This is a genomic window from Thiomicrolovo sp. ZZH C-3, assembly GCF_054862725.1.
Genome location: NZ_JBTKXX010000001.1, coordinates 563590 through 789519 on the forward strand (window position 1 = coordinate 563590; position 225930 = coordinate 789519).

Annotated in this window: 222 protein-coding genes and 4 tRNA genes (2 of these 226 cut by a window edge); 112 read left to right on the plus strand and 114 right to left on the minus strand. The window is 57.8% G+C overall.

What is annotated here, in order from left to right:
- Nucleotides 1-56, minus strand: the 5' end (the start) of a protein-coding gene (locus tag ACXWTF_RS02865; RefSeq protein ID WP_461713509.1) for a thiosulfate oxidation carrier protein SoxY. It extends 397 nt beyond the left edge of the window; 56 of the gene's 453 nt are visible here — the first part of the coding sequence; it begins with the start codon at nt 54-56; its stop codon lies off the left edge, out of view.
- A gap of 137 nt (nt 57-193) precedes the next feature.
- A complete protein-coding gene (locus ACXWTF_RS02870) occupies nt 194-781 on the minus strand; it encodes a DUF302 domain-containing protein (protein ID WP_231020263.1) in 588 nt (195 codons plus the stop codon).
- A gap of 111 nt (nt 782-892) precedes the next feature.
- Here ACXWTF_RS02870 and ACXWTF_RS02875 point away from each other — a divergent pair, with 111 nt between their 5' ends.
- From ACXWTF_RS02875 to ACXWTF_RS02890, 4 genes are all read left to right on the plus strand, one after another.
- A complete protein-coding gene (locus ACXWTF_RS02875; protein ID WP_461713510.1) occupies nt 893-1762 on the plus strand; it encodes an AraC family transcriptional regulator in 870 nt (289 codons plus the stop codon).
- 109 nt (nt 1763-1871) lie between these two features.
- The gene (locus tag ACXWTF_RS02880) at nt 1872-2042 is read left to right on the plus strand and encodes a helix-turn-helix domain-containing protein (RefSeq protein WP_461714563.1); all 171 of its coding nucleotides are present in this window, start codon (nt 1872-1874) and stop codon (nt 2040-2042) included.
- A gap of 131 nt (nt 2043-2173) precedes the next feature.
- Nucleotides 2174-4516, plus strand: a complete 2343-nt coding sequence (locus ACXWTF_RS02885) for a hypothetical protein (RefSeq protein WP_461713511.1) — start codon at nt 2174-2176, stop codon at nt 4514-4516.
- Nucleotides 4517-4688: 172 nt separating this feature from the next.
- The gene (locus ACXWTF_RS02890) at nt 4689-5342 is read left to right on the plus strand and encodes a 3-methyladenine DNA glycosylase (protein ID WP_461713512.1); all 654 of its coding nucleotides are present in this window, start codon (nt 4689-4691) and stop codon (nt 5340-5342) included.
- On the opposite strand, the gene ACXWTF_RS02895 is transcribed toward ACXWTF_RS02890, so the two are convergent.
- Nucleotides 5325-5615: a hypothetical protein gene (locus ACXWTF_RS02895; protein ID WP_461713513.1), complete on the minus strand. Its 291-nt coding sequence runs from the start codon at nt 5613-5615 to the stop codon at nt 5325-5327. The genes ACXWTF_RS02890 and ACXWTF_RS02895 overlap by 18 nt on opposite strands.
- Before the next feature lie 102 nt (nt 5616-5717).
- Between ACXWTF_RS02895 and ACXWTF_RS02900 the strand changes: the two genes are divergently transcribed.
- Genes ACXWTF_RS02900 through ACXWTF_RS02915 form a run of 4 tightly spaced genes read left to right on the plus strand, consistent with a single transcriptional unit; the run spans nt 5718 to nt 9328 of the window.
- Nucleotides 5718-6287 carry a hypothetical protein gene (locus ACXWTF_RS02900; protein WP_461713514.1) on the plus strand — a complete coding sequence of 190 codons (570 nt, stop codon included), beginning with the start codon at nt 5718-5720 and terminating at the stop codon, nt 6285-6287.
- Between the two features lie 36 nt (nt 6288-6323).
- Nucleotides 6324-7658: an alanine/glycine:cation symporter family protein gene (locus ACXWTF_RS02905; RefSeq protein WP_461713515.1), complete on the plus strand. Its 1335-nt coding sequence runs from the start codon at nt 6324-6326 to the stop codon at nt 7656-7658.
- A gap of 6 nt (nt 7659-7664) precedes the next feature.
- A complete protein-coding gene (locus tag ACXWTF_RS02910) occupies nt 7665-8876 on the plus strand; it encodes a cation:proton antiporter (RefSeq protein WP_461713516.1) in 1212 nt (403 codons plus the stop codon).
- Nucleotides 8873-9328 carry a CBS domain-containing protein gene (locus ACXWTF_RS02915; protein ID WP_461713517.1) on the plus strand — a complete coding sequence of 152 codons (456 nt, stop codon included), beginning with the start codon at nt 8873-8875 and terminating at the stop codon, nt 9326-9328. Before ACXWTF_RS02910 ends, ACXWTF_RS02915 begins: the two co-directional genes overlap by 4 nt.
- A gap of 4 nt (nt 9329-9332) precedes the next feature.
- On the opposite strand, the gene ACXWTF_RS02920 is transcribed toward ACXWTF_RS02915, so the two are convergent.
- The 4 genes from ACXWTF_RS02920 to ACXWTF_RS02935 form a co-directional block, all read right to left on the minus strand.
- The gene (locus ACXWTF_RS02920) at nt 9333-10577 is read right to left on the minus strand and encodes an ArsS family sensor histidine kinase (RefSeq protein ID WP_461713518.1); all 1245 of its coding nucleotides are present in this window, start codon (nt 10575-10577) and stop codon (nt 9333-9335) included.
- Nucleotides 10578-10579: 2 nt separating this feature from the next.
- Nucleotides 10580-11245, minus strand: a complete 666-nt coding sequence (locus tag ACXWTF_RS02925) for a response regulator transcription factor (RefSeq protein ID WP_461713519.1) — start codon at nt 11243-11245, stop codon at nt 10580-10582.
- A 3-nt stretch (nt 11246-11248) separates the two neighbouring features.
- Nucleotides 11249-11590 carry a Spy/CpxP family protein refolding chaperone gene (locus tag ACXWTF_RS02930; protein ID WP_461713520.1) on the minus strand — a complete coding sequence of 114 codons (342 nt, stop codon included), beginning with the start codon at nt 11588-11590 and terminating at the stop codon, nt 11249-11251.
- 409 nt (nt 11591-11999) lie between these two features.
- Nucleotides 12000-13514, minus strand: a complete 1515-nt coding sequence (locus ACXWTF_RS02935; RefSeq protein WP_461713521.1) for a B12-binding domain-containing radical SAM protein — start codon at nt 13512-13514, stop codon at nt 12000-12002.
- A gap of 86 nt (nt 13515-13600) precedes the next feature.
- Between ACXWTF_RS02935 and ACXWTF_RS02940 the strand changes: the two genes are divergently transcribed.
- Entirely contained in the window at nt 13601-13744 is a 144-nt protein-coding gene (locus ACXWTF_RS02940; RefSeq protein WP_461713522.1) for a hypothetical protein, read from the plus strand.
- A 12-nt stretch (nt 13745-13756) separates the two neighbouring features.
- Here the strand turns inward: ACXWTF_RS02940 and ACXWTF_RS02945 are convergent, their stop codons facing one another.
- Nucleotides 13757-15571, minus strand: a complete 1815-nt coding sequence (locus ACXWTF_RS02945) for a DNA polymerase III subunit gamma/tau (RefSeq protein WP_461713523.1) — start codon at nt 15569-15571, stop codon at nt 13757-13759.
- A gap of 104 nt (nt 15572-15675) precedes the next feature.
- On the opposite strand from ACXWTF_RS02945, the gene ACXWTF_RS02950 reads away from it, so the two are divergent.
- Complete coding sequence (locus ACXWTF_RS02950; RefSeq protein ID WP_461713524.1) at nt 15676-15963, plus strand: hypothetical protein; 288 nt, start codon at nt 15676-15678, stop codon at nt 15961-15963.
- A 6-nt stretch (nt 15964-15969) separates the two neighbouring features.
- On the opposite strand, the gene murI is transcribed toward ACXWTF_RS02950, so the two are convergent.
- Entirely contained in the window at nt 15970-16722 is a 753-nt protein-coding gene (gene murI, locus ACXWTF_RS02955; RefSeq protein ID WP_461713525.1) for a glutamate racemase, read from the minus strand.
- Between the two features lie 124 nt (nt 16723-16846).
- The gene (gene rho / locus ACXWTF_RS02960; RefSeq protein ID WP_461713526.1) at nt 16847-18169 is read right to left on the minus strand and encodes a transcription termination factor Rho; all 1323 of its coding nucleotides are present in this window, start codon (nt 18167-18169) and stop codon (nt 16847-16849) included.
- 183 nt (nt 18170-18352) lie between these two features.
- Between rho and gmhA the strand changes: the two genes are divergently transcribed.
- The 7 genes from gmhA to ACXWTF_RS02995 all read left to right on the plus strand — a co-directional run bounded on the left by gmhA (nt 18353) and on the right by ACXWTF_RS02995 (nt 23841).
- Nucleotides 18353-18943, plus strand: coding sequence for a D-sedoheptulose 7-phosphate isomerase (gene gmhA / locus ACXWTF_RS02965; RefSeq protein WP_461713527.1), 591 nt, complete (start codon nt 18353-18355; stop codon nt 18941-18943).
- 121 nt (nt 18944-19064) lie between these two features.
- A complete protein-coding gene (gene gmhB / locus ACXWTF_RS02970) occupies nt 19065-19571 on the plus strand; it encodes a D-glycero-beta-D-manno-heptose 1,7-bisphosphate 7-phosphatase (protein ID WP_461713528.1) in 507 nt (168 codons plus the stop codon).
- Nucleotides 19568-20062, plus strand: a complete 495-nt coding sequence (locus ACXWTF_RS02975) for an asparaginase domain-containing protein (RefSeq protein WP_461713529.1) — start codon at nt 19568-19570, stop codon at nt 20060-20062. The genes gmhB and ACXWTF_RS02975 overlap by 4 nt, the downstream gene beginning before the upstream one ends.
- The gene (locus tag ACXWTF_RS02980) at nt 20055-22475 is read left to right on the plus strand and encodes a heavy metal translocating P-type ATPase (RefSeq protein WP_461713530.1); all 2421 of its coding nucleotides are present in this window, start codon (nt 20055-20057) and stop codon (nt 22473-22475) included. The genes ACXWTF_RS02975 and ACXWTF_RS02980 overlap by 8 nt, the downstream gene beginning before the upstream one ends.
- An 11-nt stretch (nt 22476-22486) precedes the next feature.
- The gene (gene ccoS / locus ACXWTF_RS02985) at nt 22487-22714 is read left to right on the plus strand and encodes a cbb3-type cytochrome oxidase assembly protein CcoS (RefSeq protein WP_345986067.1); all 228 of its coding nucleotides are present in this window, start codon (nt 22487-22489) and stop codon (nt 22712-22714) included.
- A gap of 96 nt (nt 22715-22810) precedes the next feature.
- On the plus strand, nt 22811-23344 hold the full coding sequence (locus ACXWTF_RS02990) for a DUF2202 domain-containing protein (RefSeq protein WP_461713531.1): 534 nt from the start codon (nt 22811-22813) through the stop codon (nt 23342-23344).
- Between the two features lie 2 nt (nt 23345-23346).
- Nucleotides 23347-23841, plus strand: coding sequence for a hypothetical protein (locus ACXWTF_RS02995; RefSeq protein WP_461713532.1), 495 nt, complete (start codon nt 23347-23349; stop codon nt 23839-23841).
- Between the two features lie 33 nt (nt 23842-23874).
- On the opposite strand, the gene ACXWTF_RS03000 is transcribed toward ACXWTF_RS02995, so the two are convergent.
- The 5 genes from ACXWTF_RS03000 to nadD form a co-directional block, all read right to left on the minus strand.
- Nucleotides 23875-23951: transfer RNA gene (locus tag ACXWTF_RS03000), tRNA-Arg, on the minus strand.
- A 79-nt stretch (nt 23952-24030) separates the two neighbouring features.
- A complete protein-coding gene (locus tag ACXWTF_RS03005; protein WP_461713533.1) occupies nt 24031-24669 on the minus strand; it encodes a hypothetical protein in 639 nt (212 codons plus the stop codon).
- Between the two features lie 325 nt (nt 24670-24994).
- Nucleotides 24995-25071: transfer RNA gene (locus ACXWTF_RS03010), tRNA-Arg, on the minus strand.
- A 56-nt stretch (nt 25072-25127) separates the two neighbouring features.
- Nucleotides 25128-25454 carry a ribosome silencing factor gene (gene rsfS / locus ACXWTF_RS03015; protein WP_461713534.1) on the minus strand — a complete coding sequence of 109 codons (327 nt, stop codon included), beginning with the start codon at nt 25452-25454 and terminating at the stop codon, nt 25128-25130.
- A complete protein-coding gene (nadD, locus tag ACXWTF_RS03020) occupies nt 25430-25984 on the minus strand; it encodes a nicotinate (nicotinamide) nucleotide adenylyltransferase (protein WP_461713535.1) in 555 nt (184 codons plus the stop codon). Before nadD ends, rsfS begins: the two co-directional genes overlap by 25 nt.
- An 80-nt stretch (nt 25985-26064) precedes the next feature.
- Between nadD and ACXWTF_RS03025 the strand changes: the two genes are divergently transcribed.
- Genes ACXWTF_RS03025 through fabI form a run of 3 tightly spaced genes read left to right on the plus strand, consistent with a single transcriptional unit; the run spans nt 26065 to nt 28803 of the window.
- The gene (locus ACXWTF_RS03025) at nt 26065-27267 is read left to right on the plus strand and encodes a phosphoglycerate kinase (RefSeq protein ID WP_461713536.1); all 1203 of its coding nucleotides are present in this window, start codon (nt 26065-26067) and stop codon (nt 27265-27267) included.
- The gene (locus ACXWTF_RS03030) at nt 27264-27980 is read left to right on the plus strand and encodes a triose-phosphate isomerase (protein WP_461713537.1); all 717 of its coding nucleotides are present in this window, start codon (nt 27264-27266) and stop codon (nt 27978-27980) included. Before ACXWTF_RS03025 ends, ACXWTF_RS03030 begins: the two co-directional genes overlap by 4 nt.
- 1 nt (nt 27981) lies before the next feature.
- The gene (gene fabI / locus ACXWTF_RS03035; RefSeq protein ID WP_461713538.1) at nt 27982-28803 is read left to right on the plus strand and encodes an enoyl-ACP reductase FabI; all 822 of its coding nucleotides are present in this window, start codon (nt 27982-27984) and stop codon (nt 28801-28803) included.
- 77 nt (nt 28804-28880) lie between these two features.
- On the opposite strand, the gene ACXWTF_RS03040 is transcribed toward fabI, so the two are convergent.
- Complete coding sequence (locus ACXWTF_RS03040) at nt 28881-29375, minus strand: hypothetical protein (RefSeq protein WP_461713539.1); 495 nt, start codon at nt 29373-29375, stop codon at nt 28881-28883.
- A 231-nt stretch (nt 29376-29606) separates the two neighbouring features.
- Between ACXWTF_RS03040 and ACXWTF_RS03045 the strand changes: the two genes are divergently transcribed.
- Both ACXWTF_RS03045 and ACXWTF_RS03050 read left to right on the plus strand, forming a co-directional pair.
- Nucleotides 29607-30947: a hypothetical protein gene (locus ACXWTF_RS03045; RefSeq protein ID WP_461713540.1), complete on the plus strand. Its 1341-nt coding sequence runs from the start codon at nt 29607-29609 to the stop codon at nt 30945-30947.
- 94 nt (nt 30948-31041) lie between these two features.
- On the plus strand, nt 31042-32004 hold the full coding sequence (locus tag ACXWTF_RS03050) for an ABC transporter permease (protein ID WP_461713541.1): 963 nt from the start codon (nt 31042-31044) through the stop codon (nt 32002-32004).
- 172 nt (nt 32005-32176) lie between these two features.
- Here ACXWTF_RS03050 and nusA read toward each other — a convergent pair whose 3' ends face one another.
- Nucleotides 32177-33322 carry a transcription termination factor NusA gene (gene nusA, locus ACXWTF_RS03055; protein WP_461713542.1) on the minus strand — a complete coding sequence of 382 codons (1146 nt, stop codon included), beginning with the start codon at nt 33320-33322 and terminating at the stop codon, nt 32177-32179.
- A gap of 195 nt (nt 33323-33517) precedes the next feature.
- On the opposite strand from nusA, the gene ACXWTF_RS03060 reads away from it, so the two are divergent.
- From ACXWTF_RS03060 to ACXWTF_RS03090, 7 genes are read left to right on the plus strand one after another with little or no spacing between them, the layout of a single operon-like run.
- On the plus strand, nt 33518-33760 hold the full coding sequence (locus tag ACXWTF_RS03060; protein WP_461713543.1) for an HP0268 family nuclease: 243 nt from the start codon (nt 33518-33520) through the stop codon (nt 33758-33760).
- 21 nt (nt 33761-33781) lie between these two features.
- Nucleotides 33782-35089 carry a tRNA (N6-isopentenyl adenosine(37)-C2)-methylthiotransferase MiaB gene (gene miaB, locus ACXWTF_RS03065; RefSeq protein WP_461714564.1) on the plus strand — a complete coding sequence of 436 codons (1308 nt, stop codon included), beginning with the start codon at nt 33782-33784 and terminating at the stop codon, nt 35087-35089.
- 1 nt (nt 35090) lies between these two features.
- Nucleotides 35091-35744: a lysophospholipid acyltransferase family protein gene (locus ACXWTF_RS03070; protein WP_461713544.1), complete on the plus strand. Its 654-nt coding sequence runs from the start codon at nt 35091-35093 to the stop codon at nt 35742-35744.
- A gap of 4 nt (nt 35745-35748) precedes the next feature.
- On the plus strand, nt 35749-36597 hold the full coding sequence (locus ACXWTF_RS03075; RefSeq protein WP_461713545.1) for a tyrosine-type recombinase/integrase: 849 nt from the start codon (nt 35749-35751) through the stop codon (nt 36595-36597).
- Nucleotides 36584-37369 carry a hypothetical protein gene (locus ACXWTF_RS03080; RefSeq protein ID WP_461713546.1) on the plus strand — a complete coding sequence of 262 codons (786 nt, stop codon included), beginning with the start codon at nt 36584-36586 and terminating at the stop codon, nt 37367-37369. The genes ACXWTF_RS03075 and ACXWTF_RS03080 overlap by 14 nt, the downstream gene beginning before the upstream one ends.
- The gene (locus ACXWTF_RS03085) at nt 37359-37856 is read left to right on the plus strand and encodes a hypothetical protein (RefSeq protein ID WP_461713547.1); all 498 of its coding nucleotides are present in this window, start codon (nt 37359-37361) and stop codon (nt 37854-37856) included. The genes ACXWTF_RS03080 and ACXWTF_RS03085 overlap by 11 nt, the downstream gene beginning before the upstream one ends.
- On the plus strand, nt 37856-38365 hold the full coding sequence (locus ACXWTF_RS03090) for a hypothetical protein (protein ID WP_461713548.1): 510 nt from the start codon (nt 37856-37858) through the stop codon (nt 38363-38365). Before ACXWTF_RS03085 ends, ACXWTF_RS03090 begins: the two co-directional genes overlap by 1 nt.
- On the opposite strand, the gene tilS is transcribed toward ACXWTF_RS03090, so the two are convergent.
- Both tilS and rimO read right to left on the minus strand, forming a co-directional pair.
- Nucleotides 38307-39326, minus strand: a complete 1020-nt coding sequence (gene tilS / locus ACXWTF_RS03095; protein WP_461713549.1) for a tRNA lysidine(34) synthetase TilS — start codon at nt 39324-39326, stop codon at nt 38307-38309. The genes ACXWTF_RS03090 and tilS overlap by 59 nt on opposite strands.
- Complete coding sequence (rimO, locus tag ACXWTF_RS03100; protein ID WP_461713550.1) at nt 39319-40638, minus strand: 30S ribosomal protein S12 methylthiotransferase RimO; 1320 nt, start codon at nt 40636-40638, stop codon at nt 39319-39321. Before rimO ends, tilS begins: the two co-directional genes overlap by 8 nt.
- Nucleotides 40639-40723: 85 nt before the next feature.
- Between rimO and ACXWTF_RS03105 the strand changes: the two genes are divergently transcribed.
- The 7 genes from ACXWTF_RS03105 (at nt 40724) to ACXWTF_RS03135 (ending at nt 48537) form a co-directional block, all read left to right on the plus strand.
- A complete protein-coding gene (locus tag ACXWTF_RS03105; RefSeq protein WP_461713551.1) occupies nt 40724-41878 on the plus strand; it encodes a BaiN/RdsA family NAD(P)/FAD-dependent oxidoreductase in 1155 nt (384 codons plus the stop codon).
- Between the two features lie 72 nt (nt 41879-41950).
- Nucleotides 41951-42484 (plus strand): hypothetical protein, encoded by a 534-nt coding sequence (locus tag ACXWTF_RS03110; RefSeq protein WP_461713552.1) that lies wholly within the window; start codon nt 41951-41953, stop codon nt 42482-42484.
- 241 nt (nt 42485-42725) lie between these two features.
- A complete protein-coding gene (locus tag ACXWTF_RS03115; RefSeq protein ID WP_461713553.1) occupies nt 42726-43151 on the plus strand; it encodes an NUDIX domain-containing protein in 426 nt (141 codons plus the stop codon).
- A 66-nt stretch (nt 43152-43217) separates the two neighbouring features.
- Nucleotides 43218-44138, plus strand: a complete 921-nt coding sequence (glyQ, locus tag ACXWTF_RS03120) for a glycine--tRNA ligase subunit alpha (RefSeq protein WP_231020321.1) — start codon at nt 43218-43220, stop codon at nt 44136-44138.
- Between the two features lie 10 nt (nt 44139-44148).
- Nucleotides 44149-46353, plus strand: a complete 2205-nt coding sequence (locus tag ACXWTF_RS03125) for an AAA family ATPase (RefSeq protein WP_461713554.1) — start codon at nt 44149-44151, stop codon at nt 46351-46353.
- 68 nt (nt 46354-46421) lie between these two features.
- On the plus strand, nt 46422-46877 hold the full coding sequence (locus ACXWTF_RS03130; RefSeq protein ID WP_461713555.1) for a hypothetical protein: 456 nt from the start codon (nt 46422-46424) through the stop codon (nt 46875-46877).
- Nucleotides 46864-48537: a putative bifunctional diguanylate cyclase/phosphodiesterase gene (locus ACXWTF_RS03135; protein WP_461713556.1), complete on the plus strand. Its 1674-nt coding sequence runs from the start codon at nt 46864-46866 to the stop codon at nt 48535-48537. The genes ACXWTF_RS03130 and ACXWTF_RS03135 overlap by 14 nt, the downstream gene beginning before the upstream one ends.
- Here the strand turns inward: ACXWTF_RS03135 and ACXWTF_RS03140 are convergent, their stop codons facing one another.
- Nucleotides 48538-49227 carry a L,D-transpeptidase family protein gene (locus ACXWTF_RS03140; RefSeq protein ID WP_461713557.1) on the minus strand — a complete coding sequence of 230 codons (690 nt, stop codon included), beginning with the start codon at nt 49225-49227 and terminating at the stop codon, nt 48538-48540. It abuts the gene before it with no gap.
- Between the two features lie 86 nt (nt 49228-49313).
- Between ACXWTF_RS03140 and ACXWTF_RS03145 the strand changes: the two genes are divergently transcribed.
- Complete coding sequence (locus tag ACXWTF_RS03145) at nt 49314-49937, plus strand: GNAT family N-acetyltransferase (protein WP_461713558.1); 624 nt, start codon at nt 49314-49316, stop codon at nt 49935-49937.
- Nucleotides 49934-51319 (plus strand): Na+/H+ antiporter NhaC family protein, encoded by a 1386-nt coding sequence (locus tag ACXWTF_RS03150; protein ID WP_461713559.1) that lies wholly within the window; start codon nt 49934-49936, stop codon nt 51317-51319. The genes ACXWTF_RS03145 and ACXWTF_RS03150 overlap by 4 nt, the downstream gene beginning before the upstream one ends.
- Here ACXWTF_RS03150 and ACXWTF_RS03155 read toward each other — a convergent pair.
- Together ACXWTF_RS03155 and ACXWTF_RS03160 are read right to left on the minus strand one after the other, a co-directional pair.
- Entirely contained in the window at nt 51316-51534 is a 219-nt protein-coding gene (locus ACXWTF_RS03155) for a hypothetical protein (RefSeq protein ID WP_231020326.1), read from the minus strand. The two genes, ACXWTF_RS03150 and ACXWTF_RS03155, sit on opposite strands and share 4 nt — an antisense overlap.
- A gap of 101 nt (nt 51535-51635) precedes the next feature.
- Entirely contained in the window at nt 51636-52136 is a 501-nt protein-coding gene (locus ACXWTF_RS03160; RefSeq protein WP_461713560.1) for a hypothetical protein, read from the minus strand.
- 134 nt (nt 52137-52270) lie between these two features.
- Between ACXWTF_RS03160 and ACXWTF_RS03165 the strand changes: the two genes are divergently transcribed.
- Nucleotides 52271-52939, plus strand: a complete 669-nt coding sequence (locus ACXWTF_RS03165; RefSeq protein WP_461713561.1) for a response regulator transcription factor — start codon at nt 52271-52273, stop codon at nt 52937-52939.
- Nucleotides 52887-54077 carry a sensor histidine kinase gene (locus tag ACXWTF_RS03170; RefSeq protein ID WP_461713562.1) on the plus strand — a complete coding sequence of 397 codons (1191 nt, stop codon included), beginning with the start codon at nt 52887-52889 and terminating at the stop codon, nt 54075-54077. Before ACXWTF_RS03165 ends, ACXWTF_RS03170 begins: the two co-directional genes overlap by 53 nt.
- On the opposite strand, the gene ACXWTF_RS03175 is transcribed toward ACXWTF_RS03170, so the two are convergent.
- Nucleotides 54061-54351 (minus strand): c-type cytochrome, encoded by a 291-nt coding sequence (locus ACXWTF_RS03175; protein ID WP_461713563.1) that lies wholly within the window; start codon nt 54349-54351, stop codon nt 54061-54063. The two genes, ACXWTF_RS03170 and ACXWTF_RS03175, sit on opposite strands and share 17 nt — an antisense overlap.
- Nucleotides 54352-54680: 329 nt before the next feature.
- Here ACXWTF_RS03175 and pckA point away from each other — a divergent pair, with 329 nt between their 5' ends.
- Nucleotides 54681-56273, plus strand: coding sequence for a phosphoenolpyruvate carboxykinase (ATP) (gene pckA, locus ACXWTF_RS03180; RefSeq protein ID WP_461713564.1), 1593 nt, complete (start codon nt 54681-54683; stop codon nt 56271-56273).
- An 80-nt stretch (nt 56274-56353) separates the two neighbouring features.
- Complete coding sequence (locus tag ACXWTF_RS03185; RefSeq protein ID WP_461713565.1) at nt 56354-56917, plus strand: DedA family protein; 564 nt, start codon at nt 56354-56356, stop codon at nt 56915-56917.
- 50 nt (nt 56918-56967) lie between these two features.
- On the opposite strand, the gene uvrB is transcribed toward ACXWTF_RS03185, so the two are convergent.
- Nucleotides 56968-58941, minus strand: a complete 1974-nt coding sequence (gene uvrB / locus ACXWTF_RS03190) for an excinuclease ABC subunit UvrB (RefSeq protein ID WP_461713566.1) — start codon at nt 58939-58941, stop codon at nt 56968-56970.
- A gap of 101 nt (nt 58942-59042) precedes the next feature.
- Between uvrB and ACXWTF_RS03195 the strand changes: the two genes are divergently transcribed.
- The 9 genes from ACXWTF_RS03195 (at nt 59043) to ACXWTF_RS03235 (ending at nt 66967) form a co-directional block, all read left to right on the plus strand.
- Complete coding sequence (locus tag ACXWTF_RS03195; protein WP_461713567.1) at nt 59043-59276, plus strand: hypothetical protein; 234 nt, start codon at nt 59043-59045, stop codon at nt 59274-59276.
- Between the two features lie 21 nt (nt 59277-59297).
- A complete protein-coding gene (locus tag ACXWTF_RS03200) occupies nt 59298-59522 on the plus strand; it encodes a hypothetical protein (protein ID WP_416768764.1) in 225 nt (74 codons plus the stop codon).
- Nucleotides 59523-59611: 89 nt separating this feature from the next.
- Nucleotides 59612-60091 (plus strand): type II secretion system protein, encoded by a 480-nt coding sequence (locus ACXWTF_RS03205; protein WP_461713568.1) that lies wholly within the window; start codon nt 59612-59614, stop codon nt 60089-60091.
- 195 nt (nt 60092-60286) lie between these two features.
- The gene (locus tag ACXWTF_RS03210; RefSeq protein WP_461713569.1) at nt 60287-60742 is read left to right on the plus strand and encodes a type II secretion system protein; all 456 of its coding nucleotides are present in this window, start codon (nt 60287-60289) and stop codon (nt 60740-60742) included.
- A 16-nt stretch (nt 60743-60758) separates the two neighbouring features.
- Nucleotides 60759-61190 (plus strand): type II secretion system protein, encoded by a 432-nt coding sequence (locus tag ACXWTF_RS03215; protein ID WP_461713570.1) that lies wholly within the window; start codon nt 60759-60761, stop codon nt 61188-61190.
- 49 nt (nt 61191-61239) lie between these two features.
- Nucleotides 61240-63078, plus strand: coding sequence for a primosomal protein N' (locus ACXWTF_RS03220; protein WP_461713571.1), 1839 nt, complete (start codon nt 61240-61242; stop codon nt 63076-63078).
- 48 nt (nt 63079-63126) lie between these two features.
- Complete coding sequence (ispG, locus tag ACXWTF_RS03225; RefSeq protein ID WP_461713572.1) at nt 63127-64188, plus strand: flavodoxin-dependent (E)-4-hydroxy-3-methylbut-2-enyl-diphosphate synthase; 1062 nt, start codon at nt 63127-63129, stop codon at nt 64186-64188.
- Nucleotides 64188-65630, plus strand: a complete 1443-nt coding sequence (locus ACXWTF_RS03230) for a replicative DNA helicase (RefSeq protein ID WP_461713573.1) — start codon at nt 64188-64190, stop codon at nt 65628-65630. Before ispG ends, ACXWTF_RS03230 begins: the two co-directional genes overlap by 1 nt.
- Nucleotides 65631-65743: 113 nt before the next feature.
- Entirely contained in the window at nt 65744-66967 is a 1224-nt protein-coding gene (locus ACXWTF_RS03235) for a ComEC/Rec2 family competence protein (protein ID WP_461713574.1), read from the plus strand.
- On the opposite strand, the gene ACXWTF_RS03240 is transcribed toward ACXWTF_RS03235, so the two are convergent.
- The 3 genes from ACXWTF_RS03240 to ACXWTF_RS03250 form a co-directional block, all read right to left on the minus strand.
- Entirely contained in the window at nt 66872-67753 is an 882-nt protein-coding gene (locus ACXWTF_RS03240; protein ID WP_461713575.1) for a YihY family inner membrane protein, read from the minus strand. The genes ACXWTF_RS03235 and ACXWTF_RS03240 overlap by 96 nt on opposite strands.
- A 64-nt stretch (nt 67754-67817) precedes the next feature.
- A complete protein-coding gene (locus tag ACXWTF_RS03245; protein WP_461713576.1) occupies nt 67818-69203 on the minus strand; it encodes an FAD-linked oxidase C-terminal domain-containing protein in 1386 nt (461 codons plus the stop codon).
- Complete coding sequence (locus ACXWTF_RS03250) at nt 69200-70009, minus strand: plasminogen-binding N-terminal domain-containing protein (RefSeq protein WP_461713577.1); 810 nt, start codon at nt 70007-70009, stop codon at nt 69200-69202. Before ACXWTF_RS03250 ends, ACXWTF_RS03245 begins: the two co-directional genes overlap by 4 nt.
- Nucleotides 70010-70139: 130 nt before the next feature.
- Between ACXWTF_RS03250 and ACXWTF_RS03255 the strand changes: the two genes are divergently transcribed.
- Nucleotides 70140-71354 (plus strand): peptidoglycan DD-metalloendopeptidase family protein, encoded by a 1215-nt coding sequence (locus tag ACXWTF_RS03255; RefSeq protein WP_461713578.1) that lies wholly within the window; start codon nt 70140-70142, stop codon nt 71352-71354.
- Complete coding sequence (gene mgtE, locus ACXWTF_RS03260) at nt 71338-72684, plus strand: magnesium transporter (RefSeq protein WP_461713579.1); 1347 nt, start codon at nt 71338-71340, stop codon at nt 72682-72684. The genes ACXWTF_RS03255 and mgtE overlap by 17 nt, the downstream gene beginning before the upstream one ends.
- Before the next feature lie 435 nt (nt 72685-73119).
- Here mgtE and ACXWTF_RS03265 read toward each other — a convergent pair whose 3' ends face one another.
- A complete protein-coding gene (locus ACXWTF_RS03265; protein ID WP_461713580.1) occupies nt 73120-75144 on the minus strand; it encodes a TonB-dependent receptor in 2025 nt (674 codons plus the stop codon).
- A gap of 107 nt (nt 75145-75251) precedes the next feature.
- On the opposite strand from ACXWTF_RS03265, the gene ACXWTF_RS03270 reads away from it, so the two are divergent.
- Nucleotides 75252-75401, plus strand: coding sequence for a hypothetical protein (locus tag ACXWTF_RS03270; RefSeq protein ID WP_461713581.1), 150 nt, complete (start codon nt 75252-75254; stop codon nt 75399-75401).
- Here ACXWTF_RS03270 and ACXWTF_RS03275 read toward each other — a convergent pair.
- Nucleotides 75379-76422 (minus strand): agmatine deiminase family protein, encoded by a 1044-nt coding sequence (locus tag ACXWTF_RS03275; protein WP_461713582.1) that lies wholly within the window; start codon nt 76420-76422, stop codon nt 75379-75381. The genes ACXWTF_RS03270 and ACXWTF_RS03275 overlap by 23 nt on opposite strands.
- A gap of 21 nt (nt 76423-76443) precedes the next feature.
- Here ACXWTF_RS03275 and ACXWTF_RS03280 point away from each other — a divergent pair, with 21 nt between their 5' ends.
- Complete coding sequence (locus ACXWTF_RS03280; protein WP_461713583.1) at nt 76444-77463, plus strand: alanine racemase; 1020 nt, start codon at nt 76444-76446, stop codon at nt 77461-77463.
- Between the two features lie 15 nt (nt 77464-77478).
- Here the strand turns inward: ACXWTF_RS03280 and ACXWTF_RS03285 are convergent, their stop codons facing one another.
- From ACXWTF_RS03285 to ribA, 8 genes are all read right to left on the minus strand, one after another.
- Nucleotides 77479-77871, minus strand: a complete 393-nt coding sequence (locus tag ACXWTF_RS03285; RefSeq protein ID WP_461713584.1) for a hypothetical protein — start codon at nt 77869-77871, stop codon at nt 77479-77481.
- Nucleotide 77872: 1 nt separating this feature from the next.
- The gene (locus tag ACXWTF_RS03290) at nt 77873-78103 is read right to left on the minus strand and encodes a PP0621 family protein (protein ID WP_461713585.1); all 231 of its coding nucleotides are present in this window, start codon (nt 78101-78103) and stop codon (nt 77873-77875) included.
- Complete coding sequence (rsmG, locus tag ACXWTF_RS03295; RefSeq protein ID WP_461713586.1) at nt 78094-78690, minus strand: 16S rRNA (guanine(527)-N(7))-methyltransferase RsmG; 597 nt, start codon at nt 78688-78690, stop codon at nt 78094-78096. Before rsmG ends, ACXWTF_RS03290 begins: the two co-directional genes overlap by 10 nt.
- Before the next feature lie 70 nt (nt 78691-78760).
- Nucleotides 78761-81406, minus strand: a complete 2646-nt coding sequence (locus tag ACXWTF_RS03300) for a hypothetical protein (protein WP_461713587.1) — start codon at nt 81404-81406, stop codon at nt 78761-78763.
- Nucleotides 81403-82128 carry a hypothetical protein gene (locus tag ACXWTF_RS03305; protein WP_461713588.1) on the minus strand — a complete coding sequence of 242 codons (726 nt, stop codon included), beginning with the start codon at nt 82126-82128 and terminating at the stop codon, nt 81403-81405. The genes ACXWTF_RS03300 and ACXWTF_RS03305 overlap by 4 nt, the downstream gene beginning before the upstream one ends.
- A gap of 39 nt (nt 82129-82167) precedes the next feature.
- On the minus strand, nt 82168-83232 hold the full coding sequence (locus ACXWTF_RS03310) for a hypothetical protein (RefSeq protein WP_461713589.1): 1065 nt from the start codon (nt 83230-83232) through the stop codon (nt 82168-82170).
- 11 nt (nt 83233-83243) lie between these two features.
- Nucleotides 83244-85160, minus strand: coding sequence for a hypothetical protein (locus ACXWTF_RS03315; protein WP_461713590.1), 1917 nt, complete (start codon nt 85158-85160; stop codon nt 83244-83246).
- A gap of 197 nt (nt 85161-85357) precedes the next feature.
- Entirely contained in the window at nt 85358-85927 is a 570-nt protein-coding gene (gene ribA, locus ACXWTF_RS03320; protein ID WP_461713591.1) for a GTP cyclohydrolase II, read from the minus strand.
- A gap of 62 nt (nt 85928-85989) precedes the next feature.
- Here ribA and hemB point away from each other — a divergent pair, with 62 nt between their 5' ends.
- The 3 genes from hemB (at nt 85990) to ACXWTF_RS03335 (ending at nt 89230) form a co-directional block, all read left to right on the plus strand.
- Nucleotides 85990-86955, plus strand: coding sequence for a porphobilinogen synthase (gene hemB, locus ACXWTF_RS03325; protein ID WP_461713592.1), 966 nt, complete (start codon nt 85990-85992; stop codon nt 86953-86955).
- A gap of 69 nt (nt 86956-87024) precedes the next feature.
- Nucleotides 87025-87945 (plus strand): ornithine carbamoyltransferase, encoded by a 921-nt coding sequence (gene argF / locus ACXWTF_RS03330; RefSeq protein ID WP_461713593.1) that lies wholly within the window; start codon nt 87025-87027, stop codon nt 87943-87945.
- Nucleotides 87946-88027: 82 nt separating this feature from the next.
- Nucleotides 88028-89230 (plus strand): multiheme c-type cytochrome, encoded by a 1203-nt coding sequence (locus ACXWTF_RS03335; protein ID WP_461713594.1) that lies wholly within the window; start codon nt 88028-88030, stop codon nt 89228-89230.
- Nucleotides 89231-89250: 20 nt separating this feature from the next.
- Here ACXWTF_RS03335 and ACXWTF_RS03340 read toward each other — a convergent pair whose 3' ends face one another.
- The 3 genes from ACXWTF_RS03340 to trpS form a co-directional block, all read right to left on the minus strand.
- The gene (locus ACXWTF_RS03340) at nt 89251-89460 is read right to left on the minus strand and encodes a hypothetical protein (RefSeq protein ID WP_461713595.1); all 210 of its coding nucleotides are present in this window, start codon (nt 89458-89460) and stop codon (nt 89251-89253) included.
- Nucleotides 89461-89607: 147 nt separating this feature from the next.
- Nucleotides 89608-89817: a hypothetical protein gene (locus ACXWTF_RS03345; protein WP_461713596.1), complete on the minus strand. Its 210-nt coding sequence runs from the start codon at nt 89815-89817 to the stop codon at nt 89608-89610.
- 99 nt (nt 89818-89916) lie between these two features.
- On the minus strand, nt 89917-90882 hold the full coding sequence (trpS, locus tag ACXWTF_RS03350; protein WP_461713597.1) for a tryptophan--tRNA ligase: 966 nt from the start codon (nt 90880-90882) through the stop codon (nt 89917-89919).
- Between the two features lie 139 nt (nt 90883-91021).
- On the opposite strand from trpS, the gene hpf reads away from it, so the two are divergent.
- The 4 genes from hpf to hemJ all read left to right on the plus strand — a co-directional run bounded on the left by hpf (nt 91022) and on the right by hemJ (nt 92888).
- On the plus strand, nt 91022-91351 hold the full coding sequence (gene hpf, locus ACXWTF_RS03355) for a ribosome hibernation-promoting factor, HPF/YfiA family (protein WP_461713598.1): 330 nt from the start codon (nt 91022-91024) through the stop codon (nt 91349-91351).
- Between the two features lie 5 nt (nt 91352-91356).
- Nucleotides 91357-91788 carry a thioredoxin TrxC gene (trxC, locus tag ACXWTF_RS03360; RefSeq protein WP_461713599.1) on the plus strand — a complete coding sequence of 144 codons (432 nt, stop codon included), beginning with the start codon at nt 91357-91359 and terminating at the stop codon, nt 91786-91788.
- Between the two features lie 89 nt (nt 91789-91877).
- Nucleotides 91878-92444 carry a hypothetical protein gene (locus tag ACXWTF_RS03365; protein WP_461713600.1) on the plus strand — a complete coding sequence of 189 codons (567 nt, stop codon included), beginning with the start codon at nt 91878-91880 and terminating at the stop codon, nt 92442-92444.
- Between the two features lie 9 nt (nt 92445-92453).
- Nucleotides 92454-92888: a protoporphyrinogen oxidase HemJ gene (gene hemJ / locus ACXWTF_RS03370; RefSeq protein WP_461713601.1), complete on the plus strand. Its 435-nt coding sequence runs from the start codon at nt 92454-92456 to the stop codon at nt 92886-92888.
- Here the strand turns inward: hemJ and ACXWTF_RS03375 are convergent.
- Nucleotides 92885-93820, minus strand: coding sequence for a nucleotidyl cyclase domain-containing protein (locus tag ACXWTF_RS03375; protein WP_461713602.1), 936 nt, complete (start codon nt 93818-93820; stop codon nt 92885-92887). The two genes, hemJ and ACXWTF_RS03375, sit on opposite strands and share 4 nt — an antisense overlap.
- A 168-nt stretch (nt 93821-93988) precedes the next feature.
- Between ACXWTF_RS03375 and der the strand changes: the two genes are divergently transcribed.
- Nucleotides 93989-95410, plus strand: coding sequence for a ribosome biogenesis GTPase Der (gene der / locus ACXWTF_RS03380; RefSeq protein ID WP_461713603.1), 1422 nt, complete (start codon nt 93989-93991; stop codon nt 95408-95410).
- Between the two features lie 3 nt (nt 95411-95413).
- On the opposite strand, the gene ACXWTF_RS03385 is transcribed toward der, so the two are convergent.
- Nucleotides 95414-96202 carry a UDP-2,3-diacylglucosamine diphosphatase gene (locus ACXWTF_RS03385; RefSeq protein ID WP_461713604.1) on the minus strand — a complete coding sequence of 263 codons (789 nt, stop codon included), beginning with the start codon at nt 96200-96202 and terminating at the stop codon, nt 95414-95416.
- A 51-nt stretch (nt 96203-96253) separates the two neighbouring features.
- Between ACXWTF_RS03385 and ACXWTF_RS03390 the strand changes: the two genes are divergently transcribed.
- Nucleotides 96254-97405, plus strand: coding sequence for a glycosyltransferase family 4 protein (locus ACXWTF_RS03390; RefSeq protein WP_461713605.1), 1152 nt, complete (start codon nt 96254-96256; stop codon nt 97403-97405).
- A gap of 125 nt (nt 97406-97530) precedes the next feature.
- Here the strand turns inward: ACXWTF_RS03390 and ACXWTF_RS03395 are convergent, their stop codons facing one another.
- Nucleotides 97531-98127, minus strand: a complete 597-nt coding sequence (locus tag ACXWTF_RS03395) for a redoxin domain-containing protein (RefSeq protein WP_461713606.1) — start codon at nt 98125-98127, stop codon at nt 97531-97533.
- A gap of 407 nt (nt 98128-98534) precedes the next feature.
- Between ACXWTF_RS03395 and metK the strand changes: the two genes are divergently transcribed.
- From metK to ACXWTF_RS03430, 7 genes are all read left to right on the plus strand, one after another.
- Nucleotides 98535-99692: a methionine adenosyltransferase gene (metK, locus tag ACXWTF_RS03400; protein ID WP_461713607.1), complete on the plus strand. Its 1158-nt coding sequence runs from the start codon at nt 98535-98537 to the stop codon at nt 99690-99692.
- A 190-nt stretch (nt 99693-99882) separates the two neighbouring features.
- Entirely contained in the window at nt 99883-100167 is a 285-nt protein-coding gene (locus ACXWTF_RS03405; RefSeq protein ID WP_345986153.1) for a 4Fe-4S dicluster domain-containing protein, read from the plus strand.
- Between the two features lie 140 nt (nt 100168-100307).
- Entirely contained in the window at nt 100308-100721 is a 414-nt protein-coding gene (ndk, locus tag ACXWTF_RS03410) for a nucleoside-diphosphate kinase (RefSeq protein ID WP_231020373.1), read from the plus strand.
- Nucleotides 100722-100726: 5 nt separating this feature from the next.
- The gene (locus ACXWTF_RS03415) at nt 100727-101074 is read left to right on the plus strand and encodes a hypothetical protein (RefSeq protein ID WP_461713608.1); all 348 of its coding nucleotides are present in this window, start codon (nt 100727-100729) and stop codon (nt 101072-101074) included.
- Between the two features lie 21 nt (nt 101075-101095).
- Complete coding sequence (gene rpmF / locus ACXWTF_RS03420; RefSeq protein WP_231020375.1) at nt 101096-101245, plus strand: 50S ribosomal protein L32; 150 nt, start codon at nt 101096-101098, stop codon at nt 101243-101245.
- Nucleotides 101246-102238: a phosphate acyltransferase PlsX gene (plsX, locus tag ACXWTF_RS03425; protein ID WP_461713609.1), complete on the plus strand. Its 993-nt coding sequence runs from the start codon at nt 101246-101248 to the stop codon at nt 102236-102238.
- An 11-nt stretch (nt 102239-102249) separates the two neighbouring features.
- Nucleotides 102250-103254 carry a beta-ketoacyl-ACP synthase III gene (locus tag ACXWTF_RS03430; RefSeq protein ID WP_461713610.1) on the plus strand — a complete coding sequence of 335 codons (1005 nt, stop codon included), beginning with the start codon at nt 102250-102252 and terminating at the stop codon, nt 103252-103254.
- 101 nt (nt 103255-103355) lie between these two features.
- Here ACXWTF_RS03430 and ACXWTF_RS03435 read toward each other — a convergent pair whose 3' ends face one another.
- Entirely contained in the window at nt 103356-103550 is a 195-nt protein-coding gene (locus ACXWTF_RS03435; protein WP_461713611.1) for a hypothetical protein, read from the minus strand.
- On the opposite strand from ACXWTF_RS03435, the gene ACXWTF_RS03440 reads away from it, so the two are divergent.
- Nucleotides 103543-103914: an HIT family protein gene (locus ACXWTF_RS03440; RefSeq protein WP_461713612.1), complete on the plus strand. Its 372-nt coding sequence runs from the start codon at nt 103543-103545 to the stop codon at nt 103912-103914. The two genes, ACXWTF_RS03435 and ACXWTF_RS03440, sit on opposite strands and share 8 nt — an antisense overlap.
- Before the next feature lie 50 nt (nt 103915-103964).
- The gene (gene ovoA, locus ACXWTF_RS03445) at nt 103965-106076 is read left to right on the plus strand and encodes a 5-histidylcysteine sulfoxide synthase (RefSeq protein ID WP_461713613.1); all 2112 of its coding nucleotides are present in this window, start codon (nt 103965-103967) and stop codon (nt 106074-106076) included.
- 127 nt (nt 106077-106203) lie between these two features.
- Here ovoA and ACXWTF_RS03450 read toward each other — a convergent pair whose 3' ends face one another.
- Nucleotides 106204-107100 carry a methylenetetrahydrofolate reductase gene (locus tag ACXWTF_RS03450; RefSeq protein WP_461713614.1) on the minus strand — a complete coding sequence of 299 codons (897 nt, stop codon included), beginning with the start codon at nt 107098-107100 and terminating at the stop codon, nt 106204-106206.
- Nucleotides 107101-107205: 105 nt separating this feature from the next.
- Here ACXWTF_RS03450 and serB point away from each other — a divergent pair, with 105 nt between their 5' ends.
- The 3 genes from serB to ACXWTF_RS03465 all read left to right on the plus strand — a co-directional run bounded on the left by serB (nt 107206) and on the right by ACXWTF_RS03465 (nt 108562).
- A complete protein-coding gene (gene serB / locus ACXWTF_RS03455) occupies nt 107206-107829 on the plus strand; it encodes a phosphoserine phosphatase SerB (RefSeq protein WP_461713615.1) in 624 nt (207 codons plus the stop codon).
- Nucleotides 107826-108140 carry a hypothetical protein gene (locus tag ACXWTF_RS03460; RefSeq protein WP_461713616.1) on the plus strand — a complete coding sequence of 105 codons (315 nt, stop codon included), beginning with the start codon at nt 107826-107828 and terminating at the stop codon, nt 108138-108140. Before serB ends, ACXWTF_RS03460 begins: the two co-directional genes overlap by 4 nt.
- Before the next feature lie 86 nt (nt 108141-108226).
- Nucleotides 108227-108562: a c-type cytochrome gene (locus tag ACXWTF_RS03465; protein WP_461713617.1), complete on the plus strand. Its 336-nt coding sequence runs from the start codon at nt 108227-108229 to the stop codon at nt 108560-108562.
- Nucleotides 108563-108598: 36 nt separating this feature from the next.
- Here ACXWTF_RS03465 and ACXWTF_RS03470 read toward each other — a convergent pair whose 3' ends face one another.
- From ACXWTF_RS03470 to ACXWTF_RS03495, 6 genes are all read right to left on the minus strand, one after another.
- Complete coding sequence (locus ACXWTF_RS03470; RefSeq protein ID WP_461713618.1) at nt 108599-110011, minus strand: ankyrin repeat domain-containing protein; 1413 nt, start codon at nt 110009-110011, stop codon at nt 108599-108601.
- A 120-nt stretch (nt 110012-110131) separates the two neighbouring features.
- Nucleotides 110132-110395, minus strand: a complete 264-nt coding sequence (gene rpsR, locus ACXWTF_RS03475) for a 30S ribosomal protein S18 (protein ID WP_461713619.1) — start codon at nt 110393-110395, stop codon at nt 110132-110134.
- Nucleotides 110396-110421: 26 nt separating this feature from the next.
- Nucleotides 110422-110955, minus strand: coding sequence for a single-stranded DNA-binding protein (locus tag ACXWTF_RS03480; protein WP_461713620.1), 534 nt, complete (start codon nt 110953-110955; stop codon nt 110422-110424).
- Nucleotides 110956-110975: 20 nt separating this feature from the next.
- Complete coding sequence (rpsF, locus tag ACXWTF_RS03485) at nt 110976-111350, minus strand: 30S ribosomal protein S6 (protein ID WP_461713621.1); 375 nt, start codon at nt 111348-111350, stop codon at nt 110976-110978.
- 222 nt (nt 111351-111572) lie between these two features.
- Nucleotides 111573-112544 (minus strand): DNA polymerase III subunit delta, encoded by a 972-nt coding sequence (gene holA, locus ACXWTF_RS03490; RefSeq protein ID WP_461713622.1) that lies wholly within the window; start codon nt 112542-112544, stop codon nt 111573-111575.
- Nucleotides 112541-114520 carry a ribonuclease R family protein gene (locus tag ACXWTF_RS03495; protein WP_461713623.1) on the minus strand — a complete coding sequence of 660 codons (1980 nt, stop codon included), beginning with the start codon at nt 114518-114520 and terminating at the stop codon, nt 112541-112543. Before ACXWTF_RS03495 ends, holA begins: the two co-directional genes overlap by 4 nt.
- 96 nt (nt 114521-114616) lie before the next feature.
- Here ACXWTF_RS03495 and ACXWTF_RS03500 point away from each other — a divergent pair, with 96 nt between their 5' ends.
- From ACXWTF_RS03500 to purL, 3 genes are all read left to right on the plus strand, one after another.
- Nucleotides 114617-114952, plus strand: a complete 336-nt coding sequence (locus ACXWTF_RS03500) for a hypothetical protein (RefSeq protein ID WP_461713624.1) — start codon at nt 114617-114619, stop codon at nt 114950-114952.
- A 4-nt stretch (nt 114953-114956) separates the two neighbouring features.
- The gene (gene greA / locus ACXWTF_RS03505) at nt 114957-115484 is read left to right on the plus strand and encodes a transcription elongation factor GreA (RefSeq protein WP_461713625.1); all 528 of its coding nucleotides are present in this window, start codon (nt 114957-114959) and stop codon (nt 115482-115484) included.
- Between the two features lie 98 nt (nt 115485-115582).
- Nucleotides 115583-117796 carry a phosphoribosylformylglycinamidine synthase subunit PurL gene (gene purL / locus ACXWTF_RS03510; protein WP_461713626.1) on the plus strand — a complete coding sequence of 738 codons (2214 nt, stop codon included), beginning with the start codon at nt 115583-115585 and terminating at the stop codon, nt 117794-117796.
- A gap of 47 nt (nt 117797-117843) precedes the next feature.
- Here purL and ACXWTF_RS03515 read toward each other — a convergent pair whose 3' ends face one another.
- The 9 genes from ACXWTF_RS03515 to ACXWTF_RS03555 all read right to left on the minus strand — a co-directional run bounded on the left by ACXWTF_RS03515 (nt 117844) and on the right by ACXWTF_RS03555 (nt 132778).
- The gene (locus ACXWTF_RS03515; protein ID WP_461713627.1) at nt 117844-118506 is read right to left on the minus strand and encodes a CPBP family intramembrane glutamic endopeptidase; all 663 of its coding nucleotides are present in this window, start codon (nt 118504-118506) and stop codon (nt 117844-117846) included.
- A gap of 51 nt (nt 118507-118557) precedes the next feature.
- The gene (locus ACXWTF_RS03520) at nt 118558-120753 is read right to left on the minus strand and encodes a hypothetical protein (protein WP_461713628.1); all 2196 of its coding nucleotides are present in this window, start codon (nt 120751-120753) and stop codon (nt 118558-118560) included.
- On the minus strand, nt 120750-124835 hold the full coding sequence (locus ACXWTF_RS03525) for a hypothetical protein (protein WP_461713629.1): 4086 nt from the start codon (nt 124833-124835) through the stop codon (nt 120750-120752). Before ACXWTF_RS03525 ends, ACXWTF_RS03520 begins: the two co-directional genes overlap by 4 nt.
- A 471-nt stretch (nt 124836-125306) precedes the next feature.
- On the minus strand, nt 125307-127241 hold the full coding sequence (locus ACXWTF_RS03530; RefSeq protein ID WP_461713630.1) for a CHASE2 domain-containing protein: 1935 nt from the start codon (nt 127239-127241) through the stop codon (nt 125307-125309).
- A gap of 4 nt (nt 127242-127245) precedes the next feature.
- Complete coding sequence (locus ACXWTF_RS03535) at nt 127246-127842, minus strand: OmpA family protein (protein ID WP_461713631.1); 597 nt, start codon at nt 127840-127842, stop codon at nt 127246-127248.
- Between the two features lies 1 nt (nt 127843).
- Nucleotides 127844-128269: a FecR family protein gene (locus ACXWTF_RS03540; protein WP_461713632.1), complete on the minus strand. Its 426-nt coding sequence runs from the start codon at nt 128267-128269 to the stop codon at nt 127844-127846.
- A 140-nt stretch (nt 128270-128409) separates the two neighbouring features.
- Nucleotides 128410-128619 (minus strand): DUF2905 domain-containing protein, encoded by a 210-nt coding sequence (locus ACXWTF_RS03545; RefSeq protein ID WP_461713633.1) that lies wholly within the window; start codon nt 128617-128619, stop codon nt 128410-128412.
- Nucleotides 128616-130154 carry a SulP family inorganic anion transporter gene (locus tag ACXWTF_RS03550; RefSeq protein ID WP_461713634.1) on the minus strand — a complete coding sequence of 513 codons (1539 nt, stop codon included), beginning with the start codon at nt 130152-130154 and terminating at the stop codon, nt 128616-128618. The genes ACXWTF_RS03545 and ACXWTF_RS03550 overlap by 4 nt, the downstream gene beginning before the upstream one ends.
- Nucleotides 130154-132778 (minus strand): valine--tRNA ligase, encoded by a 2625-nt coding sequence (locus ACXWTF_RS03555; RefSeq protein WP_461713635.1) that lies wholly within the window; start codon nt 132776-132778, stop codon nt 130154-130156. Before ACXWTF_RS03555 ends, ACXWTF_RS03550 begins: the two co-directional genes overlap by 1 nt.
- A 186-nt stretch (nt 132779-132964) precedes the next feature.
- On the opposite strand from ACXWTF_RS03555, the gene ACXWTF_RS03560 reads away from it, so the two are divergent.
- A complete protein-coding gene (locus ACXWTF_RS03560; RefSeq protein ID WP_461713636.1) occupies nt 132965-135046 on the plus strand; it encodes an ATP-dependent helicase in 2082 nt (693 codons plus the stop codon).
- 29 nt (nt 135047-135075) lie between these two features.
- On the opposite strand, the gene ACXWTF_RS03565 is transcribed toward ACXWTF_RS03560, so the two are convergent.
- The 15 genes from ACXWTF_RS03565 to ACXWTF_RS03635 all read right to left on the minus strand — a co-directional run bounded on the left by ACXWTF_RS03565 (nt 135076) and on the right by ACXWTF_RS03635 (nt 150059).
- Complete coding sequence (locus ACXWTF_RS03565) at nt 135076-136320, minus strand: type II secretion system F family protein (protein ID WP_461713637.1); 1245 nt, start codon at nt 136318-136320, stop codon at nt 135076-135078.
- The gene (locus tag ACXWTF_RS03570; protein WP_461713638.1) at nt 136317-138053 is read right to left on the minus strand and encodes a GspE/PulE family protein; all 1737 of its coding nucleotides are present in this window, start codon (nt 138051-138053) and stop codon (nt 136317-136319) included. The genes ACXWTF_RS03565 and ACXWTF_RS03570 overlap by 4 nt, the downstream gene beginning before the upstream one ends.
- A 12-nt stretch (nt 138054-138065) precedes the next feature.
- On the minus strand, nt 138066-138617 hold the full coding sequence (locus ACXWTF_RS03575) for a hypothetical protein (RefSeq protein ID WP_461713639.1): 552 nt from the start codon (nt 138615-138617) through the stop codon (nt 138066-138068).
- A complete protein-coding gene (locus ACXWTF_RS03580; RefSeq protein WP_461713640.1) occupies nt 138614-139558 on the minus strand; it encodes a hypothetical protein in 945 nt (314 codons plus the stop codon). The genes ACXWTF_RS03575 and ACXWTF_RS03580 overlap by 4 nt, the downstream gene beginning before the upstream one ends.
- Entirely contained in the window at nt 139551-140363 is an 813-nt protein-coding gene (locus tag ACXWTF_RS03585; protein WP_461713641.1) for an AAA family ATPase, read from the minus strand. Before ACXWTF_RS03585 ends, ACXWTF_RS03580 begins: the two co-directional genes overlap by 8 nt.
- A complete protein-coding gene (gene mshL / locus ACXWTF_RS03590) occupies nt 140353-141981 on the minus strand; it encodes a pilus (MSHA type) biogenesis protein MshL (RefSeq protein ID WP_461713642.1) in 1629 nt (542 codons plus the stop codon). The genes ACXWTF_RS03585 and mshL overlap by 11 nt, the downstream gene beginning before the upstream one ends.
- A gap of 9 nt (nt 141982-141990) precedes the next feature.
- Nucleotides 141991-142419 carry a hypothetical protein gene (locus ACXWTF_RS03595; RefSeq protein ID WP_461713643.1) on the minus strand — a complete coding sequence of 143 codons (429 nt, stop codon included), beginning with the start codon at nt 142417-142419 and terminating at the stop codon, nt 141991-141993.
- Nucleotides 142419-143051, minus strand: coding sequence for a hypothetical protein (locus ACXWTF_RS03600; protein ID WP_461713644.1), 633 nt, complete (start codon nt 143049-143051; stop codon nt 142419-142421). Before ACXWTF_RS03600 ends, ACXWTF_RS03595 begins: the two co-directional genes overlap by 1 nt.
- Complete coding sequence (locus tag ACXWTF_RS03605; RefSeq protein WP_461713645.1) at nt 143048-144580, minus strand: hypothetical protein; 1533 nt, start codon at nt 144578-144580, stop codon at nt 143048-143050. The genes ACXWTF_RS03600 and ACXWTF_RS03605 overlap by 4 nt, the downstream gene beginning before the upstream one ends.
- Before the next feature lie 299 nt (nt 144581-144879).
- Complete coding sequence (gene era / locus ACXWTF_RS03610) at nt 144880-145755, minus strand: GTPase Era (RefSeq protein WP_461713646.1); 876 nt, start codon at nt 145753-145755, stop codon at nt 144880-144882.
- 12 nt (nt 145756-145767) lie between these two features.
- Nucleotides 145768-147096, minus strand: a complete 1329-nt coding sequence (hslU, locus tag ACXWTF_RS03615) for an HslU--HslV peptidase ATPase subunit (protein ID WP_461713647.1) — start codon at nt 147094-147096, stop codon at nt 145768-145770.
- Nucleotides 147093-147638, minus strand: a complete 546-nt coding sequence (hslV, locus tag ACXWTF_RS03620) for an ATP-dependent protease subunit HslV (RefSeq protein WP_461713648.1) — start codon at nt 147636-147638, stop codon at nt 147093-147095. The genes hslU and hslV overlap by 4 nt, the downstream gene beginning before the upstream one ends.
- The gene (gene rplI / locus ACXWTF_RS03625) at nt 147638-148084 is read right to left on the minus strand and encodes a 50S ribosomal protein L9 (protein WP_461713649.1); all 447 of its coding nucleotides are present in this window, start codon (nt 148082-148084) and stop codon (nt 147638-147640) included. Before rplI ends, hslV begins: the two co-directional genes overlap by 1 nt.
- Before the next feature lie 16 nt (nt 148085-148100).
- Nucleotides 148101-148829, minus strand: a complete 729-nt coding sequence (locus tag ACXWTF_RS03630; protein WP_461713650.1) for a ferredoxin-thioredoxin reductase catalytic domain-containing protein — start codon at nt 148827-148829, stop codon at nt 148101-148103.
- Between the two features lie 15 nt (nt 148830-148844).
- On the minus strand, nt 148845-150059 hold the full coding sequence (locus ACXWTF_RS03635; protein ID WP_461713651.1) for an argininosuccinate synthase: 1215 nt from the start codon (nt 150057-150059) through the stop codon (nt 148845-148847).
- Nucleotides 150060-150183: 124 nt separating this feature from the next.
- Between ACXWTF_RS03635 and ACXWTF_RS03640 the strand changes: the two genes are divergently transcribed.
- Together ACXWTF_RS03640 and ACXWTF_RS03645 are read left to right on the plus strand one after the other, a co-directional pair.
- Nucleotides 150184-150435, plus strand: coding sequence for a hypothetical protein (locus ACXWTF_RS03640; protein WP_345989576.1), 252 nt, complete (start codon nt 150184-150186; stop codon nt 150433-150435).
- On the plus strand, nt 150428-150727 hold the full coding sequence (locus ACXWTF_RS03645; protein WP_461713652.1) for a hypothetical protein: 300 nt from the start codon (nt 150428-150430) through the stop codon (nt 150725-150727). Before ACXWTF_RS03640 ends, ACXWTF_RS03645 begins: the two co-directional genes overlap by 8 nt.
- Here ACXWTF_RS03645 and ACXWTF_RS03650 read toward each other — a convergent pair.
- From ACXWTF_RS03650 to ACXWTF_RS03675, 6 genes are read right to left on the minus strand one after another with little or no spacing between them, the layout of a single operon-like run.
- Entirely contained in the window at nt 150724-151938 is a 1215-nt protein-coding gene (locus ACXWTF_RS03650) for a murein hydrolase activator EnvC family protein (RefSeq protein WP_461713653.1), read from the minus strand. The genes ACXWTF_RS03645 and ACXWTF_RS03650 overlap by 4 nt on opposite strands.
- Nucleotides 151935-152747, minus strand: a complete 813-nt coding sequence (locus ACXWTF_RS03655) for a cell division FtsX domain-containing protein (protein WP_461713654.1) — start codon at nt 152745-152747, stop codon at nt 151935-151937. Before ACXWTF_RS03655 ends, ACXWTF_RS03650 begins: the two co-directional genes overlap by 4 nt.
- Nucleotides 152734-153405 (minus strand): cell division ATP-binding protein FtsE, encoded by a 672-nt coding sequence (locus ACXWTF_RS03660; protein ID WP_461713655.1) that lies wholly within the window; start codon nt 153403-153405, stop codon nt 152734-152736. The genes ACXWTF_RS03655 and ACXWTF_RS03660 overlap by 14 nt, the downstream gene beginning before the upstream one ends.
- Nucleotides 153398-154570, minus strand: a complete 1173-nt coding sequence (trmB, locus tag ACXWTF_RS03665) for a tRNA (guanosine(46)-N7)-methyltransferase TrmB (RefSeq protein WP_461713656.1) — start codon at nt 154568-154570, stop codon at nt 153398-153400. The genes ACXWTF_RS03660 and trmB overlap by 8 nt, the downstream gene beginning before the upstream one ends.
- 4 nt (nt 154571-154574) lie before the next feature.
- A complete protein-coding gene (locus tag ACXWTF_RS03670; RefSeq protein ID WP_461713657.1) occupies nt 154575-155831 on the minus strand; it encodes a hypothetical protein in 1257 nt (418 codons plus the stop codon).
- Nucleotides 155770-156753: an RluA family pseudouridine synthase gene (locus tag ACXWTF_RS03675; protein WP_461713658.1), complete on the minus strand. Its 984-nt coding sequence runs from the start codon at nt 156751-156753 to the stop codon at nt 155770-155772. Before ACXWTF_RS03675 ends, ACXWTF_RS03670 begins: the two co-directional genes overlap by 62 nt.
- Nucleotides 156754-156876: 123 nt before the next feature.
- On the opposite strand from ACXWTF_RS03675, the gene ACXWTF_RS03680 reads away from it, so the two are divergent.
- Together ACXWTF_RS03680 and ACXWTF_RS03685 are read left to right on the plus strand one after the other, a co-directional pair.
- Entirely contained in the window at nt 156877-157986 is a 1110-nt protein-coding gene (locus ACXWTF_RS03680; protein WP_461713659.1) for an FtsW/RodA/SpoVE family cell cycle protein, read from the plus strand.
- 37 nt (nt 157987-158023) lie between these two features.
- Nucleotides 158024-158100 (plus strand) — tRNA-Ile (locus ACXWTF_RS03685).
- Nucleotides 158101-158422: 322 nt separating this feature from the next.
- Here ACXWTF_RS03685 and ACXWTF_RS03690 read toward each other — a convergent pair.
- Together ACXWTF_RS03690 and ACXWTF_RS03695 are read right to left on the minus strand one after the other, a co-directional pair.
- A complete protein-coding gene (locus ACXWTF_RS03690; RefSeq protein WP_461713660.1) occupies nt 158423-159007 on the minus strand; it encodes an ankyrin repeat domain-containing protein in 585 nt (194 codons plus the stop codon).
- Between the two features lie 206 nt (nt 159008-159213).
- Nucleotides 159214-159696 carry a glutathione peroxidase gene (locus ACXWTF_RS03695; protein WP_461714565.1) on the minus strand — a complete coding sequence of 161 codons (483 nt, stop codon included), beginning with the start codon at nt 159694-159696 and terminating at the stop codon, nt 159214-159216.
- Nucleotides 159697-160002: 306 nt separating this feature from the next.
- Here ACXWTF_RS03695 and ACXWTF_RS03700 point away from each other — a divergent pair, with 306 nt between their 5' ends.
- Genes ACXWTF_RS03700 through ACXWTF_RS03710 form a run of 3 tightly spaced genes read left to right on the plus strand, consistent with a single transcriptional unit; the run spans nt 160003 to nt 166841 of the window.
- Entirely contained in the window at nt 160003-163374 is a 3372-nt protein-coding gene (locus ACXWTF_RS03700; protein WP_461713661.1) for a transglutaminase family protein, read from the plus strand.
- Nucleotides 163375-165867 (plus strand): circularly permuted type 2 ATP-grasp protein, encoded by a 2493-nt coding sequence (locus ACXWTF_RS03705; RefSeq protein ID WP_461713662.1) that lies wholly within the window; start codon nt 163375-163377, stop codon nt 165865-165867.
- Nucleotides 165868-165869: 2 nt separating this feature from the next.
- Entirely contained in the window at nt 165870-166841 is a 972-nt protein-coding gene (locus tag ACXWTF_RS03710; protein WP_461713663.1) for a transglutaminase family protein, read from the plus strand.
- A gap of 20 nt (nt 166842-166861) precedes the next feature.
- Here ACXWTF_RS03710 and ACXWTF_RS03715 read toward each other — a convergent pair whose 3' ends face one another.
- The 9 genes from ACXWTF_RS03715 to ACXWTF_RS03755 form a co-directional block, all read right to left on the minus strand.
- Nucleotides 166862-167794, minus strand: coding sequence for a M14 family metallopeptidase (locus tag ACXWTF_RS03715; RefSeq protein WP_461713664.1), 933 nt, complete (start codon nt 167792-167794; stop codon nt 166862-166864).
- A complete protein-coding gene (locus ACXWTF_RS03720) occupies nt 167781-168737 on the minus strand; it encodes a M14 family metallopeptidase (RefSeq protein WP_461713665.1) in 957 nt (318 codons plus the stop codon). Before ACXWTF_RS03720 ends, ACXWTF_RS03715 begins: the two co-directional genes overlap by 14 nt.
- A gap of 3 nt (nt 168738-168740) precedes the next feature.
- On the minus strand, nt 168741-169397 hold the full coding sequence (locus tag ACXWTF_RS03725) for an alpha-E domain-containing protein (protein WP_461713666.1): 657 nt from the start codon (nt 169395-169397) through the stop codon (nt 168741-168743).
- 1 nt (nt 169398) lies between these two features.
- Nucleotides 169399-170673 carry a circularly permuted type 2 ATP-grasp protein gene (locus ACXWTF_RS03730; protein WP_461713667.1) on the minus strand — a complete coding sequence of 425 codons (1275 nt, stop codon included), beginning with the start codon at nt 170671-170673 and terminating at the stop codon, nt 169399-169401.
- 354 nt (nt 170674-171027) lie between these two features.
- Complete coding sequence (locus ACXWTF_RS03735; protein WP_461713668.1) at nt 171028-171849, minus strand: alpha-E domain-containing protein; 822 nt, start codon at nt 171847-171849, stop codon at nt 171028-171030.
- A gap of 266 nt (nt 171850-172115) precedes the next feature.
- Complete coding sequence (locus ACXWTF_RS03740) at nt 172116-173582, minus strand: SDR family oxidoreductase (RefSeq protein WP_461713669.1); 1467 nt, start codon at nt 173580-173582, stop codon at nt 172116-172118.
- A 61-nt stretch (nt 173583-173643) separates the two neighbouring features.
- A complete protein-coding gene (locus ACXWTF_RS03745; RefSeq protein ID WP_461713670.1) occupies nt 173644-174591 on the minus strand; it encodes a YbgA family protein in 948 nt (315 codons plus the stop codon).
- A gap of 11 nt (nt 174592-174602) precedes the next feature.
- Entirely contained in the window at nt 174603-175472 is an 870-nt protein-coding gene (locus ACXWTF_RS03750; RefSeq protein WP_461713671.1) for a hypothetical protein, read from the minus strand.
- A gap of 126 nt (nt 175473-175598) precedes the next feature.
- Nucleotides 175599-176450: a DMT family transporter gene (locus ACXWTF_RS03755; protein WP_461713672.1), complete on the minus strand. Its 852-nt coding sequence runs from the start codon at nt 176448-176450 to the stop codon at nt 175599-175601.
- A gap of 183 nt (nt 176451-176633) precedes the next feature.
- Between ACXWTF_RS03755 and ACXWTF_RS03760 the strand changes: the two genes are divergently transcribed.
- From ACXWTF_RS03760 to ACXWTF_RS03770, 3 genes are all read left to right on the plus strand, one after another.
- Complete coding sequence (locus ACXWTF_RS03760) at nt 176634-177257, plus strand: hypothetical protein (protein WP_461713673.1); 624 nt, start codon at nt 176634-176636, stop codon at nt 177255-177257.
- 173 nt (nt 177258-177430) lie between these two features.
- Nucleotides 177431-177661 (plus strand): hypothetical protein, encoded by a 231-nt coding sequence (locus ACXWTF_RS03765; RefSeq protein WP_461713674.1) that lies wholly within the window; start codon nt 177431-177433, stop codon nt 177659-177661.
- Between the two features lie 70 nt (nt 177662-177731).
- A complete protein-coding gene (locus tag ACXWTF_RS03770) occupies nt 177732-178121 on the plus strand; it encodes a carboxymuconolactone decarboxylase family protein (protein ID WP_461713675.1) in 390 nt (129 codons plus the stop codon).
- A gap of 57 nt (nt 178122-178178) precedes the next feature.
- On the opposite strand, the gene ACXWTF_RS03775 is transcribed toward ACXWTF_RS03770, so the two are convergent.
- Entirely contained in the window at nt 178179-180191 is a 2013-nt protein-coding gene (locus ACXWTF_RS03775; RefSeq protein WP_461713676.1) for a molybdopterin oxidoreductase family protein, read from the minus strand.
- 186 nt (nt 180192-180377) lie between these two features.
- On the opposite strand from ACXWTF_RS03775, the gene ACXWTF_RS03780 reads away from it, so the two are divergent.
- The 11 genes from ACXWTF_RS03780 (at nt 180378) to ACXWTF_RS03830 (ending at nt 193417) form a co-directional block, all read left to right on the plus strand.
- Nucleotides 180378-181778 (plus strand): CmpA/NrtA family ABC transporter substrate-binding protein, encoded by a 1401-nt coding sequence (locus ACXWTF_RS03780; protein WP_461713677.1) that lies wholly within the window; start codon nt 180378-180380, stop codon nt 181776-181778.
- Between the two features lie 37 nt (nt 181779-181815).
- Complete coding sequence (gene ntrB, locus ACXWTF_RS03785) at nt 181816-182622, plus strand: nitrate ABC transporter permease (RefSeq protein ID WP_461713678.1); 807 nt, start codon at nt 181816-181818, stop codon at nt 182620-182622.
- Between the two features lie 10 nt (nt 182623-182632).
- The gene (locus ACXWTF_RS03790; protein WP_461713679.1) at nt 182633-183424 is read left to right on the plus strand and encodes an ABC transporter ATP-binding protein; all 792 of its coding nucleotides are present in this window, start codon (nt 182633-182635) and stop codon (nt 183422-183424) included.
- A gap of 159 nt (nt 183425-183583) precedes the next feature.
- Nucleotides 183584-184807 carry a hypothetical protein gene (locus ACXWTF_RS03795; protein ID WP_461713680.1) on the plus strand — a complete coding sequence of 408 codons (1224 nt, stop codon included), beginning with the start codon at nt 183584-183586 and terminating at the stop codon, nt 184805-184807.
- 95 nt (nt 184808-184902) lie between these two features.
- A complete protein-coding gene (gene cobA / locus ACXWTF_RS03800; protein WP_461713681.1) occupies nt 184903-186201 on the plus strand; it encodes a uroporphyrinogen-III C-methyltransferase in 1299 nt (432 codons plus the stop codon).
- Nucleotides 186173-188092: a ferredoxin--nitrite reductase gene (locus tag ACXWTF_RS03805; protein WP_461713682.1), complete on the plus strand. Its 1920-nt coding sequence runs from the start codon at nt 186173-186175 to the stop codon at nt 188090-188092. The genes cobA and ACXWTF_RS03805 overlap by 29 nt, the downstream gene beginning before the upstream one ends.
- 406 nt (nt 188093-188498) lie before the next feature.
- Nucleotides 188499-189311 carry a formate/nitrite transporter family protein gene (locus ACXWTF_RS03810; protein WP_461713683.1) on the plus strand — a complete coding sequence of 271 codons (813 nt, stop codon included), beginning with the start codon at nt 188499-188501 and terminating at the stop codon, nt 189309-189311.
- Between the two features lie 56 nt (nt 189312-189367).
- Nucleotides 189368-189808, plus strand: a complete 441-nt coding sequence (gene cynS, locus ACXWTF_RS03815) for a cyanase (RefSeq protein ID WP_461713684.1) — start codon at nt 189368-189370, stop codon at nt 189806-189808.
- 70 nt (nt 189809-189878) lie between these two features.
- Nucleotides 189879-191612, plus strand: a complete 1734-nt coding sequence (locus tag ACXWTF_RS03820; RefSeq protein ID WP_461713685.1) for a protein kinase domain-containing protein — start codon at nt 189879-189881, stop codon at nt 191610-191612.
- A 92-nt stretch (nt 191613-191704) separates the two neighbouring features.
- Nucleotides 191705-192928: a hypothetical protein gene (locus tag ACXWTF_RS03825; protein ID WP_461713686.1), complete on the plus strand. Its 1224-nt coding sequence runs from the start codon at nt 191705-191707 to the stop codon at nt 192926-192928.
- A 60-nt stretch (nt 192929-192988) separates the two neighbouring features.
- The gene (locus ACXWTF_RS03830) at nt 192989-193417 is read left to right on the plus strand and encodes a globin domain-containing protein (RefSeq protein ID WP_461713687.1); all 429 of its coding nucleotides are present in this window, start codon (nt 192989-192991) and stop codon (nt 193415-193417) included.
- Nucleotides 193418-193421: 4 nt separating this feature from the next.
- Here the strand turns inward: ACXWTF_RS03830 and ACXWTF_RS03835 are convergent, their stop codons facing one another.
- The 3 genes from ACXWTF_RS03835 to ppa form a co-directional block, all read right to left on the minus strand.
- Nucleotides 193422-195977: a cation-translocating P-type ATPase gene (locus ACXWTF_RS03835; RefSeq protein WP_461713688.1), complete on the minus strand. Its 2556-nt coding sequence runs from the start codon at nt 195975-195977 to the stop codon at nt 193422-193424.
- Between the two features lie 161 nt (nt 195978-196138).
- Nucleotides 196139-196444 (minus strand): hypothetical protein, encoded by a 306-nt coding sequence (locus tag ACXWTF_RS03840; protein WP_461713689.1) that lies wholly within the window; start codon nt 196442-196444, stop codon nt 196139-196141.
- 3 nt (nt 196445-196447) lie between these two features.
- The gene (gene ppa, locus ACXWTF_RS03845; RefSeq protein WP_461713690.1) at nt 196448-196963 is read right to left on the minus strand and encodes an inorganic diphosphatase; all 516 of its coding nucleotides are present in this window, start codon (nt 196961-196963) and stop codon (nt 196448-196450) included.
- 216 nt (nt 196964-197179) lie between these two features.
- On the opposite strand from ppa, the gene ACXWTF_RS03850 reads away from it, so the two are divergent.
- Genes ACXWTF_RS03850 through ACXWTF_RS03860 form a run of 3 tightly spaced genes read left to right on the plus strand, consistent with a single transcriptional unit; the run spans nt 197180 to nt 200536 of the window.
- On the plus strand, nt 197180-197413 hold the full coding sequence (locus ACXWTF_RS03850; protein ID WP_461713691.1) for an OadG family protein: 234 nt from the start codon (nt 197180-197182) through the stop codon (nt 197411-197413).
- 8 nt (nt 197414-197421) lie between these two features.
- Nucleotides 197422-199206 carry a biotin/lipoyl-containing protein gene (locus ACXWTF_RS03855; protein ID WP_461713692.1) on the plus strand — a complete coding sequence of 595 codons (1785 nt, stop codon included), beginning with the start codon at nt 197422-197424 and terminating at the stop codon, nt 199204-199206.
- A 4-nt stretch (nt 199207-199210) separates the two neighbouring features.
- A complete protein-coding gene (locus tag ACXWTF_RS03860) occupies nt 199211-200536 on the plus strand; it encodes a sodium ion-translocating decarboxylase subunit beta (protein ID WP_461713693.1) in 1326 nt (441 codons plus the stop codon).
- 86 nt (nt 200537-200622) lie between these two features.
- Here the strand turns inward: ACXWTF_RS03860 and rimI are convergent, their stop codons facing one another.
- Nucleotides 200623-201054: a ribosomal protein S18-alanine N-acetyltransferase gene (gene rimI, locus ACXWTF_RS03865; protein WP_461713694.1), complete on the minus strand. Its 432-nt coding sequence runs from the start codon at nt 201052-201054 to the stop codon at nt 200623-200625.
- The gene (locus ACXWTF_RS03870; RefSeq protein WP_461714566.1) at nt 201051-202031 is read right to left on the minus strand and encodes a DUF2156 domain-containing protein; all 981 of its coding nucleotides are present in this window, start codon (nt 202029-202031) and stop codon (nt 201051-201053) included. Before ACXWTF_RS03870 ends, rimI begins: the two co-directional genes overlap by 4 nt.
- A gap of 156 nt (nt 202032-202187) precedes the next feature.
- On the opposite strand from ACXWTF_RS03870, the gene ACXWTF_RS03875 reads away from it, so the two are divergent.
- Together ACXWTF_RS03875 and ACXWTF_RS03880 are read left to right on the plus strand one after the other, a co-directional pair.
- A complete protein-coding gene (locus ACXWTF_RS03875; protein ID WP_461713695.1) occupies nt 202188-202847 on the plus strand; it encodes a ferredoxin-thioredoxin reductase catalytic domain-containing protein in 660 nt (219 codons plus the stop codon).
- Between the two features lie 97 nt (nt 202848-202944).
- Entirely contained in the window at nt 202945-203253 is a 309-nt protein-coding gene (locus ACXWTF_RS03880) for a hypothetical protein (RefSeq protein WP_461713696.1), read from the plus strand.
- 132 nt (nt 203254-203385) lie between these two features.
- Here the strand turns inward: ACXWTF_RS03880 and ACXWTF_RS03885 are convergent, their stop codons facing one another.
- The 4 genes from ACXWTF_RS03885 to ACXWTF_RS03900 form a co-directional block, all read right to left on the minus strand.
- The gene (locus ACXWTF_RS03885; protein ID WP_461713697.1) at nt 203386-203820 is read right to left on the minus strand and encodes a thermonuclease family protein; all 435 of its coding nucleotides are present in this window, start codon (nt 203818-203820) and stop codon (nt 203386-203388) included.
- Nucleotides 203821-203861: 41 nt separating this feature from the next.
- A tRNA-Thr gene (locus ACXWTF_RS03890) sits at nt 203862-203938 on the minus strand.
- Nucleotides 203939-203970: 32 nt separating this feature from the next.
- Nucleotides 203971-204981, minus strand: coding sequence for a glucokinase (gene glk, locus ACXWTF_RS03895; RefSeq protein ID WP_461713698.1), 1011 nt, complete (start codon nt 204979-204981; stop codon nt 203971-203973).
- A complete protein-coding gene (locus ACXWTF_RS03900) occupies nt 204978-208136 on the minus strand; it encodes a glycoside hydrolase family 15 protein (RefSeq protein ID WP_461713699.1) in 3159 nt (1052 codons plus the stop codon). The genes glk and ACXWTF_RS03900 overlap by 4 nt, the downstream gene beginning before the upstream one ends.
- Nucleotides 208137-208333: 197 nt before the next feature.
- Between ACXWTF_RS03900 and ACXWTF_RS03905 the strand changes: the two genes are divergently transcribed.
- Genes ACXWTF_RS03905 through ACXWTF_RS03930 form a run of 6 tightly spaced genes read left to right on the plus strand, consistent with a single transcriptional unit; the run spans nt 208334 to nt 214395 of the window.
- Nucleotides 208334-210073, plus strand: coding sequence for a molybdopterin-dependent oxidoreductase (locus tag ACXWTF_RS03905; RefSeq protein WP_461713700.1), 1740 nt, complete (start codon nt 208334-208336; stop codon nt 210071-210073).
- Nucleotides 210067-211254 carry an acetylornithine/succinylornithine family transaminase gene (locus tag ACXWTF_RS03910; RefSeq protein ID WP_461713701.1) on the plus strand — a complete coding sequence of 396 codons (1188 nt, stop codon included), beginning with the start codon at nt 210067-210069 and terminating at the stop codon, nt 211252-211254. Before ACXWTF_RS03905 ends, ACXWTF_RS03910 begins: the two co-directional genes overlap by 7 nt.
- Nucleotides 211211-212503 (plus strand): TolC family protein, encoded by a 1293-nt coding sequence (locus ACXWTF_RS03915; RefSeq protein WP_461713702.1) that lies wholly within the window; start codon nt 211211-211213, stop codon nt 212501-212503. The genes ACXWTF_RS03910 and ACXWTF_RS03915 overlap by 44 nt, the downstream gene beginning before the upstream one ends.
- The gene (locus ACXWTF_RS03920) at nt 212500-213495 is read left to right on the plus strand and encodes an SAM-dependent methyltransferase (protein WP_461713703.1); all 996 of its coding nucleotides are present in this window, start codon (nt 212500-212502) and stop codon (nt 213493-213495) included. Before ACXWTF_RS03915 ends, ACXWTF_RS03920 begins: the two co-directional genes overlap by 4 nt.
- Complete coding sequence (gene thiS / locus ACXWTF_RS03925) at nt 213495-213695, plus strand: sulfur carrier protein ThiS (RefSeq protein ID WP_231020478.1); 201 nt, start codon at nt 213495-213497, stop codon at nt 213693-213695. Before ACXWTF_RS03920 ends, thiS begins: the two co-directional genes overlap by 1 nt.
- Before the next feature lie 34 nt (nt 213696-213729).
- The gene (locus ACXWTF_RS03930; RefSeq protein WP_461713704.1) at nt 213730-214395 is read left to right on the plus strand and encodes a DUF4386 domain-containing protein; all 666 of its coding nucleotides are present in this window, start codon (nt 213730-213732) and stop codon (nt 214393-214395) included.
- A gap of 48 nt (nt 214396-214443) precedes the next feature.
- Here ACXWTF_RS03930 and ACXWTF_RS03935 read toward each other — a convergent pair whose 3' ends face one another.
- From ACXWTF_RS03935 to ACXWTF_RS03990, 12 genes are all read right to left on the minus strand, one after another.
- Entirely contained in the window at nt 214444-216039 is a 1596-nt protein-coding gene (locus ACXWTF_RS03935; RefSeq protein WP_461713705.1) for a hypothetical protein, read from the minus strand.
- Nucleotides 216040-216239: 200 nt separating this feature from the next.
- Nucleotides 216240-218609, minus strand: coding sequence for an AAA family ATPase (locus tag ACXWTF_RS03940; protein ID WP_461713706.1), 2370 nt, complete (start codon nt 218607-218609; stop codon nt 216240-216242).
- Between the two features lie 149 nt (nt 218610-218758).
- Nucleotides 218759-219442 carry a hypothetical protein gene (locus tag ACXWTF_RS03945; RefSeq protein WP_461713707.1) on the minus strand — a complete coding sequence of 228 codons (684 nt, stop codon included), beginning with the start codon at nt 219440-219442 and terminating at the stop codon, nt 218759-218761.
- 174 nt (nt 219443-219616) lie between these two features.
- Entirely contained in the window at nt 219617-219970 is a 354-nt protein-coding gene (acpS, locus tag ACXWTF_RS03950) for a holo-ACP synthase (RefSeq protein ID WP_461713708.1), read from the minus strand.
- The gene (locus tag ACXWTF_RS03955; RefSeq protein WP_461713709.1) at nt 219967-220635 is read right to left on the minus strand and encodes a carbonic anhydrase; all 669 of its coding nucleotides are present in this window, start codon (nt 220633-220635) and stop codon (nt 219967-219969) included. The genes acpS and ACXWTF_RS03955 overlap by 4 nt, the downstream gene beginning before the upstream one ends.
- 9 nt (nt 220636-220644) lie before the next feature.
- The gene (locus ACXWTF_RS03960) at nt 220645-220920 is read right to left on the minus strand and encodes a hypothetical protein (RefSeq protein WP_461713710.1); all 276 of its coding nucleotides are present in this window, start codon (nt 220918-220920) and stop codon (nt 220645-220647) included.
- Between the two features lie 213 nt (nt 220921-221133).
- Entirely contained in the window at nt 221134-221595 is a 462-nt protein-coding gene (locus ACXWTF_RS03965; protein WP_461713711.1) for a DsrE family protein, read from the minus strand.
- A gap of 191 nt (nt 221596-221786) precedes the next feature.
- Nucleotides 221787-222713, minus strand: a complete 927-nt coding sequence (locus ACXWTF_RS03970) for a DUF302 domain-containing protein (RefSeq protein ID WP_461713712.1) — start codon at nt 222711-222713, stop codon at nt 221787-221789.
- Nucleotides 222714-222723: 10 nt separating this feature from the next.
- On the minus strand, nt 222724-223155 hold the full coding sequence (locus ACXWTF_RS03975; RefSeq protein ID WP_461713713.1) for a DsrE family protein: 432 nt from the start codon (nt 223153-223155) through the stop codon (nt 222724-222726).
- Between the two features lies 1 nt (nt 223156).
- Nucleotides 223157-223534 (minus strand): thioredoxin family protein, encoded by a 378-nt coding sequence (locus ACXWTF_RS03980; protein WP_461713714.1) that lies wholly within the window; start codon nt 223532-223534, stop codon nt 223157-223159.
- Nucleotides 223527-224435 carry an MBL fold metallo-hydrolase gene (locus ACXWTF_RS03985; protein WP_461713715.1) on the minus strand — a complete coding sequence of 303 codons (909 nt, stop codon included), beginning with the start codon at nt 224433-224435 and terminating at the stop codon, nt 223527-223529. The genes ACXWTF_RS03980 and ACXWTF_RS03985 overlap by 8 nt, the downstream gene beginning before the upstream one ends.
- Nucleotides 224436-224447: 12 nt before the next feature.
- Nucleotides 224448-225930: the 3' portion of an OprD family outer membrane porin gene (locus tag ACXWTF_RS03990; protein ID WP_461713716.1), read on the minus strand. It continues 68 nt past the right edge of the window; only the last 1483 of its 1551 coding nucleotides appear in the window; the start codon falls outside the window, past its right edge; the stop codon is at nt 224448-224450.

Here is a 225930-nt window from a genome sequence, read left to right on the forward strand (position 1 = left end):
ACCGCAGCGAGGGCACAGGCGCCGGCTGCCATAGAGAGGAATGTTCTTCTTTGCATAGGGTTATCCTTTGGTTCGAGATCTATTTGCTCTGAGGGAGCATGATATCAATCACAGTGTTAATGTAACCTATAAATGTGAATTGATTGTGAACACCGCGGCGTCGGAGGTGCCGCAGTGCGAAAATGGTGGGGGATTAGAAGTCGCCGATCGCTGCGCGTGCCGGGATCTCGTCCATCGCCTTTTTGACGGAGAGGGCCATCTTGAGCATATCTTCGGGCAGTTCGTAACCGCCGTGGATCGCGAGTGTCATATCCATGCTCACGAGCCAGCGGTCGCCGTTACCGTACTCGACGAGCATGATGCGGCACGGCATGAAACCGCCGTAGTAGCGTGAGTGGTTCAGGAAGACCTTCGCGATCGGCAGGCTGCACAGGGAGAAGATGCGCGCGTGCTTGACCTCTTCGGGTGCCGCGTCGTCTTTGGTGTACATTTTGATGTCGCCGGTGACGCGCATGTTGTACTCTTCCGCGAGGGACTTGATCGTCTCTGCGACGTCGTCGTTCGGGATGTCGGCGTTGACCAGCCACTCCTGCATCATGGCACGTGCAGGGTCGCCGTACTCGACAACCTTGGTGAACATGTTGTCATACGCTTCCATGGCGTTGTCGTCAAGCTTGTGCTGACCCGTGACGGCCGTCCAGCCCATGTGCATTGTAGAACAGCCGCTCATCAGCATTGTGAGGGCAACCGCGAACAGTGAAGTCATCAGACCTTTTATCATTACGTTTCCTTCAATAAAGTTTTCACTATGAATAATAGTCTATTTATTAATGGATTTGAATGGGTAAATCTACGAAAATGTTGCCTAATTGTACAAAAGGAGCTTTCACTTATGAAAGAAAAACTCATCGAGGCGCTTTTCAAAAAGTATGATTTTGAGCATGAAGTGGGGGTGAAACCCACCCACCTGGAGAAGGTCAAACTGCTTAAAAGCGACCATTATGAGCATGGCAAGGAGCTCCTCTACAACCGCGGCATCTTTCTCATTGCCAGCGGGCAGAACCGGGGGATCATCGACGACGAGCAGGTGACGCTGGGCAGCGGCCAGTACGTCATCATCGCCACCGTCCACCCTGCCGAATGCAAAACCTTCCTCTTCGACAAGGTGATGAAAGGGGTCTACATCGACCTGGACCTTCAGCGGCTGCAGAAGATCCATTCGCTGATGGAGAAGCAGCCGCCGGCCGACCCGTTTAAAACGCCCAAGAACGTCGTCACCGGCACGATGAACGAAGAGATCGAGTCCGCATTCAACCGGTTGATGAAAATTCTGCTCGACCCCCAGGAGTCCAAGATCCTCGGCGACCATGTGCTCGACGAACTCTACTACCGCATCATCAATACGAGCGCGGGGGAGCACCTGCTGCAGCTCTGCTGCCAGCTCACCCACTTTTCAAGGATTTCGACCATCGTCGACGAGGTGCAGAACCAGCTCGACCAGGAGATCAACATCGACGATCTGGCGCAGCGGGCCAATATGCGCAAGGCGAATTTCCATAAAAAGTTCAAAGAGATCTATAACGACTCGCCGATCCAGTATATCAAGAAGATCCGCCTCAACAAGGCACGGCAGTACATCATGTTCGACAAGATGAAGATCTCGGACGCCGCGGCTAAAGTGGGCTACGAAAGCCCCGCCCAGTTCAGCCGCGAATTCAAAAGCCACTTCGGCTTCCCGCCCTCGGAGCTGAAAAACCAGTGAGGGCAGGGGGCTCGTCGCGGCTTACTGCGCCGCTTCGACCGTGATGACCCCGGACATCGTTTGAATATGCTCACCACCTTCTAGCGCATGTCCCAGCTCGTACAGCCCGCTGCAGTTCCAAAAGAGTCTCCGCCTCCAGGAAGCGCGCCAACTGCTGATGTCGCGGGACGTCGAAGCGGCGGAGGTCGCCTTCGAAGTGGGCTACGAGAGCCCGTCGCAGTTCAGCCGGGAGTACGCCAGGATGTTCGGGCTGCCGCCCAAGGCGGACACCCGTTTATAAAATCCCCCCTTTTTTCGTCCCAAAACGTGAAGTTGAACTTTACAAAAAAGAAAAAATTATAATAACTCTGTGATATTTCTCCGGTAGAATCATCTAAAATTTCCGTCGGAGTGATATAAATGTTACGAATGATGACCGCTGCACTCCTGCTCGGCACGGCGGCGCTGGCCTACAACGCCCAGCCCCCCTTCGCGCAGGACAGACTGATACCGACCACGATCGAACAGAACGGCAAAAAGGTTGACGCGTTCAACCCCTTCAACAAATACAACGTCTTCATCAACTACGAGCTCGGCATGCACTGCGCCGGGTTCGACGAGAGCTACTGCTGCATCATCCCGCCCTACAACAGCATCCAGGCGCAGGGGGTCATCACCGGCAAGGACGGCAAGTCTCCCTATTTCATCCGCAAGGACAACGAGATCCAGCTCTACTACTACGTGGATGACAACAGCTACTCGGAGGGGAACAAGATGCGCTACTGGGGCGTCAAGAAGGATGTCAACGGCAACGGCCGCACCGACGACAACAACGACAACCTCCCCAACTACGTCTGGAAGCACCTCTACATCTACGAGGACACCCAGGGGACGATTCCCAAGGGCGCGACCAAGGCGGACCGCAAATACCTCGGCCTCGACATGCCTATCAAGACCGACCACGGCCCGACGAACAAGCCGCTGTACGGCGGTTACCTCGACTTTGCCGACGAGCACGGCGACAACGTCGTCATGACCGAGACGCTCATCCCCGAGCTGCAGGACGTGAAACTGAAGCTCAGCGCCGAGTACACCTGGGATGCCCTGGGGCTGCCGCTGACGGCCTTTACGGACACGGAACGCAAAGGCACCATCCGCGGGGTCGACGACCGCACCTTCCAGCCTTACCAGGTCTCCAAAGTGCGCGTCCACGACAAGCACGGCAAGGCGATCCTCGACGACGAGAAGAGGGTCTACGAGTTCATGGGCACGAACCCCATCGACATCCCCAACTGCCAGGTCTGCCACTCCCGCCAGGGCGTTGCCGCCGTCAAGTCCCGTGAAGAGGGGGTCTGGCAGAGCGACACCGAGTACGACTACTGGATCGATTACCACCCCGACGTCACCGAGTACATGGCGCGGCTGGCCGAGGGGCTCATCAACATCCTCGCCCTGCATGACAAGCATCACGGCACGGACTTCCTGCGCGACTACAAGACCGACACGCCGAACTTCCGCCTGGGAACCGTCAGCTCCGTCAACTGTACCGACTGCCACGGCGACAACATCTCCGGCAACCTGAAGACGCCGCGTGACGGGGTCACGAGCTACAAAGTCATGAAGGCGAAACCGCTGGCCGAGGCGGTCCACGGCTTCCACATGAAAGCGGCCCCGGTGCCCGATGGCGCCGACCGCCCGGCGAACTGCCAGGTCTGCCACCCGACGCACGGGCAGGACAAGAGCATGAACGACGCCGATATGCTCTTCCGCCTCACAGACGCCTATGGCCGCAACATGGTGAAGAACAAAGACCTCCGCATCGCCGGGGGCGGCTGCTACAACGGCCGCGACGCCCACACGAACCAAGATGTCAAACCGCCCTTCTTCCTCAACAGCGTCGGCCGCTACTACCTCGAAGAGGTTAGCATGAAGGACGAAAAGGGCAAGAAGGTCGAGAAGATGCGCGGGCTCTACTGTACGCACTGCCACAATGCGCTGTCGCAGGAGCTCTACGCCTACGACGCCATCAAGGACCCTAAGTACCAGTCCGGCAAGACCCTGCGCAACCGCGACCTCAAAACGGTCGTCTCCGCCCTCGCCGGCGGCAGCATGAAGAAATTCGCCGCGATGGCGGACCCGAAAGTGGCGGAGACGGAGGCCTACTACACCGAGCATGAGGGCGCGGTGCTCTCCACGGTAAAAGGGACGAAAAAAGACGGCAGTCCTATTCTAGGCGAGTGGGATGACCCGAAAGGCAAAGCGGTCGGCTACGACGCCGTCAGTGGCGGCTCCGACTGGTGGCTGGCCTCGGGCGAACCGCACTGCGCCGACTGCCACGCGGCGCCCTTTGTCGAGGACGAGGGCGGGGACTACTTCCCGATGGACCAGAACAAAAAGTATGCCCTCTACCGCCACTCGAAAGGGCACGGCAAGCTCTCCTGCCAGAGCTGCCACGAGTCGACGCACGGCCTCTACCCGACCCGCTTTGACGGTACACGGAGCATCGACCAGACGACCCACGACCAGGCCATGCAGTACAGCCCCGACGGCGAGTACGCCGGCCCGGTCACCTGCAGCGCCTGCCATACGGTCAACAAAGAGGGCGTCCCGACGTCCCTGGCGGGCACGGAGTACGAGCACGACTACTGGGCGTCGGTCACCCTGATGCACTTCATGCGCCAGAAGAACTTCGACATGCTCCTGCCCATCGATGAACTGCTGGAACGCTACCCCTATAAGCGCTCGAAGCAGATCGTAGAGGAGAGCTGGAAATAATTACCAGGGCTGCGGCCCTGAATGACGGAATCCTGACTTTTCATCTTCTCATGCTGCTGTTGCAATCAAATTCATAATTTTCCAAATCATCATTTTTTATTCGCTCTCCAATAACATGCGGACAGAGTCTCCTAGGTATAATGCGTAAAACAGCCAAAAGAGGGAGAGAGTAATGGTGGAATTGCCCGATGCGAATGCCCTCTACAGCGCCCTGGAATCGCTGAACCTGCTCGAAGGGAAACCGCCGATGTGGTGGCCGGAGTACGGCACTTTTGCCGTCGTCGTCGGGGCGGTGCTGACGCAGAACAGCCAGTGGACGCGGGTGGAGCAGTCGCTGGCAAACCTGGATACGGCGGGAATACTTACGGCTGAAGCGATTGCAGACGCCGATCTCGACGCGCTGATGGAGCTGATCCGCCCCAGCGGGCTTTTCAAGAACAAGGCGAGGGTGCTGCAGGCGCTTTCGGCGGCGCTTCTTGAATCCTACGGCGACTTTGAGACCTTCCGCGATGAGGTCGGCAGGGAGTGGCTGCTGGAGCAGAAGGGAATAGGCCCAGAGACGGCGGATTCCATCCTCTGCTACGCCTGCGGGCGCGACGCGATGGTCGTGGATGCTTATACGGCGCGGCTGCTGCGGGCTTTCGGATTCGAGCATGAGAGCTACGACGAATTGCAGGCGTGGTGCGTCGAGGGGATGACGGGACGTTTCGAGGCACAGGAGCTGCCCTCGATCTATGCCCTTTTCCACGGGATGATCGTCGAATACGTCAAGCGGTACAAGAAGGGGAGAGAGGTGGACGTCGAAGCGTTAGCGCCCCTGCTGTGAACCGCCCTGCGATTTTTCGATCTGCTGCTGATGGAGCTGCTGCGGGGTGAGCCGCGCGGAGGGGGAGAAGAGCAGGGCGTAGGCGAGCATCAGCAGCGGGATGCCGATGCCGATCAGACCCGCCAGCCATATCTGCCCTTTGTGCGGCGGTTTCGGCGGACCCTTCTCCCCGGCGCGGATGAGCAGGTACATCACGGCGATCGCGATCAGCGTGGCGAAGAAGACGGTGACGAAGACGACCATAGCGGCCCTGGTAACGGGATCATCCAACATCCCATAACTTTAGCCCAATCGCAAAGCATTTGTCAAAGGGCGTGAAGCGAACCGGGGCCGGAAATGCGCTATGATAGTGCAAAATCTGCCAAGGTCGGATGCATGGCGAATCGTAAAAGCTACCTCGGACGCTATGAACGTGATGCACAGGGGCGCTACATCATCGATGTGGCGGCAGAGCGGCCCGAAGCGCTTTACAACTATTTCGACAAGCATGCCGACTACCTGCGCCGGGACCTCGACCAGGAATTGACGGACTACCTGACGTCGTCTGCCAAAGAGCTGCCGGGGACACCTCTGGTCATCCGCTTTACCTTTCCGGAAGAGGAAGCGGAAGAGAAATACGCCCGCATCCGCAGCAGCATCGGCACGTTTTTCCGGTACATGGCCGAGCTGGAACGGGAAAAGACGGCGGAGATGCTGCGCAAGGCGGGGCTGCTTTTTGCCGTCGGCGTGGCCATTATGTTCCTGGCCGTCTGGGTACGGCAGTGGATAGGCGAAAGCCCCTCCGTCGTGGGGGAGGTTTTCGCCGAGGGGCTGACCGTGGCGGCCTGGGTGTCGCTCTGGGAAGGGGTGGCCCTCGTGCTGCTGGAGTGGCGTCCCCACCGCAGACGGGTACGGCGCTACGAACGGCTGGCGTCGGCAGAGGTTCAGTTCCGCAGCAAGGCGTGAGTATAAGACGATTTCAAGGTGTAATCAGGAGGTTGGATGGAGATGTTTGAACAGGCGGTCGCAGCGGCGGCGGGCTTTATCTGGGGGGCGCCGGTCCTTATACTGCTGGTCGGGACGGGGCTGTTTCTGACCGTCAGGCTGCGGGGGCTCCAGTTCCGTGCGCTGGGCCACGCCTTCAAGCTGATCTGGCACCGCAACGACGAGTGCGAGGGGGATATCTCCCACTTCGCCGCGCTGATGACGGCCCTGGCCGCGACAGTGGGCATCGGGAACATTGTCGGGGTCGCGACGGCGATTGCCCTGGGCGGTCCGGGCGCGGTCTTCTGGATGTGGACGATAGGGCTTATCGGGATGGCCACGAAGTACTCCGAGGCGGTCCTGGCGGTCAAGTACCGCGTCAAGGGGAGCAACGGCATGAAAGGCGGGCCGATGTACTACATCTCCGAGGGTGCCGGTCTGCCGTGGCTGGGGGCGGCCTTTGCCGTCTTTACGGCGGTGGCGGCCTTCGGCATCGGCAACATGGTGCAGTCCAACGCCGTGGCGTCGGCGCTGCAGGGCCAGTTCGCGCTCCCCACCTGGGTGACGGGGATCGTCCTGACGGTGCTCTCGGGGGTCGTCATCCTCGGCGGCATCAAGTCCATCGCGCGCTTTACGAGCGTCCTCGTCCCCTTTATGATCGCCGGGTACGTGCTGGGGGCGCTCGCCATCATCGTGCTGAACCTTGACAAGGTGCCGGGGGCGTTCGGGCTTATCTTTACCCATGCCGTCACGCCTATTGCGGCGGGGGGCGGTTTTGTGGGGGCGACGGTGGCGGCGGCGATAAGGTACGGGGTCGCGCGGGGCGTCTTCTCGAACGAATCGGGCCTCGGCTCTGCGCCCATCGCCGCCGCCGCGGCCAAGACGGATTCGCCGACGCGGCAGGCGCTGGTGAGCATGACGCAGACCTTCATCGACACCCTGGTCGTCTGTACGATGACGGCCCTGGTCATCCTCATGGCGCCGCAGTGGCACGAAGGGGTGGCGGCCGGGGAGCTGACGATGGCGAGCTTCACCCACTTCCTGGGGGTTGCCGGGACAGTGATCGTGACGGCCGCGACGGTGCTGTTCGCCTACTCGACGCTGATCGGCTGGGGCTATTACGGCGAAAAGGCGATCGAGTACCTCTTTGGCGAGGGGCATATCCGCTACTACCGTGTCGTCTTCGTGCTGATGATCTTCGTCGGGGCGGTGCTGAAGCTGGAGCTGGTCTGGAACATCTCCGACCTCTTCAACGGGCTGATGATCATCCCGAACCTGATCGGCCTGCTACTGCTGCACAAGGTGATTGTGGGCGAGACCGAGCACTATTTCGGCGGAAGTAAAACGGAGTAGGTCTAAATGCAGACGCTCTTCTGGATCGGGTTGCTCTTCGCGGTCGGGTACGGCGCCGGACTTCTGAGCGAACGTTTCCGGCTGCCGAAGGTGACGGGATACCTGTTGACCGGGCTGCTGCTCAGCCCCTCCGTCAGCGGGATCCTCCCGGTCTCTTTCATGGAGGGGAGCCGGGAGATCGTCCATTTTGCGCTGGCGGTGATCGCCTTTATGATCGGGGGTTCGTTGAAGCTTGACAAGATCCGGAAGCTGGAAAAGAGCATCATCGCGATCATGCTGGGGGAGTCGGAACTGGCCTTTCTGACCGTCTGGGCCGGCATGGTCTTCGGCCTGACCTTTCTGCTGCCCGGTAGGGGGGAGGATGTCGTGCTGATCACGGCGCTTTTCCTCGGGGCCATCAGTGCCGCGACGGCCCCGGCCGCCGTCTTGGCGGTGATCCACCAGTTCCGTGCCCGGGGGCCGCTGACGCTGACCATCCTGGGCGTCGTGGCGACGGATGACGCGGTGGCGCTCATCAACTTCTCCATCGTGCTCGGCATCGCCTCGACGCTGATGGGCTTCACCGACGCACCGCTCTTCGTCTCATTGATCTCCCCCTTTGTCGGCATCGTCGTCTCGCTGGCCTGCGGCATTGCCGCGGGGTGGCTGCAGGGGCTTCACCTGCGGTATGTGGCTTCGGAGAGCGGACTGGTGATCTCATCGGCGGCGGTACTGCTGCTGCTCTACGGCAGCATGGACACATTCGGCTTTGATGGCCTGCTGGCCGCCATGGCCTACGGGATGACGCTGGTGAACAGCAGCCCGCGCAGCGATACACTCTTCCTGACGATAAGGCATCATTTCGAGGAGATGATCTTCGTGCTCTTTTTCCTCATTTCCGGGGCGACGATGGAGCTCGAGGTGATGGCGCAGGTGTGGCCGGTCGCACTGTTCTACGTGGGGCTCCGCCTGATGGGAAAAGTCGCGGGGAGCCGGATCGGGGCGCGCCTCTCAGGGGCGCCCGAAGCGGTGCGGATGCATATCGGACCGGCGCTGATGCCGCAGGCGGGGGTGGCGCTGGGCCTCGCGCTGATCCTTTTCCACCACCCCGAGTTCGGCGCCATCGGGACGACGGTGCTCAATACGGTGATCGCCGCCACGGTGGTGAATGAACTGGTCGGCCCGCTGCTGCTGAAGCGGATGCTGGTGCGCGCAGGCGAAGTGGAGGAGAGAAGATGAAAACAGTGACGGTGGGAATGTTCCTGGAACGTTCAAATGCCCCGTACGGTGCCGTAACGGTGCGCAAAGAGGCGACGCTGCGGGAGATCCTCGACACGATGCTGCGCCACGGTGAGGAGCGGGCAGTGTTCGTTGTTGACGACGCGGGCGCCCTGGCGGGGGTGATCTCCCTCGGCGCCCTGGCACGCCATGTCATGCACGAGGGGATCGCCCCACAGAACGGCTTCTCGCCGGCCACCGACATCCTCCACTATCTGACGGCGGAGAACGCCGCGGATATTATGGAGACGGAGGTGATCTGCTGTACGGAGGACGAACCGCTTGAAGAGGTGCGGCAGAAGATGCTGAGCCGGAAGGTCTACAAGGTTCTCCCGGTCGTGGATGCCTCCTACCGCATTATCGGGGTGCTGAACCTGATCGCACTGCTGGAGGCCTCCCTGGCGGAGGAGTGAAGCGTCAGACGGCTGGAGGGGTGAAGCGGATGCAGAAGCGGTGCGTTCCTTCGCGGTAGTCGTAGACGAGGGAGAAGCCGTGCGCTCTCATGACGGTGTCGGTGATGGAGAGGCCGAGGCCGAGCCCGCCGGCGGGGTTGGCGCTGGAAAAGGGCTGCATCACGGTGTCCAAAGGCACTTCCAGCGGCGCACCCGCGTTGGCGATGCAGATCCCCCCGCGGTCGGCGGTGACGGTGACCGGAGGCGCGCTGCTGTATTTCAGCGCGTTGTCGAGGAGGTTGCACAGGGCGCTGACGAAGAGGGGGGCATCGGCGTCGATGCTGACATCCGGGTCAGCGGTGATACGCAGCGCCTGGCGCCGCTCCGCGGAAAGGTAGAGCTGGTTCACCGCCGTTTCCAGCAGTGTAGCGACGTTTTGCGGCGTGCAGTCGAGCCCGACGCTCTGGAGTTTTTCAATCTGGGCCACGCCGTTGATGAGATCGTCCATCCGTGTGAAGAGGCGGTTGAGGTAAGCCGTCTGTTCGCTCTCTTCCATCATCGCCAGGGAGAGTTTTCCCTTGGTCAGCGGGGTTTTCAACTCATGCATGACGTTGCGCAGAAAGAGCTGGCGTGACGCGCGCAGCTGCCGGAGCTGCTCCAGGGCGTCGTTGAACTCGTTGGCGATCGCCGCGATCTCGTCGCGGCGCGTGCTGGAGGTGTCGATATCGAGTTCACCCCGGCCGAAACGGCGGATCTGGGTGTGCAGATCGCGCAGCGGCAGCAGGCTGCGGCGCAGCAGGACATAGAGGGTGACGAGCCCTGCCAGCAGGAACACGAAGATCAGCTGCAGGCCGCCGAAGTTTTCGGCGGGCCGCTCGTCTCTGACGACGAAGGGGTCGCGTCGGAGCGTGGAGCGGAAGTAGTAGCTCCCGTCCGCCTCGTAGAGGCGAAGATGCGGTTTCTCCCGGTGTTCATCCTCTTCATGGCCCTTCTCGCGGCGGGGCGGCAGCAGTTCTCTGGCACCGGAGGGGAGGGCATCGTGGTCAAGAAGGGTGAATTGCGCCTCCAGGAGCGCGGCGGCGCGTTCGGTTTCATCCGCGCCGCGGGTGTGGCGCAGCAGCCGTCCCAGCTCCATCCCCCTCAGAACCTCCCGGCGATCCTCCATATGCGACGCGGTGATATGGAACAGGGCGAAGAGCAGCGCCAGGGTGGAGAGGGCGAGCAGGAAGAAGAGGTTGAGCTTGAAAAAAATGGAGCTGCGGCGGGGCATGGTCACTCCGTGAACTTGTAGCCGACGCCGCGGACGGAGTGGATGAAGGCGGGGTGCTTGGGATCCGCTTCGATCTTGCGGCGTATGCGGCCGATGAGCACGTCGATGCTGCGTTCCGTGCTCTCCCATCCGATAGCGTCGACATTGTTGGCGATGAAATCGCGGGAGACGACTTCGCCTTTATGCTTGATGAGCAGGGCGAGGAGTTCGTATTCGGCCACGGTGAGGGAGAGGGGTTCGCCCTCCTTGTCGATACGCATGCGCGCGCTATCGACCGAAAAGCGCGAGGAGCGGCGCGTGACGGTCCCCGCGTAGCGCCGCAGGTGGCTCTGGATGCGGGCAACGAGTTCGCGCGGTTCGTAGGGTTTGGGCAGGTAATCGTCCGCCCCGTACTCGAGGGCGATGACCTTGTCGCTGAGGTCGTGCCGGGCGGAGGAGATGATGATGGGGATGTCGCTGCGTTCGCGCAGCCGCCGGCACACCTCGAGCCCGTCGATCTGGGGCAGGGTCAGGTCGAGCAGCACGGCATCGTACGATTCGATGCCGAGCGATGCGAGGGCGCTTTCGGGATGGGTATAGGAGACGACCTCCATCCCGTACTGCCCGAGGTAGCGTTCGAGCAGAGCCGTGATCTCGGTGTCATCTTCGATTAACAGAATTTTTGCCATTGCCTAGTCGTATTTTGGTCTCTTCATAGGCATTTTATCACGATCGCACCGTTTATCCATACGCTGTTTCATACGGTCGCTGCGTGCGGCGATGTAGGCTTTCTTCTGGTCGTCGGTGAGGACGGCGAGGATGCGGTCGTTTGTTTTGTCGCGCAGGTCGTCCATCTGGTCCATCAGTTTGAACCGTTCGTTGCGCGCCTCTTTGCGGATGGTCTTGAGCTGCTGTTTTTGCGCCGTTGTGAGGTCGAGGGAATTGAGAAGCATGCGGCTGTCGCCGTGCGGTCCTGCGAAGGCACTCGTGCCGGCGGCTGTGAGCAGTGCTCCGATGAGAAGTGTCCGTTTCATAGTCTATCCTTTGGAAGGGGATTAAGGGCACCTCTAAAGACCGTGCAGGATCTTTAGAGGTGCCCTAAAAGAGGAAACATCCTCTTTACGTTTACCATGATAGGACGTCCATGTAAGCGCTCGCGCAACGGGGTGTAAACCTTTGTAAACGGATGAAGGGTGCTAAGTGCTAAGTAGTGGGTAGTGGGTAGTGGGTAGTGGGTAGTGGGTAGTGCGCCGTAGGCGCGTTACGAGCTTCGGCGTGCTGAAGCGCATTAAGTCAAATGGCAATGGTCGTTGAGCGTTCTTTGGAAGCCATCCCGGAGGCAGAAAGCCGGGAGGGATGAGCGATTCGCGATACGACGATTTTTGTGCTACTTTTTTTAAAAAAGTGGCAAGGGGTTGTGCCTGGAGTTCGATGGTGGGTGGATCAGGCCCGCATCGATTGCCGTTTTGTCGATGCAGTTCCCTGTGCGGCCTCCCCGCCGCCGCTCTCCTCTGGGGCATAGATGCGCAGAAAGGGCGGCAGGCGCTTGCCGTGGCTCTTGGCAAAATCTGCGGCCATCGCACGGCCGACCTGCTCTTTGTCGTAGTGCCTGACATCGACAAGGTAGTCGAAGAGGAGCCGCGCCATCCGCTCCTGGGCGATCTTCCAGGTCGCCGCGGTCTCACCGTAGACCCAGGCGCTGAAATCCCCGAAGCCGTCAAAGACCTTCCCTTCGGGCCAGAGCAGGGCGACGCTTTGGGTGAAGTTGCCGCTGTTGTAAAGGATGTCCCAGTAGCGGGCGAAGCGCTTCATCTTCTGGATCTCTTCGAAGGAGACATGGGCCGTTTTGAGGACGTCGTAAGGCGGGGTGTCGGCGTAGACCATGCCGAAGGGGTCGTCGTGGCGGGCTATCGTCGTACCGGAGAGCTTCTTGAGGATGCCGATCTGGATCTCCCCGCTGCTCCATGAGACGAGGGTATCGAGCCCGCGGGCGAAGCTCTCCAGGGTCTCGCCGGGGAGGCCCACGATCAGGTCGAGGTGCAGGTGGGCGCGGGTGTGCTCCTCCAAAAAGCGGAGGTTCTCCTCTATCTTTGCGAGCCGCAGGGGGCGGTGGATGTTGTCGGCGATCTCGGGGTTGAGGGTCTGGATGCCGACCTCGAGCTGCAGCGCAGCCGGGGCGAAACGCGCGATCCGGCCCCGCAGCGCTTCGGGGAAGTGGTCGGGGATCACTTCGAAGTGCAGAAAGTAGGGTTCATCCTTGGCGAGGAAGAAGTCGAGGATCCTGTTCGCAAAGGCGAGCTTGAGGTTGAAGGTACGGTCGATGAACTTGAAATTGCGCACCCCGCGCTGCCACAGCTTTTCGAACTCCGCGGTCATGACGTCGATGTCGAAGTAGCGCATCTTGTCATCGATCGCCGAGAGGCAGAACTCGCAAAGATAGGGGCAGCCCCGTGACGTCTCCAGGTAGATGTAGCGGTTCTGGATATCGTTGCTGTCGTAGTCGTCATAGGGGAGGGTGATGGCGGCGAGGTCGACCATCGGGGCCTTGATCAATTTTTCCTTCCGTTCCGTGCCTGCGAGCAGGTCGCGGCAGAGCTCGTAGAAGGCGATCTCCCCTTCGCCGCTGATGATGTAGTCCGCGTGTGAGAAATCGACACGGTGGGGAAGGTGCGACGCTTCCGGGCCGCCCAGGACGATGACGGTCTCCGGGGAGACTTTTTTGAGGATGCCGATCAGCTCCGCGACGTCGCCGGCGTTCCAGATGTAGGTGCTGATCCCGACGATCTTCGGGCTTTCGGCGAGGATACGTTCGGTGATCTGCTGGATGTTCTCGTTGATGACGAATTCGCGGATGACGCTCCGGGGGCGGAGTTCGCGCAGATTGGCATAGAGGTAGCGCAGCGCGAGAGAGGCGTGGCTGTAGCGTGCATTGAAGGTGGCGAGAACGATGGTATGCATAACGGCATTGTAGCGCGTCGGAGAGTGCGGCAAGCTGATTCTAACGGGCGCGCGGCTATAATCAAACGAAAAAACAAGGAGATTGTATGCGTATTACTGGAATGGTATCCGCAGCCCTTCTGGCCCTCGCTCTGTTCGGCGGCTGTTCGGGCAAGCAGGTTAACGAGACAACAAACAGTATCGTCGACGACGTCAAACAGTTTGGCAACAAGGTGACGGAGCAGCACTAGGCTGCCGGCGGCCTAGACCTTGTTCTGGATCGTGATCTTCGTCGCTTCGAAGAGCTCGGTCGCTTTCTGGATCATCGGCTCGTCGAGAATGGCGTTGCCGTCGATCTCCCGGGTGCTCAGATCCGGTTCACAGCTCCCGGTCACACAGCTTCCCGAACCCGTTTCGACCTCTTCGGTCATCGAGGCGCTCTGGGGCGCCTCCTGCGCAGGGTTGTAGCTCTCCATATAGGCGGGGCGCTCTTCCATCTCTTCTACTGCTGATACACTGCTCTGTGAATCATAACCGGTTTCGGGCATCGGTGCTTCGTTTACCGGTCCGGAAACCGGTTCAGGCTTTGGGGAAGCTTCCTCCGCCGGTTTTGAGCAGGGGTTGTGCTTTATTTTCGTCTCGAACCCGAACACCTCCCTTACCAGCTGTTTGATCACCGGGAAACCGTGCTTGAGCTTGGCGCGGCAGTCGCCGTCGGCGCAGCTCTCCCAGGTGAGGGTGTCGTCACCGTAGGCGATGAAGGTGATCTGTTCGCGGAAACACGCGCCCAGATCCGCACTGCGGTCCTCGATGCGAGCGCAGAGCTCCTCGAATTTCGCAAGGGCAGGGTCGGGTACGGGTGCAGCGACCGGTTCCGGTTCGGGTGCGGCCGGTGTTTCCGGCACGCTTTCGCGCTCTGCGGCCGGTGCTGCGGCAGGAGGCGTGGGAGCAGCAGGGGCGGCCGTGGTAGCGGGAGCCGCCGCATAGGCGACGCTGTCGGGGCGGGCGACCTGGGCTTCGAGGGATTCGATCATCTGGTCGATCTCTTTGACCTTCAGCGCCTCCATCATCTTGAAGAAGATCAGCCCCAGGACGAAGCTCCCTTCGGCGTTGATGGCGAAGAGGGACTTCGCCTCGCTGAGGATGCGGAAGAAACGCTCCAGCAGCAGCGGAGAGAAGCGGGCGTCGTCATGGTCGTAGAGGCGCTCTTTGAGCCAGGAGGTGAGTTCGTCGACGACCATCTCCGCCTCGTAGGCCTCCAGCTCCCGGAGGGTGTCGACGAGCCGTGCACGGTCTTTGGAAAAGACGACGCCGAAAAGCGACTCGAAAAACTGCGGGTCGATCAGGCCCAGCATCTCCGTGACGGTGGAGACGTCGACGTGGTGCTTGGAGTAGATGATGGCCTGGTCGAGCAGGGTCAGGGTGTCACGGAGACTTCCCGAACCGCTGCGGGCGAGGATCTGCAGCGCCTCGGGCTCGTAGGTGATGTTCTCGAGGTTGAGGATATGGCTGAGGTGCGCGCTGACGTTCTGCGGCGAGATCTTCTTGAAGCGGAAGTGCTGGGTCCGGCTGAGGATCGTCGCGGGGAGTTTCAGCGGGTCGGTCGTCGCGAGGATGAACTTCACGAAGGGCGGCGGCTCCTCCAGGGTCTTGAGCAGGGCGTTGAACGCCTCTTTGGTGAGCATATGGACTTCGTCGATGATGAAGATCTTGAACTTCGCACTGGCCGGTTGGTATTTGGTGTGTTCGATGAGGTCGCGGATATCGTCGATCTTGCGGCTCGACGCCGCGTCCATCTCGATGATGTCCATGTGGCGCCCCTCGTTGGCGGTGACGCAGTGCTCGCACTGTTCGCAGGGGTGGGAAGTCGGTCCGTTTTCACACATCAGCGCCTTGGCGAAGATCCGCGCCGTCGAGGTCTTGCCCGAACCGCGCAGGCCGGAGAAGAGGTAGGCGTGCGAGAGGCGTTTGGAATCCAGCGCCAGGGAGAGTGTCTGCGCGATCGTCTCCTGCCCGATCAGGTCTTCAAAACGGCGGGGACGGTACTTCAGGGCCAGGACTTGCGAGCGCTCGTTCAAACGGATTCCTTTGTTAAATATAGTCATTGAGTTTAACACAGTGTCGATTAGTTTTGGGTGAGTTTTGACATTGGCTACAATGCCTTAAACATTATGGAGGCGTGATGACGCGCAGAGCTTTTTTGCAGAAGAAACTTAACGGGCAGCTGGCGTTGATGTTCGGCCTGATCATCACGGGAATGGTGACGATCATATGGATACAGTCCGTGCCTGTCGCGGTGGGCGTGGTGATCGCATTTGTCGTCGTCAGCCGTACCGGTTACCGCCGTTTCAAATGCCCCTGCTGCCGACAGTCGGTCTATAATGCGATCGTGAAAGAAACGAACCTTTTCCTCTCGCAGGTACCGTCGCACTGTCCCCGGTGCGGTTGCAATTATGACGAACCGGTGTAGGCGGCGTCAGCGCGGCGCGAGCCCCAGCCACTGCGCGGCGACCTGCCGCAGCCCGTCGGGGTTTTCCGAGGCGAAGAATTTCATCTCGGTATTCGCGGCGCTCTCTTTGATGCCGTAATGGGCTTCGAGGTACTCCACGATCGCTTCGCCGGAGTGGATCATCAGCGCTTTGTCCCCGAAATAGCCGGAGATGGCCCCGGCGATGAGGGGGAAGTGGGTGCAGCCGAGGATGACGGCATCGGGGGCTTTGCACCCGGCGAAGTAGTGGTGCATCGTGCTTTCGAGGACTTCACCCTCGAAGAGCCCCTCTTCGACGATGGGGACAAAGAGGCCCGTCGCCTTGGCTTCGACGTTGCGGTAGCCGTGGGAGGTGAGCAGCTGCTGGTAGGCCCCGGAGCCGACGGTCGCCTTCGTGCCGAGCACGAGGACCTCCGCGTCGCTGTCGCCCAGGGCGTTCTTGGCGGCGAGGATGCCCGGCTCGACGACGCCGACGACGTCGAAGGGGGCCTGGGCGCGCATCTCGTCCAGGGCGTAGGCGCTGACGGTGTTGCAGGCGACGATGAGCAGGTCGATGTCGAAGTTCTTGAAAAATTCCACCGCTTCGAGGGCGTAGCGGACGATGGTGTTGCGGTCTTTGACCCCGTAGGGGACGCGGGCGGTATCGCCGTAGTAGACGATCTCCTCGAAGAGGCGGTGTTCCAGCAGGGATTTGACGACGGTCAGGCCGCCGATACCGCTGTCGAAAACACCGACGCGCATTCTATTAGCACCCAACCGGAGCAAAGCCCCGGTTGCTACGATAACTCTGCGTTTGCTTCAGCAGCAGGCTCACGTGCAGTAAACCGCACTTGAGAGAGCAACACATCGCCATCATCTGCAATCCTTAGCCCTCGTTCATCATAGAGAGGAATTCGTCGTTGGACTTGGTCTTCTGCATCTTGGTGTAGAGGAAGCGGAGTGCCTCGACCTCGTCTTCCTGCTTATGCAGCATGGAGCGGAGGATAAAGACCTTCTGCAGGACGTCCGGTCCGATGAGGAGCTCCTCTTTGCGGGTACCGGACTTGAGGATATCGATCGCCGGGAAGATACGGCGGTCGGAGATCTTGCGGCTGAGCACGACCTCGGAGTTACCCGTCCCTTTGAACTCTTCGAAGATGACCTCGTCCATGCGGCTTCCCGTCTCGATCAGGGCCGTGGCGATGATGGTGAGGGAGCCGCCGTTCTCGATGTTACGGGCGGCACCGAAGAAGCGCTTCGGTTTGTGCAGGGCGTTGGCGTCGACACCCCCCGAGAGGACCTTGCCTGAACTCGGTGTCACGGTGTTGTAGGCGCGGGCGAGGCGGGTGATGGAGTCGAGAAGAATGACGACGTCTTTACCGATCTCGACGCGGCGCTTGGCGCGCTCGATGACCATCTCGGCGACTTTGACGTGGTTCTTCGCCGGCATGTCGAAGGTGGAGGAGTAGACCTCGCCCTTGACGGAGCGCTCCATGTCGGTGACCTCTTCGGGACGTTCGTCGACGAGCAGGACCATCAGTTCCGCTTCGGGGTGGTTGTGGCTGATGCCGTGGGCGATCTCTTTCATCAGCTCCGTTTTACCCGAACGCGGCGGGGCGACGATGAGGCCGCGCTGCCCTTTACCGATGGGGGCAAAGAGGTCCATCATACGGCCGGTGAGGTGGGTCGGCTGGTACTCGAGCTTGAGCTGCTCCAGGGCATAGAGGGGCGTGAGGTTTTCGAAGAGCGGGCGTTTTTTGCTCTCTTCGGGCGGCACGTAGTTGATGGCCTCGATCTTGAGCAGGGCGTAGTAGCGCTCCTGGTCCTTGGGCGCACGGACCTGGCCGGTGACGACGTCCCCGTTACGAAGCGCAAAGCGCTTGATCTGGGTGCTGGAGACGTAGGCATCGTTGAGGGAGTCGCTGAAGCTCTTGTCCACGGAGCGGAGGAAGCCGTAGCCGTCCTGCATCACTTCGAGGATACCGGTGAAGAGGATAAATCCTCCCTGGGCCGTCTGGGCCTTGAGGATTTCGAAGATGATATCCTGGCGTTTGAGCTCGTTGGGGCTCTCGACGCCGAGCTCTTCGGCCATCGCGACCAGTTCGTCGATCGTCTTCTCTCTGAGGGCCTCTACGGTGTAGCCTTCGACGGGCTTATGGGTCCTGTTTTTATTGTTTCGTGAATTGTTGCTGCGCGAAGTATCGCTCATGAAGGTATTCCTCTATGTCTGCTGAGTGGATTTTTCTAAGTGAAGAAATCGAGGTCGTTAATGTGAAAGATTTCCCGTATTTTATACTATTTGCTTTTTACTTGTCAACAAGTAACGCGCTTTTTACCCTATCGGCGGTACAATGGCATCACTACTAATAGAGAGAGGAAGGAAGAAGCACTGATGAGAGCTTACCTTGAAAACGAGATTTCAGCTTCCATAGAGACCAAACAGAAGATTTTGAACGACGACGCCCTGCTGGGCACGATTGAAAAGGCCGCCACGGCCTGTGTCGAGGCCTACCGGCGCGGCAACAAAACCCTGCTCGCGGGCAACGGCGGCAGCGCGGCGGACGCCCAGCACATCGCCGCGGAACTGGTCGGCCGCTACGGCTTCGACCGCCCCTCCATCCCGTCGCTGGCGCTCACCACCGATACTTCCAACCTGACGGCGATCGGGAACGACTACGGCTACGACAAGGTCTTCTCCCGCCAGCTCGAAGGCATGGGCGTGGAAGGTGACATCTTCTTCGGCATCTCCACCTCAGGCAACTCCCAGAACATCGTCAATGCCTTCGAGAGCGCCAAGGCGAAGGGGATCACGACCGTGGCCCTCGTCGGCCGCGACGGCGGCAAGATGGGGCAGATGGCGGACATCGCCATTATCGTCCCTTCCAATGCGACGCCGCGTATCCAGGAGTCGCACATCCTGATCGGGCACATCATCTGCGACGTGATCGAGAAAGAGCTCTTCGGCGACGGCGTCGGAGCATAGGCAAACAGACGATGCGTATGTCTGAGAATTCACAAAGAGCGCAAGGCGCGAGGGCACGCCGCCGAGGCGAACTCAGCGTTGGCGTAGCTGTCCGTACTTAGTTCGGATGGTGTTTTCATCAATGGGTAAACCGGCCCTTTTCCTTGACCGCGACGGCGTGATCAACGTCGACACGGACTACCTCTACCGCATTGAAGATTTCGAGTTTATCGACGGCATCTTCGAACTCTGCGCCGCCTACCAGGCGCGGGGCTACCTGATCGTCGTCGTGACCAACCAGTCGGGCATCGCCCGCGGGCGCTACAGCGAAGCGGATTTTGACCGTCTGACAGCGTGGATGGTGGAGGAGTTCGGCAAGCACGGCGTCAGGATCGCCGGGGTCTATTACTGCCCGCACCATCCGGAGGTGACAGGGGCCTGCACCTGCCGCAAACCCGAACCGGGGATGCTGCTGCAGGCCGCCGAAGAGCTGGGAATAGACCTGGCACATTCGGTGATGGTCGGCGACAAGGAGCGCGACATTGTCGCCGCCCACCGTGCCGGTGTTCAGGAAACCTACCTGTTCGATGCCGATCCGAAGGCCACGGAAGCATCGCGCACTATCAAATCGTTAAGGGAGCTGTTATGAAGATCCTCAATACCGGCGGGACGTTCAACAAACGCTATGATCCCATCCTGGGGGAGCTCGAGGTCCCCTTTGACAACGAAGCGGTCGAGGATATCGTCGAGAGCTTCGCCTACAGCGTCGAGATCGCCGGGATGCTCTATAAAGATTCGCTGGAGATGACGGATGAAGACCGCGAGCAGCTTATCAACATCATCGACGTCGACGACGAGGAGGTCTACGTCATCGTCCACGGTACCGACACGATGGACCTGACGGCCAAAGCCCTGGCGGAGTGGATGGAAGAGGATGAAGAGGAGCGCGTTATCGTTCTTACCGGTGCCATGGTCCCCTTCAGCATCGACAAGACCGAAGCCAGCGTCAACCTCGGGATGGCACTGGGCTACGCCGCGACGCAGCCCGCCCCCGGGGTCTATATCTGCATGAGCGGAATCATCGCGCCCTACGACCGCATCCGCAAAAACCGTGGAGAGGGGATTTTCGAGATTGTCTAACGTCAAGTGCGACCACTGCCATCTGCAGTTCGATGAATCGGTGATGATCAAGGAGGGGGAGCTCCACTTCTGCTGTAAAGGGTGCCAGGGGATATATCACCTCCTTAAAGACGAAGGGCTGGAGCGCTTCTACGACAAGCTCGGCGAAGAGACCCTCGTCCCGCCGACGGAGCAGTTCGAGGACAGCGGCAACTTCAACTCGCCGGCCTTCTACGACCGCTACGTCACGGCGGACAGCGAAGGCTTCAGCGAGGTGTCGCTCATTATCGAGGGGATCCACTGCTCCGCCTGTGTCTGGCTCAATGAGAAGGCCCTGCATAAGATGGAGGGCGTCGTCGAGGCGCACATCAACCATACGAACAACAAAGCGCGCATCGTCTGGGATGACGAAACGGTCAAACTCTCCCAGATCATCGATATGATCCGCGCCATCGGCTACGACGCCTTCCCGTACGATCCGCAGATCCAGGAAGCGCGGGCGGAGAAGGAGCGCAAGGATTACTACCTCCGTATCGCCGTTGCCGTCTTTGCCATGATGAACATCATGACCATTGCCGTAGCACAGTACGCCGGTTTCTTTACGGGGATGACGCAGGGGATCAAGAACATCCTCAACGTCGCCGAATGGATTCTCTCGACGCCGGTACTCTTTTACAGCGGCTGGGTCTTCTTCCGGGGGGCCTACTACGGCATACGTACCCGGTCGGTCAATATGGACATCCTTGTCGCGACCGGGGCGTCGCTGACCTATCTCTACTCCATCTATATTACCCTCCTGGAGCTGGGCGAGGCGTACTTCGACTCGGTGACGATGATCATCACTTTCGTCCTTGTCGGGAAGTTCCTGGAGGTGCTCAGCAAAAAAAGCGCCGCCGATACCCTCGACGTGCTCTCCAAGCATGTGCCGGGGGAAGTGACCCTGCTTAAAGACGGTACCCAGGTGAACGTCGGGGTCAGCGAGGTTGTCGTCGGCGACGTCATCCTGCTCAAAGCGGGGGAGAAGGCGGGCATCGACGGCGAGATCCTTTCAGGCGAGGGGAGCTTTGACGAGTCGAGCCTGACGGGGGAGAGCGACCCCATCTACAAGCGTGAAGGCGACAGTGTCGTCAGCGGTACGACGAGTATCGATGCCGTCGTGCAGTACAAAGCGACGAAGGATTTCGAACATTCGACCCTGTCGAACATCCTGACGATGCTCGAACGCTCCATGGCGAAGAAACCGCGTATTGAGCAGCTGGCCAACAGGCTCTCAGAGTACTTCTCCAGCGTCATTCTGCTGCTGGCGTTCGGCACTTTCCTTGTCTGGTGGTTCTGGCCGCATCCTTTCAATATCGCCTTTATGGTCGGTATCTCCGTTATTGTCATCGCCTGTCCCTGCGCCCTGGCGCTGGCGACGCCGGTCGCGACCCTGGTCGGTCTGGGGCAGGGGGCGAAGCGGGGTATCCTCTTCAAAGAGGCAGCCCAACTCGAGACCCTGGCACAGACCGATACCCTGGTGCTTGATAAAACGGGCACCATCACCGAGGGACGTCCGCAGGTCGTCGACGTCCAGTGGTACGGCACGGATCATGAAGCCTACCGCCTGAAGCTCCAGGCCCTGCTCAACGCCTCCAAACACCCCGTTGCCATCGGCGTTTCCGAATACCTCAGCGGCGAAACGGCACTGACGGCGCTGCCCATCCTCGATGAGGTGCGCCAGATCGCGGCCAAGGGGATGGTCGCGCGCTGCGAGGAGCAGATGCTCAGCGGCGGCAACGCGGCACTGATGCGAGAGCAGGGGATCGCCCCTGCCGACGAGAGTGCGCATACGCTCTTCTATTTTGCGGTAGGTGACACGCTGGTGGCGCGGTTCGAGCTGGCGGACAAACCCCGCCCCGACGCGCAGGAGGCGATCCGTGCGCTGACCCATGCCGGTATTGATGTGGTTATGCTGACGGGGGACCATGAACGCTCCGCGCGCAAGGTGGCTGCGGCAGTGGGAATAGAGCACTACCATGCCGAGCTGACCCCGGAGGCAAAGGCCGCCATGGTGGCGCAGATGCAGAGCGAGGGCCACAAGGTCGTGATGGCCGGCGACGGCGTTAACGACATCCTCGCGCTGGCCCAGGCCGAGATCGGCATTGCGATGGGCAACGGCAGCGACATCGCCATCGACGTCAGCGACGTGGTCCTGATGAACGATTCGCTCACCTCCCTCGAAGAGGCGTTCCGGATCGGGCGTGCGACCTACGGCCTGGTCAAACAGAACCTCGGCCTTTCGCTGGTGTATAATGCGATTACCGTACCGTTGGCGATGGCAGGGTATATCATTCCGCTGGTCGCCGCGATCTCGATGTCGTTGAGTTCCCTGCTGGTCGTGGGCAATTCGATGCGCATCTCCTACAGCTGGAAGCGCGCGGCGAAACGCCGCTGAAAGGAGCCCCCATGGACAGTTGGGTAATTATTATGATGCTGGCCGTCTCGGTCTTTCTGGGGACGCTGGCATTGCTGGGGATCATGTGGGCCATCCGGACCGGGCAGTTTGATGACAAAGAGAAGTTCCTCAACCAGGTGCAGTACGACGGGGAGGACGAACTCAACGACGCCGCGAAACAGGCGGAAAAGAAAAAGGCGATGAAAAAGAAAAAAGAAGAGGCTTACCGGCCGGAATAACCCGCTTTTCATCCTTCCTCAAACCTTCTGCACCCTTTCATGATTTTTTCATACCGTATCTTTACAATAGCTCCAAACAACAAAGGAGTAAAAACAATGAAAAAAACAGTGATGGCTGTCGCAGCAACGGCGGTAATGGCGACAAGCGGTATGGCGGCGAAGGGAACGGTTCCGGCTGTGACGGAGGAGCAGCTCGATACGCTCGTGTTTATCTACCAGGAGGAGAAGGTCGCCCGCGACACGTACATTACACTGGGGAATATGTACACGAACCAAACGGTGTTTGCCAATATCCAGGTGTCGGAGCAGGAGCATATCGACCAGGTACAGGTGCTGTGTGAGCGTTACGGCGCCGATATCTCCGGCATCGACGAAACGGAAGTGGGCGTGTTTGAGATCCCGGTACTCCAGGAGCTCTATGACACGCTGGTTGCCCAGGGAACGCAATCCGAGCTGAGCGCACTGATGGTCGGCGAGTACATCGAGATCACCGACATCGATGACCTTGAAGCGGCCGAAGAGGGGATGCCTTCGGATGTCGTCAACACCTTTGAAAACCTCAAAGCGGGCTCACTGAACCACCTGGCGGGCTTCCGCGACGCCATCGACGCCTACAACAGCAGCAAGTAAGCGTGCGGTTCTTTCTGCTCGCAGCTGCCTTCGCCGGCCTGCTGTCCGCCGGCGGGCTGCAACTTTCCACCCCCGTTGATACCGTTACTTCCTACTACCGGGCGATGAACAGTGCTGATCTTAGCGCATTGAAACAGATCATGGACAAAGCGTCCTACGATACGGAGATACAGGTCTATGCCCTTTCGATCGCATTCAAAGACCCCGGTTTTCATCAACGCCTGAAAGGCTATGCGGAACACAAGGCGGACAGGCGCGCAGTCGAACGCGCCGTTGCTGAAAAACTCAGACAGCGTCCGAAACGTTCTATTGGCGGTTTCACCGTTCAGAAGATCGGGAAAGTGCGCTGCAGCGTGAAGTACATGGAAGACGGTAAAAAGCGGGTGCTCTACGTCCGGAAATTCAATGAAACGTGGAAAATAGACCACAAGGCGGGTCGGCCGACAAAGCAGACCGGGTCGACGGAACAAAAGCGTGTGGGTTTATTAGAAGGCTGACAATACGGTATTGCTAGGATATGTGAACGTGAGTGGTACGCCCGGAGGGATTCGAACCCCCGACTCCTGGTACCGGAAACCAGTGCTCTATCCAGCTGAGCTACGGACGCATTGATAGGTGAAGAGCGAAATTATAGCCTAGAATCTTTAAGAGAGGTAAAGGGCGTGCAATGGAGGCTGGGCGAATGCCTAATCTGCCTGTGAGAAGTGGATCACTTTCCCCTCTTTAGTTATGGTGATCCCTGTCCCTTTCTGTTTTTGCCATGCATTGTGCAGTGCAACGAGCAGGGCGAGATCGGGGCGCTTTTGCGTGATGAGCGGCTTGAAAAATTCGGCCTCCTCGAAGATCTCTGCATGCGTATCCTTCTCAAAGCCCATCGATACCAGTCCCCTGGGGTGTGAAAGCCCTAGTGCCACGGCAATGGGGTGGAGGCTTGCTTCGTCCTTGCGCTCGATCGCTTCGTCGTAGATACAGTAGGTTTCCAGGGGGTTTTGGAGGTAGCACTGGTAGATGGATGCCAGATCCGCGATGTAGAAGATGTCGTCGGTGAGCTGTTTGTAGGCTTCACCCCGGTCGGCTTCCGGGCCGAAATTAAGCGATGCGATATCGCTGCCGGCCTGATGAAGCAGGGCGCTGCCGATCACAACGAGCCATTCGGCCATGGGGAGCGTATCGATCTCCGCATCGCGGCCGATGATGATAACGGGCCCGACCCGTTCCTGACGGAACGCAAGGCCTTTGCCCGTGACATCGATAATAGGGGGGAGCGGATCGACCCCGAAGGCTTTGAGATGGTCTTCCATAAATGCTTTGGTTTTTTCGAACATCGGGTCTCCAGAGTTTTGATTGCGCTATTGTACTCCAAAGGTGTGTAAAGGGGATGCAAAACGGTTAAGCAATGCAAATAGAGCTTACTGGCTTGCCCTGAAAAAAGATGGTAGACCGGGGGGGAACATGACACTTAGTTGGTATGGAAGAGACAACACCCCGATCGCAGGTGCTGTCGATCGTCGCTGATTTTCTGAAACGTTATGAAATAACTTACGTTAGCCAAATCAAGGTCGGTATGACACATGACAGATGTGTTGGATACTTTGAAAATCGTTTAACAGTAGTAAGAATGTTTGTGTGGATTGTATTCTTGAAAGTAAATGGTGCGCCCGGAGCGATTCGAACGCCCGACCGCTGGTACCGCAAACCAGTGCTCTATCCAGCTGAGCTACGAGCGCACACCAGTTATCCGTTAAGGAGGCTGAAATTATAGCTGTAAAAGCTTAGAGTTTTTTTAAAACTCCTGCTTTTGCGCCAATTCAGTCAAGAAAGTCTCCATGTCGTATTTACTGCGGTATTCCGGCGTCATAATGTGAATGAGAACATCACCGAGGTCGACGACGATCCATTCGCCGCTTTCATCCACCTGGTTGAACTGCTCTCCGGGCTTGAGGTCCTTTTTGAGGTAGTCCAGAAGGGCGTGGGTGTGACGTTCACCCAGGGAGGTGGCGATAATAACGTAGTCGACGAAGTAGTCCCGCTCGCGAAGGTCGAAGAGTTCGATCGCCTCCGCTTTGTTGCGGTCAAGCACTTCAATTATATTTTCAAGTCGTTTTTGCACTGAATTTCCTTGTAATAGTTTTCAATCTCTTCCCGGACAGTGTCGGGGATAAGGTGGGTCTTCTCCATCGCACGCAGTTCGGTCGAACTGACGTCGACATCGACGTCCAGGCGAAGGTAGCGGCCGGGGACTTCTTTGCCGGTCCGGCTGGCGACGACCCAGGTGACCATCCGGTCCAGAGCTTCGTACTCATGCCACTTAGTCAGTGTATCAAGGTTGTCCGCACCGATGATGAGATAGATCTCGGGATCGATCGTTTTGAAATGGCGGACGGTCTCGATGGTCGAGACAGGACGCCCCTGCTCGATTTCAAATGCGCTGACACGGACACGCTCGCTGGAGGCAAAAATCCGCTCCAGCCACCTCAGACGCAGTTCCGGAGGTGCGTGGGTGCCGCTTTTGAACGGATTGACGTATGCCGGAACGACATAGAGCGTATCGATCGGCAGTACTTCCAGCACCCGAGATACGACCGCGGCGTGTCCGGCATGGGGAGGATCGAAAGAACCGCCGAAAATCGCTACCGCCATTACGCCCGCTTTTTAACGAAATTATATCTTAGCTTGGGTAAAATCACGCACAATCATAACTCTAGTGAAGGACACACTGCATGGAGCTTCTAAACATCAAAGATCTGGACCTGCAGGACAAAAAAGTATTTATCCGCTGTGATTTTAACGTGCCACTGGATTCATTCGGAAATATCTCCGACGACCGCCGTATCCGTTCGGCGATTGCGACGATCAACTACTGCCTCGATAAAGACTGTGCCGTGATCCTGGCATCACACATGGGACGCCCGAAGGGTGAGGTTGATCCGAAATACTCCCTTGAGCCGGTCCGCCTGCGCCTGCAGCAGCTGCTCAAGCGCAGTGTCGCCCTGGCCAAGGATGTCGTCGGTGAAGATGCCCTCGCCAAAGCGGCCGAACTGCCGCGCCATGAAGTCCTTCTGCTGGAAAACCTCCGTTTTGAAAAGGGCGAAACGAAAAATGACGATGTGCTGGCCGAGAAACTGGCGGGCATGGCCGATTTCTACATCAACGATGCATTCGGTGTGAGCCACCGCGCGCATGCCTCCGTCGAAGCGATCACCAAGCATTTTGATGAGAAGCACAAGGCGGCGGGCTTCCTGCTGCAAAAAGAGATCCGCTTCTTCGGTACGCTGATCAAGCAGCCGGTCCGTCCTTTTGCGGCGATCGTCGGCGGGAGCAAGGTCTCCGGCAAGCTCGAAGCACTGATCAACCTGCTGCCGCGGGTCGATAAGATCATCATCGGCGGGGGGATGGCCTTTACCTTCCTCAAGCAGCTCGGCTACGATGTCGGAAACTCCCTGGTGGAAGATGACCTGCTCGAAGAGGCGCAGAAGATCATGGACGAGGCACGCCGCCGCAAGGTGAAGTTCTACCTGCCGGTCGATGTTGTCGCGGCACAGACCTTCTCCGCCGATGCCACCAGCAAGCTCGTCTCCGCCCAGGAGATCCCGCAGGGGTGGATGGGCCTCGATATCGGGCCGGCGACGGTACGTCTTTACCGCGAAGTCCTCAACGATGTCCAGACGGTCCTCTGGAACGGTCCGATGGGCGTCTACGAGATGGAGCGCTTCGCCCGCGGTTCCAGCAAGATCGCCCACTTCGTTGCCGACTCCTATGCGACGACGGTCGTCGGCGGGGGGGATACGGCGGACCTGGTCCAGCGTATCGGCCTTGACGAAGAGATGACCTTTATCTCCACGGGGGGCGGGGCGTCCCTGGAGCTGCTCGAAGGTAAAGTACTTCCGGGCGTCAAGCCGCTCCTGATCAAGGCACACGATTGATCATCGCGGCCAACTTCAAAACGAACCATACCCGTGCCGCCACCGAAGCGTACCTGGAGAAGGTGACCGCTTACATCGCCGAAGCAGAGATTACCGATGAGGTGATGGTCTTTCCGCCCGCGACCGCACTCTGTGCTAGCAGAGGCGGCGTGACCGTCGGTGTGCAAAACGCCTGGCCGACGGAAAACGGTGCATACACGGGCGAGATCGGGACAGAGCAGCTTGACGAGTTCGGGATCCGTACCGTCCTGCTCGGCCATTCGGAACGCCGTCATATCCTGGGGGAGTCGCAGGAACTTGTCGCGGAGAAGTTCGCCTATTTCAAAGGGCTCGGGTATCGCATCGTCTACTGCATCGGCGAACCCCTTGAAGTCCGTGATGCCGGGAACGAAGCGCTGATGGCCTACCTGGCCGAACAGCTCGAAGGGATCGATCTCGCGTATGCGAACCTGGTCATCGCCTATGAACCGGTCTGGGCGATCGGCACGGGCCGCGTCCCCAGCGAAAACGAGATCGAACTGATCCACGGTGCCCTGGCCAAACTGACGGCAGCTCCGCTGCTCTACGGCGGCAGTGTCAAGGTCGGGAACGCTGCGGATATTCTGGCGCTCAAGCATGTGGACGGGGCGCTTGTCGGAAGCGGTGCGCTCGATGCAGATGACTTCTGCCGGATGATCGCGACGGCGAAACAAATTAATAAACAGGAGGTTTAACATGTTGATGAAGGGTAAAAAGGGGCTGATCGTCGGACTGGCAAATGACAAATCAATTGCGTACGGTATCGCCAAGGCGTGCCACGACCAGGGGGCGGAGCTGGCGTTCACCTACCTTAACGATGCGCTGAAAAAACGCGTAGAGCCCATTGCCGAATCCTTCGGTTCGGACAAAGTGTACGAGCTTGACGTCTCCAACCCCGATCATATGGATGCGATCGCGGGACTCATTGAAAAGGACATGGGCAAGATCGATTTCCTCGTGCACTCTGTTGCTTTTGCTCCGAAAGAGGCGCTGACAGGCAGCTTCCTGGAAACCACGAAGAGCGCTTTCAATATCGCCATGGAGATCTCCGTCTTCTCGCTGATCGACCTGACGAACAAGCTTCAGCCGGTACTTGCGGATGACGCTTCGATCCTGACACTGAGCTACCTCGGCGGACCGAAATATGTCGCCAACTATAATGTGATGGGTGTTGCCAAAGCCGCCCTGGAGTCAACGGTACGCTACATGGCGGTCGACCTTGGAACAAAAGGTCAGCGTGTCAACGCCATCAGCGCCGGTCCGATCAAGACCCTCGCCGCCGCAGGAATAGGCGACTTCAAACAGATCCTGCGCTGGAACGAACTCAACGCCCCGCTGAAGAAGAATGTTACGATCGAAGAGGTCGGGAATTCGGCAATGTACCTGCTCAGCGACCTGGCTTCCGGCGTCAGCGGGGAGATCCACTACGTCGATGCGGGCTATAACATTATGGGAATGGCGGCCGTCGAGAAGAACGCCGAGGGCAGAACGGTCCTCAGCTGGGACGAAAACAAGTAGTCATGCAGTAAAGAGAGCGTCACGCTCCTTTTATAATGTATATTGCAGGCGCTTTGCAGCGCTTGCTCCTTCTTTATCTATTTTCCTATCACAGGCATCTTTTCAAGCTCTTCCGAGTGCAGCGGTTCGGTCCGGTTTTTCTCTTTGTTATCCATATACCGTCCCCATTTGTCAAAATAGTATTGCAGCGTGAAACTTTTCTCGGGGTCGGTCTCAGGCTCGGCCGCTGTCTCAGTCGTCTCATCGGCTTTGGCAGCTTCAGCGGTCGGTTCGGTGTCGACGGCTGCTTCTTCGGTTACCTTTGACACCTCCGGTTCCTCGACCTGAGTCGCGTCCGTAGATACTTCCGGCTCGGGAGCCGGTTCCGGCTGCGTATTCTCTTCCCACTCGGTTGCTTCCCAGTGTTCGTAACTGCGCTGCAGAAAGCCTTTTTTCTCAGGCTCTATCTTGCCTGAAGGGGTGATGGCATTGAGTTCCGTATTTTGTGTAGGGGAACTCGTGTCTATGTCAGAAGCACCTGCTGTTACATGAAGGATACAACCTGTCACTATTATGGGCACAAAAAGTTTCATACCTGTTACCTTTGAGTTTTCTTGCATAGTATAGTTATATTAAACATAATCGAAGCTTTGGGAGAATGATAGACTTTTTTAATATTATCACAAAGCTATCAAGCCCGCTGTACAGGGGGTTTGGGCGGTGTAAAAATTTCTTTTGAATTACAGAATTTTTTAAGATTTGTGTGTTAGAATGGACGGCGACGAAACTTAAACATAGGTCAAGCTTAACTTGAAGGAGAATGAATGAAGTTAGTCAAAATGAGCCTGGCAGCAGCGATGCTGATGGGTGTTAGTGCGTTTGCGGTTGACAATGTAAAGATCAGCGGTGACGCTCAGGTTTTCTATAGCACGACAGATGCTGATGGCGTAGGTTACGCAGGTCTTCTCGGTAAAGACGGTGAACTGTTTGATAAAGACTCTTCTGCGGCAGACGCTGCACTGCACCTGAACGTCAGCGCGGACCTGCTCCCGGGTGTTTCTGCGGGTGCGTCTTACACAGCTATTTCAAGCCTTGGTCTTGAAAATAACTTCGTTTCCAATGTTTGGGCGGGTTCTCATACAGCTGCAAATCTTGGTAGCAACGGAAGCAACTATGCTGCGAAAGTTGAAAATGCAAGCTGGTTCAACGAAGCATGGGCAGCTGTAACACTTGGTAAGACAACAGCAAAAGTCGGTCGTATGGCTCTTGATACTCCGTTGGCGTTTACAGAAACATGGACTATCGAACAAAATACTTTCGAAGCAGCAGTCCTTCTGAACCAGGATCTTCCGGATACAACACTTGTTGCTGCATTCGTCGGTAACGGTAACGGTACAGAGTGGTATGGCGATACTCCGACACCAGTAACAGTTCCAGCCGGTCCGACGTTTGGTCCTGGTGTTAGTACAAGTGGTGTTTACCAGCTTGGTCTTGCAATGGGCGGCGTTGTAAACGCAGACGGTCAGTTTGCGACTTACGGTACAGACGGTGCTTACGCATTCGGTATCGTGAATAACTCGTTCAAACCGCTGACGGTTCAGGCGTGGTACTACGATGTTACTCGTATGGCTCAGGCTTACTGGATCCAGGCTGACCTGAATATGGAAGGAATTCTCCTTGGCGGTCAGTATACAAATGTTGATGCAGGTGATTACGCTTCTGCACTTGAAGACAATACTGCCTACGCAGCAATGATCGGTTACGCGACAGATATGTTCACAATCAAGGGTTCTTACTCTTCTGTCAATGACAATGCAGGTATCGGTGCTGGTTTCAACACTGCAACTAACTATCAGACAGCTCAGTCCAAGCTCTATACAGAGGCATGGTGGAACTACGGTCATGTGACTCAGAATGACACAACTGCTTTCAACGTAACAGCTGAAGCATCTCTGAGTGGATTTGATCTTGGCGCATACTACACAAGCATTGATCATGGAAATGACAATATTTGGGGTACCGCTGACATCAATGAACTGACAATCACTGCCGGTACACAACTGATGGGTGCTCTTGATGTAACACTTGCTTATATCAACGCAGATGTGGATGCTCCGGACTCTGACTCTAACACAGTCCAGGGCTATATCACTCTGAACTTCTAATTCAAGAAGTTCTTCTTCCGCCTCCGGGCGGAACCCTTTCTTTTCTTTTTTCTTTTCCCGCTATAATTTTTCAGTCCAACAAAAAGTACACGCTTTGAACCTACTCTTGCGCAAGGCAGGTTACCTGCTGCTGATGCTCCTGCTTATTACGGTTATCTCTTTTATAGCCATTCATGCGGCTCCCAACAGTTTTCTGAGCGGTGGTGAGCTCAATCCCAATATGTCCGCCGAAGCGATTGAGCGTCTCAAAGCCGTCTACGGCCTGGACAAGCCGTTGTGGCAGCAGTACACGGATTGGATCGCCAACATGACACAGCTGGATTTCGGTATCTCCTTCGTCAGCGGGCAGGATGTGACCGCCGAGATCATGAAGCGCCTCCCGATCACGTTGGGGATCAATATCGTCTCGCTGCTGCTCGTCTTCGCCCTGTCGCTCTGGCTGGGCATCAAGGCGGCGATGCGCTTCGAGCAGAAGGCCGATCATGCGATCCGGCAGCTTTCCCTGGTCTCTTTCGCGATGCCGTCGTTCTACCTGGCACTGCTGATGATCCTGCTCTTCAGTGTCGAGCTGGAGTGGCTGCCGATCACAGGCCTGCACAGTATCGGCGGACCGGAGGAGGGGGTGGCCTACTGGCTCGATATGGCGTGGCACCTGATCCTCCCCGTTTTTGTCATGGTCTTCCTGGCCCTGGGGTCGATGACGGTCTACGTGCGTTCACTGACGCTGGAAATCCTCAAAAGCGACTACTACTTCTTCGCAAAGGCAAGAGACCTGCCGGAACGGATACTCTTTCGCCGCTACATCCTGCCGAATCTCATGCCCCCCGTTATTACGCTTCTGGGCCTCTCACTGCCGGGGCTCATCGGGGGGAGCGTCATCCTGGAACAGATCTTCGGGATCGAGGGGATGGGGCAGCTCTTTTATCTCAGCGCACTCAGTCGTGACTATCCCGTCATTATGGGGATATTGATGATCACGGCATTTCTGACGCTGCTGGGGAATATGCTGGCGGATATGCTGCTGCTGAAACTAAACCCCTACGCGAAGCGGGGGTGAGCGTATTACGTGTTAAGTGTTACGTGCTACGAAATGGGAGTGATAGTCAAATACAATATTAAGAGGGAAAAAAGGGTGCTCTGTCACCCTTCACTTAGCACTTAGCACTTAGCACTTAGCACTTAGCACTTAGCACTTAGCACTTAGCACTTAGCACGGCGTGAAAACGCGCCTATTCGCCGAACAGCGCTTCGAGGGAGGAGAGGTCCTCTTTCTTCTCTTCGGCCGGCATACCCTCTTCGGTAGTGGTTCCACCCTGCTCGACAAGCTCGATGGCGTAGCCGGTGAGCATGGATGCCAGGCGGATGTTGATACCGCTTTTGCCGATCGCTTTGGATTTCTGGTCGCTCGGCAGGGTAACGATGGCCTTTGCTTCGCTCTCTTCGTCCTCCGGGTCGCCCTCGATCGTAACGGAGCTGATGATCGCCGGGCTCATCGCGCGGGCGATGAAGAGTTCCGGGACGGAGGTGTATTCGACACAGTCGATGTTTTCGCCCAGCAGTTCATCGCTGACGGCGTTGATACGGACCCCTTTGACCCCGACGGTCGCGCCAACCGGGTCGACCTGCGGATGGGTCGAGAGCAGAGCGATCTTGGCCCGTTCGCCCGGGATACGCGCACACTTCTCGACGATAACGAGCTTGTCGTTGATCTCGGGAACTTCAAGGCGGAGCAGCTCTTCGAGGAATTTCGGAGAGGTGCGTGAGAGCTCGATGGAGATGCCGTTGACCTTGTCGATGTTGACGCGGCGGACAACGGCGTTGACGACGTCTCCGACCTTGAAATGCTCACCCTTGATACGGCTTTTCATCGGCAGGACGGCCTTGACCTCTTCCATCTCAATGTAGGTGTTCTGTTTGCCGTCGACGCGGGTAACGCGCCCGGAGACGATGGTGCCGATCTTCTCCTTGTACTTGTTGTACAGTTCGTTCTCGACCATGCGCTGGATATGGAACTCGATTTCGCGGAACAGGGTCGCGGCCGCGGTACGGCCGTGGGATTCGATGTCGTGTTCGATCTGGAACTCGTCGCCGACTTCGACGTCGGGGTCGACCTCGGCCTTGGCGCGGGTCAGTCCGACATAGGCGGCGGCCTCTTCACCTTCGAGGCGTTCGTCATCATCTTCGACGACCGTAATAGTCTGGTAAACACGGATGCTCTTCGTCTCCGGGTCTATTTCCGCATCGTAGGCGAAATCGGGGTTGACCAGGCGTTTTGCCGTCTGGATGAACGCCGTTTTGACTGCCTCTTTCACGCTGTCGGGGGAGAGCCCTTTCTCGTGTGCGATTGATTCAATGATGTCCAGAATATTTTCCATAAGTATCCCTGTGTGTTTTCGCTAGTCGTTCCATAAAAAAATGTGGTGTGATTGTTTTTTATAGAAGGGTAGTATTATACCTGAAAAAGGCTAAAGTTGTCACTAGGTATGCAACTTAATGCATGCTTAATTAAACGCGGGCTATAATCGCGTCATTATTAAAAGCGCTGATATGAGGCGGGAGAAAGGATGAGTATGGAGCTTAAAATCGCTCGCAGCAACACCGAGAAGAAACCGAAAAAAGTTGATGTTGAGAAGATCGAGGGAATGGTCGAAAAAGAGGGTTCCGTGATCCTCTATTTTGACCGCGAAAACTCGCACAAGGACCTGCTGGCACTGCAGGAGCACTTCGAGAACGAAGGCAAAAGCGTCTACATGCGCGAAGTACGTTTCGGTCTTGCCGATAACGAATATATGTACGAAGTGCATATCCTCTAAGCCCTCCCGGGCACCCAAAGCATTCCTGTGAAAAAACTGTTTATCGAAACCCTCGGCTGCGCCATGAACGTCCGCGACAGCGAACATATGATCGCCGAACTGTCGCAAAAAGAGGATTATGCTCTCTGTGACAGCGCCGAAGAGGCTGACCTGATCCTGATCAACACCTGCTCCGTCCGCGAAAAGCCGGTCCATAAACTCTTCTCCGAACTGGGCGCGTTCAACAAAAAGAAAAAGGCCGATGCGAAAATCGGCGTCTGCGGCTGTACGGCCTCGCACCTTGGAGATGAGATCATCAAAAAGGCGCCCTACGTCAATTTCGTCCTGGGGGCGCGCAACGTCTCAAAGATCACCGACGTGCTGCACCGCGACAAGGCCGTCGAGACGGAGATCGATTACGATGAGTCCCAGTTCGCGTTCAGTGAATTCCGCAGTTCGCCGTGGAAGGCCTTTATCAACATCTCCATCGGCTGCGACAAGCAGTGTACCTTCTGCATCGTACCCAAGACGCGCGGCGACGAGATCTCCATCCCCGCGGACCTGATCGTCAAGGAAGCGCAGAAGGCGGCGGCCACCGGCGCCAAAGAGATCTTCCTGCTGGGGCAGAACGTCAACAACTACGGCCGCCGCTTCTCCGGTGAGCATGAAAAGATCAACTTCACCGAACTGCTGCGCCGCGTCAGCGCCGTCGAGGGGATCGAGCGGATCCGCTTCACCTCCCCGCACCCCTTCCACATGGATGACGAGTTTATTGAAGAGTTTGCTGCCAATCCGAAGATCTGCAAGTCCATCCATGTTCCCCTGCAGAGCGGCTCGACCCCGATTCTCAAGGCAATGAAACGCGGGTACACCAAAGAGTGGTTCCTCAACCGTATCGAGAAGCTCCGCACCATGGTGCCCGATGTGAGCATCAGTACCGACGTCATTGTCGCTTTCCCCGGCGAGAGCGAAGCGGATTTCGAAGAGACGATGGACGTTGTGCGTCAATCCTCTTTCGAACAGATGTTCAGCTTCAAATACTCCCCGCGCCCGCTGACCGAAGCGGCGGAATACGCGGACGTTGTCGATCCGGAAGTCGCCTCGGAGCGCCTGATGCGCCTGCAGAGCATGCATGACGCGATGCTGGATGAAAAGTGCAAAGCATATCTGGGCCGAACCTTCACCGTCTATTTCGAAGAGCTGCGAAGCGACGGTTACGTGGCCGGGCGCAGCGACAACAACCTTCTGATCAAAGTCAAGGGCAGCGAGGAGCTGCTGGGGCAGTTCGCGGACGTGCGCATTACCCAGACCTACCGCATGGGCCAGGTAGGGGAGCTGGTCGGCGAATAAGATGGCGGCGAAGACGAAGCGAAAGTCGTTCAAAAAGGCGCTGCTTCAGAAGCTGGGCCTCTGGATCCTGCCCCCGATCGGCGCCCTGCTGATCCGCGTCATCTACCACACCTCGAAAAAACGGTTCAACCTCCCGGAGCACGTGCCCGAAGACCCCGTCATTTTTGCCTTCTGGCACGGGGACCTGCTGCTGATGCCCTATCTCTACTACCGTTTCCGAAACATTCCCAATGCCAACGTGCTGATCTCAGACCATTTCGACGGCCGGATCATCGCGCGGGTCATGCGCTTTTTCCGCCTGGGGACCATCCACGGCTCCTCCAACCGCAATGCGGCCAAGGTGCTGATCGCGGCGATGCGCACCCTCAAAGCGGGGGCGGATATCGGGATCACCCCCGACGGCCCCCGGGGGCCGCGCTATGAAGTGGCCGACGGGATCGTTGCAATGGCGCAGAAGACCGGGGCGAAAGTGATCGTTTTCAGCTGTGTGCCGAGCCGCTGTTGGCGGCTGAAGAGCTGGGACCGCTTCGTCATCCCCAAACCCTTCAGCCGGTTGACGTTCTACGCCTCCGAACCGGTCGATCTTCAGGGGCTGGAACTGGATGCGGCGAAAGACGTGGTAAAATCAACGTTGATGGAACACGCGCTGGAGTAGCAAAATGACCAAAGCCGACCTCGGCCGATACCGCCTTGACTTCCTGGATTACCTGCTGGATATCCGGGGCTATTCGGATCTGACGGTCAAGAGTTACGACGAGGCGCTGCGCGAAGCGCTTCCCCGGGTCGAATGGGAGCAGGAGTCGGGCATCGCCGTGATTGATCTGATGCCCTACCGGCTGATGATCGCTGCGCAAAAGCCCCGGACGATCGCGAAGAAGCTCAGTGCCTGGCGCAGTTACGTCGCCTACCTGAAAAAACAGGGTATGGCGGTGGAGCTTCGTGCGGATGAAAGCATCAAAGTCCCCAAAACCCTTCCCAAGCCCGTCTCCCACGCCCATATCATGGAAGCTCTCGCCGTCACCGAACCGGAGGAACGGCTGGTGGTGACGCTGCTGTATACCCTTGGGCTGCGTCTTTCGGAACTGTACGGCCTGCGAATGGATCAGATAGGGCAGGAGTGGGTGCGCATCCGGGGGAAGGGGGAGAAGGTTCGTGATGTCCCGCTGACACAGGCGGCTGGCGAGGTAATTGCAATACACAAAGAAGCGTGTTCTCCCCGGACTTTCCTCTGCGAGTGTCACGGTAGGCGTTTAAGCGAAAATAGTTTAAGATACCTCGTCAACAGGGCATTTGCGCGGGTCGGCCTGAAGGTGACCCCGCACCAGCTCCGCCACGCGTATGCGACCGAACTGCTCAATCATGATGCCCGGATCGCCGACGTGAGCGAACTGCTGGGTCATGCGTCGATGGCAACGACGCAGATTTATACGAAACTGGGCAGTGCCCTGAAAATGAAGCATTACCGGACCGCCCATCCGCTGTGCAAGGAGACCGATGGCACTGGCTGATTTTCTCGCCCGCTTTTATGACAAGGTCTTCATCGGCCTCTATGCCCACGAAGATACCCTCCAGATAGGGGTTGTGACGCAGACGAGACGCGGCGAGATCCAGGTACGGCAGCGGGTCTTTTTTGCCGGACTGGACGACGAGGCAAGCGCGTTTTTGCAAGAGGCGGTCGAGCGCACGCCCTATAACTACATCGCGGTGCTGACCGATCATGAGCTGTGCGGCGCGGTCCCGACCTGTTCGCTTTCCAAGGCAAAAGAGATGGCACCGATCGTTGAACGGAGCCGGACCCTCTGTATCGATGAAGAGTGGATGAATTACTGCGACGAAGAGGTGCTTTACGGGCTTCAGGAGCGCTATGCGGATCTGGCCCCCGATGCCATCTACACCCCCTTTGCCGTACTGCATGCCTATTTTGAATCGACCATGGCCGGTGTGCACGCGCTTTATGTACTGATCACGCCGGGCGGGATGAGCCTGGCGGTTGTCAAGGAGAGCCATCTGCGCTTTGCAGAGCAGTACCGCTGCAACGGCAACGGTTCCGCCGCACCGATGGTGGAGAAAATTGAGACGACGCTCGATACCTATTACGGCAAACCGTGTTGCAGGGGTGAGTTTATTGAGGCGGTTTATATCCTCGATGCCACCGGTTCGGGAGAAGAACTCGCAGCTGCCCTGGAAGAGACCCTGCTGGTGGAAGCGCAGACCCGCATGGTCGACGCTGCCGCGCTTTGCGCCCAAACGTGTATGAAGGAAAACGGCTATGGATTATAGTTTTATTGATCAGGCGGTCAAAAGCCCCTTTACGGCTGCGGTACGCCGGGTGTGGATCGGCGGAAGCGTTCTGGTCGGACTTTTGCTGGCAGCATCGGCTTCCTTGCACCTGATGAACGGGGAACTGCGGATCGCAGCGGAAAAAGAGCAGAAAGCGCAGGGAACCATTCTGCTCCAGACGGCGCAGCTGCAGACCCAACAGGCACAGTTCACGCGCAAACAGGGGGCGTGGCGGCAGACCGTCGCCACGGATAAGCTCCTGGCGGATCAGCTCTATGATCTGCTCGACCGCATTCCTGACGATGCGGTGCTGTCACGTTTTGCCTATGATGCAAAGAACATCACGTTTGAAGGTACATGCCGCCGTTTCAGCGCATTGAAGGCGGACCTTGAACGTGGGCTGTCGGGGCGCTATGTCCTGGCGGATTCCACATTCAAATCCGGACGCTTCAGCCTGCGGTTTGACGCTACGGGAGGATTGCAGTAATGCTGAAACGCCAGAGTACGAGTTTTGAACTGACCCTTTCGTTCTTCGCGGTGATCCTCATGAGCCTCGGCGTGACGATCGGCGTATTGATCCCGGAGACGAAAGCTTACCTGCAACTTCAGGATGAGGTCCAGAGCGCGGTCGAGCGCAGTGACCGGCTGCAGATGGCGTATGACCGGCTCTATGAGAACAAGGAACAGCTGGCCGTGGAAGATGCCCGGCTATCCGAGCGTTTCGAGAACCCGCTTGATGCCGCGCAGCTGCAGACATGGATTGCAACGGTACTGAAAGATGCCCCGCTAAGTGTCAGGGCATCGGCTGGAGGATTCGAGGTCTCCGCACTGTTGAAAAGCCCGATGGCCTTCTATACGCTGATCGGTACGCTCGAGACAGCACCGTGGGTTTTGACGGTGGGGCCTTCCGTTTCCATGCAGGCCGAGAAGGGACTGGTCAGAGTGACGTTTTCGCTGCTCCCTTTGACGCAGAAAGCTGCGTCTTCACCGCGTTGAAACACGCCTGATCCTTATAGAGATAGGGACGGACAGCCGGTCCGATGCCCAGTAGGCGGCATGTTTCCCTGAACGTTTTCGGCATGGATGCCTCTGCCAATGGTGTCACCAGTGTGCAGCGAGGGGTGATGCTCAGGGCATAGCGCCGTCCCAGCACAAGCTCATCTTCGTTCAGCATCCGCTCTTTTTCCCCTTGGCGCAGAAGGTACCCCTGCCGTTTCAGCCAGCGGTCAACGGCGCGCATCAGTGTGGCACGGTCCTGCCGGCCGGCAAACATGAGGATCTCATTGTCGATGGCGGGAACCGGCAGCGGCGGCAGGGCCGCGGCATCGCGGCCGAGAAAGTCCAGCGTGTTCCGGATCCCGGTACTGTACTGCTCCAGCAGGGGTGAGGCGTGCTGCTCCCGGAAGCGGTTGCGCATATGGCGGGGATCGCTGTTGGTACTGTCTTCAAAGTAGCGGTATCCGTGCGTATCGAGCCAGGAACGCAGGTCGTTTTTGGTGACATCGAGCAGGGGACGGACAAGCTGGTATCCTTTGCGCTGGGTGACCGGGGCCATCCCCAGTAGCTCGGGGAGTCCGGCACCCTTGCACAGCTGCATCAGCAGCCACTCGAGGCGGTCGTCAAGCTGGTGTGCCGTCAGCAGGACGGTATAGCCGTGCTGCGTGATCAGTGCGTCGAAGAAGTCATAGCGGATACGGCGGGCTTCCGCCTCGAAATTCTCCCGGATCGTGTCGGCATTATGAAGGTAGCATGCTTTGCCGTACTGTTTTGCCAGGGCAAGGGCGTGGGCAGCTTCCGCATTGCTCTGTTCTCTTGTATGGTAGTTGACGTGGGCGATATCGAAGGGGATATTTTCCTGCAGCAGGAGGTAGAACAGGGCGGTTGAATCGATGCCGGCGGAGAAGGCCAGCAGATTCTTTCCCGCTTTTAAATGGTCGAGGGTCTGCGCCTCAAGCATGGCCTGTAACGGTCGCCGTCAGCGTCTCCCCGACGAGTTCGGTGATCTTGGCGCGGTAGGGGACCCCGAAGGAGAGCTCTTCGTCGAGGGCGTTGTCGTTGACGTAGATCTCGCCGTCGATCTCCGGGGCCCAGTGCAGGTCGCGGGCGCTGAGAAGGTATTCGTGCTCGTCGCTTTCGCCGTCGATGACGAGGATGATCTCACGCCCGACCATCTTCTGCAGGGAGGCAAGTTTCGCCTCTTCGGCAATGGCACCGAGGAGCTCGGCGCGCGCTGCGATCGTCTCCGGGTCGACCTTGTCCGTACGCTCAAAGGCGCTTGTTCCCTCTTCGTCGGAGTAGGCGAAGACATTGATACGGTCAAAACCGAAGTCACGGGCGTAGTCGCACATTGTCTCGAAGCTTTCCTCTGTTTCGCCCGGATGCCCGACGATAAAGCTGGTACGCACGAAACGCTCCGGCAGTCTGCGCATGTAATCGAGCAGTTTCTCCGTCTGCTCACGGCCGGCACCGCGTTTCATGATCTTGAGCATGCTGTCGTCGATATGCTGGATAGGCATATCGAAATAGTTGTGGAAGATTTTCGAATTCGCGATCGTCTCCAGCAGTTTCATCGACGTGGTCGTGGGGTAGAGGTAGAGGATACGTGCGCTTCTGACGCCATCGATCAGCTCAATACGTTTGATGAGCTGGATAAGCCCGTCTTTGAACCCCTGGTCGCGGAGGAAGGAGCTGGAGTCCTGGGAAATAAAGCTGAAGTCGTAATAGCCCTTCTTCACAAGCCCCTCGACCTCGGCGGCGATGCTCTCCAGGGTGCGGGAATGCAGTTTGCCTTTGAAGGAGGGGATGGCGCAGAAAGAGCAGCTCTGGTTGCATCCCTCGGAGAGTTTGACGTAGGCGTGATAGGTGGAACCCGTGACGACGCGCTCGGCGCCGTCGATGAGGTAGACCTCGTCGCTGAAGCGGCTCTGCTTCGCCGCCAGGAGTTCGTCGATCTTGTCATAGTCGCCGACACCGGTGAAGATGTCGACCTCGCTGAGCTCTTTGCTCAGCTCCTCTTTGTAGCGTTCGCTGAGGCAGCCGGCCATCACAAGCACCGAGTCGTCTTTGCGGGCGGCATCAAGGCTCAGGACCGTGTTGAGGGACTCCTCCTTCGCCGCATCGATAAAGCCGCAGGTGTTGACGATGATGACGTCGGCATCTTCGCTCTCGGGCGTCAGTTCATATGATTGGAGCCGTCCCATCATGACTTCGGTATCGACGAGGTTCTTGGTACACCCCAGTGAAACGATATGCAGTTTTTTTGTACTCATGAATTGCCTGTGACAGGGAACAGCGGTTTTCACCGCACCCTTTATTATAATTACGCAATTATAGCGAAAGGGCGAAAGGAGACGCGTGGAGTTTGATGTAGCCATTCTCGGCGGCGGCGCGGCGGGCCTGATGGCCGCGGCCCGCCTGAGTGAACGGGGCGGGTTCTCCGTCTGTGTCGTAGAGGTCAATGCCAAGCCGGGCGCCAAAATACGCATCAGCGGGGGCGGGAAGTGCAACCTGACCAACGTTTCGGTTTCCGAAGGCAACTATCTCGGGGATGAGACACTGGTAAAGAGCGTCCTGAAACGTTTTGACGACCATGCTTTGCTTACTTGGGTCCGGACGCGGGGGTGTGAACCGGTGATCCGCAAAGCGCGTTACTACTTCTGTCCCCGCAGTGCACAGGAGATGATCGACATCCTGGTTCAATCCGCTGCCGGGACCCGTTTTTTTCTCGGGGATAACATAGAAGGTGTCCGAAAAGTGGAGGGAGAATTTCTTATCACGACTAACAAACGGGCATTGAAAGCGCGCAACGTCATAGTTGCGACGGGCGGCGTCAGCTACGCCTCCGTCGGCGCGACGGATATCGGTCTGAAGATCGCGGAAAGCTTCGGAATCGAAACGGTGCCGTTCCGTCCGGCGCTGGCGGGGATGACCCTGCAAAAAGAGCAGTTCTGGATGAAAGCCCTGACCGGGATCAGTTTCCCGGTGACGATAAGCGTGGGTGAGAAGCGCCTGCGTGAAGATATGCTCTTCGCCCACCGGGGTATCAGCGGTCCCGCCGTCCTGTCCGCATCACTCTACTGGGAGAAGGGGACGATCGCAATCGATTTCCTTGACGGAGTCACTGTCGAAGATGTGCTGAAGCGGGGCGGGAACAAAAAAATTGCTACCGCAATTCCACTGCCAAAACGATTTGTAACACAGTTTCTTGAAACGCTGGGGGTGACGGACAAGCCCTGCAGTGCAGTGACAGCAGAAGAAAAAGTAATGCTGAAGGCATTCAACGCCTATACATTCGCCCCGGCCGGGACCTTCGGATTTACGAAAGCGGAAGTGAGCAAGGGCGGTGTCGCCTGCGGCGCACTGCAGCCCTATGCTTGCGAGAGCCGGGAGGTGGAGGGACTCTACTTCGTTGGGGAGGTCGTCGATGTGACGGGGGAGCTTGGCGGTTACAACTTCCAGTGGGCCTTTGCAAGCGGACGGTGCGCGGCGGATCACATTACTGCGGTTTAAAGTTGCGTTAAAATCGCAGTGGGTATAATCAGGGAAACACAGCAGGTGTTATACTGTACTAAAAGGTGTACTATGTTGAAAAAAATCATGCTGCCGGCATTGTTGGTTCTGGGAATGAACGCCTATGCCGAAGAAGAGATTGCCAAAGGGCTTATCGGGGTGGAAGCCGGATACGTTAATACAAAATACAACACGGAAAATACGGCAGTCGGTGAAACCGCGGAAGTGGGAACAGCGACACTCGGTTTGAAACTGGGTGCGGAGAGTCGCCACTACCGTGTGTTTATTGACAGCAGTTTCTGGTATACGGACCAATACAAGAAAGCAGGGAAGATCGGTGCTTCACTGCAGTATCTTGTGCCAATCGGCGATGTTTTCAATATCTTCATGGGTCTTAATGCGGGTGTCATCAACTCGATCAATGATACGGATGTTGACCCCTACTATGGTGCGGATCTCGGTTTCAATTTGAACGTAAGTGAAGATTTCGGCATCGAAGTGGGGGCAAGATACTGTGACGTTGCAGACTCAAGTAAAGCTCTCGTGATTAATGACATGGTACAGGGGTATATCTCTGCCATTTTCAAATTTGACAGCGATTATTAATCCGCTGTTTTAGCAGCGGCCAAGCCGCTGCACTGCATCTATAGCATTGATCTACAATGCAACGGTTTTATCTTCGTTCTGAAGAGCTCACGTCTTGACGTATGTAACCGTGTTCCCCAATATGTTTTCAGAAATATCGTATGATCCGAATAATTGCATTGGACTTTTTGCCCGTATTTTCTATAACGTTTTGAGAGGGAAGCGATGCGTGCCCCCACTATGCAGCAAAGAGATTCTAGAGATGATCAAAACTCCGTATATAAGCGTCGACGGTATTGTCGAACTTTTTAACGATGAAGGAACCTTTACCGGTATCGTACTGATCTCGCGGAAAAACCCGCCCCATGGCTGGGCGCTTCCCGGCGGATTTGTTGATATCGGCGAAACGGTCGAACAGGCGGTGCGCCGTGAGATGCAAGAAGAGATCAGCCTGGATGTGCAGGTGGAGCGGTTGCTGGGCGTCTACTCGGACCCTTCCCGCGATCCGCGTTTTCACACGGTTTCAGCCGTTTTTGTCTGCCGGGCGTCAGGGACACCCCGGGCCGCCGACGATGCGAAAGAGGTTCGGGTCGTTTCCCGCGAGGAAGCAGGCTCGTTGCCGCTGGTCTTTGACCATCAGCGGATCGTGGATGATTACCTCTCGGGGAAGCAGTGCGTGACCGACTGAGCCGCTGCCATCGGCGCCTCAGAAAGGAGTGGCTATAATTGCGTAATTTTTTTCAAGGCGATAGCGATGTTGACATTTAGTGACCTGCTGCTCAAACTGCAGCAATTTTGGAAGGAACAAGGCTGTAATATCGTACAACCCTACGATATCCCGGCCGGTGCGGGGACGTTCCACCCCGCGACGTTCCTCCGTTCGCTTGATTCGACGCCGTGGTCGGTGGCCTATGTCGCCCCGAGCCGCCGTCCGACGGACGGGCGCTACGGCGAGAACCCCAACCGCCTGGGGAGCTACTACCAGTTCCAGGTCCTGATCAAGCCTAGCCCGGACAATATCCAGGAGCTCTACCTCAAAAGTCTGGAGTATCTCGGGCTGAACCTCAAAGAACACGATATCCGTTTTGTCGAGGATAACTGGGAATCCCCGACACTGGGGGCCTGGGGTCTTGGCTGGGAAGTCTGGCTCAACGGGATGGAAGTCACGCAGTTCACCTATTTCCAGCAGGTCGGCGGGGTCGCCTGCGACCCCGTCGCCGTCGAGATCACCTACGGGACGGAACGCCTGGCCATGTACCTGCAGGGCGTCGATACGGTCTTTGACATCGTCTGGAACGACAAGGTGAACGGCGGAGCCGGAGAAGGTGCCCTGGGGCAAAACGCATTCGGCAAGACGCTCTACCGCGACATCCATAAAGAGGGGGAGATCGAGTTCTCCAAGTATAACTTCGAAGTGGCAGATACGGCGATGCTCTTTGCCGACTTTGATGCGAAGGCCGCGGAGTGTAAGCGTGCCCTCGATGCGGAACTTCCCTTGCCGGCGTATGACCTCTGTATGGCGGCCAGCCATACCTTTAATACCCTTGATGCGCGCAAGGCGATTTCCCAGACGGAACGCGCCAACTACATCCTCAAGATCCGCGAACTGGCAAAGGGGTGCGCGGAGCTTTACAAAGCCCAGGAAGCGGAGCGGCTTGCACGCGTAAAGGCGTAACCTCCTTTTCATGAAACTCATCGGCCAGATCGAGAAGATCTTTTACGAGGACGAAGGCTTCTTCGTCGGCGTGCTGGGTACAGGTGAAAAGATCAGCGGGCACTACTTTGAGAGCAGTGTTGCCAGCATCGAAAACGCGGCCGTCACCCTTGAAGGCGAATACGTCGAACACCCCAAATACGGCCGTACCTTCAAATTCCATACGCTTAACGTCAACCAGCATGAACTTTTTTTCTTTCTCAACCGTGTCGTAAAGGGGTTCCCGAAAAAGGTCACGGCGGAACTGATCGAGCGCTTCGGAGAAGCAGGAGTGATCGAGATTCTCGACAATGACATCGAAAAACTGACGGAATTTGCGGGCATCAAACAGAAGCGCCTGGAACGGATACAGGGGCGCTGGAAACAGTTCCGATCCATGCGTGAACTGGGAAGTCTCCTGGCCCCATATGATGTGACCCCATCGATGCTGACGACGATCGCCGGCGCGATGAAAGATGTCAATGATCCTGTCGCGGCCATCAAAAAGAACCCCTATGTTCTGATCAACGTGGAGGGGATCGGCTTCCGGCGTGCCGATGAGCTCGCGCTGAAGATGGGCGTAGAGACAGGGGACGACCGTCGACTCGCCTGCGCCATGGAGTACGCCATTGCACAGCGCTGCGAACGTGAAGGCAACAGCTGCCTGGGCAAAGCGGAGCTGTTCGCGGAGCTGGATACCCTACTGCAGGAGGGTGCCGTGTCGCAGCGTTATGAAGCTGTGCTGGCGGAGCATATCGCGGAAGAGTCGATTCGTCCGCTGAGTGGGGAGCTGCTCGCACCTGTCCGGCTGTACGAAGCCGAACGCTTCATTTTCGAAGAGTTCCGTCGCCGTCTGAAACGGCGCGACGAACCATTGACGGGCGATCTCGAGGCTTTTTTGGCGGAGACCTCTTTTACACCGGGGGCGCAGCAACGCGAAGCGCTTGAGACGCTTAACGGGGGAACGCGGTTACTCTGCCTGGTGGGGTATGCCGGGACGGGGAAGAGTACAACGGCGAAGCTGCTGCTGGACCTCCTCGCGCTGCGGCATGGGCATGAACAGGTGATCACCTGTGCGCTCAGCGGCATCGCCTCCCAGCGTATCGGGGAGGTGAGCGGATATGAAAGCGCAACGATCCAGAGCCTGCTGGTGCGCTTCGAAGGGCGTGACGCCATGCCCTACAAGGTCGTGCTGATCGACGAGGCGTCCATGATCAATGCACCGCTCTTCGCCCGCCTGCTCAGCAGATGCCACCGGGATGCGGTGATCATCATTGTCGGTGATGACGCACAGCTCCCGCCGATCGGCGCCGGGGACGTGCTCGGCGACATTATCCGGTTCACACTGATGCCGGTGGTGACACTGACGAAGATCTACCGCCAGAGCGAGACACAGGCGATCCCGGCCATCGCCGATGCCGTACGGCACAGCGAAATCCCCGCACTTTTCGGAGACTACGACGATTTCCGTTTCCTGCCGGTCGCTTCACGCGATTTTCCGGACCGTGAAACCCATGCAGAGTCCTTGCTGGCCGCCCTGGCGGAAGAGGCGGTCCGGGCGATCCCGGCCTGCCGGGAACACCTGAAACAAAAAGAGCTCTATGCCTATCTGACGGCATTCCAGGTGATCAGCCCGATGAAGGGCGGTACCCTCGGCACGGAGAACCTCAACCGGGTGCTGCAGGGCTATTTCAATCCTTCCGCCCGCCAGACCGTCCAGCGGGGCGACAGGCGGTTCGCGCTGATGGACAAGGTCGTTCACACGAAAAACGACAACATGCCGGCCTGGAGCCAGGAGGGGTATAAGGCGGAGACCCCTTCGGAAAAGCACCGCATTTTCAACGGGATGCTGGGGCTGCTGTTCCGGATCGACGAGGAGGCGGAGCAGGTTTACGTCGTCTACCCCCTTGAAGAGATGGTCGTCTGCTACGACTACACGCAGCTCACCTCCCACCTGATGCTCGCCTACGCCCTGACCGTGCACAAGGTCCAGGGGATGGAATACCGTACCGTCGCGATGCCGCTGACCTTCAGCCACTACGCCATGCTGGACCGTAAACTGCTCTATACGGCGATCACCCGCGCCAAAGAGCGCTGCGTTATTGCCGGGGAAACGGACGGGTTTGCACGTGCTCTGCTGCGGGGGGAGACGGTTTCGCGCCGTACGGTGCTGCAGTACCTGGCGGCTGCAGAGTAAAATAGTTTTCATTTTCAGTTATATTTTATGACAGCGGGTATAAACTCGATAAAAAAGATGAGGTGTTTTTGCCCTACAGTGCTCCCAGCCCCCTTCATGTCAAATGGAACCGCCTGTTCAATGGCATCCTCCTTGTCACTGCAGTTTTCTCCGAAGAGGTGGAGCTGCTTTATCTCTTCCTCGCACTGAACAGTGTCACGCTGGTGGTCCAAATACGGCGCGGTCCGGCACGATGGCTGCTGCTGCTTTTCGAAAAATATGTGAAAGGGTGGTTGGACGTCCCGCCGGCGTATGAGCGTTCGTATGCCATGACAGTTTCGCGCGAACGTTTTGAGATTGCCCTGCGTCTGCTCGCCATCTCCTTGGTACTGCTCCTTTACCCCTGCTGTCCGCTTGCCGCCTGGCTGCTCACCGTCGCGATGGGGATTTTTATGCTGATCAGCACTTTTTTCGGGTTCTGCCTCTCCTCGTACGGGTTGATCGGAATGCAATATGTCCGAAAGCACTGCTGTGTCCGCGCCTAAAGTGAACCGCTTCGTCGAGCCCGGGAACACGGCCCTTAACCACAACTGCCTGCTGGCACGGAACGGTTTCAAGCCCTATGCGCGGTGTGACCACTGCGAACTCTCCGCACAGTCCTGTATGGGGATGCAGTCGACCGGCGCGATTTTTGTCATCAGTTTCCTGGCGGCCCTGTTCCTTTTTATTGATGATCCGTTCTGGACCAGAGTCAATATCATCCTCATCGTCGGGATGCTGTTCTGGCTGGGGTACCGCATTATGCTGCATACGGACAAATTGGCGGAAACGAGCGAAAAAAACCGCCAGCTCGGTGAACAGCTTGGGCTTTACAACCTTTCGCTCGAGACGGAAGTGAACCGGCGCACTTCCCAACTGCGGAAAATGGCGACGCAGGACGGGTTGACGGGGTTGATGAACCGCCAGGCGTTCGAACAGGTGCTGACGAAGATGATGCACCAGGTCAAGGAGGAAGCATCCGAACACGTCCTCTGTTTTATCGACCTTGACCAGTTCAAGATCGTCAACGACACCTGCGGGCATGTCGCGGGGGATGAACTGTTGCGCCAGATCGCCATTCTGCTGAAGGAAGGTCTGGACGAAACGGATGTGGTGGCACGGCTCGGCGGTGACGAATTTGCCATTATCTATGCGGATGTGACACCCAAAACAGCCGAGCAGAAGGCCCAGCGCCTGTTGCAGCGTATCGGCGCCTTCCGGTTTTTGTGGGAGGGCAAAATGTTCAGGATCGGGGCGAGCATCGGTATGGTCGCCATCGAAAAAGGGTGTTGTACCCTGGCCGTGCTGCTCTCCCGCGCCGATACGGCGTGCTATGCGGCGAAGGAGGAGGGACGGAACCGGATCCATATGGCCACGGAAGATGACAGCATCGTCCGCTTGCGCCATGAACAGATGCAGTGGATCGGGCGGATCGAGCGCGCGCTCGAAGAGGAGCGGTTCGCGCTGTATGTGCAGCCTATTGTCGCGTTGACGGATCCGATGGCGGTCGTGCACTACGAAGTCCTGCTGCGGATGAAGTCATATGATGAGAACATGGTGGCACCGATGGCCTTTATTCCCGCGGCGGAACGCTACGGAAAGATGGTGGATATGGACCGGTGGGTGATCGAGACACTGCTGGGCAGCTTCTACGATGTCCGGCGGCAGCTGCGCAAAAATGTCCGGTTCAATATCAACCTTTCCGGGCTCTCCCTCAATGATGAAACGATGGCCGGGTTCATCCAGGAGTGTTTCGAACGCTTTGCGGTGCCTTATGAAGCGATCACCTTTGAAGTGACCGAGACGGCAGCGATCGGGAATATTAAAAATGCCAAAGCGTTCATCGAACACTTTAGACTGCTCGGTTGCCGTTTCGCCCTGGATGATTTCGGCTGCGGCCTCTCCTCTTTCGCCTATCTGCAGAACCTGCCGGTGGATTACCTCAAGATCGACGGTTCGTTCGTCATGGACATCGACAGCAACGATGTCAACCTGGCGATGGTCGACGCGATCAATAAGATCGGGCATGTCATGGGGATCAAAACGGTGTGCGAATGCGTGGAGAATGCCTCGGTAATCCGGATGCTGGAGACGATCGGGGTGGATTTTGTCCAGGGGTACCACGTGGGCCGTCCGCAGCCGCTGAGCGCACTGCACGGGATCTGATTACTCACCCAGACCTTTAAAGTATTTCCGGACATCGGGCAGGCTTTTGCGGGGGACCTGTACGAGGAGGGGCTGCCGGGCCGGGTCGAGCCAATGAATGATGGTTTCGAGCGCCGGTACCGGCATGGAGGTGCACCCGGCCGTCCCCGAACCGGGGGCTCTTTCGATATGCAAAAAGATGCATGAACCGCGTCCGGCTTCGGCGTCGCCGTTGTGCCCGACGACGACACCCCACCGGTAAAGCCCGTCCTCCCGCCGCATCCACTCGAAACTGCCGAAGGCGTATTCCGGCCGGACGGTAACGACACGGTTATAGGCCGCCGAACGGCTGTCGTCGATACAGACCAGGTCCGCAGAGGCTTTGATGTAGGGCATCCGCGTCTCGGCACCGGCGGCATAGCCGAAGACCGGGCCCAGGGTGAAGATTCCGGCGGGGGCCCGCCCGTCCCCTTCATGTTTGACCGGGTCGGCAGGGGATCGGGGCAGCTCAAGGGTGCCGATGCCCCAGCCGAGCCCGTTACGGCCGAGGTTGACGGGGACACTTTCGCCGATGCGCTTCCAGCCATCCGCAGCGGCCGTGTAACGCTGCAGCACGGCAGTAGAACGGTTCATATCTTCCGCGACGACAAGCAGGATCTGGTCGTGTGCGTAGAGTGTCACACCGATCACATAAGAAAACAGATAAATCATATTTGCAAAACGTAACATCTCGTGGTACACTTACCTCATAACGATAAAATGGTGGTTACATCATAACATAGACGCCAGGGACGCAAATGAATTTGAGTGTCAGAAAAGCGACGGAAAACGATGCCGAAATCGTGGCAGACGCGATGCTTTCAAGCTCGAGAGCAGGAAAGAAGATCGGTATTTTCGATCTTATTTTCGAGACGTCGGATGAGACGCTTCTGAAAGAGCACCTGCGGGCATTGACGCTGGCGGCCACCAAAAGCTATTGTCATTTCAGCAACTTTCTCCTGGCAGTTTCGGACGGTGCCGTTGCCGGAACGATCTGCGGCTATGAGCCGCGGTTGGCGACCGATGATGTCTTTACGAAAGCCCTTTCGGAAATCGGGATTGATGAGGGGTACCAGGAGCGGATCGCCACTTATCTTCTGGTGAAGCCGGAAATCGACCGGCAGACCTGGGTGGTTGATTTTATGACGGTTAACGAGGGCTTCGAACCGTTGCCCGTCTTCGCGGAACTGATCAAAAAGAGTCTGCTCTCCGCACGTTTGAAGGGGTACCGCAAAGCACAGACAATGGTGGAGATAGGTTCTTCGGACGCACAGATCCTTTATGAAAAGCTCGGCTTTGATGTGATGGACGAGAAGCGCAGCGAGCTGTACGCCGATCAGTTCGGGCGGGCCGGGATCAAACGTCTTCAGATGGCCCTGTGACCTACACGCCTGACGTCTTTTCACTGCTGCCGCCGGTTGCGGCAATCGTACTTGCGCTGTTGACGCGCCGGGTGCTGCTCTCCCTGGCTGTCGGTACTGCAGCGGGGATACTGGTCTTTACCCGTTTCGACCTGGCGGCAGCGGTGGGAGAGACCGAAGCGCTCTTTATCACGCTTTTCAGCACGCCGTGGATATTGAAGACCCTCGGATTTGCCGTTTTGGTGGGGTCGGTCATGGAACTGGTCCGCCGCTCGGGCGGAATAGACGGGTTTGTGCATCTGCTGCAGGAGCGTTACCGGATGCTCCGTTCCCGCCGGGGTGCACTGTTGCTGGTGTACGCGACAGGGCTTGTCATCTTCATCGAATCTTCCATCACCTCGTTGATCGCCGGGGCTATCGGCAGACCCCTCGCGGGGCGTTTCGGGTTCAGCCGCGAAAAACTGGCCTACGTCTGCGACTCCACGGCGGCCCCCGTCTGTTCTTTGCTCGTCATTAACGGCTGGGGGGCGCTGTTGCTGGGCCTGATTACGACGCAGATTACCGCGGGATACCTCCACGGTGATGCCGTCAATATCCTTGTGCATTCGGTCGTGTTCAATTTCTACGCCATGATCGCGCTCGTGCTGACCTTTTCGGTGATCTGGTTTGAGTGGGATATCGGACCGATGCGCCGCTGCAGTGTAGAGCACGGGACCTATGAACAGGAGGGACGGCGCGGCGATGCCTCTTTGATGATCGTTCCGCTGCTGTTGATGGTGGCAGGGGTCTTTCTCTTTTTGTGGATTTCCGGCGGGGGCGATCTGCTCAAGGGGAGCGGAAGCAGTGCCGTCTTCTATACGATGCTGCTGACGCTGGGCGGGATTGCGCTGCAATACCGCCTGAAAGGGGTTATGGCGTGGCAGGAGTACTGGGAGGCGGCCGTAAGCGGTGCACGTGCGCTGATCCCTATTGCCGCGATCCTGCTGTTCGCTTTTGCGATCGGGAAAGTGATCGATTTGGTTGGGACAGGGAGCTACCTTGCCGGTTTTCTCGAAGCGGGGATGGCCCATGCCTGGCTACCCGCAGCCGTCTTCATACTGGCCTCGATCATGGCGTTTGCGACGGGGACAAGCTGGGGAACGTTCAGTGTGATGCTACCTATTGCCGTTGCGATGGGGACCGCGGGGGAGAGCTATATGCCGCTGCTGATCGGTGCCGTGATCTCGGGCGGGGTGTTTGGCGACCACTGCTCCCCGATTTCCGATACGACGATCATCTCCTCCCTCGCGGCGGGGTGTGATCATATTGATCATGTGCGCACCCAGCTGCCTTATGCGCTGCTGGCCGGCGGCGTTGCGTTCGTCATGTTCCTGGCGGCGGGGTACGGTATCGAGGGGCGCTAGGAGGAGAGGAGTTCGAAACCTTCCGCTTTTTTGGCGGAGATGATATTGAGCGAACCGAGCAACGCCTCTTTTTTACTGCTGAAGTAGTGCTTTTTGGATGATTTCGAACAGTGCAGACCGCAGTGGTGGATGACAAGGTAGTCGTTGAACAGCGTCGGGTAGAGGACGATCTTGTAGTAGGAGAGGGACCGGTTGTTTTTGCGTACCAGGGTCATTTTCCGCATTCCTGTTCGGTTTTGTTCATTGTAACGGATTTACTGTCAAAATGCAAAAAAACGGTGGAAAACACCTACACGGCCGGTGCGGAGAAGGGGGACTACTCGCTGTCGGGAGCGGTGACAGCCGTGCGGAATGCCCCGCTGTCGATATAGTGTAGTAGCGCTTTGGGGTAGACAGGCGGAATGGAGACCGTGAGCTCGCCCTTGGGCCCAAGGAAGAGCAGAGCCGTCTCCGTCTGGGCTGCGGATTCAAGCCAGGAACGCGGCACACTGATGTAAAAGTTGTCGTAATAGAGCCCGTTACGGATATGGGAGGTGTAGGGGAAGACATTATGCTGTTGGCCTGCGGTATCGACGGCGCTTTTAAAGCCTCCCCAGGCTTTTGCCCTGAGGCTGAAGAGCAGCAGGTACCTTGCCGGGATGATGTCCGTTACTTCCCCGGCGTCATCCAGTGTCAATTGAACGGTAAAGGTGGTACTGATGGCCGCAACCTCTCCCAGAAACCGGGGAGAGGAGAGCCGGCTCGGCGGCACGATGCTGACGAGGTTACTTTCCGGGTAAGAGACCTCCATATGTTCGAGGAGATACGCTTCCGTCATGGGGTCCGGTATAGGTTCGGGTGCCGGTTTTTTGGCACAGCCCGTAGCCAGGAGAATAATAAGAAGTGGAAGTAACCAAAAGACCGTGCGCTGCATTGTCGACAATTTTACCATATCCTGATACAATCAACCGTATGAAGAAGACGACGATCCTGCTGCTTGAAGACGATACGGCCCTGCACGAAACCCTGAGTGAATACCTTGAAGAGGAGGGTTTTGACGTTGTCGGCTGTTTCGACGGCGAGTGTGCGGAAGACCAGCTTTATGAACGCAGTTTTGATCTTCTGATCCTGGATGTCAATGTTCCCGGAAAGAACGGGTTCGAGGTCCTGCGGGAGGCCAGAGAACGCGGCGTCGAGACCCCGGCGCTCTTTCTGACGACGCGGGACAGCGCCGCCGATGCGGAGCAGGGGTTCGAGAGCGGGGCGGACGATTATGTACGCAAACCCTTCTCGCTCAAAGAGCTGCTGTTGCGGGTCCAGAGTATGCTCCGCCGCCGTTTCTCCCACCCCGTCAGTGAACGGATGGATCTGGGAGAGGGGTTGGCATTCGATGTGCAGAATGCGCTGCTCTACGCCAACGGGGAACCGGTGAAACTGGCCGAAAAACCGCGCAAGCTATTGGAGCTGCTGCTGCAGCGCCGCGGTGACGTCGTGACCCACGAGGTGATCAATACGCACCTCTGGGGCTTTGAAGAGACCCCGAGCGAAGAGGCGCTGCGCACCTACATCAAAACCCTCAGGAGTGCCGTTGGCAAAGACCGTATCATCAGCCACAAACGTACGGGCTATCAGTTTCGCTGAGAACCGGACGTTCCGCTCTTTTGTCCTGCTCTATACCCTGATGGGGCTCGCTATCCTCGCGCTGCTGGGACTGCTTTACTTTCAGGCTTCCAAGTCGGAGATGCTCTCTTCTCACCGTTTGGCGATGCAGCTCGAAGGGGAGAGTTACCTGCCGAACTTGATCAGATGGATGCAGGGGGAACGGGCGGACTTTCCGGCGGACCCGGCCTACGATACCGCTTTTTATCTCGGCGGCAAACGGGTCGGGGGCGATCTGCCGATGCTCCCGCCGGATTTCTCGCCCGGCATTCACGAAAGTGCCGGGAAGATCTACCTGATCATACCGATGGGCTCCTACGGTCTCAAAGACGGCAAAACGGTGATGATGACCGAGGACGACGGGCTGTGGCTTCGGCTCTACTGGCGCAGTGCGGCCATGTACGGTGCCGTTTTATTCATACTGCTGCTGTTGACCGGGGTGGGATTGTCACGCCTTTTCCTCCGGCCGATGAAAGAAGCTGTAGCGCTGCTGGACAGTTTTATCAAGGATACGACCCATGAGCTCAATACGCCGGTAACGGCGATCTTGACCAACGTGGAGCGCCTTGATACGGCGGTTCTGAATGAAAAGCAGCGCAAAAAGATCGCCCGTATCGAGACCGCGGCGCGGACGATCGGATCGATCTATGACGATCTTACCTTTTTGCTATTGCGCCGGGATGTCCGTATTGAAGACGTCCCGATTGATATGGAGGCTTTCGTCCATGAACGCCTGGAGTATTTCCAGACCCGTTTTGACGCAAAGGGATTGCAGCTTGAAATCAGCGTGAATGCGCCGATGGATGTGGTCATGGACCGGACGCTGGCGGCACGCCTTCTGGACAACCTGCTTTCCAATGCGGTCAAGTACAGTGACAGGGAGACGAAAGTGTCGGTAGAGATTGGGGGAAATGTACTGCGGATCGCCAACACCGGGGTGCCGATCCCGGAAGAGAAACTCTCCCGGATCTTCGAGCGGTTTGCCCGGGCGGACGAGAGCCGGGGCGGATTCGGTATCGGGCTGCATCTGGTCGCCCAGATCGCGTCGCGCTACCGTGTCCGCATCCGGGTGGAAACGGAGGGGAAACTGACGCAGTTCGTGCTTACTTGGCCCCGATGAATTCGGCGATCGTTTTGATCTGTGCTTCGTCCAGGGAAGCAGCCTGGCCTTTCATGAGTGCTTTCATAGAAGCGCCGTACGTGCCGTCTTTGTAGCCCTTGAGGGCGGTTTCGATCTCTGCGGGGGTCATCGTATTGATGACTTTGCTTTTGCCCAGGGCGTGTTTTTCGCCGTTGGCACCGTGGCAGGCGGCACATTTCTTAAAGAGGGCCGCTCCGTCCGCCGCGCTGAGTGCGACGCCGAGGATGGTAATGAGTAACAGTGACTTTTTCATGGTGTATCTCCTAATGTTTTGATACAGGCAGTATAGGAAAGGATCGTGGAGGGATTGTGAAGCGCTGTTTTCAAGCAAAGAAAATTTTCGGGTGATGAAAAAATACCCATATGTGCAATGGCTGAAAGACAGGGAATACAGGGGCCGGAATGGGTGCCTTGAAACCGAATGAGACAGCTTAACTTCGCACTTTCAGGATGCTTATGCCTTCAACGACGTATAATTCCCCACTTCGTTTTTGTATGCGGCCCGCACACAGTGTCTTTAAGCGAAAGCAAACGGTGGGCCTAATACCATATAAGAACAGCAAAAGAGAGAAGGCAGACAAGATGATAAATGCGGAAGCACTGGAAGCATTAGGCATTAAGAATACCCAAGAGATTTTTTACAACCTTTCCATGGACGATCTGATCGACCATGAGCTGAAGAACGGCGAGTGTCATATGACCAGCAGCGGTGCGACCACGGTCGATACCGGTATCTTCACCGGCCGCAGCCCCAAGGACAAATTCTTTGTCTTTGAAGAGCCTTCCAACAAATATATCGCCTGGGGTGACGTGAATCAGCCCGTATCGAAAGCGGTGTTTGATGAGGTGTATGCCGTCGCCGTCAAAGAGCTTTCCGGTAAGAAGCTCTATGTCAACGACCTCTTCAGCGGTGCCAGCGCCTCCAGCCGCCGCAATATCCGTTTCGTCTCCGAAATCGCATGGCAGTCCCACTTCGTCCGTAACATGTTCATCGTACCGGAGGAAGAGGAGCTTGAAGGCTTCACACCGGATTTCACGCTGCTCAATGCCTGTAAAGCCGTGAATGAGAAGTGGGAAGAACATGGTCTCAACTCCGAAGTATTCGTGCTGTTCAACGTTGAGGAGAACATCGCGATCGTCGGCGGTACCTTCTACGGAGGGGAGATGAAAAAAGGGATCTTCTCCATGATGAACTACTGGCTGCCGCTCGAGGGCAAGATGGCCATGCACTGTTCCGCCAACGTCGGCAAGGATGGGGATACGGCACTCTTCTTCGGCCTCTCCGGTACGGGCAAGACGACCCTCTCCACCGACCCGAACCGCGCGCTGATCGGTGACGATGAGCACGGCTGGGATGACGAAGGGGTCTTCAACTTCGAGGGCGGCTGTTACGCCAAAGTCATCGATATCGATCCGAAGAACGAGCCTGAGATCTACGCGGCGATCCGCCGCGGTGCCCTGCTGGAAAACGTCGTCTTCGACGAAGAGGGAATCGTCGACTACGGTGACGGCAGTAAAACGGAGAACACCCGTGTCTCCTACCCCATCGAGCATATCGAGAACCGCCAGCCGGGCCTGATGGCCGGGCATCCGAAAAACATCATCTTCCTCACCGCGGACGCCTTCGGTGTTTTGCCTCCGGTCTCCAAACTCTCCAAAGAGCAGGCGATGTACTACTTCCTCAGCGGTTACACGGCCAAAGTCGCTGGCACCGAACGCGGAATTACCGAGCCGGTCGCAACCTTCTCCGCCTGTTTCGGCGAAGCGTTCCTGCCGCTGCACCCGACGGTCTATGCGAAACTCCTCGGCGAGAAGATCGACAAGCACGGTGTTAACGTCTACCTGGTCAACACCGGCTGGACGGGCGGCCCCTATGGTATCGGCAAACGTATGAGCATCAAAGATACGCGTGCATGTATCGATGCCATCCTTGACGGTTCCATCAACGACTGCGAGTTCGATACGACGCGTACCTTCCGTCTCCAGGTCCCGCAAGCGCTCGGCGATATCGACCCGAAAGTGCTCAACCCGCGTAACGCATGGGCAAACAAAGAGGAGTTCGACGCTGCGCGCGACCGCCTCGCGGCAATGTTTATCGACAACTTCCACAAATATGAAGAGCAGAGCGGGCACGAATTCGATTACCACGAAGCCGGACCGAAGATCGAGTCCTGATATAGGGGCGGGGTCTCCCCGTTGGCCTTCCCTTTTTCTCTTTAGAGTATAATCCCCCAAATTTCTTTATCGGACACTATATGGAAGATATGTTCTCCAACTTGACGACGTACGGCTATATTGCACTGTTTCTCTACTCGCTGGGCGGCGGTTTTGTCGGCCTGATGGCGGCCGGGGTGCTCTCCTATATGGGGAAGATGGATCTCGCCACTGCAATGGCCGTTGCAATGGTGTCGAACTTTCTCGGGGACACCCTGCTGTTTTACATGGCGCGCTATCATAAAAAAGAGGTGTTGAACTATTTTCACAAACACCGCCGTAAACTGGCCCTGTCGCATATGCTGATGAAGAAGCACGGCAGCTGGATCATCTTCATGCAGAAGTTCGTCTACGGCATTAAAACGCTGATCCCGCTTGCGATCGGGATCACGAAGTATGACTTTACCCGCTTCTCCGTCCTTAACTTTTTCGCGGCGCTGCTCTGGACACTGGTCGTTGGTCTGGGGAGCTACCTTGCCGGCAAACCGATCATGGGCGTCTACGAAGCGATCGTCGAACGCCCCTATATCGCGCCGCTGATCATCGTCGTACTTGGCGGGCTCATCTGGTTCTATCTCAGCCGGGCAACGAAGAAAAAAGCATAACCTTCCTGGCTTGAGCAAAGAGCGGGCGCTCAGGCCTGCATAACACGGAACTACAGCTGCCGGATTTTCGCGATCTCGTCGCGGAGGCGGGCCGCCTCTTCAAACTCCAGTTTTTTGGCCGCCTCTTTCATCTTCAGGTTCAGCTCGGCCAGGATCTTTTTACGCTCGGCTGCCGGCATCTTCTCCAGCTTTTTGCGCTTGTTGTAAAGTTCGCCCGTCTCCTCGAGCTTGAGGTTCTCATCCAGCTTGCGTTTGACGGTCGTCGGCGTAATGCCGTGGGCCTCGTTATAGGCGATCTGTTTTTCGCGACGCTGCTTGTTGATGTCGATGGCGGCCTTCATGGAACGCGTCATCTTCTTGGCATAGAGGATGACACGGCCGTCGGCATTACGCGCGGCGCGTCCAATGGTTTGCACCAGAGAAGTTTCAGAGCGGAGAAAGCCTTCTTTGTCGGCGTCGAGTATGGTAACGAGGCTGACTTCCGGCAGATCGAGTCCTTCGCGCAGCAGGTTGATCCCGATCAGAACATCGAACTCCCCCAGGCGCAGGCTACGGATGATCTGGTTGCGTTCGATCGCGTCGATATCGGAGTGCATGTATTGCACCTTGATACCCAGGTCGGCCAGGTACGTGGTAAGGGACTCTGCCATCTTCTTCGTCAATACGGTCACCAGGACGCGGTCGCCTTTTTCGACGGTCTTCTTGATCTCGTCGTGGAGGTCTTCGACCTGATTGTCAGAGTCCTTGATCGTGACGACGGGGTCGAGTAGTCCCGTCGGGCGGATGATCTGTTCGGCCTTGACGGCGCTCAGCTCGAGTTCCGTTTCGGCGGGGGTGGCGGAGACGAAGAGGTAGTGGGGCGCCTTGTTGATGAACTCCTCATATTTGAGCGGGCGGTTATCCAGGGCGCTGGGAAGTCGGAAGCCATACTCCACGAGTACCTCTTTGCGGCTGCGGTCCCCGGCGTACATCCCCCGGAATTGCGGCAGGGAGACGTGGGATTCGTCGACGATGATCATGTACTTGTCATGGTTGATGGCGAAGTAGTCCAGGAGGGTGTAAGGGGCTTCCCCCGGCTTTTTGGCCGTGAGGTGACGGGAGTAGTTCTCGATCCCTTTGCACATACCGACGGTCTCCAGCATCTCGAGGTCGAACTCGGTGCGCTGTTTCAGCCGCTGTGCTTCGACGATCTTTTCGTTGGCTAGCAGGTTGTCCAGCCGCTCGCCCAGTTCGTCCTCAATCGTCTTAACGGCCCGCGAGAGCTTCTCCTGCCCGACGGTGAACTGGCTCGTGGCGTAGACGGTCACCTTCTCCTTCTCTTCGAGCTTCTTGTTGGCGATGACCTCGAACGTGTAGATGGCTTCGATCTCGTCGCCGAAGAACTCCACGCGGATCGCCTCGTCCTCGAGGTAGGGTGGGTAGATGTCGAGTACGTCGCCGCTGACGCGCAGGTGGCCGCTGTCGAAGTAGGTGTCGTTGCGGGAGTACCCCATTTCCACGAGGCGCAAGAGAAGTTCTTTTTGTCCGATCTCCTCTCCGACCTCGAGGATCTGCACCATCTTCGCATACTCCTCCGGATCCCCAAGACCGTAGTTGGCGGAGACGGAGGCGATGACGATGACGTCGTCGTAGCTGAGAAGGTTGGCCGTTGCGGAGAGGCGGAGGCGTTCGAGCTCGTCGTTGATAGAGCTGTCTTTCTCGATAAAAAGATCCTGGCGCGGAATGTAGGCCTCGGGTTGGTAATAGTCGTAGTAACTGATAAAGTATTCGACATGGTTGTTGGGAAAGAAGGCCTTGAACTCGCTGTAGAGCTGGGCGGCGAGGGTTTTGTTGTGGGTCATGATGATCGTCGGCAGCTGGGTCTTTTCAATGACTTTGGCCATGGTAAAGGTCTTGCCGCTTCCGGTCACCCCCTCGAGGGTCTGGTATCGGTGCCCGTTGAGGACACTCTCGGCGAGGGTTGCTATCGCCCCGGGCTGATCTCCAGCCGGTGCATACTCGGTGACGACTTCAAATCTGCCCACGTATCATCCTTTACTCTTATCTCTTTGTGATAGAATTATAACCAAGCGCGGCGGGGAGCACTCCCGTTGCCCAAATGAGAGAAACAGGATTGAGAAAAATTATGGAACAGCAAGGACAAAGCGTCGTTGACAGACTCGGCGGAAAGATTTCACAGGTCATGGCACAGCTCCAGGCGCTCAAAGAGGAGAACGAAGTCCTCAAAAACGACCTGATGAACCAGCAGGCGCAAAACGAAGCCTATCGCGGCCAGATCGAACGCCTCGAGGCGGACAATGCCGCCAAAGAGCGCGAGATCGAAGAGATCGTCAACAAGATCGAGAGCATTCTCGGATAAGCCGGAGGTCCGGCACAGCGCATGAGCAAAAAAGTCTCCCTCACCGTCAACCGCAGCCGCTTCGACATCGACCTCGATGATGCCTTCGCGGATTTCTTGCTCGATCAACTCGATAAAGATTTCAAACTGGATGCCAACAATGATCTGAAAGTACTGCTGCAGGCATATGTGCGCAAAAACTACGAACTCTTCGAGCTCGAAAGCAGACTTGAAACGATGTTGGCAACAGTGGACGGTAAAAAATAAACAATTCCATTAATCTTTCTATAAGTAAGAAGATTACATAATAACATCAGGTTACGAGTGTGGCCAAAACTTATGTTAAGGAGTCTCTTATGAAAAGAGCTGGTTTTACAATGATCGAATTGATCTTCGTTATCGTTATTCTTGGTATTTTGGCGGCTGTCGCCATTCCGAAGCTTGCCGCAACACGTGATGATGCTAAAATTTCTGCAATTGTCGGAAATGCACGTACAGCATTGGGTGATTTTACATCATTCTATACTTCACAGGGTCAGGCAATTTGGCAAAATGCGGCAACAACTGTTAATGTCGTTTCGAATGTTCCGCTTGCTCAAGGTACATGTGATGTGCCTGCAACTGCACAAGTAGCAAGTGGTACAGCATTCCTTCTTTGTGATGGTAACACTGCGACATCAGCAGCTTGTGTTTCAATCGATGCTAACGCTACACACGTGACTGTAACAGACCTGGCTAATGCTTCAACAGTTTGTACGGCAGTTTCAGACGATCCTGCTATTGTTGCAATGACGACGCAGCCGACTCAGCTCGGTGGTACAGGTGTTGTACGCTAACACTACATTATAATGCCTTGAGCACTTGCTCAAGGCAGCATTGTTAGAATCATGGATGTTCCCGGGTTCTAATCCTCCTTTATTCTTCAGTCAAAAAGTGTCTTATTGTTCGTATCTGTTCTTATTAAGAATTCAATTAGACTTAATTGGATACGATGAAGTTATATTAAAGTGTATAGATGCAAAGGGCGGTTTATGAAATCGAGTGCTTTTACGATGATCGAACTGATATTTGTCATCGTAGTATTAGGGGTGTTGGCAGTCATCGCAATTCCGAAACTTGCTGCCACACGTGACGATGCTGAAATCTCGAGAATGGGTCAGGATATAATGACAGGCAGTTTTGAATGTGCATCATATGTTGTTGCACGAGGAGTAGTTGACCCGATCATGTCCAATATGTCCAGGGCAATTGATGGAGCTGTCGCCGCTGGAAAGGCCACTGAATTGGCTAGACACGTCTCATTCAAAATGGGACAGACGGATGACTGTGTTATGCTGGATATCAATCAGAGCGTTGATGGTAATGTTGAAGAGATACAAATCAGCTTTGCTAACGCCGGCACCGACCATCTTTGTTCGGGATTGCAGCAAGTGATTGACGAGGGGAAATTCCCTATCCCACTAAAAGGAAAAGTAATTGCACGCTAAGAAATACGGATTTACAATGATTGAACTAGTTTTTGTGATTGTCGTGCTTGGAATTTTGGCTGCCGTTGCAGTTCCAAAGTTTGCGGCGACAAGAGAAGATGCACAGATATCGAAGGGGGCGGCTGATGTCGCTGCGATCCGTTCCGGGATCGTTTCGGTACGGCAGCAATACCTTCTGCGGGGGCAGACATCATACCCGACGCGGATCAGCGGGGATGCAGGCGGAGCAAGCGGATTGCTTTTTGACGGAAACGGAACCGGGAAGATTCTGATGTACCCAATTTCGCCGAAAACCGCGGGCGGGCACTGGAGAGCTGGAAATGGTGCCGGTGATTATATCTATCAAGTCGGAAACATCGACTGTGCTTTTCACTATGATGATAATGACGGCACGTTCAGCTTAACGACCGCAAACCAGGAATATTGCGACGGGCTTGTCGGCAACTGATGTTGTTGTGGCTATTGTGAAACTTTTTTCTTTCCTTTCACGATAGCCAATGAATTATTTTTTTGAACTCTCTCTTTTAAATACTCCCCTTACTGCGCTGACTTACGCATCTGACACGCCCTTGGAACAGGGACAGGTTGTCGAGGTGTCGTTACAGTCTAGAAAGCGACTTGGCATTGTCATGAAAAAGGTTGAACAACCAGCTTTCGATACAGAAAAGATCACTGCGGTACAAAGCACCTATTTCAAAAATTGGCAAATTGAATTCGCAAGATTTATCTCAGAGTACTATTTCTGCTCTCTGGGGGAGGCGCTGGGTCTCTTTGTCCCCTATGACGGGGTGTCAGGCGAAGTGGGTAAGACGATGTATGGAGCAATTACGCTTTCGCAACGCCAGGAAGAGGCGTTTTCATTTTTAGAACAGTATCCTATCTCCCTGCTTTTCGGCGATACCGGTTCGGGCAAAACCGAGATATACATGAAATATTTTGAGGCGATGCTGTCAAAGGGAAAACGTTCCCTGTTCCTGATGCCGGAAATCTCGCTGACACCGCAGATGCAGAAGCGTCTGGAAGCGCATTTTGGGGATGCCGTAGTGATGTGGCACTCGAAACTGACGAAGAAGCAGAAGGAGAAGGCCCTCTCGAAGATCCGTAGCGGGGAGGCGGGGATCATCGCCGGCCCGCGCTCTGCGCTGTTCCTGCCGATTGACGATCTTGGCGTGATCGTCGTTGACGAAGAGCATGACGATAGTTATAAATCCTCTTCGCGTCCGCGCTACCATGCCCGCGACATGGCAATCTATTACGGCAAACTGCTCAAGATCCCCGTTGTGCTCGGCAGTGCGACTCCATCCCTCACCTCCTATGTAAAGTTCCCTCACTACAGGCTCAAAGGAGGGCATTTCCAGAGCGAGCGAGCGTTTGAGTTTGAAGCGCATGCCGAGGGGATCACACCGAAGATCGAATCGGCCATCGAGGTGGCTGTGGCCCAAAAAGAGCAGGCGATGCTCTTTATCCCGACGAGGGCAAACTTCAAGTATCTTATCTGCAGCAGCTGCGGCTACACCTACGAGTGCCCCTTCTGCAGTGTCGGGATGAGCGTGCACCGCTACCGCCGCCAGGTGCGCTGCCACTACTGCGGGTATGCAGAGGCGATTCCCCAGCACTGCCCCGAATGCCAGACCGGCGACCTAGTCAGTTCGCGACTGGGCACGGCGGAGGCGGTCGAATATTTCCATGAGCAGCGGCCACAGTGGCGGGTGGCGCAGTTCGACCGGGACAAGATCACGACGCAAAAAAAGCTCAAGGAGCTGCTGCACGCCTTCAACGAACACGAGATCGATCTGCTTGTCGGGACGCAGATGCTCTCGAAGGGGCATGATTACCATGCGGTGACACTGGCGGTCGTGCTGGGTTTGGACAACCTGCTGAGCCTCAGCGACTACCGTGCTCGGGAACGCGGGTTGTCGCTTCTGCTTCAGATCGCGGGGCGTAGCGGCCGGAAAAAGGCGGCACGGGTTATCGTACAGACCTTCAATGCTGAGTTCTTTTCCGCCTACGTGGATGGTTATGAACGTTTTTTGGAAGAGGAAAAACTGTTCCGGGAGGGGATGTACCCGCCCTACAAGAAGCTTTGCCGCGTGCTTTTTGCCCATAAAAAGAGCGAGACGGCTGAAGCAGCTATGCGGCAGATGGAAGCGGGGCTGAAAGCGTTCGCAGCGGTGGAGATTGTCGGTGCGGGAAAAGCCCCGATCGAAAAGATTGCCGGGAAATATCGCTTCCAGTTGCTGTTGCGCGCTGATAAGAGCACCGATCTGATCCGCGCACTCAAAACGACGAAGGTGCCGCTGGCCGAGATCGACATGGACCCCATTGAGTTTGGGTAATGTCTATTTGAAAGCTCAAACTAACGCCCATCTGGCTAAAATCCCTCTATGATTAAGCGCTACCCCACCAAGCAGATCTATGTCGGAAATGTCCCCGTCGGCGGGGATGCGCCTATTTCCGTGCAGTCGATGACCTACAGCCGTACCCGCGACGTCGAAGCGACGGTCGAGCAGATCAACCGTCTCCATTTCGCAGGGTGCGACATTGTGCGCGTTGCCGTCCCGGATATGGAGGACGCGCTGGCGCTGAAGGCGATCAAGGAGCGGATCTCTTTGCCGCTTGTCGCCGATATCCACTTCAACTACAAACTGGCCCTCGTGGCGGCGGAAGTTGTCGACTGTATCCGCATCAACCCGGGCAACATTGGCGAAAAGAGCCGGGTCACGGATATCGTCAAAGCCTGCCAGGAACGCAACATCCCGATCCGCATCGGTGTGAATGCGGGCAGCCTTGAGAAGCAGTTTGATGCAAAGTATGGCCAGACGGCGGAGGGGATGGTCGCCTCGGCGGAGTACAACATCAAGTTTCTCGAGGACCTTGGCTTCAGCGATATCAAGGTCTCGCTCAAAGCCAGCGACGTACAGCGCACCGTCGAGGCGTATCGCCTGCTGCGCCCGAAGAACAATTACCCTTTCCACCTTGGGGTGACCGAAGCGGGCACGAAGTTCCACGCGACGGTCAAGAGTGCCATCGGTTTGGGCACGCTGCTGCTTGAGGGGATAGGCGATACCCTGCGCGTTTCCATTACCGGTGAGCTCGAAGAGGAGATCAACGTCGGCCGTGCGATTCTCAAAGACTCCGGCGCGGCGGGCGAGGGGCTTAATATCATCTCCTGTCCGACCTGTGGCCGGATCGAAGCGGACCTGGTAAGCGCGGTGGACGAGATCGAAAAGCGCACCAAGCATATCAAGGCCCCGCTGAACGTCTCCGTTATGGGGTGCGTCGTCAATGCCATCGGTGAAGCGCAGCATGCCGATGTCGCGATCGCCTACGGCAAAGGGAGCGGCCTGGTGATGGTCAAGGGCGAAGTCGTTGCACGCCTGGAGGAGAAGGAACTGGTGGACAAGTTCGTCGACGAGGTTGAGAAGATGGCGGAAGGGAACGAATAATGGAAGAGAAACTCTACAACCTCGCCTTTGAAAAGGCCGTACTCAGTTCGATCATCTTCGAACCCTCCCAGTTCGAGGACCTCGAAGCGATTCTGAAGTCCGAGGATTTTTACCTGCCGGCACACCAGGATATCTACGGGGCCATCGTCTCCCTCTCCCGGCGGGACGAGCCGATTGACGAGGAGTTTATTCGTAAAGAGCTCAACGCAAAGAAGAAGTTCGACGAGAACGTGATGCTCGAGATCCTTTCGGCCAACCCGATCTCGAATACGGCGGCCTACGTCAAAGAGCTGAAGGACAAATCCCTCAAGCGCCATCTGCTGACCCTGACGACGGAGATCAAGAAGGTCGCGCTCGAAGAGGAGTGGCCCAGCAGTGAAGTCGTCGATATGGTCGAGAAAAAACTCTACGAGATCACGCAGGATTCTCAGACGAGCGACTTCAAAGACGCCGAGTCGGTCACGATCGATACGATGCGCTACATCGAAGAGATGAAAGCGCGGGGCAACTCGGTCCTCGTCGGTGTCGATACGGGGTTCGCCGAACTCAACAAAATGACGACGGGATTCGGCAAGGGAGACCTCGTCATCGTTGCGGCGCGCCCGGCGATGGGGAAGACCTCCTTTGCGCTTAATATGGTGCAGAACCTGCTCAAAAAAGGCAAAGGCGTCGCCTTCTTCTCCCTGGAGATGCCGGCGGAGCAGCTGATGCTGCGTCTGCTCTCCGTCGATACTTCCGTCCCGCTGCAGAAGCTCCGTGTCGGCGATATGAATGACGAGGAGTGGACACGGCTAGGCCAGGCGGTCGAGCGGATGCAGTCGAGCAAACTCTTTGTCGATGACCAGGGTTCGGTCAACATCAACCAGCTCCGTTCCCGTCTGCGCAAGCTCAAGGGGCAGCACCCCGAGATTGAAATGGCCGTCATCGACTACCTGCAGATCATGAGCGGCACGGGCACGCGTGACCGCCACCTGGAAGTCAGCGAAATGTCCCGGGGACTGAAGATGCTGGCGCGTGAGCTGGAGATGCCCATCGTCGCACTCTCCCAGCTCAACCGCGGTCTGGAGTCGCGTAACGATAAGCGTCCGATGCTCAGCGATATCCGCGAATCCGGTTCTATCGAGCAGGATGCCGATATCATCCTTTTCGTCTACCGCGACGACGTCTACCTCTACAAGGAGGAGAAAGAGCGTGAAAAGGCCGCGAAGGCCGAGGGCAAGGAGTTTACGCCCACCTATGTCGAGAAGGAGGAAGAGGAGGCCGAGATCATTATCGGCAAGCAGCGTAACGGTCCGACGGGCCATGTCAAGCTGCTCTTCCAGAAGCGGCTGACCCGCTTTATCGACATGCCGACCTATAACGCGACGGAGATCGTTTACGAGAACGTCGATACGAAGAGTGCGGAGATGGATGTCGGCAGCGTTTCCATGCCGACGATTTAACACGCAGACTCTCCATTTTCCCCTTCAAGAAGTTTTGATAGAATAGCTATAAACCAAAATAGTTATTCTATATGAAACTTGAGCCCCCTGCGCTTTTAACCTCCCCGAGGGAAGTGATACTTTCCCTGGGTCTCCTAATCGCTGTTTTTCTCCTCTCCCTGGGCGGGGAGTATCGTGCCTATAAACGGCTGACCCGGTATGACGATGCGGTGATCTTTGCGACCGTCGAGCAGCAGTATGAAAAACGCAAGGCGGAGCGAATCTATCAGGTACTCAAGTTGCGCAGCGAGGCAGGTGCCTCCTTTTATATGACGGCCCCGGCGGCCCTGCGAAACCTGCAGGGGTATGCGGTACGGGTCTGGCTGCGAACGGACCGTCTGGATTTCAGGCACTACCTCAGCGGTTTTTTCGCCTATGGTGCCGTCGATGCCGTCTTGCCGCAACGCCAGTGGAAGTTTTGGGCGGGGGAGTGGTTTGCCGCCCAGCACGACGAAGGACGAAGCGGTGCACTGTTTGCAGCGCTTTTTACGGCTACGCCGCTTCCCCCCGCAGTACGAACGTCGTTGGGGCAGCTGGGCATCAGCCACCTGCTGGCAATCAGCGGCTTTCACCTGGGATTGCTCAGCGTGCTGCTATTTACGCTGCTGCGTTTTCCCTACCGCGCCCTGCAGTCGCGCTGGTTTCCTTGGCGAAATGCGAATAGGGATCTGTTCGGCGTCACGGCCATCATCCTGTTGGGCTATGCCCTCTTTTTGCAGCTGCCGCCCTCCGTGCTGCGCGCCTTTGCAATGATGCTCATCGGCTTTTTCCTTTATGACCGCGGTTTAAGGCTGCTCTCGTTCCAGTCCCTCTTTATCGCCGCCGTACTCTTGATTGCGCTCTGGCCCCGACTGCTCTTTTCCGTCGGTTTCTGGCTCTCTGTGGCGGGGGTCTACTACATTTTTCTATTTTTGCACACTTTCGCCGATAGGGGTAAAGTTTTTACCTTCGTCGGGATACACGTGTGGGTCTACCTCATGATGCTGCCGATCGCTCTGGCGATTTTCGGTACCTTCTCGGCGCTACATCCGCTCTCTATCCTCTGGACAATGCTCTTTATCCCCTTCTACCCGCTGGCGCTGTTGCTGCACGCAGTCGGTGCAGGAGGCATCCTTGACGCAGCGATCGTCCGGATCCTCGAATTGCCCGTGTCCGCCGTCAGGGTAGAAGCGGGATGGTGGTTATTAATTTGCTGGGTGGGTCTAAGCCTGCTTGCGCTTCCATCCAAGACGGTCAAAATGCTCCTGCCCCTTCTGGCCGCGGCGGTATTTGTAGGCGCGGTCTATCAGGTAGCATAGTTTGAGGCCGTAGACGAAGATGATCCACGATGTATAGATCCAGATGAAGGTGAAGAGAACGATGGAGAAGGAGCCGTAGACAGTCGAATAGGTCTTGTTGTAGAAGATGTAGTAGACGAAACCGTTCTTCGCCAGCGTCCAGACGGCGGCGATGATAAAGGAGGTGATAAAGGAGGCCTTGGTGTCGACGTTGGTGTTGGGCGAGATCTTGTAGATGATGAAGAAGAGCATCCAGACGATGAAGTAGGGGAAGATACTCACCAGGTTGAACCAGGCCGTCGCCCCGTATTCGGCGAGTATGGCAGCGGCCCGGGTGGAGAGGTAGATGGAGAGCCCGAAGGCGATCGGGCTCAGTGTCACCAGGGTCCAGTAGGTTGTGACGGACTGCCAGATGGTACGGCGCTTGGTATGGAAGATCTTGTTGACGATGTACTCGTAGTTTTCGAAAAAGAGCATGGAGGCGACGACGATCATCAGGGAACCGACGACGCTGAGCTTGACGGCGTTGCTGAGAAACTCGTCGATATACTGGGAGATCTGTTCGGACTGCACCGGCAGAAGGTTCTCGATGAGAAAGGCCTTCAGGTCCGCGTAATACTCCTGGAAACTCGGCATCGTCACCGCGATGGAGAGGATGATCATCAGCAGCGGGATAACGGTGAAGATCGTGTAGAAACTGAGGCTCGAAGCGTAATAGGTCAGCTCGGAGTCAAGGAGCTGGTTCCAGTAGTATCGGGCGTGCCGCTTAAAGCGTTTCCAGGAGTAGCGGTGGATGTTCTCTTGCATACGAAGATTGTAGCACAAAGCGCTTTACGGAAGCGGTGCACGGGGGTGCACCGGGGAAGGCGGTTTAGTCGAGGCCCATCTTGTTCGGGTTGAGGATATTGTTGGGATCGAAGGCTTTTTTGATCGCCTTGAAGAGGTTCATCTCCTCGTCGGTGAAGGCCATGCCCATGTAGGGGGCCTTCGCCAGGCCGATGCCGTGCTCGCCGCTCAGCGTCCCGCCCATGTCGATGGTGGCCTGGAAGACCTCTTCGATCGCCTTGTAGCCGATCTTGACCTGTTCGGGGTCTTTGCCGTCTACCATGACGTTGGTGTGGACGTTGCCGTCGCCCGTGTGGCCGAAGCAGGGGATGTTGATATTGTACTTCTCGGCGATGGCGTAGAACTTCTCGAGCAGTCCCGGCAGGGCGGAACGGGGGACGGTGACGTCCTCGTTGATCTTCTTGCTGCCGTAGACGGCGAGGGATTGGCTGGCGTTGCGGCGGGCGAACCAGAGGTCGGCCGCTTCAGCCTTGTCCTTGGCGATGACGAAGTCCGAACAGCCGTTCTCGCGGAAGACCTTCTCGATCTGGGCGAGCTGGAAGTCCAGGTCGGGTTCGAGGTTGCCGTCGACGTCGGTGACGAGGATGGCGCCCGCATCGACGGGAAGGCCTTTGTTGAAGGTCTGCTCGACGGCGCGGATGGTGAGGTTGTCGAGGAACTCCATCGCGACCGGGGTGACGCCCGATGCCATTGTTTTGTAGACCGCTTCCATCGCTTCGGTGACAGAGGAGAAAACGCCCATCGCCGTTTTGGTCATTTTCGGTTTGGCGATCAGTTTGAGGGTGACTTCCGTCGTGACGGCGAGGGTCCCTTCCGAGGCGATCAGAATGCCTGCGATGTTGTAGCCGGCGACATCCTTGATGGTCCGTTTGCCGGCCTTGATAACGTCGCCGTTGGGCAGCACCGCCCTGATGGCCATGACATAGTCCTTGGTGATGCCGTATTTCGCCGCGCGCATACCGCCGGCGTTCTCACTGACGTTGCCGCCGATCGTGGAGTAGTCCTGGCTGGCCGGGTCCGGCGGGTAGAAAAGGCCGACCGCTTCGACGGCGCGCTGCAGGTCCATGTTGATGACCCCGGGCTGTACGACGGCGACCATATTCTGCATATCGATCTCGAGGATCTTGTTCATATGCTTTTCAAAGGCGAGGACGATCCCGCCGTGGCTGGGGAGCGCCCCGCCGGTGAAGCCGCTGCCCGCGCCGCGGGGGACGATGACGATGCCGTGTTCGTCGCAGTAGCGCAGAATGTCGCTGACATCCTGTTCATGGCGCGGGAAGAGGACGGCATCGGGTTCGAAACGTTCGCGGGTCGCATCGTAGGAGTAGGCGAGCAGGTGCGCTTTGTCGCTGTAGATATTGTCGTCGCCGACAACGGCGGCAAAGTGCTGCAGGTGCTTGGGATCGATCATGGCTGGCCCTTCAGGTCAAATTCGTCTAATAATTGCTTATCGGCGCTTGGATGCGACTGAATAAAGTCGTATAGTTTCTGCGAGTGCGGGTTGTTTTCAACGAGCAGTTCGAGGTAGTAGGGCCCGTAGGCATCGAGCCTGCCGCTGCCGCTGCCGAACCAGTTGGCGTCGATCTCTTCGACCCGGGTGTAGAAAGGCAGCTGCGGCTCGTCGTAGCTCAGGCCGGCCTGGCTCATCTGCAGCAGGCTCAGGCTCTGGCAGTCGAGGGTGAAGAGGGTGTCATCCAGGTAGAGAAAGAGCAGCCCCGTCGTGGCGACGGTACAGAAACCGGCCAGGTCTTCCTTGAGGGGCGTCGGATGACCCTCGTAGGAGAGATAGGTCGCCAGGGTGTCGGGGTGCATCCACTCGACACTGCCAAGCTGCTCGGTCAGCTTGAAGTAGAGCGAGCGCGTCGGGGCGAGCAGCACACCGCGGGTATAGGCGAAAGCGAGGATCACCTCGTCACCCGCTTCGGGCTGCCACTCACCGCGCGGCAGGGAGTTCTGCTGCAATCCGCTGTACTCTGAGAAGGCGACGGTCAGCACGCCGGCCGCGTCGTCATAGCGCTTGGCAACGGCATTGGCGATGATCGCACTGTGCTCCGGGGTAAAGTGGCGGACGACAAAGCCGCTGACGCCCGGTTCGACCCGGGCGGTCTTGATCGTACCGGTCTCCTTCTCGGCGGAGACGCTTTCGAGGGAGAGGTGCAGTGCGCCGGCATGAAGAAGCCCGAAAAAGAACGGAAGCATAAAGATGAGTCTTGTCACTGAAAACCTTGGCAGTCTAAATGGGAAAAAATTATAGCCTAGCGTTGATAAATGGGCTCTTTATGCCCTTTAGAGCTGGGCTTTAGCACGAATCTGCTACCCTTTCACATCCGTTGGATGGAGGTGAGATTTGGTTCGGTTCTTTTGGCTGCTCTTGGCGCCCCTGGTGCTGCTGGCGTCGTCGGTGGAAACGTACAAATGGAGCGAAGGCGAAACGTACCTGATGTTCCTGGAACGCCTCCACCTGCCCCAGGCGCTCTATTACGATATCGACAGCGACGACCAGAAGCTGACCGAGGAACTTCGCAGCGGCATGCCTTACCAGGTGATGCATGACCGCAACGGCACCATCGAACAGGTGCTCATTCCCGTCTCAGACGAACTGCAGCTGCATCTCTACCGAAAAGCAGGCACCTTCGCCTTTGAAGCGATCCCGGTGATTGCGTCGACCAAACAGGAATCGATCAGCCTCTCCATTGAAAACTCCCCCTATTATGACATCCTCAAAGCGACCGGTTCCCGCTCCCTGGCACATGCTTTCGTCGCCGGATTCAAGAACTCTCTGAACTTCCGCCGCGATCTGCGCAAAGGGGACAAACTGGTCATGGTCTATACGCAGAAATACCGTCTTGGAAGCCCCTTCGGCATGCCGGAGCTTCAGGTCGGAATGATCGAGATGCGGGGGAAACGGCACTCGGTCTACCTCAACAGCGATGAGCGCTATTATGACGAAAAGGGGCGCCAGGTCGAGGGGTTCCTGCTCTCCAGACCCGTGCGAAACGGCCGGGTCAGTTCCGGGTTCACGCTGCGGCGCTACCACCCGATCCTCAAGCGCTACCGGGCACATCTGGGTGTGGACTATGCCGCACCCCGGGGAACGCCAATCGTTGCCGCCGGCAGCGGTACCGTCATCTTTGCCGGACGCACCCGCGGCTACGGCAAGCTGATCAAAATCCGGCACAGTGACGGCTATATGACGCTCTATGCCCACCAAAAAGCGTTCAGACGCGGTATTCATCGCGGCAAGCACGTCAAACAGGGGCAGGTGATCGGCTACGTGGGGAGCACGGGGCTCTCGACGGGACCGCACCTGCACTTCGGGCTCTATAAGAACGGCCGGGCGATCAACCCCGCCCGCGTGGTCCAGGTGACGACAAAGAAGCTCGGCGGCAAGGCGCTCAAAGCCTTCCGGGGTGAAATGGCGCGTCTGAATACTCTGGTCGATGACGTACTGGCACACCCGACGAAGGCCGTCAGGGTTGAGACGATCGACAATGCCTGCTATATCGACCCCGAAAACTGCCGTCCGCTGAAAAGGGGGGAGAACAATGAAACACATCAGTGAGATCAAGCACGCTTTCGATCAGTTTCTGCTGGGCAAGACGGACCATCTCCCCCACGCCAGTGAGATCGCCTACCTGCTCAAAAACATCCACCAGGAGAACCCGGAGGATTTCCGCGGGATGCTCGGCCGGATCCCCCAGGATGTCCGGGGTGAGGTCCTGCTGGAGCTCTCTGAAAAGCTCAAAGAGGAAGCGATCGAGTTTTACTCCAGCGAAGAGCTGGCCGAGGCGGTCGAGGGGCTGGATTCGGACGATGCCGCGGAGCTGATCGAGGATATTGTCGATATCGACGAAGACAAATCCGAGGCCGTTTACGAACAGCTCGACGAGGAAGACCGCGAAGATATCGACAAGATCCGCAGCTACGAGGCCGACCAGGCCGGGGCGTGGATGCAGACGGAGCTCTTCGAGGCGACCCTCGACGAGACGGTGCGCGATGCGATCGCCCGGCTCAAACGGCTCAAGGAAGAGGGTGAGCTGGAGAACGTCCATCAGCTCTATATCGTCAATGACGAGCACCGTCTGGTGGCAACCGTCGCCCTGGAAGATATGATCCTGATGGACTTCGAACAGACCTTCCGGGCACAGCTGGGTACCAAAGAATTCCGTTCGGTCGAAGCGACCGACGACATCGACGAAGTCGCGACGATCTTCGAACAGTACGACGTTGCCGTGCTGCCGGTCGTCGACCACGACAGTCGCCTGGTCGGCCGGATCACCTCGGATGATATCTACGACGTTATCGAAGAGCGTGCGACCGAGCAGATCTATAACCTGGCAGGGGTCAACGACGAGGTCGAGCAGGAAGAGGATATCCGGGGGGTTTTCAAAAACCGCGCGAGCTGGCTCTTTGTCAACCTGCTGACGGCCATTCTCGCCTCGGCGGTCATCGGGCTCTTCGACGCGACCATCGCCGCCTATGTCCCGCTGGCGATCCTGATGCCGATTGTCGCGTCGATGGGGGGCAACGCGGGGACGCAGACCCTGACGGTCATGGTACGCCAGATGGCGCTGGGGGACATCGAGTTCGGCAATGCCAAGTCGGCGCTCTACAAGGAGATCGCCGTTGCGCTGCTCAACGGGCTGCTCTTCGCCCTGATCATGGGGCTGATCGCCTGGGCCTGGTTCCAGCTGCCGCTGCTGGGGCTGGTCATCGGCATGGCGATGATCATCAACCTCTTTATCGCCGGCTTCTTCGGGGCTTCCATTCCCCTGCTACTCAAGCGGCTCAACATCGACCCGGCGGTCGGTTCGACCGTGCTGCTGACGACGGCAACGGACGTCTTCGGCTTCTTCAGCTTCCTTGGACTGGCCAAGGTTATTCTGCTCTGATCCTTTCCTTCTTTTTGTCTGTAGAATGAATGTTTTTGTTCCCCTTCTTCTTTGCACCCCAGGGTATCCTCTCTTGAGGCTGCGCCTCAATTCACCTTGTCTTGTGCAAAGCAGAAGCCGAACCGGGGAAAAAAAGCACAAAGGGCTGCTGCTCTGAAAGAAATACTCTCGGGGTGCGCCTTCGGCAACATCCAACCATTAATTATCCGCTCGATCCGCTAATGACCATTTCGATCTTGATATTTCAACCGAAGTAAGACACGTTGTTTTTCGGGGGTAAAAGATAAAAGTGCGGTTTGCTGCACGCGCCCCGGAGGAAGTGCCCTCGGGGTATGAGCCCGCTGCTGAAGCGGACACAGCATCAGCGTAGCTGCCAGGGGCTTTCAAGGAAACATCGCGTTGCGAGCGGTACCCTTGTTTTGCTCCTGCGGCGTATCAAAATTTGTATGAGACGTTGGCGTAGTAGTAGCGGCCCGGCTCGTTCAGTAGCATGACGTCGCCGGCAGGGTCGAGGCTGAGGAGCGTCAGGTCTTTGTAGGTGTTGGAAACGGCATAGGTCGCGTTGAAGACGTTGTCGACGCCGAGGATCAGACCGAAGTTGCGGTTGATACGGTGATCGACTTTGAGGTTCATGACCGCCCAGGCACCGATGGCCTGTTCACCGTTCTCCGCATCGTAACGGTCCCACTGGTGCGCAGCGACCCCTTCGATGGTCGCCATACTGTCGTCACGATAGTTCCAGTTGAGGGCCAGGTGGCCTTTGAGCGGCGGGATGTCGGCGAGGTTGGTGCCGTTCTGGTCTCTGAGCGCACTGTCTTTTTTGCCGTACTGGTATGCTGCGCCGAAGTCGATATAGACGGAATCGGTTGCAAACCATGTCCCGGCGATTTCAGCCCCCCAGATCGTGGCATCGATATTCTCGAACTTGTTCTGCGTGATCGTCGGCGTGGCGTTATAGTAGATGTAGTCCTTCAGACGGCTGTAGAAGAGGCGCGTCTTCAGATTGAAATTGCTGTAGGTGTTGGTCATCCCGAGGTCGGCTTCGTAGTTCGTCGTCTGCTCAAGATCGGGCGTACCGACGATCATGCCGCTTTTCTGGAAGTAGAGCTCGCGGGCGTCCGGGACGCGGGAGGCCATACCGATGCCGCCGAAGAAACCGAGGTACTCCGTCAGGGAGTAGTCGGCAAAGAGGTTGAGGCCGACGGAGGTGTAGTCGTTGTCCTGCAGTGCGGGATTCCCGGTAGTGATGGCCGTATCGTCATAGCGCAGCCCCAGTTTGTACGCGGCGTTGCGATAGCGTTTTTCCAGTTCGGCGAAGAAGGCGACGTTGCGGGTGTCGGCATCATCGATGCTCGCGCCCATTGGCATGGTGCCGTTCAGGTCGTAGGCGCCGTCCCAGTTGCGGAGGCTGCCGTCAAGCCCGAAGGTAATATCCATCGTGTCTGAAACGGCCGTCGTGTTTTTGAGCGTCGCCCCCTGGATCGTGGAGGTGAGGTGGTTGGTCATGGTGCCCATCATCATGGAGGATTTGCGCCATGCAGTCCACATCGGGTGATCGACGTAGGAGTAGTAGTAGGTCGCGCTCAGCTCCTTGGACCAGCCGGCCAGATCCGTGGCTACGTACTGGACGTTGTAGAGGTCCGAGTTGTCGTAGCGGGCGTCCATCCCGGAGTTGGGGTAGAGGACACCGTCGCTGCGGTTGCCCGTATAGCCCAGGCGAAGTTCCTGGTTTTCGGCCAGGTTGACAAAGAGCTTCGCCATGACGGAGCGTTTTGCGTAGGCACTGCGGTCGCGTTCGGAGGGCAGGTAGGCATTGGGGGCCTTGGCGGTGCCCGCGGCGACGGCGTTGTCGATCTGGTCGGCGAAGGTGTTGCCGCTGCCGTCTTCGTACTGGCCGCTCCACTCGCCCGAGACGCCGATCAGCGCGCGGACCGTATCGTTCCCGCCGGTGAGGGTACCGGCGACCTTCGAGTAGCCGTAACTACCGATCCCGGCGTTGAAGTTACCGTGCATCCCTTTGTCGGGCTGGACGGTGTCGACGGTCACGAGGCCGCTGAGGGTCCCGGCGTGTTCAACGTCATACGGTCCCTCGATGATGCTGATCGAGGAGATGTTGTTCGTGATGACGTGGGAGGTCGGCGGGTCCATACGGTTGGGACAGGCGCCGTAGATCTTGCCGCCGTCGACGATGACGTTGATGTTGTCGCGCTTCTGGCCGCGGAGGATGATATCGTTGGCGATACCGCTGCGGCGGACCAGGGTGATGCTCGGCACCTGCTTGGCCAGCGCCTCGGCGGTGTCGGCGGATTTGATCTCTTCGGTGTTGACGTCGCTGAGCGACGAGCTTTCGACAACGATACTGTCGAGGGTTGCTTCCCCGCCGGCGGTCGCGTTGTTCTCTGCCGCGTCATTGGCCAGCAGTGCTGCCGCTGCCAGTGAAACCAATACTGTTTTCTTCATTCTTGTCCTTCATTTCATTGCATTCAAAACCACAAATACTAGAGAAAAATTGTTAAGGGGGTGTTAAATGGCCGCGACATGACGACGGGTGCGTTACAATGGCGCTCATGAATGCAAAAACGAAACAGATTATTAAAATTATCCTGCTGCTTGCCGGGTCGGGTTTCTTTCTATTTCAGGGCTTCTCCCTGCTCTTTACGGAGCAGGAGGTGACACCGGAGAAGGTCGAAGCCGTTATTGGGGGCAGTTCAGAGTAACGCAGGCGGGGAACTGCATCGTCACGCAGTGCAGTGAACCGTGCTGGCGGATCAGGACGCTGCAGTCGATGCCGATGACCTCACGGTCGGGGAAGAGCGTTCTGAAAACCGCCAGCGCTTCGTCGTCATGGGGGTCGTTGTAGACCGGGACGAGGACGGCGCCGTTGATGATGAGGAAGTTTGCGTAGGTCGCCGGCAGCCGTTCATCCTCAAAATGGATCGCTTGGGTCATCGGCAGGGGGACGAGGCGGAAAGGCTCGCCGCGGTCGTTGCGCAGTGCGCGGAGCTCCTGCTCCATCTTTTGCAGGGCCTCATAATGTTCGTCGTCGGTATCCGTGCACTTGACGTAGCAGATGGTGTCGGCGTCGCAGAAGCGGGCGAGGGTGTCGATGTGGCTGTCGGTGTCGTCCCCGGCGAGGTAGCCCGAGGTGAGCCAGAGGGTCCGTTTGACGCCCAGGATCTCGGAAAGCACGGCTTCGATCTCTGCGCGGCTTGTCAGGGCCGTGTTGCGGTTGGGGTTGAGCAGGCACGCTTCGGTGACGAGCAGTACTCCTTCGCCGTTGCTCTCGATCCCGCCCCCTTCGAGGATGAAGCGGTGCGAGGCAACCGGGGCATCGTAGCATCCGGCAATCGCAGCGGTCATGGCACTGTCCCTGGCCGCTTCGAACTTGCCGCCCCACCCGGTAAAGGTGAAGTCCTGGATCAGGCACCCTGTCTCCGTTTCGACGGTGATGCCGCTGCAGTCGCGGGCCCAGGTATCGTCGGTCTTGTACGCTGTGAAACAGCGGTTCGCGCCCGGGGCGACGTAACGCTGGACCCGGTCGATGTCGTCGCAGACGATCAGGCAGGGCTGGTAGCGGGAAACGGCCTCGGCGATACGGGCAAACGTAAGGCATGCTTCATCCAGATAGGGGGCCCAGTCGCTGGTGGCGTGGGGGAAGATCAGCTGGACGAAGGACTGGGGTTCAAACTCGGCGGGGAGACGTTTCGGCTGGGGCACTGCTGGGCTCGCTATATTCAATTTATGACATTATAATGTCGTATGGCTTTTATCACCCTAGACCGCAAAGCGTTCCACCACAATCTCAATATGATCTCCAAACAGCTCCAGAGCCGTGACAAGATCGCACTGGTCCTCAAGGACAATGCGTACGGGCACGGCTTGAAGCAGATCGCGCAGGTCGCGAGCAAGTACGGGATCACCCGGGCCGTCGTCCGTACCATTGACGAGGCGGAGCAGGTCCGGGACAAGTTCCATTACATCCTTGTCCTCGCGGATACGCCGGCCGTGCTGATGCCCGCATACTGTTTCACCATCAATGCGATGGAGCAGATCAAAAGCTTCCCCCCCGGCAGTCGGGTGGAGCTGAAGGTCGATACGGGGATGCACCGCAACGGGGTCCCGCCGCACCTGCTGCACCACGCTTTTGAAAAGATCAGCAAGAACGGCTTGAAGCTCGAAGGGGTATTGACCCACCACCGCAGCGCGGACGAAATGGGGAGCGAATACTTCTGGCAGCGCCACACCTTTGAAAGCGTCAAGCGCGAAGCCCTGATGCTGGCCAAACGCTACGGCTTCACCAAACTCCGTTTCCACTCCGCGAACTCCGCCGCGACCTTTAGAAGTCATGAAGGGCATGATGACATGGTGCGCGTCGGGATTGCGGCGTACGGCTGTCTGGAGATGCCCGAGGGGCTGCCGCAGCCGGACCTGCTCCCCATCCTTTCGCTCTGGGGCGAAAAGCTCTCCCAGCGTCGGCTCAACCAGGGCGAACGCGTCGGGTACGGCGGCTGTTTCAGCGCCGATCACCAGCTGCAGATCAGCAATTACGATGTGGGGTATGCCGACGGGCTGCTGCGCACGGCCTCGAACCGCTACAGTGCGCCCGGCGGCGAAAGGATGCTGGGGCGCGTCTCCATGGACAACTGCAGCTTTTCCGGCGAGGCGGAGGAGCTGCTCATCTTCAATGACGCCCGCAGCTACGCGGCCGCGGCCGGGACCATCTCGTATGAGGTCCTTGTCGGCCTGGATCCCCGTCTGCCGCGCAAAATTATCGAGTAGGACTCACCGGGACATCTACCCGGTGACTTTGATCACCGCTTCGGCGAACACGACGCCGTCAATCCCCTCGAACGCCATCGCCTCGATCTGCGTCTCCTCCTCAATATAGGTCAATACTTTTGCATCGAAGAGGTAGGTCTCGGCGACCTTCTGTACCGAAGGGGCCAGGGCGGTGTCGACGAGGATAAAACGGGCGCCGCTGTTCTCGGCAAAGAGCGCCGCTTTCACGGAGCCGGCCTCGAGGGCGAAGGGGATGTCGTTCGCGCTGCAGTAGGCGATGAGGTCAAGGTTCGCCGCGCCCCACGCGAAAAGCACCGTACTGCCCGCCGGGGTCGCCGCGATCGCTTCGGGGCCGTCGATGTGGTAGAAGGATTCCGAGGCGAGGTGCGGGTGACCGAAGATCAGCATCTCAGGCGCCCTCCATGCAGCTTTTTGAACAGTAGTATTTCCCCTCTTTGATAAAGGCTTCCTTGACGCTGACGAAGACGCCGCAGGCTTCGCACGGCACCATCGTGTCGTCGTCACTCTTTTTCGAAGGGGTGTCGGATTTCGGCTGCTTAGCGACCGGTGTACTTTTTTTAAAGAAGATGAAATAGACGGCGGCGATAACGCCGAGGACAAGCAGAAGTTTCAAGAGCATGCGGTCTCCTTGGGAGGGTTGATAAGAAGGTAGTGGCGTTCTTCGGTCTCGATAATGCGGTAGGACAGATCCTCCGGCACTTCGTTGTAGACGTTCTCGCCTTTGTAAAAGAGCAGCATCGTCTCCGCGTCCCGGTAGGGGGCGCTGAGGTTCAGGAGCATCCCGGTATCGGTGACGGCCCGGGAGGTGATGAGGTCGAAACGCTGATCCTCCAGTGCCTCGACGCGGCAGTTTTCCACGGTGACGTTCTCCAGTTTCAGCGTCGCTTTGACGAACTGCAGGAATCCGGCCCGCTTCTGCAGCGGCTCGACCAGGGTCCAGTGGGTCTGCGGCTGTGCCATGGCGAGGATCAGCCCGGGGAAGCCCGCGCCGGTTCCGATATCCATAGCCGTCGCGACCGGCGGCAGGAAGATAACGGGATAGACGGCGTCGTGGAGGTAGTAGTCGATCGTTGCCGCATCTTTGTAGCCGCTGAGGTTATGGACCTTGTTCCACTGCAGGAGCAGCTCGCGGTAGCGCGTGACGCGCTCGAAGAAGATGTCGTCGAGTGTGATGCCCTCGTGCAGGAGGGTCGATTTAAGATCCATGAAACGCCTGTTTTTTGCCGCTATTATAGCGAAACGCCCCGTAGCGGATTCAAGGCACGGGGGGCAGCCGTCAGCGTACCGGGACGAAGACGGAGCCCTTCACGGGGCGTTCTTGCGTTTCGGGTGCCTTGGAGGGAGCGATCTCCTTGGACGGTTCGGTGCCCTTGGCGGCCGGCGGCGGCGTGGAGAGGGTACGCTGCAGCGGTGCCGTGCCGCCGCGGCCGGCGCAGTTTCCGGTGAGGTTGACGGTCAGCTCGTAACGCTGCTGCTCGCTGCTTTTGCCGCGGGAGTTCAGCGTCAGTGAGAGGCGGTTCGTCCCGGGGACAAGGTCGACGGTCTCGGTCACTTTCCGGGAGGTGCCTGCGGCAAGCCCGTTCATCCGCTGTTCCGCTGCCCGGCCCTTGAGGTTCCGGTTCTCCCAGCGGCGGTAGTAGGCGCCGCTGCTGCCCTCCCCGCGGTTTTGGAGGGTGTATTCGACCCGGAAGCGGCAGGTTCCGTTGGCCCGGGAAAGCGCATGCTCGGCGCCGAGCGTCACGCTCCGACCCCAGTAGGCCCGCGTACCGGCGATCGTCAGCTGTTTTCCTCCCTCGATCCTGACCGCTTTCGTCAGTTGGGCACCGGCGCTAACCTTTGCAAAGGCCTTGGCGCCGCTTTTGGGCTGCTGTCCCGCAGGAAGCGTCCCGCTCATCGGCTGGGTCGGTGCGCTCTGCGGTTGTGTGCTGCCGGCCAGTTTCTGGCGGGAAAAGACCTGTTTGGACGTCGCCGGCGAGGTGACGGCCTGCATGACCTTCTGGTTGAACCCCGGTTTGGTGATGGGGTCGATCTTGCCGTCGATGACGTTGGCGTCGACCGTCAGCCGCTCTTTTTTGAGGGCGTCTTTGAGCTTGGAGGCCATGTCGTGGAAGATGACGGGGTGATCCTGCCCGTCGATGGCATCGGGGAAGGCCATGTAGGAGGCGACGGTAAAGCCCCCGAAACCGTAATCGCCGTCATCCTCTTTGAGGATATCGAGGTCCTGGGCCGAGCCCGTCCCCACGACCAGCGGGTCGCGCTGGGGATCGATCACCCCGACGAAGACGGCCTGGTTCGCATATTTTGTATTGATTGCGTCGACGGCGGCCTTGACCTTCTCGGCGAGGGCCAGGTATTCGGCATCGATCTGCATCGATTTCTGGAGAGGCTGCTGCGGCAGATCGGCGTATTTTTGGTAGAAACGGTCGAAATAGAAGGCGTGCGAAGGGCGGTAACAGGGGAATGCCAGCGGGGCGTTCAGGATGGTGTCCATTCCTGTGACGGCTGCCGTGGTGCTTTTGCCGAAGCTTTTCGCCGTGACGCCCTTGGAGGCCGTGAGCTGGAGCTTGGGCCCGTAATAGCTGCTCCCCTTTTTCTTGAACTCCCCGAGGATCTCCTCTTTCACGGCGGCGGCCGCTTTGACACTTAGGCGGCAGCGCTCCTGCATCCCGAAGGGGGTCAGCAGTTTCAGGCAGCGCCGGTAGTTGTCCACGCTGCCGCATCCAAGATTGTCACCCGCGCTGAAGCAGTACCCTTTCTGGACAATGTACTGGCGGGCGTTTTGACCGAAGACCTCCTTGTTCAGATCAAAGAACTCCCGGCAGAGGTCGTTGTTGGTTTTGATGCCGAAGGTCGCGCCGCTGCCCGCTACAGGGAAGCCGGAGAGCCAGCGGTCGACATGGGCATACCCGAAATCGTTGCGGAACTGGCTGACGCAGCGCTCCTGGATCGCCCGGCGTTCGTTCCACGCCGCGGGGCTTTTTTCGTAATCTTGCAGCATCAGCAGGGACATGAAGTTGAGGTTGTTCGGGTTGGTATAGGTGATCATGGTGCCGCGGCGCTCGGTATCGACCCGTTTGCGGATGTCGTCGCCCCACTGGGTGTCGACGTTGTTTTGGTAGATCTTGGCGGCTTCGGCGATGCTTTGGGGGTTGAAGAAGCTGCCGATAAGCATGGGAGCGTAGCCGCCGGGAAGGATCGGGTCGGGTTGGTGCAGGGCGTCTTTCTCGATTTTTTGCAGCAGCTGGGTGAAGGCGTTGGCGTCGGTGGATTCCCGGGCGGTTACCCCGGCGGCGATCTGGGGATGGTACATCAATTGGTAGACGATAACGAAGTCGGGCGTATCGGGTTCGTCACACCCCCCGAAGGCCTTGGCCACGCTGCAGTAGGCCCCTGAAAGCGTCTCAAGGACGGCGCCGCCGAGGTCTTTGGCCCATTCGTAGACCGCCGAGGCGGCATCGAGCATCCCTTCGGCCAGGGCGTAGAGCTCTTCGAGGAGCTGGCAGACGTCGACGCCCCCGGTGAGCACCTGGGAGACGATACAGATCGCCGTCGTGCCCAGGTGGGAGATGACTCCCTGGAAATCGCCGTTCTTGAAGGCAGCGTAGAGATCCAGAAAGTCCCAGAACCAGCTGGGAGTGCCTTGCCCGGTGAGGGTCTGGCCGATCGGGTCGTTTTCATGCTCCTCGACGCACAGCAGGACGTCTTTGCCGTCACTGATGCATTCGAACAGCCCTTTGGAGAGCCTGAGCGTTTCACCGTTGAGCCCCTGCGAAGCGTAGGGGTTGGCGGGGCCCATCTGGTCGAGTACCCAGGCAATATCGTCGATCGTGTCCGCCTGCAGCGGCGTCGCCGGTATGAGGGCGAGGAAAAAGAGGGTGAGCAGCTGCAGCAGACGATGTTTCAGGCGTGCTACCGGTTTCATTTCCGGCCCCCTTTGTACTCGCGCGCGGCGTTGTCACGCAGGGAGGCGGACTGTTCGAGGTAGCTTTTGAGCTCCCCGACCGTGATCCGCTTGCCGCCGGGGGATTGCAGCACGGTATCGTCGGGTTTTTGGAGGATGCCGCGCCAGTAGGCTTTGTCGTTGGATGCGGTGACATTCACTGCCTTCCCCTGCGGCAGCGAACGTTTGGCCGGTGCCGCGCTGGAGCGTCTGATCCGCTGCTCGGCCAGCCCGTAGGCCATCTTCAGTACCTTCGCCGTGACGAGCTTGCCCGAGGGGAGGCGTACGGTGTCATCGTCGGGAAGCCGCAGCGCATTGGTGAGGTCTGCCCGGGTGGTAATGGCGGTTTTGACGTTGCGCGCATCGGGCTTGCGGCGCAGCGCGGCCGCGGCCGGCGATGCTTTGGCGGCACGGAGCTTGTGCTGGAAGCTCTGAAGGCGCCGCAGATCCTCGACGCTGATACTGCGGCCCGATTGGAAAACGACACGCTCCGCGGGCGCAGCGCTCATAAGGTCGGCCATGGTGAGCCCGGGCTTGTAGGCAATGGATTTCGCCGCGCTGCTTTGTGCGGCGGGGGCGGTACTCTGGGCGGCGGAAGCCGGCAGCAGTGCGGCGGCGGCGAGCCATCCGGCCAGCACGCAGCGGGAAAGGGGGGAGAACAGCCGCTGCTTCCGAAGCGGTGCGGAAGAGGAAGAACCTGTCATAGTATGCTCCTTGTATAGGGTTGCTGATGCGGCCCGCGGTCAGTTTCGCAGCAGCGTGAAGGTACGCGATGCGCTTTTGGCGACGGCGTTCCCTTCGCTGTCATACCCGGTGACCCGCCAGAAGTAACGTTTTCCTGTTTCGAAGCGGGTCTTGACGGCGTAAGGCGGCAGGGTGTACTCCCCGACGGTCGTATAGGCAGAGAAAAGCGCTTCTCTTGCCCCGAACGCGAAGAACTCGACGAGATAGCTGGCGACCTTGTCGCTGGTCGCCCACCGGTAGGCGGGGGCCTGGAGGAAAAGCGCGGCATTCTCCTCCGGACTTTTCAGGAGCAGGGGGATCAGGGGTGCTTTGGGGGCGTGGCCGACGAGGTAAAACATATAGGGGGCGGCGAAGGCCGGAACGGGGGAGGTGACGACGAATTCGACACGGTGGCTGCCGGGGTTGAAGGTCGGCAGCGACTGCACCTCCGAAAATTTCACAATGACGCTTTCACGGCCCGAAAGGGCCCGGCTGACCGGGGGGTAGGGGCGGCCGTCCACCTGCCAGTAACCGCGGAGCAGTCCGCTGCCGCTGAAGGTGATTTTCGCGTAGGCGTTGAGGCGGTCGTTCATGGCGACCGAAGCGCGCGGCGTATGGTCGTCGAAGAAGAGCTCGATACGGTTGAGGGCGAAATCGCTGGCGGCCTGCGTTGTGATGTCCACGCGCAGGTCGGCGTTGTCCGTGACGGTCGTCGACGTACAGGTGACGGTGAACGCCCGGCGGAAGATGAGCTGGCGGGCACCGTTCTGCCGGGCGAGGTTGACGATCGCGGGGGTGACGCGTACACTTTCGGCCGCCGTCGCGCTGCCGTTGGTGAGGGCGACGGAGAGCGATCCGGGGATAGTCGTCAGCAGCGTCAGGTCCAGGGGATGGAGCACTTCGATGGCGCCGGAAACGGCCTGGGAACAGGTTGCCGGTTCGCTGAAGAGGTAGCGCACGCTCTGTGAAACGGTGCGGTTGTAGGGGACTTTCACCGCGGCGGGCGATACCGCGACCGCCGCCATCAGCGTCGTGAAGGGTGACAGCAGTATCACAAAGGCTGCTGCAAGGAGGGTGCTTTTCATCGATAGGCTCCTTAGAAAGCGTAGGCCAACGGCAGGTTGACAAAGAGTTGCACGGTATAGACTTCCGAGGCAGCGGTGGTGTTGAGGTCGTCGCTTTTGCGGTAATCGGCCTTGATGCCTGCAGAGGGCGACTGCATCCACGGCAGCGGCACGGCAAACTGGTACTCCAGGCGGGCCGAAGCGTTGTAGCTTGTCGCATCGTCCATGGCCTGTTCGTCGTAGACTTTCCGTTGAGCGCTACCGTTGAACGCGTACCGGAACCGTTCGCCGTCGAGCGTGCCGGAGAGGAAGAGGTTCAGTGCATAGGTGTCCGAGCTTGTCATCCCCGTTTCGCGCAGATAGCTCAACGTCGGCGATACCGTGCTGAGGAAGGGGCTTCCCGGCGAATAGGCGGGGGAGAAGGCGCTGTCGAAGGATTCGGCGTCACCCGCGGCGCTGAAGCGGTCGTCGTGGATACTGTAGCGCAGGCTCAGAAGATGGGTCCAGGCACCGGCCATATATTGGAGCGTACCGCCGAGGTCGTCCTGGTCCGATCCGATCGCGTCGCTGCCGGCGGGCAGCGATTCGCCGTGCTGCATCGTCCGGGCGTAATTGAGGGCGGCGTACCATTGCGGCAGCCCGAAATAGGCATAGTTCACGCTTCCCGTTTCGGTATAGACCGTCGGCAGCAGAGGATCGTCGTCGGTATTGTCCCGCAGCTGCGAGAGTGCGACATTGAGCGACTGGTTCTCTCCGAAAAGTCCGGCGTCGGCACCGAAGCCCTGCTGGTCATTGACAAAGGCCTCATTCCCGATGGGGGTGTATTCCGCCCCGATCCTGGTGTGATAGAGGTGATACTGCAATGCGCCGTAGGCGCCGCCCAGCCCGATTTTGAGGGCATTGTCCGTCGCCGCATCCACCGTGTCGGCCGTATCGCTGTCGAATTCCGCCCGATCCCATTCGACCTGCACCGCGAGGAGCGCTTCGATGAGGTCCGCTTCGGCATAGACCCCGAAAACGTTCCCCTCCTGCGCGACCGGTTCCGCCCCGATCCCGATGCCGGTGTTGTTCGTTCCCCCGCGGGCGTAGACCAGTTTGAGACGGGCCCGGCCGGAAAAGAACGAAGAGGCCAGCGACGCGCCGTAGATGTTCTTCGCATCGTCCACGCCTGCGCCTACCCCTTTGTCGAAACTGTAGGCCGTATCCCCCAGGACGCTGAAGGTGTTGAGGGTGACGCCTTCGTACTGCAGGTTGAACTGCATCCCCCGCCGGCTCAGCTGGGAGAGGGTCATCTCCGTTTCATAGATGCTGACGTCGCCGATCTCGAGCGCCGCCCCTAAAGAGTCCCCGGAATATTGCGAACGGAAAAGGAAATCGTTCAGCACGACTTTCTCACGCTGTTCGGGGTAGCGGTCGGGGTCGGCGTACTGGAGATGGGAGGTAAAGAGGGTGTCCCAGTGTTCGGTTTCGGCGCGGGCATTGATCCCCAGGGCGGTGTCGATCGTGGAAGGCGAACCCTCGTCGGGGTTCCGGGCCACGGCATAGGCGTACTCCCCGGCCAGGGTGACGTCCGTCTGAAGCGTCTTGTAGCGTTCATCGTGGCGGGTTTCAAAGGCGAAGGCGCTCGCGTCGGTGCCGATGACGATTTCCAGGTTGTGCCGGCCTGAGGGCAGCACGGTCGGCGGCCGGTAGGCAAAGCCGGCGGCGTCCCACTCCAGCAACGCGGTGATATCGATGCCGTCGAGCATGACAAGGACCTCGTCGCGGACAAAATCACCTTCCAGCGTACATTCGAGCGTCGGCCTTTTATCGATGATGACGCTGCCGGAAAGGGGAGAAGGGGTCGAGAGGTTGAGAATGGCGGGGGGCTGGGCATGGGCCTGCAGGCCCATAAAGAGCAGCCCGGCGATACAAGGGAGTTGCAACAGGCTGAAGTGCGGTCGTTGCATGGTTTGGCCCTCCGTCTTGAATGGGTGCGAAAACGCGACACCGGCCCGGCGGGAAACCCTCCGAACACAGCGTGTAATCAAAGCTATATTAACATGAAAATCGTGAGTCTGCAATAACAGTTGTCGTTTTTGGTGATGCCGTTGCAAGGGGCGGTTCGAAGGGGGGCAGACGGGAACGCGTCCCGCCGAAGGCGTGATTACAGGAGGTGCCCCATCTGATCTTTCTTGACCTGCAGGTACTCTTCGTTGTGCTCGTTGGGGTCGATGATGATCGGCAGGCGCTCAACGATCTCGATCCCCTCGAGGGCATTGATCTTCTGCGGGTTGTTGGTCAGCAGGCGGATCTTTTTGATGCCGTAGTGGGCCAGGATGAACTGGACCATCTCGTAGGTGCGTTCGTCGGCGGCGAAGCCCAGCTGGTGGTTGGCGGCGACGGTGTCGAACCCTTTGTCCTGCAGGGCGTAGGCGTTGATCTTGTTGAGCAGGCCGATGTTACGCCCCTCCTGTCGGAGGTAGATGACGATGCCGCCCTCTTTTTCGATCAGATTAAGGGCGAAGGCGAGCTGGTCGCCGCAGTCGCACTTGAGACTGCCCAGGGCGTCGCCGGTGAGGCACTCGGAGTGGACCCGTACGACCGGGGTGTCGCCAAAGGGCTCGCGCAGGATCGCCAGGTGCTCTTTATGGCCCTGCTTGAAGGCCTGGACTTTAAACTTCCCGAAACGGGAGGGGAGGTTGGCAACATCAGAAATTTTTATATTTTGAAGCAAAAACAGTTCTTTAACGATGGAATTGTTACAATGCGATTATAGCAAAATTGTCAAGGGTAAACATGTTCCAACGTTTCCGCCGTAACCGGCTCAATTCCCATCTGCGTGCTCTGGTACGCGAATACCATGTCCGTGCGGACGATTTCATCTATCCTCTTTTCGTGCGTTCGGGCGAAGGGATCAAGACGGAAGTCGCCTCGATGCCGGGCGTTTTCCAGATGAGCATCGACGAAGCCATCCGGGAGTGTGAAACGCTCAAGGCGCTGGGGATCTACTCTATCATCCTCTTCGGCATCCCCGACGTCAAGGACTCCGTGGGCTCCGATGCGCTGGATGAGAACGGCATCATTGCCACGGCCGTCAAGGCGATCAAGCGGGCCCACCCCGAGATGTTCGTCGTCACGGACCTCTGCTTCTGCGAATACACCGATCACGGTCACTGCGGGATCATCGACCATGTCCACGAGACCGTCGATAACGATGCGACGCTTGCGATCTCCGGCCAGCAGGCGATCATCCATGCCGAGGCGGGCGCGGATATGATCGCGCCTTCGGGGATGATGGACGGGATCATCGAGACCCTGCGCACGGCGCTGGACGGCAACGGGTACGAGAATCTGCCGGTCATGAGCTACTCGACGAAGTTCGCCAGCGGCTACTACGGCCCCTTCCGCGACGTCGCCGAATCAACGCCTTCTTTCGGTGACCGCGCCACGTATCAGATGGACCCGGCCAACCGCCGCGAGGCGATCGCGGAGAGCATCGCCGACGAGATGCAGGGGGCGGACATTTTAATGGTCAAACCGGCCCTGGCCTACCTCGATATCATCCGCGACATCCGCGAAGCGACCTCCCTGCCGCTCGCGGTCTACAACGTCAGCGGCGAATACGCCATGCTCAAACACGCCGGGCAAGCCGGCTTGATCGACTACGAACGGGTCATGATGGAGACGATGCTCGGCTTCAAACGCGCCGGCGCGGACATCATTATCAGCTATCACGCCAAAGAGGTGGCAGGGCTGCTGTAAGCTTTTTCGCACTTTACGCTATAATGGGCGCTTTCATTCCGGGGCAACCCGTTACGCCGTGAGCAGAGAATGCGACACTTTTTAACCCTCAGAGATTACACCAAAGAGGAGATCCTCTCCATTATCGACCTCGGACTGCAGATCAAGTCCGAGTGCAAACGCCGCGAGCACAAGCCCTATCTGGACAAGCAGACGCTGGCGATGATCTTCGAGAAGAGTTCGACGCGGACCCGGGTCAGTTTCGAGACCGGGATCTATCAGCTCGGCGGGCAGGGGCTCTTCCTCTCCAACCGTGATATCCACCTCGGACGTGGCGAACCGGTCAAAGACACGGCCCGCGTTATCTCCTCCATGTGCGATATGGTGATGATCCGCACCTTCGAGCAGAGCATGCTCGAAGAGTTCGCCACTTATTCCAAAGTCCCCGTCATCAACGGCCTCACCGACAGCTACCACCCGGTGCAGCTGCTGGCCGATTATATGACGATGATCGAGCACGGCCAGGCGGAGAACCCTGTTGTCGCCTATGTCGGCGACGGCAACAACATGACTCACTCCTGGCTGATGCTTGCCGCCAAGCTCGGGTTCGAACTGCGCGTGGCAACGCCGAAAGGGTATGAAGTCGATGCGGGGATCCTGCAAGACGCCCTGGAGATGGCCAAGGCGAGCGGTGCCGTCATCAAGGTCGGGAACGACCCGGAAGAGGCGATCGCCGGTGCGACGGTCGTCACGACGGACACCTGGGCTTCCATGGGCCAGGAGGACGAAAAAGAGCAGCGCGTCCGCGACTTCGCCGGCTACATCGTTGACGAAGCGAAGATGGCGCTGGCCGACAAGGCGGCGATCTTCCTGCACTGCCTGCCCGCCTACCGGGGACAGGAAGTCAGCGAGGGGGTCCTCGAAGGTCCCCAAAGCGTCATCTTCGATGAGGCGGAGAACCGTCTGCATGCGCAAAAAGGTTTGATGGTCTGGCTCGATCGGGCACGTTAAAATCTGTTTAATTGACTTTGGCCCCTCTACGCCCTATAATAGTTTTAATCATATTTAAACTGTTAAAAAAGGGACCAAGGTTATGAAACGTTTTGCCGCGACTCTACTGACGTTTGCCGCTTTCGGCGCCTCACTGTATGCAACAGAGGCCGCCCCTGAACTCAATGCTCAATATCACGATTCGAGCAAGTGTAAATCCTGCCACGCCGCTATCGTCAACGAATGGTCCACTTCCTATCACGCCAAATCACACTACAAACATGATGAGTATCTTCGCCAATCGATGGAGTACTACGCCCGCAAGACGCGCAAACCCATCAACGCCGTAAAGGTGGAGTGTGCCGCCTGTCATAACCCCCGTGTCGCTGTCACGACGACGGATATCAACTACCAGATCGATGTCCTGATGGGACTGGATGAAGGAAGCGAGGTCAATGCCGCGGTCAGCGACAGCTCGCTCTCGGAGGGGGTCAACTGCCTCGTCTGTCACAATGTCGACAGCATCAAGCACGACCTGCCGGCGGATAAGCGGGGGGTCCACCGGATCCAGTGGAACCCGGTCGGCATCATGAGCGGTCCGATCGAGGACGCGAAGTCTCCGTACCATAAGACCCAGTACCGCGATTTCTTCGGCAAGGACCCTAAGCAGCTCTGTTTCGTCTGCCACGCCAATGACCGTTCCACGGAGAGCTTCGTCTTCGCGAACACGCAAAAAGAGTACAAAGATACGAAAAAACAGTGTGCCGACTGCCACATGAGCCCGAAAAAAGAGGGGGTCGCGTCCAACCTCCCGATCGACAACGGCAAGCCGAAGAAGCGGATGGTCCGTGAGCACGGCTTTGTCGGTGCCCATACGAACTGGCTCTGGCAGGATGCCCTGGGGATTGAAGCGAAAAAGAGCGGCGACAGCTTTATCGTGACCCTCACCAATGAGAATCCCCACAACATCCCGACGGGCTTCGGTGCCAGAGAGCTGATCCTTGACGTTATCTACCGCAGCGGTTCCAAGGTGATTGAAACGAAGAGCATTTCGATGACCCAGCACTATACGGACAAACGGGGCAAACCGACGATCCCGCATCTGGCGGCAACCGCGACCGAGGATATGTCCGTTCCGGCACGCGGTACGAAGACGTTCAAAGTCCCGATGGTCAAAGGGACGGGGCAGGTGACGTTCGAGCTGCATTACCGTCTGGTGAATGATGAAATCAGAACACTGCTCGATCTGAAACAACCGCAGTGGAGCGAGAAGAAGTTTATCAACCGCACGACCGTACGGCTGTAACCGCGGGGCGGTGAGGCCGCTTAGCGGTTGATGAGCTTGATCATCACTTCGTCATCCGCACTCTCTTCAGGGCGGAAGAAGTGTTTCCCGCAGAACTGATCGTTGATGGTTCTGCACAGTCCCTTCGCATACAGCATCGCGGCATCCTTGGTGTCAAATGACATTTCCGAATCAATATTCCTTGCATCTTTGAAGCAGCCGCACTCTTTTTCCAGTTTTACCGTCACCATTGTTCTTTCCTTATTGTATGTTTTACAGAGATAAAACTGCGGATGCATCGGCTGTTCTACCGCGCCGTTAAAGAGACGGAATCCAGGCGTTGTTATTTGGAGAAATAGGTGGAATGAGTCGGGCGATGATAGGGTGTGATGAACGGCTCAGCCGTTCATCGCGAGGTTGATAGTCATTTCGTCTTCCGCTGTTTCGGTGACGCGGAAAACGTGTTTCTGGCAGAAGGTCTCGTTCATATCCGCACAGAGCTCCTGGGCATACAGGAGGGCATCATCTTTGCTTTCGAAGGTTTTGACCGCTTCAAAGTCCGAACGTTTGAAACAGCCGCACTCTTTTTCCATTTTAACTGTGATCATTTCTCTATCCTCAAATGAAATTCAGGAGCAGCATTCTACAGACGATGGTTTAAGGGGGAGTAAAAAATCGGAGTCAGGTCGCCCGGGGTGGGCGCGGTGTCAGTATGCGGCGCCGGTGACGCTGCGGACCTTCTCCGTGATCTCGCGGGCGGCTTCGCTGGCCTTGGCCGCACCGGCATTGAGAATATCGCGCACTTCGTCCTGGTGGGCTTCGTAGTAGGCGCGTTTTTCGCGGTAGGGGCGGAAGTGTTCCCAGATCACCTCGGCCAGGTAGAGCTTGAAGTGGCCGTGCCCTTCGCCGCCGCGCTCGTAGCGCTCCTGCAGTGCCAGGCACTCATCCTCGTCGAGGAAGAGCTTGGCGATGTTGTAGACGTTGCATCCGCGCCACTCTTTGGGTTCCTCCATCGGGACGGCTTCGGTGACGATCTTCTTGATCGTCTTGAGCTGGGCCTTCTCGTCGCCGAAGATATTGATTGTGTTGCCGTAGCTTTTACTCATCTTCTGGCCGTCGATGCCCGGGACCGTCGCAACGTTCTCGTCGACACGGAATTCGGGCAGTTTCAGGATGTCGCCGTAGGCGTTGTTGAAACGGATGGCGATGTCGCGGGCGATCTCGACATGCTGGATCTGGTCTTTGCCGACGGGGACGACGTCGACGTCGTAAAGCAGGATGTCCGCGGCCATCAGCACGGGGTAGGCGAAGAGGCTGTGGTTGGCGGAAATCCCCTTGGCAACCTTGTCTTTGTAGCTGTGGGCACGCTCGAGCAGTCCCATCGGGGTGAAGGAGGAGAGAAACCAGTAGAGCTCGAGGACCTCTTTGACGTCGCTCTGGACCCAAAAGGTCGATTTTTCCGGGTCGATGCCCAGGGCGAGGAAGTCGGTGGCGGCCTGCATTGTCAGTTCGGAGAGGCGCGCACCGTCGTGGACCGTCGTCATGGCGTGATAGTTGGCGATAAAGGCAAAAACCTCGTTCTCCGTCTGCGAATCGACCATGGCCTTGATCGAGCCGAAATAGTTGCCGATATGCAGGTCACCGGAGGGCTGGATGCCCGTAAAAACTCTCATTGTTTCTCCTCTTTTAGTCGCGGCATTATAGCGTAAGAGGTTGAAAAGGGGCGGAAAGCCCCTTGGACAGCGGAATCGTTGATATCGATTTAGATATCTTCTGTTATACTTTTTTTATCCCAAAAAAAAAGGATTTTCGATGAATACTCCTATTCGCACAAAAGATATTACCCTGACGGACAACACCCGCGACCATGTTCAAAAAGCCAAAGAACAGTTTATGAAATTCGGACTCGATATTACGACGATCAATGTACTGCTCAGCAAAGTCAAAAACGGCGTTGAAGCAGAATTCGATATCCACATTGCCCATAACACGCCGGTGGTAATCACCCAGCAGGACAATGACCTCGATGCAGCGATCGATATGGCTGTCGAGCGTGCGAATAAGGCGCTGCGCCGTCTGCATGACAAAATCAAATCCCACCGCGGCCCTGGCCTCAAAGACCTCGAGGTTCAGGAGGCCTAAGGGTCATGGATAAGCGCAAAGTGGTCTGCCCCCATTGCGGGCAGGTCAATGCCGTCCCGGTCAAAGAGACCTACGCCAAGGCCAACTGCGGCCACTGCAGACACTCCCTGCTCGATACGAAACCCATCGCCCTCGATCCAAGCGCCTTCGACAACCAGATCGCCAACAGCGACATTCCGGTCATCGTCGATTTCTGGGCACCGTGGTGCGGCCCCTGCCGCATGATGGCCCCGGCGTTCGAGGAAGCGGCTTCCTCCTTCGTGCTGAAAGCCCGTTTCGCGAAGGTCAATACGGAAGAGCAGCAGGCGTTGGCATCGCGCTTTCATATCCAGTCCATCCCCACACTGATCGTCTTCAAAGGGGGGTGGGAAGTCGACCGGGTTTCCGGTGCTCTCAGCGCCGAACAGCTCCGGCAATGGGTCGGGCGTTTTCTCTGATATAATGCTGCCCCATGAAACGGGGCACGACTTTGAAATTACTTCTTCTACTTCTTTTTACCTTGACACTGGCAACGGCTGATAATAATGTGACCGCGGACGATAACGACTACTCCGTACGGGTCGGATACGGTTTTTCCGATGCAAGCGACCTGGGGGAGATCATCTCCATGATGGGCGACCAGCATCCTGCGGGGACCTCGGCCGGCGGTGTCGAACTGGGCTACCGTTTTTCGCACGATACCTGGGGTCTGCCCCTGGACTTCTACCTCAAAGGAGGCGTGAACCGCTTCTTCGAGAACGGGCATCAGCCCGATTTTATGGAAGTCACCTTCTATATCAAGGCCTACTGGAACTTCCGGCCGTGGGAGCGGACGATCCGCCTGGGATTCGGCGAAGGGGCTTCCTATGCCTGGGGCATCCCCTACGTCGAGCGGTTGGAAGCGGAGGCCGAGGGCGATCATAACTCCCGCTTTCTCAACTACCTTGACATCTCCCTCGACTTCGACCTGGGGCGTATGGTCGGTTACGGGCCGCTTTACGATACCTATGTCGGGTATGCCCTCAAGCACCGTTCGGGTATCTACGGGGCGATCAACGGCGTCCGCCGCGGCGGATCAAACTACAACCTCTGGTATTTTGAACACAACTTCTAGGAGCAAAACATGGAATATTACACTTGGATTCTCGCCTTTCACGTCATGAGCCTTATCAGCTGGATGGCCGTGCTGTTTTACCTGCCGCGCCTCTTTGTCTACCACACCGAGCATGCGGCTAACGCGGGCTTCGTCGAGGTCGTCAAGATCCAGGAATACAAGATCTACCACTACATCGGCGTACCGGCGATGTGGGCGACAATCCTGAGCGGCGGGGCGCTGATCGCGCTGAACCCTTCGCTGTTTCAGAGCGGCGGCTGGCTGCATGCGAAACTGACGGCGGCCCTGCTGTTGATCATCTACCACTTTACGCTGGGGCGCTACAAGAAGCAGCTCGCGGAGGGGACGTACACGAAGAGCGGCAAATTCTTCCGTGCCTACAACGAAGTCCCGACCCTGCTGATGATCTTTATCGTCATCATGGTGATCATCAAGCCTTTCTAAGCCTGCAGGGCTTCAGCCTCGGCCAGACAGGCCAGCCCGAACGCCTCCGCGTCGGTATCGGGGGAGTACTCCTCCGTCTGCAGGGCAAGCAGATGATCGTTTTTCAGCATGCGCTGCAGACGCTCTGTCAGGGGGACAAGATCGGCTGCATGGGCATGGGACGTCAGAAGTGCGAAAGCGACGGGTGACAGCCTGAAAAGCTTCTCTTCCCTTCGGCAGCTGTCATGCAGGTCTTTGAGCAGCTGTCTGAGGGGACGTTTGCGGGTGGCCTGCTTGTCAAACACCATGAGGACAACGGAGAAGGATGCATGTTCGCGCCGGGCGGTCAGAGCATGCACCGTACACTCTTCCAAAAATGCCTGGGTATTGTAGAGCCCGGTCTGAAGGTCGATACGCTGGTTGGTTTCCAGGTCCACACGGACATAGCGGTAGATGAGGTAGAGCAGGTAGAGGATCAGCAGGCTGCCGAAGAGCCCCAGCATAAAGAGGGTGTTGAGCAGCCGTTTGCTTTTCGCTTTCATGACGTTGTGCAGGTCGAAAAGCGCATGGTTCCCCTGCAGCCAGCAGAGCTCTCCCTCTTTAGTGAATGTACCGTCAGTGGTTGCTGACGTCGTTTTGATCGTTTCCCAGCACGATTTTACCGCCAGGTAGCTTCTTGCCAGCATCATTTCTGCTTCGCCGGGCTGGAGAAGGGCGGGATAGACAAGCTCCGAAGAGCGGAAGGCTTCATCGATCTCCGTTTCTATTCCTTTATGTTCCTCCGGGTTTTTGATATAGCGTTGTATAGAACCGCCGATAAAAGTGATGCGTTTGAGCAGGGCCTCGTCATCGTTCCGGTTGTCGAGCTGGTAGGAGACGGTGAAGTATGCAAGCGGCAGCAGTAATAAGATGATGACGGTAAAAGCTGCCAGAAAACTGGACCGATGTTTCACGCGAGCTCCTTTTTCATAAATTGTACTGAATTTCAATAAAAATCATTATGCCATACCAAACCGGTTTTGGGGCAGAATCCGGGGAGGAAGCCAGAGAGGTATCGGCGCTTTTTCGTTATAATTGCAAAAAATCAAGGGCACCTCTGAAAGCCCTCAATTGGGATATTGATGAAAAAACTGGCCATTATCGGGCGACCGAACGTAGGCAAAAGCTCCTTTTTTAACCGTCTGCTGAAAGAGCGCGATGCTATTACGTCGGAGATGGCGGGGACGACGCGCGACGTCAAAAAACGGGTCGCCACCGTCCTTGACCGGGAGGTCGAAGTGCTCGATACCGGCGGTCTTGACGAGGGAAGCGAACTCTTTGACAAGGTACGCGAGAAGTCGATCGCGGCCGCCAAAGCGGCGGATATCATCCTGTTCATGGTCGACGGCAAGAACCTGCCGATCGAAGAGGACAAAAAGCTGTTTCACGAACTCGAAGCGATGGGCAAAAGCATGGCCCTCGTCGTCAACAAGATCGATAACGACAAGATGAAAGAGAAGGTGTGGGAGTATTACGAGTTCGGCACCCAGACGATCTTCGGCATTTCCGTCTCCCACAACCGTTCCATCAACCCGCTGCTCGAGTGGATCGCCAAACAGCTGCCCTATATCCCCAAAGCCGAAGAGCTTGAGGCGGCAGAACCGGACATGATGGACGAATTCGACGACCTCCTTGATGCGTATATGGAGGAAGACGAAGAAGAGGGTTCCATCTACGACGAAAATGATGAGATCAAAGAGAGCGACGAGGACCCGGACCATATCAATGTCGCTATCATCGGCCGGGTCAATGTCGGGAAAAGCTCTCTGCTCAACGCCTTGCTTGGGGAGGAGCGCTCCGTCGTCAGCGACGTCGCCGGGACGACCATAGACCCCATCGACGAAACGATTGAGCGCGACGATAAGACGATCACCTTCATCGACACGGCCGGTATCCGCAAGCGCGGGAAGATCGAGGGGATCGAGCGCTATGCGCTCTACCGCACCCGCACGATGCTCGAGCGCGCCAATCTCGCCCTGCTGGTCCTGGACGCTTCTGAGCCGTTCCGCGACCTCGACGAGAAGATCGCCGGCCTGATCGACGAGAACCGCCTGGCCTGTATGATCGTACTCAACAAGTGGGACAAGGCACCCAAAGAGGATTACGACAAGATCGTCCAGCAGGTGCGCGACCGCTTCAAGTTCCTGCACTACGCGCCGGTCATCACGGTTTCGGCACTGACGAAGCAGCGCATCCACAAGCTTTACGAGATGATCATCCAGATCAACGACAACTATTCGCAGCGTATTACGACGTCGCGGCTCAACGAGGCGTTGGCCTTTGCCATGCGCAAACACCCGATCCCGTCGATGCACGGCCAGGTGATCCGTCTGTACTACGCGACGCAGTACGCGACGCGCCCGCCGCAGATCGCACTGATCATGAACAAGCCCAAAGGGCTGCACTTCACCTACCGCCGTTTCCTCGCCAACCAGCTGCGCGAGGCGTTCAATTTTGAAGGTACCCCGCTGCTCTTCAAGGCGAAGAAGCGGGGCGAGAAGTAGGGCTTAGCCCGCCGCCAGGAGCAAGGGCTCCTCTTCGACCTGCTGGGGATGGAAGTGCAGCAGCTTCCACTCCCCCTCCATCGTCTCTACAATCGCCGTACACGACTCCACCCAGTCACCGCAGTTGAGGTAGTGCACCCCGTCGATATCCCGGTTCTCCGCTTTGTGGATGTGGCCGCAGATCACCCCGTCGAATTCCCGCCGTTTCGCCTCGGATACGAGGACCTGTTCGTAATCGTCAATGAACATCACGGCCTTTTTGACGCTCTGCTTGGCGAAGTTTGAAAGGGACCAGAACCGTTTGTACCCGATCAGGCTCCGGAGACGGTTGATGGGTTTGTTAAGCTTGAGCAGCATCTCATAGCTGATATCGCCGAATTTTGCCAGCCACTTCTTTGTCATCGTGATGCTGTCGAAAAAGTCGCCGTGGGTGACCAGGTACTCCCTTCCGTCGGCAGCGGTAAAGTGGTGTTCGTTCGTGACTTCGATGTTGTCCCCCAGGGTCAGGGGGAGAAAAGAGCGGACAAATTCGTCGTGGTTGCCGAGGACGTAGACGATCCTGGTTCCTTTGCGGGCGCGCCGCAGCAGTTTCTGGATGACGTCGGAGTGTTCCTGCGGCCAGGTCCAGCGGCGGCGCAGCGCCCAGCCGTCAATGATGTCGCCGACGAGGAAGAGCTGTTCGCACTCAAAATCGCGGAAAAATTCAAGCAGGGCATCGGCTTGGGAGTGGCGCGATCCCAGGTGGATATCGGAGAGAAAAACGGAACGGTACTGCCGGACGCTGTTATCCATTTGTGTCACTTTCGTTTGGTTTGTGAAACCATACTCCACCATAATTGCGAAATGGATACAAAGGTATTACTGATCAGCGACACGGTCTACGACGCCAACGGGGTGTCGCGTTTCATTCAGGATATGGCGGCACAGTCGCGGGAGAAAGGCGGCCGTTTTTCGGTGCTGAGTTCCTCACCGCTTGGCGGCGATAACGGTGCGGAGAACATCACCAATATCAGGCCCTTCTGGTATGTAAGGATGCCCTTTTACCGTGAGCAGTTCCTCACACTCATCCCGCCGTGGATGCATATGTACCGCCATGTCAAAGCGGTTGCCCCGGATGTGATCCATATCTCGACACCGGGACCGCTGGGGATCTGCGCCATGCTCATTGCCAAGCGCTGCGGGATCCCCGTAGCCGGGACATACCACACGGATTTTCCCTCCTATATCCGCAAACAGATGAAGCTGCAGGTCGCCGAAACAATGACGCGGCGTTTCATGCGCTTCTTTTTTCACCGGATGCAGCGGGTCTTCTCCCGTTCGCAGCACTACATGGAAGTGCTGGAACATGACCTGAACATGGACGGCCGGAAACTGCGTTTTCTGCCGCCGGGGAGCAATACGCAGCGCTTCTCGCCGCTGCACCGCAACACGGCGCTCTGGTCCAGGTTCGATATTCCCGCGCAGACGCTGAAGATCCTCTATGTCGGCAGGCTCAGCGTGGAGAAGAATTTCCTCTTTGTCGTCGACCTCTTCGAGACGCTGCAGCGCCTCTGCGACGTGCCGCTCTCCCTGATCGTCGTCGGGGAGGGGAGCCTGGCCGAGCGTGTGAGCCGGCGGCGCAACAGCCATATCCACCTGCTGGGCCTTCAGGGCGGCGCGGACCTCTCCGCACTCTACGCCTCGTCGGACCTGATGCTCTTTGCCTCCGTCACCGAGACGCTGGGGCAGGTCGTGATGGAGGCACAGGCTTCCGGGCTTCCCTGCATTGTCAGCGACCAGGGCGGCGTCACCGATACGGTGGCCCACGGCGAGACGGGCTACTGCCTCAGCATCGAGGATAGCGAACAGTGGCAGAGCAAAGCAAAGGAGCTGATCGAAAACAGTGTGCTCCGTGAGCAGATGGGCCTGGCCGGCTGGCAGCGGATGCAGACGCGTTCGATCGCACAGACCTATGAGCGGTTTATGCAGGCGCATAATGAAATTGTCAAACGTTAAGAGTTAAGAGTTAAGAGTTAAGAGTTAAGAGTTAAGAGTTAAGAGTTAAGAGTTAAGAGTTAAGAGTTAAGAGTTAAGAGTTAAGAGTTAAGAGTTAAGAAGGCCGGCCGGGGCCGGTGAAGGGCTTAGAGCTCTTCGGAGTGTTTTGCGAGGTAGTCGGCAACACCTGCAGTGTCGGCTTTCATACCTTCGTCACCCTTGTTCCAACCTGCCGGGCAGACTTCGCCGTGCTCGTTGGTGAAGAGCATCGTGTCGACCATACGCAGCATCTCGTCGATGTTACGGCCGAGCGGGAGGTCGTTGATGACCGCGTGGCGGACGGTACCGTCTGTGTCGATCAGGAAAGAGCCGCGCAGTGCAACACCGCCGTCGAGCAGAACGTCGTACGCTTTGGAGATCTCTTTGGTGAGGTCAGCGACGAGCGGGTAGCGGACCTGGCCGATACCGCCGTTTTCTACCGGCGTGTTTTTCCACGCGAAGTGGCTGAACTGGGAGTCGATGGAGACACCGATAACGTTGATGCCGCGATCGTGGAACTCCTGGAGACGGTGGTCAAATGCGATGATCTCTGACGGGCAGACGAATGTGAAGTCCAGCGGGTAGAAGAAAAGGACGGTCCCTTTTTCACCGAAGTTTTCGTAGAGGTTGAAGTTGTCGACGATCTGGTTGTCGCCGAGGACGGTAGTAGCGGTAAAGTCCGGTGCTTTCTGTGTAACGAGCATGATTGAAACTCCTGTTTTTGGTCTAAACGCACGACTGAAACCATGTGGAACGTTTCAGCCGTGCGCTTAATGGTGCACATTCTATTCAAATACTCTTTTAAAAAAAATTATCCTTTAGAAAATGCGGCGTCGCTTTAACATCACTTCAGCACAGCGTATCTGGTGCCGCATATGCATTGGGCCGAAAGCGGATACTGCGTGCCGGTGAACGGTGCGGAAAGTACCCGAAAAGCTTAAAGAGAGCACAGGCAAACCCGCGTGCTTCCATGTATAGGGTTTTGGAAGTGCCCTTTGGCTATACTTCGATGATTTTTAGCTTTTTGCTATCTTTCATCAACTGGGCACCTCATAAGCTCCTCGAGATGACGGGGGTTTTTGAGGTGCCGATTTTACGATAAAGGAAAGATGTGTCTAAAGAGTATATTTTTACTTCCGAATCCGTCACTGAAGGACATCCGGACAAGATGGCCGACCAGATCAGCGATGCGATCTTAGACGATATTATTTCAAAAGACCCCAGTTCCCATGTTGCCTGCGAAACCCTTGTTTCCAACGGATTCTGCGTTATTGCCGGCGAATTGAAAACCCATGCGTACACCCCGATGCAGGATATCGTGCGCAATGTTGTCAAAGAGATCGGGTACACGGACTCCACCTACGGGTTCGACCACCGCTCCGCCGCGGTACTCAACGCCATCGGCGAGCAGTCCCCGGAGATCGACCAGGGCGTCTCCCGCGAAGGCGGCGAGATCGGGGCGGGAGACCAGGGGCTGATGTTCGGCTACGCCTGCCGCGAAACCGACGTTTTGATGCCGCTGCCGATCTACCTGGCGCACCGCATTACCGAGCGGCTCGCCGAAGCGCGCAAAGAGGGGATCATCCCCTACCTGCGCCCCGACGGCAAGGCCCAGGTGAGCGTCCGCTACATCGACGGGAAACCCGTCAGCGTCGAAACAGTCGTCGTCTCGACCCAGCACCATGAGAACATCCCCCAGGAGCAGATCCATAACGATGTGATCGAATCGGTGATCAAGCATGTCATTCCCGCCGATCTCCTCAGCGAGGATATTGTCTACCACATCAACCCGACCGGCTCCTTCGTCGTCGGCGGACCGCAGGGTGATGCCGGTCTGACCGGGCGGAAGATCATCGTCGACACCTACGGCGGTTCCTGTCCGCACGGCGGGGGCGCGTTCAGCGGGAAAGACCCGACCAAGGTCGACCGCTCCGCAGCCTACGCGGCACGCTACGTGGCGAAGAACCTTGTCGCCTCGGGTGCCTGCGAGCGCGCGACGATCCAGGTCGCCTATGCCATCGGTGTCGTCGAGCCGATCTCCATCATGGTCGACACCCACGGTACGGCCGTCGTGGACGAAGAGAAGATCGAGGCCTGTGTCCGTGAACTCTTCGACCTGACGCCGAAGGGCATTATCGAGACCCTCGACCTGCTGCGCCCGATCTACCGCAAAACGGCCGCCTACGGCCATTTCGGCCGGGAACTTCCGGAATTTACCTGGGAGAAAACCGACAAAGCCGAAGCGATCCGCGCCTACCTCGGATTCTAAGCGGCAAAACGGCGGAAAACGGCGGTGTTGAAACCGCCGTTTTCCCCGCCATACACGCCGCTTTGGCGATTTTTCCTGTTACCAATCTTCAGTCCAATTTTTGTGCGACCGTTTCAGCTCCATTTTTTAGGAATCATTAAAGTTCTTTCGCTAAACTTTTTTCACATCTACCATAATTGAAGGAGAAAATATGGCAGTATTGATTAACGACACATGTATCAACTGTGGTGCCTGTATTGACGAATGCCCGGTTGAGGCGATCGTAGACGAGGACGATAACCCGACGGGTGAAGAGATCTATTACGTTTACGGCGACAAATGTGTTGAATGTGTTGGCCACCACGATGAGCCGGCATGTGCAACTGCTTGTCCGACAGAAGGCTGTATCGTTTGGGACGCCGTCGGCGAAAGCCCGTCCAGCCGTGATGATATCACTGACGATATGCGTAACGACCACGTACCGGTTGTTGAGTAATCGATTCAACTAATCTACCGTTGCACCTTCGGGTGCAACGCTTCTTCTACAATTCCCCCGAAATTTTTCCATTTCATTAGAATCAGATCTTTTTTTTGCTATAATTCCACCCTATTTTTGACTACTATAGGAGATACCGAATGGAACAAACACTGTCCATCATTAAGCCGGATGCCGTAGCGAAGGGTGTTGTCGGCAAGATTCTTGATCGTTTTGAAAGCAATGGTCTGCGCGTTGCTGCAACAAAAATGCTGCAGCTTTCCCGCAAAGACGCTCAGGATTTCTATGCTGTTCACAAAGAACGCCCTTTCTTTACTGACCTGGTTGAATTCATGGTCAGCGGCCCGGTCGTGGTCAGCGTTCTTGAAGGTGAAAACGCCGTAGCCAAAAATCGTGACCTGATGGGCGCGACAAACCCGCAGGAAGCGGCAGCGGGCACCATCCGTGCCGACTTCGCGGAAAACATCGATGCCAACGCGGTTCACGGCAGCGACTCTCTTGAGAACGCTGAGATCGAAATTCGTTTCTTCTTCGCACAGAGAGAGATCTCCTAACGCAGATGAACATCCCGTTTCGTCGCGTCACGGCCGACCCGCAGCCCTTCGTTCTGGAAAAGAACGGCGTACGGTTTGAGGGGACGCTTCGCAAATATCGCAGCGGTCTTGTACTGCTCGAAGCGACGATGCAGGGGGGTCTTGACGTAGATTGCTATCTCTGCGGCGATTCCTTTGCTATAATGCCGGATGAAAAAGTCGAATTTCTGATTTCTGACGGTGTTTTTCATGGTCAGGATGAAACATATGATGTGGTCGAGATGCACGATGGCAACATCGATCTCGACGAAGTGTTCGATTCGGAAGTCGCTTTGATCGAAAGCGACTATCACGCCTGCCCCAACTGCAGGTAATCTACAAAGAAAGGAAATAACATGGCAGTACCTAAGAGACGCGTATCCCACACGCGTGCAGCAAAACGCCGCACCCACTACAAAATCAAACTGGCACGTCCGGTCAAAGACAGTGACGGCACCTACAAAATGCCGCACCATGTCAATCCGACGACCGGCGAGTATAAATAATTGAAGGTCAAAATCGCGATTGACGCGATGGGTGGGGACTTCGGTCCCGAGCCTATTGTCAAAGGAACGATTGCCGCACTGAAACACTACCGTTTTGAGCCGATCCTTGTCGGAAAGAAAGAGGAGATTTTGCCTTTGATTCCGGGCGGGTTCAAAGACAAGATTTCGATTGTCGAAGCGGAGGATGTCATCGCGATGTCCGATGCGGCGACCGATGCACTCAAGCGCAAAGAGAGCTCCATCTACAAGGCGGTCGAACTGGTGCGTAACGGGGAGGCCCACGGCGTCGTTTCCGCGGGGCACAGCGGTGCGACGATGTCGGTAGCGACCCTGCGCCTCGGGCGTCTGAAACACGTGCTGCGTCCGGCACTGGTCACGCTGATGCCGAACAAGCACAAGAAACGTACCGTACTGCTCGATGTCGGCGCCAACGTCGACTGCAAGCCGGAGCACCTGGCGCAGTTCGCGGTCATGGGGAGCTGTTATGCGCACGATATGTGGGCGATCAACCTCCCGACCGTGGGCCTGCTGGCCAACGGCGAGGAGGAGTCCAAGGGCAACGACGTCACGAAAGGCGCTTTCCAGAAACTCCGGGGGATGGAAGGCTTCGTCGGTAACGTCGAAGGGCGCGATATCTTCAACGGTTCCGTTGATGTCGTCGTCTGCGACGGTTTCATCGGGAACCTGGTCCTCAAGTCCTCCGAAGGGGTCGCGAGCACGATCACGCATCTGATCAAGGACTATATCCGCAAATCGCCGATTGCCATTACCGGTGCACTGCTGATGCGCAAGGTCTTTAAACTCCTGAAAAAAGAGCTTGACTACGCCGAAGTCGGCGGGGCGCCGCTGATCGGCGTCAAGGGGTGTACGATTGTCAGCCACGGCAAGAGCAACGCCAAAGCGATTAAAAACGCGATCAAACAGGCGATCGACTTCGTCGATACCGGGGTCAACGTTCATATTGAACGGGCCCTGGATGCCACTGCCAATTAAAGGATAAAGCCATGTATGCAGCTTTTCGTTCGGTAGGTGCCTATGTGCCCGAGCGTATTCTGACCAACGCCGACCTCGAGAAAATGGTCGATACGTCTGACGAGTGGATCACGAAACGCACCGGTATCAAGGAGCGCCATATCGCCGCCGACGACGAGTTTACCAGCGACATGGGAGCCAAGGCGGCCGCCCTGGCCATTGAACGTGCCGGCATCGCCAAAGAGGAGATCGACCTCGTTATCTGCGCGACGATCTCTCCGGACTACTTCAACATGCCCTCCACCGCGACGATCATCTCCTCCAAACTGGGCCTGCCCCAGGTGATGGCGTTCGATATCTCCGCAGCGTGTACGGGGTTCGTCTACGTCGTCAGCATGGCGAAGGCCTTTATCGAGTCCGGGATGAAAAAGAACGTCCTCGTGATCGGGGCGGAGAAACTCAGTGCCATTACCGACTATACGGACCGTACGACCTGTATCCTTTTCGGGGACGGTGCCGGTGCCGCGGTGATCAGTGCGACCGAGAACAAAGACGAAGCGATCCTTGATGTGCACACGGGTGCCGACGGCACCTATGCCGATCTGCTGATGACACCGAACGGCGGGACGGGTTCGGCCCACGACGCACTGGATGCCGAAGCGAAGACCGGCTGTTTTATGCAGATGAAAGGGAACGAGACCTTCAAAGTGGCCGTCCGTACCCTCACCAACGATGTCAAGGATATCCTGGCCGAGAACGGTATGAATGCCGACGATATCAAACACTTCGTACCGCACCAGGCGAACTACCGCATCATCAAAGCGGTCGGGGACGCCCTCAAGCTGCGTGATGAACAGGTCGTCCTGACGGTACACAAATACGGCAACACCTCCGGTTCGTCCATCCCCATCGCGATCAACGACCTTTATGAGAGCGGCAAGCTAGAAAAAGGCGATATGATGCTGCTCGATGCCTTCGGCGGCGGCCTGACCTGGGGTAGCGCACTGGTTCCGTTTGCGGGACCCGCATCGGTATGATATAATCCCCGGGATATCGGGTAGGAAAGAGGCTTATGGTATACGCAGCGATCGGAATCTCATTACTGTTTGTCTTCCTCCTTATCTCCTTTAACGTCCGTTCAGGCCACTGGCGGAACCGCCGCAAGCATCAGCGCCGCGAAGTGCCCGACCGTCGCGTGAACAAAGGGCGCCGGAAACGGAACAACCTCGATCACGAGAGCAGCCTCCCGGATCGCCGACACGGCGGTGACCGCCGCGTCGGACCGGAGACGCGCCGCCACAAGAAACGCCGCGCGGAAGACCGCCTTGGCCATAGTTGACCTCCCCCTTCTCTTTATCGAGCTCCACGAGAGCGAAGTGCCGTGGCTGAAAATCTTTGTCCGCCGCAGTGTCCGTGAGTTCAGTGAATGTACGGCCGAAGAGAAAACCGCGATCTGGGACGCGCTTGACGTGATCGAGCGGGAGATGCTCTCTTACTACCGCCCCGAAAAGATCAACATCGCCTCTTTCGGCAATATGCTGCCGCAGGTCCATTGGCATATTATGGCCCGTTTCAAAGAGGACAGCTATTTTCCCGAACCCATGTGGGGCCCGGTGCAGCGCGACGGCTCTCTTGCACTGCCGCCGATGGCACCGTTCCTCGAACGCCTTCGCCGTAAACTTCTCCCCGAATCCTGACTTCATCCCTTTTTTGTTAGAATGGGGCGAAAACGAGAGAAAGGAAAGTTTTGCACCGTTTTCACTCCTATCCGGTCAGACTGGACGGAACGGATCCGAAGGGGACGCGTGATGCGATCCGTCACGATTTTCTAGCCGCTTTTTCACTTTTTGAATCCCTCTTTGAGCTGCTGAAAGACGAGAATGTCTTCTACCGCCGCTCCGAACCGGCCCGCCATGCGATGATCTTCTATTTCGGGCATACGGCCACATTTTTTATCAACAAGCTTGTGCTCGCCAAGGTGATCGACCGGCGGATCAACCCCGACTTCGAATCCCTCTTCGCGATCGGCGTCGATGAGATGGCCTGGGATGATATGGACAGCGCCCGCTATGACTGGCCCGGTGTTGATGCGGTCCGGGCGTACCGTGCCGAGGTCAAAGCGCAGGTGCTCGAACTGATCGACAGGCTCCCGCTGCAGCTACCGATAACGCAGCAGAGCCCCTGGTGGGTTATTCTCATGGGGATCGAACATGAACGGATCCATATCGAGACCTCGAGCGTGCTGCACCGGCAGATGCCGCTGGAGTACATCCGCCCCTCCGAACAGTTCTCCTATTGTGAAGCATCCGGCCCGGCACCGGACAACGGCCTGGTAGCGATCAAGGGCGGTAGCGTGCAGCTCGGGAAAGGACAAAAAGATCCCTACTACGGCTGGGATAACGAATACGGCAGTGCGCACAGAGATGTACCTGCATTCCGGGCGGCACGGATGCTGGTCAGCCATGCGGAGTTTCTCCCTTTCGTTGAAGCGGGCGGATATGAAGACCCTGCGTACTGGGATGAGGAGGGCGTGCGATTTCTGGAACGGAGCGGTGCGAAGCATCCGCCGTTCTGGGTACCGAAAGCAGCGGGCGGCTACCGTCTGCGCCTGCTGGACCGGGAGATCGATCTGCCGATGGACTGGCCGGTGGAGGTCAACTGCCTCGAAGCGGAAGCGTTCTGCCGCTTTAAGAGCATGAAGGAGGGACGCGCTTACCGCCTGCCGACGGAAGCCGAATGGGTACGGATGCTCGAGACCTCCACGGTGCTCGAGGGTGAGCGGTTTGACGACCGCCATGCGAATATCAATTTCAACCACTTTGCTTCTTCCGTCCCCGTTGATACCTTCTCGCAAGGCGAACTGTACGATGTCGCCGGGAATGTCTGGCAGTGGACGTCGACACCTATTGAGGGGTATGAGGGGTTCGAACCCCACCCGGTGTATGACGACTTCTCCCTGCCGACGTTTGACGGAAAGCACAACCTGATCAAAGGCGGGTCGTGGGCCTCGACGGGGAACGAGACCCTTCGCCATTCACGCTACGCTTTCCGCCGCCATTTTTACCAGCATGCGGGGTTCCGTTACGTGGAAGCCGATGCCCCTGTTGAGAGCACGGCCGGGAATATCTATGAGACGGACAGCCTGGTGGCGCAGTACTGTGAATTCCAGTACGGGCCTGACTATTTCGGCGTGAAAAATTTTGCGCGCAGCTGCGCCGAGCATGCCATCGCTTTCTCGGACGCCACCCCCCGGAAGCGGGCGCTGGATCTCGGCTGCGCGACGGGGCGGGCCTCCTTTGAACTGGCACGGGTCTTCGACGACGTCACCGGGATCGATTTCTCCGCCCGCTTCATCCAGGTCGGCGCGGCGCTGAAAGCACAGGGCGAGATCGCCTATGAACGGGTGGAAGAGGGGGCGGTGACGACCCGCCAGGTGCATTCGCTTGCGGAGTTGGATCTGCAGGAGACGGCGGGGCATGTGCAGTTCTGGCAGGGGGATGCATGCAACCTCAAGGCACATTTCAGCGGGTATGATCTGATCATGGCGACCAACCTGATCGACCGTCTCTACGAACCGGAACGCTTTTTGGGTACGGTGCATGAACGGCTGAATGACGGCGGGATACTCTTGCTGACATCACCCTATACCTGGCTGGAGGAGTATACGCAAAAAGCGCACTGGCTCGGAGGCTATTATGATGAAAAAGGGGAGGCCGTTGACGGTCTGAGCGGGCTCAAGGCGATTCTTTCGCCGCATTTCGAGCTGCTGGAGACGCAAGACGTGCCGTTCGTGATACGGGAGACGGCGCGTAAATACCAGCATACGCTCGCACAGATGAGCGTCTGGAAAAAGCGTTAGGAGAATAGAAGCACGGTTTTACTGTGTGTGGGTACTCCGCCGAGGAGAGCATAGCGCTAGCGTAGGGAACCGGGCTTTCAGGAAACATCGCTTCGCGAGCAGTACCCTTGTTTTGCTCGGATTCCGTTTAAGCTAATAACTCCGCCGCGACGTTGAACTGGTTGGCCATCATCAGGTGCACTTTCGGGTGCAGGGCCATGACGTCATCGAAGAGCTGTTTGCTCAGATCGAAACCGATTTTGTACGCGTCGTCCGCGTCTTTGGCCGCGCCGAGGGCCTCGAGCCAGGAGGGCGGAACGTGGATCCCCGGAACGTGGGCATCAAGGAACTGGGCGGTGCGCAGTTTCGTAATGGGGAAGAGCCCGAGGACGAGCTGTGCACGTGCACCGTGCTTCGTATTGGCCTCGTCCATCAGTTCCAGCAGCACCTTGGCGTTATCGAGGTCGAAGACCGGCTGGGTGATGATCCCCTGGGCGCCGTGCTCGACTTTCTTGGCCATTTTCTTGTAGAGGCTCTTGGGGTTGCGGGCGAAGGAGTTGACGACGGCAAAGGGGAGAATGGGCTGCGGGGGAACGGCGAAGGCTTTGCCCTCCAGGTCGGTGCCGGCGTTGAAGGCGGCGATAATGTCCAGCAGGAGGCTGCTGTCGCTTTCAAACACCCCTTTGGCGTCTTTCTGGTCGGAGTTTTTGGCCGGGTCGCCGGTCAGGGCCAGGATGGCGCGGACGCCGGCTTCATTGGCCCCGAGCAGGTCGCTTTGCAGGGCGATACGGTTGCGGTCACGCATGCTCATGGTCGCCAGCACCGGCTTGCCGAAACGCTGCTGCATAAGGGCGGCGGCAAAGAGGGCGTTGTATTTCAGCTTGGCAAGGGGGTTGTCGGTGGTACTGAAGGCGTCGACGCGTTCATGCAGGCCGAGGGATTCGATTTTGTCGATGACGGGGGCAAAGGAGGCGGAGTGCGACGGTGTTGTCTCGAGACTGACATAACGGCCGTTTTTTAGCTTTGCTTCCAGTGCGTCAAACACGATTTACCCCTGCGGTGCGATATAATGGCGCCATTATAACCTAGGGCTCCGCCAAAAAACCTGTACCGGGTCGGAGGATGCCCTTAGAGAGCGTAAAGGATAGGAATGCGGTTATGCGTGTTTGATTTTGATTCGACGTTGATGGATGGCGAGACCATCGACTTTTTTGCCGAGGCGCTGGGCATAGGCGAAGAGGTCGCCGCGATCACGGAGCGGGCCATGAACGGGGAACTCGATTTCTTCGAGAGCCTGCAGCAGCGGGTCAAGCTGCTCGCGGGGCTGGACGTCGAAACGGTGGAGCGCATCAGCCGGTCGCTGCCCTACATGCCCGGGGCCGAGGAGACGATCGCGGCCCTGAAGGCGCAGGACATTACCGTCGTCTGTTTCAGCGGCGGTTTCCGTACGGCGACCTCCTATGCCAAGGATGTCCTCGGGTTCGACGCGGATTTCTCCAACGCGCTGCACGCCAAAGCGGGGAAGCTGACCGGAGAAGTCGGCGGGGATATGATGTTCAACTGGTCGAAGGGGGATATGCTTGTGCGCCTGCAGGGGCTGCTCAAGGTGACACCGGAAGAGACGATGGTCGTCGGGGACGGGGCCAATGACCTCAGTATGTTCGCCCATGCCGGCACAAGGGTCGCCTTCTGCGCGAAACCGGTCCTGAAGGAGGCGGCGAATATCATCATCGACACCAAAGACCTTCGCGAAATCCTGGGGCGTCTCGTATGAATCTCTGGGAACGCTATAACGCTGAGATACTGCTCGGCAGTGTGCTGGGAGAGATGACCAATCTGCCGCTGATGCAGTGTTCGGAGAAGACGCTCTTTGAAGCGCTCAAGCGCCACCTGACGCGTAAAGAGCTGCGCTGCTGGGTCATGGCCCAGGGCGGGGTTGCCCCGGAGACGATCGCGGCGGAGACCGGGCTGGAGGCCGAGGAGATCGACAAGGCGGTCCACAAAGCTTCCAAAAAGGTGCGCCAGCCCAAGCTCCGCAGCGAATTCCAGCAGCTGCTCGGTGCCCTTGAAGCGGAGGATGAGTAACGGGCAATGTTAAGTTTTCTTTATCTTTCGTTCAGCCTTGCGTGATAGAATTGTGTTACTTTAACGGTTTAGGAGGGATGGTACGTATGAAGAAACAATTATCGACCCTGTTGGGCGCGGCACTGCTGCTCGGCACTTTTTCAACGGCGGCGAATGCCGATGTCAAACGAGGGCAGAAAGCCTACCTGAAGAAGTGTAAGCGCTGTCACGGCAACGGCACGAAAGGCGCCGCAATGAAGACCCAGAAAGAGTGGGAAGACGCTTTCGCGAACGACGCGGCACAGTTTAGAGCGTGGCACAAAGATGACAAGAAGGCGATGAAGTACATCGACAGCAGCCGCTTCAAGAAAGATGCCCCGAATCTGAAGGACTTCCTCTACGAATACGGTTCGGACTCCGGAAACGTCCCCTCCTGCGGCTAAAACCTCCTCACCGTCCCGGCGGGACGGATGACCTCTCTACTCCGACGCCTCATCACTGTTGATCTCGATGGCACCGTACTCCTGTAACAGTTCAATGATCTGCTTGCGCTGATGTTTCTGCGCGATCCGCATGGCGCTCATCCCCTGCGGCGAGATGCGGTTGACGTCACAGCCGCATTCGCACAGAAAACGGCAGACGTCGATATGGTTGTAGTAGACGGCAAGCATCAGCGCGCTCCATCCGTAGTGGTCGATCCGGTCGATATCAGCATAGTTGCTAATGAGCACTTCGACCGCCGACTGGCGGCCCATGGAGGCGGCGACCATCAGTGCGGTCCGTCCGTTCTTGTCGGTATAGTTGACGTCGCTTCCCAGCTGCATCAGCAGGCGGAGGTGCTTCTTGATGCCGTCGTCCTGGCGCCGTGCGACGGTGTGAAAGAGCGGGGTCCAGCCCGCCCGGTTCGTGGGAATGTCCGTATGGGCCCCGCGGTCGAGCATGATGCGCAGCAGGTTGCGGTAACTGTCGGCGATCTCCGGGTAGGTCTCGATCCCGCGGTGCACCAAAGAGAGCGGCGTATGCAGGCCGTCGTAGGTGAGGATATTCGCACCGTGCCGGATCAGCGCGGCGGCCCCGTCGGGGTTGCCGTTGCGCAGGGCGATGGTCAGGGCCGTCGCATGGTTGTCCGTACGGTGCTCCAGGGTCGGGTAGCGCTGCAGCAGTTTTTCCAGCAGCCGTACGAACTTGGGGTGGGAGGCGGCAATGATGACGGGCGTGATCCCGTGCAGGTCGCCGGCGTCGATTGCGAGTCCCTTGTTGAGCAGGTAGGTGACGAGTTTCGGGTTGTTCCCGAAGACGGCGTGGTGCAGCAGCGTACGGTTCTGTACATCGCGCTTCGAGAGCTCCATCGGCGTCGCCTCGGCATTGACGATGGCATAGAGGTTCCCCTTGGAGGCGAGCTCAAAGAGGTCCGGTTCGGCCGGGAGATCGAAAACGGGCTGGACCTCTTCGAGCAGGGAGAGGAGGGTTTTGCTCTTCTGGGTTTTGGCGATGGTCACCGGGGTCAGCCCCTCGCTGTTCTTTGCCAGGGGACGGGCACCGTACTGCAACAGCTGCAGCACGATCTCGGGGTCGCCGAGTTTGACGGCGAAGTGCAGGGGTGTTTCCCCCTCCCGGTCCGCGAGGTTGGGGTTGGCACCGAGCAGGAGGAGGGTTTCGACGATCCGCGTGCGCTGCTGCATGACGGCGACAATCAGCGGGGGACGGTGGCCGAAGGCGTGGTAATCGACGTCGAACCCCTCCTCGATCATCGACAGTAGGGTCGCCTTGTCGTCGCTGCGGATGGCATTGAAAAAGGTCTCGCTTTTGTGTTCGATGATCTCACCGGCACTGGGGTCGTAGAGATGTGTTCCCAAAAGCATGGCACTGTGCAGACGCTCCATAAAGGGCATGACGGCTCCTGCAGATGAATGGATTTTGTTCTATCCTAGCATAAAAGTGTAAAAGGGGATTGAAGAAATAGGTGAAAAAATAAGCTCAAAGCTCCGAAGCGGGTGCTCCGGAGGGCGAAATTACTTGATAATTTCGAACGGGTTGACGACAACTTCCTTGCGGGAAATTGTGTACGGGATGATCGCGGCGGAACGTGCACGCTTGATCGCGATCGTCACCATGTCCTGGTGGCGCTTGCAGTTACCTGTCAGGCGGCGCGGCATGATTTTGTAGCGCTCAGAGAGTGAGTGCTTGAGGCTAGAAGCGTCTTTGTAGTCGATGAAGTCGATTTTTGCTTCACAATATTTGCAATAACGTTTTTTATATTTGCGTTTTTCTGCCATGGTTTTTTTCCTTGCTGTCTATTATTCTAGAATGGGATCTCGTCTTCGTCGATGTCGATCTCGGGAATCGTGTTCTCCGGCATCTGCTGTTTCGGCGGCTGGTAGGCATTCTGCGGTTTCGGCTGCTGCGGCGGCGGGTTGTAGCCCTGCTGCGGCGCATTATACCCCTGGGAACTCGGGGCGTTGTAGCCTCCGTTGCCCTGCGGAGCATCGTAACCGCCCTGCGGCGCGTCGCCGCGGGAATCCAGCATCTTCATCTCTTCGACGTTGATCGAGTGTTTGGAGCGTTTCTGCCCGTTCTGGTCCGTCCACTGCTCAAGCATCAGTCGCCCTTCGACGAGGACTTTGCTCCCCTTGCGAAGGTACTGGTTTGCAACCTCGCCGCTGCGGCCGAAGAAGGTGATATCGATGAACATCGTTTCATCGACCATTTCGCCGCTCTGTTTCTTGAACTTGCGGTTCGTCGCAATGCCGGTTTTGGCGATGGCCATGCCGCCTTGCGTGTAGCGCAGCTCAATGTCGCGGGTGAGGTTGCCTACCAGGATGACTTTGTTGAACATGTGGGAACTCTCCTAACTGCTTAAGAAGCGGCGCTTTCGCTGCTCTCTTCGGTTTTCGCCGGCTGTTTTGTCTTCTCGACCATATCGTTCCATGCTTTGACTTCGCGCTTGGAATCGTATTTGATCGTGACGTAACGGAGGAGTTCCTCGTTGATGCGGAAGCGGCGTTCGATCTCCGCGATCGCAGACGGCTCGATCATGTAATAGACAACGTGGAAGTAACCACGCGGGCTTTTTTCAATCGGGTAGGCCAGTTTGCGCATACCCATCTCGTCGCGTGCAACGATTTCGCCGCCGTTTTCAGTGATGACGGCTTCGATTGCAGCGATGCTGTTTTTGATCTCTTCTTCTGTCAGGGTCGGTTTGACGATGACAAGGTTTTCGTAATGTCTCATGTAGAGTATTTCTCCTTATGGTTTCATCCCTTATGGCTCTCGATCACGGACGATTCCGCGCGATAATATGCATTGCGTCGCAAAGCACAAAGAGTAAGGAACGCGCAATATTACATAATTTTCGCTTAATTTAAGGTGAAATTCAGACGCTGTACCGTGTGCCGGAGGAGAGGCGGTTCCCAACCGTGCAGGTTGGTACGCTTTTCAGGGAGGCGGGCGGAGCTACAGGAGGGACTGGACTTTCAGAAAGGTCGCGGCGAGGAGGGCGCTTTTGCTCCCGCCACCTGCGGATTTCATCTGCAGCTCCGTTTCGCCGAGCAGGCTCATCATGCGGGTGTACTGCGGCTGCTTGAAGCGGACGCTCTGCTGTGAACGCGCCTGCTCGATGCGCGGAGGCAGTTTGTAGCCGAGGATCTTGGCCGAATCCGCCACACCGTTCAGGCGGATGGAGGCGTAGAAGAGGTAGAGCTGGGCGATGTGGTTGGAGAGTGCCGTGAGCAGCCTGATCTCATCTTCGCCGTGTTCGAGCAGGCGGCGCATCAGGGGAACGAAATCCTGTTTCTGCAGCAGCGCGTCGATGAGCTGGTCTACCTTGACCTCGGCGACCCCGTAGACGAGCTCGTCGATCTCCTTGATGCCGATGCGCCCCTGCAGCAGGGAGAACTTGTCCAGTTCGTTGATCGTGAGGGCGAGGTCGCCGTTTTGCGATTCGAGCAGGTGGGTCGCGGCGTAGGGGTCGAGGTTGATGCCGCGCGCGGCCGCCTCGTTGAGCACGATCTGGCGGGCCTCGTTGGGGAAGGGGCGGAAGAGCCGGACGTCCGCACCGCCCGATTTCGGGGTGAAAGCGCTTGTGGCGCTTTTCTTGAAATCAGTGCCGAAATAGGCGTAGATGAAAAGGTTCCCGGGATTCTTCTGCACCAGGTCGATCAGGGCCGTCAGGTCGTTTTTCGGCAGCTTTTTCTCGCTCTTGACAATCAGGACGTTGCGGCCGCCGAAGAGCGAGCCCTGCGAGAGGTGTGCCTTGGCGCTCGCAAACTGGTACTCGTCAAAGTAGACGCTGAGCAGGTTCGGGTCCTCGACGTCGGCGAGCTGTTTGGTGTAGTGTTCGATCAGGAAATGGCTTTCGCCGTAGAGCATGACGGCCCCGGGGGCTTTGCCCTGCCGGATCAGGTTGTCCAGATCCTGCCGCTTCATTCCGTCTCCTTGGAGAGGGTCGCATGGGACTCCACGGTGCGGACATAGGTCGTATGGATCCGCGCGGTGGCCAGACTGACGTTCTCGATACGCAGCTCGATGTCGTCAAAGAGCATGACCGGTTCGTTCGTGACGACTTTGACCTTGGCGCCGCGCAGCGGTCCGGTGATCTCGGCGCGCAGTTCCGGATCGGTCGCGTAGACCCGCGCCGGGAAGACCTCGCCGATGTGTTCATTGGCCCAGCGGGCGAATTTGCGGTCCATGAAACGCACTTCGATGTCGCTTGCCTCGCGCTCCTTGTCGCTGATGGCGAAACAGAGTGCATCGATGTTGCGCAGGACGTAGGAGCCCTCCTCTTTGTCGCCGCGCGCGATCGCTTTGAGCAGCCGGTGGACGATGAGGTCGGAGTAGCGGCGGATAGGGGAGGTGAAGTGGGTGTAGCGCTCGAACCCCAGCCCGAAGTGGCCGACGTTGTCCGGGGCGTAGCGCGCCTGCATCTGGGAACGGATGATGAGGGTGTCGACCTCGTGGGCGATCCCGCGCTTTTGGGCTTCGTGCTGGATCCCGGTAATGGTCTCCTTGAGGCTCTCTTTCTGCTCGGCGATGATCCCGATACCGGCGAGTTCCGTGTAGAGGCTCTGCAGTTTGGCCGGGCTGGGGGATTCGTGGATACGGAAAACACCGCGCTCGTACATCGCCGCCGCGGCCTTGTTCGCCAGCAGCATACAGTCTTCGATGAGCGCATGCGACGGCGTCTCCTCCGCGACGGTCGTCTCCACGATGTTCTGGGCGTCGTCGAGGGCCATCTCCAGCTCCTCGGAACGGAAGTCGAATCCGACTTTGAGGCGCTTTTCGCGCAGGGCGTCGGTCAGCTTGCGCAGTTCGAACAGGTTGGCGATAACGGCACCCTCATCGTCGTTCGCCGGTACAGCCTTGTCCGGGGCGTCAAAGAGCGCGTCGACCTCTTCGTAGTTGAACCGGCGTTTGGAGTGGATGATCGTCTCGTAGAGCTCCGTCTCGACAACTTCAAGGCTGTCGGGATCGAGGACCATTTTGAAGGTGTAGGCGAGACGGTCGACGTGCGGCTGCAGGGAGCAGAGCGTCTCGGAGAGTTCGCGCGGCAGCATCGGGATGGAGCGGTGGGGCAGGTAGATGGAGAAGCTGCGGTAGATCGCCTCGGCATCGATGGGGCCGAAGGGGGTGACGTAGGCACTGACGTCCGCGATGGCGACGTAGAGGGTGTGGGACTCGGGCAGGTAGCAAACGGCGTCGTCGAAGTCCTTGGCCGTGACGGGGTCGATGGTGCAGAAGGGGAGGCTGCGCAGGTCTTTGCGGCCGGGGTATTTTGAACTGTCGACGCTCTTATCGAAACTCGCGGCGAGTTTTTTGACCTCGTCGTCGAATTCATCATGCTTGTTGTACATAGCAAGGACGATCTTTTCATCCACCATCGGGTCGGCCAGGTTGCCGAGGACCTCCATGATCTCGCCGTTTTGGTTGTTGACCTTGAAAAGTGTCCCCTCCTCATAGCCGGCAAGGGCCTCGGCGCTTAGCGGCACCCCGGCGGGGTAGTCGTTTCGGATGTCGAGCACCGATTTGACCCCGTTTTGGATCTTGATGTAGGCGACGCTGAAGGTTTCCGCCCGGCCGACGACGGCGACGAGTTTCGCCGAAGGCCTTCCCCTGCGCCCGAGCAGCCGTTTGACGATGACGAGGTCACCCTCTTTGGCATCACCCAGGTCCTGCTCGTCGATAAAGAGGTCGCGCACGTTCGCGCCGAGGACCTGAAGATAGGCGCCGCTGCCCGACTGGTTCATGGCGATGGCACCGGCACGGTACTGCGACGGGAGGCGGTAGACGCCCTCTTCGAGGACGACGAGCCCTTCCGAGAGCCATTGCTCGACAAGGGGCTTCTCTTCTTCGGTGACGTCCTGGGCATAGAGTCCGACGGTCAATCTGACTAAAAGTGATTTCATGGAGACTTTTCGATTTTTTACCAGATTATAGCGTATGGGATAACTTATGCTAAAATTTTCGACTACCCGATATTAAACAAATTAGGAGAAAAAGCATTGCAGTTTATTGACAGTGAAGCGGTATTGAAACAGCTCGGTTATACACCGAACGAGGCACTCATGGAGCAGGTCGGACGCATCGAAGCGAATACGGCCGGGTATGACAAGATCCAGAAACATATCCTTGAGCTGCACGAGCAGCTGAAAGTCGATGACAGTTTCGTGGCCCTTTCCAACACACGCGACTGTTTCAAGATCAAGATCGAGGCGCCGAGCGACGAACGCAAGGCCGAAGCGATGGAACGCCTGAACCATTTCACCGAAAAATACAAGATCGACCTGGAACAGGTCCCGGGCAAAGAGACCTATTACATCCTGGGGTACAGCAAGTAACCCGATGCGGGTCGAGCCTATGACCCCCGAAGGGTATGACCTGCTGACGCGGGAGTTCAAATTCCTCAAAGAGGTCGAAAAACCCCGCGTCAACCACGAAAAACAGGTGGCGGCAGAGCTTGGGGACCGCAGCGAAAACGCGGAGTACCATGCCGCCAAGGAGAAGCTCCGCCATATCGACAAGCGTCTTTTCTACCTCAACGGCATGATCGAAAAGGCGCGGGTGATCGACCCCGCGGGACTCGACCACACCCGGGTGCATTTCGGTGCGACGGTCACCCTGGAGCGCATCGAGGACGGGGAGGAAGAGCGCTACACGATCTGCGGGGTGCTAGAGAGCGAACCGGAGATCGGGCTCATCTCCGTGCATGCACCTCTCTCCCGGGCGGTCATGGGCAAAGCGGAGGGGGACGAACTGACGGTAAAACTGCCTGCCGGAACGCGGGCATATGAGGTGCTGAGCATCGAATACATCCCGCTTTTTTCACTGAAAAAAAAGATCCGGGGCGAGGCCGATTTCAGTTTCGCCTGAAAAGCGTTCCCCCTCTGCGTTGCCGTCAACCGGCACCACCGGAAATTCAACTCCCCTTTGCTATAATCCTTCCCACTATTTATGCGTAAGGAAATGCAGTGAATCAGCCACTAGAAAACATAGACGAGCTTCTGGCCCAGCACAAACTGTCCAAGCTTGATTATGCCCATATCAAAGAGATCCTCGGGCGCGAACCGAACCTGGTAGAACTTGGAATTTTCTCAGCGATGTGGTCGGAGCACTGCAGTTACAAATCCTCGAAAAAGCACCTCAGCGGCTTCCCGACGAAGGCGCCGTGGGTTATCCAGGGGCCGGGCGAGAATGCCGGTGTCATCGACATCGGCGACGGGTACGCGGCCGTCTTCAAGATGGAGAGCCACAACCACCCCTCCTTTATCGAACCGTATCAGGGTGCCGCGACGGGCGTCGGCGGGATCATGCGCGACGTCTTCACCATGGGGGCGCGCCCGGTCGCCAGTCTCAATGCCCTGCGTTTCGGTAACGTGCATGGCGATGATGAGACGGCACACCACCAGCGCTACCTCGTCCGCGGCGTCGTCGAGGGGATCGGCGGCTACGGCAACTGCATGGGGGTCCCGACGATCGGCGGTGAGATCAGCTTCGACGAGTGCTATAACGGCAATATCCTCGTCAATGCCTTCAACCTCGGTGTCGCGAAGGCCGACGAGATCTTCTACGGCCGCGCGGAGGGGATCGGTAACCCGGTCATCTACGTCGGTTCCAAAACGGGCCGCGACGGCCTTGGCGGGGCGGTCATGAGCTCCGACTCCTTCACCGAGGAGTCCAAGCAGCTGCGCCCGACGGTCCAGGTCGGCGACCCCTTCACGGAGAAGCTGCTGCTTGAGGCGTGTCTGGAACTCTTCAAGACCGACTACGTCATCGGTATCCAGGATATGGGTGCGGCGGGGCTGACGTCCAGCTCCTTCGAGATGGCGGGCCGCTCCGGTTCGGGGATGATCATGCACCTCGATAAGGTCCCGGCGCGCGAAGAGGGGATGATGCCCTACGAGTTCATGCTCTCCGAGTCCCAGGAGCGGATGCTTCTCTGCGCGAAAAAGGGAAGTGAACAGGCGATCATCGACATCTTCGAGAAGTGGGACCTCGATGCGGCCGTCGTCGGCGAAGTGACCGACACGGGCCGCATGGAGCTCTTCTGGCACGGCGAGAAGTGCGCGGACGTCCCGGTCGACCCGGTTTCCGAAGAGGCACCTGTGCTCGACCGCCCGACGGTGCGCCCGGCCTACCTTGACACGATCAAGGGTGTCTCCATCAACGATTTTGAAACACCGTCCAACCAGGAGGCGTTTGAAAAACTGATGGCTTCCATGGAGGTCGTCGACAAGGCGTGGGTCTACGAGCAGTACGACTCCATGGTCCAGACGAACACCGTGAAAAAAGGCGGAATGCTTGACGCTTCCGTCGTCCGTGTCAAAGAGAACGGCCGTGCCCTGGCAATGAGCTCGGACTGTAACGTCCGCTACTGTTACGTCGATCCGAAAAACGGCGCGGCGGCCGCCGTCGTCGAAGCGGGCCGCAATGTCGCGATGAGCGGCGCGCGTCCGCTGGCCATCACCGACTGTCTGAACTACGGCAACCCGGAGAACCCGGAAGTGATGTGGCAGTTTGCTGAAGGGTGCCTGGGGATCAAAGAGGCATGTGCCGAACTGAACACTCCGGTTATCGGCGGGAACGTGTCGCTTTACAATGAAACGAACGGCGTTTCCGTTTTCCCGACCCCGGCGATCGCGACCGTCGGCGTTAACGACGACGAGAAGAAGGTCCTGATGTCTTCTTTCCAGAAGGCGGGCAACCTGCTTTACCTCGTCGGCGAGACGAAGAGCGAGTTCGGCGGTTCACTCTATATGAAAGAGCTCTGCAACACCGTCGCAGGCGAGATGCCGGCGATCGACTACAAGAACGAACTGGCACTCTGGGAGCTCGTCATCGAGGCGAACAAGCAGGGCCTGCTCTCCTGCGCGAAAGACCTCAGCTCCGGCGGGACAGCGGTCGCGCTCGGCAAGATGGCGGCAACAAGCGGCCTGGGCTGTGACGTCACCATGACGGTCGCGGATGCGCGCGACATCTTCTCCGAGAGTATGGCCCGTGCGATCATCGAGGTCGCGCCGGAAAACGCGGCGGCCTTCGAAGCGATGGCCGGCAGCCTCGCCTTCGAGAAGATCGGTATGGTCGGCGGTGACGCTGTCCGCATCAACGACGTTTCACTCCCGCTCGCGACACTGGACGACCTCTACTTCAACACCTTCAAACGCGTCGTCGAGCAGGATATCTGACCCCACCCGCACGATACTGTAACCTCCTCTGATACCTCATGTCGGCGTTAGCCGGCATGATAGAAAAAGCCCCCGATTCCCAGCGTAAAGACAAGATTGCCGTAGAGGGAGTGCTCAATGGCGCTCATGGCGACGGAGCGGGTACGCAGATAGGTACGCATAAAGAGCAGCCCTCCCAGAAAACTCAGGATCATGGCGACAGGATTGCCGAATACCCCGTGCACAAGGGAAAAGAGCAGGGCGTTAAACAGGATGAGAATCCGCCGGTCGGCGATGAGGCGTTCAAACCGGTAAGTGAAAAAGGCCCGGAAGAGGATCTCCTGCGCCAGGGCGGAGAGCAGAGGATAGAGAAGCATCACCATCAGCCAGAGCCCGGAGTGCTCGACGGGAAACGCAAAAAGCCGTTCGGGGAAAATGATCCATACCGCGACACCCAATAATGTTCCCAACAGGGCGAAGCGGATAAGTATCCTCCAAAGTTCGCCGCCGTTGATATGCCATCGCAGCTGCGTGTCACCCTTTTTTCGCAGTACATAGAGGGCATAGAGCATGCCGAGCCACAACAGCGGCATCACGGCAAACTTCGGCAGCAAACCCGTGATGATCAGCAGCGGAAGCGCAAAGTAGAGCAGCACTGTCTCGAACAGGAGCCGGAGACGGGAGAAGATAACGATGTTTGTAAAGGGAGGCACGTCAGTTCCATTTTTCATCGAAAATTCTTTTGCTGTACCAGGGTGCCCTTTTCAGGGCACGTTGATGCCTCAAAGCAGCAGGGTGGCCGTGACGAAGTCGCTCTGCCCTCCGCCGTCATTGACCTGCTGGACACCGATGGTGACGGTACGGCCGGCACTCTGGGGGAGGGGGAGTGAAAGCGAATCGAACAGATGGTAGCTCTGGTAAGGGGATTGCGCCCGCTGCTCTCCGGGGACGGCTTCCGCAGCGAAATCACCGGGGGTGCCGTCAGCCCACCAGACGGTGTAAAGACCGGCAGAGAGCGGGTTGGTGAAGGTCAGTTTGATCATCGTACGGTTATAGAAATCGACGCCGAGGGGTTCGGCAATGAACGGCGGCGGAACCGTGGGAGTCACCGGGATTCGGACCGCCCGGACGGTATTGCCGGCGGGGCCCACTTTGCCAAGGGCCTTGAGGCGCAGATGGTAGGCCACGGTGTCGGATACCCCGTCGGGACCGGGGAGAGGATCGGGCACGTTAAGTTCGGTCGGAAGGGTTGCGGGGTCGAACTCTGCAACCTTCGTCCAGAGGTCGAGATGCGTCGGCATCTGATGGAGTTCGGCGGCTCCGGCGGGAAAAAGGGTAGTGCCGCCGTCTCCCGGTTCAAAGAAGACGTCGCTGCCCGAGACGCCCGTGACTTCCGCTTTGAACGGCGGGGCGACGAGGAATCCTCCCAGGAAATCGTCCAATGCACCTGCCCCGGCAACGGTTGTGCGGTAGCGGTTGGCGCCGACGTAGACCGGTGCGGATACCGTGACGGCTTCCAGACGGGGCTGACCCGCCGCGCCGCTTTTTTGCCGATAGACATGCACCTTGGCCCCGGCATCTTCTTTGATGACTTTGTCGGGCAACCAGCCGGGGAGCGCCGGCGTCTCCGTTTTGCGTATCAGGGTGGCGGTCCCGCCCTGATAGCGTGCTTCTACCAACGGCGGGGCCGGCGGTTCATACCCAAAGGAGAGGCCGTTCCACGGCGACCATGCACTGAAGCTGCTTTCGCGATCCCACGCATCGGTAGCGCAGACCCTGCAGCGGACCCAGACATCATGGAAAGGGACTTCCCGGCGCCGGGTCAGGTTGCCTTCGCCCGGCAGCTCATCGGGGAAGCGGGTACGGTTCTCGACACTCTCCTTCAGCAGATCGCCCCCGATGGAAGGGCTTTTTGAAGTCTCCTCTTCGAGCCGTACCCCCAGGGCATCTGCAGCCGTCTGCTGCCAGTGCAGGTTATAGCTGGCCTCGAAGACGGGTTTATCCGTTTTGGCGTCGATGCCGAAATGCACTTTGGGATCGCCGTAGAGGGGCACACCGGGCGCAGTCAGATCGGCAACGGGACGGGAGAGGCAGATGACGAGATTGCTGGGGCCGACCCGTTTGTCTTTTTCTCTGACGCGGTAGACGGCGGTCTTGCCCGAGGGTATCTTGTCGAGCAGCAGGTCGCGTTTGAGATCGTCTATCTTCGGCCACTTGGGCCGGGGACCGTCGAAAAAGCCGTGGCCGAACAGAAGGGCATGTTCCCATCGAAGGGCTGTCATCATCCCGAAGATCTCCCAGGGGGAGGCTTCCCCCTCTTTGAGATCGGCCGGGCCCGAAGCCTGACCTTCCTGTGCCGCCGTGACAAACTCGTGCCATTCCGCCGCATCGAGGGTCGTCGGTATCGAGCTGCGCGGCGCCACGGCTGCCAGGTCGGCATCGAGGGTCTTTTTGACACGGATGCGGGCGATCTCCTCAAAGGAGAGCCCCCGGTCATCGAAGAGGTCGAGGCTGCGGAAGTTTTCGAAACGGCTTCCCATGCCGAGCAGTTCAAAACGGTCCATGTCTGCCGCTTCGATCAGCACGGCTTCCCCGTCGGAGACGCTGCGTTCGGCCACGAGTGTGTCCGTCGCGCTATCAAATACGCGAAGCCGGGTCGTCATGCCGCGATAGGTAAATCGGACAGCCTGGACGGGGGCCGGCAGCTCAAACCGGCAGACAATCAATCCGTCGGGAATGATGTCGCCGTGCACGTTCCACCAGCTGGCGGGCACGCTAAGCAGTGCCGTTGATTCGCCGGGGGTTTCCGGTTTGCGGGGGGAGAGTTCGTCCATCCATGCCCGTTCCACGATGATGGTATCGGGCAGACCGAGAAAACCGCCGGAACCGTCCGGCGCCTGCAGGGGGTACGACCAGCGTAACCGGTGGCCTGTGGGTGCGTCGTCGACCCAACCGAGTCCTGTAAGATAGAGTTTCATTCCATGCCTCCTTTATCTGATACGTCGCTATCGAGCCCAACGTCGGGAGCGGACGTTTTCGGCACGCTTTTGGTTTCCGCTGCGGAGAGGGTGCGAATGGCACTTCCAAGGCTCTCCGGCAGGTCGGCAAGGCGTTTTGAGACTTTTTCAAGCTGTTTCACGGCGGAAGAGAATGCATCCAGTGCGGGCTGATCCGGCGTTTGAAGCGGCGGTGTCGGGTCGCCTCTGAGGCGCTCTTTGATCCAGTCGGGGTCGACCCGGGGGTCGATCAGGGCATCGATGATGTCCCATGGGATCTCGTAAATGACGGCAAGCCGTTCGAGCAGACCGGCAGGAATTTCGATGGGCGAGGCCGGCAGCGGCCACCGCTCCCCGAACGGCTGTATGAACGTCAGGGCAATCTGCTCGGTCGGGCCGCCGACGGCCGGTGAGGGGCGCAGGCGCGGCAGCCCCGGCAGCGTCGTGTCAAACCGGAGGGTCAAGGTATATTCGCCGCGGGGCAGCCGGGTGCGGTGCCCGGCCAGTCCCCCGACCAGGAATGCGGATGTGGCATCCGGACTCGGCAGGATTTCGACGGTCAGTTCAAGAGGATGGCGCAGCTCGTATCCGGTAGGGCAGTCGCCGCTCTGTTCGACATGTCTGATCTGCAGCGACGCTTCGACACGGCGCCAATCCACCGGTTCGGGTGTTCGGACCCACAGCGCCAAAGGACGGCCGCTGCCGTCGGTGACAGCCTCTATGGTCGTGCGCTCGACGGTATCATTGATCCCGTCGAGGATATCGCCGCTCCCGTCGTTGAACCGGGCGCCGGATGCCGCGGCGAATCGCGTGAAGCGCTCGGCACTGAGAGCGTCAAGGGGGGTGATCCACTGGGTCATCGCCGTCGGGAGGCGCCAGTTGACGGGCGGGACACTGAGCTCTTCGGGGTAGACAGGCTGGATCAGGTCGCCGCTGCCGATCCGTCGGTCGTTCTCGAAAACGGGGCGGAATGTTTCAGCGAAAGAGAGCGTTTTTCGTGCGAAAATCGGATCGACACGGTTTCCTTTCCGCACGGGGCGGTGGGGTTTCTGAGACGAAACGGGGATGATCGAAGGGCAGCATGCGCTTTCGGTGCGCCCGCCGGGGCCGTAGCGCACGGTGAGGCACCGGCTGTTCCAGTCGAGGTGCTCTGTAAAGGAGGCGAACATGGAGACGTAGCAGTTCCAGCCGTCGAGTTTCACCTCGCCGCGTTCGGGGTGCTCGAACGCAAGGGCCACCGCGGCCGGACCGCTTTGGGTCAGGAGGTCGGGAAGGACGATCTCCTGATCCGGCGAGACCGTGCCGCAGTGTTCCGCTATCCATTGACGCGACTGTCCCGGGAGGTAGGAGTCGCCGTCACCGTTCGGACCCGGAATAAGGTCCTGGACGACGGTCCCCCCGCTCTCCCAGACGATGCGCATCCGCAGCGGATTGAAGATCGCGTCCATATAGGGTACGAGAAAGCGGACTGCCGGACGGTAGTCCTGGTAAATCGGGAAACCGAAGCCGTACATCGTGGGGTTCCAGGGCAGAGATTCGTCAAAAAAGATCCGGTTGTCACCGATGGTGGTGGAGCGGATATAGGGACGCAGGGTTTCGGGGAAATCGATGTTGAAGGTATCGTTGAGTTCCCATTCGGTCGTTTTGCTGCTGGGCAGGCCCCCGCCGGGATACTCCGCAACGGAGGTGCCGGAGAGTGACACTTCGTACCGGCCCGGTGTCAGGACAACCTTCTCCTGCCAGTTACAGCTGCGTTGGCGTGCTTCGGTGTAGCGTACGGCATAGAGCAGCAGGTCGCGATCCTTGCTGCCGGACGAGATGACAATGGTCGCTTCGGGTTGCGGCAGCTGAATGGTCAGGGCCATCAGCTGCAGAGTGTCGTAAGGACTCCAGACGACATCCGATACGGTATAGACACCATATTTGGTCTCGATCCGCATTTTCCGATCGTATTCGAGATTTCCCACCAGATACAGGGTGATCTGCTCTACTTCGACGGGAAGGTCGGTTGCCGTGCGGAAAGCGAGTTCAAACCGTTCGCTTTTAAACACCCGGGTCGGCAGTGCCGGCTGGAACACCGTTTCAAGCGAGCCCATGTTCTGAATGGGGTCGACGAGCATCTCATTGAAACGCCGGGGATTGATGAAATGCTCCTCCGTGCCGTACCCGAAGTTCACTTCACAGGTACGCCCCGGGGTTTCATAGGTGCTCTCTATCGTATCCACGTGGGGGACGACCCAGGCAAAGGGGTCCTGCCCGTTGATGTGAAGCCGTGCGGTATCGCCGCCCGGTCCTGCCGCCCAAACCGCCTGGATACCGGCGACGGTCGTGCCCTGGGCGATGTCGGTCACTGTGAGGGCGTCCAGCCGGTGGGTGACGGTGTAGCCTCCCTCCGACGCGGCGCTGATGGCGGAGCCGACAACTTTGCCGGTCTGGTCGATGACGCGTGTGCTGAACGGTATCACGATCTCGGCATCAGGCCAGGCCCCGCGCGCTTCGGCATTGAACTCCCACTGCCGTCCGGTCAGGGCATGCAGCAGCGCCGGTTTCATCGCGCCGCTGTCCGATTCGGCCCCCCGCTTCCACGTCCCGGCTAGCAGCGGCGAGGCGACCGCAGGCGCTTCGGGCTCTTCATCCCCGAGGGTCAGCGTCTTTTCGCCTTTGATATCGGGAATAGGCCAGGGAAGGTTCAGTTTGTATTTGAACGTGACATCCAGTTCCGTCGGATCGGGCGTATGTCCCAGGACCTCCGCCGCGCCGCTCAGGGCAAACTTGAATTTCCACACTTTGAGCCCCAGCTCGCCCCAGATCTTGAACAGCCCTTCGAGCAGGACCGGGTTCCATCCGATGGTGGCGGCGACGGCCGCGCCGATCCGGGCGAAGAGGGTGATGATACTCCATTTCCACTCGCCCCCGATCGAGATACCGGCGCCGAAGGCCATACGGTAATTGTTGATCATAAAGAAGAGTTCGGCGCGGAGCAGGTCGGAGAGGATCTTTCCGCTGATCTGCTTCTGCTGGGTACCAAGGTTGATATACCAGGTGGTCGGGTTTTCAAAGGAGAAAAAAGCGTCGAGGACTCCGTTCGCACGGAGGAGATAGGTCTTCCCATCTTTGGGGATGTTGACCTTGACACCCATGCCGAGCGCCATGGAGGCCGAGGCAATGTCGACGACGATGTACCCTTCGACCTGCGCCGAGTCGCTGGAGATCAGCTTGCCCGTTCCGCCCAGGATAAAGACCGGGCCCGGGGTCAGCACCGCCAGACCGATCGGCTCGAGTTTGAGCACGTAGCCGTTGTCCGCCAGGGTGACCAGGTCCGTTCGGATGCCGACGCCCACGGCTGTCTGGTCGATGGGACCGGCCTGCCAGCGGTCGAGCTCCTTGTTCTTCGCCCAGCGGACATAATCATTGGCGGCCGGGTCGGTGACAGGCAGGCCGTTCTTTTCAAGACGGGCGATGAAATTGTAGGCGAAGTCGCCTCCCATCCCGGCGAGTCCCAGGCCCGTACTGCCCAGCGGGACGGGTGCCGGAAGGTCGACATCCAGCCCGATCATGACACCGCGGTCGCTCAGACCGCCCAGGAAGAGGTCCAGGCCGAAACCGGCCGGCTCTATTTTCAGCGCGCCGTGTCCCATCCAGACCCCGTCGTCGTAGCCCAGACCAAGCTGGGCGTTGAAGACCTTCTTTTTCCTGATCTTGAGGTCGCCCATGACGGTAATCCATTCGATGATGGTGATGGGAGAACCCCCGCTCATCAAATCGACGTCCGTAGAGATGATGACCTCCACACGCATAAAGACCGATTCCATCCCCTTGAACAGGGGAATGCGTCCCCGGATGAGAAAGGTGATATGGTCTATTTCCGGATCGGATGTGGCGGTATAATTTGTCACCCGTACCAGCGGTGAGGATGCCAGCGGCTTTTCGCTGCCGACTTCACTTGCAAGCTCTTTGAGCTTGGTTTCAATTTGCGTTTCTCCCCATGTGGCGATGTCCTCCCACATGTCTCGGAGAGCCTGCCAGATGATTTCCCTAAAAAGATTGTCAAGCCATTGATCCATCGTTCCCGCCCCTTTGCGTTTGCCTGCGTTCCGTTTGACGTTTCCCTAACGACTCCTACCGTGAGCTATGCCTTTTACGCCTCTACCGTATGCATACTAAAAAACATACATTCATATTAATAATTAAAAAGACGTACTAGACAATTCTACAAGTTGTAACTTAAAAGACACAACAAGATGCCGTATATAAGTATGGGGAGGCAAACGGCCGTGGTGTCGCCGGAAAGGGGAAAGGAGCTGTCAGCGCATTTTGAATGCCAGCGTGAAATCCTCGTAGTCCAGGTAGGTGAAGCGGAAAAAGAAGCTGTCCAGACGCTTACAGCACTTTGTAAAGATATTGGTAGACTCTGCTTTCATGTGTTCCATCATAGTACGCTTCTATTACCTCCGGGGGACAGATCCGCAACCGTTTGATAACATCTTGGGGAACGCAGTGATGATAGATGTCGGTTCTGAAAGGTGGCGAATCTGCTACCGGTGACGCTCGGCGATGCGGCGGAACTCCTCTTTGAGCGCGAGGAAGACGTCGACGATCTGCGGGTCGAAATGGCTCCCCCGGCCTTCGAGAATGATTGCTTCGGTCTGTTCGAAGGAGAAAGCCTCCTTGTAGTAGCGCCGGCTGATCAGGGCATCATACACGTCCGCCAGGGCCATCAGGCGCGCTTCGAGGGGGATGGCTTCTCCGGAAATCCCCTGGGGATAGCCGCTGCCGTTCCACTTTTCGTGGTGGGAGTAGGCGATATTGCGGGCGACGCGGAGCATGGCATTGTCATGGTAGCTGTCGATGGCGTTGTCGAGGATCTCTTTGCCGTACGTCGTATGGAGTTTCATCGTCTCGAACTCTTCGGGCGTCAGGCTACCCGGTTTTTTGAGGATATGGTCGGGTATGCCGACCTTGCCGATATCATGCAGCGGTGCCGTGTGGAAGAGCTGCTCGATGTAGTTCGCAGTGAGGGTTTCGTTGTAGGCCCCTTTCCGGGCCATCGCCATGGCAAGAAGTTTGACATAGTTTTTGGTGCGGATGATGTGGGCCCCGGTCTCGGTGTCACGGGTCTCCGCGACAAGGGCCATACTGTCGAGGGCGGCCTGGTGAGAGTGGCTGAGCTGCTCGTAGAACTGTTTGCGCTGGGTATAGCCAATGACGGCGATGGAGAGGGCCGTAATAAGGAAACTGAGGGCCAGGGGGGAGAGGAAATAGCCCGGTGCAATGTAAAGGGCATAGGTCAGGGCGGTAACGGCGGCGGCACTGTAGAGCAGCGTCATCGTACTGAAGAAGATGATGATCGAGAGGTAGCGTCTGTGCCGGAACATGAGCAGTGCTGCCATGGCACTCAGAAACGAGAGCAGCATGTTGAGCGGCGGGAAGATACCGGGTTGGGAGATGAGGTCGCCGTTCAAAACGTTCTCGATGAGCGTGGCGTGCATATAGATGCCGGGCAGTGTCTCCCCGGGGGCCACGGTATAACGGTCATGCAGCCCAACGGCTGTGGCGCCGACCAGCACGTATTTTCCCCGGATATCGGCGGGATCCACACGCCCGCGGAGGAGGTCGACGGCGGAGATGTGCCGGTAGGTGTTTTTGGGGTAGAAACGGAGGAGAACGTTGGCATGGTCATCGGTATAGAACCGATGGTCGCCGAGTACCGCCTGGAGGCCGTAAGGGGTGCCAATCAGCTGCAGGTTTGACGGGAAGCGCCCCGAGGTGAGCAGCATGGCCGCGGTGAGTGCGGCGACGGGCTCCTCACGGAAGCGCATGGCCAGTGCCATCCGGCGGAAAATACCGTCGCGGTCCGCATGGGCATTGATGAACCCGGTCGAACGTGCCTGGGTCTGAAGTTCGGGGATATTGCACAGGAGCCCGACACCGGTATAAAGTGTGTCAATCCCTTTTGCATCGATGTGGTAACCGGCTTTGTCAAAACAGGCGGCGGTATCATCCTCCGTCGTGTTTTTGAGATAGAGCGGCAGAAGCAGCGGCAGGCGGGCGATCGTATCGGCCAGCAGGGTGTCATTATTGTAAAGCTGCTCAGGGAGCCCCTCAATGTGCAGGGAGAGGCCGAAATAGTTTCGGTAGAACTGTATCAGCTCCTGCGGCGAGGTCCGGTCGTTTTCGGGGAAGATGATATCTGCCGCAATGGCGGCAGGCTTGTAGGTGCCGATCTGTTCGAGCAGCTTGGCCGTCAGGACCCTCGGCCAGGGCCACTGTCCCAGTGTTTCGAGACTCTCGTCGTCGATCTCGACAATCACCGTTGCGGGTTCGCCGAGCTGCAGCGGAGAGACGGCCGTCGCCATCCTTTTATAGAGGTCATACAGGAGGTTGTCGCTTTGCTGCAGGAGGGAAGTAGGGTAAACGGCAAGGTAGAAGAGCAGCGTCGTGACGGCGACGACGACGTAAAAATTCCGCATAGCGCTACCGGATCGTCATCTCGACACGGCGGTTTTTCGGTTCGGTCGTTTCATCCGGTGTCTGGACCTGGAGAAGGTACTCCCCCAGGCCGTCGGTCTGGCAGCGGCGCATCGCTACATGCTGCTGTTCGAGCAGCGTTCTGAGTGCCGAGGCCCGTTTTTCGGAGAGGGCAAGATTGTAAGACGCACTTCCCGTCGTGTCGGTGTACCCGGTGATGGCAACGTACAGGGGGCTCAGCTCCCGGAGCAGCGGAAGGATCAGGTCGAGATCGCGGCGCGATTTCGGGGTAAGATCATCGCTGTTGTTTTTGAAATAGAGGGTGAGGGTCAGCGGCGGAGGGGGAACCGCGGCGAAGGTGTCGGCGTCGTCGGCGTTCAGCGCCGCATCCGAAACCGTCTCAGGCGCGCTGGGCGCTTCCGAAGTGCTCTCCAGACTGGTGCCTTCGTAGGGGGTGTCAATGGTGACACTTCCGCCTTCGGTGGAGACGATGATGGCGTTTCGGCTGCTGTTGTTGTCCAGCAGGACGACATCCGTCCCGGAGGGTTTCATCACGAGCGCGGTGACAACAATGACGAGGGAAACAAGGAGGACTTCGACCATATCAGTGCACCTTTACGAAAAAGCGCGTACCCCGCACCCCGATGGTACCCTCGGGGACTCTGAACGTGACGGATTCGGGAGAGAGCTTGCCGATTTTTCCGGTCTCGACGATAGCGCTTCCTTCGTCCAGGGAGAGGTCGAAACGGTAGGCTTTTTGACCCGGGTCAAAAAGATAATCGTCGATTTTCAGCACACTCTTGTGTCCGAGGGCAACCGTGCTTCCGTCATTAAAAACAATGCTGAGGACACCCTTTTTGCCGGTAAAAAGGATGTCGCCGCGGTAGAGTTCCGCACGGTCTGTTTGCGGGGTGATAACACTGCCTCCCCGGCGGATACCGACCTCGTTCTTTTGGCTCTCCAGTACGGCAACGGCTTCGGCGGACCAGAGCTGAAGAGTTAATAGGCTGAGAAGTAGGGCGCGTTTCATCGGGTCACCTTAAGCGGGGGACATTTTTTATAGATTGTATGACAAATTGTGTGTAATTGTCAATCTTATGTTCCGAGAGAAGAGCGATAAAGGATATGGTATATGTCTGGGGAGATAGCAGAATCGGTGAGCGAAAGACGTTAATGCCGAAAGAGATAGAAAAAGAGTGAGAGCACGATGCTGATGATGATCATCGAGGTGATGGGGATGTAGATACGGGAGTGTTCGTTTTCAATGCGGATATCGCCGGGGAGTCTGCCGAACCAGTTGAATAGGCCCGGTGCAAAGTGCAAGAGAAGGCCGACGGCAACCAGCACGATGCCGGCGAGGATCAGCCATTTCGCCGTCATAGGTTGACCGCAACCTTGTAGGTGGGGTCAGTGACCTCGTAGGTGCAGTGCGGGCCGGCGGCTTTAAGCAGCTTCTTGCAGTCTTCGCTCAGGTGCCGCAGGGTGAGCTGCTTGTTGGCATCCTCGTATTTGCGGGTGATCGTGTCGATCGCTTCGACGCCGGAGGCGTCCATGACGCGGGCATTGCGGAAGTCGATCACGACGCGCGGGGGGTCGCGGTCGATCGTAAAGGCGTCGAAGAAGCTCGCCGTCGAACCGAAGAAGAGGGGGCCGTCAAGTTCATAGACTTTCGTGCCGTCCGCTTCGACCTGGCTTTTGGCGTAGATGCGCGCATGTTTCCAGGCAAAGACAAGGGCGGAGATGATGACGCCGGAGATGACGGCGATGGCCAGGTCCTCGACGATCGTGATAAGCGTGACGGCGACCATGACAAAGGCGTCGGAGCGCGGCATATGCCGGATATGGCTGAAACTGCTCCACTCAAAGGTCCCAATGCTGACCATGAACATAATGCCGACGAGCACGGCAATGGGGATGACGTTGAGCACGTCGGTGAGCGATGCAACGAGCACCATCAGGCCGACGGCGGCGGTGACGCCAGAGAGGCGGCCGAGACCGCCGGAGGTGTAATTGATGATGGACTGGCCGATCATCGCACACCCCGGCATCCCGCCGAAGAGTCCGCAGGTCATGTTCCCGGTCCCGAGCGCGATGCACTCCTGGTTGCCGCTGCCGCGGGTGCCGCTCATCTCGTCAAGCACCGCCAGGGTCAGCAGGGACTCGATCAGGCCGACAAGGGCCATGATGACAGCGTAGGGGAGAACGACGAGGATCGCCTCCGGGTCAAGGATGAAGTCCGGAATGTGGAATGAGGGAAGGTGCCCTTTGAATTCGGAGAGGTTCGCCATGTCGCCGACGGTACCGGTCTGGAGGCCGAAGAGGTAGGCGATGAGGGTGAGCGCAACGATGGCGATGAGGCCTGCCGGTACCGCTTTGGTGTAGCGCGGCAGCACGAACATGATCAGCATCGTGATCGCGACGAGGGTATACATGATGACGCCTTCGCCCTCAAAGAACTTGAACTGTGCTGTGGCGATGACGATGGCCAGGCCGTTGACGAAGCCGTACATTGCCGGCTGGGGGACGAGGCGGATGAATTTACCCATCTTGAAGACGCCGAAGAGGATCTGGATGGCCCCCGTCAGCAGGGCGGCGAGGGTGACGTACTGAAGCACGCCCCAGGCCAGCGCTTCTCCGCCCATTCCCTGGGAACGCAGGAGTCCGGAGACTTCCAGGGTTAGCCCGATAAGCACGACGGCGACGGAGCCGGTCGCCCCGCTGATCATGCCGGGCTTTCCGCCGATCAGTGCCGTGATGAGGCCGAGAATAAAGGCAGTGTAGAGGCCGACGATGGGGCTTACTTCGGCGATGAAAGCGAAGGCGATCGCTTCGGGCACAAGGGCAACGGCAACGACGAGCCCGGAGAGGACGTCGTTCTTGATGTTATCGGTACGGTAGTTCTGGAGGTTGAACATCAGGCTCCCTGCAGGCTCTCGAGCTGGTCGAGGATCTTGCGTTGTTTGTTCTGGGCGTCGACAAGGGCTTCGCGGTTGGTGGCGACGACCTCTTCAGGCGCGTTGGCGACGAAGCGCTCGTTGTTGAGCATGCCCGCCAGTTTGGCGATCTCTTTTTCCAGCTTTGCGTTCTGCTTCTCCAGCCGGTCGACGATCGGCGCGAGGTCGATGGAACCGGTCGGGATAAAGACCTCGACCTTCTCCCCGACGTCGCTGACGGCGTTTTCCATTTTCTCTGTGACGAAACCGACCTTCTCGACCTTGCCGAGACGGCAGATGTAGGCATCCATCGCTTCGGAGGTCTCGGCATCGGTTTTGACATAGGCCTCTTCGATCTTCTGGTTGCCCATGTCGATGAGGGTTTTCGCGCGGCGGACGGTGACGATGGCATCCATGATGACGTCGAACATCGCTTCGATTTGCATATCGCGTTCGCCCGCTTCCGGATAGCGGCTGATCATGATGGAGTCGCCGCTTTCAAGCGACGTGCCGGAGAGCTCGTGGTAGAGGTACTCGGTCATGAACGGCATGAACGGGTGCAGCAGCTTCATGGACGCTTTGAAGATGGCACCCAGTTCCGGTACGCTCTCCTTGCTGACCTTGGAAAGCTCGATACCCCAGTCGCAGAACTCGTTCCACAAGAAGCGGTAGAGGACCGTCGCCGCATCGTTGAAACGGTACTCGTCGAGGAATCCGCGGGTTTCGACGACGGCGGCGTTGAAGCGGCTCTGCATATAGCGTCCCAGGTCGGTTGTGACCGTGATGTTCTCCAGGTCGTCGAAGGTCTCGACGTTCATCTGGAGGAACTTCGCCGCGTTGTAGAGCTTGTTGGTGAAGTTGCGGCTCAGTTCCAGTTTCTCTTCGCTGAGGCGGATGTCGCGTCCCTGGACGGCGAGGACGGCCAGGGTAAAGCGCAGGGCATCGGCGCTGTATTTCTCGACCATGTCGAGCGGGTCGATGACGTTGCCCTTGGACTTGGACATCTTCTGACCGTGTTCGTCGCGTACCAGGGCGTGCAGGTAGATGTGGTCGAACGGCAGTTTGCCCATGAAGGTCTCGCCCATCAGCATCATCCGTGCGACCCAGAAGAAGAGAATGTCAAAGCCGGTGATCAGCAGGCTGTTCGGGTAGAAGTTCTTGAGGTCGTCGCTTTCGAAGAGCTTGTCCATGACCGGATCACCGTTGCCCCAGCCCAGGGTCGAGAAGGGCCAGAGCGCCGAGGAGAACCAGGTGTCGAGGACATCCGGGTCCTGAACGATGTTCTTGGAGGAGCAGTGCGGACACGCTTCGGGTTCCTCCTGCTGCGTCGCCCACTCGTGGCCGCAGTCGTTGCAGTAGAAGACCGGGATGCGGTGGCCCCACCAGAGCTGGCGGGAGATACACCAGTCGCGCAGATCGTTCATCCAGGCGTTGTAGCTGTTGATCCAGTGCTGCGGGAAGAACTTCACCAGTCCGTCGTTGACCTTCTCGATGCTCCCTTTGGCCGTTTCAGCGCGGACGAACCACTGCTTGGAGATGTAGGGTTCGACGACGTTCTTACAGCGGTAGCAGTGGCCGACCTGGTGGACGTGGTCTTCGATCTTCTCAACGAAGCCTTCCTCTTCGAGGCGCTTGACGATGACCTCGCGCGCTTCAAGGCGTTCGAGCCCTTTGAACTCGCCCGCGAAGTCGTTGAGGATACCCTTCTCGTCGAAGACGGTGATGAATTCGAGGTCATGGCGCTTGCCGACTTCGTAGTCGTTCGGGTCGTGCGCCGGGGTGACCTTGACCATCCCCGTTCCGAACTCCATGTCGACGTGCTCGTCGGCAATGATGGGGATCTCGCGGTCGATGAGCGGCAGTTTCAGTTTTTTCCCGATAAGGGCCTTGTAGCGCTCGTCATCCGGATGGACCATGACGGCCGTGTCCCCGAAGTAGGTCTCCGGACGGGTCGTGGCGACGACGATGTGACCGCTGCCGTCCGCATAGGGGTAGCGGACGTGGTAGAAGTGGCCGTTATGCTCTTCGTATTCGACCTCGATATCGGAGAGGGCACCGTCGTGGGTACACCAGTTGACCATGTAGTTGCCGCGGACGATAAGCCCTTTGTCGTAGAGGTTGACGAAGGCTTCCTTGACGGCGGATTTAAGCCCCTCGTCCATGGTGAAGCGCTCGCGGCTCCATGCCGGGGAGACGCCCATTTTGCGTAACTGGCCGACCATGATCCCGCCGGACTCCTCTTTCCACGCCCAGACACGCTCCAGGAACTTCTCGCGGCCGAGTTCTTCTTTGGTCGTTCCCTCTTCGAGCAGCTGTTTCTCAACGACGTTCTGCGTCGCGATGCCCGCGTGGTCCGTGCCCGGCTGCCACAGGGTCTTGTAGCCGTCCATCCGCTTGTAGCGGACAATGATGTCCTGGAGGGTGAAGGTGAGGGAGTGGCCGATGTGCAGGCGTCCGGTGACGTTCGGCGGCGGCATCATGATGGCGAAGTTCTTGTCTTCTTTCTGGATGGCTTTGTTCCCGTCGATCTCAAAATAGCCGCGTTCTTCCCAGATAGGGTAGAACGCCGACTCGACGGATGAAGGATCATAGCTTTTTTTTGACATGGATGTCCCCGTATTCTGCGCTTGTTTTGTTCAGATTTTGAAATGAATGAAGGCGCTTAAATTTTAGGCGGATTATAGCGAAACGGAGGTAAAATGCCGGACTCAACAGCGTAAAGCCGTCACCTTGACAGCCGAATTTTCCCGCATCTCACCCGTAAGAGCGAAGTCTACCCGCAAAGGACAGCAGTGCCCCTTTCCCGTCTCAACGAAGAACAGTACCGTGCCGCGACGGCACCCTTCGGCCATAACCTGATCATCGCCTCCGCCGGTACGGGAAAGACGTCGACGATCGTCGGGCGGATCGCGCACCTGCTGGGGCAGGGGGTGCAGCCCCACGAGATCCTGCTGCTGACCTTCACGAACAAAGCGGCGGCGGAGATGGTCGAACGTGTCGCTTCCTTTTTCGGCACGGAGAAGGCCGGGCAGATCGATGCGGGTACCTTCCATGCGGTAAGTTACCGCTGGCTCAAACGGCAGCAGGGCAAGGTCGTTCTCAAGCAGCAGCGTGAGCTTAAGACCCTCTTCCGCAGCGTCTACGAAAAACGCAGTTTCCACCACCTGGAGGGGGAGAACGAACCCTACGGCGCCAACTACCTCTACGACCTCTACTCCTACTACCAGAATACGGAGATGGACAAGAGTTTCGAGATGTGGATTGCAGAGAGGCAGGAGGAACATGACCGTTTTGCCATGATCTATGCCGACATCATCGATGAGTTCGAGGAGCTGAAAACCCAGTACGGTTTTTTGAACTTCAACGATTTGCTCCTGCAGATGCGTAAGCTCTGCGAACGGATGGAACTGGGGTATAAAGAGGTGCTTGTCGACGAGTACCAGGACACCAATGCCCTGCAGGGGACACTGATCGACGCTATGAGCCCGCCGTCACTCTTCTGCGTCGGCGATTACGACCAGTCCATCTACGCCTTCAACGGGGCGGACATCTCCATTATCGGCACTTTTTCGCAGAAGTACCCCGACGCCGACGTCCATACCCTCTCGAAGAACTACCGGTCAACGGTTCCGATCCTCTCCCTGGCGAACAAGGTCATTGCCAAGAATGAACGCATCTATCCGAAACAGCTGGAGGTGACCCGTGATCATGTGGCACCGCCGCCGAAGCTGCTCGTCTACGACGAACTGTTCGAGCAGTATCACGGCATTGCGGAAATGATCGGCAAGAGCGTAACTGAGCCTGAAGAGATCGCCGTCATCTTCCGCAACAACTCCAGCGCGGACGGGATCGAGGCGGCACTGCGGGAGAAGGGGATAGCCTGCCGCCGGCGCGGCGGGGTCAGTTTCTTTGATGCCAAAGAGGTGAAGTTTATTCTCGATATCTATACACTGCTCGTCAACGAGAGCGATATGATGGCGTTCATCCATGTGTTCGAACATGCTAAAGGGGTTGGAAGCGCGTTGGCCAAGGAGCTCTACGTGGCGCTGCAGTTCCTCGGTGGAGGATCGATGTTGCGGGGGCTCTATACACCCGACCTGAAGATTTCAAATCCCTTCGAAAAGCGGAAACTGAATCACCAGTTGGGACTCTTCGATGATTTTCTTGAACTGGGACATGCCGGACGTTTCGCCGAGGTCATCAGTGAAAAGAAACTGCTCAAAAATCCAGTTTTGAAGCATCCGAAACTGACCAAAGACGGCGCCAGAATGCTTTCACAGTTCTATACACTGCTGCAGGCGATCAAAAACCTCTCCCGACCTCAGAATGTCGTGCAGAAGATCGCATCCTCCGAACTGTATGCAACGGTGGCAGAACAGCTGGCCGTCCGGCGTGCCATACTGCCTGACGGTCAGGTCGATGCGAAGCTTAAAACGGAATCATTGGAGCGTATCCGCCGTAAACCGGCGGTACTTCAGGAACTGGCCAAGCCCTACAAAGAGCATGAACGCTTTCTTAATGCGATGATCCTGGGCTCCCAGGACCTGACGCAGGGCGAGGGGGTGCATCTGCTCAGTATCCATGCGTCCAAGGGACTGGAGTATAAAGAGGTTTATGTCATCGATTTGATGGACGGGCGTTTCCCCAACCGGAAACTGATGGGAAGGGGAGGGAGCCTGGACGAAGAGCGGCGGCTCTTCTATGTAGCGGTGACCCGCGCCAAGGATATACTCTATCTCAGTTTTGCCAAATACGACCGGATCAAAAAAGCACAGTTTGTTCCATCGATATTTCTGTATGAGGCCGGTATGTTAAAAGAGGATGAAGAGTACAGAATGCTTGTGAAAAAAGAGGAAGCTAAAGAAGAGAAATAAGAAGACGCTGCAAAGCGTCCTCTTTCAGATCAACGGCCGTGGACGGCGTCGTTGAGAGACCACATCGGCAGGAAGATACCGAGGGCAAGCAGCAGGACCATTGATGCAATGATGAAGAGCATGATCGGCTCGATCGCTTCGGCAAGACCGTCGATGATCTGGTCGAAACGCATCTTATAATAGTCTGTGACCTTTTCAAGCATCGAGTCGAGCTGACCCCCTTGCTCACCTGCAGAGATCATCTGGATAATCATATTCTCAAACAGGTTTGTATCTGCAAGCCCTTCACTGAGAGAAGCTCCCTTTTCAACGGCCTGTCTTACGGTCAGAAGTTTCTCCTGCAGCGGAAGATTGTCGATCATGGCAACGGAAGTTTCAAGCGCGTCGGCAATAGGAATCCCCGCTTTGACAAGTGCGGAGAAAACCAGTGTAAAGCGGTTGAGTGTCGAATACATGATCAGGTCTTTGATCAGATAGACTTTGAGTAGAAGCTGATGCCATCGGAATCTGAATTCACGATTCGTATTGAGCATATATCTGAATATGATAAAGATGACAATAAGACCTGCAAGGACATAGGGACCGAAGTTGTTGAATAGATATTCCAGTTTCAACAGAATGATCGTCGGCAATGGCAGATCGGCATGGAGCTCTGCAAAGATCTGTTTAAATTGTGGAACGACATAGGAGATCAGAATCGTAAAGGCAACGGCCATGGCGATCATGACGTTACGCGGATACGCCATCGCTTTTTTGAACTTGATGACGTTGCGTCGGATCTCTTCGAGCATGTCGGCGAGCTGATAGAGTGATTCAGCCATATTACCGGTCTGCTCTCCTAGTTCAACCATTGCCAGAGTGAGACCACCAAGCTGAAAGCGGAAATTTTCCATGGACTTGGACATACTTGAACCCGAGTTGATATCTTCAGCTACGGAGGAAAAAATCTCTTCAAGGACGGGGTCGTTTGATGCCCGTGCGATTTCGTTCAACGCATCATGGACTGAAATACCCGCATTGGTCATAACGGCAAGCTGGCGGATTGCCGCAATCAGTGAGTCGGGTTTGACTTTTTTCTTTTTGACACTGCCGATAAACCGCTCTTTGAAATATTTGAGCTGGTCTTCTAAAGGCGCTGCACCCTCCATAACATTGACAACGATACCGGGGTAACGGACTTTGGCAATATACATTGCCTCTTTTTTACCGTCGGCATAAAAACCGTGCTGGACTTTTTTCCCTTTGGAAAGGACTGTTGCGAGATAGTATTTCATTCTTTTGCCACCCTCAAGACTTCTTCGATAGTTGTTTTGCCTTCGACGACTTTTTTCATCCCATTTTGGAACATACTAACAAAACCTTCCTGAATCGCCTGTTTCATCATCTCTTCTTTGGATGCGCTCCTGGCGATCATACTGCTGAGTGTTTCCGTAATGGGAAGCACCTCACTGATCATCTCCCGTCCGAGATAACCGCTGCCGTTACACTCTTTGCAGCCTTCCCCGTGGTAGAAGATCGTATCCGGCGGAATGTATGCCTTATACTCTTTCAGAACGGATTGCGGAACCTCAAGCTCTTTTTTACAGTGCGGACAGATCTTCCGGACGAGACGCTGTGCCTGAACGGCAACGACGGCCCCACTGATAAGGTAGGGCTCGATGCCCATATCGGCCATACGGGGCAGGGCGGAAATGGCATCGTTGGTATGGAGGGTCGAAATGACAAGGTGACCCGTCAGTGCCGCCTTGATAGCGATCTCCAGGGTCTCATGGTCACGGATCTCACCGATCATGATCTTGTCCGGGTCCTGACGCAGGATCGAGCGCAGGGCCGCGGCGAAGGTCATACCAACCTGCGGATGGACCTGAACCTGCTGAATAAGGTTCATACGGTATTCAACCGGGTCTTCGACCGTAATGACTTTGTCCTCGACGTTACGCAGTTCGTTGAGGGCGCCGTAAAGTGTCGTGGTTTTCCCCGATCCGGTCGGACCGGTAACCAAGAGAATGCCGTGGGGCTTTTTCAGTGCCTGGATCAGCTTTTTGTATCCGTCCGTATCCATACCGGCATCTTCCAGCCGGATAAGTGCTTTCTCCTTGTCGAGAATACGCATAACGATCGATTCGCCGTAGAGAATCGGGAGGGTTGAAAAACGGAAGTCATACTCACGGTCCCCCACCATGGCGGAAAAACGTCCGTCCTGAGGTTTTCGCTTTTCGGCGATATCGAGATTGGAGAGGAGCTTGAAGCGTGAGGAGAGCGGCGGATAGATGTCCTGGTCAAAGATAAACATCTCTGCCAGTTTTCCGTCGACGCGTGCCCGGACGACACAGTTGTTCTCCGTCGGTTCAATATGAATATCGCTGGCACGGCTCTTGATACAAGTCTTTAGAATAACGTTGATCAATTGGAGGATCGATGAGGCGTCTTTCTGCTCTTCGGGTGAACCGATCGTGTTAAGCTCTTTACGGATATTGTCAACAAGACCTTTGACGCTGCTTTTGATGTCGATTTTGAAGAGGTAGGACTGGATCTGTTTACCCGAAGAAATGGCAACCTGCAGCGGTTTGCGGGGGAAAACGCGTTGAATAGCTTCCTGCGCATCGATATTGAGTGGGTCGGCAAAAGCGACTGTGATACTCATATCACTCTCCGCTACCGGAAGAGCATTGGAACGTTGCAGCAGGTTCAGCGGCACCCGTTCTGCCAGACGGTAGTCCATATCGATAGAATCCAGGTCGATATACTGGATTTCCAGGACTTCCGCCAGATACTCTAAGACGGCTCTTTCGGGAAGAAATGGATACTGTTTGAGAATCTCCAGGTCATATTTGCCGGCCCGGATCTGTTCAACGACGAAACGTTTGACAAAGTTGAGGGACACTGCCCCAACTTTTGTCAGTGTTTCCAGCAAAATCTCCTCTTTGACCCCTACTTTGACCAGACGGTCGATCTGTGTCTGAGAGATATGCTTTTTTTCCAGAAGATCGTGTGTAATTCTATCCACTACGGATTGCCTTTAACGGTAAATATGCTGTTTTGTTAATATTGTATCATAATATTCCGTGATGCCCAGACGGAGTGATTGACTGGAACGTTCAAGGAAAAGTTTGTAACTTCGACGGGGATTTTGCGGGTCTGTCAGGATATAGTCATTGCCACTTTTTACATATTGGTTTGCACTGAACAGATCAAAAACCCGGGAGATCAGATGCTCTGATGTCGGCAACTTCAGACCTGTCAATTGCATATCATTCTCCAGCGCGTTGACCAGCAGGTTTTTTTGCAACAGAATTGCCGTTAAATACGTGGCATTTTTTCGTGCTTCTTTGGAATGCTTCATCATGATGATGATTGGCATTGCCAGCCGGTCAATGCGGTCGGCCTCAAGGCAGGAAAACGCATAGAGCGAAACAAAGCGTTCATCCTGTTCATGCCTGTGCAGTGCCTTAACACCCTGGTTACAGGCCTGCAGGTACTGGCCGTTTTGGTAGAGTGTATAAAGTTGACTGTTGTCAGAGGCATGGAGCAGTATTGAAACGAGGCTCAGAAGTGCAACCAGTCGCCTCATTCCATTGTTCCCTTTTCCATCTGATCAAGAGTGATTTTGGCCTTGACGGAGCTGCTCTCTTGCATGTAGCTTCTGAGGGTTTTGATGGCCATCTCTTTTTGATCCATTTTATAAAGCGATTTTGCAAAAATCAGCCATGAATCTTCGATGGTACTATCCAGTTCATTGGTGATCAAAGCATAGTTGTATGCCTGTTGGTAATTACCGATATGATAATAGCGCTTGGCGACAAAAAGACTCAAAATGGGGTTTTTACTCTTTTTGAAACGGGCGATGACATCCTGAATATCTTTCATGTCGTCATCGCGAAGGATCGTCATCCCCTCAGATGATGGTGAATTATCTGATTGAGCACGGGATGGTTCGAGGGGCGGAGGAGTGCTTCTGCGTGTTGAAGAGGCCTGGATCCCCGGTAAGGTTTCAGCGTTTTTGACAGGAACATCTATCGGCTGTATCTCCTCTTTTGGAGGTGCCGAAATGACTGGAGCCGGAGCAGGTGCCTGATATGCCGGTTTCTGTTGGACTGGCAAGGCGGACTGATAGCTTGCTTGCGGTTGCGGCTCTTGGGTATTGACATGGGAATAATAGTCCATGACGTCTGATTCGAACTCATGCATGAACCCCATGGAAGGCGCCAGTTTCAGGGCCGGCTGCTCTGCAGCGACTTTTTGCACCGGCGCAGGCTGTGAGGCGTTGAGCTCTTGTCCCTGTGCAGTAACAGTCTGGCTAGATACGGTTACTGTCGGTGCTGTCTCTTTGGGTGCGGCCGGGGTCGGTATGACCGCCTGCGGTTTTGATGGTGTCGGAGTTGACGGTGACAGGAGTAAATAGCTCGCAGCAACGATGAGGAGTGCCGCGGCACCTCCGCCGACAAGGTACGGGAGCTGACGTGTCCGTCGGTAGCGCTTCCAGCGCTGTTCAAGTTCCGGAACATTAAGCATGGATGAACCCCGTTTCAATCCCCGCCATTTCAATCATTTTACGATTGACAGCCGTATAGTTGATCTGTGTCGGCTGATTCTCTTCATACCATGATGCAATACTGAAAAGGGCATAGAGTAACTTGTTCGTGTTACGGTAGTTACCGTCAGTCATTGCATGAATCCATCGAACATTTTTATCATTGAACATATTGGCGACATCGAAACAGTTCGATCGGAGCAGTTTCTTTTGAATATAAATCTTCAGTTCGGATGCCGAAGCGTTATGAAGCTCCTGCGCTTCCCAGATACGTGTCTGGAAATGTTCTTTAGCGATGATGTCCTCTTTTTCTGTTTTATGCAGGGAGATAATGAACTTGATCTGGCGCGTATCGGAGATCAGTCGGATCTTCTCCAAAAGTTCCGAAGAGTACATCTGCGCTTCATCAAGCATCACAACAGGCGTTGTGTCGAAACTGTACTGTTCAGACAGCTCATTGAAACGGGTAAATGCCATAGGCTCATCTGAAATATAGTTATAAACATCACGTGCCAGTGAGCGGAAAAATGCATCTTCATCGGTAATGGGCGTCTGATAAAGGACAATCTTCTGTCTGTCGTGCCGCTCTTTGTAGATACGGCTGAGCATCATACTCTTGCCTGTTCCGGGTTTCCCAAAGAGCAGAATCATTTTTAGGGGTTTTTTTATGGCTTCCATAAGGGATTTGTAGACGATCGCGACGCGATCGAGCTGCACATAGGCATTCGCGTCTACGACATCGATAAAGACCTCTTTGGAAGCGTCAAAGAGGTTGTTATTCTGCATTGGCCTCTGCAGCTGTTTCTTTCGGTTTCAGGCCGGCATCGCTGTCGGTAAACTTGGTGTAGCCAAGATCAGAAAGGGAGAGCGTATTGTTCTCTTTCTTGATAATGTGCGGCTCGATCACGATGACGAGTTCCGTCGTATCGATCGCTTTCTCTTCGTACTTGAAGAGATAGCCAAGGCCCGGAATATCGCCAAGCAGCGGTACTCTGTTGGTATGCATACTTTCGGATTTGTCGATCAGACCCCCGATAATGATGCTGTTGCCGTCTTTGACCGTCACAACAGATGCGAGCTGGCGGCGGTCAAGATCCGGCGGCATGGAGCGTTTCTGCTGCTCGATCTCATCGCTGCTGAGCTTAATCCTCGTCTGACTGACGGATGGATTGATCTTGAGGGTGATCGTATTGTCATTGGCAATCTCCGGAGTGATGTCGAGCAGAACACCGGCAAAGATGGAGTTGACCTCTTCATTCTGTGTTGTCTGTGACGTCCCTGCTGAACTACCTGCAAGGATCTGGGACTGCTGGATCTTATAGAAGTACTCTGTACCGACGGTAATCAGGGCCGGCTGGTTGTTCAGTGTCAGTACTTTCGGATTGGAGATGGCATCGACATCCCCTTGTGTTTTAAGGAACTTCACCAGTTCGGTAATCGTATTGCCGCCGGTGAGCTTGAGCAGTGATGCAGGTCCGGAATAACCACCGGCGCCTCCTGTCAGAATATTACCCGTTGTATCAAAGGTGGAGACATTCAGGGCGTCGAGCTTGTCAACATGGAAAGAGAGGTTCTGCAGTGCATAGATCTGCGACCAGTCAATACCGGTTGAGCTGCTGTCGTTCAATGTGACGGCCATCATACGCACGTCAATCAGTACCTGATACTGAATCTTTTTTTGCAGCTCTTTGAGATACTTTTCAAGACGCTGCTGTTGGCGAACGGTTGCCGTGACAGTAACAAGTCCTGCGTTTTTGTTGACAATCGGTGCTTCCGCTTGGTAGAAGTCCGTCGGACGGTTCAGGACGCGCTGCAGTTCAAGGTCCAGTTCTTCCCAGAATTTGACTTCATCCAGGGATTCGATCTTGATCCCGGAAGTGTTGTTCTGTGTAAACTGCATCGAGCCGCCGCCGAGGTCGGTTCCCTGGCCACCACCGCCACCAGAACCGCCGGATTGGCTGTTGCTGCCTCCAGTAGCCTGGGAGCTGCTGAGGAGAATGTCAGTGCTGCCGATACTTTTACGTGCACTGATAATATAGTCGATATTATACGTCTGTGTCTCGATAAAAGAGATCTTGAGGATATTGTTCTCCAGTGTATAGTTGAGATTGTTGTCAACCAGGAGAATATCAAGGACCTCATTCAGCGTCAGGTTTTTCAGGTTTGTCCGCTGTAGACGCTTTGACATCTTCTTTTCAGCTTCGTTATCACTGATGATCAACGTGAGTTCGCACTCGTTGCTCAGTTGATCTACATACTTGGAGATTGTCATACCCTTCGCTCCGCTAATGGAAAAGAGTTCATAGGTACAATCTGCTGCCTGTACCGATGCAGCCAACAGCACTGCCGCGGCAACCGAAGTGAGTGACTTGTTGATTTTGTGGAATGGAGTCATGTTTTTCATCGTCTTTTCCTATTTGGCGTTGATTTGGATTTTAGGGTTCTTCTTCTTCAGCGTCAGGGTTACTTGCTTCTTTTTCTTTTGAAGCATAACACTGTCGCGCTCGATCTTCGTGATAACGTACCCGTAAATGGTGTCGTCCTGCTTATACCATTTACCGTCAATCAGCGCTGAGCGGCTGTTAATGACGGACTCAAGGGTCATGTATCTCCGCGCAGGGCGTTTGACATAGGTTCCCGTTCCCTTTGCCTTTGCAGGCTGGTTGAGGATGAGTTGTGCCCTAAACGGATCTCGCAGTCCGTACAGTGCACTGGAGTGCACGCCTTTCCGGGGCGGTTTGATCGCCGCAATCTCTTGATCGACCCATTGCATATCCGGCTGGACACCCTCCTGGGCGAGAGCGATCAACGGTAGGATAAGGAGTAGTAGCTTCGTTTTCATTAGTAAGTAATCCCCCATACAGATGAGTTGACGTCGAGCTCCAGTTTTTCCTTCGCTCTGAGGTCAAGACCGTGAAGGTCGATGACAAGATCACTCTGCTCCATCGCATTGATGAATTTGAGCATATTGTCGAATTGACCACTGGCATAGACTTTAATGTCCAAAACGTGACCGAATTTCTCTTTTTCCAGTGCGCGCTTATTGCTGAGTACCGCAAGCTTGATGTTATACTTTTTGGCATTTTCGGAAATCGAGTCGATATATTTACCCCAAGCTTCTTCATTATAGAAGAGTTCGGAGATCTGGCTGATTTTGAAGTTGATGTACTCGTTTTTCTCCTGCGTAGCAACGGTCTCCATCTTAATGGCTTCAATCTGAGCTTCGATCTGACGAATTTCACTTTCAGGGTGCATGGCCAGATACTGCTCATCTGCCCGGAGTTTCTGTTCAACGGCAATACGTTCTTTTTTTACCTGTTGGTATTCTCGTTCAGAGCTTTCCCAAAAGAGCAGGTATGAAAATGCTACAAGCGCTACGAAGATCAAACCGTAGATCATGTAGACTTCACTCTGTTTCTTACTAGCGAAAGACTGATCTATCGGGTATAGGTATTGTTCAAGATTGAATTTCATTTCAGTACCACCTTCAAGTCACCGCGATAATAGGTCTTGTTTTCATCCAATGCGATCTCTTCGATATTGTAATGGAAACGCTGGGTACGGTGCTTCGTCATAAATTCGACCAGATCAGTGATCTGTTTGTCTTTTTTGGCCATCACAAGCAGACTGAAAGATTTTTCATTCTCGTTTTGGTTATAGGAGATCTTTGAAACACCGACGTCAAAGCGGTTCAATTCCCTGGTCAGGGAAGCCATCATCTCTGCCTTCATGGGGTAATTGACCTTGACGTCGTGAATCTTGATCAGCGTTGCTTTGCGTTCCTCAAAGAGTTCAACCTCTGCGTCCAGCAGTTTCTGTGCTTCAGCTTTTTGTGCCAGTTTGAGATTGATCGTCTCTTCACGCGTTACTTTGATAGCATGGGTCTCGCGGTACTGCTTCTCCAGCAGCGCTTTGCGTACGCTTTCGGCATATCCCATCGTCCAGTAGGTGACGGGATAGGCAAATGCGACGACGAGGGAGAGTGCCGTAACGGCAAAAAGTTTACCGCTGTGGCGCTGGAAGAACGGGGGCGGACGGTGGTAAATGGAGAAGTTGACGTCGTAACGCGCCGCTTTGTCTGTGCGCGCATACAGCTGCATCAGCTGGTGGATCTGGTCAATGTAACTGTCCGTCGCAAATCCGTAGGAGAAGTCAAACGATTTCGCCTCGAATCCCAGGTAGGTCTGGCAATACTCGTCTACGCCTGCAATGGACCCGATCTGTGAACCGATGTAGATCTCCTCGATCGTTTCGATTTCATAGGCACGCTTGGCGTAATTGAGGACATCGTTGATATGCAGGAAAAGCTCGCCGAAGAGTTTGATCAGATATTTCTGATACTCCGGGTTCTGTGTCGCAAGCCCTTCGGTTGCCAGCAGTGTCTGGAAGTCGGCAAGGTCGATCTGCTCCCCCAGAAGTTCGCAGAAACGCTCATGCATATCACGGAAAGAGTACTTCAAGCTCTTCGTATAGACAAACTCCTGCTCGTTGTAGAGCGTAAAGAAGGCGTCGTTTTCCTGGAAATAGATGTAACAGTGGGCACCGTAACCCTGCACGATCTCATGGCTGTAAAGGGTTTTGAGCAGCAGCGGAACCGGGACAATCTGGTCGACATACTGAAGGTCGGCAACCGTACGTTCAAAGGTCTCGTCGATGACAAGCGGATCGACGATGAAAACATGGAAGGTGCGTTCTTTCGCACTCCCGTCCGTCGGCACCTCGATATAATCGATCGTATATTCGATCGCCATGTCAAGGGCGAGCTCTTCATAGGCCTTGGTCTCGATGACAAATGCAAGGTCATCGTCCGGGATATTTTTGCTTACACCGATCTGTGCCGTAATGAAGCTACTCGTGTTGAGATAGGAAATCCCGTACTGTTTCTTACCGTACTGCGGGTTTTTGGAAACGCTTAACTGGTTCCCGCTCCCCAGGTAGTAGGTGTGATTGTACGGGTTGTTCGAGAGGACCGTATCAAAAACCTGCTCGTTAGAATTGTTCATGTCGCAAATCCCTGTTCTTTTTGGACTGTCCGGCAGCCATATCATGATGGGTGTTTGCTATCTCTAGATAGCCGGGGGAATCCGGAATTCCACACCAATATTTCACCGCATTCATTTTATAAAAACATAAAACAACGTAGACGTATAACATAAATTGTTATCGTTCTGAAGTTTCACACATTTTCATTGTAGCCCAAGTAAACTTAAAAATTTTCTTATATGTGGGCAAAAAGCGCCCAGGTATGGATGTCGCGGAGGGGTGATGGGTAGAGAGTCTATTGGGTGGGTACACTGAAAGTTCAGGTTTGGTACCCGAGATCTTCCAGCATCTTTTTGTCATTCGTCCAGTTGGGTTTCACGCTGACGAACAGATCGAGGTAGGCACGGTGGCCGGAGAGGGACTCGATCTTCTGGCGGGCATGCTTGCCGATGCGTTTGATCGTCGCACCGCCTTTGCCGATCATAATTCCTTTTTGGCTCTCTTTTTCAACGATGATGGTGGCACGGATGTGATCAATGTCGTCGGCTTCGTCAATCTTGTCGATGACGACGTCAGTACCGTAGGGGATCTCATCGCTGATATTCTCGAAGATCGATTCGCGGATGAACTCCCTGAAGATATCGCGCAGTTTCTCATTGGTGAGGTCTTCGGGGTCGAAGAGGTAGGGGGATTCGGGCAGGAACCTTGTAATGACCTCTTTGAGCTGTTCAAGACCGGTATGCTTGGTCACAGAGACGGGGATGAGGGCCTCGAAATGCTCCGAGAAAGCGTTGTATTCCGAGATACGCGCCAGCAACTCCCCCTGGGAGATCTGGTCGATCTTGCTGAGCGCAATCAGGTGTCTTTTCCCGCCGGAAAGCTCCAAGAAGCGTTTATAGTGTTTGACGCTGTCCGCAGCCGGAGCCAGGTAGACGATCAGATCACAGTCGCCGATCGCCTTGAGGGCCTCCTCGAGCATAAACTGATTGATTTTGCGCTCTTTTTCATGCAGGCCGGGGGTATCAACGAAGATCAGCTGATCCTCCCCGTGCATGACGATGGCGTTGAGGCGCCTGCGTGTGGCATTCGCCTTCTGGCTGACCAGGGCGATCTTTTCGCCCAGCAGCGCATTGAGTAGGGTGCTTTTGCCCGCGTTCGGGCGTCCGACGAGGGCAACGAATCCGGCTTTGGTCATGCTCGGGCTCCTTTATAGGATATAACGGGAGAGATCTTCATCCTCGATAACAATGTCCAGTTTGTCATGGACGATCGCCTTGGTGACGGTATAGGTCTCTCCGGCATAGGTTTCGGCGTCGAAACTGATCTCCTCGAGCACCTTTTCCAGGATGGTGTGCAGGCGTCTGGCGCCGATGTCTTCGGTCTTTTCATTGGCCTGCTGTGCAAGTGCGGCGATGGCACGGATCGCGTCGTCATCAAATTCGAGGGTAACGTTTTCGACGGCGAGCAGCGCCTTGTACTGTTTGATCAGTGAGTGTTTCGGCTGGGTGAGGATAGCGTAGAGCGCCTCCTCGTCCAGCGACTGCAGCTCGACCCGCAACGGGAAGCGCCCCTGAAGTTCCGGGATGAGATCGCTGGGCTTTGTGAGGTGAAAAGCCCCGGCGGCAATGAAGAGGATGTGATCGGTTTTGACCGGGCCGTACTTGGTACTGACGCTGCTCCCTTCGACGATGGGGAGCAGGTCACGCTGAACCCCCTCCTTGCTGGGATCGTTACGCCCCTGGCTTTTGGAGCTGACGGCGATCTTGTCGATCTCGTCAAGGAAGATGATACCGCCGCTCTCCGCGCGGCGCACGGCTTCGCTGCGGATGGCGTCCATATCCAGCAGGGCGTCGGTCGCCTCGCTGTCGAGGATGCGGATCGCATCGGAGACCTTCATCTCCTTCTTGTTCTCTTTTTTATTGATAGTGCTGAACATTTTGGCAAAGGATTCCTGCATCTTTGCCATCTCCGGCGGCATGCCGGTGTCATTGAACTCGATGTTCCCTTTTGGCAGTTCGATCTCGATGGTTTTGTCATCCATCTCGCCGTTGATCACGCGTTCGCGCATCCGTTCGCGGGAGGAGGCATATTCAGCTTTCTTGGTCTCGGAAGAGAGGGGCGGCAGCGGCGGCAGCAGTTTGTCGACGATCTTGTCGAGGACGTACTCTTTGATGTCGTCCTCGCTTGCCGCTTTCTGCTCCTCTTTGACGAGGGCGATAGAGGTCATGACGAGGTCGCGGACCATCGATTCGACGTCGCGGCCGACGAAGCCGACCTCCGTGAACTTGCTTGCTTCGACCTTGATGAAGGGGACGCCCATCATTTTGGCGAGGCGGCGGGAGATCTCCGTTTTACCGACCCCGGTCGAGCCGATCATCAGGATGTTCTTGGGCATGATCTCGTGCTGCATCTCGCCGTCGAGCTGCATCCGGCGGTAGCGGGTGCGCAGGGCGAGGGCGATGCTCTTTTTCGCGGCCTGCTGGCCGATAATGTAGGCATCGAGGTAGGAGACGATCTCTTTGGGGGTCATGTTCATGTTTCCGAGGCCTCCAGGGTGAGGATTTTGATCTCATGGTTGGTGTAGATACAGAGGTCCGCCGCGATATGCAGACTCTCTTCGACAAGGGCTTCGGGGGCCATGTCCGCATGTTTTTTCAGGGCGCGGGCGCTGGCGATGGCGTAGTTTCCGCCGCTGCCGATGGAAGCGATCTGGCCGTCTTCGGGCTCGACGACGTCGCCGTTACCGGTCAGGATAAAGATGTGCTCCGTGTTGAGGACGATCATCATTGCTTCCAGACGCCGAAGCACTTTGTCCTTGCGCCACGCTTTGGAGAAATCGATGATGGCCTTGACCATGTCGCCTTTGCGCGCAGAGAGGAATTCCTCGAACATGTCGAAGAGGTTGAAAGCGTCCGCCGTGGAACCGGCAAAGCCGGCCAGGACCTGGCCGTTATGCAGCTTGCGGATCTTGGTGGCGTTGTTTTTCAAAACGGTGTTTCCGAAGGTGACCTGCCCGTCGCCGCCGATGACCGCCTTGCCCTCACTTTTGTAGGCGAGGATCGTCGTTGCGTCGAACATTACGCACCTACGATGTCGAGATGCAGCAGCGCGTGGATGCCGTGGCCGAGTTTGAGGTCGACCTCGTGTTTTCCGGTCATTTTGATCGCCTTTTTGGCTTCGATATGTTTTTTATCGATGGTGATGCCGTGTGCATCCTCGAGCGCCTTGGCAATGTCATCTTTGGTGACGGCACCGAAGAGGTGACCGGTGTCACCGAGCTTTTTGGCGATGGTGACTTCGAGGGTTTCTAGCTTCGCTTTCATGGCGGTGAGGTCGGCGATCTCCTGGGCCTCATTCGCGGCAGCCTGGCGCTTCGCCTCTTCCCACTCGGCGATGACCTCGTCGGTGGCATGTTTGGCAAACCCCTTGCCGATCAGGAAGTTCTTGCCGTAGCCGTCTTTGACCTCTTTGACCTCGCCGGCTTTGCCGAGGCTTTTGACATCTTTGATCAACAGTACTCTCATCTTTTCTCCTTCTGTTTCAGCGTTCGAGTTCGCCGCCGTAGGCGACGATTCCGTAGGTTAGGTTGCCGACGTTTTCAAACCCCATATCACTGAGGATACGCTGGCAGTGCGCACTCCGGCTGCCAACATGGCAGTAGACGATCAGCTTCTCTTGTTTGGAGAGCTTCGCACTCTCCAGGGTATCGAAGAAGCTGCTGGTGGGGATGAGGCGGTCGGCACCCTTGATATGCCCCATCTGCCACTCCATGTGTTCGCGCACGTCGATCAGTTTGAAATCGACCATCCCGAGCGCACGCCCCTCAAGCAGGGCGGCGAGCTCGTCGCCGTCGAACTGCTCTTTTTGAAGCAGGAGCGCGCACTCTTCGGCGCTGAGCCCTCTGGAGTGCTGGTGGACAACCTCTTCGATCTCCTCTTCACTGCGGTGCTGGGCTGCATATTCCGGGGTGCAGAAGATCTGGCAGTGGCAGACCCCGTCTTCGGGGATCTCTTTTTCGATCGCCGGCTTGCAGGGGCAGATGCGGTCCTGTTCCTTGTCGCCGGTGACAAAGAAGCAGGGGCAGTAGCGCTTGCCGTGCATCAGCTTGTTGCGTGTCAGCCCCAGCTGAATCCCCTCGTTGATCTCTGCATCGGGGTTGTAGGACCAGCCAAACTGCTCGACAACCTTGTCGGTGAAGCGGATCGTCCGCTCGAGCTCGCTCTGGAATTCGTCAGAGTTGATATCGATCTTCGTAATTCCGCCGGCCATACACTTTTCCCCTTACTATTTGTTGCGCGCTTTGCCCGCGATGATGAAGCGCAGGGCGTTGAGCTTGATAAAGCCGTTGGCGTCTTTCTGGTCGTAGACCGCATCCTCTTCGAAGGTACAGTACTCCGGATTGAACAGGGACTGCTCGGAGCTGCGGCCGACGACGATGACGTTACCCTTGTAGAGCTTGAGGCGGACGGTGCCTTCAACGTTCTCTTGGGTCTTGTCGATGGCCGCCTGGAGCATCTCGCGCTCCGGCGCGAACCAGTAGCCGTTGTAGATCAGCTTCGCGTAGCGCGGCATCAGCTCGTCTTTAAGGTGTGCCTCTTCGCGGTCGAGACAGAGCGACTCGATGGCGCGGTGCGCTTTGAGCATGATCGTCCCGCCCGGTGTTTCGTAGCAGCCGCGGCTTTTCATCCCGACGTAGCGGTTTTCGACGATGTCGGCGCGGCCGATGCCGTGTTTGCCCGCCAGCTTGTTCAGGGTTTCGAGCATCGTTGCCGGGGAGAGGGCTTCGCCGTTCAGGCTGACCGGGTCGCCGTTTTTGTAGCCGATCTCGATGTATTCGGGCTCGTCCGGTGCCGCCTCCGGGGAGACGGTCCAGCGCCACATATCTTCTTCCGGTTCCGCGGCGGGGTCCTCGAGGATACCGCCCTCGTAGGAGATGTGCAGCAGGTTGGCGTCCATGGAGTAGGGGGATTTTTTCCCGCTTTTCTCAATTTTGATACCGTGTTTCTCGGCATAGGCCAGCAGCTTTTCACGGGAGTTGAGGTCCCATTCGCGCCACGGGGCGATGATCGTGAGGCTGCTGTTCTGGCCGAGGTAGCCCAGCTCGAAGCGCACCTGGTCGTTACCCTTGCCGGTCGCACCGTGGCTGACGCCGTCGGCACCGGTGATCTTCGCGATCTCCGCCTGGCGCTTGGCGATCAGCGGGCGGGCGATGGAGGTACCGAGGAGATACTCGCCTTCGTAGATGGCATTGGCGCGGAACATCGGGAAGACGTAATCACGGACGAACTCTTCGCGCAGGTCGTCGATGAAGATGTTTTCAGGCTTGATTCCCAGGTCGAGCGCTTTCTGGCGTGCCGGTTCGACCTCTTCGCCCTGGCCGATATCGGCAGTAAAGGTGACGACTTCGCAGTTGTATTCATCCTGCAGCCATTTGAGGATGACGCTGGTGTCCAGGCCGCCGGAGTAGGCCAAAACGACTTTGTTGACTTCTTTTTTCATGGATAGGTGTCCTTGAAGGGTTATGGTGACGCGATTTTAGCGCAGATTAGATGACGGTGAGGTAAATCGTTTCGGGTGCTTTCGGGGGACTTGCTATACTGTCGAAAAATATTTGGAGCCCTCCATGCCCAGTTTTGCCATTATCGGCGGGATTTTGCTCAATGTCGGCGCCTTTCTGACTTACCGCGGAAAAATCTTTGAAGCGGTGTGGGCCTACCTGGTGGCGGATCTGTGCTGGATTGCGATGGCATGGGAACGTAACGACGGCTGGGGGATGCTCTTCATCGCCGTCGGCATCGCCTTCGGGCTGCTCGCCTTTCGGCGGATGCACCGGGGCGACATGGAAAAATCACTGAACAAGGATGAACGTGGCTGACACGATGCTTTACGAGGCGCAGGGCCTGCAGCTCGACCTCTCCAAAATCACCCGCCTCTATCCGGCGGCGATCGTCGAAGGGGGCGGGGCCGAAGCCCAGGTCTCCCTGGAATGGGCGGAGCTTAAGAAGGATGAAGTCAAGATCGCGGAGTACGTGCTGGTCTTTGACTTCGACCCCCCGGGAGAGGTCCCGGCCCAGCGCAAACTGCTGCACTTCGAGACGAAAGCGGCACTGTTCGAGACGATGCAGACCCTCTCCGATATCTTCGAAAAGGCCTACAAGGGGGCTTAGCGGATCACCTGCAGCGGGTCGATGTGGTAGTTCTTCTGGGTCACTTCGAACATCAGTTCATCATTGACCCGTCCGATGACACTCCCTTTTTTAAGCCGCTTACCCTTACGCACCGTCGGGGCGATCTGGTCGAGGTGGGCGTAGATGGTATGCAAGCCGCCGGAGTGTTCGATAATGACGACGTTCTCCAACATCGGCGTCTCCTGGGCCAGAATAACCTTGCCGTTGAAGATGGCCTTGACCTTGGCGTTGGGGCTTTTGGGCTGTAGGGAGACCGATTCGTTGAAGATCTTGATCTTGTAGATCGGGTCGGTGTAGGTCCCGTAGCGCTTCAGGACGGTGTACGCATCGAGCGGCGCGATCGTCTTTGAACCGCGGTAGCGGCGGGTCCGCGCTTTGTGGTAGCTGCTGCCGACCGAACGGACATCGGGGACCTCTTTGGAGGCCAGCAGCGCTTCGTTGCGCTTCTCCTCCTGCCGCGCGGCCGCTTTTTGCGATTCGCTCTCCTGGATGATGTGCAGATTGGCAAGGGTCTTTTTCAGGGCCGATTTCTGGGCAAGGATCTTTTTCAGCTCTTTCTTGTAACGGCTCTTCTTCGTCTTCAGGTCCCCCAGCGCTTGCTCGTTCGTCTTCTTCGCTTTTTGAAGGTCGCGTTTCTCCTGTTCGATCGAGGCGATATCCGTTTTGAGCCGCGCCGTCTTCTCCGTCAGCTGCTTCAGTGCGGCTTCGTTCGCCCGGTACTCGTTGCGCAGCTGCTGGATCTGGGCCTTGGTCTGTTCGTTCAACGCAGCAAAAACCGCCTCGCCGATGACCGCGTCGGGGGAGAGGGTATTGCTGTCCGCCTGGGTCATCGTCAGCGATACGATACGCGCCATCAGGTCGGCGAGGTCATTGCGCAGTTTTTGACGGTTGGCTTCCAGGGTCTCCTGCGTCTCGGCGAGCGTGATCAGCTCATCCTTGGCGCCGGAAAGAATGGTGGCCTTGCCCTGCAGTGCGGATTCGAGGGCCTTGATCTTCTTCTGCTGGGTCAGGACCGTGCGCTTTTTTTTCAGGATCGCCTTGGCGGTCTTGGCCATTTTGGCATTGACCGAGGCGTAGTTGCGGTCGAAGGAGTTGAGACTTTTGGAAGTCTCGTCGATCTTGTCATCGATGCTCTTGGCGGCAACGGCGGCGGTGAGGAGCAGGAAAAGCAGCAGGACGGACCGGATCATACCTCTTCTCTGTGCCCCATCACGATCATCGAGGCGAGCAGGATGGAGAGGGAGATGGCCACGCCGGTCAGCAGCGGCACGTCGTGCAGCGGCTGGAAGAGGGTCGGCTGCAGCTGTACGAGGGAGAGCAGCTGCGCCATCCATCCATAGTGGTCGACGAAGAGGAAAGCGGTCGTTGCCAATACGGAGGCGATGACGGCGTCGACGATGGCCAGGCGGAAGAGGACGGCCGAACGGAGCCAGACCGGGGCGCCGAAAAGGGCCATGATGTTCATCCGTTCACGGTGCTGGAACTGCCACAGGCGCATCTCTTTGATGATCAGCAGCGAGGTGACGAGCAGGACGACGGCCGCCAGGACGCTGACGACTTTCTTGAAGAGCTGCAGCAGGCGGTAGACGGTGTCATGCTGCTGCGCAAAGGTCTCGACGCGGCTGATCGCACGGTCGCGCAGCAGCCGCTTCCCCAGTTCCCGCGCATCGTCGGGAGTGATGAAGTGGGCCATCCGCAGGCGGTAGAAGTGCGGAAGGTTCAGCGTCATCAGGTTGATCTGGGAGTCGCCCGTTTGCTGCTGGAGCTGCTGCAGGACCCGGGTGGGCGAGAGGGGTTCGACGGCACTGATGGCATCGTCGATACCCTGGAAAAAGGCGAGGGAGAGGTTATTGTCGCTGACGACGACGATACCGTAGTTGTCCCCCAGGCGCTGTTCGTATGCGCCGATGACCCGCTCCAGACTCAAAAAGAGCTGCAGGGTGATGAGGATGGAGAAGAGCGCCGTAATCAGCGAAAAGTGGCTTTTAAGAGACTTCATAGACGTCTCCGTGCTCGATATGGTAGTGCTTGTATTTGATCCCCAGCGTTTCGGGGATGTGGTGGGTGACGACGACGACGGTCGCCTCGAGCTGGGTGTTGGCCCCCTCCAGCAGGTTCCAGATTACCTTGGAGGAGTACTCGTCCAGGTTCCCCGTCGGCTCATCCGCAAGGATCAGGATGGGGTTGTGCGCGAGGGCGCGCGCCATGGCGACGCGCTGCTGCTCGCCCCCGCTCAGCTCCATAGGGTACTTGCCCCGCTGATGGGTGAGCTTGACGTGGCCGAGCAGCTTCTCCACCTGCATCTCGCTGATGTCGCGGGCGTAACCGTTGATGAGCAGCGGCAGCATGACGTTCTTCTCGATCGTCCACTCTTTGACGAGCTTGTAATCCTGGAAGACGATCCCGACGTGGCGGCGGAGGAAGTTGAGCTTCTTGCTGTTGATGCTCTCCATGTCGACCCCGCCGACGGTAAGGGAGCCCGAAAGCATGGGGAGGGCACCGAAGAAGGATTTCAGCAGGGTGGATTTCCCGCTCCCGCTGGCCCCGGTGATGAAAACGAAGCTCCCCGAATCGATCGAGAAGGTTGCCTTGGAGATGATCGTTTCGTGCTTGCTGTAGCCCAGGGAGAGGTTGTCGACGATGATGATCTTATCCATGCAGGGCCTCGATCAGGAGCCGGTGTGCCCGGGCGTTGGTCCGGGAACGCACCGGCGGCGTCGGAAGGTAGCGCGGCGCATCGCCGAGGATCAGGTAGAGATGCTCGGGGCGGGCGTAGGGGCCCATGGAGAGGCGGAACATGGCGCGGTCGTCATCGGTGCGGTAGAGACGTTCGAAATGCACGAATCCCTCGTCGAAGCGGAGGGTGGTGCCGTTGAGGGCTTCGAGGCGTGCCGCATCGGGTGCGAGGGCGTCGAAAACAAAGGGGGCGATCGCCTCCAGCGGTGAGGAGCGCTCTTCGTTGTGCATCAGCACGTCGTAGATATTCTTCTCCATCCGGCGCCAGCGGTCCTCGTACTTGCTGCTGACCTCCAGGGCGCGGTTCTTGTAGATCTCGATATGGTTCTGGTTGAGGGCCATAAAGGTCTCGAAACTGTAGGCAAAGTAGTTATCGCTGTCGGTGCGCAGCTCCAGCTTCCCCTCGGGCTTCAGCACCCGGATGCTTTCGGCGATGAAGGCTTCGCCGATGACGCGGCGGTGGGGTTTTTTGTCCCAGGGAACGGGGAAGTGGACATAGATGCGCCCGGCGAGGTTGGAGGGGACGAGCTCCAGGAAGAGGCGGGCGTCGTAGTCGAGCAGCAGGATGTTGCCCAGTTGCTGGATATTGATCTGTTTGAGGACCTGCTCGATGGAGGGCTTGTGGATCTCGATCCCGATAAAGAGGATGTCGGGGTTGGCCTTGGCCTGGTGCAGCAGGTGGCGGCCGGAACCGAATCCCACCTCGATGCGGATTTCGCGGTCGGTGGGGAAGTCACGTTCGAAGTCGTGGATGCTCCACAGCGCACTGTCGTTGCCCAGGTGCATGTTCACTTCGCCGCTGTCGACGTTCGAGGCGAGGACCTCCAGCCCGGTAAGCCCCGCGTAGGCCTGCAGGGCACGCTTGACGTAGTGGGTGGCCGAAGGGCGGGAGATCTTGTCCGCCTTGAGCAGGGTCTTGTCCGGCAGCCGCTTGAGCAGCAGGAAGAACTCCTTCTCACCGATGGAGGCCGCGATCAGCTTCTCATCGTCGTGGAGGGTATTCTCCGCCATGTAGTGAAAGGTGACCCCGTCCGCGGCCGCGGGGAAGGCCGGGGCCTTGAACTCGGCGATATGCAGGTGGGGCATCGGGTTACTGGCCCTCCAGGACGATGGTCTTGGACGCGGAAGGGTCCGACTTGAGCCCATTGGCGTCGACGGCGATCACCTTGTAGCTGTACTCCAGACCCGGGGAGACATTCACATCCGTGAAGCTTTCGGTCTTGATATCGCGGATGACGGTCTCTTTACTGTCGAACCACCCGCTGCGGGTCGTCTTCAGCAGCTCAAAACCGACGGCGCGGCTGTCCTGGGCTTTCCAGCGTACCACCACGGCCTTGTTGCGCAGGGCGAGGCCGGTCAGTTCCGGAACGGCGGGCGCGGCCATCGTCGTGCCTTCGGCGGGTTCGCTCGGCAGGCTCTCCAGCTCATCCTTGTCAACGGCCGCGATCTTGTAGAAGTAGCGGGCACCGTTTTCATCGACCTTGTCCGTGAAGGCGGTGCGGGCGACTTTGGCCCGGTAGCTGTAGTAGCCGTCCTCACGCTCGGCACGGTAGACCTTGTAGTAGACGATCCCCTTGTTGGGGGAGGGCTGCCACTGCAGATCGACTTTGTGGATCGCTCCCCGTCCGGCAGAAAGCTGCGACGGCGGCAGCGGGAGCGGTTTGGTCGCGACGGTGACGACGGCGGAGGGGGCGCTTTTCTCGCCGCTGAAGGTGCGGGCGAGGATGCGGTAGCGGTAGACGCTGTCGTCGTCGAGGTCGTGGTCGATGTGTTCGGCGTGGAGGCGGCCGTCGATGCGGGCGATCCAGTGGAAGGATTTCTCGCCCGGGTCGAGGCGCTCGATCTCATACCCCTCGACGCGCAGATCCGGGTGGGGACGCCAGAGGAGTTTGGCGCTGCGTGCCAGCTCTTTGGTCGCCGTGAAGTAGCTGACGGGTTCGGGGAGGCTCAGCGTTTTGGCGGCAACGGTGTTGTCGGGCATCGATTCGCGTCCCTTGGCGTCGACGGTCGTGAAGCGGTAGCGGTAGGTCGTCGCAGGCTGCAGACCGGTGTCGACGTAGTGGGTACGGAGGGTGTCCTCGATCGCGGCGATGCGGTAGAGCTTGTTGTCTTCGCCGCCCGGGGTGTCGCGGTAGATGTGCACGCCCTTTACCCGCGGGTCCTTGACCGGCTTCCATTCAAAGGCGATGGCGGCGGTGTCGCTGAGGTAGCCGTTGATGCTGACCTGGGGCAGGGTGTTGTCGATAGCGACAGGTTCGGCGGGGGCGGGCTCCCCGACACAGCCGCTAATCAGCAGTGTCAGTGTCGAAAAGAGTGCCGATACGATCAGGGGCGAGCGTCTCATCATCCAGTGTCTCCGTAGGGAAATGCGACTGCAGCCTCTCGGTGAGCGCCGCGGGAAGCGGGGCCGCGAAACGCATCGTCTCCCCCGTCCGCGGATGGGTGAAGTAGAGCGTGTAGGCGTGCAGCAGAATACGCTGGATTTTATCGGGATTGCTCTTAATGCCGTATAAATGGTCGCCGAGGATGTGGCGGCTGAAACTCTCCAGGTGAACGCGGATCTGGTGGGTGCGCCCCGTAAAGAGTTTGCAGGCGATCAGCTCCTCCTTCTCATCTTTGGAGAGCAGCAGCTTTTTAAAGAGCGTCTGCGCGCTCTTGCCGTGGGGAACGACGGCCATCTTGAGGCGGTTGTGGGGGCTGCGGCCGATCGGCTTGTCCACCAGGGTAAGATCCTCTTTGAGCGGCGGGGTGACGACGGCGAGGTAGTAGCGTCCCATACTCTTGTCCTGCAGCTGTTTGGAAAGGGCGTCGTGGGCCTCGTTTGTTTTGGCGACGATCATGACGCCGCTGGTGCCTTTGTCGAGGCGGTGGACGATGCCGTGGCGCTCCTCGCCGCTGAGCGTCGAGAGACGGATGTTGTGGTGCTTGAGCCAGTCGACGAGGGTCGGTTCCTTGACGCTGGGGGCGGGGTGGACGGTGAGGCCGCTGGGTTTGTCGATGATGAGCAGGTCGTCATCCTCATAGAGGATGGGCACATCGAAATCGATGGGCTGTGCTTCTTCGGGCTCCATCTGCGGCAGCGTGACCGTGACTTTTTCGCCGGCTTTGAGCTTCACCCCCGGCTTGGCCGCCGCCTTGGCCTCAACGGTGACATGGCCGTTTTTGATAAGGTGGGCGATCTGGTTGCGGGGCTCATTCATCGCCTGGCCCAGAAAGGTGTCGAGGCGTTCGCCTCCGGCGGCTTCGAAAGTCAGGACAGTTGGCTGCATGGGAACCTTTGTTATAATTTTGGCACTGGGCATTAGGCGCTGGGCAGGAAGCGGGAACGGGTCATCCCCACGCGCTTCGTCTGGCACGCTTAACGCTTAATGCTAAACAAGAGAGGACGCGCCTTGCGCAGAATAGATAGACGCATTTTAGCACACTTCGATTTTGTCATCCCGGCGCTGGTTGTGCCCCTTGTCCTGGTCTCCGGGTGGCTGATCGGGGAGATTCACCCCCTCCTGGCGCACAAGCATCTCGTCTATGTCGGCGTCGGGGCGGTCGTCTTCACCTTTTTCTTCTTCCTGCCCGTACGGCGGCTGAGCTGGATGATCCCGATCTTCTACTGGTTCAACATCGGCCTGCTGCTCGCCGTCGAGTTCTTCGGGCATGCGCGCCTGGGGGCGAAGCGCTGGATCGAACTCCCCTTCGTCCACTTTACCCTGCAGCCCTCCGAGTTGATGAAACCGGCGTTCATCCTGATGCTGGCCTATCTCGTTTCGCGCAATCCGCCCCCCTACGGCGGTTACAGCTGGGCCGCCTTTGTGAAGCTGTCGTTCTATATTCTGCTCCCCTTTTTCCTGATCGCCAAGGAGCCCGACCTGGGGACGGCCACCGTCTTGCTGCTGCTGGGAGTGGGGGTGCTCTTCCTCGTCGGGGTGCGCTGGAAGATCTGGCTGACGCTGGCGGTAGGTTTTATTGTCTCGCTGCCGCTGATCTATACCCAGCTGCATGATTACCAGAAGCAGCGGATCACGGACTTCATGAGCGAAAAACCGAGCTACCACGTTCAGCAGTCCATCATCGCCATCGGCTCGGGGGGCGTTGTCGGCAAGCCCAAGGAAGAGGCGACCCAGACACAGATGAAGTTCCTCCCCATTGCGTCGAGCGACTTTATTTTTGCCTACGTTGTGGAGCGTTTCGGGTTTATGGGGGCGGTGCTGCTGATCGGGCTCTATGCCCTGATCATCATCCACCTGCTCGGTATCAGCCTTTATACCCATGACCCCTACATCAAGGTCGTCAGTGCTTCGGTTTCGCTGTTGATCTTCGTCTATATGGGCGTCAACATCGCCATGACCATCGGGCTTGCCCCGGTCGTCGGCGTTCCGCTGCCGATGTTCAGCTACGGGGGCAGCAGCTTTGTCAACTTCATGATCCTCTTCGGGATCCTCGAAAACCTGATGGCCTTCCGCTTTATGGAGCTCTACCACCGGCGGGGTAAAAAAAGCTTCGTCTAAAGGGCGCGAAAGTATAATTCGCTCCTTCACCGGATGTGGGTCTTTAGCTCAGTTGGTTAGAGCCCCCCGCTCATAACGGGGTGGTCCAGGGTTCGAGTCCCTGAGGACCCACCATCTATTTTAGGGCGTTTCAGCCGTTTTTTAAATCCTTCGAAAAATCTACTGTCACCAAACTGTCACCATACAGACCGATGGTGGTGATCTCTAGGGTCTGGAAAAGCGTTGAAAAAGCAAGGATGCGGTTTCTTCTTTGGCTAAACAGAACAGTACTGCTGTGGCAACTCTTGCCGATTGACCGGATGTATGAAGACGCATATGACAAAACGGCTTCTTTAAGTTCTATCAAGAAGTAGTCTTTTAATGGTCTTTTCCCCCTTGAGTTGGTAAGGGCGGTGAAGGGGCTATAACTGGAAGAAAGTTACATAAACTGTCAAAATTACTCAAAAGCTGCTAGTAGATTTCTAGCTTTATCTGCATATACGGACTCTGGATATTTAGATAAAAACTCCTTGTACCCCTCTCGAGAGCCTTTCTTCTTAGCCTTCAAAAAGGTATCGCGTTCTAGGATAAAATTCGGGTCCGTCGCATCTTGCAGTACTTTGGCAAGATCCCAATTGTCCCAGGAGTTTGCATAGTATAGTGCATCTTCATCCGAGCTGTTCATCCGGGAAGGATCAGCGCCGTTCTCGATCAAAATCTTAGCTGTTTTGATAGAGCCTGTCATATCTTGATGAAGTGTTTTTGAAAGAACAAGGAGTGGTGTATTCCCTTTTTTGTCTAATGCATTAACATTGGCGCCATTGTCAATCAAATACTCAGCTATCTTGCTGTTGCCTTGCATTGCAGCATAGTGTAATGCAGTTCTTCGAGGCATGTCGCATCTCATATTTACGTTATCGTTTAAGACCAAATCTTTTGCGACCTGCATATCTTCCCCAGCCTGATAGCATTTCGACGTACAACCACCCATAGAAATACCAAGCACTGTAATGGCGATAAAGAATTTAATCCCCTTCTTCATCTTCCCTATCCTTTGAGCGAAAACATCTGTTTTTTTTAGAAAACAAGGACATTCTATTACGTTGGGATGTGATATGTCAAGCAGTTTCTTGATTGATCAAATACTAGGTGACGATCTATGACCTCTAGCGTTTTTGGACTAGGGATGAAGGTGTATTCCTCTGTGCAAAAAATATCGAGTACTGACGTAAGAATACTAGTATGAGATTAATCAAGCAATGATTCAATCGCGCTTTCAAGTTCTTTGGGTTTGGTCGAAGGTGCAAAGCGTTCGACGACGTTGCCGCTGCGGTCGACGAGGAACTTGGTGAAGTTCCACTTGATCGCCTCGCTGCCAAGTACCCCTTTCTGGGCCTTTTTGAGGTGGCGGTAGAGGGGGTGGGCGTCGTCGCCGTTGACATCGATCTTGGCGAACATCGGGAAGGTGACCCCGAAATTGCTCCGGCAGAAGGTCATGATCTCCTTCTCTGTCCCGGGCTCCTGGGAACCGAACTGGTTACAGGGGAAGCCGAGGACGACCAGGCCCCGGGAGCTGTATTTTTCATAGAGCGCTTCAAGCCCCTCGTACTGCGGGGTAAAACCGCAGCGGCTGGCGACGTTGACGATCAGCATGACCTTGCCGCGGTAGGGTTCAAGCGTTGTGGTGCTGCCGTCAATGGTGTTAACGTGAAAAGCGTAGATGTCGGTCATCGTATTCTCCTTGGCGCAGTTTTGGATGGAAATGAGCAGAAGGAACCAGAAAAGTCCCCGTAGCGTGCGTTGTGTCATTGGCTTCCTCCCTGTGGCGGATCTGTCGGTCTGATACCGCATTGTAACATCGAAAGTGCCGCCCAGCTGCTGCAAAAGGAGCGGTGCCCGGGAACAGCGGTGGATCCGGGGTGTGAAAAGCTGTGGAGCGCCCGGCGGAAGTGGGTGAAAAATAGGCGTCGTTTTCCCGAAGTTGAATCGAGAAGAGTATATAATGCACGGATATTCCTAGGACGCACAAGGAAAACTATGGCGCTCAAAGTCGTTATCTCCCACAAAACCGCTTACCATTATGACCGTTATGTGTCGCTCTCGCCGCATACCATCCGTTTACGCCCCGCGCCGCACAGCCGTACGCCGATCGAGGCCTACTCGCTTAAGATCAAGCCCGAAAACCACTTTATCAACTGGCAGCAGGACCCGTTCGGCAACTACCTTGCCCGTATCGTTTTCCCGGAAAAGACGAAAGAGATGAGCATCGACGTCGAGATCATCGCCGACCTGATCACCATCAACCCCTTCGATTTCTTTGTCGACGAGTATGCGAAGGACTTCCCGTTCAAATACAAGCCGGAACTGAAAAAGGAGCTGCTGCCCTACCTCGAGATTACGGACAAAGGCAAAAAGCTCAAGACGTTCATGGAGTCGCTCGACCTGAAGACGAAACGCAATATAAACGACTTCCTCGTCTACCTTAATACCGAGATCCACAAGTACCTTGACTATACGATCCGTCTCGACCCCGGCGTGCAGACCTGCGAAGTGACCCTGGGCAACAAACTGGGGAGCTGCCGCGACTACGCCTGGCTCTTCGTGCAGGTGCTGCGCCACCTGGGACTCGCGGCGCGCTTCGTCTCGGGCTACCTCGTGCAGCTCACCGCGGACGTCAAGTCCCTTGACGGTCCGAGCGGCCCGGAAGCGGACTTTACGGACCTGCACGCCTGGACGGAAGTGTATGTCCCGGGGGCAGGGTGGATCGGACTCGATGCGACCAGCGGCCTCTTTGCCGGAGAGGGGCATATCCCCCTGGCGTGTACGCCCCACTACGACAGTGCTCACGCCATCGACGGGGCAACGGACAAGTGCGAAACGGAGTTCGACTACTCCAACACCGTGACGCGGATCTTCGAATCCCCCCGGGTCACCAAGCCCTACCGCGACGAACAGTGGGAGGCGATCTACAACCTCGGGTTCGAGGTCGACAAAGAGCTCGAGGCCAACGATGTCCGCCTCTCGATGGGGGGCGAGCCGACCTTTGTCTCCATCGACGACATGGAGTCCGAGCAGTGGAACACCGAGGCCGACGGCGAGCACAAACGCGAACGGGCCGATGTCCTTGCCCACCGTCTGCTGGGGAGCTTCGGCAAGGGCGGAATGCTGCACTACGCCCAGGGGAAATGGTACCCGGGCGAACCGCTGCCGCGCTGGCAGAAATCGGTCATCTGGCGTAAAGACGGCAAACCGATCTGGCGCAACCCGAACCTCTTTGCCGATATGAATGCGACCTACAGCTATACGACCGAGGATGCAAAGCGCTTTATGGAACTGCTGGCCCTGACCCTGGGCGTCAGCGACAAGAACATGATCGCAGCCTATGAAGACCCGGTCTACTATGTGATGAAAGAGGCGGAGCTCCCCGCCGACGTCGATCCGGAGAAGTTCGACCTGGAGGACCCGCTTGAGCGCCGCACCCTGGCACAGCTGCTGCAGCAGGGGCTGGCCAACCCGGTGGGCTATGTCCTGCCGCTGGGCTACGGCCAGACCCGCTGGATTACCTCGGCCTGGGAGTTCCGCCGTGGGAAACTCTTCCTCAGTGCGGGGAACTCGCCGCTGGGCCTGCGGATGCCGCTGGAATCGCTGATGGCCAAACCCCATGTGGAGCTGGCGCAGAACTTCGAACCCGACCTGTTCGCGGAGTCCCCTGCCTTGGGGGATTACCTCGACGACGCGCGGGCGCGCTGCGAAGCGGCGGTGCCGGACACGACGGAGGCGAACCGCTACGACGCTTTCGTGCGGACGGCGATCAGTACGGAAGTACGCGACGGCAAGCTCTACATCTTCCTGCCGCCGCTCAACCATACCGAGGCTTTCCTGGACCTTATGGCCTCCATCGAGGCGGTCGCGGCGAAGCTCAATATCAAAGTCGTCCTGGAAGGGTACGAACCGGCCCACGACAACCGCATCGAACGCATCAAGGTGACCCCGGACCCGGGCGTCATCGAAGTCAACATCCACCCCGCGAAGAACTGGAGCGAACTGACCGAAACAATGCTCGGACTTTACGAGGATGCGCGCCAGTCGCGGCTGGGAACAGAGAAATTCATGGTCGACGGCAAGCATACGGGAACGGGCGGGGGGAACCACGTCACCATCGGGGCGATGACCCCGCACGACAGCCCGCTGCTGCGCCGCCCGGAACTGCTGCGCAGCCTCGTCACCTTCTGGCAGCACCACCCCTCTTTGAGTTACCTCTTCTCCGGTGCCTTTATCGGTCCGACGTCCCAGGCCCCGCGGGTCGACGAAGGACGGGCGGAGAACCTCTACGAGCTGGAGATCGCCTTTGCGCAGATCCCCGAGAACACGGAGGTGCCCTACTGGCTTACCGACCGGCTCTTCCGCCATATGCTCACCGACATCACCGGCAACACCCACCGCTCCGAGTTCTGTATCGACAAGCTCTATTCGCCCGATTCAAGTACCGGCCGCCTGGGGATCCTGGAGCTGCGCGGTTTCGACATGCCGCCGCATTCACAGATGGCCCTGATGCAGATGCTGCTGGTGCGTACCCTGGTGTCGCTTTTCTGGCGCAAGCCCTATCGCCACAAGCTGGTGCGCTGGGGGACCCAGCTGCACGACAAGTTCCTGCTGGAGCACTACGTTAAGGAGGATATCGCCGATATCGTCCGATTCCTCAACTCCGAAGGCTACCCCTTCGAACTGGACTGGTTCGACCCCTTCTTCGAGTTCCGCTTCCCGCTCTACGGCATGGCGACGGTGGAGAATGTCCACCTCGAACTGCGCGCGGCCATCGAGCCGTGGCACGTTCTTGGGGAGGAGAGCGGTTCGCAGGGGACGTCGCGCTACGTCGACTCGTCGCTGGAACGCGTCCAGGTGAAGGTAAACAACTTCGTCCCGGAGCGCTATGTGCTGACCTGTAACGGGGTCGCGGTACCGCTGAACCCGACGGGCATCGAAGGGGAGTTCGTCGCCGGGGTCAAGTACAAGGCGTGGGAGCCGTGGTCGGCGCTGCATCCGACAATAGGGGTCGATACCCCGCTCACGTTCGATGTCGTCGACCGCTGGAACCAGCGCTCTATCGGCGGGATGACCTATTATGTCTCCCACCCGGGCGGCCGCAGTTACGACACCTTCCCCGTCAACAGCTACGAGGCGGAGTCACGCCGTATCAACCGCTTCTGGGGCTTCAACCATACCCAGGGCAGTGTCGATGAGGTACCGACCCATGTCGTCGAGCAGGCGCTGCCCAAAGGGGAGCATGAAGTGGCGCGCAAAGTGGCCGAGAAACATGCCGGCAGCAAGGTTTTTGTGTTCCAGGAGCTGCCGCGCAGTGCGGAATACCCGCATACGCTCGACCTCAGACGCAAGTGGACACGGGTGTAAATGGGGATCTTCGACCGCTATTTTTCCGAAAGCTCCTTTGACGAGATGGTCGATGCGCAGCGGCAGTGCCGCCCGCATTGGCAGACGATCTGCGACCAGATCGAGGCGACCGGTATCGAGGGGCTGAAAGCCAAGCAGGCGGAGCTGGACTGGAGTCTCGAAGAGAACGGCGTCACCTACAACGTCTACGACGCCCCCGACGGGATCACCAAACGGCGCTGGACCCTCGATCCCATCCCCTTTGTCGTCACCCAGACGGAGTGGGACCGGGTCGTCAAAGGGCTGCGCCAGCGTGCCAAGCTTTTTGACCTGATGCTGCGCGACCTCTACGGGGACCAGCACCTGCTGCGGCAGGGAATCCTGCCCGCCGAAGTGGTCTACGCCCACAAAGGGTATGCGCCGGAGGTGTTCGGGTTCGGGCACAAAACGGATTTCGAGCTCTTCTTTTATGCGACGGACATGGCCCGTGGGCCCGACGGGAAGTTCTGGGTCGTCAACGACCGTATCCAGGCACCTTCGGGGCTGGGCTACGCCGTTGAAAACCGTCTGAGCATGAACATCATCGCCAAATCGCTCTACCCGGGGGTACACACCCGCCGGCTCGCCGGTTTCATCGACGAGATGAAATCGATGATCGACCGTCTCAGCGGGGGGGACCGCTCGAAGGCGGCCCTGCTGACACCGGGACCGCACAACGAAACCTACTTCGAACACGCCTATCTCAGCTCCCTGCTGGAGATCAGTCTGGTACAGGGGGAGGACCTGCTGTCCAAGGATGGGGCACTCTGGCTCAAAAACCTCAGCGGCCTGACACGGATCAACACCCTGTTGCGCCGGGTGGACGACCGCTACTGCGATCCGCTGGAGCTGAAAAGCGATTCGCACCTGGGGGTCGCTGGGCTCGTCGATGCCGCGCGCCGGGAGAACCTGGCGATGATCAATCCTGTGGGCAGCGGTATTCTCGAGAACCTCGGCTTCAACCCCTTTATGAAGAACATTGCGAAGTTCTTCCTCGATGAAGAGCTGATCCTGCCCCAGATCGCCACCTGGTGGTGCGGGCAGCCCGGCGAACTCGAATATGTCCTCAAACACCTGGATAAACTGATCGTCAAACATATCGACCGCACGGAGAGTGCCACGGTCTACTTCGGCCGGAAGATGGACGCCGGGGAGCTCGATGCACTGAGGGCACGGCTGAAGGCGGCGCCGCACCTCTACGTGGCGCAGGAGGAGATCGGCTTCTCCACCGTGCCGTACTTTACCGGGGAGTCCGTCGAACCGCGCAATGCCGTCATCCGCTCCTACGCCTTCAAGCGCGGCAGCCAATACTGGGTGATGAACGGCGGGCTCGTGCGCGTCGCCTCGCAAAAAGACGCTTTCCTGATCTCGTCGCAAAAAGGGGGCACCAGCAAGGACCTCTGGATCGTCGGCGAGGAGGAGGAGCGCGCGCCGAGCAATCCGTTCAAACAGCTGCCCTGCATCGATGCCTCCATCGACCAGATCCCGACCCGCCGGGCGGAGAACCTCTTCTGGCTGGGGCGCTACCTCTCACGGGCTATTATCACGACGCGCCTTATCCGCTACGCGGTCAAGCGCCTCATCAACGTCTATCGCGACGAGTCGAACACCGCCGGGGAGTCGCAGCACCAGCTGCTGCGCGCGATCACGCACATGACGATGACCTATCCGGGGTTCCTGGATAAGAAAAAGGCCGACAAGCTCCTGGAGAACCCGATGAAAGAGATCGTCTCCGTGCTTAAAGAGCAGAGCCGGGTCGGGTCGCTCTCCTTTACACTGGCGATGCTTTCGGGGTCGAACGTCAGTATCAAGAACCTGCTGGGAATCGAGGCGTGGAAACTCTTCGACAAGCTCCAGTGGGAGTGGCAGGCGTTCTGCAGCGCCAATACCCGCATGAACCGTACCATCGTCAACGAGATGGACAAGCTGCATGTGAACCTGCTGGCGTACAAGGAGCTGGTCGAAGAGAGCATGTTCCGCGAGCAGGGGCTGGTGCTGTACGATATCGGCTACCGGATGGAGAGTGTGCAGCTGCTGATCTCCAAGGCGCGCTCCCTGCTCTGCCCGCGTCAGGAGAAAGCCGAGGAGTACGAACTGCTCGAAGCGCTGCTCAACACCTGCGAAAGCTTCAACGCCTACCGTGCCCACTACCGCAGCGCCCTGCAGCTCGAGAACGTCATCGAGTTTCTGCTGCTCAACCCGCAGTATCCCAAATCGCTGACCTACCAGACCCAGAAACTGCTCTCGGACCTGAAGGACCTGCCGAAGTCCCGCACCCATCTGACACAGTACGAGGCGCCGATCTTTCAGGCCTATTCGCGCCTGAAGCTCGCCACCGCGCAGGCACTGCTGACCTATGAGGAGTCCGATGGCATCTACACCGAGCTCGATACGCTGCTGTCCGAACTCTCCGAGCTTTTCATGAAGGCGTCGGACGAGTTTTCCAAAACCTATTTTTCCCATTACGACGAGTGAGCATGATCTACGATATTTTTCACGAAACGGTCTTCCATTATCAGAGTCAGGTGACCTTCAGCCACAACATCGCGCGGCTGAAGCCCAAAGAGAGCCGGGACCAGGAACTGCTCTCCTTCCGGCTCGATGCGGAGCCGTACGCGTCGGAGATCCATGCCTTTGTCGATATGTTCGGCAATACCAACCACCACCTCCTGCTGCGCGAACCCCACACCTCCCTGACGGTCACGGGGCATTCGCGGGTGCGCCGCAGGATCAAAGAGGCGCAGCGGGCGATTGAACGGCTCAGAAAGGGGGCGATGAGCTACGAGAAGGCATTGCAGCGCCTCTCCGGCTTCAACACGCGTGACATCGCCGCGAAGCAGTTCCTCTTTGCCTCGGACCTGGTTCCTGTCGATATTGCGCCGCTGCGCGACTATGCCCTGGAGTCGTTCCATCCGGAGCGCAGCCTTTTCGAGGCCGGCGAAGAGCTGATGGGGCGCATTTTCAAAGACTTCGAGTTCAACCCCGCCTTCAGCGACCTGACGACGCCGGTGACGACCATTTTCGACGAGAAGAAGGGGGTCTGCCAGGACTTTGCACATTTGGCACTCGCGGCACTGCGTTCCATCGGGCTGCCGGCCCGTTACGTGAGCGGCTACATCGAGACCATCCCGCCCGAAGGGACGGTGAAGCTTTTCGGCGCCGACGCGTCGCACGCCTGGGTGTCGCTCTACGTGCCCGGCGGCGGCTGGCTCGACCTCGACCCGACGAACAACATCATTCCCCTGGAACAGCACATCGTCATGGGGCACGGGCGGGATTACAAGGATATCTCGCCGCTCAAAGGGGTGGTGCGCGGAAGCGGACAGAGCCGCCTCAGCGTCCGTGTGGATGTCCGCCGCGCTTCGTTGGAAGCGGAGGAGACGGCCCCTACCCAGTCACAATCGCAGTCGCAGTCGCAGACGCAATCACAGTCACAATCGACGAAGTAGGTCACTGCTCCCCTGCGGGTTCAATGGATCTTGGCGATGCGGTAGGCGACGGCGTTTTCGAAGATCAGCGAGTGCATGTAGGTACAGGTGATCATCCCGTCGCAAGGCGCGAGGAAACGGTGGACGACCTCGCCTTCCAGGGCGTGGACGATCTTGCCGATCGTATCATCCTTGGAGACCGTCGTACCGGGTTTTTTTGTCGGGATGAAGATCCCGCTGTAGGGGCTTTGAACGATCTCGATGCGCTCGCGGCTCACAACGGTCGAATCGTAGCCGTTGAAGGTTTCATACCGGATGATACGGCTGTGGCTGAGGAAATTGATGAGGCTGTCGAGGATGACCCCGGCGGATTCGGGGTCGATCAGGGGCTGGTGCGGACAGATGACCGAGCACGCCTTGGTGCCCCACAGCTGCCAGTTGTACTGCAGCGACACCGTCTCGATCGATTCGGGTTCACGGTGGTGGATGACTTTGAGCCCGAGTTTACGCGCGCTGTCGACATCTTCGTAGCCGGTCTTGAAGAGTTTGACGTAGGGCAGACAGGTGGCGAGGTCCGAGCGGGTCTCCAGGATGATGCCGTAGTCGTAGCCCTGGATTGCTTCAAAGAGCCTGTGGGCAATGCGCTGGGTCGTTTCCCCCTCGCCGTACCCGGGGAACATCATATTGATATCGGTCTTGTCCAGGGGCCAGAAGCGCTCGTTGATGTTGAGGGCATAGTGGTTGACGGAGGGGATGACGAGGATGCTTCCGAGGATCTTTTCCGTCCCGAGCTTATTGCGCAGGAAATCGACCAGTTTGGAGGCGCTGTACAGCGGCAGGGTCGTCGCCCCTTCCATGGCACCGATCACGGCGACGCTGGGGGCGTCGGGGTCACTCCCTTCAAAGAGGTAGCCCTCGACGACCATCGGCGCCCGGCTGAGGGATTCGAGTTTCAGGATCTCAATTTTTTTCATTGGGTACTCCGAAAATCCGTGCAAGCAGGGAACCCTCGTAGACGACGGGGTATTCGCGCAGGGTGAACAAAATACCGCCGTTGGGGGCGTAGAGGGATTCGCGCACCGCACCGCTGAGCGGGTCGACGATATCGCCGATCCACTGCTCTTTTTCAATGACGTCGCAGTGATCGAGGGCGGGGACGAAAAGACCGGCGGCGGGGGCATTGATGTAGAAGACCTCCCCGACCTGGGAGGTGAAGGGCTCACGGACCTTGAACTCCGTCGGGGTCTCGATGATCCCCTCCTCGCGCATAAGGTTCAGAATGCCCCGCAGCAGCTGCCGCCCGTAGGCCTTGGTCAGGCGCATCCCCACCCCCATCTCGACGACGAGGGTCTTCGTCCCCCGTTCGTTCATCGTGTGCGAAAAGGTCGCCTCGAGCACCGTGACGGCGTCGTGGATCCAGATGAAGTCGCAGTTGAGCCGTTTGGCCAGGGGAAGGGTCGCCTCGGAGAAGGCCTTGTTGATGCGGATCTGCGGGATCTCGCGCAGGAAGATGTTGGAGGAGTGGATATCGATGGCGATATCGCTGCCTTCGACGTCCTCGGCCAGGGCGTGGACCACCTGTGCGGGCAGGAAGTCGTTGCGTGCCCCGGGGAAGGCGCGGTTGAGGTCGATCTCGTAGAGGGGGAAGCCCCGGATGATGGTGTCGACCCCCAGGGCGTTGACGGCGGGGTAGAGGTCGACCGTCCCCCGCAGCGCTTCGGGATGGTCGCGCAGCCAGGCCGCCAGGAGGTAGATGACAAGCTGCCCCTCGAGCTCATCGCCATGGATGCCGCTGACGATGCTGATGCGTTTGGCATCGGCGTCGGGTTTTTCCGGTGCAAAACGGGCGCGCTGGATGCGCAGCGTCTCCCCTACCGGCAGTTCGGAGGAGAAGATCTCGGTGATTTCGGGGGCCATGGTCTAGTAGACGACCAGCTCGTCTATGAGGGCGTTGATGGCGTCGAGGTTGGCCTCTTCGTCGGTGCGGGAGATGGCCAGTTTGGCCTCGGGCGCGATCTTCTGCGCCGTTTGCAGAATGGTGTTGAGGTACTCGACGGGTTCTTCCCCATCCTTGCCGTGGCGCAGGTGTAGGTCGACCTTCTCGGTCAGTTTGCCCAGGCGGATAAAGTGGTCGCTTTTGCAGCGGATCAGGCCGCGGTTCATGCTCCCCCAGATCTCGTTGACGAGGGAGAGGGCGTCGTCGACGAAGCGGTAGTCGACGTAGACGGCGCTTTTCGAGGCATGGTCAAAGCGTTCGGCGAGGTGGATGGTCTCGCCGAAGGCGTCCGTATCGATATAGGCCCGGGAGATGATCGCGTTTTCGCGGGCGAAACGCATGATCTCCGCCAGGTTGGAAGGGTGCTCGCCGAAGATAGCGTTGTCGAGGAACTGGGAAGCGTTGGCGTAGTCGAGCTCGATCTCGAGGTGCTCGAAATAGCGCCGGCCGGCGTCCTTGTCCGTGTCGATGCTGCAGTCGAAGATCTCGATGACATCGACGAGGGTTGTTTCGACGCGCTGCAGGTGGCGTCCGAACCAGTAGAGATTGGTGGCGACGTTGGTGCTCAGCAGTTGATCCATCTTAAAGCTCCATGACCCAGGTGTCTTTGAACCCGCCGCCCTGCGACGAGTTGACAAGGTAGTTGCCTGCTTCCATCGCGTAGCGCGTCAGCCCGCACTCCCAGACATTGACCTTCTCGCCCATGACGACGTAGGCGCGGAAGTCCGCCTTGCGGGGACTCAGTTCCCCTTTGATCAGACACTCCTCGTCATAGAACTCGACAAGCTCCTGGGCGATAAAGCGGCGCGGGTTGGCCTCGATGATCGTCTTGAGGTCCTCGAGCTGGATCTTGGACATGGCGTGCCCGAACATGACGCCGTAGCCGCCGGCCTCTGCGACATCCTTGACGACGAGCTTGTCGATGTTGTCGAAGATGTACTTCTTGTCCTTTTCAAAATAGGGCAGGTAGGTCGGCGCGTTGTGCATGATGGGCTCTTCGCCCAGGTAGTACTTGATCATCTGCGGAACGAAGTAGTAGATCCCCTTGTCGTCCGCCACCCCGTTGCCGACGGCGTTCATGATTGCCACGTTGCCCGCGAGGTAGGCTTCGATGATGCCCGGCACGCCGATGAGGCTTTCGGGATTGAAGAACTTGGGGTCAAGGAAGTCGTCGTCCAGACGGCGGTAGACCGCCCCGACGCGGATGCGGCGGCCGTCGTAGTTTTTGAAGTAGAGGACCTTGTTCTCCACGACGAGTTCGGCGGCGCGGACCAGTTCGGCCCCGATCTGCCCGGCGAGGTAGCTGTGCTCATAATACGCCGAGTTGTAGCGGCCCGGGGTCAGGACGACGTTGATGCCGCCGGTATTGACGTACTCCATCGCGTTGCGAAGGTAGGAGGAGTACTGCTTGATCGGCTCGATCTTGAGCTCTTCGAAGAACTCCGGGTAGATCTTGCGGTAGGTGTCGCGGATGGAAAGGGGGTAGCTCGCCCCGCTGGGGACACGCAGGTTGTCTTCGAGGATGACCCACTCATCGCTCTTGGTATCCTTGACGAGGTCGATACCGTTGATGTGCGTCCGTACTTTCTGTGACGGGGAGAAACCGACGAACTCTTTGAGGTACCCCTTCGCCTGGTGGATGAAGGTTTCGGGAATGATGCCGTCCTTGACGATCTTGGCATCGGTGTAAAGGTCTTCCAGGAAGAGGTTCAGTGCGGTGATGCGCTGCTCGAGGCCGCGCTGCATCTTGCCGAACTCCTGCTTGGAGATGATACGGGGGATGACGTCAAAAGGCAGTGAACGTTCGATGAAGTTTCCGTCTTTATAAAGATTGAAGTTGACAGCGAACTTGTCCATGTAGCGCTGAAACTCTTCGACTTTCTGTCGATCCTGCCGGGAAAAAATTTCCCAGAACTTTTCGTGTAGTTTTCCGGTTTCTTCTATCAATGTATCTCCCTTGATGCTTGTATGCGAACATCACTCCGTTCCGTGGGACCACGGTAGCAAGGGTGGTGTGGGTATATAAGATCATATTGCATATTCTATGAGAAAATGCTTTTATTTGGTGCTTTTGTGGTGTTTGTTTTTTCGTCAGTGCACGGCGGGCTAGCCGCCCCGGTCCGTGGACTTGATGAACGGGCGTTCTTTCAGGCTGATCCGGTGCCAGAATGTGGTGGCAGGCGGGGTGCGGTTGAGGAACTTTTTACGCATCTAGGCCACGATCAGGTTGTCAAAGAGATCGTTGATGGCGTCAAGGTTAGCCTCGTCATCTTTTTCATCAATGAGCATCTCCGCCTCCGGCGCGATCCGCTGCGCGGTAATGAGGATGTTATGCAGGTAGATGACCGATTCGTTCCCGTCCTTGCCGTGGCGGAGGTGGAGGTCGACCTTCTCGATCAGTTTGCCCAGCCGGATGAACTGGTCGCTTTTGCGCCGCAGAAGGCCGCGGGCCATGATCCCCCAGATCTCGTTGATGAGGGAGAGGGCATCGCCGATGAAGCGGTAGTCGACCTTGGCGTCGGTCTTTAAAGAGGTATCGAGGAGGTTGAAGAGCCTGATCGTCTCCCCGAAGGCTTCGGCGTCGAGGTGGGGGCGGCAGATAATGGCGTTTTCCCGGGCACTGCTCATGATGCCGGCCAGGTTGGCGGGGTGCTCGCCGAAGACGGCCTGCTGCAGGAAGTCCTGCGCGTTCTTGTACTGCAGTTCGATGCCGAGATGGTCGAAATAGCGTACGCCTGCTTCTTTGTCGGTGTCGATGACCTTGTTGAAGAGCTCCAGCACGTCGATCAGGGTCGATTCGACCCGCTGAAGGTGCCGCCCGAACCAGTAGAGGTTGGTCGCGACGTAGGTCGTGAGGAGCTGGTGCTCATGGCTGTGCTGGGGCCAGGTTTCGACGAATTTGATGCTCGGGTACTGCCGGTAATCGGCATAGCCGTTGAGATAGTCACGAAGCCTTTTGAAAAGCGTCACAACGTTGAAGGTCCAGATATGTTTGGGGTCTCTGTCGACCGGGGGTACGTGTACTGCGTTCATTGTGCGCCTCCTGCTGATACGGCGGGTCCAGTCGGGCTCAAACACGGTTTCGAGCATAGATTTTGACCATTATAAAACGCCAAACGAAGGAGAGAGCCGATTGTCTGATTAACTTTTGTACAAACTGCACTTTTTTAGCATGAAATATGGGTTAATTCACAGAAATAAACTGTCAAATCAGTCGAAAACTTAGAGGAAGTGGAACTTCTGACCCGCAAAGGGTTGGATGCGGCAGTGCACAGGCAGGCGGCGCTGTGATGCGTGTCTCACGAGGCAGGGGGGACGTTTTCAAAGCCTTCGGCACGCTTGTGGAGCGACAGGATCATATCGCGGAAAACGAGAAAATGCAGGGGGATGAGCAGGTGCCAGTACAGACGCCCCCACACCCCCTTCGGAATGAAGTAAGCACTCTGCACGAGGTGGTCGCCGTCGATCCTGAACTCCAGCCAGGCTCTGCCGGGGAGTTTCATCTGCGCAAAGAGCAGCAGCCGTTCGTCCGGGACGACATCGACGACCTTCCAGAAGTCGAGGCTGTCGCCGACGCGGAGTTCATTCTGCGATCGGCGGCCCCGGTTCAGCCCGGCGCCGCCGGCCAGCTTGTCGAAGAAGCCCCGCAGTCTCCACAGCGGGTCGTAGGCGAACCAGCCGTTCTGTCCCCCGATGGCGCAGACGCTTTTAAAGAGGGCCGGAGCCGTACAGTTCCCCAGCGGCAGGGTCTTGCGGTCGACGAAAACGGCGTCGGCGATCGAACGGCCGTGGTCGGTTTCCCAGACATCGCCGCCGCGGTCGCTCCAGCGGCTGAGCACCTGCTGCTCTTCGGCCTCCTTGAGCGCCCCGGCGACGGCACTTTTGAACGGGGCCGGCTGGATATCCGGGAAGAGCCGTGCAGCGTTGTCGTTCTGCACAACGACTTCGGATCCGAGCCCCTCGATCAGGGAACGCGCCACGGCGTAGGGCACGGGCGTGAAGAGGTTCAGCCAGTACGAGGAGAGGGTGACGGAGAGAAAGGGGACCGGAAAAATCAGGCGCTTCAGCCCCATCACGCCGGCGCACAGGCGCATCATCTCCCCGTAGGAGAGGACCTCCGCCCCGATGTCGACCGTACGGCTGCCCGTGATCGCGGGGCTGCGGGCGGCGTCGAGGTAGGCGATGACGTCGTTGACGCCGATGGGCTGGGCGCGGGTACTGACCCATTTGGGTGTGATCATGACCGGGAGTTTTTGGATGAGGTTCCGGATGATCTCGAAGCTCGCGCTTCCCGACCCGATGATGACGCCGGCACGGAACCAGAGTACGTCGATCCTGTCGGGGCGGGCCGAGAGGAGCTCCCCGGTCTCGATCCGGCTGAGCAGGTGTTCGCTCGTGCCCGTTGCCTTGACGCCGAGCCCCCCGAGGTAGACGATTTTTTTCACCCCCGCCTGCAGGGCGGCGTCGCGGAAGTTGACGGCGCTGGTGCGGTCTTTCTCGGCAAAATCACCGCTGCCCAGGGAGTGGATGAGGTAGTAGGCGACGTCGATCCCCTCCATGGCCTGTACGAGCGCTTCGGGCGTGAAAGTGCTTCCCCGGACGACCTCGGCGCGTGCGCGTACCGCGCCTCCAAGGGCGTCGGGGTTGCGCACCAGCAGGCGCAAAGAGACGCCGGGGTCTTCCAGCAGCCGCCGTTTCAGCCGCCGCCCGATATACCCCGTGGCCCCGGTCAGAAGAATACGCTGGTTCGGTGTATCTGTTTTCATACTATTTATTGTAGCACCGATTGGCATCAACCGGAGGCTTCAAGTGACTGAGGGCAGTGTTTCAGCGGCTGCTCTCTAAGTGCGAACGCAGCGCCATGGATTTGGGGTAGGGGTCGAGGAAGGTCTGTTCCAGGAGGTACTCTACCCCGTACTTCATTGCCAGGAATTTGATGGTGCTGACCGGGGTCATGAGGGTGAGCACCTTCGCCGCGTAGTCGTCGATCTGCTCATGCAGTATCGCTTTTTCGGCGGGGGTGAGGAGGCGCTTGAAGAAACCGGCCATATGCTCGAGGACGTTGCGGGTGCGCCGCAGGGAGCTTTTTTCGGCGATGGCGCTTTTGAAGAGGTGCTCGTAGGTCTGCATCACCTCCGCCGGCGTTCTGTTCTCGGCGTTGGCGACGACGCGTCCCATCTGCCGGTAGCGGGTTTCGTCCTTGGACTGCAGCAGAAACTTGTTGACGGTGTGGAAGCGGACGAGGTCGTGAATGCCCCGGCATTCGGCTTTCATTTTTTCGAAAGCGTCGTAGGCGAAGAGCTGCATGATAAAGTTCTCCCGCAGCCATGCATCCTGCAGCCGTGCCTCCTCCTCCATCGGCAGCAGGGGGAAGGCCTCTTTGCATCGCTGTACGAACAGACCGTCGTGCTTGCCGTCGCTGTGGCCGTTGGGCAGATGCATCTTCGCGCTGCCGAACCCGCAGCTGGGCGATTTGGCCTTGAAGATGATGCCGGTGAGCGGTGCCCCGCGCAGACGGCCGAGCTCCGTCTGCACGCTTTCGGCGAGCGCAGCCGTGACATCTTTCCCTGTTTTGTTCGAGAGGACGTAGGTATGGGTCTCGTCGTGTACGAGCCTTATCGAGGGGCGCGGGGTGCCGAAGGCGAGGTTTTCGGGGCAGAACGGCACGAAGGTCGCGTACTCCGCGAGCGATTCGGTCAGAAAGCGGAAGTGCTTGTGGCCGCCGTCAAAACGGACTTTTTCGCCGAGCAGACAGGCAGAAACGGCAAGGGTCATGGAAGCTCCTTTCAGCGGAAGATATAGGTCAGTTTGAACATCAGCCCCGCGGAGGGTTTGATGCGGTAGCTCTCCAGGGCGTCGGCCGCGTGGTCGTAGAGGTGGATCTCGCGCCGGAAAGCGTAGAGCAGGTCGCTGCTGAACTCCCACTGCTCCGCGGGGCTCAGGCGCACCCCGGTGCTTACCTGGTAGTCCTGGGCCTCCAGGTAGCCCCGGGGTTCGATGCCGCTGTTGTCTGCGAGCCTTATGACGGCCTGCGAAAAGAGGAAGCCGGCCCGCAGCAGAACGCCGGGGGCGATATGGTACCCGGCAAAGGCGCGCGGGAAACCGACGACGGCGGTGAACCCGTCGTCGGCACGGGCACGGTAGCTGTAGCCGATGACGGGGAGGGCGAGGGTCGTGATGGGGTGGTAGTTGACGAAGGCCCCCATCTGCAGCGAGTGGTCATGGTCGATCTTATAGGCGAAAAAGCCGAAGACTCCCCCGCCCAGGGCATTGCCGTCGAGCTCACGTTCGTAGGTGGCGTTCATGTTCACGGAGAGGAGCATGTTCCAGTGCGGGTCCAGGCGCCGGAAGAAGTTGCCGAAAATCCTGAACCGGTTCATCTGTTCGATAGGGGCCTTCCCCCGGTAAAACGGGAGGGACGCTTCATCTTTCCAGCTGAAACGCCACCGCGCATAGTTGATCCCGCCGAAGGCGTTGTTGATTTTGACGTTGTACTTGCCCGTGCTTACCTTGGCGTCATAGCCGGCGATGCCGCTTTCGGCAAGCCGTACGGCTTCGACGGAGAGCTTCGGCTGGACCATCTTTTCGAGCAGCGAGGGGCGTACCTGCGCGGCGAGGGATGCGACCATGACAAAGAGCAGGAAGAGCGCCGGCATCCGCATCCTTTCGCAGGGGAGATAAAGGAGGGTATACCAACTTTCTTTAAACTCTGCGAAGCGACAGGCGTCTATGTTGCTTCTTTAGCCGGACTTTTGTTCCGGCAGGGCGCGGGCAGTGCGGCCTCAGCGTTTGCGGGCGTTGATGAAGTAGACGGCGGCGGTGCTGACCGCGCCCCCCGCCACGAGCCAGAAGGAGGGGCGTTCCCCAAGCAGCAGGAAACTGGCCACCAGGGCGGTCAGCGGCACGAGGAACATATAGCTGCCGGCCCTGGCCGAGCCGATCTTGCCCGCGGCGACAAAGAAGATGGTCGACGCCACCGTCTGCCCCATGATGGCCAGAAAGAGCAGCCCCGTCCAGAAACGCCACTCCTGGTCCGGCACCGTGCCTAACCCGGCGGGCAGCGCCGGAACGAGCGCGATGGGCACGGCGAAAACGGCCAGCCAGAAGTTGAAATGGATGGGCTCCATCTCCGTATGCGACTGCTGCCCCAGGAGGGTGAGCACGGCCCACACCAGCGCACTGCCGATAAAGAAGACGTTGCCGCTGTGCAGCAGGTCGGCGTGCCAGACTTCCAGCATCAGCATCCCGCCGAACAGCCCGACGCCCAGGCCGAGCAGCTGCGGCGGGGTGACACGGGTGCGGAAGACAAGGAGGGCGAGCAGGGCGGTGAGGATGGGGCTGGCCACGGTAATGATGACCCCGCCCGCCCCGGCGCTGCCCGTCTGTACTCCCCAGAAGGCGAAGTACATAAACGCGACGTTGAGCGCGCCTGCGGCAACGGCGAAGCGCAGCGTCCGGCGGTTGAGACGCAGCGGCTTGCGCCGCCAGTAGAGGATGGGCAGGAAGGAAACCGCCATGATGGCGAAGCGCAGAAAGGTGACGGTCTCGACCGGGACCTCAGTATCCGTCACGACCTTGAGCGCGGGCCAGCCGATGCCCCACAACACCATCGCCAGTACGATCCAACCCGCCATTTTTTTTCCCTGCAGAAAATTTCGGGAATTATACTGCGATAACGGCACGATGTGAGATTTCAATGATTTCTATTTGCTACTTTGCTATCATGGCTTTTGAACGAAATGTATGATTTACCCCGGTTTCCAATAGATAAACATACATTTTTGCTTGCTAATAAATAGTTAGGTGTAGAGGCTGACATGAAAGATAAAGAACGACAAAAATATGCAAATGTCATGAACGAAATTAACAGAAGAACAAATGTGGTTCAATCATTTTTAGCTGGTGAAAGAAATGCTATGTATAACGTAGTTAACATTGAATTGATCTGTTTGCAAATTAGAAAGATTTTAGAATTGATTGCTTTGGGTTCATTAGTAGCGAATCAAAAAATCTTTCTCAAAAAAGTCAACAATTTACAGAAGATGTGGAATGCTAAATACATTTTGAGTGATATAGAAAAATTAAATCCAGACTTCTATCCCCGCCCCATTGACGAACAACCAAGTAAACTGGATGGTGTAGTAAATGATTTAATGGATGTGACAGAAGGTTATTTGACGAAAGATGATTTCATATTGATATACGATAAATGTGGAAAGATTTTACATGCAGAAAACCCATTAGGTAATGGCACAGACTATCAATATTATGAAAAACATATCCCAATATGGATGCAAAAAATAAAAAGATTACTTGGTACACACAAAGTCACATTGCTTAATGACAAAAATATGTATTTAGTTCATATGCAAGAACATGGAAAAGAAGGAGCGACTGTATATGTATTTGTGCCACAGAGAAAAGCACCTAACAAATCATAGGAGACCAATCAAAAACCCGCAGGCGGCTTTTTGATTGCTCATTTTAAACGTTGTGTAAAAGAAGATGAAGGAAGGTAAGAAACATGAAAAGTGACACTCCGATCATCAGGCTGTTTTTCGCAAAAATGAAAACAGCGTTTTTTGAACTTTTGGAAGAAGAGAGAGCTGCATTTATGGCTAAGGACAGGGCGAACCTCGACAGCCTGGGGATGAAAGCGGTCTCGATGATAGACTGCAGCAGTACGGATGAGAAGTGGGACTATATCGGGGTGGAGAGCTGGCCGTCAATGGACGCGGTCAAAAAGCGTGAAGCGTTCGAGAATGAGGAACTCCATATCTCCGACTATGTCGACTATGAGGTCCACATGGGGGTGGAACAGTCGTTTGAGAACTATGGAAAGTGATCACAGCCCCGCAACCGGCTTATGCCTCACATTTTAAATGTAAACTTCCAGGAAAAAAGGAGATGAACCAGTGAAATCTGACAGGTATGAAATCGGAAGGGAGATGCTGGGCAAGGTCGGCGGCGATCAGGGGGATAAGATCATTGAGGCCCTCAGTGCAATCGCTCCGGAGTTCGCTGACCTGCTTGTGGAGTTTCCCTTTGGAGACATCTACAGCCGTCCCGGGTTGGACCTGCGCTCCCGTGAGATCGCCACGGTGGCTGCCCTGACGGCCATGGGGACGGCCGCGCCCCAGTTAAAGGCCCATGTGCACGGTGCGCTCAATGTCGGCTGCACGCCGCAGGAGATCATCGAGATCATGATTCAGATGGCGGTCTATGCCGGTTTCCCCGCCGCGCTGAACGGGCTCGCGACCGCCAAAGAAGTTTTTGACGAACGGGGCATCCAAGTCGATCGTTGACGGGTGGAGGATTCCGGGCGCTTCAAAACCGTGTTCGGACAGGCCCTGAAGCGGTAATTACCCCGCCCACTTCTCCAGTTTCGCCGCGTTGTGGTTGTAGTCGGGCTCTTTGGACTCCGGGTCGAGGAGGTCGTTGGTGAGGTAGTTGATACGGCGGTCGGTGACGGGGACGAAGAGGGTCTTTTCGCGGATGTTTTCTGTCACTTTCGCCTCGAAGACGAGCGAACCCCTCGCCGTCGTCACCTTGACCTTGTCACCGTCCGCGATGCCCGCGTTCTGCGCATCCTCACTGTTGATCTCGATGTAGCTCAGCGGTTTGTGCTTGAGCAGGCGGTCGACGAAGGCGGTCTTCGTACCGCTGTGCCACTGGTCGCGGGTCCGCCCGGTCGTGAGCAGGTAAGGGAACTCCAGCGAGGTGTTTTCGCTGCGGCGTTCATTCTGCACGAAGATGAGGTTCGCCCGACCGTCGGGGGTGAGGAACTCGTTGTTGTCAAAGAGCCCTTCGCCCCAGACATGGCCGCCGTTTTTGAGGCTGGCGGCGTCGACGCCGCTGATGTCCATGTGCCCTTTCGGGCTGAGCGCCGTCATGCGGCGGTACTCGTCCCAGATCGCTTCGGCGTTTTGGTAGTCAAAGGCGCTTACGAACCCCATGGCCCGCCCGATCATCGAAAAGATCTCCCAGTCGGGTTTGCAGTCGATGCTGCGGCGGGTCAGACGCTCCTGGCGGGTGATGCTGCGGTCCATGTTGGTCTGGGTGCCCTCCTTTTCGCCCCAGGGGGCCGCCGGCAGCCGCAGGTGGGCAAAGGGTTTCGTTTCGCTGTCATCGTAGGCGTTGATCTCGACAATGAAGGGCACCTTCTTCAGCGCCGCTTCGACCCGGCTGCGGTTGGGGAGGTGGTAGACGGGGTCGGTGTGGCAGATGATGAGGACGTCGAGTTCGCGCCGTTCGGCCGCTTCGATCATCTCGAAGGCTGTCAGCCCGGGAGCGGGGGCGATGTTCTCCGTACCCCAGAATTCGCTCACCTTGGCGATGGACTCCTCGTTAAAATCGAGGTGCACGGCGAGGGTCGTCGCCAGGCCCCCGACCTCGCGGCCCCCCATGGCGTTGGGCTGGCCGGTCAGGGAGAAGGGGCCGTTGCCGGGACGGTTGATCTTGCCGGTGAGCAGGTGGAGGTTGATGAGCGCGAGGTTCTTGTCGACCCCCTGTGCGCTTTGGTTCAGCCCCATCGTCCAGGCGGAGATGACGTTCTCGCTTTCGTAAAAGAGTTCCATAAACGCTTCGAACGCCTCTTCTTCCAGCCCGCACCGTTTGAGCAGCTTCTTGGTCGGGATCTTCTTGATCTTTTTAAGATAGGCGTCAAACCCGTTGACGTGGGCGTCGAGGAAGGCCTCGTCAGTTTTGCCGTCGTCGACGATGCGGCGCGCGACAAGGCTGAGGAAGTCGATGTCGGTGCCGACGCGGATGGGGAGGTGGAGGTCCGCCTGCTCGGCGGTTTCCGTGCGGCGCGGGTCGATGACAACGGTTTTGAGCCCCTCTTTTTTCGCTTTTTTTATCTTGTTGTTAAAGACGACGTGCGCTTCAGCAGGGTTCGCACCGATCATGATCAGCAGGTCGCAGTGCCCGATCTCCTCCATACGCACGGGAACGTAGTCGGCGCCGAAGACCTTCTTGTGGGCGACGACGGCGCTGGCCATACAGGTGCGCGAGTTGGTGTCGACGTTGTTGGTGCCCAGGAACCCCTTGCCGAGCTTGTTGGCGACGTAGTAGTCCTCGGTGAGCATCTGGCCCGAGAGGTAGAAGCCGATCCGCTCGGGGGAGGTGGAGCGGATGTTGTGGACGATCGTCTCAATGGCCATCTCCCAGGAGATATCCGTAAAGTCTTCGTAGGCTCTGCGCAGTTTGGGGCGCAGCAGCCGGGTCGGTGTCTCGATGGTATGAAGCTCGCTGGCCCCCTTGGAGCAGACGAGCCCTTCGTTGACGGGATAATCGATGTCGCCGACGAGGCGGCGGGTGTCGTATTCGATGCCGCAGCCCACCCCGCAGTATCCGCAGACGGATTTGATTTTCATAACAGGCCTTTCTCTATATATAGGGGTTGTATTTTCATTGTTGCTGACGTATTATGACATTCTTTGCTAAGAAAATATTAAGACTATTGTATAAAAAACATACAAAAAATACGTTAAATTCCTCCCTATACCATGCCATAATGGTGCAACCGAAACAGAGTTTCAAAAAAAATAAAGGTTAAAGCAATGAAAAGTGCATCTGGATTGAAAGGTTTGACACTGGCCGGACTTGCCCTCGGGCTGGCGGCGACGACGCTGATGGCAGGCGTCGAAAAGAAGAAGCTGACCATCGGCTTTATTGCGCTGACGGATTGTGCTCCAATCGTCATCGCGGAGGAGAAGGGCTTCTTTGACAAGTACGGCCTGGATGTCCACGTCGTCAAAGAGGGCGGCGGCTGGCCGGGGATCCAGCAGAAGGTGATCAACGGCGAGTACGACTTCTCGCACGCCCTGGCTGGGATGCCGATTGCGGCGACGCTGGGCATCAACGGTGATGCAAACCTCCAGGCGCTGCTGAGCCTCGACTTCAACGGCAACGGCATCACGTTCGGCAACAACATTATCAAGAAGATGAAAACCTACGGTATGGACGAGAAGACACGTCCGCTCGGTTCCGAGTCGCTGAAAAAGTATATTGACGCCAAGCATCAAAAAGAGGGTGGCAAATACCAGCCGCTCAGTTTCGGCATGGTCCACCCGGTCTCGACGCACAACTACGAGCTGCGCTACTGGATGGCATCCTCGGGCATTGAGCCCGACCGCGACGCGACGATCAAACCCTTTCCGCCGCCGACGATGCCCAGCAACCTGATCGCCGGCAACATCGAAGGGTACTGCGTCGGGGAGCCGTGGAACGAACGGATCGTCCTGAAGAAGAAGGGCTCGACCCTCGTCACCAACTACGACATCTGGAACAACAATCCCGAGAAGGTGCTCCAGGCCCGGGCGGACTTTGTCGAAAAGAACCCCGAAACGACCAAGGCGGTCATGAAGGCGATCATCGAGGCGCAGATGTGGCTGGATGAAAGCTGGGAACACCGCAAAGAGGCGGCGAAGATCCTCAGCAAGCCCAACTACGTCAAAGCGCCGGTCTCGGTGCTTGAAAAGTCCATGACGGGGACCTTCCAGTACCTCAAAGGGCAGGACTCCGAGCCCAACCCGATGTTCAACGTCTTCGCCAACTACTACGCGGCGTACCCCTTTTACAGTCACGGCATGTGGTTCATCACGCAGATGTACCGCTGGGGTCAGCTCGACAAGCCCGTCGATATGAAAGCGGTCATCGAGAAGACCTACCGCCCGGACCTCTTTGAGATCGCGGCCAAAGAGGTGGGGTATGCGCTGCCGCCGAGCCCGTGGAAGAAAGACGGCGTGGACAAGTACAACATGTTTATGGACGGCAAGGTCTACGACCCGAACAAAGCGGTTGAGTATATCTACAGCTTCAAGGTGACGAACCCGCTCGTGAGCGAGGCGGACCTCAAAGCGGCCAACGCCTGGGAGGGAAGCCTCAAGACGGCCCAGCCCGACTACGTCTGCCCCTACGGCCCTGCCGGCTGTGCCGACCCCAAATACGTCACGAAATAAATCTTCGGCCCTTCGCGGCTGAAACCAGGAAAACATGATGCAGGAAATTATCAAGAAAACCGCGCTGCCGCTGATGGTGCTGTTCGTCGTGCTGGCGGGCTGGCAACTGGTGGCCAACAATGTCGAAGAGTTCCCGACGCCCCACAATACATGGGTGGCGGCCTTCGGGGGAATCAATGCCGACGGCGACGAGATCGAGGGGGTGCTCTCCGATCCGTTCTACGTCGAGAACGAGGATGACAAAGGGATCGCCTGGCAGATCACCAACTCCCTCGGCCGGGTCTTCGGGGGCTTCGCGCTGGCGATCCTCGTGGGGATCCCGGTGGGGCTGCTGATCGGGATGAGCAAAAGCTTTATGCTGGCGCTCAACCCCTATATTCAGATCCTCAAGCCGGTCTCGCCGCTGGCGTGGCTGCCGCTGCTGCTGATGGTCTTCCAGGATATCAACCTGACGGCGGTCGCAACGATCTTTATCACCTCCATCTGGCCGATCATCATCAATACGGCCCTGGGGGTACGCAGTGTCAACCAGGATTACCTCAACGTTGCGAAGGTGCTGCAGTTCACCCCCTTCGAGACGATCCGCAAGATTATCCTGCCCGTCGCGGTGCCGTACATCTTTACGGGGATGCGGCTGAGCCTGGGGATCGCCTGGCTCGTCATCGTTGCGGCGGAGATGCTTACCGGCGGGATCGGTATCGGGTTCTGGATCTGGGATGAGTACAACAATCTGAACTACCCGAACATCATTATCGGGATCATCATTGTCGGTGTCGTGGGGTATATCCTCGACGTCATCATGGGCAAGATCGCCGATTTCTTCGACTACCGAAAACGCGCCTAAGGAGGACAGCATGGGTAAATTTCTCTCACTGGAACATGTCGACAAGGTGTTCCCGCTCCCGGGCGGGAAGGAGTACGTAGCGGTCCGGGACGTCGACCTGGAGATTAAAAAGAACGAGATCATCTCGATCATCGGACATTCGGGCTGCGGAAAATCGACGCTGCTCAACATGATCGCCGGGCTCGACCTCAACACGGCCGGCGGGATCTTCCTGAACAACAAGGAGATCGGCGGCCCGGGCCCCGAGCGCGCCGTTGTCTTCCAGAACCACTCGCTGCTGCCGTGGCTGACGGTCTACCAGAACATCGAGATGGCCGTCAAGAAGGTGATGCCGGAACTGAACAAGCAGGCGCTAGCAGCACGCGTCATGAAGTTCGTCAGCATGGTCAACCTCGACCACGCCAAGGACAAGTACCCCGGCGAGATCAGCGGGGGGATGAAGCAGCGCGTGGGGATCGCCCGCGCGCTCTCCATCAAGCCCGAGGTCCTGCTGATGGACGAACCCTTCGGCGCCCTTGACTCGCTGACGCGCGCCAACCTCCAGGAGCACCTGATGCGTATCCAGGAGAAGGTGCAGAACACCGTTATCATCATTACGCACGACGTGGATGAAGCGGTGCTGCTCAGCGACCGGGTCATCATGATGACCAACGGCCCCGAGGCGACGGTGGGGGAGATCCTCGAGGTGAACCTGGAGCGCCCGCGCGACCGTGTGGCGCTGCAGCATGACCCTGAGTACGTCCGCTGCCGCGAAGCGATCCTCAGTTTCCTCTACGAGAAGTTCGCCAAGGATGACGAATAACGAAGTGAACAACCGGTCATAGTGTGTTTCTGCCGGAGCAGGGGAGGTATTCCCCCGGCATTCCGGTGCAAAAGATCGCCGGTATCTGTGGGGAGTCCCGACGCATCATGCGGGGCTCTCCAGAGGTGCCGCCTCGGAGATTGTAAAAGGATAAATTGAATGAAGAAGTGGATGATGTCGCTGGCCGCCGTGCCGGTTATTGTGGGAAGTTTCAGTGTGGCCGCAACCGCGGCGGAAGAGATCGTCCTCCTGGACGGTATGAAGATGAGCGGGGAGATCCGCCCGCGCTACGAGATGGCGGACGTGAAGGATAACGGCCTCGATACGGCCAACGCTTTCACGGCCCGTACACGCCTCGCGGTCGAAGGGACCCTCCTCGGCCTTGAAGGTCTCAGTGCCAAAGTGGGAATGACCTCGGTCAACAACTTCGGCTACAACGACTACGCGCCGCAGGATGCGACCTATGACCTGATCCTCGACCCGCAGCAGGCGATCCTGACCGAGGGTTACCTGGCTTATACGGCGGCGGACACGACCCTGCTCGCGGGGCGCTCCTTCGTCAACCTCGACGACCAGCGCTTCGTGGGGACCGTCGGCTGGCGCCAGATGGAGCGTGCCTACGATACGGTGACACTGAGTAACGGTTCCATCGACGGCCTCTCCCTGATGGGGTCGTGGATCTATGGCTACCAGGGTGTCAACGCCAACCCGACGACGGACACGGGCTCACTGCTCCTGCACGCGACATACACGGCGGGCAAGGCGCTCTCCGTCACGGGATTCGGCTATATGCTTGCGGATATTCATGACACCTACGGCCTGCGCATTGCCGGCGATATCGCCCTGGACGGTGTGACGCTGAACTATGCGGCTTCCTATGCCAAACAGAATGACGCGTCGCTGACGTACGCCCTCGATGATGCGCCGGAGATCGACGCGGCCTACTACGACATCGCCCTGGGCGCGAACATCTCCGGCCTCATTGTCGGGGCGGAGTACGAGGTGCTCGGCGACGCCGAGAGCAACAGCACCAAGGGCTTCACGACTCCGCTGGCGACCCTGCACAAGTTCCAGGGGTGGGCGGACGTCTTTCTGGGGCGTACGGCAGGCAGCAACAACGACGGTCTGGCGGACCTGAGCGGCAAACTGGGGTACGCAGCCCCGGGCTTCGGGAAGGTGCTGGGGGTCTACCACAAGTTTGACGCGCTCTCCGGCGCAAACAAGGACCTCGGCAGCGAGTTTGACGTGCTCTACGCCAACAAGGTTCCGGGCGTCAAGGACCTTGCGTTCCTGGCCAAGGCGGCCTTCTATTCCAAGGGCGACACCGGTAACGACGTGACCAAAGTCTGGGCCCAGCTCGATTACAAGTTTATGGTCAAATAAAGTTCGTGCGGCCGGTCCGGCCGCCGGGGACGGTCATGTTTTTTGACGCTTCTTCACCACCGAAGGCGCATTAAAAAACATACGAAGGATTCATGATGCAAAGAATTACCCTTCCCGTTGTGCTGCACAACCCGAAGATACTGCTGATAGGCGGCGGGCCGGTTGCCCTGCAAAAGGCGCAGGTAATGCGCCGCAACCAGATCGATTTCGACGTTATCGCCGCGCTGTGCAGCGAGCCGATGCGTACCCTTGTCCCGGAGGCGTGTGAACGCCCGGTGACGGAGGAGGATTGCCGGGAGTACGGCATCATCATCGACGCCACCGGCAACCCCGGGGTCACGGCGATGCTGACGGCACTGAAGCAGCGGCAGCGTTTCCTGCTCAACGTCGTCGACGTTCCGGAACAGTGCGACTTCTTCTTTGCCGCACTGGTCGAGCAGGGGCCGGTCAAGATCGCGGTGAGTTCCGGCGGGGGCTCGCCGGCAGTGGCCCAGGCCATTCGCGACAAGATCGCCCGGATGCTGCCCGCGTCGATGGCCGCACTGGGCCGGAAGGCGATGCGCGAACGCCTCGCCGGGCAGATCCGTCCGGGGGCGCTGAAGGCCGAAGCGAACCGCCGTCTCGGACGGGTACACCTTGTCGGCTGCGGCACGGGGGACGTGGACCTGCTGACACTCAAAGCGTACCGCCTTATCACGGAAGCCGACGTCGTCTTCGTTGACCACCTCGTCAGCGAGGAGATCAAGGCGCTCATCCCCAAAGCGACGATGGTCATCCACGTCGGCAAACGCAAGGGGCACCACAGCATCAAGCAGGAGAAGATCAACGCCCTCCTGATCGAGTATGCGCAGAAGGGGCTGGAGGTCGCGCGCCTCAAAGCGGGGGACCCCTACATTTTCGGGCGCGGGGCGGAAGAGGCGCAGGCGCTTGTCGCGGAAGGAATCCGCGTCGAAGTCGTGCCGGGGATCTCTTCGGCCGTCGCCGGACCGCTCGCCGCAGGGATCGCCCCGACGGCGCGCGGGTACGCGGCGAACCTCTCCATCGTCTCCGCGCACCTGGCGGGTAACCGCATCAACACGGAGTGGATCGATCTGCTGAAGCTGAAAAACCATACGACCATCGTCCTGATGGGGGTCTCGCGCGCCAAAGAGATCGTGGAGAAGGCGCTGGAGGCCGGCGCGGAAACAGCGATGCCCTGCGCCGTCATCTCCAACGCCTCCCGGCCGGACCAGCAGCGCTTCATCACCACGCTTGAAGGGCTGCCGACGGTGGCCGCAAACGCCCCGCGCCCCGCGATCATCGTCTTCGGTGACGTCGTCAACCTGCACGCGGTGCTGCCGCAGTACATCAACGAAGGGGCGTGCCATGATCAGCGTATTGCAAGCGGCCTCTGAAGCCCGGAACACCAAAACGAACAAGGTCGAGCAGACCAAGGCGCTCAAAACCCCCAAAGAGGCGTTCGAGCAGATCGCCGAGTACGCCAAAGCGGGCTACGGCAGCATCCCCAAGGAGGACCTGGGCTACTTCCTGAAGTGCTTCGGCATTTTCGACCGCCCGATGACCCCGGAGCGTTTCATGATGCGGGTGCGCATTCCCGGCGGCCAGCTGGATGCGGCCCAGGCGCGCACCGTCGGCGAGATCGCCAAGGAGTATGGCCAGGACTACATGGACATTTCGACCCGGGCCCAGATCGTACTGCGCTACCTGAGCATCGAAGCGATGCCGGAGATCCTAGAGCGCCTTGAAAACGTGGGTCTGACGACCTTCCATACGGGGGTCGACAACTTCCGCAACATGGTCAACGACCCTCTCGACGGGGTGGCCTTCGACAATATCCTGCCATCCCAGGGGCTGCTGCAAAAGCTGCAAGAGCTTTTCCTGGGGCACTGGGAGTGGGTCAGCGCCCTGCCGCGCAAGTTCAACACGGGGGTTTGCGGGTCGCTCGCCAACCGCTGCAACATCTTCGGGCAGGACTGCGGCTTCGTGCTGGCGCAAAAAGAGGGTGTTTACGGCTACAACGTCTACCTCGGCGGACGGGTCGGGGTGATCGCGCGCAACGCCGATATCTTCGTGCGCGACGAGGCGGAAGCCGTGGCGATGTTCCGGGCCCTGATCGAGCTCTACCGCGATTACGGCTTCCGGGACAACCGCAACAAGAACCGGCTGCACTTCCTGATCGAGGCGGTGGGGATGGAGGCCCTCGCCGCGGCCATCCGTGAAAAGGCGGGCATCGACTTCGCCACGGCCGGGGAGACGCTGACCCAGCTTGACAACAATGACTCTGATCAGGGGCGGGTCCAGCTGAACAACGGCACCTTCGCCGTCCATGCCGTCGTCCCCTCCGGCGTCTTCAGCGGCAGCGACCTTGTCGCCGCGGCGGAGGCGGCGGAGACGTTCGGCGACGGGCGTGTGCGCCTCGACATCGAACAGAGCCTCTACCTCCTCGGGGTGGATGCCGTGCGCTACGAGGCCCTGATGGAGACGCCGTTTTTCGGGACCTATCAGAGCGTATCCAGCCCCTATTTCAACCACCTGATCGCCTGCGCCGGCGAGGAGCACTGCCCCTTCGGCGTCATTCCGAACAAACCCGATGCCATCGAGATGGCCGAGTATCTGAGCCGCGCGGTGCCGCTGGAGGGCGGCCGCGTGCGGATGCACTGGTCGGGCTGTGTCAAAGGGTGCGGCCTGCACGGGGTCGGTGACGTCGGTTTCGAGGGGTGCAAGGCCAAGGTGAACGGCGAGACGGAGCACGGGGTGCACATCACCCTCGGGGGCAAACTCACTTCCGAAGGGCAGGAGGGGTACAGCGTCATGAAATCCGTGCCGCTTCGGATCGCGCGCTACCACGTCGAGTCACTGATGCGCGAGTACCGCCGCCTGCGCAACGCGGGGGAGAGCTTCGGACAGTTCCACGACCGGGTGCTGGCCCACTACTCGCCCGCGGCGATCGGCTTTATCATGCAGCTGCAGGCCTACCTGCGCGACAAGACGATTGCGCTTGAATTCGGATTCGAAACGGGTGCGAAAAGCGGCCGGAACGAATCGTTCGAGCTCTTCGATTTCGGTTGCCGGCTCTATAAGAAACTGACGGGCGAAACGGCCTACCCGCTGCAGGCGCACTATATGCCCTCGGAAGGGGAACGGCTGGATATGACACCGCTCGACCGCCCCGGCATCGACGCCAACCTGGCCCGGATGGTTGTAAAGATGCTCGAGCCCAATACCAACCTCCGCGCCAAAGCCTTTACGGAAGTCAACGGCTTCGTGGCACTCTCCCAGGCATAAAACGCTGAAACCTTCCTGTACAGCGTGCCCCTCTCCCCGGGCGATTCCATAAAAAAGAGGGTGTGACTGCTTACCGATATGCGGTGGCACTGCCGCCAAATCGTTGTACTCGACTGACCGCAAAAACATTTTGTGAAAAAGCTGTTAAGTTCTATTTTTAATCAATATGCTCCATCGTAAACAGTTTTAGTGTTCAGAAAATAATAAGATTTGTGTATAAAATACATACAATTTTCTGCTACCAAGAACAAAATATAAGCGCTAGAATTTTCCAGGTTGATCGGACCGTGGTAGCGCTTACAGCACCGCTGGACAGAAGGACCACGCCCTTGCCGATGCCGCTCTCCGTGAAGGGCAGCAGCGTCGGGAAGCGGCTTCGATCAACAACACGATAAGGAGATATCCAATGGCCTATTTGGCTCCAAGCGAATTTGTAACAAAAATGGTCGATTCGGGAGAATCGAAAGTCTATATGTCCACAAAGGACACCCTCATCCGCGCCTATATGGCGGGGGCTATCCTGGCACTGGCAGCGGTCTTCGCCGTCACGGTCGCAATGAAAACTGGCTCACCGCTGGTCGGCGCGATGCTCTTCCCGGTCGGCTTCATTATGCTCTACCTCATGAGCTTTGACCTGCTCACAGGTGTTTTCGTTCTCGTCCCGCTGGCATGGCTGGATAAACGTCCGGGCGTTTCGGTTGCCCAGATACTGCGTAACTGGGGCTTTGTGGCACTGGGGAACCTGATGGGCGCCCTGACGGTCGCGTTTATGATGGCCTTTATTTTTACATACGGTTTTGACACGGACGGCGGCGAGATCGCCAAGAAAGTGGCGGGCATCGGTGAAGCGCGTACGCTGGGGTACCAGTCCCACGGTGTTTCCGGCTGGTTTACGGTTTTTGTCCGCGGGATGCTCTGTAACTGGATGGTCTCCATGGGTGTCGTCGGCGCGATGATCTCCACGACGGTCAGCGGCAAGTTCCTGGCGATGTGGATGCCGGTTATGCTCTTCTTCTTCATGGGCTTCGAGCACTCCATCGTCAACATGTTCCTGTTCCCGTTCTCCCTGATCATGGGCGGTAACTTCACCATCTCTGACTACATCCTCTGGAACGAGGTTCCGGTTGCACTGGGTAACCTGGTCGGCGGTCTGGCGTTTACGGGTCTGACGCTCTACGCGACACACGTCAGAACAAGCCCGAAACGTACGCTGGGGTAACCCGGCACTTGCGGCTCCGGCCGTATCCATTCAATAACAAAAAGGAAATATTTTTTATGACAAAGCTTGAAATGACTGAAACGATTATGGCGGCGAAAAAAAGCAGCGGTCTGGGCTGGGAGGCGATCTCGGAGCAGGTCGGTCTCGGTTCCGTGTTCCTGACTTCGGCGTGCCTCGGCATGAACAGCCTGAAGCCCGAGCCGGCAGACAAACTGTGTGAAGTCCTGGGGCTGGATGCCGCGGTCTCCGAAGCGCTGCAGGAGTTCCCGAACAAAAAGTGGGATCAGACCGTTCCGACCGACCCGCTCATCTACCGCCTCTATGAAGTCGTCGGCGTCTACGGCGAAACGATCAAGGAGATCGTCGGCGAGAAGTTCGGCGACGGCATTATGAGTGCGATCGATTTCTCCATGGACATCGACAAAGAGGAGAATCCGGCGGGTGACCGCGTCGTGATCACCATGAACGGCAAATTCCTGCCCTACAAGTCGTGGTAACACGACTTTTTTTGAGCACTGCCGCGGTGGCGGCCGTGTTCAAAAGGAGTCTGACAAAGATGATCAAGCGATGAATACAGCCGTGAAACTCACCGTCGGCAGCCACACCGACAAAGGGCGCAAACCCCTGAACCAGGACTTTCACGATCTGCGCATCCCCGACGACACGCTGCTCTGCACCAAGGGCGCGGCCGCGGCGCTGGCCGATGGCATCAGCAGCAGCGAGGTGAGCCAGATCGCCAGCCAGGTCGCCGTCGTCTCCTTTCTGGAGGATTACTTCAGCACCCCGGAGACCTGGTCGGTCGGCCGGGCGGCCCGGCAGGTGCTCAAGGCGACGAACTCCTGGCTTTACGCCCAGACCAGGCGGGGGCCGGAGCGTTTCGATATGGACAAAGGGTACGTCTGCACTTTCAGCGCACTGGTGCTGCGGGGGCGAAGCGTGCACCTTTTTCATATCGGCGACGCGCGGATCTACCGGCTCCGCGACGGGGTACTGGAGCAGCAGACCGAGGATCACCGCCTGCGGATCTCGCAGAACGAGAGCTATCTCAGCCGGGCGATGGGAATGGACTCGCAGCTCATGATCGACCATGCCGTGCTGAGTGCGGAAGCGGGGGATGTCTTTTTCCTGATGACCGACGGGGTCTACGAGCATATCCGTGACGAGGATATCCTGCAAACGCTGCAGGGGTGCGGCGACGATTACGACGCTGCGGCGGAGGCACTGGTCAACCGGGCACTGGAAAACGGCAGCGAGGACAACCTGACGCTGATGCTCCTGCGCATTGACGCCCTGCCGGAACAGGCGATCGACGAGCGCTACAAGGAGGTGATCGAAAAGCCCTTCGCGCCGCTGCTCGAACCCCGCTCGGAGTTTGACGGCTACCGTATCGTCCGTACGCTCAGCAGGACAAGCCGCAGCCATGTCTACCTCGCCGTCGATACGCAGACCGAGGCACCCGTGGTACTCAAGACCCTCGCGACGGAGCTGCAGCACGACCGCACGCAGGTGGAGCGGTTCCTGACCGAGGAGTGGATCGCCCGCCGGGTCAGCAACGCCCATCTGCTCAAGGCCTACCCGCAGCAGCGCCCGCGTGCCTACCTCTACACCGTGACCGAGTATGTGGAGGGGCAGTCGCTGGCGCAATGGATGACGGACAACCCCCGTCCCGACCTTGAGACGGTCCGGCGCTTTGCCGAACAGATCGCGCGGGGGCTGCTCGCGCTGCACCGCCGCGAGATGGTGCACCAGGATCTGCGCCCGGAAAACATCCTGATCGACGCCACGGGGACCCTCAAGATCATTGATTTCGGGTCGGTAAAGATCGAGGGAATCCAGGAGACGGTACCGGAGCGCGAAGGGACGCAGATGCCCGGTACGGCGCATTACTCGGCCCCGGAGTATTTCCTGGGCGGCGCAGGCACACCGCGTTCGGACCTCTATTCGCTGGCGGCGATCCTCTACCGGATGCTCTCGGGCAGCTCCCCCTACGGACTCAACGTGGCGCGGACCAAACAGCGCTCCGAGCAGAAGAAGCTCAAATACGTTCCGCTCGCGACCGAGGGAAGCGGCGTGCCGGTCTGGTTTGACGAAGCGCTGCGCAAGGCGCTCGACCCGGACCCGGAGCGCCGCTACGAGGATGTCGCCGAGTTCGTCTACGACCTGCGCCATCCCAACCGGGCCTTTTTGAATAAAAGCAGACCGCCGCTGATTGAACGCGATCCCGTCCGTTTCTGGCAGGGGCTTTCCCTCCTGCTCGGATTCGCCCTCGTCATGGTGGCGGCGCAGTGCCTGGGCGGGTGAAGGCCACTAGGGTACTTCTGGGGAGTTCCGCCCACGCTGCGCGGAATTTCCCAGAGGTATAACCTCACACGAATAACTAAAGGAATAACTATATGAAAAAATGGATGATATCCCTGGCGGCGGCGCCGTTAATGATTACAGCGATGAATACGGCGGCGGCAGCCGAAGAGAGCATTACGATTTTGGACGATATGAAGATGAGCGGGGAGATCCGCCCGCGCTACGAGATGGCGGACGTGAAGGACAACGGCCTCGATACGGCCAACGCCTTCACGGCCCGTACACGCCTCGCGGTCGAAGGGACCCTCCTCGGCCTCGAGGGGCTCACTGCCAAAGTGGGGATGACCTCGGTCAACAACTTCGGCTACAACGACTACGCGCCGCAGGATGCGACGTATGACCTGATCCTCGACCCGCAGCAGGCGATCCTGACCGAGGGTTACCTGGCTTATACGGCGGCGGACACGACCCTGCTCGCGGGGCGCTCATTCGTCAACCTCGACGACCAGCGCTTCGTGGGGACCGTCGGCTGGCGCCAGATGGAGCGTGCCTACGATACGGTGACGGTCGTGAACAAGTCCGTCGAAGGGCTGACGCTGCTGGGGGCGTGGGTCTATGGCTACCAGGGGGTCAACACGAACCCGACGACCGATACGGGTTCGGCGCTGCTCAACGTCAATTACAAGGTGGCGGATGCACTCACCGTCACGCTCTTTGACTATATGCTCGCCGATATCCACGACACCTACGGTATCCGCGTCAACGGCGTCGTACCGATGGAGGGGATCAAGTTCGATTACGCCGCCTCCTATGCAATGCAGACGGACGCGACGCTTGACTATGCCCTGGATACGGCGCCGGAGATCGACGCCTCCTACTATGACATCGCCCTCGGTGCGAACATCTCCGGCATCATCGCCGGGGCGGAGTACGAAGTGCTCGGCGACGCCTCCGGCAGCAGCACCAAAGGGTTCACGACCCCGCTGGCGACCCTGCACAAGTTCCAAGGGTGGGCGGACGTCTTTCTGGGGCGTACGGCAGGCAGCAACAACGCCGGTCTGGCGGACCTGAGCGGCAAGCTCGGCTATGCCGCCCCGGGCTTCGGGAAAGTCCTGGGGGTCTACCACAAGTTTGACGCGCTCTCCGGTGCGAACAAGGATCTCGGAAGCGAGTTTGACGTGCTCTATGCCAACAAGGTTCCGGGTGTCAAGGACCTCGCGTTCCTGGCGAAAGCGGCCTTCTATTCCAAGGGCGACACCGGCAACGACGTGACCAAAGCCTGGCTCCAGCTCGACTACAAGTTCGCAACGAAGTAAACCCACAGGCACGGCGCCGGAATGGCGTGCGTGTCTTTTAGATGACAAAGGAGTATCATCATGAGTCTGTCCAAAGAGACGATCGAGATCATCAAGGCGACGGCGAAGCCCGTTGCGGAAAATGCCGAAGCGATCACGGCGCGGATGTACGAAATCCTTTTCGAGCATTACCCGGAGACGAAGGCGCTGTTCAAAGAGGCGTCGCCGGACCAGCACAAGAAGCTGGCCGCGGCGGTCGCTGCCTATGCGGCCAACATCGAAAAGCTGGAGCTGCTCGGAGAAGCCCTCGAGAAGATGGCGCAGTCGCATGTCCGTGCCGGCGTGCAGCCCGAACACTACCCCGTCGTCGGGGTGTCGCTGCTCACCGCCGTCAAAGAAGTGCTTGGCGACGCGGCGACGGATGAAGTGCTGAGCGCCTGGAAAGAGGCCTATTTTTTCCTCGGCGATCTGCTGATCGCCCGTGAACAGGCCCTGTACGCCGCGGCGTAAAGGACTACGTTCTCCTCAGGCGGACAAACTTCTCCGCCTCCATCACTACAACCAGCCCCAGCGCGAAAATCAGCAGTTCCACCCACACCTCCAATGACACCGGTTCCAGTGACAGCAGATGCTGCATCCATGGCAGCTGCATCGCGGCGATATGTACGGCCTGCGCTGCCACGATCGACAGCGGCAGCAGCAGGTTCTTGAAGTGGCTGATCGTGAAGAGGTAGCGCGTCTCACTCCGGCTGTTGAAGGCGTGCAGGTTCTCAAAAAGTACCATCAGCAGCAGGGTGTCGTTGCGGGCGGATTCCACCGGAACGCCCTGCGCGAGCAGGGTATAAAAGAGCCCGAAACCGATCAAGCCCATATAGGCCGCCCCCAGGACGATACGCCGGATCATAAGCCTATTGAAGATGGGCTCTTTGGGGGGACGGGGGCCGCGTTTGAGCACATGGGGTTCGGCGGGCTCCAGCCCCAGGGCGACATCCTGGATGCCGTTGGTGACGAGGTTGAGCCAGAGCAGGTGGATGGGCAGCAGCGGCACGGGGGTCGCAAAGGCGAGGGAGAGCAGCACCAGGATGATCTCTGCCAGCCCGGTGGAGATGAGCAGGTGGACGACTTTGCGGATATTGTCGTAGGCGCGGCGCCCCTCCTCGATGCCGCCCACGATGGAGGTAAAGGCATCGTCGGTGAGGATCAGGTCGGCGCTCTCCTTGGCGACGTCCGTGCCGCTCTTCCCCATCGCGATCCCGATGTGCGCGCTTTTGAGCGCCGGGGCGTCGTTGACGCCGTCCCCGGTCACGGCGACATAGTGCCCGAGGCTCTGGAAGGCGCGGACGATCTGCAGCTTCTGTTCGGGCGATACCCGCGCAAAGACGCGGATGCCGGCGAGGGCCTGCGGATCGGCCCCGTTCTCGTACCAGTGGCTGAGGGCTTCGCCGTCGATCACCTGGGTCGCATCCTGCGCCATCTGCAGCTGCCTGGCGATGTGCAGCGCCGTTGCGGGGTGGTCGCCCGTGACCATCGCGACCGTGATGCCCGCTTCGCGGCAGTGGGCCACGGCCGTTTCAACCCCGTCGCGCAGGGGGTCGGTAATGGCGGCCAGGGCGGCCCATTCAAACTGCTTTGCGTCGATGGCCACCTGCAGGTTCGGGAGAGCCGGTTCGGCATAGGCGACCCCGATGAGGCGGTACCCCTCCCGGGCCAGGCGCTCCACCCGCGCCAGCAGCGCGTCGTGCTCCGCCCGGTCGATGCGGCAGGCCGCCAGGATCACCTCGGGCGAGCCCTTGACCGCCGCGAAGTATCCCCGCTCCGTTTCGATGACGGCACCGGAGAACTTCTGGGAGGGTTCGTAGGGGAGCAGATCGCTCTTGGGATGTTCGAGCAGTTCGGCCAGGCCGGCGTTCTGCCGGTGCGCATACCGTACCAGTGCCACGTCGACCTGGTCGCCGCCGAATCGCCCCTCGCGGTTGCGGTAGGCTTCGTTGGCAACGACGATCGCCTCGAGGGCTTTGTCACCGTCCGCGTCGATCTCGAACGATTCGACGCTGAGCCGGTTCTGGGTCAGCGTCCCCGTCTTGTCGGTGGCGATGAAGGTACACGAGCCCAGGGTCTCTATCGCCGGGAGTTTGCGCACGATGACGCTGCGGCGGGACATGGCGACCGCCGCCGAGGCGAGGGCGACCGTGATGGCGACGGGCAGCCCTTCGGGCACGGCGGAGACGAAGAGGGCGACGGTCAGGAAGAAGATCTCCAGCAGCGGCGTCCCCCGGAAGAGCGACAGGGCAATGATCAGCAGCGAAATGACGCCGACGGCGGCCGCGATCTTGAGGGAAAAAGCCTCCAGGCGTGCGATGAGGGGGACCTTGACGGCGGATTTGCCGATGAGGAGCTCGGCGATCCGCCCGATCTGGGTATGCAGGCCGACGGCGCAGACGATGCCCCTGGCCCGCCCGCTGGTGATGTAGGTCCCGGCAAAGAGCATGTTGCTGCGGTCGCCGAGGGGGAGGTCCGGGTCGTCGAAACGGGTTTCCGCATCTTTGGCGACCTCCATCGATTCGCCGGTCAGCAGCGATTCGTCGGCGGAGAGGTGGTAGGTGTGGATGAGCCGGAGGTCGGCCGGGACCTTATCCCCGCTCTCGATGACCACGATGTCGCCGAGGGCGAGGCCTGTAGCGTCGATCAGCTCCTCTTTGCCGTCGCGCAGCACCTTCGCCAGGGTCTTGACACTGTGGGTGAGGGCATGGGCCTGCTGGTCGGCGCTGTGTTCGAGCGCCGTCCCGATGGCGGCGTTGATGACCAATACGGCAAGGATAAACCCGGCATCGAGCACTTCGCCGATGCCGAAACTGATCAGTGCGGCGATCAGGAGGATGAGGATGATGGGGTTCTTGAATTGCGAAAGGATGATGTGCAGCAGCGGGGTCGGCGGGGCGACGGGGAGGGCGTTCGGCCCGTCGCGTTTCAGGCGCGCTTCGGCCTCGGCACTGCTCAGCCCGCTGCCGCTGCTGTCAAAATGTCTGAAGGTGGTATCGATCCCCAGGGTGTGATGCGCGTCGAATTCCATACCCTATTGTATCAGGCATCGTGCGCATCGGTAAAGGGGCGTTTATCAGCCGTTGTTGCGGTTGAAAAAGGCGAGGCCGAGGGCGACGACGATCAGCACGCCGAAGGTGATCCCCCAGATGAGAAGATTGATATCCCCGTCGAGGGGCGGATTGTCCGGATTCATGATTGCTCGCTTTCATCCCGGGTCAGGTAGATCCAGTAATCCTGGTAGCTGTAACCCCGGTTGAGAAAATAGAGTTGCAAAACGGCGACGCGGTAGAGCGTCAGCGCCATCTTGGCGAAGGGGACGGCGAGGCTGAGCCCCGAGAGCCATCCCTGCTGCTTTTTTCCGCGGATCTCCTGCATTGTCTCGATGCCGATGTTCTGCATGAGGTACCAGCCGAAAAGAAAAGAGAAAATGAAGTTCGCCACCACCCCGAGAAGGGCGAGGGCAAGGAGGTCCTGTTCGAAAAGACCGAAGAGCACCGCTTAGGCGTTTTCGATAGCGTCTTGGAGGATTTTGGTCGCAGCGGCTTTGTTCTGGTAGTCTTTGACCTTGACCCATTTGCCCGGCTCGAGCGCCTTGTAGGTTTCGAAGAAGTTCTTGATCTTCGCCAGGGTGTGCTTCGGCAGGTCGTCGATATCCTGGATCTCTTCGTACGTCGGGTCGATCTTGGAGACCGGTACGGCCAGCAGTTTCTCGTCGATACCGCTCTCGTCTTCCATGATCAGAACACCGATCAGGCGGCAGTTCACGACGGAACCGGCCTGCATCGGGTACTCGGTCAGAACGAGGACGTCAGCCGGGTCGCCGTCTTGTGAAAGGGTCTTGTTGACGAAGCCGTAGTTGGCCGGGTAGTACATCGCAGAGTGCATGACGCGGTCGACGACGACGGCGCCGCTCTCTTTTTCGATTTCATACTTGATGTTGGACCCGTAGGGGATCTCGATCACCGCTTTGACTTTGTCCGGGTTTTCTCCGTAACCGATTTTGCTCAAATCCATAGCGTTCTCCAAAAATATTTGGCGTGATTGTAGCAAAGCCGACCTCTGAAATCCCTGTAGTGCTTCAAAATAGATGGCGGCGTATGGTAACAGTCCTGGCTTAGGGGAATGGGATTTTGCGGTTATATCATACGCTTTTTATCTTCTTTTCTATACTATAGGCCGAGTATTTTTTATGAAGGCGCAGGCTTTCGAAACTAAAAATAAGGGTAGATCATGGAAGTGAACCTCGTCGTCGAGGGATTAAAGTTCATGGTGCTCGGAATGGGCATCGTCTTTTTGTTCCTCGTACTGTTGATTTTCGCGATGAACGTGATGTCAAAGATCATTCACCGCTTTTTCCCGGAACCGCAGGCGGCAGAGTCGGGAAAGTCCGCTCCGGCAGCGGCGGATAAACTGAAGAAGGTGGCGGCGATTGCCGCGGCTATTCACCACCATAACACTAAGTAAGGATTGGCATGGCGAAAAAATTCATTGACGTGATGGATACGACGTTCCGCGACGGATTTCAGTCCGTTTTCGGCGGACGGGTACTGCTGAACGACTTCCTGCCGGCAGTCGAAGCGGCAAAAGAGGCGGGGATCACCCACTTCGAGTTCGGCGGGGGCGCACGCTTCCAGGTGCCTTATTTCTACCTCAACGAGAACGCTTTTGACAACATGGACAAGTTCCGCGAGATCGTCGGGCCTGATGCCAACCTGCAGACGCTGGCCCGCGGGGTCAACACGGTTATGCTCGACACGGGCAGCCGCGAATTGGTCGACCTGCACGCGAAGATGTTCAAAAAGCACGGCACGACAACGATCCGTAACTTCGATGCCCTCAACGACGTCAACAACCTCATTGACAGCGGCCGCAGCATTGTCAACCACGGTCTGAAGCACGAAGTCGTCGTCACGATGATGGATCTCCCCCCGGGATGCCAAGGGGCCCATACGGTTGATTTCTACGAGAAGATCCTCCGTGACATCCTCGATGCCGAGATCCCGTATGATTCCGTCTGTTTCAAAGACGCCACCGGTACCGCCAATCCGCAGAAAGTCTACGAGACGATCAAAATGGCACGCAGACTGCTGCCGGAAGGGACGCATATCCGCCTGCACACGCAGGAGACTGCGGGTATCAGCGTTGCGCAGAACCTCGCGGCCCTCGAAGCGGGCGCCGACGGTATCGACGCCGCGGCACACCCGGTCTCCGGCGGTACGAGCCAGCCGGACCTGCTGGTGATGATGCATGCCATCAAAGGCAAGGATTACGATTTCGGTTTTGATTTCGAAAAGATCCTCAAATACGAAGCGACCCTCAAAGAGTGCCTGGCGGATTACTTCATCCCGCCGGAAGCGACCATGGTCGAACCGCTGATCCAGTTCTCACCGATGCCGGGCGGCGCGCTGACGGCGAATACGCAGATGCTGCGCGACAACAACATGATGGACAAGTTCCACGATGCGATCCTCGCCATGCGCGAAGTCGTCGAGAAGGGTGGCTACGGCACCTCCGTCACCCCGGTATCGCAGTTTTACTTCCAGCAGGCGCTCAACAATACCCTGATGGGACCGTGGAAGAAGATCGCACCGGGTTACGGCCGGATGGTCCTGGGCTACTTCGGCAAGACACCGGTGGCACCGGACGAAGCGGTCGTCAAGATCGCCGCGGAGCAGCTCGGACTCGAGCCGACCACGGAAAAAGCGATCGACCTTGCCGACAAAGACGAGAAGAAATCCGTCGCCTTCTGGACCAAGCGTCTTGAAGAAGAGGGGATCGAAACCACTGAAGAGAACATCTTCATCGCGGCAGCCTGCGATGAAAAAGGGATCACCTTCCTTAAAGGTGAAGCGGAAGTCAACGTCCGCAAACTTTCCGAAATGCAAAACGAAAAAGAGGAGTGCACAGGTATGGGTTCAGGAAACTACACAGTCGTCGTCGACGGTCAGAAATTCAGCGTTCAGGTCGCCGAGGGCGATGCAGATATCCAGGTGACAGCGGTTCAGGGCGAAGCGGTAGCGGCGCCTGCAGCAGCATCCGGTGAGGGGGAAGAGATCAAGGCACTCCTTCCGGGCAACGTCTGGAAAGTCGTGGCCAACCCGGGCCAGAGCGTGGCAGAAGGCGAAAAGATCATGATCCTCGAATCCATGAAAATGGAGATCGATGTCGTGGCACCGCGCGGCGGCGTCATCAAGTCCATCAACGTTAACGTCAACGATAAGGTCGTCGAAGGCCAGGTTGTCGCGGTAATCGGATAAGCGGATGAGAGCGCTGTTTATCAAACTGCTGCTGGCACTGTCACTGTTCGGCGCCGTGTCGGCGTCGGCATCCGATGCCCATGCCGCGCATGAGGCGCCGGCGGTGGAGCAGAAGGCGTACGAGTCGCAAAGCATCGGCCACCTGTTGGTCAACTTTGCCAAATCGACCGGGGTCTATGCGATCCTCTTTCCCGATCCGGACGAGATGAGCGCCGTCGGCAAACCGATGAGCGATTTCCACAAAGGGTGGGGACGTGTCATTATGATCCTGGTCGCCTTTGTGCTCTTCTACCTGGCGATCGCCAAAGGGTTTGAACCGCTGCTGCTTCTGCCGATCGGTTTCGGGGGGCTGCTCTCGAACATTCCGGTCGCCGACATCGCGGGGCCGCACGGTTTCCTGGGTGTTATTTACCAGGCGGGGCTTGCGAACGAGCTCTTCCCGATTATCATCTTTATGGGCGTCGGGGCGATGACCGACTTCGGTCCGCTGCTCTCGAATCCGAAAACGGCGCTGCTCGGCGGCGCCGCGCAGTTCGGGATCTTCGGGACCCTCGTCGGGGCGGTTGCGCTGTCACAGTATACGGACCTCTTTGACTTTACGCTCCAGCAGGCTTCCGCCATCTCCATCATCGGCGGTGCGGACGGCCCGACGTCGATCTATATTGCCACGAAGCTGGCACCGGAGCTGCTGGGGGCGATCGCGGTCGCGTCGTATTCATACATGGCGCTGGTGCCGATCATCCAGCCGCCGATCATGAAGGCGCTGACCAACGCCAAAGAGCGCAAGATCAAGATGACGACCCTGCGCCACGTCAGCCGGATGGAAAAACTGATCTTCCCGATCCTGGTTCTCGTCCTGGCGATCCTGGTCCTGCCGGATTCCACGCCGCTGATCGGTGCCTTTGCGTTCGGGAACTTCCTCAAAGAGTCCGGCGTCGTCGAGCGTCTCTCTGACACACTGCAAAACGCACTGATCAACATCGTCACGATCTTCCTCGGGCTCGGTGTCGGTTCCAAGCTGGCAGCGGACCAGTTCCTCGTCGCCGACACGCTGGCGATCCTGGCCCTGGGCCTGGTCGCCTTCTCCGTCGGTACGGCCGCCGGGGTCATCATGGCGAAGATCATGAACCTCTTCCCGGGCACGAAGATCAACCCGCTTATCGGTTCGGCGGGAGTTTCCGCGGTGCCGATGGCCGCGCGTGTCTCCAACAAAGTCGGTATGGAATATGACCGCACCAACATGCTGCTCATGCACGCGATGGGCCCGAATGTCGCGGGTGTCATCGGCTCCGCCGTCGCCGCGGGTGTCATGATCAGTATCTTCGCGTAAGCGCAGAAATACCTTCGCTTTCCGGGGTTACCCGGAACAGCTTCTTCTCTAAACAATACCTGATTTTTTACAGTGTCATTGGCAGATCAGCGCCGCATCAGATAGGCATCGCACCCGTCTTTGTAAAACCCCGTGAGTGTTTTGACGGTTTCGAAGCCGAAACGTTTATAGAGCGCGATGGCGGCGACGTTGTCACAGCGGACTTCGAGGACACAGTGTGTGAAACCGTGTGCATCCAGATCGGTCAGCATCCGTTCCATCAACGCCGACGCAATGCCCATGTTGCGATAGACCGGGGCAATACCGAGGGAGTAGAGCTTCGGTTCGCGCCGCCGCACCAAAGCGAGGATATAACCGGCGATCTCCCCGTTGTCGCTCTGTGCGACGAGCAGCAGGCTGTGGCGGATGTGGTAGTAGAACACACGCCGGGTCAGGGGGTAGTTCTCCGCAGAAAAGAGCGTGCGTTCAAGCTGTTCTAGTGCCGCGGCATCGGCGGCAACGGCGGCTCTTATCGTCATTTCTGGTAGATGGTATATTTGGGGACGAGCTTGAACGGGCGGTAGGACATCTTCACCTTCTTGAGGTTTTCAAAGCCCATGTCGTCGCCGACGTTGATATAGACGATGCCGTACCGCTCCTTGAGCAGTTTGGAGAACTCGCGGAAGATGAACTGGGCGCACCCCATCACTTCGAAATCGGTCTTTTCGATGATGACGCAGGCCGTATCGCCGCTGATGCGTTCGCCCGCCGTAAAGCCTTTGATCTCCCCGTCGATGTAGATGACGAGGCCGAGCAGTCCCAGTTCCCTGTAATGCTTGAGCATCCGTTTGACGGCGTGGCGCTCCTGGTGGATCCCCTCGAGAAAGAGCTCCGCTTCCTCCCCGGGCATGTATTTGACCCGGTCCGAGACCCATTTGTTGAATAGCGCCATGATCCCCTCATAGTGCTTTTCACTGTCAAGTTCCTCGAGGTAGGTGTTCGGGTAGGAGTTGCGGAAACGGTTGATCTCGGTACGCTTCGTATGGTAGCTGTTGCCGCGCAGCTCTATGAGTTTGTCGGCCTCGTAGACATAATCGACGAGCTTTTTCTCGATGATGTAGTGTTCAAGCATTTCGAACATACTCTGGGCTTCGTCCTCGCTCTGGACGAACTCGGTGAGCGTCGACGCCTGGACATAGTCAATACGGGCGTAATAGGGCGATGAGTTGTTCGCATTCATGATCTCGAAACACTGTACGATCGCCTTGTCGACGTTCTTTTTCTTCCCGATGGGTGGCAGCAGCATCGTCAGCTCCCCTCCCGTGATGACAAAGAGACAGAAACATTTGTTGATGACGGCGTAGAATCCGCTGCTGTTTCCCAGCCAGATGTAGTTGGCGGCAAAGGTGTAGTCGCTGATGTCGACGTCGATTTTACGCAAGTACTTTTCCAGCACAGGTTTGGCTTTGAGGCTGAGGGGCTTGAGCTCCTGTTTATTGATGACGAGGTTCGCCATGGGGTTAGGGTGTCCTTTGACGGAGAGATGACGGCGGAATTTTACTCCGCTTTTCGCTTTTTGCATCCGGGAATTTTTTGCAGCTGTCAAATGACGCAAATCAGGGCATCGAACAAATGAGTAAACAGTATAATGGCACTGTAAAAAGGATTGACGATGCTAAAAATGATGATCGGTTTTATGAAAGACTACTGGAAGTACCGCGACGCGGTGAAAAAACAGCACCGCTGGATCGTGAAGTACGCCGAGCAGAAGGGGTATGCCATCAACCCCAGCCTGATGATGAGCAAGAACCTCGAGGTGTGGCTGAGCGAGATGGAGGCGACCTTCGGCAAGCGTTACTGCCCCTGTTTCGAACCCTCCGGGGATGCGAAGCTCGACAAGGCGATGTGCTGCCCCTGCGAGTTCATCGAGGATGAGATCGACGAGTACGGCACCTGCCACTGCGCGCTTTTTGGCCGTGGGGACCTGGACAAGGCGGGCTGGAAGGCGTCGTCGCAGCGCCTGATGGGCGAGTACCGCGTACCGCTGAACATGAAAGCGGGTGTGCTCGATACCCGCGGCATGCCCCTTGATCCGCGCCGCGGCCTTCCCATCCCCGACGCCATGCACCAGATGAAAGCGACCCTCAACGGGTACGGCGGCAAAACGCTGAAGATGATTGTGGCACGGGACCAGGAGGCGAAAAACCTGGAGACGATCGCGGCATTCCGCGGGTACGGTTTTTCGGCACAGGCGTCGGAGGAAGGCATCACCGTCACGCTGGACCTGGAGAATAAAAACGCCCAGGGCACTTCGGGCAGCTGCGGGCAGTAGCCCCGTTCCCGAAGATTACTCCCCCCTTTTTCAAAATCTAATGAGATTTTTCCTATACTGTAGATATTGATATATAATAGTGAAAAAGGGGGACAAGATGAAAAAACTTGCACTCATTCTGGGCCTGGCCGTGTCGCTGACGGCGGCGGAGAAATGTGCGGTCTATGCCGTGAAGTACCAGGAGATCCCACAGATCAAGGTGGTGACGATCAACGGGATGTCCACCTGCGAATCGGGAACGGTGGTCATCAAGATCTACGACGGGAAAGGGCAGTACCTGCAGAAGATCTCCGCACCCATCGAAGACAGCGCCTTTTCTACACAGTTTGAAGGCACAACGGCCAACGGCCTGCGCTTTAAACACTCCGTGCTCGATAAAGACGGCAACGTGCTGGACCGTTACTGAGCGGCCCGCCGTGAAGGTCTGGATTTCTGCGTAACAAAAGGGACGGTCGTACGCTTTGATCGCCCCTCTCCTCTATCCATCCGGGTTGTTTTCAACGATCAATGACAGAAGATGAAGCGATAGACAGTTGTGTTATCGGCACCAATCTTTCGTTTTTGTTCCCCCGTCATACCGCACCGCCAGACCGCTGCCGATCAGGCTCTGCGCGACACTTTTGCCGTCCACGTAGACATCGGCCACGATCCGGAAATATTTCCCGCGTTTCATGTTCCGAAGCTCGATCGCTTTGGCGCCGCGGAGCATGGCGACGGTGTGCTGCTTCGCCTCGCGTGCCAACTGCTTCTCTGCCGGGCATTTTCCCCGCATCTCCGGCGTGTCGATCCCGTTGATCCGGATGCCGATGCGTTCGCCGATGAGCTGGGGCCATGCCGCGATCCTTGCGCGGAAGGTGTCGCCGTCATAGATACTGGTGACCTCGTCGACGTTGACGGAACCGAAGTTCTTGTTGGTAATCGACGCGGCGTCCAGGGTGAGGCATAGGATGAGAACAGTCAGGTATGTTTTCAATGATTTCCGTACTTTGAATCCCAAAAAAACGGGTGAGATGGTGGTGCTGATGGGGAGACTCGAACTCCCGGCCTCTTGATTACGAATCAAGTGCTCTAGCCGACTGAGCTACATCAGCATTCAGGGGGCGGCATTATACGATGCTGTTGCTTATTCCGCAAGGGTGAGAAGGTGGTCTGCGGCAAAATAGGCCGCCCCGTCGAGGGCCGTTTCGGGGTTGAGGGAGACTCGGACCGGCATTGATTCCAGCAGCGGGGCAAAACGCCCCTTGGCCAGGAAGGCCTTCATGAAGTGCTGCTGCAGGCAGGGGAGGATCTTCGGGGCGATCCCGCCGCCGATATAGACGCCCCCCGTGGCCATCGTTTTGAGTGCCAGGTTGCCCGCTTCGGCCCCGTAGATGGTAGCGAAGAGGGCAAGGGTCTCCCGGCAGAGCGGGTCATCGTGCAGCAGTGCCCCTTCGCTGATCTTGGCGCTGCGGTCTTCGCCCGGGGAGAGTTCCCGCATAAAGTCAGGTTCCGGTGCCACCCCTTTGGTTTTCAGAAAGTCGTAGAGGGCGTGCACGCCCGGACCGGAGAGGACGCGTTCGGTACTGGCATGATCGGGGTGGCGTTCCCAGAGCCAGCTGAGCAGCTCCTGCTGCAGCGCATCGGTAGGGGCGAAATCGCTGTGTCCCCCCTCCGAACCGACCGGCTGGTAACCCCGGCCGTCGAAAAAGAGCATCGCTTCGCCCAGCCCTGTTCCGGCGGCAATGACGGCGCGGTTGCCAGCGGCGGTGTCGGCACCGGCATTGAGGTCGGTGAAATCGCTCTCTTCGAGGTAGAGCATGCCGTAGGCGGTCGCCTCCAGGTCGTTGAGGAGACGGACTTTCGGGGTATCCAGTCTCTCCTGAAGGGTTTGGGTATCGATCACCCAGGGGAGGTTCGTCGTTTTGCAGACCCTGCCGATCACGGGGCCGGCGATGCCGAAACAGGCGGCATCGACTCGGGCGATCTCCGCGGTCTCCAAAAAGGCGTCGATCACCGAGGTGAAATCGTCATGGGCGCCGCTGGCAAACTGCTGTTTCGTTTCGATCTCGAGGCACCCCTCCCGGTAGCGGTAGAGGGCGAGATTCGTCTTGGTCCCGCCGATGTCGCCGGCGAGGATCAGGGGCGAGCGTGTCATTCGAATCCTTCATGAAGCAGATGACGGAAGGCGGCGACGAAGGCGGCTTCCGTGTCACGGGGGGAGCGGTGGTAAAAGGCCTCCCAGGCCTGCCCGCGCTGTTCGTTATAGTGGGCGTCCCCGTGTTCCTCCGTCCAGGCGATGCGCACCGCGTGGCCGATAAGGACGTCCAGAACGATATCGTTTTCGACCTTCAGTTCGGGGTTTTGACGGAAGAGCCAGGTGAGACTTTCGATCGCCTCGAGGTTGAGCTGGCGGTACTCCGGGGCCTGGATGCCCTGCAGCAGGGTATCGATGCGCAGTTCGAAGCTGCGTTCGCCGGCGGTGGTATCGAGGGTTAGTTCGCTGCCGATGCGGTTGGCGGTGTCGTACTTGTCCCCGATGATGATGCCGTTGCACTGCTGCAGCAGGTACCAGACGTCTTTGTAAAAGCGTTCGGCGTGATGGCCGATCAGCCCGCTGTCATGGCGCCAATGCATCCAGTTCTCCACCTGGGAGAGCTCCGTGATGCGTGCGACCGATTTGATCTGTGAAAAGCCCGAAGCGCGGAGGGTCTCCATCTCGTTCATGCGGCGCCGTTCGGTGGCGAAGGTCTGCAGCACCTCCCGCAGGCGGTGGAGGATCGCATGGGGCGAGAGGGTGAGCAGGGTCTCGTAGGCTTCGCCCATCGGCAGCTGCATCTCCCGGCTGATACGGCTGACGAGCAGCTGTACGAAGTACCAGGTGCGCAGGGTGATGAGCTGTTCAAAGAGCTCCGGCTCGATGCGGATGAGGTGGCCGAGGTGGAGGATGATCTCCTGGGTGAGGACGGTCTCGGCGGCGCTGTTGCCGCAGTAGGCGTAGATGGTCTCGACGATGGCCGTACTCTCCGCGGGGTGGCTGAAGGTCGCCTTTTCGAAATAGGCGCGCCCGACGGCCAGGCGTTTTTGGCGGATGACGATGTCGAGCAGGACATCTTCGAGGCGTTCGTCGTAGCGGTAGAGCAGGTCCGCCAGGCGGCGCACGGCTGCCCAGTCGTGGCGGGCGGAAGCCGCTTCATACTGCTGCTGCGCGATCGCGTTGAGGGCCTGTTCCCCCCGGACGGTCTGGACCATGAACGCCTCGCCATGGCGGCGCCAGAGCTGCTGCAGCGCTTCGACGGCACGGGGGTCGGGCATGAGCGGATGAAGCAGTGCCACGAGCGCATCGTCGTCAAGCTGCTCGATCTCCTGCCGTGCTTCAAAAGAGAGGTGGTAGTGTTCCTCTGTCATGGTGTCGGGCAGGGATGCCGCCCCGTTCGGGCGGAACTGAAGCGGTTCGGGCCGGTAGGCTTCGCGCTGCCCCATCTGTTCGCGGGATGCCGCAGTGAGCAGGGTGTGCAGCGGGCCGGATTGGACCGCCGTGCCGCAGCAGCTGCCCGATTCGACGGCGCGCAGCAGTTCAAGAACGCTCTCCTGCGTCGCCGCTTCGAGCATGTCGTCACGCACGAGCAGGAGCATGAGCGGCCGCCCGGGCTGGTCCCAGTTCCCGGCCAGGAATTTCAGCGACGAGCGGACGTGGTCGACAAGCAGACGGTTGTCGTAATGGAAGTAGAAGGCCATGGGGTCGAAGTGGTAGGGGAGGAAGACGTAGGTCTCGTCGCCCACCTGGTAAAGGCGGGAGGTCGTGATGGTGCGCGAAACCTGCTGCGGACGGCCGGAGAGGTGCAGTTTTCGATTGGCGCCGACATCGCTGAACAGCCGGGTGAGCTCCGAGGCGTGCAGGACCTGTGCCGGTGCCGCCTCTTCGAGGGTCTCTGCGCGGATACCGAGGGCATGCAGCCGCTGTTTGACGTCAGGACTTTCGGCGACGACGGTGACGAGCGGGGTGGTCGTCCGGGGCGCACCGACACGTTCGCGCCGCCGCAGCGGGTCGATATCATCGGGGGTGAGCAGCCCGTCGTCGAGCAGGGAGGCGAGCAGGTAGAGGCTCTGGGCCCAGACGAGGGGAACGTTCTCGTTGGGCTGCCGCTCCTGGGAGCCCGGGGCAGCCTTTTCGGCGTCGATCGCCGCTTCGGGAACGATATAGAGTTCGGGCAGCAGCCTGACGCCCTCCACCTCGACGAAGAGGGGCTCCAGTTTGGCTTTCCACTCCCCGGCGGCTTCCGTATCCCCGCGCAGCAGGGCATCGAGCATCAGGTAGGTGAAAAAGAGCGGCCACTCCGATTCGATGTGTTCGAACTGCCGCAGCTCCTCGGCCTCGTAATGAAGCCGGGAGGTGTCTTCGAGCACGCTCTGGTGGCCGTCGAGCAGAAAACGTTTGCAGCCGAAGCGGCCGGCGAGTTTTTTGCGGATCTTCTGGGACGTTTTGTTCACCAGTTCCGCATCTTCAATGGCGTAGGCGGGGTAGCCGATGATGGAGAGCAGCGCCGCGTCGGTCTCTTTGGAGGTCGATTCCCGCGGCAGCAGGCCGTGTAGGGTGAAGCGTGAACGCGCGATGTCGCTGGCAACGACGTGTATCACGCCTTCGAGCCCCCGTGCCGTACCATAGAGATTGAAACCATCCAGGGCCTCCAGGGCGGCCTTGGCCATCCCGACGGAGCTGCAGTTGATCTCCGGGTCGCCGTGGTTGATCTTGTTGCCCCGCTCCCAGATGCCGTAATCGGGGGTGGCGTAGGTCCGGCTGATGTAGTGGACGAGGTTCTGGACAAAGTCGACCTCGTCGTCGCTGTAGATGATCTGAAGGCCCGATGCCGTCATTTGGGCGAGCATCAGCAAAAAGAGCGAGGTGGCATCGAGCTGAAGGTGTCCCCACTCGTTGTCGCCGACGACCGCGAGGCCGCTTTGAGTACCGTACTTGGCGTGCAGGGCATCGAGGGGGTTCTGGGTGCGTTTGAAACGTTCGACCCGGTCGGACTGGCGCATCATGGCCGTCAGCACCCCCCGCATCAGTTTGACGACGCTGAGCGAGAGCGAAAGGGTACGGGCATGGGCGGGGTCGTGCCGCTTGTAGGCGAGGGCGAGCCCCCAGACACAGAGGATGCTGTAGACGTTGTCGCGTACCCAGGCATCGGTATAGTCACCATGGGCGTTGACGGCGGTGCTGGCGGGAAGCAGTCCTGTCACGGCGTCCTGCCGCTCGAGAATGATCTTCGAGACGGCGACAAAACGTTCTGAAAGGCGTGTTTCGAGTGTCATGATTGTGGTCGTCCCGTTGGCGAATTTATGGTTGGGAGGATGATAGCACATCCGCCCTTTTCGGAGGGGGAGGCGGTGGCGTTTTTTTGGGCAGAAGCCGGAGTTTGAATTCTCCGTAAACGCGGCGCCGAGGCCGGGAACAGTGAGCTGCGCATAAGCCAAAAAGGGGTAGAATTGTCCGAAAAAACGGGAGCCCCATGCAGAAAAAAACCGCCTGTCCCCTGGACTGTTACGATGCCTGCAGCGTCATGGTCGACGCGGGTAAACTCACGGGGGATAAAGCCCATCCGTATACCCACGGCTACCTCTGTCCCCACCTGAACCATTACGGGAAACACGAACGCATCGCCCAGCCGAGGCTGCACGGCGAAACCGTGTCGATGGAGACGGCCCTGGCGCACCTGGAGACGCTGGTCCGCGACGCCCGGGAGGGCAACGGGCTCCTGCACTACCGCAGCGCGGGCAACTTTGGCCTGATGCAGGGGGTGACGGACCACTTTTTCGCCTCCGTCGGTGCGGCACTGACAAAGGGATCGCTCTGTGACGGGGCCGGGGAGGCCGGCGTCGTCGAAGGAAGGGGCGCCAACCGTGTCCTGCCGCCCGAACAGATCGCCGAGGCCGACGTCGTGATGGTCTGGGGGCGTAATGTCCCCGTGACCAACGCCCACCTGCTTCCTTTCCTGAAGGGCAAGGAGCTGATCGTGGTCGATCCTGTCCGTACGGCCTTCGCCGAGAGCGCGGATATCCATATCCAGCTGAAGCCGGGCGGGGACCTCTATTTCGCGATGCTGCTGGCCCGCTTTATCATCATCGAGGGGATGCATGACGAGGCGTACCTGGCCGAACACGGCCAGGCGTTTGAGGAGTACTACGAGCTGACGCAGACGGTCCGGATCAAAGCCGCCCTCGACAGCATCGGGCTGGGGCTTGGCGATATCGGCCGTATCCTGGAGCGCCTCCGCGGCCGGAAGGTTGCCATTTTAGTGGGCACGGGCGTACAGAAGTACCGCCACGGCGACGAGGTGCTGCGCGCCATCGATGCCATCGGTGCACTGCTGGGGCTCTTCGGGAGACCGGGCTGCGGCGTCGGCTTCCTGGGGAGTTCTTCCGCGGGGATCCCTTCGCCATTCGCAGCAGCCCGCCGTTTTGAGACGAAAGCCGCGGCGGCCTTTTCGGACTACGACCTGGTCTTTATCCAGGGGGCGAACCCGGTGGCGCAGATGCCCGAGACCAGTCGGGTAAAGGACAGCCTCTCCAAGGCGGGTCACGTTGTCTATTTCGGCCTTTATGAGAACGAGACCTCGGCGATGGCCGAACTGGTCATCCCGGCCAAGACCTTCCTGGAGAAGCGCGACGTGCGTACCGCCTACGGTCATAACGCGATGCTGGAGATGCCCGAGTGCGAAGCGGGCGAAACCGGTATCAGCGAGTATGAGCTGAGTGCGGCACTCTGCGCGGCATTCGACGTGCCCCTCGAATCCGAAGCGCACTACCTCGAGCACTTCCTCGCCTGCGGGGAAGAGGCCGAAGGAAAAACCTTTGTCAAGGGGCGTGAAGCGCTTCCGTACGCCGAGGGGTTCGAGACCGACGACGGGCAGTTTTTATTTCTCGAGGAGTATGATTTCGATTTCGATATGGAGGAGGATTATTTCCTGATCTCCCCGAAGAGTCCCCGGAGCCTCAACTCCCAGTTTGACAGGGAGTCCAGGGTGTACATGCACCCGGAGTGTGGTTTCGAGGAGGGAACGTCGGTGCGGCTCGTCTCCGAGCAGGGGAGCCTGGAGCTGCCGCTGGCCTATGACGACCGGCTGCTGACCGACTGTGTCCTGGTCTATGCCGGGACGCCGGGGGTGAATAATCTCACCACATCCCTGCGCAGTTTCGCAGGAGAAAATGCCTGTTACCAGGCAAACAAAATCAAGGTGGAAGCATGTTAGATACGATCAAGTCCATGGACGAACAGTTTGTTCTGCCGACCTATGCGCGGCAGGAGCTCGCGTTTGAAAGCGGTGAAAACGCACGGCTCAAAGATACGGAGGGCAAAGAGTACATCGACTTTACGTCCGGTATCGGCGTCGTCAGTGTTGGCCACGGGAACCCGGTGGTGACCAAGGCGATCTGTGAGCAGGTGGGGCGTATCACCCACATTTCAAACCTCTACCGCATCGCACCGCAGGTCGACTGTGCCCGCCGTATCGTCGAGCGAAGCGGCTACGACATGAAGTGCTTCTTCGGCAACAGCGGTGCCGAAGCGAACGAGGGGGCGATCAAGATCGCACGAAAATACGGGGAGGTCGACGGGCAGGTGAAGCGCTACAAGATCATCACCCTCGAACACTCTTTCCACGGCCGGACCATCACCGCGCTCAAGGCGACGGGGCAGGAGGCGATGCACAACTACTTCGGCCCCTTCCCCGACGGTTTCGTCTACGCCAAGTCCATCGACGAGATCGAGGGGCTGATTGACGACCACACCGTCGCGGTGATGATCGAACTGGTCCAGGGCGAGGGCGGGGTACAGCCGCTTGAGCGCGAAAAGGTCCAGGCGCTGGCGGCGATGCTCAAGGCAAAAGACGTACTGCTGATGGTCGACGAGGTCCAGACGGGGATCTACCGTACGGGCGAGTTCCTCGCCTCGAACCTCTACGGCATCGAACCCGATGTCATCACCCTTGCCAAGGGGCTCGGCGGCGGCGTGCCCATCGGGGTCGTCATGACGGCGAAAAAGGATATCTTCGCCCCGGGCGACCACGGGTCGACCTTCGGGGGGAACTACCTCTCCACCGCGGCGGCCAACGCCGTTCTGGATGTGCTCGAGGCCTACAAGGAGAGCGGAAAGCTCGACGAGGCCTTCCTCTATTTCGAGACGGAACTCAAAAAGCTCTTTGAAGAGCACCGGGGACTCTTTACCGCGGCGGTCGGCTTCGGCATGATGCGCGGTCTGCGCGCGAAAGATGCCGACACCCTTGCCCGCATCATTGCCAATGCCCGTGAAGAGGGCGTTCTCGTCCTCAAAGCGGGGCGGAACACGCTGCGGTTCCTGCCGCCGCTTACCATCAGCCGGGAGGAGATGGATGAAGGGTTTGCACGCCTTCGCCGCGCTCTGGCTGCTGTCTAGTGCGCTTGCGGCTGAGCAGAACGCGACGGTCCTGTTCGGTGCTCAGCAGCCCTCCGCATCCGACCGGCAGGGCGTTTCGCTTGAAACCTACCTCTCGGAACTCAAACGCAACGCCTTCGGGTATGACTACGCGAAGACCGAAGAGGAGAGCGCGAAGCTACGCGACAGCTGGATCCAGCCGGTGGTGATCAGCTATACCCTCAACCGCCAGAACCCCTACAACGGGCAGGGCGCACCGGAGACCCAGCAGGAGAGCGCTTCGATCGCCATCGACCAGCCTATCTTCCGCAGCGGCGGGATCTACTACGGCATCAAGTACGCCGAAGCGGCGCGCGAAGTCGGCATGCTCACCATCGCCCAGCAGGAGCGCACGCTGATCAAGCAGGCGGTCGACCTGCTGATGCAGATCAAGCAGTCCGAGCTCGGCATCGCGAAGCAGAAGCTGCAGGTGGACAACAGCGAGATCAACCTGCTGCAAAAACGCGAACAGTATATGAGCGGGCAGCTCGATTCGGGGTTCCTGAACAACGCCATTATTGAGCGTAACGTCGCCAAGCAGGCGCTGCTGGACCTGCAGACGGCCCAGGCGAAACTGGTCAGCGCCTTCGAGAGCATCAGCGACCTCGATTACCGCACGGCCACGATCCCCTTTCTCGCGATGGTGGACGAGGCGCGGTTTATGGACGGCACGATCGACCTGGCCCTGGCGCAGCGGCAGCGTACGCAGGAGCGTTACAACAAAGACGTCACCCTCGCATCATACCTGCCCAGTATCAGCCTGCAGGGCAGTTACAACTGGCAGAAGCAGGAGTCTTTTTTCTTCACCGGTTCGACCGCGATAAAATCCCAGCCGCCGGAGACGGCCTACTACCGCTATGGCCTCAAGGCCTCCATGCCGATCGACTTCAACAGCGTCAACGATTACGAGGCGTCGCGGCTGGCCTACCTCAAAGCGAGGGTCACCATCGACGACACCAAGCGCTCCCTGCGGGCCCTGTATGAACAGGTTGTCGAGAACCTCAAAAACATTGACGCAAAGATCGCGCTCTCGCAGGAGAACGAGGCCCTCTACGCGACGCTGCTGCACGATACCAAGGAGCAGTACGGCGCGGGGCTGAAGACGCAGTATGACGTTGACCTGCTGGCCAATTCGCAGCAGATCGAACAGCTGAGCCAGCGCAGCTACGAGATCGACCGCCAGCGCGAACTGCTGAACCTCTATGAAAAACTGAGCGGTCCCGAAGCATGAGATTCAGCGAATACATGACCCGGTGGCTCTATGCCGAAGACGGCTACTACGCGACCTACCGCCCCATCGGCAAAAGCGGGGATTTCTACACGGCCGTCAGCGCGTCGAAGTTTTTCGGCGGTACCATCGCCAAGCACCTGATCGACGTCATCGACGAGGGGTTTTTAAGCCCGGAGGCGACCGTTTGCGAGATCGGGGCACACCACGGCTACCTGCTCGCGGACATCGTGGAGTTTATCTATACCCTGCGTCCCGAACTGCTGCAGACCCTCTCTTTTGCCATCGTCGAGCGGTTTGAACATCTGCAGGAGCAGCAGCGGCGCTACTTTGCGGACGCTTTTGGAGATGCCGTGACACTCCGTCACTACACCGCGCTTTCGCAGATGCACGAGGCGGAGGCGTACTTTGTCGCCAACGAGATCTTTGACGCCTTCCCCTGCGAGCTTTACTACAAGGGGAAGACGGGCCGTGTCGAAAACCACGAGGTCATCTTCGATATCGACGATGCCTGGGTGAAAGCGAAGGCGGAGCAGTTTCACAAAGACCGGGGCGAGATCGCCGTCGGGTACGAAGCGTTCGCGCAGGAGATGGCGCAGGCGGCGCAGCGCAGTGAGTTCATCACCTTCGACTACGGGGAGATGCAGGCGCGGCCGGATGTCTCACTGCGCATCTACAAAGAGCACGGGGTGTTCCCCTTCTTCGACGAGGCCCTTGACCGTGCCGATGCTTTCAAAAAAAGCGATATCACCTACGACGTCACCTTCGCCCATGTCAAGGAGGCGTTTGAAGCCGCCGGGATGCCGATGGCCGAATACGCGACGCAGATGAAAGCTTTGGTGGAGATGGGCATCCTGGAACTGCTGGAGATCTTAAGAGCGAATGCAGACGAAAAAGTCTATAAACAGGAACTTGAAAAGGTCAAGACGCTGATCATGCCGCAGTTCCTCGGGGAACGTTTTAAAATGATACGATTCAGAAAGGAGAGAGCATAATGGAAATTATCATCAATGGTGAGACACGTACGGTCAAGGAAGATACCCGTCTTGGCGCACTGCTTGACGAGATGGGCCTTCGGGAGAAGGTGATGGCCGCGGCCATCAACATGGAGATCGTCAAACAGGAGCTCTGGGATACGCATGAGCTGCATAACAACGACCGCCTCGAACTGCTCGACTTTGTCGGCGGAGGCTGAAGCCGTCAGTTGACGAGGCAATGAGGAGCTGCCGATGGAAAACGAAAACGCTCTAAATCGATACGCACGGCTTGCGGGGATGGCCTGGCTCGTCGTCATCCTCACCGGCATTAGCGCGGAGTTTTTTCTGCGGATGCCCCTGATCGTTCCGGGGGATGCCGCGGCCACGGCGGCCAATATCCTGGGAGCAGAGGGGCTTTTTCGTCTCAGCATCGCGGCTGACATCGTTATGCTCCTGTTCGACGTGACCGCCGCCACGGCACTCTATCTGCTTTTCCGCCCGGTCGATCGGATGCTGGCACTGCTCGCGACCGCCTTTCGGCTTGTGATGGGCGCCGTGCTGGCGGCCAACCTCATGACACTGACTTCCCTGCTTTCCGTGCTGCACGGGACTGACCCCGCCGCCGTGCAGCAGCAACTTGACACCCATGCCGACGGTTATGCGGTCGGGCTCGTCTTTTTCGGACTGCACTGTTTTATCCTCGGGACACTCATCCTCAAATCCCGTTACCTTCCCCGCCTGCTGGGCGGGCTGCTGATGGTCGCGTCGCTGGGCTATCTCATCGACAGCTTCGCCCATCTGCTGCTGCCGCAGGGAGCCCCGTTCCTGGCCGTCACGGCACAGGCTTTGATCGTGCTGGCGCTGCTGGCGGAACTGTCGCTCTCGTTATGGCTGTTGGTCAGGGGGGTGAAAGCATAGTGCGGGAGCGTGAAGGGCGGCGGATCGAGGAATCCGCACCCTCTGTTTTTACTGTTGCTGTGTCTGGACGCACGCTTCGTCGCAGAGCGGACAGTTTGAGGTCGCGGTCGCTCTGACCTCGGTGCCGTTGAGCGGTTCCGTACCGATACCGACGACGGTATTGCTGTGCTGATTTTCAATGGCACATTCCGAGACGGCGGCCGTCGGGTAGTAGGTGCCGCCGAAGTTTTCACACTGCGTACGGCCCTGCGGGTCATCGGCGGGATAGAGCGCATCGTAATCGTACATCGAACCGGACTTGTCATCGGTCACATGCACGTTGGTGAGCAGGGTGCCGTTTTGTTCGTTACAGACCCTGCCTTGGTAATCGACGCGGACGACGACGTGGCCCCCGAGCGTTTCAAGTTTCTGTTTACAGGTTTTCGTAATGGAAATCGCCGGGTTGAGGGTGATCTTCTGACAGGTTGACTGCGCCGTTTCCGGTGCCATGGCGTACTCCCCGATATAACCGGTTGCCGTGATCGTATTGGTCGGCGGGTTGAGGTAGGAGTTGACCGTGTAGCTGTAGCTGCGGGACTCACCCGTTGCCAGGTCGGTCATGTCGCTCAGTACCGGGTCATCGTTAGGATCGTCAGGTGTGCCGGCATTATCATGGAACTCGATGCGGTCGATGCTACCGAACCCTTCATTGGTCACCGTGTACTCGAACGTATGGTTGATCGTGATGTAGTCGGAGCGTTCGAGTTCCGAAGAGAGACACGTTTTGGAGATACTCAGTTTACAGGTATCGAGATTGCCGCTGACGAAGTCCTTGAGCTGGGCGTTGACGCGGTGCGATGATCGGGTCTCCATCAAGAAGGAGCTGAAGCAGGGAACCGCATTTTCAAAGATCCAGCTGAGGTTGATCCCCCCTTCGAAGAAGCTGTTTTCGGGATAGGTGTGCTCGGGCATGCCGTCGACGAGGGACTTGGGCGTATAGGTGTCCCACGCCTCCGTCGGGCTGCCGTTGGAGGTGGCGAAGTAGTAGTTGTCGCCCCCGCCCTGGCCTTCGAAAATGAGTTTCAGGTTGTCTTTTTGGGTGGTGTCCCACTCATAGAGCTTGACGTGTGCCTGCGCACCGCCCTGTACGAACTCCGCCAGCATCAGCACGTCGCCGTTTTTGTGGGTTCCCGAGAAGGTGCCGTCGGGCTGCGGGGCGACTCTGTCCTGGAAAAACCAGACGCCCATCTGCGCCGAACCGTCCGTGGAGTAGCGGTCGCCCATCAGGTAGACGATCAGTTCACCGTTGGCGTTGTAGGCCGCGGCGGCCGAGTGGAGGATCTCATCCTTGTCCGGGACCGATCCGTCCGTCCAGCGCCACTGGTTGACGTTGCGAACATCCTTCGAACCGCCGCCGGTAAAGATGCTCAAACCGAGTCCGTCGGCGATGATGCCGCTGTCGCTGAAGGCGCTGTCGAGCCCGTTGGCGATATCCTGCCAGTCATCCCCCGGAACGGCCGCTTCACTGAGGATATTGCCGTCGAGTTCAAACTGCCCCGTCGCATGGGGTTTTTCCCACGCCAAGCCGTTCACGGCACCGCCGAGCAGTACGCCTGCAGCCAGGAGATTTCTCCAAATCCGCCCATTCAATGTGATCTGTTTCATAGTCAGCACCTTTTCCGAATTGAGGGGCAGAGACAGCGTAATATGACGATGTTTTCCCCTGTGCCTATTGGCCTCTCGGGCCAAACCGTTTCAGTTCTTCCATAACTAAATGTTATTCCCGCTTAGCTTAAGAACTGATAAGCACAAAATTAAACTTGTGGGAAAAAGTTACCATTACCGGTGCGCGAAGGCACGCTTTTTCAGGCGGTAGTAGGGGTGCCGAGAAGGGATTTGAGTTCGCTCCCCTCGATGAATTCTACGGCCATCAACCGCTGGGCCACCGTCTCGATCTGTTCCCAGTGGCTGTCGATCACCTCTTTGGCTCTGGCGGTGCCCTCTGCTATCCAGACGGCAATGCGGGATTGCAGCTGGCTGTCAAAAAGGGTGTTGCTGACGTTTTGCTGCAGCATCTCGATACTGATGTTCTGCAGCTCGCTGTCCATCCCGTACTGGGCGACGGCACTGTAGGCGTAGAGGGTGGCCTGCTGCAGGTCGTTGTAGGCCCCCGTTTCGACCCCTTCGCCTTCGCCGTACTGTTTGACCGTCGCCAGGCGCCCGGCCAGGGAGACGGCGATATTGGCACGCAGTTCGTCCGCACTCATATTCGTCTGAAGCTTCTCCTGGGTGTAGGAGACGAGCCCAAGGGTCTCACTGCGGGGGATAACGGTGACCTGCTCGATTTCGACTTCGGGCAGCAGCACCATGGAGGTGACGGCGTGGGCGGCTTCGTGGTAGGCGCTGCGCCGCAGATCCTCCTCGAAGTTCTTGAGGCGCTTCTTCTCCAGACGGCTGCCGTATTTGATGGTGTTGATCTGGTCGATAATGATCTGTTCGTCGAGCTGCGCTTTGCCCTGTTTGATCGCCTCCAGCGCACAGGCTTTGGCGATGCGGCCGAGTTCGTAGCCGTTCATCCCGCTCATATAGCGGGTAATGCGTTCGATGTCGATCTTCCCGTGGGGTTTTTCGAGGAGCTGCCTGGCGAAAAAGAGGCGGGCCTCCCGGTCGAGCTCAGGTACCTCAACGAACTGGTCGATACGCCCCGGGTGCATCAGGGCGGCAGGGACTTCCTCTTTGTGCTGTGCCGTCATGACGGTGAAGACGAAGTTTTCCGGGGCGTCCGGGGCGCTGTCGATGGCCGCCCCCAGCGCTTCGGTGGGAATCGGCGTATAGTTGCCTTCGATGATCCCTTTGACATCGACATTGTCCAGGATGATGATCAGCGGGGCGGCCTGGCGGGCACGAAGGAAGGCCGCCTCGATCAGCTCCTCGTTGAAAAGGTCGCTGCCGCGCAGGTAGAGGTAGGGGAGGCCGGCCTCCTTGGCAAAGGCTTTGACGAGCAGGGTCTTACCGACCCCTTCGGGACCGTGGAGCAGCAGCCCTTTGGGCAGGGTGATCCCGAAGGTTTCCAGCCCCCGGTCGTTGTGCAGCAGCGTGACCAGGGAGGCGAGCTGCTGTTTGACCCGGTTCTGTCCGGCAATGGCGTCAAACCCGGTGCGCCCCACCGGGTGGATGGTAAGGCGGTCGCCCTGGGTCGGCGCGGGGGCAAGCTCCTGGGAGTGCTCTTCGATCGAGCGCAGCCGCAGTTCCGTCCCTTCACTGCTGTCGTGGCGTTCCCAGTAAAGGCTGAACCGGCGGTCGTATTTGCCGAAGGATTTCAGGTCCGATTCGTCGGTCAAGGCAGTGCGCAGCCAGTTGCGTGCATCCTTGGAGACGTCAAGCACGATGCGGCCCGCTTGGGGGGTATCGGTGCCGGCAAGGTCGAAAAGATAGGTGGGCAGGCGGTGGGCGACCCGTGTCGTGTTGAGGTAGGGGGAGAAGGTGAGCAGCAGCGCCAGGGAGAGTTCGGAGGTGTGCCGCACCTCGATGGGAACGGGACGGATTGCATTCCAGCGCGTGACCGTCGCGAGCAGGATCTGTTCGGTGACGGTTCTGAGCGTCTGCAGATCGTGGGGGGCGAGCAGGATGAGATCGGTTTCGCTCATGACGTTGAGCAGTTCCGGGTCGAACAGCGCACGCAGGGCACCGTTGCTGTCGGGAACGCCCGTGGTCGCCAGCGCTTCGTACATATGCGCCTGTTCCAGCAGGGGCTGGTCGTAATAGCGTGTCAGGAAGGTTTTGTCGACCCATTCGGGGGATTTGATCTTGAAAAGAAAGACGAAAAGCGTCTGGGCATACCGCTGCGGAGCACCCGGTGCGCCGTCGGTGATAATGGCGGCGATGGCGCGCTGGATCGCGTGGTCGGCGGCGTCGATGTCTTCGAAAACGACGGCGCCGTCGGGATGTTCGGTGATCCACGCCGTCAGAATCCCTTTGCTCCCCAGCAGCCGTTCGGCATCGTCGGCAAAGGCGAACTCCCCCATATGCAGATGCAGCCGGTCGCGCCCCAGGTATGCCAGGGTCTGCAGCATCATCAGTTTTTTCCCCGAGGCAGGAGGACCGGCGATGACGAGAAGGTCTGCCACCCCGCCAAAGGGGCTGCAGCTCTCAAAACGCTGCAGCCACTGTCGCAGCAGTGCCGCCGGTTGTTCCTGGCCGATCGGTGCGGGAAAAGTGTCGGGTGTCGTATTCATTCGACTATTATAAGCGGATTTGCCATTTAAGTGCAATGGTATATTGTAAGGGGCGCACCTTGAAGAGTATTTCGGTGCTTCGAATTCTCCCGTATCTGAGAGGCTTTAGAGAAAGAAATGTTAGTTCCTTTACTGAGAGGATGAATGCGTTAACTCCCCGCGGGACGGGCACTGAAAAGGTCGGAGTAAAATTGATCCGCACATCGTTTGAACAGTGTTTTTGAATAGTTTTTAAGACCAAGGGCGTTATGTTCAAACAGGCTGTCGTAATCAGGGGCATCATCCGTATATTCGGGATCGAACTCACAATAACTTTCTCCGATTATTCGGTTTGTTCGGACATCATAGACTTTTAACTGTGCTTCATACATCACTTTGTAGCTTCCCCAATGAGTACGGTAATAGTTGACGCTCCATACCTTGTCTCTTATGTCAATGACATAATCGACGTCTTTATAGCTTTCAGGTACCGAATCGATAGGATCGGTAAAAATGATATTGGGGTGAGTGGTCCATACCATATCATTTTCGCTACTGAGCATTTTTGCCAAGTCGGTACTGACAAAGTGTGAGGGGGTAGAGGGGAGCTCATTCTCGTGGACAGCAGTATCTGTCGTTGCATATAGAGCACCACCTATAAGACCTGTGAAGCCGAAAAACAATGCTTTTCCAGGTGTCATGACAAAGGGTTCTAGTGGAGCATCATAATGAATAATGTCAAAATGTTTGCCTTTTAAAGCGGTGTGTTGATCCTGTGGAAGCGGTTGGACGCTTTTATTGGCACAGCCAGCGAGCAATAATATGAGTGCAACAGCTGAAGTGAGAAACTTCATTGGTCTATATCCTTCTGTAGAGTTTCGCCGTGTCTGAATCGGCTGCAAAAAAAAGTATAGTAACACTTTTTGTTTTTAATTAACTATAAATTTTATTTTATTTAGACAAATCGATTGTGCATACTTACGGAGTTAAGCACTTACTATATTTTGGGAAAGGGTAAAGAAGGCTAGTTAAGAGGCGGTTTCAAGTGCAACGACGGCGATGGCGAAGCCGCCGTCGTGGGTGATGGAGAGGGAGGCTTCGGTGATGCCGTACCGTGTGCGCACACTTTCGGAGAGGGTGAGCAGGGGGGCGCCGCGATCGGTTTTGCTGATGACGATGTCATGGAAGCCGCACTCGCCGCCGATGCCGCATCCCAATGCTTTGGCGCAGGCCTCTTTGGCGGCCCAGAAGCCTGCGGCGGTGTGGGGTTTGCCAACGAGGGCGATCTCGGCGGGGGAGAGAAAGCGCTGCAGCGCCCGGTCGCCGTGACGTGTGATCAGCCCCTCGATACGCTCGATCTTGACGAGGTCGATCCCGATCATAGCTGCTCGTAGTCGGCGATCTGGTGTTTTTCGCCGAGGGCACTCAGCGGTACGAAGCTTTTCTGCTCGGGGTCATAGTAGCGGATGTGCCCGTTCTCGATATCGTAGTACCAGCCGTGAATGAAGAGTTTCTCCTCTTTGACCAGTTTATTGACGTAGGGGTAGGTGAGGAGGTTTTCGATCTGCGAAAGGATGGAGAACTGTTCGGTGAGGCGCAGGAGTGTTTCGCGGTCCGCATCGGCTCCGAGGGCGGCGACCGCATTCTCCTTCGCTTTCATCCCCAGGGAGAGCCACTTGCGCGTATGGATAAGTTCGGGGTCGCTGATCTCCTCGTAGAGTGCCTGGCAGGCACCGCAATGGGTGTGGCCGCAGATGATGATCTCGGAGACCTTGAGGACGCTGACGGCGTATTCGATCGCCGTGGCGGTGGCGTGGAAATCTTCGTCAGGCTTATAGACGGGGACGAAATTGCCGACGTTGCGCATGACGAAGAGATCGCCGGGTTTGCTCTGTACCATGAGGTCGGGGATGACCCGGGAGTCCGAGCAGCCGATAAAGAGGGCTTTCGGGCTCTGCCCCTCCTTGGCGAGACGGAGCAGTTCCGCTTCATGCTCTTTGAAGTAGACCTTTTGAAAGAGCTCGTTGCCTTCGGCGTATGTCTGCATGGGGATCGATCAGAGCTTGCAGCGCTCGATGTTGAGCATCTTCATCAGCTTTTCGAAGATGGCTCCGGCTTCACGGTCATAATCGTCATGGTACTCCAGGACGATCAGCTTGCGCCCGTTGACACTTTCGGTCAGGTAGACGCTGCGGTCGAGCTTGTGCTCTTCGTGGATCTGTGCCAGGGCGGCATTGATCTCTTTGTACTGCTCTTCCGTATCGTAAGCCAGGGTGATTTTGGTGTAACGCTCTTCGCCTTTGTAGTCCGCATCAATGCATGGTGCTGCCATAGGAATCCTCTGCCGTTTAACTTTGGGTGATTATACTGCAACTCCTTTGAAGGAAGCAAATTGCGGGGGCGTTTCGCGGCCGGGGCGCTTGATGTGCTTCGATTCTGACCGCCAAATGGGTGGCGGCGGAGCGTTTGACGTGATGGGGAGAAGATCGGGGGATGTGGGCATATTCTTGAAGTCCGGTTGTGCTTCAAAAAAATCCACAGGGGCTCAGTCACCGACGGGCAGGTAGGCGTATCCTTCGCTCTGTTTTTCAATGAGCCCGACCCCGGCGTTCAACACGGTCGCGATGCCGGGGTAGATATCCTTGGCGTCGATCTTCTTCTTGGTCATGCCCGCCTGGCACATCAGGAAGGTCACCTCGTAGGTGTCGGCGAGGGCGGCGATGCGCTTGGCGAGTTCCGGGGCGGCCTTGAACAGTTCCGGGTCTTTGGCGAAGTCAAAGCGCGCCGGCTCTTTAAGAAAGAATTTGTAGGCGTTGCCGTGGATAACGACGGCGACGTCGAGCTCTTTGAGCTGGTTCTCAAAGTAGGTCTTGTGGGCGACGATCCCTTTGAGGATCTTCTGCTCAAAGGTGTGCAGATCACCGGTGGTCAGGTCGATGACGACTTTGGGGTTCTCCGCGGCGGAGAGCGAGAGGACGCTCAGCAGGATGAGAAAGAGTTTTTTCATGCAGTCTCCTTGGTGGAGTGCATCTTACCGGGGGAAAGTAAAAAATATGTAAAGGCTTCTGTTTAGTGTCCGGTCCCCGTGGCTGCCTGCGGTTTGGGACGGAACAAACGTAGGAGTAGAAGAATGAATCAAACCAGTTCGGCAGGGAGGGGAGCCGAGTGTGCAGGCAGCCCCGGGGACCGGACGGAGGGTTACTCCGTCAGGTCGCCCAGCAGCGTTTCGAAATCCTCCTGGGCCTTCATCAGTTCGGCTTTGGCCGCATCATCCTGGACGCGGGCGCTGCTCATCCAGTTGTAGACGCCGGGGAAACCGATGACGATTTTGTCTTCGCCTTTTTTCTTGTACATCATCATCGTACAGGGCGCAAAGGCCGACGCCTGGGGGCGTGTCTTGGCGACGTTGTAGATCACCTTCAGCTTGCAGATGGAGTAGCTGTCATAGAAGTCGAAAGGGTTGTCGATGCTTTCATCCTCCCCGACGACCATTTCGAAGTCGAGCGTGTTGGAGAGGACGAACCCTTTGGGGCTGAGACCGCCCTGGATGCCCATGGCGAGCTCCTCTTTGACATCCTCATACTCATCCTCTTCCACTTCGAGGCTGTAGGTTGAGACCAGCGGCCCCGTCGCCGGGAGCGGGTTCTCGTTTTCGATCACCATGGAGGCCTTCGGCATTGCTTTTTCAAGGGCTTTGAGCGCCGCCGCCTCGATCTTTTTCAGGAGCGGGTCGACGTTTTTGAGGCCGATGATCTTGGCCATCGCTTCGGCCGTCAGGACCGAGACGTGCAGCTGCTTCTCGCCTTTGTGCTGGTAGATACCGAAGCCCATCGGCACGAAAATCCCGGCGTCGGGATACTTGACGACGAGCTTGCGGGAGAGGTCCGTATGGTAGGCCGTCAGCAGGTAGAAGACCTCAAAGTCGCTCTGCTGGAACTGGATGTTGAACGGCTTGTTCATCTCCGTATTGGCGGCAATGGTGAAGCCGTTGGCCGCGAGTGAACGTTCGATCACCTGCGGCAGGTCGCTTTTGGGGTCGTTGTCAACGCTGAAAATACGCAGGTCACCCTGGGCATGCAGCGCGACAACGGCGGTTATCAGGAGAAAAAGTATCTTTTTCATCATAGTGTCATCCTTACGGTTTGATATAGACCCAGCCCTCTTTGACCCGTTCGATCATCTCGACGATGCCGGCGGTGACGACTTCGACGTCGTCGATGAGCTGGTCTTCGGTAATGTTCTTGGTACGCATCGTGTTGCCGCAGGCGACAAAGGTGACGTCGTACAGCATCAGCGTGCGTACCCGCTCCGCAATCTTGGGATTGTTTTTGAGCAGGGTGCGGATCCCGCCGGAGTAGGCGACGATCTCCATCTGGACCTTTTCGGGTCCATAGAACTTCAGGACGTTGTTGGCGGAGCTGAGGACATGGTTGATCGCCTCGTCGCTCCCTTCGGTCACCGAGAAAACGACCTGGCGGGGGTTGTCAAGGGCCGGCTTGGGGTCGGCGAACTCCGTATCGGCGTTCAGCCAGAGGGTAAGCCCCAGCAGGATGGTCAGATAACGCATGTTACTCCTTTGTGCACGCCGAAGCGGTCAGTGCGGTGAAATCCTCCCGGTTCCACGAACCCGGGACGGTTTTGATCACGCCCCCGTCGGGCTGCAGGATGACGAACGTCGGGGTCATCGGGACCCGCGCTTTAAAGGGAACATCCCGCTCCGAGAGGTTGATCTTGACCGGGACGAAGCACGCCTCGACCCAGCGGCTCATGGCCGGATCGTCAAAGACGGCCCGCTCCATGTCGTGGCAGTAGTGGCAGTCGTCGCGTACGAGGGCGGCCAGGATGTTCCTGCCGCTCTGGTGCGCTTCGGCCTTGCCTGCTTCCCAGCTGCGCCACTCGACGGCGTCGGCAAGCAGCGGCAACAGCAGCCACACCAGCTTATTCATCGTCCCACTCCAGCATCCGGTAGGCCACCTCGACGTTTTGCGCATGCATCGCATCATAAAGGGCGACATTGCGGAAAGCGTCGAGGCGGATCGTTTTGGTGGCCTCGGCAATGCCGATGCCATCGTCGATGGCATCGCGGACACGGTCGCGCAGCTGCGTCAGGTAAACATAGGTCATCTGCAGTGCGTCGCGTCCGGTGTGTGTGCCGTGGCCGCCGATAATGTGCTTCAGCGGCATCGCCTGTATCATCTCCAGCGCGGCGATCCACCCGTGGAGGTCGCCGTCACGCAGGGAGGGGATACGGTCGTTGAAGACCAGGTCCCCCGCAAAGAGCGTCTGGCGCGCAGGGAGGTAGACCAGGAGGTCTTCTGCGGTGTGTGCACGGCGGGTGAGGCGGATGATCCGCAGCTCCTCGCCGTCGACGTCCAGGGTTTCGTTGGTATCGACGTAGCGGGTGGGCAGCGCGATCTCCGTGCCCTCATAGGCCTCGGGGCTGATGCGCTGCTGCATCCGCGTCTTCTCCGTCAGGCTGACCGCTTTTTTGAAGAGACGGGGACCGATCACCTCGGCGCCCCGGGCTTCGAAGTAGCCGTTGCCGAGCCAGTGGTCGTCATGCACATGGGTGTCGATGACCGGGCCGGTTTTCTGTGGTTTGATGCCCTGCATAAGGGCCGAGGCCTCTTTGGCATAGGCGTAGGTCGGGCCGCTGTCGATGACGAGCCAGTGGCGGCCGGTATCGACATAGCAGCTGTTGACCATGTTGCCGTTGTTGACGGTGTTCATCACCTCCGGTTTCCCGAAGAAGCAGTAAATGCCCCGGTCGACGTTGACCGGTTCAAGGTGGTACTCGAACGCCAGCGCCGATGTGATACTAAGCCACACAGTCCAGAGCATTTTCATCTGTCATCCTTCTTAGAAGAGGTAATTCAGCTCGAAGCGGTACTCGTTATAGGAGTCTTTGTCGTACCCCGCTTCACGATCTTTGGCATCGACCAGGCCGATACGGACTTTGGCTTCGAGGCCCGGCACGGCTTTGACCTTTTCGATAAGGTCGATGTGGATAATGTTGCTGTCCGCCTGTACACCGGCCGCCTGCTTATCCTCGTCGAAGTCCTGCATCGCATAGCGGACCATCGCGCTCAGACCGGAGACCAGGTTGGCCTTGTCGAAGTTGAAGTTGACCTGCGCGGCAGTCGTTTTGGTATTGGCGTACCAGTTGTACTGCGCCATCGCGCGGGTATAGCCGCCCGTCGGGAAGCCGCGCCACGGGGCGACGATATCCGCTTCATCGGCGACGGCGGAGTAGGCCACCATCATCTTGAGCGGACCGGTCTCCGCGACCAGGCGTGCCATCCAGAGGCTGGAGTCGAGGCTGTCAGGTGTAGCGTAGCCTTTGGTGTCGTCAAAGACGGCCGTACCGCCGGTCCAGTCGACGAGGGTCCCTTTGAGGGAGGCACCACCGACTTTACCGCCGCCGTCATCCATCTGCTGCATGTAGCGGGCACCCGGGGTGATCTTCCAGCCGCCGAGTGGAATGGCGTAGTTGATCTCACCGGTCAGGGAGCTGACGACGCCCGGCACACCGCCGTAGGTTAGGTCGAGCTGCAGGTTCTTGATGGACTTGTTCTGAATGTCGGCTACGATCAGTGAATGGGTGATCTCTTCGCCCGCCGCGCGGAAGTTGTTGACGCTCAGACCCTTGTGGACCGCGGAGTCGTCATTGCCGTTCCAGTGCGTTTTGACGCTCGTATTGGAGTCATCATAGGTGAGGACATCGTGGAAGGTCTCATGGTCACGCAGCTTCTGCTGGTAGAACCAGGCACCGCGGATCCGTGTCTGCGGAAGCTCTTTGGTCGTGAAAGAGTACCCTTCAAAGGTGTTCGGGATCATCTTTGTGTCGTTGGACTTGGTCAGGAAGCTTTCGAAGATCTGACGGCCGGCGACGAAGCTGGTCTTGGAGATGTCATACTGAACGTAGGCCTGTGCCAGCGTCGCAAAACCGTAGTTGCCGAGGCGGTTGACGTTGTAGCGGCTGGTCGTATCCTTGCCCGCCTTGAGGTAGCCGATATTCGTTTCGGACATGCGTTCGCCCGGGAACGGTTCGTCGGTATAGTACAGACCCGCCCCGGCGCTCAGGCCGTAGAGGGATGCGGTTTTGTAGATCAGGTTACCGCCGAGCCCCAGGGCACGGTTGTCCTTGTTCTTCGTCTGTGCGGTATCGTCGTTTTTCCAGTCCCAGTTGAAGGAGTTGACGCGCAGACGGCCGTAGACGACGCCCTTGGCGAACATATCGGTGATGGTATCCGCCTTGCCGGGCACGACATTGTAGACTTCCATCATATTACCCTTCAGGGAGCGCTTGGGCGTGAACCCGTCATCGGCAGAGGAATTGCTT

Coding starts and splice junctions, on each gene's coding strand:
- ACXWTF_RS02915 (WP_461713517.1), top strand. CDS start 8,873: ATGAAAACAGTGACGGTGGGAATGTTCCTGGAACGTTCAAATGCCCCG.
- ACXWTF_RS03710 (WP_461713663.1), top strand. CDS start 165,870: ATGATCTACGATATTTTTCACGAAACGGTCTTCCATTATCAGAGTCAG.
- ACXWTF_RS03495 (WP_461713623.1), bottom strand. CDS start 114,520: ATGAAATCACTTTTAGTCAGATTGACCGTCGGACTCTATGCCCAGGAC.
- ACXWTF_RS03340 (WP_461713595.1), bottom strand. CDS start 89,460: ATGGTGACGGTAAAACTGGAAAAAGAGTGCGGCTGCTTCAAAGATGCA.
- ACXWTF_RS02920 (WP_461713518.1), bottom strand. CDS start 10,577: ATGCCCCGCCGCAGCTCCATTTTTTTCAAGCTCAACCTCTTCTTCCTG.
- thiS (WP_231020478.1), top strand. CDS start 213,495: ATGGAAATTATCATCAATGGTGAGACACGTACGGTCAAGGAAGATACC.
- ACXWTF_RS03945 (WP_461713707.1), bottom strand. CDS start 219,442: ATGAAGTTTCTCACTTCAGCTGTTGCACTCATATTATTGCTCGCTGGC.
- murI (WP_461713525.1), bottom strand. CDS start 16,722: ATGCGCGTCGGTGTTTTCGACAGCGGTATCGGCGGCCTGACCGTCGTC.
- ACXWTF_RS03110 (WP_461713552.1), top strand. CDS start 41,951: ATGTTGAAAAAAATCATGCTGCCGGCATTGTTGGTTCTGGGAATGAAC.
- mshL (WP_461713642.1), bottom strand. CDS start 141,981: ATGAAAAACATGACTCCATTCCACAAAATCAACAAGTCACTCACTTCG.
- ntrB (WP_461713678.1), top strand. CDS start 181,816: ATGCAGGAAATTATCAAGAAAACCGCGCTGCCGCTGATGGTGCTGTTC.
- ACXWTF_RS03060 (WP_461713543.1), top strand. CDS start 33,518: ATGGAGCTTAAAATCGCTCGCAGCAACACCGAGAAGAAACCGAAAAAA.
- ACXWTF_RS03535 (WP_461713631.1), bottom strand. CDS start 127,842: ATGGTCGAAGTCCTCCTTGTTTCCCTCGTCATTGTTGTCACCGCGCTC.
- ACXWTF_RS03860 (WP_461713693.1), top strand. CDS start 199,211: ATGAGAGCGCTGTTTATCAAACTGCTGCTGGCACTGTCACTGTTCGGC.
- ACXWTF_RS03385 (WP_461713604.1), bottom strand. CDS start 96,202: ATGGATAACAGCGTCCGGCAGTACCGTTCCGTTTTTCTCTCCGATATC.
- ACXWTF_RS03595 (WP_461713643.1), bottom strand. CDS start 142,419: ATGAAAACGAAGCTACTACTCCTTATCCTACCGTTGATCGCTCTCGCC.
- ACXWTF_RS03125 (WP_461713554.1), top strand. CDS start 44,149: ATGAAACTCATCGGCCAGATCGAGAAGATCTTTTACGAGGACGAAGGC.
- ACXWTF_RS03140 (WP_461713557.1), bottom strand. CDS start 49,227: ATGATTTATCTGTTTTCTTATGTGATCGGTGTGACACTCTACGCACAC.
- ACXWTF_RS03650 (WP_461713653.1), bottom strand. CDS start 151,938: ATGATCCGGTCCGTCCTGCTGCTTTTCCTGCTCCTCACCGCCGCCGTT.
- ACXWTF_RS03740 (WP_461713669.1), bottom strand. CDS start 173,582: ATGAAAACAGATACACCGAACCAGCGTATTCTTCTGACCGGGGCCACG.
- ACXWTF_RS02925 (WP_461713519.1), bottom strand. CDS start 11,245: ATGGCAAAAATTCTGTTAATCGAAGATGACACCGAGATCACGGCTCTG.
- trpS (WP_461713597.1), bottom strand. CDS start 90,882: ATGAGAGTTTTTACGGGCATCCAGCCCTCCGGTGACCTGCATATCGGC.
- ACXWTF_RS03395 (WP_461713606.1), bottom strand. CDS start 98,127: ATGCTCGTTACACAGAAAGCACCGGACTTTACCGCTACTACCGTCCTC.
- ACXWTF_RS03965 (WP_461713711.1), bottom strand. CDS start 221,595: ATGAAAAAACTCTTTCTCATCCTGCTGAGCGTCCTCTCGCTCTCCGCC.
- ACXWTF_RS03795 (WP_461713680.1), top strand. CDS start 183,584: ATGAAGAAGTGGATGATGTCGCTGGCCGCCGTGCCGGTTATTGTGGGA.
- ACXWTF_RS03415 (WP_461713608.1), top strand. CDS start 100,727: ATGAACATCCCGTTTCGTCGCGTCACGGCCGACCCGCAGCCCTTCGTT.
- ACXWTF_RS02975 (WP_461713529.1), top strand. CDS start 19,568: ATGAAGATCCTCAATACCGGCGGGACGTTCAACAAACGCTATGATCCC.
- ACXWTF_RS03220 (WP_461713571.1), top strand. CDS start 61,240: ATGAATTATTTTTTTGAACTCTCTCTTTTAAATACTCCCCTTACTGCG.
- ACXWTF_RS03850 (WP_461713691.1), top strand. CDS start 197,180: ATGGAAGTGAACCTCGTCGTCGAGGGATTAAAGTTCATGGTGCTCGGA.
- ACXWTF_RS03435 (WP_461713611.1), bottom strand. CDS start 103,550: ATGGCCAAGGCGGTCTTCCGCGCGGCGTTTCTTGTGGCGGCGCGTCTC.
- ACXWTF_RS03540 (WP_461713632.1), bottom strand. CDS start 128,269: ATGAAACGCGCCCTACTTCTCAGCCTATTAACTCTTCAGCTCTGGTCC.
- ACXWTF_RS03830 (WP_461713687.1), top strand. CDS start 192,989: ATGAGTCTGTCCAAAGAGACGATCGAGATCATCAAGGCGACGGCGAAG.
- ACXWTF_RS02900 (WP_461713514.1), top strand. CDS start 5,718: ATGGCGAATCGTAAAAGCTACCTCGGACGCTATGAACGTGATGCACAG.
- pckA (WP_461713564.1), top strand. CDS start 54,681: ATGATAAATGCGGAAGCACTGGAAGCATTAGGCATTAAGAATACCCAA.
- ACXWTF_RS03290 (WP_461713585.1), bottom strand. CDS start 78,103: ATGCTCTTGAAACTTCTGCTTGTCCTCGGCGTTATCGCCGCCGTCTAT.
- ACXWTF_RS03930 (WP_461713704.1), top strand. CDS start 213,730: ATGGAAAACGAAAACGCTCTAAATCGATACGCACGGCTTGCGGGGATG.
- ACXWTF_RS03115 (WP_461713553.1), top strand. CDS start 42,726: ATGATCAAAACTCCGTATATAAGCGTCGACGGTATTGTCGAACTTTTT.
- ACXWTF_RS03580 (WP_461713640.1), bottom strand. CDS start 139,558: ATGCTTAATGTTCCGGAACTTGAACAGCGCTGGAAGCGCTACCGACGG.
- holA (WP_461713622.1), bottom strand. CDS start 112,544: ATGAAGCGGCAGGATCTGGACAACCTGATCCGGCAGGGCAAAGCCCCC.
- gmhB (WP_461713528.1), top strand. CDS start 19,065: ATGGGTAAACCGGCCCTTTTCCTTGACCGCGACGGCGTGATCAACGTC.
- ACXWTF_RS03265 (WP_461713580.1), bottom strand. CDS start 75,144: ATGAAGAAAACAGTATTGGTTTCACTGGCAGCGGCAGCACTGCTGGCC.
- ACXWTF_RS03430 (WP_461713610.1), top strand. CDS start 102,250: ATGTATGCAGCTTTTCGTTCGGTAGGTGCCTATGTGCCCGAGCGTATT.
- rplI (WP_461713649.1), bottom strand. CDS start 148,084: ATGAGAGTACTGTTGATCAAAGATGTCAAAAGCCTCGGCAAAGCCGGC.
- ACXWTF_RS03635 (WP_461713651.1), bottom strand. CDS start 150,059: ATGAAAAAAGAAGTCAACAAAGTCGTTTTGGCCTACTCCGGCGGCCTG.
- ACXWTF_RS03980 (WP_461713714.1), bottom strand. CDS start 223,534: ATGAATAAGCTGGTGTGGCTGCTGTTGCCGCTGCTTGCCGACGCCGTC.
- hemJ (WP_461713601.1), top strand. CDS start 92,454: ATGGAATATTACACTTGGATTCTCGCCTTTCACGTCATGAGCCTTATC.
- ACXWTF_RS03245 (WP_461713576.1), bottom strand. CDS start 69,203: ATGATCGATCCCAAGCACCTGCAGCACTTTGCCGCCGTTGTCGGCGAC.
- hpf (WP_461713598.1), top strand. CDS start 91,022: ATGAATACTCCTATTCGCACAAAAGATATTACCCTGACGGACAACACC.
- ACXWTF_RS02890 (WP_461713512.1), top strand. CDS start 4,689: ATGGTGGAATTGCCCGATGCGAATGCCCTCTACAGCGCCCTGGAATCG.
- ACXWTF_RS03690 (WP_461713660.1), bottom strand. CDS start 159,007: ATGAAGAAGGGGATTAAATTCTTTATCGCCATTACAGTGCTTGGTATT.
- ACXWTF_RS03700 (WP_461713661.1), top strand. CDS start 160,003: ATGGCGCTCAAAGTCGTTATCTCCCACAAAACCGCTTACCATTATGAC.
- cobA (WP_461713681.1), top strand. CDS start 184,903: ATGCAAAGAATTACCCTTCCCGTTGTGCTGCACAACCCGAAGATACTG.
- ACXWTF_RS03085 (WP_461713547.1), top strand. CDS start 37,359: ATGGATTATAGTTTTATTGATCAGGCGGTCAAAAGCCCCTTTACGGCT.
- hemB (WP_461713592.1), top strand. CDS start 85,990: ATGTTCCAACGTTTCCGCCGTAACCGGCTCAATTCCCATCTGCGTGCT.
- fabI (WP_461713538.1), top strand. CDS start 27,982: ATGTTGATGAAGGGTAAAAAGGGGCTGATCGTCGGACTGGCAAATGAC.
- nadD (WP_461713535.1), bottom strand. CDS start 25,984: ATGGCGGTAGCGATTTTCGGCGGTTCTTTCGATCCTCCCCATGCCGGA.
- ACXWTF_RS03655 (WP_461713654.1), bottom strand. CDS start 152,747: ATGAAGTCTCTTAAAAGCCACTTTTCGCTGATTACGGCGCTCTTCTCC.
- ACXWTF_RS02875 (WP_461713510.1), top strand. CDS start 893: ATGAAAGAAAAACTCATCGAGGCGCTTTTCAAAAAGTATGATTTTGAG.
- ACXWTF_RS02905 (WP_461713515.1), top strand. CDS start 6,324: ATGGAGATGTTTGAACAGGCGGTCGCAGCGGCGGCGGGCTTTATCTGG.
- ACXWTF_RS03300 (WP_461713587.1), bottom strand. CDS start 81,406: ATGAAACCGGTAGCACGCCTGAAACATCGTCTGCTGCAGCTGCTCACC.
- der (WP_461713603.1), top strand. CDS start 93,989: ATGAAAAAACTGGCCATTATCGGGCGACCGAACGTAGGCAAAAGCTCC.
- ACXWTF_RS03715 (WP_461713664.1), bottom strand. CDS start 167,794: ATGAAAAAAATTGAGATCCTGAAACTCGAATCCCTCAGCCGGGCGCCG.
- ACXWTF_RS03270 (WP_461713581.1), top strand. CDS start 75,252: ATGAATGCAAAAACGAAACAGATTATTAAAATTATCCTGCTGCTTGCC.
- ACXWTF_RS03390 (WP_461713605.1), top strand. CDS start 96,254: ATGGATACAAAGGTATTACTGATCAGCGACACGGTCTACGACGCCAAC.
- hslU (WP_461713647.1), bottom strand. CDS start 147,096: ATGAACATGACCCCCAAAGAGATCGTCTCCTACCTCGATGCCTACATT.
- ACXWTF_RS03705 (WP_461713662.1), top strand. CDS start 163,375: ATGGGGATCTTCGACCGCTATTTTTCCGAAAGCTCCTTTGACGAGATG.
- ACXWTF_RS03765 (WP_461713674.1), top strand. CDS start 177,431: ATGGCTAAGGACAGGGCGAACCTCGACAGCCTGGGGATGAAAGCGGTC.
- ACXWTF_RS03080 (WP_461713546.1), top strand. CDS start 36,584: ATGGCACTGGCTGATTTTCTCGCCCGCTTTTATGACAAGGTCTTCATC.
- ACXWTF_RS03195 (WP_461713567.1), top strand. CDS start 59,043: ATGGAACAGCAAGGACAAAGCGTCGTTGACAGACTCGGCGGAAAGATT.
- ACXWTF_RS03005 (WP_461713533.1), bottom strand. CDS start 24,669: ATGTTCGAAAAAACCAAAGCATTTATGGAAGACCATCTCAAAGCCTTC.
- ACXWTF_RS03530 (WP_461713630.1), bottom strand. CDS start 127,241: ATGCGGAATTTTTACGTCGTCGTCGCCGTCACGACGCTGCTCTTCTAC.
- ACXWTF_RS03955 (WP_461713709.1), bottom strand. CDS start 220,635: ATGCAGACATACGCCGAAGGCAACGAGCTCTTTCAAAAGGTCTACTTC.
- ACXWTF_RS03735 (WP_461713668.1), bottom strand. CDS start 171,849: ATGAACGCAGTACACGTACCCCCGGTCGACAGAGACCCCAAACATATC.
- ACXWTF_RS02870 (WP_231020263.1), bottom strand. CDS start 781: ATGATAAAAGGTCTGATGACTTCACTGTTCGCGGTTGCCCTCACAATG.
- ACXWTF_RS03725 (WP_461713666.1), bottom strand. CDS start 169,397: ATGGATCAACTGCTGAGCACCAACGTCGCCACCAATCTCTACTGGTTC.
- ACXWTF_RS03515 (WP_461713627.1), bottom strand. CDS start 118,506: ATGAAAAATGGAACTGACGTGCCTCCCTTTACAAACATCGTTATCTTC.
- ACXWTF_RS03305 (WP_461713588.1), bottom strand. CDS start 82,128: ATGACAGGTTCTTCCTCTTCCGCACCGCTTCGGAAGCAGCGGCTGTTC.
- ACXWTF_RS02950 (WP_461713524.1), top strand. CDS start 15,676: ATGACGCGCAGAGCTTTTTTGCAGAAGAAACTTAACGGGCAGCTGGCG.
- ACXWTF_RS03745 (WP_461713670.1), bottom strand. CDS start 174,591: ATGACCCTTGCCGTTTCTGCCTGTCTGCTCGGCGAAAAAGTCCGTTTT.
- ACXWTF_RS03285 (WP_461713584.1), bottom strand. CDS start 77,871: ATGCTGATCTTCGGTCACCCGCACCTCGCCTCGGAATCCTTCTACCAC.
- trxC (WP_461713599.1), top strand. CDS start 91,357: ATGGATAAGCGCAAAGTGGTCTGCCCCCATTGCGGGCAGGTCAATGCC.
- ACXWTF_RS03675 (WP_461713658.1), bottom strand. CDS start 156,753: ATGCAGCCAACTGTCCTGACTTTCGAAGCCGCCGGAGGCGAACGCCTC.
- rimO (WP_461713550.1), bottom strand. CDS start 40,638: ATGAGTACAAAAAAACTGCATATCGTTTCACTGGGGTGTACCAAGAAC.
- ACXWTF_RS03900 (WP_461713699.1), bottom strand. CDS start 208,136: ATGACACTCGAAACACGCCTTTCAGAACGTTTTGTCGCCGTCTCGAAG.
- ACXWTF_RS03605 (WP_461713645.1), bottom strand. CDS start 144,580: ATGAACAATTCTAACGAGCAGGTTTTTGATACGGTCCTCTCGAACAAC.
- ACXWTF_RS03280 (WP_461713583.1), top strand. CDS start 76,444: ATGGCTTTTATCACCCTAGACCGCAAAGCGTTCCACCACAATCTCAAT.
- nusA (WP_461713542.1), bottom strand. CDS start 33,322: ATGGAAAATATTCTGGACATCATTGAATCAATCGCACACGAGAAAGGG.
- ACXWTF_RS03315 (WP_461713590.1), bottom strand. CDS start 85,160: ATGCAACGACCGCACTTCAGCCTGTTGCAACTCCCTTGTATCGCCGGG.
- glyQ (WP_231020321.1), top strand. CDS start 43,218: ATGTTGACATTTAGTGACCTGCTGCTCAAACTGCAGCAATTTTGGAAG.
- ACXWTF_RS03695 (WP_461714565.1), bottom strand. CDS start 159,696: ATGACCGACATCTACGCTTTTCACGTTAACACCATTGACGGCAGCACC.
- ACXWTF_RS03920 (WP_461713703.1), top strand. CDS start 212,500: ATGAGATTCAGCGAATACATGACCCGGTGGCTCTATGCCGAAGACGGC.
- ACXWTF_RS03405 (WP_345986153.1), top strand. CDS start 99,883: ATGGCAGTATTGATTAACGACACATGTATCAACTGTGGTGCCTGTATT.
- ACXWTF_RS03805 (WP_461713682.1), top strand. CDS start 186,173: ATGATCAGCGTATTGCAAGCGGCCTCTGAAGCCCGGAACACCAAAACG.
- ACXWTF_RS03660 (WP_461713655.1), bottom strand. CDS start 153,405: ATGGATAAGATCATCATCGTCGACAACCTCTCCCTGGGCTACAGCAAG.
- ACXWTF_RS03160 (WP_461713560.1), bottom strand. CDS start 52,136: ATGACGGAAGCGTATCTCCTCGAACATATGGAGGTCTCTTACCCGGAA.
- ACXWTF_RS03525 (WP_461713629.1), bottom strand. CDS start 124,835: ATGGATCAATGGCTTGACAATCTTTTTAGGGAAATCATCTGGCAGGCT.
- ACXWTF_RS02990 (WP_461713531.1), top strand. CDS start 22,811: ATGAAAAAAACAGTGATGGCTGTCGCAGCAACGGCGGTAATGGCGACA.
- ACXWTF_RS03550 (WP_461713634.1), bottom strand. CDS start 130,154: ATGTTCAACCTCCAGAACTACCGTACCGATAACATCAAGAACGACGTC.
- ACXWTF_RS03775 (WP_461713676.1), bottom strand. CDS start 180,191: ATGAAAATCAAATCCGTCTGCGGATACTGCGGGGTGGGCTGCGGCATC.
- hslV (WP_461713648.1), bottom strand. CDS start 147,638: ATGTTCGACGCAACGACGATCCTCGCCTACAAAAGTGAGGGCAAGGCG.
- ACXWTF_RS03750 (WP_461713671.1), bottom strand. CDS start 175,472: ATGCCGGCGCTCTTCCTGCTCTTTGTCATGGTCGCATCCCTCGCCGCG.
- cynS (WP_461713684.1), top strand. CDS start 189,368: ATGACAAAGCTTGAAATGACTGAAACGATTATGGCGGCGAAAAAAAGC.
- ACXWTF_RS03555 (WP_461713635.1), bottom strand. CDS start 132,778: ATGTCAAAAAAAAGCTATGATCCTTCATCCGTCGAGTCGGCGTTCTAC.
- mgtE (WP_461713579.1), top strand. CDS start 71,338: ATGAAACACATCAGTGAGATCAAGCACGCTTTCGATCAGTTTCTGCTG.
- ACXWTF_RS03640 (WP_345989576.1), top strand. CDS start 150,184: ATGCCCAGTTTTGCCATTATCGGCGGGATTTTGCTCAATGTCGGCGCC.
- gmhA (WP_461713527.1), top strand. CDS start 18,353: ATGAGAGCTTACCTTGAAAACGAGATTTCAGCTTCCATAGAGACCAAA.
- ACXWTF_RS03145 (WP_461713558.1), top strand. CDS start 49,314: ATGAATTTGAGTGTCAGAAAAGCGACGGAAAACGATGCCGAAATCGTG.
- ACXWTF_RS03175 (WP_461713563.1), bottom strand. CDS start 54,351: ATGAAAAAGTCACTGTTACTCATTACCATCCTCGGCGTCGCACTCAGC.
- ACXWTF_RS03600 (WP_461713644.1), bottom strand. CDS start 143,051: ATGAAATTCAATCTTGAACAATACCTATACCCGATAGATCAGTCTTTC.
- argF (WP_461713593.1), top strand. CDS start 87,025: ATGCGACACTTTTTAACCCTCAGAGATTACACCAAAGAGGAGATCCTC.
- ACXWTF_RS03970 (WP_461713712.1), bottom strand. CDS start 222,713: ATGATGAAAAAGATACTTTTTCTCCTGATAACCGCCGTTGTCGCGCTG.
- ACXWTF_RS03185 (WP_461713565.1), top strand. CDS start 56,354: ATGGAAGATATGTTCTCCAACTTGACGACGTACGGCTATATTGCACTG.
- ACXWTF_RS03910 (WP_461713701.1), top strand. CDS start 210,067: ATGTTAGATACGATCAAGTCCATGGACGAACAGTTTGTTCTGCCGACC.
- ACXWTF_RS03670 (WP_461713657.1), bottom strand. CDS start 155,831: ATGATGAGACGCTCGCCCCTGATCGTATCGGCACTCTTTTCGACACTG.
- ACXWTF_RS03760 (WP_461713673.1), top strand. CDS start 176,634: ATGAAAGATAAAGAACGACAAAAATATGCAAATGTCATGAACGAAATT.
- ACXWTF_RS03345 (WP_461713596.1), bottom strand. CDS start 89,817: ATGATCACAGTTAAAATGGAAAAAGAGTGCGGCTGTTTCAAACGTTCG.
- ACXWTF_RS03975 (WP_461713713.1), bottom strand. CDS start 223,155: ATGCGTTATCTGACCATCCTGCTGGGGCTTACCCTCTGGCTGAACGCC.
- ACXWTF_RS03205 (WP_461713568.1), top strand. CDS start 59,612: ATGAAAAGAGCTGGTTTTACAATGATCGAATTGATCTTCGTTATCGTT.
- rho (WP_461713526.1), bottom strand. CDS start 18,169: ATGAGCGATACTTCGCGCAGCAACAATTCACGAAACAATAAAAACAGG.
- ACXWTF_RS03985 (WP_461713715.1), bottom strand. CDS start 224,435: ATGAAAATGCTCTGGACTGTGTGGCTTAGTATCACATCGGCGCTGGCG.
- ACXWTF_RS03720 (WP_461713665.1), bottom strand. CDS start 168,737: ATGGCCCCCGAAATCACCGAGATCTTCTCCTCCGAACTGCCGGTAGGG.
- ACXWTF_RS03210 (WP_461713569.1), top strand. CDS start 60,287: ATGAAATCGAGTGCTTTTACGATGATCGAACTGATATTTGTCATCGTA.
- ispG (WP_461713572.1), top strand. CDS start 63,127: ATGATTAAGCGCTACCCCACCAAGCAGATCTATGTCGGAAATGTCCCC.
- ACXWTF_RS03470 (WP_461713618.1), bottom strand. CDS start 110,011: ATGCCCTTTATGGAGCGTCTGCACAGTGCCATGCTTTTGGGAACACAT.
- ACXWTF_RS02885 (WP_461713511.1), top strand. CDS start 2,174: ATGACCGCTGCACTCCTGCTCGGCACGGCGGCGCTGGCCTACAACGCC.
- ACXWTF_RS03755 (WP_461713672.1), bottom strand. CDS start 176,450: ATGGCGGGTTGGATCGTACTGGCGATGGTGTTGTGGGGCATCGGCTGG.
- ACXWTF_RS03790 (WP_461713679.1), top strand. CDS start 182,633: ATGGGTAAATTTCTCTCACTGGAACATGTCGACAAGGTGTTCCCGCTC.
- ACXWTF_RS03075 (WP_461713545.1), top strand. CDS start 35,749: ATGACCAAAGCCGACCTCGGCCGATACCGCCTTGACTTCCTGGATTAC.
- acpS (WP_461713708.1), bottom strand. CDS start 219,970: ATGATCGGGATCGACCTCGTCAAGATCGAGCGTATCGAGGGGCTGATC.
- ACXWTF_RS03575 (WP_461713639.1), bottom strand. CDS start 138,617: ATGAGGCGACTGGTTGCACTTCTGAGCCTCGTTTCAATACTGCTCCAT.
- ACXWTF_RS03810 (WP_461713683.1), top strand. CDS start 188,499: ATGGCCTATTTGGCTCCAAGCGAATTTGTAACAAAAATGGTCGATTCG.
- ACXWTF_RS02910 (WP_461713516.1), top strand. CDS start 7,665: ATGCAGACGCTCTTCTGGATCGGGTTGCTCTTCGCGGTCGGGTACGGC.
- ndk (WP_231020373.1), top strand. CDS start 100,308: ATGGAACAAACACTGTCCATCATTAAGCCGGATGCCGTAGCGAAGGGT.
- ACXWTF_RS03855 (WP_461713692.1), top strand. CDS start 197,422: ATGGCGAAAAAATTCATTGACGTGATGGATACGACGTTCCGCGACGGA.
- ACXWTF_RS03045 (WP_461713540.1), top strand. CDS start 29,607: ATGAAGTTAGTCAAAATGAGCCTGGCAGCAGCGATGCTGATGGGTGTT.
- ACXWTF_RS03880 (WP_461713696.1), top strand. CDS start 202,945: ATGAAAAAACTTGCACTCATTCTGGGCCTGGCCGTGTCGCTGACGGCG.
- ACXWTF_RS03480 (WP_461713620.1), bottom strand. CDS start 110,955: ATGTTCAACAAAGTCATCCTGGTAGGCAACCTCACCCGCGACATTGAG.
- ACXWTF_RS02895 (WP_461713513.1), bottom strand. CDS start 5,615: ATGTTGGATGATCCCGTTACCAGGGCCGCTATGGTCGTCTTCGTCACC.
- ACXWTF_RS02940 (WP_461713522.1), top strand. CDS start 13,601: ATGCGTATTACTGGAATGGTATCCGCAGCCCTTCTGGCCCTCGCTCTG.
- ACXWTF_RS03465 (WP_461713617.1), top strand. CDS start 108,227: ATGAAGAAACAATTATCGACCCTGTTGGGCGCGGCACTGCTGCTCGGC.
- ACXWTF_RS03940 (WP_461713706.1), bottom strand. CDS start 218,609: ATGAATACGACACCCGACACTTTTCCCGCACCGATCGGCCAGGAACAA.
- ACXWTF_RS03070 (WP_461713544.1), top strand. CDS start 35,091: ATGGCGGCGAAGACGAAGCGAAAGTCGTTCAAAAAGGCGCTGCTTCAG.
- rpsR (WP_461713619.1), bottom strand. CDS start 110,395: ATGGCAGAAAAACGCAAATATAAAAAACGTTATTGCAAATATTGTGAA.
- rpsF (WP_461713621.1), bottom strand. CDS start 111,350: ATGAGACATTACGAAAACCTTGTCATCGTCAAACCGACCCTGACAGAA.
- greA (WP_461713625.1), top strand. CDS start 114,957: ATGCGGGTCGAGCCTATGACCCCCGAAGGGTATGACCTGCTGACGCGG.
- era (WP_461713646.1), bottom strand. CDS start 145,755: ATGACCAAAGCCGGATTCGTTGCCCTCGTCGGACGCCCGAACGCGGGC.
- rsmG (WP_461713586.1), bottom strand. CDS start 78,690: ATGGATCTTAAATCGACCCTCCTGCACGAGGGCATCACACTCGACGAC.
- rimI (WP_461713694.1), bottom strand. CDS start 201,054: ATGACGATAAGAGCCGCCGTTGCCGCCGATGCCGCGGCACTAGAACAG.
- ACXWTF_RS03240 (WP_461713575.1), bottom strand. CDS start 67,753: ATGCAAGAGAACATCCACCGCTACTCCTGGAAACGCTTTAAGCGGCAC.
- ACXWTF_RS03545 (WP_461713633.1), bottom strand. CDS start 128,619: ATGACGGCGAAATGGCTGATCCTCGCCGGCATCGTGCTGGTTGCCGTC.
- ACXWTF_RS03090 (WP_461713548.1), top strand. CDS start 37,856: ATGCTGAAACGCCAGAGTACGAGTTTTGAACTGACCCTTTCGTTCTTC.
- ACXWTF_RS03835 (WP_461713688.1), bottom strand. CDS start 195,977: ATGGAATTCGACGCGCATCACACCCTGGGGATCGATACCACCTTCAGA.
- ACXWTF_RS03630 (WP_461713650.1), bottom strand. CDS start 148,829: ATGGCCGGCGGAATTACGAAGATCGATATCAACTCTGACGAATTCCAG.
- ACXWTF_RS03565 (WP_461713637.1), bottom strand. CDS start 136,320: ATGAAATACTATCTCGCAACAGTCCTTTCCAAAGGGAAAAAAGTCCAG.
- rpmF (WP_231020375.1), top strand. CDS start 101,096: ATGGCAGTACCTAAGAGACGCGTATCCCACACGCGTGCAGCAAAACGC.
- ACXWTF_RS03215 (WP_461713570.1), top strand. CDS start 60,759: ATGATTGAACTAGTTTTTGTGATTGTCGTGCTTGGAATTTTGGCTGCC.
- ACXWTF_RS03870 (WP_461714566.1), bottom strand. CDS start 202,031: ATGGCGAACCTCGTCATCAATAAACAGGAGCTCAAGCCCCTCAGCCTC.
- tilS (WP_461713549.1), bottom strand. CDS start 39,326: ATGCTTGAGGCGCAGACCCTCGACCATTTAAAAGCGGGAAAGAATCTG.
- serB (WP_461713615.1), top strand. CDS start 107,206: ATGCGGTTATGCGTGTTTGATTTTGATTCGACGTTGATGGATGGCGAG.
- ccoS (WP_345986067.1), top strand. CDS start 22,487: ATGGACAGTTGGGTAATTATTATGATGCTGGCCGTCTCGGTCTTTCTG.
- ACXWTF_RS03040 (WP_461713539.1), bottom strand. CDS start 29,375: ATGAAACTTTTTGTGCCCATAATAGTGACAGGTTGTATCCTTCATGTA.
- ACXWTF_RS03335 (WP_461713594.1), top strand. CDS start 88,028: ATGAAACGTTTTGCCGCGACTCTACTGACGTTTGCCGCTTTCGGCGCC.
- ACXWTF_RS03825 (WP_461713686.1), top strand. CDS start 191,705: ATGAAAAAATGGATGATATCCCTGGCGGCGGCGCCGTTAATGATTACA.
- ACXWTF_RS03520 (WP_461713628.1), bottom strand. CDS start 120,753: ATGAAACTCTATCTTACAGGACTCGGTTGGGTCGACGACGCACCCACA.
- ACXWTF_RS03310 (WP_461713589.1), bottom strand. CDS start 83,232: ATGAAAAGCACCCTCCTTGCAGCAGCCTTTGTGATACTGCTGTCACCC.
- ppa (WP_461713690.1), bottom strand. CDS start 196,963: ATGGATTTGAGCAAAATCGGTTACGGAGAAAACCCGGACAAAGTCAAA.
- ACXWTF_RS03585 (WP_461713641.1), bottom strand. CDS start 140,363: ATGCAGAATAACAACCTCTTTGACGCTTCCAAAGAGGTCTTTATCGAT.
- ACXWTF_RS03820 (WP_461713685.1), top strand. CDS start 189,879: ATGAATACAGCCGTGAAACTCACCGTCGGCAGCCACACCGACAAAGGG.
- ACXWTF_RS03165 (WP_461713561.1), top strand. CDS start 52,271: ATGAAGAAGACGACGATCCTGCTGCTTGAAGACGATACGGCCCTGCAC.
- ACXWTF_RS03730 (WP_461713667.1), bottom strand. CDS start 170,673: ATGGACAAGTTCGCTGTCAACTTCAATCTTTATAAAGACGGAAACTTC.
- glk (WP_461713698.1), bottom strand. CDS start 204,981: ATGACACGCTCGCCCCTGATCCTCGCCGGCGACATCGGCGGGACCAAG.
- ACXWTF_RS03155 (WP_231020326.1), bottom strand. CDS start 51,534: ATGACCCTGGTACGCAAAAACAACCGGTCCCTCTCCTACTACAAGATC.
- ACXWTF_RS03905 (WP_461713700.1), top strand. CDS start 208,334: ATGCAGAAAAAAACCGCCTGTCCCCTGGACTGTTACGATGCCTGCAGC.
- ACXWTF_RS03915 (WP_461713702.1), top strand. CDS start 211,211: ATGAAGGGTTTGCACGCCTTCGCCGCGCTCTGGCTGCTGTCTAGTGCG.
- ACXWTF_RS03025 (WP_461713536.1), top strand. CDS start 26,065: ATGGAGCTTCTAAACATCAAAGATCTGGACCTGCAGGACAAAAAAGTA.
- ACXWTF_RS03875 (WP_461713695.1), top strand. CDS start 202,188: ATGCTAAAAATGATGATCGGTTTTATGAAAGACTACTGGAAGTACCGC.
- ACXWTF_RS03200 (WP_416768764.1), top strand. CDS start 59,298: ATGAGCAAAAAAGTCTCCCTCACCGTCAACCGCAGCCGCTTCGACATC.
- ACXWTF_RS03460 (WP_461713616.1), top strand. CDS start 107,826: ATGAATCTCTGGGAACGCTATAACGCTGAGATACTGCTCGGCAGTGTG.
- ACXWTF_RS03960 (WP_461713710.1), bottom strand. CDS start 220,920: ATGGCAGCACCATGCATTGATGCGGACTACAAAGGCGAAGAGCGTTAC.
- ACXWTF_RS03780 (WP_461713677.1), top strand. CDS start 180,378: ATGAAAAGTGCATCTGGATTGAAAGGTTTGACACTGGCCGGACTTGCC.
- ACXWTF_RS02935 (WP_461713521.1), bottom strand. CDS start 13,514: ATGCATACCATCGTTCTCGCCACCTTCAATGCACGCTACAGCCACGCC.
- ACXWTF_RS02930 (WP_461713520.1), bottom strand. CDS start 11,590: ATGAAACGGACACTTCTCATCGGAGCACTGCTCACAGCCGCCGGCACG.
- ACXWTF_RS03935 (WP_461713705.1), bottom strand. CDS start 216,039: ATGAAACAGATCACATTGAATGGGCGGATTTGGAGAAATCTCCTGGCT.
- trmB (WP_461713656.1), bottom strand. CDS start 154,570: ATGCCCCACCTGCATATCGCCGAGTTCAAGGCCCCGGCCTTCCCCGCG.
- ACXWTF_RS03230 (WP_461713573.1), top strand. CDS start 64,188: ATGGAAGAGAAACTCTACAACCTCGCCTTTGAAAAGGCCGTACTCAGT.